Consider the following 230,686-nt stretch of genomic DNA (forward strand, 5'->3'; position numbering starts at 1 on the left):
TACCCCCTGCATTATCTGCAATTGGTCCAAAAGCATCAATGGCTAATTGCATAGCCGTAGTTGCCATCATGCCTGCAGCAGCAATGGCTACACCATATAAGCCCGCACAGGCATAAGCACCCCAAATACCTCCGGCTAAAACCAAAATGGGTAAAAATGTACTTTCCATTCCTACGGCTAACCCGCCAATTACGTTGGTTGCATGTCCGGTAGATGACTGTTTAATAATACTAAGTACCGGTCTTTTGCCCATTGCAGTATAATATTCAGTAATAATACTCATTAAAGTACCCACCAATAATCCTACACCAATTGCACCCAAAACACCCCAACGGGTAAATGCAAGCCCTCTCAGCATCATTGTTTCAGGAAGAATATAAGTTACCAAACCAATACAGGCCAATGCAGTTAAAACAATACTGCCCCAGTTGCCCATATTTAGCGCTTTTTGAACATTGGCGGTATTTACGCCGGCATGTTCACTTATTTTAACAAAGAAAGTTCCAATAATTGAAAATAAAATTCCCACACCAGCTATTACCATTGGTAATAGGATGGGGCCATATCCACCAAAGTTGTCGTGTGAAATGGTTTCCTGACCCAGTACCATTGTAGCCAAAACGGTAGCAACATAAGAACCAAATAAATCGGCACCCATACCAGCCACATCACCCACATTATCACCCACATTATCAGCAATAGTTGCCGGATTGCGTGGATCATCTTCAGGAATACCAGCTTCTACTTTACCCACTAAATCGGCGCCAACATCTGCTGCTTTTGTATAAATACCACCTCCCACACGGGCAAATAATGCAATACTTTCAGCACCTAATGAAAAACCGGTTAACACCTCAATGGTTTTAATCATTTCAAGGCTGGTTGAGGCAGCATCTGGCGCAAAAATTTGCTTTAAAACCAAAAATAAAGCACCAAGACCCAATACAGCCAATCCTGCTACGCCTAATCCCATTACCGACCCTCCGGTGAAGGAAACCTTTAATGCTTTAGCAAGGCTGGTTCTGGCGGCCTGAGCAGTTCGAACATTTGCTTTAGTAGCAATACGCATACCAATAAATCCGGCTACAGCACTACAAACAGCACCTAAAATAAATGCAATGGCAATACTCCAATTGCTATTTGCATTACTCTGTGCCATAAATGCCAATAAAATGGCAACAAAAGCAACAAAATAACCCAATACCTTCCATTCTGCTTTTAAAAATGCCATAGCACCCTCAGCGATATACGTGCTGATTTCTTTCATTCGGGGTGTACCGGCATCTTGTTTGGCTACCCATTTAAATTGAATAAGGGTATACAGCAAACCTATAATACCCATGATTGGAACTGCATAAAACAAATTGTTCGTCATTAGCTTTGGTTATTAGTTTAAGTAAAGCATATTTATATGTTAAGGGCAACAAAAATAGGGGAAAACAATAAAAATTATTTAAAAAACGGCATAGTATTCCCTCTTTTATCAAAAATCAGATAATAAAATTAGCTGCATACTCCCAACACAATATTCAAAATTCCTGCTATATTCCCATTTTCATTTCGTTAAATAATATTATTTTAATAATTCATATGCTACCAAAAAAGTAAAAACCTACATTTGCAGCACAACCATTTGCCATGATGAATATTAAAAAAAATGTGTTAGAAACCATTGGGAATACACCAATGATTCAATTGAACAAAATTGTAAAAGATTTTCCTTGTACTGTTGCTGCCAAAGTTGATTATTTTAACCCCGGTAATTCTATCAAAGACCGTATGGCTTTAAAAATGATAGAAGTAGCCGAGCAGGAAGGCAGATTAAAACCCGGAGGGACCATTATTGAGGGTACCAGCGGCAATACAGGTATGGGTTTGGCATTAGCGGCCTGTGTAAAAGGCTATAAATGTATTTTTGTTACCACCGATAAACAAAGTAAAGAAAAGGCAGATATTTTAAAAGCCGTTGGTGCAGAAGTAATTGTTTGTCCTACCAATGTTTTACCCGAAGACCCTAAAAGTTATTACAGTGTTGCCAAAAGACTAAGTCTTGAAATTCCCAATGCCTGCTACATGAATCAATATGATAATTTGGCCAACAGACAGGCACATTATGAAAGCACAGGCCCTGAAATTTGGGAGCAAACTGATGGGAAAATAACTCATTTAGTATGTACGGCCGGAACAGGTGGCACCATTACCGGAACGGCTATGTATTTAAAAGAAAAAAATCCGAATATCCAGGTTTGGGCAATAGATGTATATGGTTCGTTGCTGACGCATTATTATCTAACGGGAGAAGTAGATATGTCGTATGTACACCCTTATATCAGTGAAGGTTTTGGAGAAGATTTTGTTCCCAAAAACTACGATATGCGTTTCATTGATCATTTTGAGCAGGTAACAGATAAAGATGGTGCTATTATGGCCAGAAGAATTGCCAAAGAAGAAGGACTATTTTGTGGGTACAGCGCCGGCAGTTGTTTACAGGGCCTCATGCAATTAAAAAACCGATTGAAAAAAGATGATTTAGTGGTGTGTATTTTCCATGATCATGGCAGCCGGTATGTAGGTAAAATATACAATGATCAATGGATGATGGAGCGCGGTTTTTTAGAAGTAAAAACATGTAAAGACATTATCAATGGCAGGGCACACAAAAAATTAGTAACCGTATCTCCGCAACAAACAGTTGCAGATGCCGTTGCATTGATGGAAAAATACGATATTGAACACATTCCTGTGATGGATGACAATCAAATTAAAGGCGCTGTAAGTGAAGGGGGGTTATTTATCAAAATGTTTTCGAATCCGGAAATCAAATCGCAAATGATTGAAACAGTAACAGAACCCTCCTATCCTATTGTTGACATTGCCACACCCATTGAAAAATTAGGAGCACTCATCAATAAAACGAACGGTGCCGTATTGGTGAACGATGAAAAAGGAGATTATCACATCATTACTAAATATGATATTTTGCAAAGCATTGGCCGTTAATCGCTTTTAAAAATTGTATTATGCTCTCAGCACAGCACGAAGTTTTTTTAGAAGTTGCCAAACAGAAAAGCTTTTCGAAAGCTGCTGAGGAAATGTATATCTCTCAACCTGCCATCAGTAAACATATAAAGCAACTTGAATTTCAATATAAAACCAAATTATTCGATCGGCGCGGAATGTATATTGAACTAACCCCAGCCGGTGAACTTTTATTTGAAAGGTTAACAGAAGTAAAACGTATTCAGGAACAAACACTTTTCGACATCACCACCCTTTCCAAAGCAATGGAGGCAGAAGGGGTTTTAAAATTAGGAGCCAGTACCACCGTGGCTTTATATATTTTACCAAAAGTATTATCCATATTTCATGAACAACATCCTAATCTAACCATCAGTTTATTGAACCGAAATACAGAAATTGTTTTAGATGCCCTCCTGAATAAAGAAATTAATCTTGGTATTATTGAAGAAAAAGGACAATTAACCAATGTAAGTTATTTACCCTTTATAACCGATGAAGTGGTTGCCGTTTGCAGCCGGCAAAGTATCTGGGCCAAAAAAAAGAATTACCAGGTAAAAGATTTGTATCAGATGCCTTTAGCCATCAGAGAACGTGGAAGCGGTACTTTGGCAGTTTTAAAAAAAAATCTGGAAAAACATAAAATACAACTCAACGATTTAAATATTAAAGTAAGATTAGGCGGAACTGAAGCATTGAAGAATTTTTTAATTGAATCTGATTGTCTGGGTTTTCTGCCACATCGGTCTGTTATCAAAGAGTTAAAGTATGGTGAGCTGAAACAACTGCACTTTGAAGGACTCAGTATTGTACGCAACTTTTATTTCATTCAACGTAAGGGAGAAACCAGCAATTTGAACAAATTATTGATTAAAACAGCACAATCTGTTTATCACAAATAGTTATAGCATATAACAAATTTGTATTCATTTGGTTATAATATACTGGTAGTTTTACAGTGTGAAAACAGTTAGTGAAACAATTTCAGGAGCTAGCCATCTTACCTGTTCCAATTGCGGTAAAATATACAATATACACCAGCAGCAAACCTATGCATCCTGCTGCAATCAACCTTTATTTACCCAATATAATGGCATCCATCCTGCTAAAGAAAATTTAGTCAACCAACCCAATCATTTATGGCGCTATGCTGCCATGCTGCCCGTATTTGATGCAACCAACAGAATTAGCCTGGAAGAAGGGTTTACACCCATGCATACCCTCCATAAAATTTCCGCAAAATATGCAGTAAACCGGCTTTGTTTAAAAGATGAAGGTGTAAACCCAACAGGCTCTTTTAAAGCAAGAGGTTTAAGTGTTGCCATCTCTAAAGCAAAAGAACTGGGCATTGAACATTGCATTATACCAACGGCCGGTAATGCAGGTGGTGCCATGAGTGCCTATTGCGCAAAGGCAGGAATACAAGCTACGGTGGTCATGCCAAAATCGAGTGCCATGTTGATTAAAGAAGAGGTTCAAATGTTCGGTGCCAAATTGATTGAAGTAAATGGCTTTATTCATGATTGTGGAAAATTGGTACAACAAATAGCAGCCGAAACCGGTGCATTTGATATGAGCACCATGAAAGAACCTTATCGGTTAGAGGGCAAAAAAACTTTAGGTTATGAAATAGCCGAACAACTCAACTGGCAATTACCCGATGTCATTATTTATCCCACCGGTGGCGGTACCGGATTAATTGGTATGTGGAAAGCTTTTGCAGAGATGCAGCAAATACAATGGCTCAATTCCTCCAAAAAGCCACGTATGGTTATTGTACAAACAGAAAATTGTAATCCCATGATACAAATGATTGAAAAAGGCAAAAAAAATGAATCCTTTCAACCCAGTTATTCAATTGCCAATGGTTTGGTGGTACCTACTCCTTTTGCAGAAAAAAGCATGTTGCGGGTTATTCATGAAAGCAAAGGCACCGGCGTTACCGTGTCTGAAAATGATATACAACAAGGTATTCGGGAAATAGCCCGAACTGAAGGTTTGTTGCTTTCACCGGAAGGGGCTGCCGCCTTTGCAGGATTAAAAAAATTAGTAGAAAAAAATTGGATAGAAAGCCAGGAAAATGTTTGCATTGTGAATACCGGAAGCTGGTACAAATACCATTAACGGCTTATCAAAATCAACTATTTTGAAACTAAGTAATGTTTAAAGAAGATAGGCATTTCCTTAGTTTTGTTGCATGCATTTTTTTTTAAACAACTCAGCACTTCCTTTACCGGGATTAATTGCTCCCAAACGAATTGTTTCGCTGGTACCCTCGCAAACAGAACTATTATTCCATTTAGGATTAGAAAACGAAGTTGCAGGGATCACCAAATTTTGCATACATCCGGCACATTGGTGTAGCAGCAAAACAATAGTTGGTGGAACAAAAAAACTGCATCTTAAAAAAATAGAGCAATTATCTCCCGATTTAATTATTGCCAATAAAGAAGAAAATGAACAGTCGCAAATAGAAGCTGTTAGCCATATTGCTCCGGTTTGCGTTACACATATCAACAATTTGCAAGATGCCTGTTCTATGATATTGCAATTGGGTACTATTTGTAATAAAGCAGATCCTGCTAATAAATTAGTGAAGCAAATTCAACAAAAATTTGCGCAAATTGTACCCATTACGCCTGCTTTAAAAACAGTCTACTTTATTTGGAACAGGCCGTTTATGGTTGCCGCATCTAACACATTCATCAACGAAATGCTGATGCAGTGCGGATTTGAAAATGTGTTTGCAGACCTCAACAGATATCCTGAAGTTTCAGCCGAACAAATAAAAGCAGCACAACCTCAATTAATACTACTTTCTTCAGAGCCCTATCCGTTTAAGGCAGAACATGTTCAATATTTTCAACAACTCATTCCTTCTGCTTTGGTATTACAGGTAGATGGGGAAATGTTTAGCTGGTATGGAAGCCGATTGCTGCAAAGTGCACCCTATTTTCAGGCACTTATTCTCCAAATACAAAAAAAATAATGAGATGATTGAATGCTGTATAGCAATGCTAACAATTGTTTTTATGAACTATCAGTATCTTTGCCCCGGGATGAAAAAAACGGTAGTATTGAAAGTATATTTATCATCCATAATACGGAAAAAAGAACGTTATACAAGATTGATTGAACAAACTAACCAACAACAAACCATTTAAAATGAAAAAGTATCAACCCGGAGTACTATTTGGCAATGCGCTTGCAGCATTATATCAGGATGCAAAAGAAAATAAATTTGCAATGCCGGCAGTAAACTGCATTGGCACCAATTCTATCAATGCAACTTTAGAAACAGCCGCAAAAGTAAATTCACCCGTAATCATTCAGTTTTCCAACAGTGGCGCTCAATTTATTGCCGGAAAAGGAATGCCCAACGATAATTATCAAGCCAATATTGCCGGAGCCATTTCTGGCGCATTACACGTGCACAATGTTGCAAAATATTATGGTGTTCCGGTTGTTTTACATACCGACCATGCTGCAAAAAAATGGTTACCATGGGTAAGCGGATTAATAGATGCAGGCGAACAATTTTATAAAGAAAAAAAACAACCGCTTTTCAGTTCACACATGCTGGATCTTTCAGAAGAAGCATTAGATTATAACATTTCCACTTCAGTTGAATATTTCAAAAGAATGCAACCACTCGGTATGAGCCTTGAAATTGAGCTGGGTGTTACCGGTGGTGAGGAAGACGGTGTGGATAATTCAGATGTAGAAAACCACAAATTATATACTCAACCCGAAGAAATTGAACAGGCTTATGTAGCATTACATAAAGTAGGTAGCTTATTTACCATTGCTGCCGCATTTGGTAATGTGCATGGGGTTTACAGTCCGGGTAATGTTCATTTACGGCCGGAAATTTTACACAACAGTCAGGTATACATTCAACAACAACTGCATACTGCCGAAAAACCGGTTTACTTTGTTTTTCACGGTGGCAGCGGCTCGCCCAAATCGCAAATACAAGAAGCGATAGGGTACGGTGTAATCAAAATGAATATTGATACCGATATGCAATGGGCATTTTGGGAAGGTGTTTTAAATAATTACAAAAAGAATGAAGGCTATTTGCAAAGCCAGTTAGGCAACCCCGAAGGTCCAGACATGCCTAACAAAAAACATTATGACCCACGTGTTTGGTTAAGAAAAGGAGAAGAAAACTTCATTCTCCGTTTACAGGAAGCATTCGAAGATTTGAATTGTATGAACCGAAATGCATAATTGAATAGCATTAATAGCATTGCAGTAGCCACCTGAAATTCGGGTGGCTATTGTTGTTTTTAGGCCTGTAAACATATTTTATGTAAGATTGCCGCAACCAAATAAGCACTGTTTCATGAAACAACCTTATTTTTGCTACCTTCACCCACCCGATTGAAGTACATACTATGCCCATGATTTACGTTTCCTTCTTCAGGCGGGATAAATATTTCATGGGCATTGTACGTAGCAAAAGCAGATATTAAAATGATAGCCATGAAAAAAGAATTTGAAGAAAATATAGAACAGAACCTTACCGGAGATGAAGATAAAATGAAAGATGACGAGAGCATTAAACGAAGTTGGTTTAAAAGAAGAAAAAAAGGGATTTTAACCTCTACAGCCGACAAAAAAGAAACCCCGGAAGGTTTATGGAGCAAATGCCCCAATTGTAACTATATATCTACCACAAAAGATTTAGAAGAAGAATTATACGTTTGTCCCAAATGTAACTATCATCACAGAATAGGGAGTGATGAATATTATGATATTTTATTTGATGAACAACAATTCGAGCCACTATTCGACAATATTATCAGTAAAGATTTTTTAAACTTTACCGATTTAAAAAATTATCAACAACGTTTAGACGAAATCAGGTCAAAAACCAATTTAAAAGACTCCATGCGAGTAGCCGTAGGTAATGTAAATGGCAAAAAAATTGTAATAGCCTGTATGGATTTTGAGTTTATTGGTGGTTCATTGGGCAGTGTAATGGGCGAGAAATTTAGCAGAGCTGTGGATTATTGTATTGCCAACCATCTTCCCTACATGGTTATATCAAAAAGCGGCGGTGCCCGTATGATGGAAAGTGCATTCAGCCTCATGCAATTAGCCAAAACAAGCGGCAAACTTTCGCAGCTTAGCAATGCCAAACTACCTTATATTTCATTATTAACCGATCCTACATTTGGGGGTATTTCTGCCAGTTTTGGAATGCTGGGCGATTTAAACATTGCCGAACCGGGTGCTTTAATTGGTTTTGCCGGCCCAAGGGTTATAAAAGAAACCATAAAAAAAGACTTACCGGAAGGCTTTCAAAGAAGTGAATTTCTGTTAGAACATGGATTTTTAGATTTTATTATTGACCGAAAAAACCTAAAGAACAGAATTGCCGAATTAATTACCCTTTTTGAAAACTAAAATACCCAGTTTTACAAAATAGTGTACCTGCTGAAAAAAGCTTGCAGATAAGAAAGACAGATTTTTAGATTATGGCGAAAGAAATGACCAACAGGCAGGCTTATTTTAACTACTATATTGAAGACAAACTAGTAGCAGGTATTGTTTTGTTGGGTACTGAAGTAAAAAGTATTAGAGAAGGGAAAGTAAGCTTTAATGATGCCTTTTGCATTTTTGATCGGGGCGAATTATGGTTAAGAGGTATTTATATAGCAGAATACAGATTAGGTACGCATAATAATCATTTGGCCGTACACGACAGAAAATTGCTATTGAAAAAAAGAGAAATGAAAAAATGGGAAATGAAATTAAAAGACAAAGGTTATACCATCATCCCACTCCGCATATTTTTGAATGAAAAAAATCTGGTTAAAGTAGAAATTGGTTTGGCAAAAGGGAAAAAATTACACGATAAAAGAGACAGCATTAAACAAAAAGATGCGGAAAGAGAATTGAAAAGATACCTGAAATAATTTTCTCAACTATATTTTCGCTGGGGTTTATCATCCGGCTCTTTTAATTGTTCCAATCTGCTTTCTTCCGTAGGATTATTGGTTAAAAGAACTGCAACACCCCATAAAACAACCGCAATAATGATAGAACCTGCTATTTCATCCCACTGCAGCCAATATCCCCACCATGCATAAATGGCAGCCCGTTGTGGCCTGGTAGTATCATAAATCACCGCAACTTTTTCTCCCTCCCGTAAATTGCGCAAAGGATACGCTGCATTTACATGATAATTTGATTTTCCGAGATCAAAACTTGCAAAGGAGGTTTGCCGGTGTGTAATACTATCTGTTTGCATATGAAGGGTTCCAACCGTCATTTCGCCATCAAAATAATCGGGCTGACGGGTAAACAGCATATACAGCACCAATATAACTACATACAAAATAATGACAAGCTTATACAATAATTGCTATTTAAATCTTCAAAAAAATAAATTCCAAAATTGTAGTGAAAACAGAAAAGCCATTCCATTTTTTATAGAAACCTCTAAATCATCATTACAAAATTTCTTATTCCTTCCCCACAAGCAATACCCTGAAGCTGCCCGGCAGCATTGCTGGTCTTTTTCCGGGTACAGATTTATGATCAATTGCTGCGGCAGGCAGAAAAATATGATGTGTTTTTTCGCTTACAGCAATGGTTCTGGCCGTTTTCATGGTTGGAATGGTATTCAACACCGCATAAGTATCTGCCGACACAATAGAAAGCGTTCCATCTTGCCCGTTTGAAGCATATACCTGCCTCCAGGTTTTATCGAATGCAACCCCATCACAGCCGGCACCAATGGGTACCATTTTTTTTACAATGCCATTTCTGGCATCTACAACTGCCATCATTTTATTACCGCATCCGGCAAATAAAGTATGTGTGGCTGCATCATACACCAATCCCGTAGGTTCTTCTGCCGGGGCAATACTCCAATGATGCATTACTTGATTTGTAGCACCATCAATCAACACAATTTCACTTTTATCTTCAATATTTACATATAAATTTCCTTTTTCATCAGCAACTGCAGTTTCAGGTTTACCGCCAACAGGAATGGTAGCAATTACTGTATTGATAAAAGGATCTATTACAGAAATATCTTTACTTCTTCCATTACAAGTATATATTTTTTTGGTAATTTCATTATAAAAAATGGCATCAGGATTTTCACCGGTGGCAATAGAATCTTCTACTTTCAGTGTATTTAAATTAAACACATACACATTATTCAAGCGTCCATTGCTGGTATAGCCCTTATTCAATGCATTTACAAAAGCAACACCATGCACCCCAATTGTGTTTGGAATAATCCCAATGGAATCACCCGATACTGCATTTAACACATTGACTTGTATGCCGTGTGAAACAAATAAACGTTGGGTTGCATCATGAATGGCTATATAATCCCACCCGCCTGTACTTTTAATGGAATATGCTTTCAGTACCTTTAAATGTATATGTTGTGCCATGCCTAAGTTGAAAAAAAATAAGATGGCAATAACAATACCTCCTAATTTTACAGAAAATTTATTTTTGCGGTGATTTAAAACAATTGGGAAATTCATATTTTGTAATTTGTTGTAAAAATCAGATTTTACAATTGATTTATCTAATCCATTTTAAAAAAGCAGAATTAAATTTTCATAAATACAGACTTATTGCAAATTTTAAAATTTATTTTATTTTCGTGTCAATATGAAGAAAATTGAATTAGAAATTGTTGCTTTATCCCACAGCATTACACAAACACATTCGTATGCAGTTGTTTTAGGTGAAGTGAATGGTTTGCGAAGACTGCCCATTGTAATTGGCGGTTTTGAAGCACAGGCCATTGCTGTTGCATTAGAGCATATGAAACCCAGCCGTCCGTTAACACATGATCTCATGAAAAACTTCATGAATGCATTTAATATTGAATTACAGGAAGTGATTATTAATGATTTACAGGAAGGAATTTTTTACTCCAATCTGGTATGTTTTACTGAACACGATACAATTGAAATTGATAGCAGAACCAGCGATGCACTGGCTTTAGCCGTTCGGTTTGGCTGCCCCATTTATACTTATGAACACATTTTGCAAAATGCAGGTATTTTAATGGATGATACCGCATCAGAACCGAAAAAAATGGAGGCAGTTGGTGTGGAAGACAACAGCAATGTTTCTGAAAATGATTTATCTAAAATGGGGCTTGAGGAATTGCACCAATTATTAAAGGAAGTGTTAGACCACGAAGATTATATAAAAGCCATTGCCATTCGTGATGAAATAAACAGGAGAAAATAAATCAACATACAATTGCGCTTTCAAAAAAACTAAATCAATGGTTGTTTTTCCAAATTGTAAAATCAATTTAGGTTTATACATTACAAAAAAAAGGGAAGACGGCTTTCATGATATAGCTACCATTTTTTATCCTATCCAATGGCAGGATGCTATAGAAATCATTCCAAACAATGCAGCTTCGGATAATTCTATTCATTTCACAACGTCTGGTTTACCAATACCGGGCAATCAGCAGGATAATTTATGCATCAAAGCCTATCATTTATTAAGAAATGATTTTCCGAAAATCCCCCCCATTCACTTGCATTTACACAAAGCCATACCTATGGGTGCAGGTTTGGGCGGCGGTAGTTCAGATGCAGCAGCGGTTTTATGCCTGCTGAATGAATATTTTGAATTGAATATTACCCAACATCAGTTAAGTAAATATGCTTTACAATTAGGTAGTGATTGTCCTTTTTTTATTTTCAATCAACCCGCCCTGGCTACCGAAAGAGGTGAAACCTTGCAACCCATTCACCTGCATTTAGAGGCTTACAGCATTGTTTTGTTGCACCCGTCTATTCATATCAGCACAGCCTGGGCATTTCAGCAAATAAAGCCACAACTGCCCGAAACAGATTTGTTGTATGCCATTGACCAACCGATTGAAGCATGGCCAAACCAACTTTTTAATCAATTTGAAGCGCCGGTTTTTAAAGCCTATCCGCAATTAGAGCAATTAAAAATGGAATTGTATGCTAATGGCGCATTATATGCAGCCATGAGCGGCAGTGGCAGTACCATTTATGGTATATTTAAAAAAGGAACCATTCCAAAGCTGAACATACCGGAAAACACTTTGCTTAAAATTGCATAAATATTTTTTTCAAAGCAGTTTTGCCACTGAAAATAAATTTCCCGGTTTAAATTCATGCTTCAATCTAAAAAAAATGTTACAAAAAATCCGGAGCCATTTCACAGCATCAATATCAATTGTACATGAAGAAAATACTTTTAGCCATTTATTCTGTTTATGCACTCATTGTATTTATTATATTAATGTTCTTTGCATTTCCCTTTGTAGCCATTGCTTCTTTTTTTGGTAAAAAAGGAGGTGATGGGGTATATACAATTGCCAAATTGTGGGGCTTTATTTGGTATGTATTGATTGGCATACATCATAAAAATTATTATGAATTAACCTCTACACAAAAAAGGCAATATATTTTTGTTGCCAACCACTCCTCGTACATGGACATCCCTGCTTTGGTGCGGTGTATGCAACAACCCTATAGGGTATTGGGCAAATATGAAATGGTTAAAATTCCCGTTTTTGGTTTTATTTACAAATGTGCCGTGATTTTGGTTGACAGAAGCAGTGCAGAAAAAAGAGCCAAAAGTTTTCAGAAATTGAAACATGCATTAACACAGGGCCTTTCTATTTTTATTTTTCCGGAAGGAACCTTTAATGAAACAGGAAAACCGCTGAAAGAATTTTATGATGGCGCATTCAGGATAGCCATTGAAACCCAAACACCCATTCAGCCTATTATTTTTTTAGATACTATTAAACGATTGCCTCCTGAACATTTATTGCAACTAACACCCGGTAAAAGTCGCGCTATTTTTCTGGAACCCATTGAAGTAAGCAACTATACCACAACAAATGATATTAATATATTAAAAAAAATAGTGTACCAAAAAATGGAGGCTGCAATTGTGCAATACAGAACACATCCGCCAATGTTCTAACCATGAAATCGCATAAATGAATTAACTTTATTGTTTCCAGATGAGATATTTTTTATGAAACGCTAAAAGTAACAGCGAAGAAAAGCCATGAGTGAATTTGATCCATCGAATAATATTCCGTTCTCTTCTATCCCATTGGTTTATTGTGATGTAATTATTCCAATAAACCTACCCAACACATATACCTGGGAGGTTCCGGAACACATTCAAAATACCATACAAATTGGCATTCGTGTAGAGGTTTCATTGCGGAATAAAAAATATGCAGGCATTGTAAAAAGAATTCATCACAAAAAGCCAGAATTATTTCAACCCAAACCCATTATTAATATTTTAGATGAAACCCCCATACTTTATCCCATGCAACTGCAATTCTGGGAATGGATGGCACAATATTATTTGTGCAGCGAAGGCGAAGTAATGCAGGCTGCTTTACCTGCACATTTAAAATTAAGCGGCGAAAGCATTGTTATATGGAATGAAGGTTTTGAAATGGATAGTACACAGCTAACAGACGATGAGTTTTTGGTTGCAGAAGCATTGGAAATTAGAAAAGAATTGCGTTTGCAGGAAATACAACAAATTTTATCCTCCAATCATGTTTATCCGGTCATCAAAAAATTGATCGATAAAAAAGCATGCTTTATTTGGGAAACACTGCAGGAAAAGTACCGTCATAAAACTGAAACTTACATTACACTTCAACCACAGTATCAGGCTGAAGCAGACCTGGAAAAATTATTGAATGAATGGAATAAAGCTCCCAAACAATTGGAATTGCTGCTGGCTTATATACATTTATCCAAAACCGAAGGGGAAGTTACACAAAGCAATTTACTCAAAAAATCAGGTGCAACGGTTGCACAGTTAAAGGCTTTGATTGAGAAAGGAATTGTTCAGGCACAGAAAAGGCCGGTAGATAGAATCAGGCAATTACCCCAAAACATTCATATAGATTTTACATTATCCATAGCACAACAACAAGCACTCAATTCCATTCAAAAAAACTGGGAAGAAAAACAGGTTTGTTTGCTGCATGGGGTAACCTCCAGTGGCAAAACTCAAATCTACATTCAATTAATAAAAGAAGCTATTGATGCGGGCAGGCAAATATTGTATTTATTACCCGAAATTGCCTTAACAGCACAAATCATCAGAAGATTGCAAAAAAATCTGGGCGGATATATTGCGGTATATCACTCAAAATTTAATGCGAATGAAAGAGTTGAAATATGGAATAAAGTAAAAAATGGTGAAATTGCTGTAGTATTAGGTGCACGATCGGCTTTAATGCTGCCCTTTAAAAATTTGGGATTAATTATTATTGATGAAGAACAGGATTCCAGTTTTAAACAACAGGATCCTGCACCACGATATCAGGCAAGAGATGCAGCCATATTTTTTGCATCGCTGAATAATGCAAAAGTATTGTTGGGAAGTGCCACTCCATCTGTTGAAACGTATTTCAATTGTAAAATGGGCAAATATGGTTTAGTTGAATTATTGGAGAGATTTGGCGATGTAGCCTTGCCAAAAATTGAAATTGTAGATATAAAAAAAGCGATGGCAGCGCAAAAAGGAAAAGTTGCATTCAGTGCAGCATTAGTAAACCAATTGCAACAAACACTCATTGAAAAAAAACAAGCTATTATTTTTCAAAACCGGAGAGGCTATTCTCCTTATTTAATGTGCCAAACCTGCGGCTGGATTCCGCAATGTAAACACTGTGCTGTTACCCTTACCTACCATAAAGCTAAAAACACGTTAGTATGTCATTATTGCGGAAGCAATTACCCGGTAATGCAAACCTGTGTTGTATGCGGCAGCCATGCATTTACACAGAAAAATTTTGGAACAGAAAAAATAGAAGAATTACTGGCAGAAGCTTTGCCTACCGCTAAAATAGCCAGGATGGATTTGGATTCAGTAAAAGGAAAAAATGATCATGACACACTGATCAAACAATTTGAACAGCACAAAATTGATATTTTAGTAGGTACGCAAATGGTGGTAAAAGGATTAGATTTTGAAAACGTACAATTAGTAGGAATTATAGATGCTGACAGCATTTTAAACTTTACCGACTTTAGGGTAAATGAACGTGCCTTTCAATTAATGGAACAGGTAAGCGGTCGTTCAGGAAGAAAAGATGGTAACGGTATTGTATTGGTGCAAGTAAGTAATACCCATCATCCTGTATTGGCTTTTGTGCAGCAACACCAGTATGAAGCTTTATATCAATTCGAGATGGAGAGCAGGAAAGCCTATCACTATCCACCCTATTCAAGATTAATTAAACTAATATTCAAACATAAAGACAATCCGATAGCGCAACAGGCTTCTTTTACAATGATGCAATTATTAGACCCTACTTTTCATCCTTATATCAATGGGCCTGCAGTACCTGTAATAGAACGCATTCGAAATCAATATATTTGGGAAATACTATTAAAGCTACCCAAAAACCAAACCATTATTTTAAAATGCAAACAAGCTATTATGCAATATTCAGCATCCATTAAGGCACAAAAACAATTTAGAAGTGTACAAATAATTGTGGATGTAGATCCATACTAAATGCGCATTTATTTAAAATTTAACACACCATGCCATACACAGAGCATTAAAAATTTATTAAACTTACCTGTTTATAAATAGGATTGGTAGTGTAGAAAATGCTAAATACTTTTACAACTTTTTAAAGCCATACTAAAACCCTCTCAAAATGATTAAAGCCGTATTTATAGATATTGATGGAACATTATTAAGAAGCGACCATACCGTTAGCGAAGTCACCATTCAAACCATTAAACAGTTGCAGGAAAAAAATGTGTTGGTGGTATTGGTTTCTGCAAGGCCACTGCATGGTATTTTACCCATTAGTAAAATTGTTGGATTAGAAACTGCACCCACCATTAGTTTAAACGGTTCTTACATAGCACAAAACAATAAAGTTATTTTTAAATCTTCCATACCCACATCGGTTACATTAGCATTGCATGATGCAGTACAACCCTACCATGTAACAACACTTTATTATCAGGAAAACAATTGGTTTGCAGAAAACAGTTCACAATATACCATAGCCGAACAAAAAATTACCGATGTTCCGGTAACCATTCAGCCGCTGTCGCATACAATTGAACAATGGAACCGCGAAAACACAGGACCTAATAAAATTATGATGATTGCTGATGCAACCACCATTCAAACCATTCAGGAAAAACTGAAAGCATTATTTGCTGAAACCTTAAATATGTTTACCTCTAAACCCATTTATTTGGAAGCCATGCAAAAAGATGCTTCTAAAGCAAAAGCGGTATTACAATTAATTCAGGAATATCATATTACAACTGATGAAATTATTACAATTGGTGATAATTTTAATGACCTGGAAATGATTGAAATGGCCGGTACCGGTATTGCAATGGGTAATGCACCGGATGCAGTAAAAGCAGTAGCAAAATATGTTACTGACACCAACAACAATGATGGCGTGGCTAAAGCCATTCAACATTTTTTAAAACAATGGTTCTAACCATTAAAATACAAGTACAATCTATCAATTTTTTATGCAAATCAGTCGCAATATTTCACTACAACCCTATAACACATTTGGGATTGAAGCATTAGCTGAAAATTTTGCAGTAATTGAAACCATTGAAGATATTGCAACAATATCTAAACTAACAAAGCAATACCAACAATGGCATCTACTGGGTGGCGGCAGTAATATATTATTTACAGATAATTTAAGCGGACTTACCCTCTACAATCAGGTTAAAGGAATTTCCATTGTTCAGGAAGATGAAACCACAGTTTTGATAAAAGCATTTGCCGGTGAAAAATGGAATGATTTGGTTCAATTTTGTTTGCAACACAATTTTGCAGGGATAGAAAATTTAAGTTTAATTCCCGGAAGTGTGGGCGCTGCTCCTATTCAAAATATTGGGGCTTATGGAGTTGAATTAAAAGATGTATTGGAATATGTGGAAGCCTATCATTTAGATAAACACGAAACAGAAATCTTTTCGAATAAAGCATGCCGGTTTGGTTATAGAGACAGTATTTTTAAGCAAAAATATAAAAACCGTTTATTAATTGTAGCCATTACACTTCGTTTAAATAAAATACCCAAATTAGTAATTGGGTACGGAAGTTTGCAACAGCAATTAGAAAAAATGGGCATTACAAAACCTACCATTCAACAAGTAGCTGAAGCAGTCAATATTATCCGAACAAATAAATTGCCCGATCCGGCTAAAATTGGCAATGCAGGCAGTTTTTTTAAAAATCCTACCATCTCAAAATTCAGATTACATGTATTGAGTGAGCAATATGCTGATATTCCCGGTTTTGCTTTAGATGAAATGAATTTTAAAATTTCTGCTGCCTGGCTGATAGAACAAGCCGGATGGAAAGGAAAGCGGGAAGGAAATGTTGGCTGCAACCCATTGCAACCATTGGTGATTGTAAACTATGGCGGTGCAACGGGAAAAGAAATTTACAATTTTTCAGAAGCCATTATTCAATCGGTAAAACAAAAATTCGGAATTGAATTAGAACGGGAAGTCAATATCTGGTAAGCACTTACCGAATAATCAATACCGAACCGGAACGCAGCGGTGTTCCGTTATTTAAGTTGATGATGTAATAGTAGGTGCCTATCGGTACCGACTTGCCGTTATAGGTACCATCCCAGGGTTTACCATAACCTATTGTATGAAAGATCATTTGCCCGTTTCTATCAAATACACTTACATCTGCTGTAGGATAAGTATATAGGTCTTTTATTTCCCAAAAATCATTAATGCCATCACCATTGGGCGAGAATGCATTGGGCACACTTATTTTATTATACACCCTTATAAATATTTTACTGACAGCTTCGCCACAACCCTGCTGCGATACTACATGAAGTGTATAAGTAGTATCTTTAATGGGATAAACCACCGGATCCAAAATATTCGTATTTGAAATATTATAATCCGGAGTCCAGAAATACTGAATGTCATCACCTGCAGCACTTCCATTCAATTGTACCTGATCTCCTTCAAAAATGGTAAAGCTTTTACCCGCTGCTGCCTCCGGTAAATGTAAAATATTCACCATTACACTGTCGGTTCGGTTGCAATTACCATTGCTTACCGTTAAATAATACATGGTACTATCGGCGGGCGTTGCAGTGGGTTGTGGTATGGTATCAGAAGATAAATTAGCAGCAGGCACCCATTTGTATTTTTCTCCCCCACTTCCTCTTAACACAACACTACTGCCTTCACAAACCGTTTGCGAAGAACCTGCATTAGCCAACGGTATGGGGCTTACGCTTACAAAAACTGAATCGGTATTGGTACATCCCAAAGCAGTAGTAGTATTTACATAATAGTAACCTTCATTTTGATTGGTTAATGGAAAGATAGAGAAGGATGGTTGTGTTGTTTGAAAACCGGAAGGACCTGACCATCGATATTGATTACCGGCGCTGCTGGCAGATACCTGTAACTTATCGCCCAAACAAGCAGCATTATTGGTTTGTATGGAAATGGAAGGCTTAGGTTCAACCCCAATGGCATAGGCATTAGAAGCCACTCTGCATGCCGGCAGCTGAATATTATTACCCTGTGCTACCACAACGCGGTATTGATAATTTCCTGCAGGTGTTGGCAAACGAACATAATTGTTGTTGTTAGCTCCTGCAATATCCTGCCAGTTTCCATTTACATAAGTTTGCCATTGGTATTGGGTATTATTAAAGCCGGAAGAAACGGTACTATTCAGTAAAATATTTCGCTTGTCGGTATCACAAATATTGGTATTAGTAGTTTGACCATTATTGGTAACAGTAATTAAGGGGCCACAAGGTCTAAAAGTAATATCATCCAAAGCCAAATCATTACCACAGCCACCAGGTGCATTATTACGCATACGAATCACCACATTACTGGTATTATTAGGCGTTGAAAAATAAAAACCATATTGCCGCCATAATGGTGCAATGGAAGTAGGAATATCGCCTGTTGAGTATTGTTGCAATACTGTGCCGGTTGTTGTTTCAATACTAAAGGTAACATTGGCTAAAATTGGATTGCCATTGCATGCAATACCTGTATTTAAATTCAATACCCACGATGCAAACTCATAGGTTGTGCTGCCGCATAAACCCTTTACGGTATCTACATAAAAATCGCCGGGATCATAAGATGCGTTGATGAGCATCATATAACCATTTACATCATTGGGAGTATGGTCTTCAGTTAAACGAAACCAGGTATTGCCAAAACAACCATTGGTAGCATTTGCAATGGTATAATAGCCGTCTTTCGGACAATCGTTCGGAACATAAATATAATTGGTAACACCAAAGGGCAAAGCGGGACCCGGATTATTGCCGCTGCCAAAAGTGATGTTGATAACAGGATCGCCCAAACTGCCCGAACACAATTGTGCATGTAACCCACCGGCAAGCAATGTAAAAAAAATAAAATATACAATCTGTTTGATGGGCATGAAAAATTTTATTTATATGCAAATTTGCACTATTAATTAAAATCATCTTCATTCAAATCGTCATCATCTCCAAAATTCATTGCATTTAAATTCATGATACTTCCCATTAAATCTTTAAACTCAATTTTGCCATCCAGCATTTTCTTACTAATGAGCGAATAGCCTGCCAGGCCATGCAATACAAATTCCATTAATAGTGCATTTTCTTTTTCATTGGCATAATGAAAATATTTTTTTATCAAAGCATACAAACCATCCACTTTGTATAATTCTGCAATTTTTTCACTATCTTTCATATCTGTCAATAGATCTATATGGTTACCTGCATCAAACCAACGAATAATGGCTTTATAGGGATTTTCTTCTGTTTTTTCTTCCGTCGATTTTTTACCGGCGGGCTTTTTCTTTTTTAGCATTTCCGGGTTAGGGAAGTATTGAATAAACTGGCTACGGATTGCTCTGTCAATTAAATTCAGTGCAACCTGATAAGGACCTTCCTGTTCACCTTCATATACCAATTCAATTTTACCTGTGATAGAAGGAATGGTTCCCATTAAATCACTAATCCATACTTGTGTATGTTTTTCATTAAAAATAATGGCACGTCTTTCAGCGCTGCTCATTGCATTTTCAAAAGCAGCAATAGTTAAACGGGCACTCACCCCACTTTTTTTATCAACATATTCATTGTTTCTTGCTTCAAATGCAATTTGTTCCAACAATCGTTTCATTAAATCGCTAACGCTAACTTTTTCAACCTGTTCGGGTAAAATTGCAGCCTCCTGTTCGGTAATGGCCAATGCGGTTTCAATATTTTTAGGATAATGGGTTAAGATCTGGCTTTGTATTCTGTCTTTTAACGGTGTAACAATGCTGCCGCGGTTGGTGTAATCCTCCGGATTAGCGGTAAAAACAAATAAAATATCCAGTGGCATTCTTAATTTAAAACCGCGTATTTGGATATCACCTTCTTCTAATATATTGAACAAAGACACCTGGATGCGTGCCTGTAAATCAGGAATTTCATTGATGACAAAAATACCCCTGTTACTTCTAGGAATGATACCATAATGAATCACTCTTTCATCCGCAAAATTCAATCGAAGATTGGCCGCTTTAATAGGGTCAATATCACCAATTAAATCCGCAACACTTACATCAGGAGTTGCTAATTTCTCACCATATCTTTCAGATCGGTGTAACCAGGTAATGGGCATATCATCTCCATATTCTGCTAACTGATCTTTGGCATATTTGCTGATGGGGTGCAGTGGATTATCATTAATTTCACTACCTGCAACTACTGGAATATATTCATCCAGCAATTGCACCATCTGCCGGGCAATTCTGGTTTTGGCCTGCCCTCTTAATCCTAAAAATAAAATATTGTGGCGCGATAATAACGCCCGTTCTGTATCGGGTATTACCGTGTCTTCATATCCATAAATACCGCTGAATGGATTTTCTTTGGAATGAATTTTAGCAATTAAGTTTTGCCGAACTTCTTCTTTTACTGATTTAGAAATGTAACCTGATTTTTTAAGTGCACCAAGTGTTGTAATTTTTTTATAATCTGTCATCTGCTATTTTTTTGCCTATTGTATGAAATCAATTAATATAATGTTTTGTTTTTCCCACTTTCAAAGTCTTTAAAAATAAAGGCACCCAATTTATCTAATCCTGCAAAGAATGCTTTGCCCTGATTCATTTCCGTAAACTCTTGTACAAATTTCTGTAGATAGGGATCAGATGCAATCATAAAAGTTGTAATGGGAATTTTTAATTTTTTGCACTGTGCCGCAAGGTTAATACAGCGATTTAAAATTTTTCGGTCTATCCCAAAACTATTTTTATAATATTTTTTCCCAACTTTTAAACAGGTGGGTTTTCCATCGGTAATCATGAAAATTTGTTTATTCGGATTTTTTCTTCTGCGCAACAAATCCATTGCCAATTCTAATCCGGCTACTGTATTGGTATGGTATGGACCCACCTGCAGATAAGGTAAATCTTTTATTTCCACCGTCCACGCATCATTGCCAAATACAACAATATCTAAAGTATCTTTTGGATATTTGGTAGTAATGAGTTCGCTTAATGCCATGGCTACTTTTTTGGCCGGTGTTATTCTGTCTTCGCCATATAAAATCATGGAGTGTGAAATATCAATCATTAATATGGTAGATGTTTGCGTTTTAAAATCGGTTTCTCTGATTTGCAAATCATCTTCGTACATAGAAAAGCTTTCAATACCATGATTGATTTGTGCATTGCGAATACTTTGTGTAAAATCAATTTGCTCTAACATATCTCCAAACTGAAATGGGCGGGTTTCGGGATTAATTTCGTCGCCCTGTCCGGGTTTGAAAGTAGTGTGGTTGCCCGATTTAGATTTTTTTAATTTTCCGAAAATTTCTTCCAGACTTTTTTTACGAATGGTTTGTTCACTTTTAGAAGTAATTTTAAAACTACCGGTAACTGTATTTTCTTCCAAATAACCATTTTGTTTCAAATCTTCAATAAAATCGCCCATACCATATTCGGGATTGGTAAGCTGATATTGTTTATCTAACTCATTCATCCATTGCAATGCTTCAGCAGCATCACCATTGGTATAGGTGAGTAACTGCATGAAAATATTGAGCAATTGTTCAAAAATTGATTGCTGATTTTCGGAAGGATTGAAACCGATAAAACGATGACCTTGCATGTGTTGTAAACTACTTAAAAAAACGTTACAAAAATATTAATACATGTAAATGATGCTCATCTAAAAGCCCCATCAGAATACTATCTATTATGAATTAACAATTTAAAAGTAATATGGTTAAAAAAAGACCGGCTTTTGGAGCGGTCTTTTCAATTTATATAAAGGAATCAATCTATTTTTTGGGTGCGGCTTGTTTTAACTTCCCGCTATCCATTCCGGGTAATTTTCCATTTTCCAGTACCGGTAATTTAGGATTGTACATTTCTTTTAACTGTTCTAATGCTTTCAAATAGCTTTCGGCTGTTTGTTTATCATCGGCCATATTTTCTGCATTATTTCCCGATAACCCGTTGTAGAACATAATTTGCTGTTCTATATCTTTTTTAACGGAAGCGCTCACTTTTGCGGCCAAAGTAGTATCGCCGGCACGGTAACAGGCATCTAAGAATTGTAATGAAATTCTATCATGGTAATTAGCTCTGCTTACCATACCATAAGGGAAGTTTTCCTGTAGCATGCCCTTATCGGCTTTTTCCAATACTTCTCTGGCTTCCGCTTTACGGCCTTTATCGGCCAAATCGCTGGCTAATTCGGCATAAGCCTGACGGATGGTTAGTAAATGCCTTCTGTTTTCTTCATCAAAATAAACATTCTTTACATCAGCACCACCAAATGCAAATTTATGCAACAAGTTATTTTCCATGGTATCGGTATTGATATATTGGTTCTCAACAGGAACCAGTCTATACGATAAGCCATCCTTCCTTAAATACTTTTGGAAACCCAAGTCGCTGAAGTAGCCGGTAAAGTAAATGGGGCGTTTCCATTTATTGGCTGCGATGATATTCAGCATGGCAATATCATTCTTCATTAAAGTGCCACGTGGTATTTCAAAACGAAGTTCTGAAACAACTGTATCTCCCGGGTTAACGGTACCGTTTTTGCGTACCAATGCTGTATCAACCGGAATTGATACTTTGCGAACCGGGAAAGTATTGATAACATCTCCACCACCACGATCCACCATTTTATCGGGATCATTACTGCCCACATAATTCTTCATTAAATCGTACAAATCATAATAACGATCTTGTGGAATGTTGGGTTTGGGTTGGTATACAATATAATCACGCTTTCTGCCTTCAATTTGATCGGCAGTATATATTACATCAATGGGATCACTCTCATTAATTTTATACCGTAACTCATTAATATACCAGTCAATGCCCAGCAGGCTATAGTTAATGACACGAATATCTTTTCTGATGCCTTCTACCTCTTGTGCATACCAAAGCGGATAGGTATCATTATCACCAAAAGTGAATAAAATGGCATTGGGTGCACAACTTTCCAAATAATCTTTGGCCAAATCTCTGGCTAAAGTTTTTCTGCTTCTGTCATGATCATCCCATTCTTGTTGCGCCATTACGGTAGGTACGGCTAATAAACATAGTAAGGTGGCCAGAATAGCGGCAGTTGATTGTGGCAGTTTTTTACTGAACCATTCAATCACCTTCATAACACCCAGCCCAATCCAAACAGCAAATGCATAAAAACTGCCTACATAAGCATAATCTCGTTCGCGAGGCTGATTGCCTGCCTGATTCAGATAAATGATAATGGCAATACCTGTAAAGAAGAATAATAAAAAGTTGCTGATAGCATCATCCCCTCTTTTTTTGAAATGGTAGAATAAACCAATTAATCCTAAAATAAAGGGTAATGCAAAAAGTGTATTATGGCCTTTACTGTTTTTAATGCTATCGGGCAATAAACTTTGGTTACCATAAATCAGGTTATCAATAAAACTAATGCCCGTAATCCAGTTCCCATCTCTTACATTTCCAATAAATACGCCCTGTACATCATCTTGTTTGCCAATAAAATTCCAGGCAAAATAGCGGAAATACATCCAATAAAACTGGTATTGTACTAAAAAGCGGAAATTATCTAATTGATTTGGAGTTCTATCATATTGTACTTGTCCGTTTTTATCCCTGTATTTCTGTATGCCCAAAAAACTGGCATAGTAATCGGCATGATATTGATCGTTACTGGCATCCCAAACACGGGGAAATACCATTTTATCATCGGGCATGTACACATAATGACCATCACGACCAATGGCCACATATTTATCTTTCCCTTTTTGGTATTTCATAGCCCCTTCTTTATAATCAACAGGGCTGGCAGTAAATTTTTGTCCGTATAACAATGGGAAATCACCATACTGATCGCGACCCAGATAACCAACCAGACTTAAAGGATTGTCTACATTGTACATATCAATGGCAGGATTGGCAATACTGCGAATCATAGTAGTTAAATAAGTACTGTAACCCAATAAAACAAATGTAAAGCACCATAAAGCCAATCGTAAATACGCCCAGTTTTTCTTTTGTGCATAACGCAATCCCCACCAAATTAATCCAGCTAATACAATAAAAAAGAAAGTAAATCCGCTAAAAAATGGCAAGCCTAAATTGTTCACGAAAATCCGGTCAAATACACCGGCATATTTAATAGAATATTGAATTACAAATATTTGTACCACACCTGTTAAAATACAACCGATCAGGAAAAAGATATAAATGCCTGCATAATATTCTTTTTTCTCTTTGTAAATTTTTTCTATTAAATACAAAATACCAATGGCAGCCAGCATACCTACAATCATTAAAGCTGCAACCGTATTATCGGCAGGTACATTATCACTTGCATCGGCAGATGCGCCAATTAAAGCAGCAATAAATGCTAAAAAGCCACCGGCAATAACCAATATTAAAAACCATTTGCGAATGGCTTTAAAATTAAACTGTTCTCTTCTGCGGAAATAATAAACCATTACCACTGCAGGAATATTGAGTAAACACAACAAGTGTACACCAATAGATAATCCAATTAAAAAGAAAATCAATACTAACCAGCGATCAGCACCGGGTTCATCGGCAACGTTATCCCATTTTAAAATAGCCCAGAAAACGATTGCACTAAAAAATGAACTCATCGCATATACTTCACCTTCCACGGCACTGTACCAAAAAGAATCGGTAAATGTATAGGCCAATGCCCCCACTACACCTGCACCCATAATACTCCACATTTGGGTGGTAGTCATTGTATCATTTACGCCAACTTTGGCAATTCTTCTGGCAAAATGCGTAATGGTCCAAAATAAAAACAAAATAGTAAATCCACTGGCCAAAGCACTCATTACATTCACTGCTTTAGCAGCTGTAAGTGGGTTGTTGCCAAATAAAATAATGAAAAGGCGCCCCAACATCACAAATAAAGGAGCTCCGGGTGGATGCGGAATCTGTAACTTGAAGCTACTACTTACAAATTCGCCACAATCCCAAAAGCTGCCATTCGCTTCAGTAGTTAGCACATAAACAGTACAGGCAATTAATGCAACTGCCCAGCCTACCAGATTATTGGTCTTTTTAAAATTCATGGGTTTTTATTTTTTTTAGAGCGGAGCAAACATAGCTTTTTAATAGGAAAATTTAAAATGCTTTGTTTAATACAAGCTACTTTATTATGAAATTTTGGTTTAAATAGTTTGAATGGATGTTTTTATACTGAAAAAGATGCACTCACCACGCAACTCTTAGTTTTGAACACAATGGTTTTGAACGTATTTTTTTACCAGATGGATGAAAATAGCACGTAGCATTACTATTTTATTACATTAAAACTAAACAAAAGAGTGGTAATGAAGAGTAATGATAACCCTGAAATGAAAACAATATCTGCAATATTTTCATAGAACTGACTTCTTTATGTTTTATTTCGGATAGCAATGAACGATAAAATACAACTGGCCATAAACAACACAATGACAATGGTGGTCACTTCATCAATAAAAGTTTTATCTGAAATATTCATCACTTTTAAAGACGCCAGTAGAATAAAACAAATACCCAATAAATTAGAAGATGTATTGAGAATATGTGGTGATTTTTCTCTGTTACTCACTCAAAACTGATTTATATCAAAGCAAAATAAGCTATTTTGAACTTTAATAAAAAGTTATTTATCGCCATTCTAACAATACAATGAGAGGCTGATTGCAGTATAAAACACCTGAAGAAAAATATTTTCGGCAGCTTATATTTGCAGCATGGAAAAGCAGCGCTCGGTAGCCTTACACACATTAGGCTGTAAATTAAATTTTTCTGAAACCTCTACCCTCTCCAGAAGGCTGGAGCAGGAAGGTTTCCAAAAAAAATCGTTTGATGACATAGCGGATGTTTATGTCATTAACACCTGTTCAGTTACTGATAATGCTGATAAAGAGTGTCGGCAAATTGTGAGAAGAATACAACGGAATGCGCCGGATAGTTTTGTAGTGATTATCGGTTGTTATGCCCAATTAAAACCGAAAGAAATTGCTGACATACCCGGGGTAGATTTGGTGTTAGGCGCAGCAGAAAAATTCAATATTGTGCAACATATTGAACAACTTACAAAAAACACCGGATCTGCTACCATTTACAGTTGTGATATAGAAACTGTATCCGGATTTAATGCAGCATTCTCTATCAACGATCGCACCCGCACTTTTTTGAAAGTACAGGATGGATGTAATTATAACTGTTCATTTTGTACCATCCCGATGGCCAGAGGCATTAGCCGAAGCGATACCATTGCTTCCGTAATTAAAAATGCCGAAGCCATTGCCGCAAGTGGTATTAAGGAAATTGTGTTAACCGGTGTTAATTTGGGCGATTTTGGGCAAGGGCCGGATGGCAAAAAGAAACAGGAGAATTTTTTTCAGTTAATTCAGCAATTAGATCATATTGAAGGAATTGAAAGATTTAGAATTTCTTCTATTGAGCCCAATTTGCTATCTAACGAAATTATTCAGTTTGTTGCAGGCAGCAAAAAATTCATGCCGCATTTTCATATTCCATTACAAAGTGGAAGTGATAACATTCTTGGATTGATGCGCCGCCGATACAAAAGAGAAGTATATCGTGAAAAAGTTCAGCAAATTAAAACCCTGATGCCGCATTGTGCCATTGGTGTAGATGTTATTGTGGGTTTTCCCGGCGAAACGAATGAAGCCTTTCATGAAACACACCAGTTTTTGCATGAATTAGACGTGAGTTACCTGCATGTATTTACCTATTCGGAAAGGCCCAATACTTTAGCCATAACAATGGATGGCATTGTTCCCATACACATTAGAAATGAAAGAAATAAAATTTTACGTAACTTATCCTTTAAAAAATTACAATACTTTATCGCCCAACAAAGTGGTGCCAAACGAAAAGTATTGTTTGAAGATGCTGAAAAGAATGGTATGATGGAGGGCTATACCGATAATTATATTCGCATACAAACACCTTACAGAAAAGAATGGGCCAATCAAATTGTTGATTGGGAAATATAAAAACCATACGCTGATTGATGCACTTGCATTCTGCGTATGGTTTTTATTGAATAACAGGCGAATTATACCAGCTCAATTACCATGGCACTTGCCCCCCCGCCACCATTGCATATACCCGCTGCTCCAATTTTACCCTGATGTTGCTTTAAAACGTTCAATAATGTAACAATAATTCTCGCACCACTGCAACCCAACGGATGCCCTAATGATACTGCACCACCATGTACATTTACTTTTGATGCATCTAACCCCATTTTTTGGATATTCACCAAACCTACTACCGAAAAGGCTTCATTAATTTCAACAAAATCAATATCCTTCATAGAAAAACCTGCTTTTGCAACAGCTTTTGGCACAGCAAGGCTGGGTGTTGTTGTAAACCATTCAGGTGCTTGCTCAGCATCGGCATAAGAGCGAATGATGGCCAATGGTTTTATACCCAATGCATCTGCCTTTTCTTTACTCATTAATACCACTGCTGCGGCACCATCATTCATGGTAGATGCGTTGGCAGCCGTAACGGTACCCTCTTTTTGAAAGGCCGGCTTTAATGAAGGAATTTTATCGAATTTAACGTTAAAGGGTTCTTCATCTTTATCAATGATAACGAGGTTGCCATTGCGTTGCGGAATGGTAACGGGCGCTATTTCATTTAAAAATTTTCCTTCCTGTATGGCAGCCTGACTTCGATGATAGCTTTCTATAGCAAATGCATCCTGTTCATCTCTTGAAATATGGCATTCTTTGGCACATAGCTCAGCTGCATTACCCATGGCATAATTATGGTAAACATCCACCAGTCCGTCTTTTGCCAAACCATCTATTAAAGTACTATCACCATATTTGTTACCCCAACGCATATTGGGTACATAAAAAGGCACATTACTCATACTTTCCATACCACCGGCCACAACAATATCTGCATCGCCCAATAATATATCCTGCATGCCTTGTGCAATTGCCTTCATACCACTGGCACAAACTTTATTTACAGTAGTACAAACCACTTTGGGTGGCAAACCTGCAAATATAGCAGCCTGCCTTGCCGGTGCCTGACCAACATTGGCTTGTAATACATTCCCCATATAAACATGTTCCACTGCATCGGGGGCAATGCCTGTTTTTTCAACTGCAGCTTTAATAGCAATGGCACCTAATTGTGTGGCAGATAACGACTTTAAACTTCCACCAAAGCTACCTATCGGCGTTCTTATAGCCGATACAATGTATACTGTTCTTTTTTCCATGTTGCAATATTTGCACAAAGATACAATTAGCTAACAAGCGTTAGTAAATAAATCATAAAAATTTTGAACCTCACAGCAACACAATATTGAATTAATCATTAAATAATTCCGGTTGTTGCTGATCGGCAGGTGGTGCCCCCTCCCAATGCATTTGAATGGCTTTTGCATAATCCATCAATTTTGCGCCAACTGATTTCCAGCCGGTTACTTCTACCATTTTAAAAATCTTAAATTTTGCTTTTCGCACTTGAGCCCCTTTTCCGGTTTCAACAGTTAAAATGGGCTCCTCTTCAGTTGTTACAGCTTCAATATAATTATCATCACCCTCTTTTATAAATAAAAATTTGGTTTGAAGTGTTGATGTTTCAATCTTAAAGCGCTTCACCGTAAATTGGTTTTTTGTTGCATCTTTATAGATAGCGGTAATGATTTTGTTGGGATCAAACTTTTCAATTAAAACTATTTTCTCTGTATCAAATCTTTGGTTGAGCTCGGTATTGGTAATTTCATAATTACCATCTTTATAAATCACCAAAATATTTTCATCTTCAAAACTGCCTAAATACAATCCTTTTTCATCTGTATTTAACCGGCCAAATTGCTGATCAAACCAAAGTTTGCGCCCTTCTAAAGTGCTTTTTCCGGCTTCTTTAAATTTAACGGTACGTATGGGATATTTGGTTACAATATTTCCCTGACTGGATCTTCCTTTGATTTCAATTTCTTCAAAATAAAAATCTAATTCTTTGTTACGGGCACTGCAGTTGGGGCTTAATATAATTTTAACCACTTCTGCTTCACCATTGAGATTAGCAGAAAAATATAGCACCTTACTTTTATCGCTTCCTTTCGTTAAATCGTATTCTTTATCTCGGGTAATGCTGGTAACATTAAAACGTTTGGCATAATTAACACCACTTTCACCATCAACATATATCATGTTGTAAGTAGTGCGTTCATCGTTTTTAGTAAACACGGCTGCATGTAAAATATCTTTACCTATAAAGTTTTTTTCACCTACCCGAATTACCTTCATGATCCCTCTTCGGGTAAACACAATAATATCGTCAAAATCTGAACAATCGAACAGATATTCATCTTTTTTAAGTGATGTTCCAATAAATCCTTCTGCACGATTCATGTACACTTTGGTATTAGCAATGGCTACCTGTTGTACTTTAATAACATCGAAGGGTTTTATTTCTGTTTTACGTTCTCTTCCCTTACCAAATTTTTTTAATAAATTTTCGAAATACTGAATGGTGTATTCGGTAAGATGTTCTAAATGATATTGTACCTGATTCATTTCTTCCTCAATGGCTTTAATTTGATGGATGAGTTCATCAATATCTAATTTGTAAATTCTTCTAACCGGCTTTTCGGTTAATTTAATCACATCTTCACGCGTTACGGCACGCTTTAATTGTTTTGAATAAGGCACAAAAGCTTTTTCAATAGCCAGTAATACATGTTCCCAGGTTGGATATTTTTTCTCTAATTCCTGATAAATTTTCTGTTCAAAAAATATTTTTTCAAGTGAAGTATAATGCCATTTATCATTTAATTCACCCAGTTTAATTTGGAGTTCCTGTTGTAATAAATTTTTGGTATTGTCAACCGCTTTCTTTAATAATTCAGTTACAGAAATAAATGCGGGTTTTTGATCAACAATAACACAGGCATTTGGAGAAATGCTCACTTCACAATCAGTAAATGCATACAAAGCATCAATGGTAATATCGGGCGAAATACCGGGAGCCAGATCAACCTGAATTTCAACATTTTTGCCGGTGAATTCTGTTAACTTTTTAATTTTTATTTTACCCTGATCATTGGCTTTGGTAATACTTTCGCAAAGTTGTGAAACTGAAACGCTATAAGGCACATCGCGAATGATGAGTGATTTTTTATCAAGCTCTTCAATTTTACAACGCACTCTGATTTTGCCACCGCGTTTACCATCGTTGTAATTGCTTACATCAATCATCCCACCCGTTTGAAAATCGGGATAGAGTTCAAATTTTTTTTCTTTGAGGTATTTAATGGATGCCTCACAAATTTCGCAAAAGTTATGGGGTAAAATTTTGGTAGATAACCCTACCGCAATACCATCAGCACCCTGCGCCAATAATAATGGAAATTTCATAGGCAGGGCAACGGGCTCCTGCTTACGTCCATCATAACTTAATTGCCAATTGGTTGTTTTGGCATTGAATGCAATTTCAAGTGCTAATTTACTTAATCTGGCTTCTATATAACGGGGTGCCGCTGCTGCATCGCCGGTACGAATATCGCCCCAGTTACCCTGTGTTTCAATCAGCAAATCTTTTTGCCCCATATTTACCAATGCATCGCCAATAGAAGCATCCCCATGTGGATGGTACTGCATGGATTGCCCGATGATGTTGGCAACTTTATTAAAACGCCCGTCATCCATTTCTTTCATGGCATGTAAAATACGTCGCTGAACGGGTTTTAAGCCATCTTCCATTGCCGGTACTGCCCTTTCCAAAATAACATAGGAGGCATATTCTAAAAACCAGTTTTTGTATTGCCCTTGTATGCCATTATCGTTTTGATATACTGTGTTTTCTGTTTTTTCATTTGCCATAATCTTCCCTGCACGCTTTTAACAATTGATTATTTACTTAACGCTTTATTCATTTTTATTCAAAACCATTACAACGATTCACTTTCTGTATGCACTGTTTGCATCTGCATCACTTCAATATCTTTCCAGCCCTTTTCCCAATTGCCTTTTGCAGCAAGTTTTTGTTCTTTCATCAGCTCTCGTAAACGCCATACAAAAAATGTATCGGCAATTTTTAATTTAGATTTTGAATAAAACTGTTGTAATAATTTCAGCAGTTTCTGCGGCTCAGCACCAATAACCGACAAAATGTCCTTATCATAATAACTCACTTCTTTGCTCACAATTTTTTTACCGCCCTCTAAAATTCGAACCAAGCCATTTTCAGAGCCTATTTTTTTCCATTCATCCGGATCTACTTCAAATTCGCTGAGTGTGATGAGGCGAGCCAATTTTTTTGCCTTTAAAAATTCTTTGGGCTGTATTTCATGTAAATAAGCAGGATAAAATATGCCACCTTTTTCATTGATAAATGGAAGATTATTCATGTATAAGATAAATACCTGCCCCTGAAATTCAGTTAACTGAAACATTAACCAATAATAACCACATACATCACGTGCATTTTGCCCCATCCAAATCCAAACATTACCAGCTTTATCTTCGTTTAATTTATTGCACAACTGATGTACCGTTAGTTTATCATCTACAATATCCAACTGATTGGCATAGGGTGAATAGTGCAACACTTCTTTCCACCAGTCTTTACGTAATTGATAACCATAAGTTTCATAAATATCAGTAACCGGCCCAATAGAAAAATCATCTTTTATTTGAATTATATCGCCTTGCAAGGTTTCATCTAATTCCATTGCTTTTTTTAAAACCTCAACATCGGCAGTGTTAAAAACAACATGCATCATGCTTCTATAGTTTTGCTTAGTCATAATTTTTTAAACAGCTTCTACCAAATCTAATTCTACTCTTAAATTATCAATAATAAATTCCTGTCTTTGTGGTGTGTTTTTGCCCATATAATACTCTAATAGTTGTTGTATATGATCGCCTTGTTCCAATAAAACAGGTTGCAGGCGAATATCATCTCCAATAAATCGTCCAAACTCTTCCGGCGAAATTTCACCTAGCCCTTTAAAGCGGGTTATTTCAGGCTTATTACCCAGTTTTGCAATAGCAGCCTGCTTTTCAGTTTCATCGTAACAATATATGGTTTCCTGTTTGTTACGCACTCTGAATAAAGGGGTTTCTAAAATAAATACATGGTTTTGCTTTACCAGTTCCGGAAAAAATTGCAGGAAAAAGGTCATTAATAATAACCGAATGTGCATCCCATCTACATCTGCATCTGTTGCAATTACAATGTTTTTGTAACGCAGCCCCTCCATTCCTTCTTCAATATTAAGCGCATGTTGCAATAAATTAAACTCCTCATTTTCATACACAATTTTTTTGGTAAGTCCGTAGCTGTTTAAAGGTTTACCCCGCAAACTGAATACAGCCTGTGTATCTACTTTTCGTGATTTTGTAATGGAACCACTGGCGCTATCACCTTCTGTAATGAAAATGGTAGACTGATTCATTAATTCAATATACTCCTGCCTGTTTTTAGCGGGAGGTTCATCATTAAAATGGATACGGCAATCGCGTAATTTTTTATTGTGCAGGTTGGCTTTCTTTGCCCGCTCATTGGCAATTTTTTTAATGCCTGCTAATTCTTTTCTTTCCCTTTCGCTTTGCTCAATTCTTTTCTTAAGCGCATCTGCAATGGCAGGATTTCGATGCAGATAATTATCTAATTCTTTACCTAAAAACTCTTCGATGAATTTTTTAACGGAAGGGCCACCTTCAAACATGTGTTGAGAGCCTAATTTTGTTTTGGTTTGGCTTTCAAACACAGGTTCCTGCACACGAATAGAAATGGCAGCAACGATACTGGTTCTGATATCGGAAGCCTCATAATCTTTCTTGAAAAAATCTCTGATTACTTTTACAAATGCTTCCCTGAAACCTTGCTGGTGTGTACCACCCTGTGTGGTAAACTGACCATTTACAAAAGAATACAAATCTTCTCCATAATCGTTATTATGCGAAATGGCTACTTCAATATCTTCTCCTTTTAAATGTATAATGGGGTACCGTAATTCATCCGGATTGGTTTTATGTTCCAATAAATCGAGTAATCCGTTTTTACTTACAAATTTTTTATTATTAAAATTGATTACAAGTCCTGCATTTAAATAGCAGTAATTCAAGATCTGATTTTCAATAAAATCGAATCGGAAATGATAATTTTTAAAAATTTGCTCATCCGGAATAAAGCTTACCAGCGTACCATTAGGTTCGGATGTTTTTTCTTCTTTGGTTTCTTTTATTAATTTTCCCCTTTCAAATTCGGCTGTTTTCATTTTCCCATCGCGAAAAGCCGTAACGCTAAAATAACTACTTAGTGCATTTACAGCCTTGGTACCCACGCCATTCAATCCTACACTTTTTTGGAAAGCTTTACTATCGTATTTAGCGCCGGTATTAATTTTACTGACTACATCCACCAATTTTCCCAATGGTATACCCCTGCCAAAGTCGCGAACATGCACCGTTTTCCCATCAATATTAATATTGACATTTTTACCGAAACCCATGGTATGTTCATCAATACAGTTATCTACAACTTCCTTAATTAAAACATAAATTCCATCATCAGGTGCAGAACCATCACTTAATTTACCAATATACATACCTGGCCGGAGGCGAATATGCTCTTTCCAGTCTAAACTTTTAATATCATCTTCTGTATATTTTCCTGCTTGTTCAACTGCCATAATGCACAATTTTTAATGTTTAAAATTAGCACAATAGCCCAATCCATTACCCAAAGGTGAAAATTGAGCCGGTGCATCAGAAGATATCAACACAAATTATTGAACGTGGTGTTCCTTCCTACCAACCGCAAATCTAAGCCTGTGCAGCACTTATAAAAGTTTGTTTTTCTACATTTTAGTTTTTTTGTGGATAAAATATAGTTGAAACACCGGTTTTCAGCCAAAATTATTTGTTTATGTTTACCGCATCAGTCAGCCACTTCATATTGAAACCAGCCTATCTCAAATTGCTTCTTTTACCCATGAAAATGAAGGAAACAATCGGCGTTTCATGGCTTTTTTAAAAGCACAAACCCCACAATTGGTGGACGATAAAGTACAGCAGTTGAACAATGAAATTAGCCCCCAAATTGATTGCAAGGCCTGCGGCAATTGTTGCAAAAGTTTAATGATCAATGTTTCTGAAGAAGAAGCCAGTCATGTTGCAGCACATTTAAAGTTGCAACGCAACGATTTTGATGCACAATATATTGAAAAAGGCAGTTCGGCTACCTTATTAATGAACAGCATCCCCTGCCCTTTTCTGAAAATAACGCAATGCAGCATATACGAACACCGATTTCAGGGATGCAGAGAATTTCCAGGCTTACATGTTCCGGGTTTTAATGACCGAACTTTTACTACATTTATGCATTACGACCGATGCCCTATTATATTTAATGTTGTAGAACATTTAAAAGTGGCATTGGATTTTATTTAAAACCAGCTTGTTTAAATAATGGCCACTGAATCAGGAATTGATGTATTGGTTCGAGCAATTCCGGCATGGAAGCACAAACGGATTGGTTTTGTTACCAATCATGCAGCTCAAACAAAGGAAGGTATCCCATCGCGAAAAGCCTTGCTTCAAAAACAATTTAATATTGTTAAACTTTTTTCTCCGGAACATGGTTTAGATGTAAAAGGAGCCGATGGGGTTTTGATAGATAATGGAAAAGATGCACTAACAGGTTTGCCGATCATTAGTTTATATGGTGCAAAGCTGAAACCAGATGTAGCCGATTTAGAAGACATTGACCTGTTGTTATTTGATATTCCGGATGTAGGCGCCAGATTTTATACTTATTTGTGGACACTTTCCTATGTATTGGAAGCGGCAGGTGATTCTCAAAAACCTTTGATCATTGCAGACAGGCCCAATCCTGTTTCCGGCAGGTTTGATCTGGCTGAAGGGCCTATGTTACAAACAGCCTGCGCTTCATTTATCGGCAGATGGGCTATGCCAGTTCGTCATAGTTGTACATTGGGTGAACTGGCACAATATTTTAACAAAGTGCTGCAATTGAATGCGCCACTTACCATTGTTCCCTGTAAATATTATGATAGAAACAGCTTTCAGCCCGATTGGGAAACAGCATTTGTACCCACATCACCCGCCATTCGTTGCTTTGAAGCTGCTTTATGCTATACCGGCACTGCATTTTTAGAAGCAACCAATATTTCTGAAGGAAGAGGAACACCTTATTCATTTTATGCAGCCGGCGCACCATGGATGAATGCTACGCTTGTAGCTTCTACCATTAACCAACTGTTATTTGACAATGTAAGCGCAGCAACCACCTGTTTTATACCCGAAACCGGCAAATATATGGGCCAAACCTGCAATGGCATTGTTCTAAAAATTCACCATCCGGAAAAATTCAGGCCGGTTTATACGGGGTTGATATTAATAAAACTGATACATGATTTGCACCCAAACCATTTTGCCTGGCAAGGTTATGTAACCCATGTAAATCCAACCGGGGTGAATCATTTAGATAAATTATTGGGCATCCCTTCATCAGAAAATTTATTTGAGAGCGATATGGAAAGCTATTTGCAACACTTACACGCTTTACTTAATATTAGCGAAAGCTGGCAGCAAACCATGTTACCCCATCTCCTTTACTAATCAGTTGAAACACCCAATATATCTTTAATAACAATACTGGATAACATACAACCAAAAATAGCCGGCATATAACTAATGGTACCAATAATTGATTTTTTAGGCTTTGCATTTTCGGTAACCTGTATACTTCCGGGCAAAACGGGTTCGGGACTAAACACCACTTTAATACCCGAGTAAATTTTTGCACGGCGCAATTTTTTGCGAACATATTTAGCCAAATCGCACTCATAAGTTTCAGCAATATCGCAAATAGTTACGGCTGAGGGATTTATTTTTCCACCAACCCCCATTGAACTTACAATTGGAATTTGATGCTGATGGCAATGCTGCAATAAAAACACTTTAGGCGTTAGGGTATCAATACAATCAATTACATAATCAAATTTTCCCGGCACAATATATTCCTGAATCCATTGTTTATCTGCAAACACCTGTACAATTTCTGCTTGCAAAGCCGGATTAATATCCTGTAAACGTTGCAACCACATATCGGTTTTTGGTGCGCCAACAGTGGAGTGCAGTGCAATCAACTGGCGATTAATATTACTGGCATCTACCTTATCATTATCTACAATGGTAAGATGACCAATTCCAGCCCTAACCAACATTTCAGCACAAATACCACCTACACCGCCTAAACCCACTAAGAGTATTTTTTTGGATTGTAAGGTTTCAATGGCATTTTCATGTAATAATAAATTTGTTCTGCTCATCCAATACGGAATCATATATTCAGCATTTTAAGTTATTTTCAAGTTGCAAAATTGTAATAAAATGGCTTCATGGAAACTGTTTTTTATCACTTGTATGCACTTTACCTCACAAATATTATTTGGTCAGCATCTTAAAATGCTAACGGATAGCAGCGTAACAACTTCCATTAGAACTTTAAGTGCAGTTGGTAATCGCATTATTTGGGCTGCTGGTAGTAATGGACAGGTAGCCAAAAGTACAGATGGAGGCCAACATTGGCATTGGTTAACTGTGAATGATTTTGCAACAAGTGATTTTAGAGCCATACAGGCATTTGATGAAAATGAAGCCATTATTATGGCAGTGGGCGAACCGGCATTGTTATTAAAAACCACTGATGGTGGTTTACATTGGAATATTTTATTTAAGAATGATGCAAAAGGTATGTTTTTAGATGCATTATTTTTTACCAACAAAGAAAAAGGTTGGGTAATTGGCGATCCGGTTTCAACACAACATCCGTTTATGGCAACTACTATTAACAGAGTGCAATCATGGCAAACCATAACGAATGATTTGCCTGTTTTTGAGAATGGAGAAGCATTCTTTGCATCGAGTAACAGCAATATTTTTATTTGGAAAAAAACAAATGCAAAATGGATGGTTAGTGGAGGTACCGCATCTAAATTATACATCAATAGCCAATTTGTTTATCCTTTACCCTTAATGCAGGGAAGTGCATCACAAGGTGCCAACTCAATAGATTGCTATCAGCATACTTGCATAGTTGTAGGTGGCGATTTTATGCACGATACCACTGCAAGAGGCAATGCGGCCATTGTAACCCTACATCCTTCTATACAAATAAAAACACCCATTCAGGCACCGAATGGATATCGTTCTTGTGTAAAACACATACAAAATAAAACATGGATTTGTTGTGGCACCTCAGGCATAGATATTAGTTATGATGATGGCTTGCATTGGCAGTCCATCAGTAATGCTTCATTTCATACCATTTGTATTACTGCAAACAAACAAATTTTTTTAGCAGGTAATAAAGGAAGATTAGCAAAACTTATACTTTAAACAATTGAATGATGAATCGAATTGTAAGAAAAAAATGGTTGATTTTTGCCGGAATAGGATGCCTAATGACCGATGCTGGATCATGTATTACTATTGAAGCTGGTATTCGAAAAATGCAGAATAACCCATGGTTTTGGATGGAAACTTGGGGCTAATCATTTTAAATAGCGGCCTTAGTTTTTTGGCACTGCTACTATGCAAAGAATAAAAAAATAGTTCGTTTATTTTTTAAATGCAAAATATACGGCACCCATTACTAAGCAAAAACTAACCAAGTAATTCCAACGCAATGGTTCTTTCAAATACAAAACGGCAAAAAATGAAAAAATAATCAATGTAATTACTTCCTGAACAATTTTCAACTGAAACCCATTCCATCCCTCTAAAAAACCCATTCGGTTAGCGGGCACAGTTAAGCAATACTCAAAAAAAGCAATCGACCAGCTAATAACAATCGCTTTCCATAAGGGTATTCCGGTTGCTTTTAAGTGCCAATACCAGGCAAAAGTCATAAATACATTAGAAACGATGAGTAAGCCAATTGTTTTCATACATTAAAAAAATAGTTGAAAATAATATTTTAATTTACTTGAACTGTTATAATATCAGTTAATTTAATGTGCAATATAGTTGTTCTGCTAGAGTTGAAAATAAAACGGTTGACAAAATGCCATGAAAACAATAGATGCACAAAAATTGTTGTAATTACTATATAACAGAAAAGAAACAGAGGTTGTAGAAATTATAAAAAAATGTGTATGAACAAGTATCAGATAATTGTGCATTTTACCATGGATGATGATTTTATGGTATTACTACCGGCACACAGAACGTATATTAATTTTTTAATGAATAAAGGCATCATAGAAACCTATGCAGTAAGCATGGAAACACAAACCGTATGGATTATCATGAACGCTGAAAACAAAGAGCAGGCCGCAAAATTTATGGATAAAATGCCTTTATACAAATACTGGCAGTATAGCATAGAAACCCTTTTTATGTATGATGGTACACAATATAGATTGCCTGCTTTGCAACTGAATTAAAAAAAATTTTTGGTAGTTATGAATCACACCCTATTTTTGCACTCCCAAACAACGAAAGGGAAGGGAGTTTAGCTCAGTTGGTTTAGAGCATCTGCCTTACAAGCAGAGGGTCGGCGGTTCGACCCCGTCAACTCCCACTACAAAAGCGAAACAAATTGTTTCGCTTTTTTTATTGCTTAAAAATGATTAGCTAAAATGGATTGTGCCACTCATTGCACCATACATACCCAAACCAAGTATGGCAAACATGATAGATGAAATAATGGCGCTGATAATAAAAAACACCACAAACAATACAATGATTGAAACGATTAAATAAGTTGCTTTTTTATCTTCCGGTGTATTTTTTATGGGGCCTAAACCTATGTACCATAAATAAATTCCATACAACCCAAACAAACTTCCAAGAATAGCTAAAGCGGGAATTACAGTTAAAAATGCACCAATTAAAGATGGTGTATAAGAATAGGCCACCAATTGTGCAGAGCGGTTCAAATTTTTTTCTGAACCAAAACTGGTAGCTAACATATCTACAATGAAAGTTGATACAATCACTGTTATAATAACTGCAATAAAATGTACCACTGCCATATTAATTCCCCATGCTATGCCTGACATTCTGAATAATACCACATTTTTCCCAACAAAGCCATAGCCAACAAAGGCAGCTAAAGCACCAATAATGGCTAAAGGTACAACATAGGTGCTAATAACACTATTCATTGATTGTGTTTCGTCTGATATGGTCAACCATTCCTGTTTAGGGTTGGTAATGATACCCTTTACCCTGTTAACAATATGCATATGATTAGTTTTTTAACAAAATAAAAAACACAGGTGGTATTTACAAGTATTTAGTTAAAAACAATGAAAAGAAAACATAGAAAAATAATGAATTCATTATTTCTACAGTGCCATTTGCCTTATTTACGTAGGGCTTTATCCCACAATACCGTATGCTTACCACGCAAATACATCACAATGCCCAACAACATGGAGAGGTTCATAAAACAATAATAAAATGGAATATACAACCATTTAATACTGAGGCACATCCACTCAGCCAACCAGCCAAATATTGCCAATGTATAAAATAAAATTTGCAGGCAACTGCTGCTGATAAAAACCAGTTGATGTGTGTGCTGCCACAAATAAATAGAAGATACCAATAAAACAGGCAATAAAAAAGGAATCACTAACCACCGTAAAATTTTATGGCTAATATATTGAAATGCTATGGAAGGATATAAAAATGGGTTACACAAATGTATTGTATGTAATAAAGTTTGAATGCTACCGGCAGCAATTCTTTTTTTTCGTTTTAATTCTGCAGCAATATTTAGTGAGGGGCTTTCTGCAGCAACAGCTTTCGGTTCATATTGAATTGTATACCCCTGTTGTATTACATGCATGGCAATACTGAAATCCTCTGTAATTGTATTCACCGGAAGCAGGGGATATAAATTTTTTCGAATAGCAAATAATTCACCCGGCATACCTATTACCGTATTAAATTTCGATTCCATTCTTTTCAGAAAAGATTCATATCGCCAGTAAATACCTTCTCCAATCATTGCATCTGCATCGGCAGGAATCAATATTTTTTTTTCACCTGACACGGCTCCTGTTCTGGCATTACTAAAATGTGGAATCATATAATGCAGGCAATCCAAATTCAGGATAGAATTGGCATCTGTAAATACTAAAATATCAGCTGTACTTTCGTTTACAGCCCTGTTCATAGCATGTAACTTACCCAGCCTTTCTGCATGATGCAATAAACGTATCTGAGAATATGTGGCAACTATTTGATTGGTGCCATCGGTTGAGCCATCGGTCACCACTATCCAGGAAATTTTATCGGCAGGATAATTTAAAGCAATTGAATTTTGAATTTTTGCATTGATACAATCTGCTTCATTGTATGCAGAAATGATGACTGTAACATTCGGAATATGATTTGTACCAATAATCGTATTGCTTTTGGTTTGAATATTTTGTTTCATCTGTACAAACAGAAACAATATAACCGGATACAAAACATAAGTATACAGCATTACTGCAAAAGAAAACCAAAACACCCATTCAATCATAAACAATCCTATAAATGGGGCTAAATATACTAATCTGACAGCAATGCAAAAGAATTAATATACCCTGGTAACGATTTGAAAATCTTTACTGATACGGCAATGCATGGTACCAATGGTATCTATTTTAGGCAAATCAGGAATCACTATATTTGGATTGGTTTGCATGTGTACTTTAAAATCACAGATATAATATTTTGCCTCTTCATAATAAGCAACACTTTTTACAGTAAATAACACTTTATTGCTATCGCGTTGTTGCGTTTTTTGCAGATAATCCTGCATAGCAGTGGTTAAATGTTGCTGTACTTCCTGAGGGGTTGGATTTTTAATGGTATTACAAGCCAATAATAATGCAATAAAAATTGATGTAACTGAAAAATATTTTCGCATAGTATAATCTATTTATTTTGTATATGTAGTGTTTTTATGTTGCAAACTGTCTTTACCTAATGTTCCATAAAATACTAGTGTATGATAAATGCCATTTACAGTATTTGATTTTACTGTAATATTTTTTTTAATATCACCCGGGAAACCTTCTGTTGTATATTTTGCTTGCAAAACACCCGAATCGCCCGGCAATATGGCATTTTTGGGATAAGCCGCAACTGTACAGCCACATCCCGGTCTTACTTCCGTTAAATAAAGCGGGCCATTTCCTGTATTTTTAAATTGATAGTTTATTAAAATAGTATCCCCATAAAAAACATGACCGATATTGATAATAGAATCCATCCATTGTATGGCAGTGTAATGGGCTGAATCTAATTGTGCAATGCTTGCAGGACGAATTCCTAAATTATTTTCATACGAATTTTTATTACCCTCATTGCTACAAGATACAATAAGTAACAAAAAGCAAGCAACAAAAAACAAACTTCCATTATTTTTCATTCTATACATTCAATTACTTCTTTTTTTATGAAACTATCAAAAAATTTAATTTACTTTTTCTATCCGATATTTACCATCATGCTGATAAATTTCAACGGACTGAACCGTTGGACCCACTGAAATAAAACGAGCTGACTGCGATAAAAATGAAGATCCGTAATTACATTCCATTTTTTGCCGGATGCCATTTTTAAAGTGAAGAATTGCATACACATCATCTTTTAATAATGCAATATTTTTTATGGGCTTGTTTAGGGCATATAGCTGTAATGCGCCCCTGTTCTGTGCTGCAGCAATCATATATTGCTTATTTACTCCCATTAATTTCACCAATGCCTTTCCGTTACCCGGAATAAAAATACCACTATGCAGCATGGTACAGGCTATAAAATTACCTTTCCCATCGCCTTTCAATAATACACCGTTGAGTGCATCATATCTTCCGGTACCTACTTCTGTACCAAAATCATTGGTATTCATCAATACATCTAAGTTTCCATCTCCATCAAAATCATCTGCCACCATTCCATTCAACATCGACAATTGAGCCTGCATTGGTAAGGGAATAATTGTAAAATGTCCTTTCCCGTCATTCTTCAACAATACAGAACGCATGTCATTGGCCGTTAAACGCAATGCATTTTTGCGCTCATCGGGAGTTAATATCTGATCCATGGTTGCCGTGGCGAATGATTTGTATGTTTTAAAACGCATCCGCATCACAATCATTTGCTTAATGGCATCATCTCTTGTTAATGCAGGATATTCCAACATTTTACCGGTACTATCTGGTAGATATAAAGAAGTAAATGCATCATAACTTCCATTCTTATCAAAATCGCCGGCAGTGATATGCATGGGATATTGATGGGATGCTTTATAAAATGTATTTAGACCCAGGTTACTTACAATGTAATCCATATCGCCGTCATTGTCAAAATCGCCGGGTATTATACTGTTCCACCATCCTAAATTATTTTGAACACCCGTACCGGCAGTTACATTTTTAAAAATTCCATGTTCATTTTGTAAAAAAGTAATGGGCATCCACTCTCCTGCTAAAATCATATCGGGTTGGCCATCATTATTAAAATCTGTAATAACTGCATCAGCAACCAATCCAATATTTGTTAAAGCTTTTGCTACAGATGCTGTTACATCGGTAAACTTTATTTGTCCGTTTTTGCTATCATTACGCAAAATAAAACTACTTACCGGCTTTGGATAATGCCAGGGATCAACCCTGCCTGAAACCAATAAGTCAAGCTTCCCATCTCCATTGTAATCAAATGCACGAACACAGGATTTGCTGGTTAAATTTTGTGGTAATGCCAGTGTATCTAATGAAAAGTTGCCATTACCATCATTCAGATAAAATCTATCCTGATAGGCTTTTGTGTTTGGTTCATTTTCATATCCGCCGCTGGTTATATACAGATCTAAATCTCCATCACCATCTGCATCAAACAATACTAAGCCCATATCTTCCGATAATTTAGCTTCGGCATCCTTTGAGTTCAGCAAGTTTTTCTGAATAAACTTCCCATTGGTTTGTTGCAATAAAATGGTTTCGCTGTATTTGTAGGCACCGCCTAAAATAATATCGTCTAATCCATTGCCATCTATATCGCCCACTGCCATAGCAGGACCATATTCTGATAATTTATGAGGCAATAATTTTTGAATATTAAAGTCAATAAAATCGTGCTCCTGGTGTACATATTTTATCTGTAATGATTCGGTGATATTTTTAAATAAGGCAGATGCAGCAATTGCCGGATGGTTGTAATTTACCGGTAATGCAGCATTGGATTGCTGTACGGTAATTTGTTGATTGGATTTTAAATTAGTCAGTATCTGCTCAAGATGATTGGGCCATACAATTTTTAAAGAATCAATACTTTTTATATCACCTAACCCAAAATGAGCTTTGGTTTGTACTGAAGAAAGATAACCTCTGTAAGGTGTATTTTCCCATATCTGTTGCCGGCCATGATTGTAGTAAATGGTAGCAGTAGCACCAATACCATTTAAATTATTTTTTGAGCCATGAAATAAAACATCGATAAAATTGGTGTGTACACTGTCTTTTTCACGGGAAGTATTTTTATACACCAATGCCTTATCGTTGATATTATTAATCACCAAATCCAAATCGCCATCATTATCCAAATCAACATATACTGCGCCGTTTGAAAAGGTAGGCAGTTGCAGCCCCCAGGTGTTGGTTACATTTAAAAATTTTGCCTGCCCTTCATTTTTAAAAGCATAGTTATGTAGTTTAACAACCGGTATTTGTGCTAATAATTCTTTTTTACTGGCTAAAAAATAAGCCTCACTTCTGTAAGCCATAAAATCATGATCCGTTACATCTTTTGGAAAGCCATTGGTAATAATGATATCACGTTTACCGTCATTATCAAAATCGGCCAGTACTGGTGTCCAGCTCCAATCGGTTTCTGCAATACCTGCATAATAAGCCACATCACTGAAAATAGGATCACCAATTGAATCATTATTGGTAACGCGATGACCTTGGTTGATTTGCAAAACATTTCTTACATACTGATAATTATAGCCATATTTATCGCTGTTTTGATAACGTTGATAATTATTAGCATTCATCATCATTTTTTTCCGATAGTTATCTTCCGGGTTCATATCGAGAGTAACAACATCGGGCAAGCCATCATTATTCATATCTGCCACATCGCAACCCATGGCGTTGGCAGACGTGTGTTTAAAGTAGTGAGAAAGTTGTTCCGTAAATGTACCATTATGATTATTGATCCAGAGTAAATCATTCGAAACAAAATCGTTGGTAACATAAATATCTTTCCAGCCATCATTATTAAAATCAGCAATAGCAACGGAATGCCCGTAGCCCTCTGTTTGTATACCTGCCTGTTTAGAAACATCGGTAAAAACAGGATGGTGCAAACTGTCATTCCAATCATTTCTAAACAATTGCCCGGTACTTGGATTTTCGCCATTTTTTAAGATAGTATGAAAACCATCGGGGAATTTATCTTTATTAATTTCATTATTCACAATATAAACATCTAAATCGCCATCATTATCATAATCAAAAAAAGCAGCTTGTGTAGAATGCGCAGTATCATCTAACCCATATTCTTTGGCCATTTCCTTAAAATGTGGGCGCCCATTTTTATCTAAACCCTGATTAATGTACAATAAGTTTCTTCTTTTTCCCGGATCTTTCGATAATGTGGCACATACATAAATATCTAACCACCCATCATTATTAATGTCTACAACAGCCACACCCCTGCTCCATCTTCCATTACCTGATACACCAGCCTCCTCAGTAATATCTTTAAACTTAAAATTGCCTGTATTGAGGTATAATTTATTCGATACCAAATTACCAGTAAAATACAAATCCGGTAATCCATCATTATTAAAATCTCCAACACCAACGCCCCCACCGTTATATACATTTTCAATATCTACCGAGTTGATTGAATCATTTTCAATAATGGTATTGGCAAAATCTATTCCGGTATGGCTTGCATCTATTTGTTGAAATAGTGTATTACTTTTTTTGCAAGAAAATAATATACATAGGAATGAGATAATCATTAATAACCGACTGAAATTCATGAGGGGTAAGGGTTTGATGTACATGCAAAAAGCAGGAGTAAATTACGCTATAATTGTGCAACTGTAAAAAAAATTGAATTAAAATGCAAAAAAACCTATTGCCATTCAAAAGATTAGGCAATAGGTTTTAAGTATTCAGCTTGCATCATTCAAAAATGATTAGTAGCCTGGATTTTGTTTTAAATGTGTTTTACCATCAGCATTTAAGATATCAATTTGTGTTTGCGGAATGGGGAATAATTCTGATTTACCACTTACAAACTGAGCACCCACCGGTAAAAGTGTTGCTTTTGCAATTCTGTCAGTAGCAAAATAATTATTTAAAACAGTTTTAGCAATTCCCCAACGCACCAAATCAAAGAAGCGGTGGCCTTCCATAGCCAGTTCCAAATAACGTTCCATTTGAATGGCTTTTAAGGCTGTTGCCTGATCAGGAAATACCACATAAAGCCCTATTTTATAGTTATCGGCCGGAGTAGTTTGTGGAGAATATGTAGAACTGGTTGCATCGTAACTGGCATTTTTATACACCCATCCGGTAGGATCAGCAGCACGGGCACGTACCCTGTTTACATATATTAATGCTGTTGGTAAATTCCCTAATTGTGTTTCACATTCAGCAGCTAATAATAGTACATCAGAAAAACGTATCAGGTTTACATTATTGGCAACTAATTCAGTAGCACCCCAATAATTTTCTGTACTTGAATAAATTCCCTTTTGACTTTGTGCATATATATTCTTTTTAGGGCTAAAAACACCATCTGCAGAAACGTTTCTAATCCATGCAGCACCTGGATGTGGACCCCAATCTAAGTAAGGAATACTTGGACGGCCCATTACCCAATCAATTCTGGGATCAAGCGTACCAGTGTATAAATTGGTGGAATCACTAACATTAGGGGCATTAAAATAAGTGTTCAATAAAGGCAAACCAGTTACTGGATCTGTTTTATAGGCATTTGCTAAACTTTGGGAAGGATTAAAAAATCCACAACAAGCACCAGGACCACCACCATAAGGGAAGTTCAAAATATCTCCATAATTACCATTAGGAGAACCTGCGCTGGTACCGGAGCCATCATTTACAGCCATTTGCACAGCAAATACTGATTCAGCGCTATTTCGGGTAGCCGGGTTAAAATTGCTGTAATATTTTACCAAAGCGTATTTAGTACCGCTTGAGGTAACCCCATTGCTGATTAAATCATCAAACAATGGTTTTGCTTGCGCATATTTGCCTTCAAACATATATACCTTGGCTAAAAAAGCTTCAGCAGCATATTTATTGGCACGGCCAATTTGAGGTTGTACAGCAGGTAAATTCTGCATAGCATACTGAAAATCTGCTTCAATTTTTGGCCAAACATTAATATAATTACCGGAAGCATCAACATTATTAACAGTATTGCGTGATGTTGTATCCGTAACTGTTTCATCAATAAAAGGAATATTTCCAAAAACCTTTTTTAATTCAAAATGATAGTGACCTCTTAAAAAACGAGCCTCAGCAGTGAATTCAGTTGCATCAGCAGCAGCAATACCGGTAGCTATTTTAAGTACTCTTAAAACCTCATTGGCTCTTTGAATACCATCATAACAAGCTGCCCATTTATTGGCAACATAACCGTTTGTTGAAGTACCGGTGAAAGTTTCTAATGAGAGAATATCACCCTGATCAGAAGGGTCTGATCCTTTATAGGCATCATCAGCACATACACTGCCATATACCCAGTTACTGGCTGCAGAGCCCCATCCTGTATTATTGCCACCCTCACCGTCTAACAAGGCATATGCTCCAATTAACAATCCTTGAACCCCGGATTTATTGGCAAGTATATTTTGATTTAGCGTACCAACAGGTGGCTTATTTAAAAAGCTTTGTTTACAGGCAAATAATACTACTGTCAGCGCTAAAACAGACGGTATTAAATATTTATAATGTATCTTCTTCATATTATAATGTTTTAAATTAATTTTTAATAGATTGAATGGTCATTTTAGAATGATACATTTACTCCAATGTTGAAATTTTTCTGATTGGCAGGATAGTTACCAAAATCAATTCCGAAATTACTATTGTTATTCAAATCAGAGCCCTGTAATTCAGGATCTAACCCGGTATACTTGGTAATGGTAAATAAGTTAGCTGCCTGAACATAAAAATGTAATTTCTGAATACCCATTTTCTCCAATTTTGTAGATGGAACTGTATAACCAATCATTAAATTTTTACACCTCAAATAAGATCCTTTTTCCATATAGAAAGAATTAAACACGGTAGTATTACTAAAGTTAGCAGATTGTTCAATTCTTGGAATTTTAGCATTCAAATTGGTAGGTGACCACGAATTTTGCAACAAACCCTTACTTACATTTCCTTTAAATACCTGATAGAAATCTGTCCAGTATTTCACATAATTAATTACATCATTTCCTGCTGAACCATAAAAGAACATGGACAAATCAAAGTTCTTATATGTTGCATTGATGGTGAACCCATAGGTAAATTTCGGATTGGGGTTACCAAAAAACACTCGATCGTCAGGAGTGATTTTACCATCACCATTGGCATCTAAGTATTTAAATCTGCCTGGAGCTGCTCCATCCTGTGTGGCTGATTTGGCAACATCATTGGCATCTTTAAATAAACCTAATACCTGATAACCATAAAATGCACCTACCGGATGCCCGGGTTGTAATCTAGAGAATGCGCCTATACGGCTTGAACCGGCACTATATTCATCTACATATTTTACACCGGGAGGTAAACTCACTACTTCATTTCTGTAAGCAGAAATATTTCCACCAATATCTATTTTAAAATCTCTACCAACAGTACCATGATATGTTGCCGAGAAATCAACTCCGGTATTTTTAACATCGCCTAAATTTACAAAAGGCTGACGGGCTCCACCCTGATAATTACCAATAGCAGATACACTTGGAAATAATAATCCGCTAATGGCTTTTTTATACCACTCAATTGAGAAGTCTAATTTATTTTTCAAAATTGTCGCATCTAAACCAACATTTGTAATAATGTCTTTTTCCCATGTAGTATTCACATTACCTAATTGGCTATTATAAAAACCCAATGTGGAAGAGTTAGCAGCTCCTGTAATTGGATAATAAGAAATACCGGCTGCAGAAGAATACAAAGAATAAGCATTGGTTGGATTAATATTACTAATAGAACCGGATGTACCCCATCCTCCTCTCAATTTTAAATCATTAATCCAGCTAACATTTTTCATGAAATTTTCATTGGAAATACGCCATCCTGCTGAAATAGAAGGAAAATTACCATATTGATGGCCCGGAGCAAAAACGGAAGAACCATCTCTTCTTAATGTAGCAGCTAAAATATATTTATCTGCATAACTATAATCAATTCTCCCGAAATAGGAAGATATTGCTAATTGATAAGGTGGATAACCAATATTACTTTGTGAATTTGGAGCACCTGTATTTAATGTCCAATAATTTGGGTCAGTACTATAATATGATCCCCTGCCGGCGCTAATACCTCTGTTGTATTGGTTTTTGGCTTCCTGACCCACTAATACATTTAAGCTATGTTTGCCAAAAGTGTTGTTATACTTAACGGTATTTGTCCATTGCCATAAGCTATTGTAACCAGCTCCTTCCGTAAAGGCATTAGGATTGGTATTGCCTTCTGCATTTTCATAAGCCGTATAGGTAAAATAATAGTAGTAATAATTATCAAAATAACCTCCAAAACTTGTACGAGCTGTAAAATGCTTTAAAAAATCTACTTCAGCAAATACGTTACCGTTTACCTGCCAGTCATTACTCCTATTATTGGCAGTCCTTTGTTGATTTGCCACAGGATTTTGTGCATTACTTAAACCCACTGATTTAGTACCGGCATAATTTCCCATGATATCATATACAGGAATAATAGGTGGTTCACGGTAACTCATTGAGATAGCATTACCCTCATTCTGGTTGGTAAAGCCCGGACTTTGTTTGTAAAATACATAAGCATTTTCTCCAACTCTGATATGATTATTTATATTAAAAGTGGTATTCATTCTTGCTGAATAGCGCTTTAAATAGGTATTAATCAAAGTTCCCTGCTGGTTTAAATATCCTACTGAAAACAAGTAAGTTGATTTATCATTACCACCACTGGCTGTTAAAGTATGGCTTTGAAAAATGGCAGGTTTAAAAATTTCATGAAACCAATCTGTGCCAATTTTATTGGCCTTTGTAATTTGATTGGAATTTATATTGTAGGAAGCTGGGTCTGTTCCAGGATCACCCACTTTTGCTCCGGTAGGAGTAATATAATCCGGAATTACAGGCGTATCACCCTGTCCAAACTGTGCATTTCTGCTTCCGGGAGCAATGCCACTGTTAATTTCGTATGCTTTCACCACATTGGCATAACCCTGTGTGTTTTCTAAGTTAAAGCCATTTTTCAACGGACGTTGGGTGCCCACAAAAGCATCGTAGCTAATTCTGGCTTTACCCTGACGGCCTCTTTTGGTGGTAACAATAATTACCCCATTAGAACCCTGTACCCCATAAATAGCAGCAGCTCCGGCATCTTTCAATACCTGAATGGATTCAATATCACTGGGATTGACGTCCTGTAAATTTCCCTGTACACCATCTATCATAACTAATGGCGCAGTACTTCCTGGAGAAGTAATACCTCTAATTTTCACACTGGTACCACCACCGGGCACACCGGAATTAATAACCGTAACACCGGAAGCCTGACCTTGTAACAAAGCGGCAGTATTACCACCTGGTACCGATTTCATATCGTTTACATTTACAACTGAAACAGAACCGGTAATGTCCTTTTTCTTTTGTGATGTATAACCCAATACCACAATTTCATTTAAATTACTAGTGGATTCGGTTAGGGTAACATCAATTCTTGAACGGCCACTTACAGGCATGGTTACATTGTTGTAACCCACTGAAGAAATTACCAATACACTTTTATCGCCCGGAACTTTAATGGTAAATGTACCATCATCATTCGTAGCGGTAGCATTGTTGGTACCTTGTACCGTTACCGTAGCGCCGGCAAGGGGTTGATTGTTTTTACCGGTTACTTTACCGGAAACTGTTTTTTGTGCAAAAGCCCCCAATGTGCAAAAAAAGAGGCCGCAAAAAAGCAAAAAACATCGAGATAGATGTGGATTGTTTGGCATAAGCAATGTTTTCGTTAGGTTGTTAAATAATCTTTAACAAATTTAAGTATCGCAAACGATTGTGTTCTTACCTTTTACCATCATGTTTCAGTGATTTTTTAACATACAATTATGTATTTTTTACACATTAATTTAGTAAAAGCCGCTCTCGTTCAGTGTTTGGCAATACAGCAATTTTACAATTGATATATATCAAAAAATATTTTTTCTACGATAAACGGGTAACATATTACACAAATACGCATTCTCACGTACATACCTTTCAATAACGGTATAGCAATGACGTGGTAACAGTGCTCATTTAAACATTGATAGATAAAACATAGATAAAACATTGAAGCCCATTTAAAAATTGAACCGGGTTAATAATTTTTGCTCAGTAAATTTAAACACAGACAAACTATAAACCCATACATTGCACATCTTATACACAACGGCCATAAATATTTGAAACTGTTGCAGCGAAACAAATCATTTTTTTGCCTTGCAGAGAGTGATGGGTGGTACCAGCAGCTATATTCTAACCAACTATTTTCAACCAACCGATTGTTTTAACTGCACTGCATGAAAAATCTCAACCAAAAACGATTCTTGCCTATAGAAGAAGCAGATGCTTTTATTGTACTGAGGCATGCTATTAATGATCCGGCCCAAAGATTACATTATCATGATTATTGGGAACTCTTATTATTTCAAAATTCTGAAACAGCTACTTGTATTATTGGTAATAGCATTACTAAAATCAATCACGATACTGCATTGTTTTTATTACCACCCGGTACATTGCACGGCTGGTGTACCGGGCACAATACCCCTTCTACCGCCGGTATTGTAAAGCAAGTAATTTTTCAACAAGATTTGTTTGGAGATTGCATGCTTAACAAAAACCAGTTTTTCCACATTAGAAAATTATTTCAAGCCGGAATCAATAGCATTCGTTTTTCAAATAACTCAGCTCAGAATGCACTGGTAGCAATACAACTATTGGAAAAAGAAAATGATTTTAAAGGGTTACTCATTTTACTGAAATTATTATCTACAGTTTCATTGCAAAAGCAATGGGAAATTTTGAATGATAATTCAGAAACAATGATGCAAAATTTGCAAAACAATACCAATCAGGTTAATAAAGTGATGGATTATTTAAACACACATTTCAAAGAAGAAATCAGCCTGAAAAAAATGTCGTGCATTATGAATATGAGTGAAGCTACATTAGCCCGTTTTTTTAAAATGCAGACAGGTAAATGTTTCACCGATTTATTAATTGAAAAAAGAATATCTTATGCAATCAAGTTACTGATAGAATCAAATGATCCAATTCATGAAATTGCCTATCAGTCAGGTTTTAATCAGGTTACTCATTTTAACCGTTTATTCAAAGCACAAACCGGGTTTTCTCCCAAAATGTATAAACAGTTCCTGCTTTCTTCCAAAACAGCCTGAATCGTTTGTTCAAAACTTTGCTCTCTTCAACAAATGACCATGTAGGGTGTTGTATTTCCTATTTTAACAGAACTACCTATTTTTGCAGTATGGTTCAGATTTTAAATCATACGAAAGAAAAAAATTGGGAAGATGCCTCCATTGATACCATTACAGCATCAGTTCCTACCTGCCATTTAATTGTATGGAATGATGATGTGAATACTTTTGACTGGGTAATTGAAACCCTGATTGAAATTTGTGGCCATACGCAAGAGCAGGCAGAGCAATGTGCCTTATTAATACATATGAAGGGTAAGTGTGTGGTAAAAAATGGAGATTATGAAACCTTAGATCCTATGCGTAGTGCTATTTTAGACAGAGGTATCAACGCCACCATCGAAACCATTTCAATTGGTTCTTAATCATTTCCTGATATTGATTACCACCCTATGCCTCTTTATCAATTAAATGAAACATTTTGGTTTCCGCCGGTTACCGAAAGTATGGAAGATGGCCTTTTGGCAATAGGCGGCGATTTACAAATACCTCGTTTACTCACAGCCTATAAAAAAGGAATATTCCCCTGGTATGAAGGGAATTCACCATTGTGGTGGTGCCCGGATCCCAGATTTGTACTTTTCCCAAGTGAACTTAAAATTAGCAAAAGCATGCAGGTATTGCTAAAGAAAAATGCTTTTGAGTTTTCTGTTAACCAGGCATTTCATGCTGTGATTAAACATTGCAAAATAACCAAACGAAATGGGCAAGATGGAACATGGATAACCGATGAAATGCTTGAAGCTTATACCACACTGCATCAATCAGGTTGGGCACATAGCGCTGAAGCCTGGCAAAATGGTCAATTAGTGGGCGGGCTTTATGGCATAAAAATGGGAAATATATTTTTTGGGGAAAGTATGTTTAGCTTGGTGAGCAATGCCAGCAAATTTGCTTTTATACGTTTTGTGCAACAATTAATGGAGGAAGGAATTGTATTAATTGACTGTCAGGTGTATACAGAACATTTAGAAAGTCTGGGTGCACAATTTATCAGTCGGAAAAATTTTACCGAAATTTTATCGAGAAACATTTAACCCCGCATACCATACATTCTTTCCACGTCGCGTACAATGGTTTCAATATCACGGTCATTTCCATTGGGGTCGTAGTTTTGTTTTAAACTGGTACCGAAAAAGAAAGCAACAGTTTGATAAACAGTGGCTGTTAAACTTCCCTTATATTCCTGAATAATTTCATAACAATTATTCCCGGTTTCTCTATAAATCAGTTTCATTAAAATTTTGCCCTGATAAATGGATAATTGCGTTAACTTATTTGTAAATTCTTTTCTTAATTCTTTTTCTCTGGAGCGAATAATTTTTCTTCTTTCGCTTTTATTAGTAACACCTGCCAGGCGGGCATTAATTTCATTCATAATTCTGCCTGCAGCTTTTGCATAAGGATAAGTAACGTACACTGCATTGCGTAGCCTTGTCCATTCAGTCCAATATCTTTTTTGGCGGGCATTTAAGCGGTAAAGAATGGAAACATCCGGTAAATATCCCATGGGAATGGTATCACCTTCCGGTGTAATAAAAGCATGAACGGGAATGGTATCATAAATACTGTGCTGTGCATGTGATTGCCTGGCAATCAAACACAAACAAACGATTACAATCATATGCAGGATTCGCTTTACCATACACGCTGATATGCTGTAGACATATATTCACTGATTAATGCTGCCAGCTCAATAAAAGTAACCTATTCTTTTGAAAAAAATGCAGGGCGAATACGCTGATAAATAGACATAAAAAAGCCAACCACCATTACTACTATCCCCAACCAAAGTATATTAATCATCGGAAATTCATATACTTTCAAAGTTACTAAATCGGTAATTGCGCCACTTTCTCTTACTCCTATTTCTAATTTACCATCCTGCGGGTTACTCACTTTATTAAATTTAACTATCAGACTTTGTGCTTTAACCGAATCCGGATAGTTGATTAAATCGTTATTATCAATAACAATTCCGGGTGTTATGGGATAACGGCGACCATCTTTGGTAATAGCAGTCATATCTAAAAACAATGCGGTTTCACCATTTTTAAATTTATCTTTTTGCGATTCAGGATTTACCTGCACTTTATTCAAGATAAGCATACCATTGCTGTAAAAAGTAGTATCGCCTGGTTTAATGGCAATATTTTTAAAAGTGGCAGTATCTGCCTGATCATTTTGCTGAAAGGATGATATGTATACAAAAATATCTCTGTTCCAATAGTGTTTTGAATCCGGATTGGGAGAAAAGCCTTCCATCCCTTTGTTATTTTTAATGATATCAGGATATACTTTGAACTGTTCCTTACCATTTTTGGCCTTAAAATCAATTTCATAATACCGTTTACGGTCTTTGGGGTTTAATGTATCCTGTACATAAGTTACCATGTATTTACCCATATCGGTAGCAACCCCTTTAAACAAAGTAATATTTTCTGCAGGATCTTCTTTTTTGTCTTTTTTAAACACTGCAATACCTGTTGTATTCCAACTCAATACTTCTTTTTTACTTGAAGAGATTAATACACCCAATAAAATCATTCCAAATCCAACATGCGCTACAGATGCACCGGCAACCTTTAATTTTCCTTTTAAAACAATCCATATATAAGCAGCATTGGCAATAATGGAATAAATAGCCGCATAAATTCCCACATAAATGGCTACCAGAAAGCCAATACCTTGTTTGTTATAATGAATATTGCCCCAAATGCATATGGCTGAACCAACCAATAATGCTGCCACTGTTGGCCATAATATTTTTTTACCAAAATATTTTTCAGGCGTGCTTTTGTATTTAAAATACTGCGTTACCGCCGTTAAAATTCCAATGATTATTAAAATAAATATTTGAACCTGATTGAAAGAAAATTCCGGATCTTCAGGTGGCGCTATATTGGTACCAAATAATTTGTTATACACAGGAACGGATGTTTTGGCCGCAATAATAATAGCAGCAAGAAACAGTACCAATGCACCAATAAACATCCAAAATTCTCTGCTGTAAGTATTTTCTTCTTTCTGGATAGCCGGAATTTTTTTATAACACAAGAAATATAAAACAAGGGCAGGAATTAAAAATACCAGTACAAACAATAACAACTGCACATTCATACCTAAATCGGTGAATGCATGTACAGAAGTATCGCCCAGTATACCACTACGGGTTAAGAAAGTAGAATAAAGCACTAAAATAAAACCAAGAATATAAAAAAGATAGGTAGAACGTAAAGAATAGCCTGTTGATTTATAGATAAGATTCGTATGTAAGCCTGCAATCATTACAATCCAGGGCACTAAAGAGGCATTCTCAACCGGATCCCATGCCCAATAGCCGCCAAACGATAAACTTTCGTAAGCCCAGGCAGCGCCCATCATAATTCCGGTACCCAAAACAGCACCTGAAAATGCAGCCCAGGGAAGACTTATTTTTATCCAGCTATGGTCTTTTTTATATAAGCCTGCAATAGCATAGGCAAAAGGCACAATGGTTGAGGCAAAACCTAAAAACAATACCGGCGGATGAATGACCATCCAATAATTTTGTAATAATGTATTTAAATCATTTCCTTCATGAATGCGGGGCAATTGCAAATAATTTGGGTCAGAAAAAATAGGAATATCAGGCATTTGCTGACGCCATAAAATAAATGGATTACTCCCTACCTTGTAGCCAAAAAAGTAGATGCCAATTAACATAGAGGCTAAGCAAAACTGTGCAAAACTTATCACCGTCATCACGCCTGCTTCCCATGTTTTGCTGGTTTTTATTAAAATCCAGCCCAGCACACAATGCCAAAAACTCCACAATAAAAAACTGCCTTCCGAACCTTCCCAAAAACAACTTAATATATATTTTAATTGCAAACTGCGGGAAGAGTGGTTCCACGCATAAAAATATTCAAAATAATGGTTATAAATAATATAATATAATGAAAAGAAAACACCTAATACAGAAATGGTTTCAATTAAAAATACAACACGGGCAAGCTTTATCCAGCTCTGTTTGTCTGATTGCAGATCGGGAATACGAGCTGCATTAAAATAAGCAATGGTGGCCACTAATGAAGCCACCAAAGAAAGTATAGAAAAAAAATGACCAATTTGTCCGGGTAAAAGGTGTTCTCCGTTATACTGCATAATGTATCAACTTAATAAAAAGGGTAAATGAGTGGCAAACTAAGCATAAAATGAGGATTGAATGAAAAATCCTATTGTTTATTGTTATATTGTTAGTCTTGTTTTGCCATAGATTTTTCGGTAGCTTGAGGATTATCTTTATATTTTGAAGGGCACTTTAATAAAATATCTTTACATTCAAAATGATCACCATCCATACGGCCTTTTAATACCAACCGGTCGCTTTTTTCCATATCAGTAGGTTTGGTATTATGGTATACAACTTTTACTGAATTGCCCAATGTATCAATGGCAGTAAAACTTAAAAAATTGGGGTCTTTCATTGCATCGTACTGAATGGGTTCATTTTTGTCGAGTTTAGCAATTAAATTCACAAATTTTCCCGGCTTTTCTTTTGCTGAAGCAATGGTTTCATAAGTGGTTAAATTACCGGTATAGCTAATTAAAACAGTAATGGCTGCTGCAATGGCTACTAATAATATCAAATGCATCTTCTTCATATCATTCGTATTTTACTGCGCAAAAGTACTTGTAAAATGAATAGATAATACTGATGTTACTCAGCTATTCTTAATTTATTGCCTTTCATTTAACAAAAATATGAGTGGGTGCAGTTTTTAAACCTATTTTTGCGGTTTTGAATTATGATAGCACGCCCTTCAAAAACATTCGATTATATTATTGTTTTAAAATACCCTGTTCGTTTTTTTAAAGCAATTGACATCATTAGTCAGTTAATGCTGGCTATTGCAAGTGTGACTTTTATTTTAAGAGGTATTGTATTATATCAGGCCGGCATTAGCGGCGGCATATACACCCTTTTTTTTCTGATTCCCATTTTACTCTTCACCTGGTGGATATGGTGTTACCGGCAACAATCCAGAGGCTATATGCCTTTTTACCGGTTTGCTTTAATGATAGCAGCCTGGGGATGGTATTTGTATCCAAAAGGCCTGTTCTTTGCCATTCTGTATTTAATTGCTGCGGTACTTGAAAAGCCGGCCAAGGTATTGCCGGAAGTTGCTTTCGACAGCAAAGAAATTGTTTTCAACAGTATTCCTTCCAAAAAAATTAGCTGGTTACAAGTAAATAATGTGATACTGAAAGACAATATTTTAACAATTGATTTAAAAAACAATCAATTGATACAAAAAAATGTGGATGCTGAAGTATCGGAAAAAGAAGAAGCTGAATTTAATGCTTTTTGTGCAGCGCAATTACGAGTCGCACAAAAAAATTAATTTATTTTTGAATTGAATGAAGTTACACATGTTACAACAATCGCCTTTTTTATTGTATTCAGATGGTAATGGCAATATTTTTGAAGATGAAACCCTTTTTGCAACCGGACGTGCTGGTTGGGATGCATTTCAGGTGCCGGTAGAAAACTGGATAACCTTACCTGAAGGAGGTAACCTGTATGAATTACCACAACGTAGGGGCATTGGCGTAGATATAAAAACCGGTGAAATGCGATTGTGTGAAAAAGGCTGGGCGGTTGCGGCGTTTATTCCACCTGCACATACAGGATTATTTTTGGCTGCCTACGAATCTTTTCCCGATGCGCCCACCCTTCCATTATTCTGCTATACTGCAGCAGGTTGGTATAACAATACCATTTATGTACCTGCTATCAGAATTGAGAAAGATATTCGCCAGGAATGTGCAGGATATGATGAAAAACTGATTCAAACCGGCGCTAATCAATTACTGAAAAATTATCCGCAAAACAGGTTGGTACAACATTTAATGAATAATTGTTGTAATACCTATCACTGCCCCGCTGCCAGAAATTTTGCTTTGGGAAGATGGGAATGCCCTGTGCCTACCTCTCCGGCTTGCAATGCCAATTGCATTGGCTGTATTTCTTTTCAACCGGAAGAAGAAACCATTGTTTCAACCCAGGATCGGCTAACTTTTAAACCTACTGCTGCAGAAATTATTGAATTTACGGTACCCCATTTGTTACAAGCTCCCTATCCTATTGTAAGTTTTGGGCAGGGTTGCGAAGGTGAACCTTTATTGATGTGGGAAACCATTCGTGATGCCATCATTGAAATCAGAAAGCATACCGACAAAGGCAGTATTAATATCAATACAAATGGCTCTAAACCCGATGCAGTGGCCGAATTATGCAAAGCCGGTTTAAACAGTATTCGGGTGAGCACCAACTCTGCACAAAAAAGTATTTATACCAGCTATTATCGGCCCAATAATTATGTATTTGAAGATATCATTGAAAGTTTGAAAACAGTTCGCCAATTTGGAGGATGGAGCAGTATTAATTATTTTGTTTTTCCCGGCGTTACTGATACTGTTAAAGAATATGAGGCTTTAAGAAAATTGATCCAAACTACAAAACTCAATATGATACAATGGCGCAATTTTAATATTGATCCAGACTGGTATCTGGGACAAATTAACATGGTCGAAACCGGCGAAATGCTGGGCATTAAACAATTGCAACAATTAATTCATGAAGAATTTCCGGATGTAAAATTCGGTTATTTCAATCCCCCCATTGAGCGAATAAAAGGCAATTATGAAAAAGATTTTGCTCATTAATGAATGTAACGTCCCAAATGAGTAACAAGAAAGTTGTGGTAGGTTTCTCTGTTGCAATACTTGCAGTGGTATTGTGGTCTGGCAATTTTATTGTTGCACGAGGATTGGCAAAATCAATTCCACCGGTACAATTAAGCTTACTACGTTGGAGTACCGCCTCCATTCTTTTATTACCATTTGCATTTTCAAAAACCAAACAGCAATGGAACCTCATTATTCAACATCGCCGGTATCTTTTGGGTACTGCATTTATTGGAATTAGTTTATTTAATACACTGCTTTATTTTGGTGGTCATTATACACAAGCCATCAATCTTGCCATCATCGGAACTTCGGCATCACCGGTTTTTTCTACTTTTTTAGCCGCTATTTTTTTAAAAGAAAAAATTGGTATAGCCAGAATAACGGGCATGCTTTTATGTTTATGGGGTGTATTATTTTTAATGACAAAAGGGAACTGGCAACATTTACAGTTGTTAAAATTTTCAACAGGCGATATTTGGGTTTTCTTAAGCGCATTTTTATTTGCCGTTTATACCATTATGGTAAAGAAAAAACCTGCACCCATTGATGCAACGGTATTTCTTTTCATAATAATAACAGCCGGAACCCTGCTACTAATTCCATTATTATGGATTCAACCATTTTTTTTGCAACAAAAAATGATATGGACTCCAAATACCAGTTGGATAATTCTTTATTTGGGCTTAGGTGCATCTGTTCTTGCTTATTTATGCTGGAATAAAGCGATCCCCTTGTTGGGTGCGGCAAGAACGGCATTATTGGGTAATTTAATCCCTGTTTTCAGTACTGTTGAAGCGGTTATTTTTTTGGGCGAAGCATTCAGTAACATTCACCTCATAAGCAGTATAATTATTATTACTGGTTTAATAATTGCGAATTTACCGAAACGCAAAAAAGAAATTTAAATAAAAGTGAATGTACAATTGCTATTGATGAATTTTTAACAAATCTTCGCAATGATAGACTAAACCTTTGTATGCAAGAACTGTCTTTACAAGCACGTTTTAATTGAAAAAAAAATTTCTATGCCTAATAAAAAAACCTTGAGTACGTTGGTAATAAGCCTGTTATTTGCAGCCTGTTCTACTCCTAAAACTTATTTTACTGCTGCCATCCGTGCTCAATTAGCTGCCAATCAACAACCACTCAATAAAATTCAATTTTATAACGATAGAGAAATTGTTTTACGAAGAGATGTAAAAACCGGCGAAGCTAAAGTTACTGATGGGAAAGTGGTATTGGAAAATGGACATAATGTAAACATTATTACATTAAAGAAAAACACACCGGGTGTTTGTGTTTTAGAAAGAAACAATATTGTGGGCATTGCATTTGAACAAAACAATAATAATTTTATCACCTTTGGCAAAACCAAACAGGCCCGGCCCAATGACCCCTATCGTATTTTAGCCAATGAATGGATTAATGAGTATGGCGTTATTAATTACGATGGTAAACCATATCACATCGAGCCCGCAGGTACCGAAGCCAGTATAATGATAAAATCTAAAATTTTACGAAAACTGAATATCAGTCAACGCGAAATGAAGGGAAGAAAAGTTGACTCAAATGTTACACCACCTTCAACTACCAATTAATATGTTGTTCTGTTCCTAATTAAAAACTACCATTCATGAATACCTTTACATAAACTAATCCGTCATACTACTACAAGTTCTTCCATCATTTCTTATATTTCCAGCAAAAAATACTATCAGTGAGGAAATATTCTTATAACACCATTGTAGGTGATTGGAAGTTTAAAAGGTGGCGATTTACAGTCATTAATAAACAACAATTTAATTTATTATTTTTTTCATTGGTAATAGGTCTTATTACAGGCATTACAAGTGCAGTATTTAGACTATTATTGGCGCACATTGATGAGGTAAGAAATTTACTCTTTACAAAAGCCGTTTTAAAAGGGGGAGTTTATTTTGTTTACGTAATCTCATTTTCAATTTTTAGCGTTCTTGTTAGTTTATTTTTGGTGAAGCGCTTTGCTAAAGAAGCGGCTGGAAGTGGGGTACAAATTATAGAAGGAGCATTAGATAATCTTTTAAAAATAAGATGGAAAAAAATATTTCCTGTTAAACTGATAGGCTCAATTTTTTCATTAGGAAGCGGTTTTTTATTAGGAAGAGAAGGCCCAACTATTCAAATTGGAGCGGGAATTGGTAAAATGATAAAAGACATTTTTAAATTAGAACCGGGTCATGAAAATCCGCTCATATCAGCCGGTGCTGCTGCTGGTTTAGCCAGTGCCTTTAATGCTCCTCTTTCGGGTATTTTATTTGTAATTGAAGAAATGCATGAACACTTCAAATACTCATTCAATTCAGTAGCATCTATCATGATTGCCACAGGAACTGCTGATTTTGTAGTAAGATCTTTAATTGGAGCAGATCCTGTAATTGGGATTTATATTTATAAAATGCCTCCTCTAAATATGTATTGGATTTTTGTTATATTAGGTCTTTTCTTGAGCTTTATAGGCTTTGCATTTAATTATTTATTGATTCAATCATTAAATATTGTTCAGGCATTAAAAGGTTATGCCCCTTACCTATATGCCATAAGCATTGGTGTCATCATTATCATTGTAGGATTTTTAAATCCTGATTTTATTGGTGGGGGTTATGGCACTATTCATTTAGTATTAGACCATACATTTAATATTACATTTTTGTTATTGTTATTTTCAGGTAGATTTTTGTTAACCATATTAAGTTACAGCACTGGTTTACCGGGTGGCATTTTTGCACCATTATTGGCCATTGGTGTGGTAACCGGTACACTTTTTGGCCATTTATTACAACATACAATGCCCATACTGCAAATTTCGGTTGGTGTTTTTGCAGTGGCAGGTATGGCCGGTATTTTTTCTGCTACGATCAAAGCACCTTTAACAGGCATAATGCTTGCAGTTGAAATGACGTCAGATTTTCAAATGGTTCTACCTTTAATTTTTACCTGTTTTATTGCATCCACAATGACCACTATTTTAGGTAACCAACCTGTTTATTCCATTCTTTTAAAAAGAGTTTTAAACAATCCTGCCAATTCAGATATTATCATTCAACAAAATAAATCTGCCTAATGTACATTTTGCAATTTTCAGTCAACAAAGTGAACAAACTGCCTTTTATCGTTATTATTAAAGTGTACAATAATTAATTTATACAGAAAAGTTTCATTATGGCTACTCCATCTTTTACATTAATTGATGCACTTCGTAAAACAGCAGAAAAATTACAAAATGGCGCATCCTATACCTGGGGCAATCATGGTATTTGCAACTGTGGTAATTTATTGCAAGTTGTAACAAAATTGAGTAAAGAAGAGATTTTAACCTATGCCCATACCGGATTGGGTGAGTGGACCGAACTGGCAGAAGAATATTGTAACGTTACCAATACACCGTTAATTTATTGCTGAAAAAATTACAAGAGTTGGGCTTAACCCCAACCGATATTCATAATATAGAATACTTAGAAGAACGTGCTGTATTAAATTGTTTACCGAGTGGTTTTAGGTGGCTCAAAAAAAGCAATAGGCCCGATGTAATTGTTTACCTGCAAACTTTTGCTAATGTATTGGAAGAGCAACTAACCGACCAAATAAATATTTCAGCAATATGGCTATTATCGCCAGAAGAAACTTATGCCATTTATTAAAAGAAAGAAATACCAATCAATAATTTACTGTTATTTTGTGGGCATATCTTTTCTAAATGGCAAAAGACAAAAAGCAGGCAGCACTTGGTTTTATTTTTATCACTTTATTGATTGATGTTACCGGATTTGGAATCATTATTCCGGTATTACCTAAGCTAATTGAACAACTCATTCATGGCAATTTAAGTCAGGCATCCAATTATGGTGGCTGGTTATTGTTTGTATATGCAGTGATGCAGTTTGTTTGTGCACCCATTCTGGGTAATTTAAGTGATAGATATGGCAGGCGTCCGATATTACTATTTTCTTTATTTGGTTTTGGAATGGATTACCTGCTACAAGGTTTTGCGCCTAATATATTCTGGTTATTTGTGGGCAGGTTTATTGCAGGCATAACCGGGGGTAGTTTTACCACAGCATCTGCTTATATTGCCGATATCAGTACCCCTGAAAAAAGAGCGCAAAACTTTGGAATGATTGGTGCAGCATTTGGCTTAGGTTTTATCATAGGACCTGTTTTAGGGGGTATTTTAGGTCATTACGGACCAAGAGTACCTTTTTTCGCAGCAGCTGTTCTGGCTTTTGTTAACTGGTTATATGGTTACTTTATTCTTCCTGAATCATTGCCTGCCGAAAACCGCCGAAAATTTGAATGGAAACGCGCCAATCCTCTGGGTTCACTGGTTCAATTAAAAAAATATCCGGTTATTTCCGGTTTGGTTTTCTCCATTACATTGTTGTACATTGCCGGCCATGCTGTACAAAGTTGCTGGAGTTATTATACCATGAGTAAGTTTGGCTGGGATGAACGAATGGTTGGCTATTCGCTCGGGTTCATCGGGTTAATTGTTGGCATTGTACAGGGCGTTTTAATACGTTCCATTATACCCAGATTAGGTCAGGAAAAAAGTATATACATTGGATTAAGTTTATATGCAATAGGTTTTCTTTTGTTTGCATTTGCCTCAACTACCTGGATGATGTTTGTATTTATGATACCCTATGCGCTGGGTGGTATAGCCGGCCCATCTATACAAGGTATCATCTCAAACCATGTTCCACCCAACGAGCAAGGCGAATTGCAGGGAGCATTAACCAGTTTAATGAGCGCCACTTCCATTATTGGCCCGTTAATGATGACACACATCTTCGCTTATTTTACTTCCTCAAAAGCACCGGTACATTTTCCGGGAGCAGCCATGTTATTGGGCGCCTTACTTACTTTTATCAGTACAGCCTTCGCTTATCGAACACTTAAAGCAGAAAAAACAGACCAATAAAATATTTGTGTTCCCACGGTAACAAATACATTTCTAAAATTTAGATAGAGCGATTCTTTCATGCACTGAAATTCACTTAAAATAATGCCGTCTGTAATTTACATTCTAAGTACTATATTTGCCCCTCAAAATTGAGTAGCAGTGGCAACAAAATTTACGAAAGAAACATACCTATACTGGTACGAATTAATGCAATTGATTCGCCAGTTTGAGTTGAAAGCAGAAGAAATGTATAAAATGGCCGGAAAAATCAGAGGTTTTTTTCATGCCTATGTAGGCCAGGAAGCAATTGCAGCCGGCTGTATGACAGCAACTACGCCCGATGATCCATTCATTACCGGATACAGAGACCATGGCTGGGCATTAGCAAAAGGAGTATCACCCAATGCCTGTATGGCGGAATTATATGGAAAAGCTACCGGTTGTTCTAAAGGAAAAGGCGGCAGTATGCACTTTTTTAGTGTTGAACATAAATTTTATGGGGGTCATGGCATTGTAGGTGCACAAATTGCTACCGGTGCAGGTCTGGCCTTTGCTGAACAATACCGTGGCACCAATAATGTTGCCTTATGTTTTTTTGGCGATGGCGCTGCCCGTCAGGGAATTTTACATGAAACATTTAATCTGGCTATGCTGTGGAAATTGCCTGTTATTTTTATTTGCGAAAACAACAACTATGCAATGGGCACTTCTGTTCAACGTACATCAAATGTTGTTGACATTTATAAATTAGCAGATAGTTATGATATGCCCGGCGATAAAGTAGATGGTATGATTCCGGAAGATGTACACGAAGCCGTAGCCCGTGCCGTAAAACGTGCCCGTGAAGGCGGAGGGCCTACTTTGTTAGAAATGAAAACATATCGATACAAAGGTCATTCTATTTCTGACCCCCAGAAATACCGTACCAAAGAAGAAGTGGATGAATACAAAAATCAGGACCCCATTCACAAGGTTTTACAAACCATCTTAACCAATAAATTTGCTACACAGGAAGAGATTGATGCCATTGATGCTAAAATTGCCCAGGTTGTTGAAGCCTCCGTGCAATTTGCTGAAGAAAGTCCATTCCCCGATGATAGTGAAGTTTACAAAGATGTATATGTAAACGACAATTACGTTTTTGATATTGATTAATTAAAACAATAACACAATACAACTTAACACTTAAACCCACTATTGTAATGAGTGAACATACACACCAACACGTTGAAAAAGACCCATTATTAAAAGCTGAATATTTTTGGAATAAATATTCAAAACAAATTACCATTGCCGTTATTGCAATTATTGTTGTGGCTGGTGGATGGTATGGATACAATCAATACATTGTTAAACCCAAAGAAGAAAAAGCAGCAGAAGCTATTTATAAAGCACAGGAATATTTTGCACAGGATTCTTCTAATCTGGTATTAAACGGTGACGGATTTAACAAAGGTGTTCTTTATATCATTAAAAACTATGATGGTACAAAATCGGCCAATTTAGCTAAATATTATGCAGGTATCAGTTACCTTAAATTAGGCAATTTCGCAAATGCTGTAAAATACCTGAAAGAATTTTCAACCGATGCTCCTCAAATTCAGATGACTGCCTATGGCGCATTGGCTGATGCTGAAGCTGAATTAGGAAAAAATGATGATGCCATTCAAGATTATAAAAAAGCCGGAACCACTTTCCCTAAAGATGCCTTCTCCTCTTCTGAATACCTGTTCCGCGCAGGTTTATTAAGCGAAACATTAGGTAAAACCAAAGATGCCATTGAATTGTATAAAGAAATCAAATCAAAATACCCGCAAACCGATAAAGGCCTTCAGGCCGATAAATACATTTATAGATTAAGCATCGAAAAAAACGATTTAAGCGTAAAATAATGACTGGAAAAGGAAATACTACATTACATAAAGGCATCCCCGTAATAAAGGATGCCTTTGTATTATTGGTTAAAACCGAATGGAATGCTCCTATTGTTGATGCATTGGAAAAAGGTTGTATCAAAATTTTAAAAGCCAATCATATTGGTTATAAAGTGATGACTGTACCTGGTGCCATTGAAATTCCATTTGCTATTCAACAACACTTCGACTTTACTGTTAATATACCCGATGCTTATATTGCATTGGGAACGGTAATAAGAGGCGATACACCACACTTCGATTATGTTTGCAAGTATGTAACCGAAGGTATATTGCAACTAAATTTGAGTTTAGCAAAACCGGTAATTTTCGGTGTACTAACAGTTGAAAATGAACAACAGGCCAAAGAAAGAATTGGCGGAATACATGGCCACAAAGGAGAAGAAGCGGCCATTACAGCCATTAAAATGATTGATATAAACAGAAAAATTCAAAGCCAGCAATTTGAATTTGATTCAAAATAAGAAGAAATGAATGTGCAATTGTTTATACCATGTTTTATTGACCAGTTGTACCCGCAGGTTGGTTTCAATATGGTAAAAGTACTGCAAAAAGCAGGATGCACGGTTCATTACAATACCAACCAAACCTGTTGCGGCCAACCGGCTTTTAATGCCGGATTTTGGGGCGAATCAAAAGAAGTTTGTTCAAAATTTATCAAAGATTTTTCAGGAGATGAATTTGTTGTTGCACCCAGCGCCAGTTGTATTGGCTTTGTAAAAAATTACTATCCCAAACTATTTGAAAACACTTCTATGCACAACGAGGTAAAATCATTAACTGAAAAAGTGTATGAGTTTAGTGATTTTTTGGTAAATATTGTAAAGATAGAATCTTTTGGTGCCAGTCTTCCTGCAAAAGCAACGTATCACGACAGTTGTGCAGCCCTTCGGGAATGTGGATTGAAACAGGAACCCAGAAAATTATTGCAGCAGGTAGCCGGATTAGAATTGGTTGAAATGAATGATGTAGAAACCTGTTGCGGATTTGGCGGAACCTTTGCCGTAAAATTTGAACCCATCAGCGCAGCTATGGGCGATCAAAAAATAAGCAATGCACTTGCTACAGAAGCTGAATACATTATTAGCACCGATATGAGTTGCCTAATGCACCTACAAGGCATAATTAACTATCAGCAAAAACCCATTCAGGTAATGCATTTGGCCGATGTGCTGGCAAGCGGTTGGTAAACTTAGTCAGTTAAAAAATGATATTATGCAATACTGGTTAGTAAAATCAGAACCTTTTAAATACAGTTGGGAACAATTTGAAAAAGACGGACAAACATTTTGGGACGGCGTGCGCAATTATGGCGCCCGTAACAATTTAAAAGCCATGAAAAAAGGCGATTTAGTGCTTTGGTACCATAGTAATGAAGGCTTGGAAATTGTAGGAATTGCACAGGTAACTAAAGAATATTATCAGGACCCCACTACTGCTGAACCTGCATGGGTAGTGGTTGATTTAAAACCCTTTCAAAAACTTAAAAAACCGGTTTCACTTGCACAGGTAAAAGCAGATGAACGTTTAACAAATATGGATTTGGTTCGCTTGGGTAGACTTTCCGTTCAAACCGTAAAACCGGAAGAATGGAAGGTCATTATGCAATTAAGTGAAACCAAACTAAAAAAATAACGGTATCGCATTTACATTTATTCATAATGCTTAAACCTAATATTGTTGTATTAACCGGAGCCGGTGTTAGTGCCGAAAGTGGATTAAAAACCTTCAGAGATGCTGATGGGCTTTGGAATGGTTATGATATCAACGAAGTAGCCACACCACAGGGGTTTGCAAAAAATCCAGCGCTTGTGCTCAATTTTTATAACCAGCGAAGAAAAGATGTGGCCAATGCACAACCCAATGCTGCACACTATTTCCTTGCATCGTTGCAAGAACAATATTCCGTTCAGATTATTACGCAAAATATTGATGATTTACACGAACGAGCCGGAAGTAAAAATGTATTACACCTGCATGGCGAAATTTTTAAAATGCGAAGCATTGCCAACCCCTTCCTAATCTACCCCATTCATAGCGATATTCATTTGGGTGATCTTGCACCAGATGGAACACAACTCAGGCCATTTATTGTTTGGTTTAATGAAGAAGTACCCTTACTGGAAAAAGCGGCAGAATGGGTTGCCGCAGCAGATATATTGATCATTATTGGCACTTCCTTACAAGTATACCCGGCAGCAGGATTAATCAACTTTGTTTTGCCCGATACACCTATTGTAATTATTGATAAAAATATACCCCCTTTCCCTTCAAAAAAGAATATCATTACAATTGAGCAGCCTGCTACCAGAGGTGTTGAAAGTTTGCCGGCCATCCTTGAGGCACTTAGCGATTCCTAAGTATGTTTTGTCAGGTTAAATTGTTAAAAACTGTTGGTAACAGTATACAAACATAAAATTGCTTGTAACATTGCATGTAACATCCGTTCGATATCAATTTTTTATTTGAACAATTTTGAAAAATACATTATCAATACTAACATTCTGATTATCTAAGGCATCATCCATGAAAAAAATCATTCTCAGCATCATACTGTTTGTATTTGTTACCGGAAATCTGCTTGCACAAAGAAAAGCAACAGCATCTTTACTAGAGTTAGAACACTTTATTCAGCAAAATAAACAATTGGTAACAGATACAACCAACCCATTCTTATCGATGTTAGAAAAAGGACGCATCCAATATTTTAAACCATTATACAAAGCTTTTGCACTAAAAAATGAATTAGTTGATACGCATGGTTTACCGGCCTATAACGAAGATGTAGCGCAGGCTTTGGCATTTGCAGGTGATTATCAGTCGGCTTTGTATTATCAAGAACAAGCTTCTGAACCGCTGCCCGACAGCTATATTGACACGGTTACAAAAAAGGTGGAAGCATTGAACAATCTTCAAATGGTTCCTGCCATTCCATTTATTTTAAAGCAAGCAGGAAATCGTTCCATTGTTTTAATAAATGAATCGCATAGCAAACCACAGCACAGAGCTTTTGCCATTGTATTGTTAGAAGGATTATATCAGCAGGGTTTTAGATACTTAGCTATGGAAACTTTAAATCCTTATAAAAATGCATCTTTAAAACAACTTACCGTACAAACAGGATATTATACTTCCGAGCCGGTTTGTGGTGAATTGGTGAGAAAAGCATTGCAAATGGGATTTACATTATTGCCTTATGAGGATGAGAATGCCAACCGGCTCAGCAACAATCAGCGTGATTCAATGCAAGCCGTTCATTTAGCACATTTTATGAAAAAACATCCATCTGAAAAAATTGTAGTGTTGGCCGGGTATGAACACACAGCTCAATTGGCATGGGATCGTGAAAGTATTCCCATGGCAGTGTATTTGCGCTATTTATCCGGTATAAAACCTTTGAGTATTGACCAGACTGAAATGACCGAGGGTAGTAATTCTGATTATGGCCGCTTGTATTATGCAGCATTCGTTCATCAACACAATATTAAACAAACGGTAATCCCTTTGCGTAACAATATACCGGTACAATTGTTAGATTCGGGAGTGTATGATATGTATGTTGTACACCCACCTACCAAATACCAGGATGGCAGACCTGCCTGGTATAATTTTAATAACACCAGAAAAGAGATACCTGTTTCACCCGCATACAAAACACTCTTCTTTGTTCAGGCATTTTATAAAAACGAATGGGGCGAAAAAGAAGAGGGAATTTATATACCTGCAGACCAAACTTTTGTAAATGCAGAAAATGGTTTTTACTACCTGTATTTATATCCGGGAAAATACCAAATTGTATACCGCGATAAAGCCTACGCAATATTGGGCACCAAAGAAATTGCAGTACAGTAGTGATAATTATCTAAAAAAGATATATCCAATAATAATGGCTGCTATCACACCAATAAAATCAGCCAGCATGCCGGCCCAAATTGCATAACGTACTTTTTTAATACCCACACTTCCAAAATACAGGGCTATGATGTAAAAAGTAGTATCTGCTGATCCCTGAAAGGTAGATGCCATTCTGCCCACAAAAGAATCAGCACCATGCGTTTGCATTACATCCAACATTAATCCACGTGCACCACTGCCGCTAAATGGCTTCATAATGGCAACGGGCAAAGCAGGAGTAAAATCGGCATTAATGCCCAATAATTGAATGCCGTGTGTTAACACATCTACCACATAACCTAAGGCACCACTATCTCTAAATACCCGTATTGCAACCAACATACCCACTAAATATGGAATAATTTTCAACACCACATCAAAACCATTTTTTGCGCCATCAATAAAAGCATCAAATACATTTATTTTTTTCCATAAGCCTCCAATAATAATCAGTACAACAATCAGCATTAACAATAAATTACCCGATACCTTACTAAAAACGGCTTTATCGGGCGCAGATAATCCATTTACCCAAAACAATAATGCTCCCATTATGGCCAGCAGGCAAGCCAGCCACGTTACCAAAACCATATCCCATTTTAGTTTTTGCCAAAACCCAACAATAATAATAGACGCCATTGTTGCAACAACTGTAGCCAATACACAAGGTATAAATACACTGGCCGGTTCATGCGAACCTGCCGCCAAACGATAGGTAAGAATAGATAAAGGAATAATGGTTAATCCGCTGGTATGTAGCACCAAAAACATAATTTGTGCATTGGTGGCTTTTTCTTTTACCGGGTTTAGCGTTTGCAAACTTTCCATTGCTTTTAACCCAAAAGGAGTTGCAGCATTATCTAAACCCAACATATTGGCAGAAAAATTCATCACCATCTCGCCCATTGCCGGATGCCCATCCGGCACTTCAGGAAATAAGCGCTTCATAAACGGATTTAATATTTTCGATAAAAAACGGATAGCGCCTGCCCTTTCTGCAATATTCATCAATCCTAAAAAAAACACCATGGTTCCTGCCAAAGGAAATGCCACATCAATTACAGAACCTTTGGCAGTATCAAACATTCCATCCACCAATGTTTTAAAAATTTCGGTATCATGTAAAAAAATAAATCTATACAATGCAATTACAAATGCAATCAGAAAAAAAGCAATCCATACAATATTCAACGCCATTTTATAAAGGTTTTAATACAATCAATGAATGTAAAGCCTGATTTTACAGTTAAACTGTGCTATTATCCCAACTTTTTATCAGAATTTCAAATACTTGTCTAAAATAGGCTCTTCCAAATTTTCATTGAAAATAAGCATTCTGTAAATATGAATAAGACCTTACTTTTGCGGCTTAATAGAACAAATTACTTTGCTGTAATTAAACCTGTTCGGGAGCAGTTACAGTTATACTAAAACAAAAAACAATGGCTTTACAAGCAGGAATTGTAGGATTACCCAACGTAGGAAAATCAACTTTATTTAATGCCGTTACCAACAGTGCCAAGGCGCAGGCCAGCAATTATCGGTTTTGCACCATTGAACCCAATGTAGGTTTGGTAGATGTACCCGATGAACGTTTACAACATTTGGCCGCTTTGGTAAATCCCAATAGAATTGTACCCACACAGGTAGAAATAGTAGATATTGCAGGTTTGGTAAAAGGCGCCAGTAAAGGAGAAGGCCTAGGTAATAAATTTTTAGGCAATATTCGCGAAGTAGATGCGATTATACACGTTATCCGTTGTTTTGAAGATGAAAATGTTTTGAGAGAAGAAGGCGCCATTAACCCTGTTTCAGATAAAGAAATTATAGATACAGAACTACAATTAAAAGATTTAGAAAGTGTAGAGAAAAAAATTCAGAAAACGGAAAAGTTGGCTCGTGTAGGTTCCGAAACCAAAGCGCAGGCAGAATTAAAAACGCTTTTACAATGTAAAGCACATTTGGAACAAGGCAAAAGCATACGTTCATTACAACTTTCAAAAGAAGAAAAAACAGCTATTGATGATTTGTTTCTTTTAACCGATAAACCGGTATTGTATGTAGCCAATGTAGATGAAGCCAGTATGCACACCGGTAACAAATACTCTGACATTTTGCTGAAAGCAGCCAATGAAGAGGGTGCTCAGATGATTATTATGAATAATGCAATTGAAGCCGACATTGCAGCCATGGAATCGGCAGATGACCGCCAGTTATTTATGGAAGAATACCATATGAAAGAACCTGCTTTAAACAGATTAATTCAAAGTGTATATAAACTTTTAAATCTGGAAACTTATTTTACGGTAGGCGTGCAAGAAGTAAGAGCATGGACCATACATGTGGGCTGGAAAGCCCCACAGGCCGCCGGAGTAATACACAGCGATTTTGAAAAAGGGTTTATTAAAGCTGAAGTAATTGCATATGAAGATTTTATAAAATACGGCAGCGAAGCAGCCTGTCGCGATAATGGCAAACTAAGAATTGAAGGCAAAGAATACATTGTTAAAGATGGTGATATTATGCACTTCCGGTTTAATGTATAACCCATCAATCAAATACAAATACAGCTTCTAAATGCTTTCTTAAAATGAAAGTATTTGTTGTGATGTTTAGTACATTTGAATAATGCAAACCAATATTTCAATTTGGGAAAAAGATAGTTTTTTTGCACCACAGGATATTATTATTGTGGGCGGTGGTTTAATGGGATTATGGAGTGCCATTACTTTGAAAGAAAAAAAACATTCCCTTCGCATTACCATACTTGAAAAAAATATTACTCCCTTAGGTGCCTCTACCAGAAATGCAGGTTTTGCCTGCTTTGGCAGTCCAACCGAATTATTGCATGATGCGCAAACATTAGGCGAATCGACCATGTTATCCATTACAGAAAAACGTTTTAAGGGAATAGAAAAAATTACACACTACTTTCCAAAACATGAAATTGAATATGACCCCTGTGGTGGTTATGAATGCATTACTAATGCTCAATTTAAGCCCGATACAATTCATGATAGTATTGCCTATCTCAACCAATTACTTGCCCCAATTACCGGAACAAAGCATACTTTCATTAGAAATGATGCTGCACTGTCAACATTAGGCTTACAACATTTTGATGCCCTGATTCAAAATAAAATGGAAGCCGGATTACACAGCGGAAAATTAGTACAAGCATTACAAATGGAAGCCGTAAGTATGGGCGTACAAATACTAAGTGGTATTGAAGTAACGAATTGTTTGCAACAAAACAACGGCGTGCAGTTGCACACCCATCAAAAAATTGTATTTACTGCTGAGAAGGTTTTGTTGTGTACCAATGCATTTTCAAATACCATTGCAACAGGACATACCATTCCCGTAAAAGCCGGAAGAGGACAAATTATACTCACCTCACCCATACAAAATTTACCATTGCACGGTACTTTTCATTTTGATGCCGGATTTTATTACTGGCGCAATTTGGGCAACCGTATTTTACTCGGAGGTGCCAGAAATAAGGCTTTTGAAGAAGAAACAACTACCTCACTTACTACTTCTGCTACCATACAAACTGCTTTGGAAGATTTTTTGAAAACACATTTGCACCCTTCCATTCATTATACCATTGAACAAAGATGGAGTGGTATTATGGGCTTTACCGTCAACCATTTACCCTACATTCATTTTATAGAACCCAATATTTTAGCTGCTATTGCCTGCAATGGTATGGGAGTTGCTTTAACACCCATCATTGCAGAAGAGGTTGCTGATAGGTTCATACAATGAAACTAATCCATTCAACATACTTTTCTATTCAAAAAACGAAACCATTATAATGAACATTTCAGAAAAAAATTTTTTAAAAAAAAATATTCGGTTGATGCGCCCAATCAGTATTGTATTGTTCAGTATTTTGCTGTTTTTTACAGCATGCCATAATAAAAACGAGAAAGAAAATACCTATCTCACTACTCCTTCCATTCCATCGCTTTCTTATAAAATCATTAGCGTATTGCCGCATGATACTGCTTCCTTTACCGAAGGATTAGAGTTTCACAACGGCTATTTGTATGAAAGTACCGGCGACCCTGATTATGCAGGAAGAAGTAAATTGGCAAAAATAAATACTACAACAGGTAAGGATGAACAGAAAATTATTTTAGCACCCGCCTATTTTGGAGAAGGCATTACATTATTGAATGGAAAAATTTATCAGCTTACTTATAAAGAACAAAAATGTTTTGTATATGACGCCGCTACTTTTAAAAAATTAAAAGAATTTACTTATCAGGGTGAAGGCTGGGGTATGACCAATGATGGAAAATATTTAATTATGGATAATGGCAGTAATGAGTTGATTTATCGCGATCCGGAAACTTTTAATATTGTAAAAACCGTGCCTGTTACCGGTGTTCCAAAAGATTATAACGGACATGATGTTTTCATTAATGAGTTGGAATATGTAGATGGTTTTATTTATGCCAATTTATATACCATGGATTTTGACCAATTGGTAAAAATTGATCCTGCAACCGGTAAGGTAATGGGTATTTTGAATTTAAACGGATTGTTGGAACGTTATGCCCCACCTGCCGAAACCTCAAAACGTGATGTACTGAATGGCATTGCATACGATAATGCCAATAAAACATTTTATATAACAGGAAAATACTGGCCTAAATTATTTGCCATCCAAATTCAATAACATCATACTACAATCGAATTGGGATATTGCAGCTTTTTAAATATTTTTTTAAATCGGGTATCCCCATTTCTTTGAAATGAAAAATACTGGCGGCCAGCGCAGCATCTGCATGTGCATGGTTGAACACTGCTTCAAAATGTTGCATGGTGCCACCACCGCCACTGGCAATTACCGGTATAGGTAATGCAGTACTGAGCTGTTTGGTAATATCCAAAGCAAAACCTTTTTTAGTGCCGTCGTTGTTCATAGAGGTTAATAAAATTTCGCCGGCACCGGCATTATATGCCTGCTGAGCCCATTCCATACAAAGCATTGCTGTTTTAGTGCGGCCGCCATTCAAATAAACATACCATTGTCCATCAGCCTCCTGCTTTGTATCAATTGCCAGCACCACAAACTGACTACCAAATTCATTGGCTAATTGTGTAATTAAATCAGGTTGTTTAAATGCAGCTGTATTTACTGAAACCTTATCAGCACCATTGTGCAGTAATATGGATGCATCATCAATAGAACTTACTCCACCGCCCACTGTAAATGGTATATTGATATGTTGTGCAATTCGGTTGGCTAATTCTTTAAACGTTTTGCGTTTTTCAACAGTTGCCGTAATGTCTAAAAAAACCAATTCATCAGCTCCCTGTTGTGCATAAAAAGCACCAAGCTCAACAGGATCACCGGCATCACGAATCTGCTCAAAATGAATTCCCTTTACGGTGCGGCCATCTTTAATATCTAAACAGGGAATAATACGTTTGGTTAAGCCGGATAATATGGGTGGGTTATTTTTTGTTTCCATTAAAATGATGCATTAAAATGAACCAAATCGTTCAATGTTATTTTATTTTCGTAAATAGCTTTACCTACAATGGCACCGCTGCAACCTATTGCTTTTAAATCAACCAAATCCTGCAATTCACTAACACCCCCACTGGCAATTAACTGCAGGTTGGGTAATGCTGCAATCAGGTTTTTATATAAATCAATAGCCGGCCCTTGCATTCTGCCATCCTTACTTACATCGGTACAAAAAATTTGCTGTACACCCAATGCAAGATAGGTGGCCATAAAATCTTTTACGGGTACATCGGTGGTTTCCAACCATCCATGAATGGCAATGCATCCGTTTTTTACATCTGCCCCCAATAAAAATTTAGCAACGCCAAATTGCTGTAACCATTCTACAAACAATTCCTTGTTCTTCACTGCTATACTTCCTACAGTAACCAATGCAGCTCCTGATTCTAAAACCACTTGTACATCGTGTGTGGATTTAACACCACCGCCAAAATCAATTATTAAACCGGTTTCGGTAGCTATGGTTTCCAGCACTTTCCAGTTGGAAACTTTACCCATTTTTGCACCATCCAAATCAACCAGATGTAACCGTTGAATACCGGAAGATTCAAACATTTTGGCAACCTCTAAAGGATTTTCATTATAAATTTTTTTCTGATCATAATCGCCTTCCGTTAATCGAACGCATTTTCCATCTATAATATCAATGGCGGGAATAATTTGCATAGAATGACTTTTATAATGCGATGAAATTTTTTAAAATCTTTTCCCCAATCTGTGCGCTTTTTTCAGCATGAAACTGTACACCATAAAAATTATTTTTATGGATAGCTGAAGCATAGGGTTGTATGTAATTGGTTATAGCAATAGCATACTGATTATGTGGAACATAATAGCTGTGTACAAAATAACAATAACTTTCTTCAGGTACATCTCGCATAAGCTGTGATGATAAATGATAAATGGTATTCCATCCCACCTGTGGTATTTTAAGCATTGCATCAATTTCAAATTTTTTTACCGGCTCATCAAAAACCCCTAAACATGTTGTATTATGCTCTTCCGAATATTTACAAAGCAATTGCATACCTACACATATACCCAATACAGGTTGTTTCAATTTGGGAATTAGAAGATGCAAATTATTTTGCTGCAAACTTTTCATGGCACTGCTTGCCTCTCCTACTCCGGGGAAAATAATTTTATCTGCACTCAGAATGGTTGCATGATCATTAGAGAGTATGGTTTCAATACCAATTCTTTCCAGCGCATACCGCACACTTTGAATATTGCCTGCATTGTATTCAATAATTACAACTTTCATGAATGCTAACTATTTATGGTATAAAAAACAATTTTCACGCTCAAAAAAACTATTTGATGATGTTTTGTAAAAAGTTTTCTGTGCCGGTTTCAATATCAACTGAACCCGACAAAGCCTTAATATAAGCACTACCTATAATGGCACCATTGCAGTACTTACAAGCAGCAATAAATGTTGCATGGTCTTTTATGCCAAATCCAACCATAATTGGATTTTTTAAATGCATTTGCTGTAAGTTTTGCAAATATTTTTCTACTTCTGCAAAATTTTTATCATTTCCTGTGGTTGCAGATGAACTAACTGCATATAAAAATCCTGAACTTAATGCATCTAATTTTTTGATTCTCGTTTCAGAGGTTTCAGGGGTTATTAAAAAAATAAAATCTAAACCATATTTTTTTATCATGGCTCCGTACATGGTTTCAAATTCGTATTCCGGTAAATCGGGGAGAATTAATCCATCTACACCCACTTCCACAGCTTTTTGGCAAAAAGCTTCAAAGCCATATTGTAAAATTGGATTCATATAACCCATTAAAATAATGGGCACATGAATGGTGTTTCGGCAATCCTTCAATTGTTCAAATAATACCTGAATGGTCATGCCATTTTGAAGTGCAATACTGCTGCTTTCCTGAATAATGGGGCCATCAGCTAATGGATCACTGTAAGGCATACCCAACTCAATTAAATCTGCACCGTGGTTTTGTAAAGCCTGCATTACTGTTAAAGTACTATTTAATTCAGGATAGCCGGCCGTACAATACACATTGAGTACATTGTTTGATTTTTTTAAGAATACCTCTGTTATTCTACTCATATAGAAAAATCTTTTTGCATGTATAATTTTATTGGATCGTTTGTGGAAAAAATCATAAAACCTAATTGCTGATACAATTTTTGTGCTCCGGTATTTAAATACAATACTTCTAATGCTACTTTCTTTTTAAGCGCTGTTGCTTTAATACACTGTTGATTAATTAAGGTTGTACCAATTTTTTTATTCTGAAATAAGGGATGAATGTATAAACTACTGATGAAAATTTTTTCTGTATCTTCTGCAATTTCTATGGTACCAATGGATTGATTTTGCCATTCAATGATCTGTGTTTGTTCGGGAAGAAAATTATCCCGATGAAACTGCTGTTGAATGACTTCATCCCATCCCCATATTGCATGTACATAATCATACAGCACTGTTTTTTTTAATTCATAAAAGAAAGCACTGTCGTTGATTGTTGCCTGCCTCAGATTCAATTGATGAACATCCATCCTTTTAATTCTTTAAAAAATTAAGCATTTATTTCCATTGCCTGCATGTAAGTAGATAAATCTTTATCCCCTCTCCCACTTAAACAAATCACAATAACATCGGTGGGTTTAAAATGCATTTGATGCAATGCTGCAAAAGCATGTGCAGTTTCCAATGCAGGAATAATGCCTTCCAATTTACTTACTTCAAATGCCGCTTTTAAAGCTTCTTCATCTGTTGCACTTAAAAATGTAGCTCTTCCGGTTTTATATAAATGAGCATGTAAAGGACCTATTCCAGGATAATCTAATCCGGCTGAAATGCTATGTGGCTCTACCACTTGTCCGTCAATGGTTTGCATCACTAAACTTTTACTACCATGCAAGATACCCGGTTTACCCAATTGTGTGGTAGCAGCACTCATGCCACTGTTAATACCATGCCCTGCAGCTTCTACAGCAATTAACTGTACAGCAGTATCTTCCAGAAAATGATAAAATGCACCCGCTGCATTACTGCCACCTCCTACACAGGCAATAACATGCGTTGGTAATTCGCTTCCGGTTTTTTCTTTTAACTGCCATCTTGTTTCTTCACTGATAATGCTTTGGAAACGAGCCACCATGTCAGGATAAGGATGCGGACCAACAACACTGCCAATTACATAATGGGTATCGTTTGGATGATTAATCCAATCGCGAATGGCTTCATTGGTTGCATCTTTTAATGTTTGGCTGCCACTGGTGGCCGGAACCACTTTTGCACCCAGCATTTGCATACGGGCAACGTTAGGGGCCTGACGTTCAATATCTTTTACACCCATATACACAATGCATTCCAAGCCTTTTAAAGCACAAACAGTTGCTGTGGCAACACCATGCTGACCGGCGCCCGTTTCGGCAATAATTCTTTTTTTACCAAGGCATTGAGCCAGTAATACCTGCCCAATGGCGTTGTTAATTTTATGAGCACCTGTATGGTTTAAATCTTCTCTTTTTAAATAAATGTTTGTTTTGAATTGTGCACTGAGGCGTTCGGCCAAAAATAGTGGCGATGGTCTGCCCACATAATCACGTAGCAATTGATTGTATTCTTTAACAAAAGATTTTTCCTGCATAATATCTAAATACCTGCTTCGCAATTCTTCCACATTTCTGTGTAACATTTCTGGAATATAAGCACCACCAAACATTCCGAAATAACCATTTGCATCGGGATGTGTAAATGACTGGTTTTGTGTTTTTTCAGTTATCATAAAAAAAATTTAGAATTAAATATTAGTAACCTCATTTACAAATTCCTGCACCAAAGCTAAGTTTTTTATACCCGGTGCAATTTCAAAGCGACTGTTAATATCAACCGCAAACAAATCTTTCGCAACCGGATCCTGCATAAATTCGGCTAATTGGTGTACATCTTCCGGCTGGATGCCACCACTTAAAAAAAATGGTTTTCGAATAGATAAACCTTTCAGCATACTCCAATTAAACTTTTTTCCGGTACCTCCATAGCCAACACCTTCTGTATCGAATAAAAACATATCTACTACATCCTGATAATCTTTAATTTTCCAAAGCACATTATCTTGTTCACTCATTCTAAATGCTTTAACAGTGGTAGCATAGTTGGATAGATTTTCGCAAGTACGTGGACTCTCATCGCCATGTAATTGTACCAGATACAAACCACAATCATCTACCATTTTTAAAACGGTATCTTCTTTTTCATTCACAAAAACACCGACTTTATTGATATTACCTTTTACTTTTTTAATATTGTCGGTAGTATTGGTGTTCAAAACATAACGTGGACTTTTGGGGTAAAAAATAAATCCACAAAAATGTATACCCCAGTCGTTTAACTGACGCACCTGATTCATATCTGTCATACCACAAACTTTTACCCGCATAATTCAGAGTTTAGCTGATGAACAAATTGTGTAAATGCAATTCCCGGAGATGTATGTTTCATAAAATTTTCTCCCATTAAAAATCCTTTAAAACCCGCCAATTTTAATTGTTGAATACTTTCAATACTTGAAATACCACTCTCGGTAATTGCAATTTTATCATCAGGTATTTTGGCAATTAAATGGAGAGATGTTTGAATGTTTACTTCAAATGTTTTTAAATTTCTGTTGTTTACGCCTACCATATCTACTTCTGCACAAATATGCTGCAGTTCCTCTGTACCATGAATTTCTAATAACACTTCTAAGCCTAATTGTTTAGCAACGGTTGCCAATTCTTTTACCTGTTGTGGTGTTAAGCAAGCAGCAATCAGCAAAATAACATCGGCACCAATGGCTTTGGCTTCATAAACCTGATAAGCATCTATCATAAAATCTTTTCTTAAAATAGGAACAGGTTGAATGCGTGCCTGTTGCAAATCTTTGAACGAGCCACCAAAAAAAGATGCATCTGTTAATACAGATATGCCGGCTGCATATTTTGCATAAGCATTTGTAACTGTTACTACATCGGCGGTAACATTGATGATTCCTTTTGAGGGCGATTTACGCTTAAACTCGGCAATAATACCACTGGTATTGCCATTTTGTAAAATTGATTTTAATGAAATGGTATTGCGATTAAAAAACGGCATTTGTTGTAATTCGGCAATAGCTGTTTGCTGTTTTGCCAAGGCAACTTCGGTTTGTTTTGTTGCGACAATTGTTTCTAAAATATTCATTGCATTTTATATTATTCCACTAATGATACACATTATTTCTACCTATGATTATTGTAAACGAATGAGTTGTTGTAAAGTTTGGTAAGCCTTACCACTTTCTAAACTTTCAACTGCTGCAAGATATGCATCGTCATAACTGTTAAATACTTTTGTGGCATACAAAGCCATAGCTGCATTCGCCAGCACTACAGCATTTTGAGCCCAGGTGCCCTCCCCTTTCAAAATATTTAAAAATATTTTAGCTGCCTCTTCCACTGAGTTGCCGCCATAAATATCCTGTGGCTGTACCATCCTTTTTCCCAAATATTCAGGTGTTAAAATTTGTTCGCCATTATTGGTAATTACTTTTGTATCGCCGGTTAAAGAAATTTCATCATAACCATCTAAAGCATGTATAATGGTAAACGATTTGTTGGTTTGTTGTAACAGATAATTGTAAATTCTGGCCATTTCTAAATTATAAACCCCTACTAATTGGTAAGCAGGAGAAGCAGGGTTGACCATAGGACCTAACATGTTAAAAAATGTTCTTACGCCAATGCTCTTCCGTAATGGGCCAACCACTTTTAAAGCCGGATGAAATAAAGGTGCATGCAGAAAACAAATATGAACGGTATCTAATTCTTTTTGCAAAGCGGCCACATCATTTTTAAAACGATAACCCAATTGCTCCATAACATTAGATGCACCACTAATAGAAGTTGCACCGTAGTTGCCGTGTTTGGCAACTTTTTGGCCGGCACCTGCTGCAATAAAACAACTAATGGTAGAAATATTGAATGTGTTTTTCCCATCGCCTCCGGTTCCTACAATATCCAATGTTTGATAATCTTCAAACGGAAGTTGCACACAAAGTTCCAGTAAAGCATCGCCAAAGCCCTGTAATTCTTCTATGGTGATGGTACGCATTAAATAAACCGTTACAAATGATGTAATTTCATATTCATTGTACATGCCTTTACTGATGTTCAATAATACCTCTTTTGCTTTTTCCCTGCTTAACGACTTGTATTCAAACAAGTATTGTAAAATCTTCTTCATATTGTATATTTTCAAAAAATAAGATCTGATTAAAAATCAAGGTAGTTAGTTCTATTGGTTTCATGAATGGATTAACCAATTACGAAGCATTTCCTCACCTAAAGGCGTTAGAATACTTTCCGGATGAAACTGAACACCTTGTACATCATATATTTTATGTTGCATAGCCATAATATTTCCTGCATCATCGGTTGCAGTTATCTCCAGCTCTTCCGGTAAGGTTGCCTTATTAATAATCCAACTATGATACCTGCCTGCTTCAACGGTGCGTGGCAAATTTTTAAACCAGCTATTCGGCTTTTGCGTAGCCTGATTGGCAATATGAACCTGTGTAGCTACACCATGAAAAACTTTGGTTAAATTGGTAAGTTTTGCGCCAAATGCTTCACCAATAGCCTGATGGCCTAAACATACTCCTAAAATTGATTTTGTTGCAGCATACTTTTGAATTAAGGGCAATAATAAACCTGCCTCTTCCGGTATGCCGGGACCCGGCGATAAAATAATTTTATCAAATTGTGCTATGGCATCCAATTCAATTTCATCGTTTCTACATACCGTTACTTCCTGTTGCAAGATGTACGTTACCATATGCACTAAATTATAAGTGAATGAATCATAATTATCAAACACCAATAATTGAATGGGTTTGGCTGACCCCCTATTGAATGTAGTTACGCTGTGTAATGGTTGTACAATTTCTGTATTCATCAATTCAAAATAATTTTGGTTAAAGGATGGTAATGGCATATTCTACGGCTTTTTTCAATGCGCCAAGTTTGTTGTTTACTTCTTGTAATTCGCTTTCCGGATTGCTTGCTGCCACAACGCCAGCACCTGCCTGATAAAACAGTGTATTGTTTTTGCTTAAAAAAGTTCTAATCATAATGGCATGATTGCAACTGCCATCAAACCCAATAAAACCAAGTGCACCACCGTAGTAGCTACGAGATGTTGTTTCCAAATCATCAATTAACCCCATTGCTTTAAATTTTGGTGCACCGCTGAGGGTTCCTGCTGGAAAGGTTTTGGCCAGTAATATAAATGGATTTGCACCTTCGGCAATTTTTCCGGTTACTTCACTCACCAAATGAATAACATGACTGTAATAATGTATTTGACGAAAATGGCTTACCGTTACATCGGTACACAATCTGCTTAAATCATTCCGAGCCAAATCAACCAGCATTACATGTTCTGCATTTTCCTTGGCATCGAGTAATAATTTTTCGGCAGCAATGGCATCTACTGCATCATTCCCTGTTCGCTTAAAAGTTCCTGCAATGGGATGTACAACTGCTTTCCCATTTTTAATAATCAATTGTGCCTCGGGTGATGAACCCATTAATTTATAATCACCATAATCAAAGAAAAATAAATAGGGAGAAGGATTAATGCTGCGTAATGCCCGATATACATTAAACTCATCGCCAATAAAAGTTTGCTGAAACCTTCTGCTCAAAACAATTTGAAATACATCGCCTCTTAAACAATGCTGAATGCCGGATTTTACCATAGCAATATATGCTTCATCTGAAATGTTGGATGTTTCATTGCCTTTAACAGCAAATGGGAAAACCGGGATGTCTTTACTTTTTAGCAAACTTTCTACCCACTCTACTTCCGATTCAATACCTTGTATTTTATTTTCACACAAAAACAATTCATCATTAAAATGATTGATGATGATGATATATTGATAAAATCGGTAGCGCATTAAAGGTATAACCGGTGCTGTGATAGCTTCATTTTTAAATGTGATGGTATCAAAAAAAGGTATGGCATCATAGGCTGTGTACCCGAAAAATCCCTGTGCACTTTTTACAGTTTTATTGTTAACCGGCGCCACTTCAAATCTTTGCATAAAATTCCAAACCACTTCCTGAACCGGTGTTTGGCCGGACAATGGAATTTTTTCAGGCTTTTCACCCGGCAGTTTACATTCTACCTGCTGATTGGTTGAAATTTCAATACCTGCAATAGCATTGATACAAATAAAACTAAAGCTATTTTCCGCAACATGATGGTCGGTACTTTCCAATAAAATTGTATCTCTGAATTTATCTCTGAATCTTAAATAAATACCAACCGGTGTGTACACATCGGCCAGTAATTTTTTCACTTCTGTTGTTACCAAAATTTTTTTCATAAAAAAATATCTATTTTATATTAAAGCATTTCAATACTGTTTTCTCTGCATGATTCTATTACCGGATTTTAAAAAAAAACCCCAACACAATTGTCGGGGCTTGTATAAATGTACATATGCAATGTGCAAGGCATTATAATCCCCAAAAGAGATTTGAATGCCACCACCACATATTGTTGATTGTATTTTTCATTGCTTTGCGAAGATGATACAGAAATTTGAAATCAACAAAATTATTTTACAGCCATTATTGCAGACGCATATTTTGAATATAACCGTTTGCTTACCTGCATTGTATTACCAATGGGCTGATCCGGAAAATGGAGTTTATTTTCAACCCAGCCCAATTCAAATGCCATGAGTGCCTGATTGAACTTATCCTGATCAAAATTAGTATTATCCTGCATATTTTTTTCAACTGTATCAATAAACATTTTCCATCTTTCACGGTAATAGGTTTGCATTAATCCTGCCCAGGCACGATTGGCATAGTCGGTTAAATGTTTACCGGGCTCGCCCCAAACCGTTAAAATTCTTTTTGCATCTTGGGCATAATATTGTTTTTTCTGAGGAGTGGCCGCCATTTTTTCTGCATCTGCAATCCAGCTACCCAACAAACAATTTTGATTGGTTGCCAGAAGTGTATCCATATCACTCAATAATGCTAGCATTTGCTTGCCATACTGTTGAACGGCATCGGTATTGTGTTCGTTATAACTTTTGGTAAAACCATCACGGAGCACGGCAAAATAATTTCCGAGCACCTGCCGGCCGGTATTTACTACATCGTACAAATAAACCGGAGGTGTATGGGCATTAACAGGAGCCTGCAATAATAAATGCCAGGCTTCTAATAAGCTTTTATTGTTATAATTAATTTGAGGATCAGTTGTCCAGGTATTGTGTCCTGTAAAAGCAGGACGGGCATTGGTTAAAGTGGCACGGCCTAAACCGGCTCTTTCAGCGTATGTGGTATGTAATAAAATATTCCAGGCCTTTTCTACCGATTCATTGTTGGCTCCATACCTGCTTTTGGCCCAGTTATTTACCCAATTGGCAACATTTACAGGGCCTGTGCTCCAGGCTTTGTCGAATACATATTGATACATGATGGGGTTAACACCAAACCCTTCTAAAGTTGAGCCCAAACCTTTCATGTTTGCACCTCCCTTCTGAAAAGTATTCTCCATTCTTTCCTCTATTTCCGAAAGGTTTCCCGACATCATGGTATTGCCGCCAAAATTTTGCCGAGATAGCACCAAATATAAGGTTGCCCATAAAAAGCATCGGTAAATTTCCATATTTCGGTATTATCACAGTAATAATCTAACAATGTCATTTTACCTTGCGGAACAGCAGTTAAAAAGGCTTTAATACGTTCATCTGTCCATTGTTTACGCTGATAATAAAAAATCCAGCTCATTTGTAACCATTCTGCTTTGGGATCGGTTTGCAGCATAGATTCGTAGATGGTATTGGCTACCGAAGCTAGATACTTAGGTTCCCAACTGGGTGGGGTAACTTCATTGAAAGGGTCGGCACCATAAATATGGCTGGTGCCCAATAATTTTGTTTGCTCTTCTAAATAAGCTTTTTGAATGGGTTTAAATAAGGAATCGAAAGGATCTAAAAAATAGCTTTCATATTGTTTGCTAAAATCGCCCCACTCGCCCAATGAATGAATTTTTGCTTTGGGATAAATGGTAGTCAATGCCTGCGGAACATGCCCTGCAAATGCAGGTAAAACAGGCTTCATACCTAATTCTTTTTCGCGTTGTACAATTTTTTTCTGTAAGGCTAACTGACTGTTGATCCAATGCATGGGCAATGGCCCTTCCCATCTGTCAATATTGGCCATTCTATGCCAGGGCAAATAAGCCGGGCCGGTAAAAAAACCTCTAATTTGCTCATCAGTTAATCCAAACTTTTTCCATACTTTATACCAAATAGCTTCCTGTCCGGTTATGGCCAAAGGCATATTAATGCCATTTAATGCCATCCAGTCAATAAACCATTGCCAATCTTGCCAACCCCACCAGGGCATGGTATAACCAAATGTGCAGTAATTTAGAAAAAAACGCTCATTACAACGGGCTTTTAGCCCAATGGCTTTATCTAAAACAGGCATTTTTTGCGGCACGGTTACCCCTTCATTTCTGTACCACGAAACATTGGCTAAGCAGGTATTTTTCAAGTAATAGTTTAACCCAGCGGCCATAGCATTGACGTTACTGCCTTTAACAATGAGTTGATTATTTTGCCAATTGATAAAAAAAGAATCAATGGCACAATGTTCAATTTTTTGAAATTGTATAGCAGCGGCATATTGGGGTACTACTCGTTTAGCCAGTGTCTGTGCAGCAACTATATCAGCCGTGCTTTTGTTTTGCTGTGCATGTACCTGTAAAAAACAACAAATCAATAATAATGAGAACAACCGTTTCATATGTTTCCTTTTTAGAAGTGACTAAAAAATAACACCCAAACCTATAATGGTATGGCTGTGAAACACAAGCAGGTAATTTTTTTTCAGTAATGAAAAAAGCAGATGTATGTTTTACACGCCTTCTTTTTCCGACATTAAGTAAGCTTTAATAAATCCATCTAAATCGCCATCCATCACCGGGCCCACATTACCCACTTCATAATTGGTACGATGATCTTTAATCATTTTATAGGGATGAAAAACATAACTCCTGATTTGACTGCCCCATTCAATTTTCTTTTTAGTAGCATTAGTAGCATTTAAGGCTTCCTGTCGTTTTCGCAACTCTTCCTCATACAACCTGCTTTTCAGCATCTTCATGGCCATTTCTCTATTTTCGCCCTGTGTACGTGCCTGCTGACATTCTACAATGATGCCTGAAGGTATATGCTTCAATCGCACAGCGGTTTCAACCTTATTTACATTTTGGCCGCCTTTACCACCGCTTCTGTAAAATTCCCATTCTACATCGGCCGGGTTAACGGTTATTTCAATGGTATCATCAATTAACGGATACACAAATACCGATGCAAATGAAGTATGCCTTCTTGCATTGCTATCAAAGGGCGAAATTCTTACCAAACGGTGCACACCACTTTCTGCTTTTAAAAAACCATAAGCAAATGGTCCGTCAAATTGCAAAGTAACACTCTTAATACCGGCTCCATCACCTTCCTGCAAATCCACCTCCGTTATTTTCCAGCCCTGCTTTTCGCCATACATAATATACATGCGCATCAGCATTTCTGCCCAATCCTGACTTTCGGTTCCGCCTGCACCGGGATTAATTTGCATAATAGCAGGCAATTCATCTTCCGGTTTATTTAATGTGCTTTTAAATTCAGCATCTTCAATAACGGAAAGTGCATGTTCATAAGCTGCTTTAGTTTCTTCTTCCGTAGCATCCCCGTCCTTCCAAAATTCAAACAGCACTGCAAAATCTTCAACAGCGGTATTTACCTGTTTAAATATATTTATCCAGTATTCATGAATCTTAATAGATTTCATGATGGCTGTTGCCCGCTGATTATCATCCCAAAATCCGGGAGAAAGTGATAACTGTCGATCGGTTTCTAATTTTTGCAAACGATTATCCACGTCAAAGAAACCTCCTCAGGACAAGCACTCTGTCCCTCATACTCTTAATTTGTTCCTGTGTCATATACTTACAAAAATAAGGAATTGAAAAGTTTTGGCAGCAACGAAATAGGAATGAATGATAAGGAGTATTGCATTTCCTTACATTGTTTGATTTTATTCAAATTTTAATTATCCCGCACGGAGCTTATTCATTGAATATTTTTATCTTTAATTTCTTTCAATGTGCAACCATTGATACAATATCTAAATGCCCTGCTGTGTAGTAATTGATTATTCAAATCATTAAAACAGACACCTTGAAACAGTTACTGATTTATTGTTTACCATTGATAATGATATCCTGTTCTAATCATTCATCAGACTATCAGGCAATGCAGGCAAAAATTGACAGTCTTCAAAAGCAAGTGAATAAAAGTTACAAACCGGGGTTGGGTGAATTTATGTCGGCCATTCAGGTACATCACGCCAAATTATGGTTTGCCGGCACCAATCAAAACTGGAAATTAGCCGATTTTGAAATTCATGAAATAATGGAAGCCATAGATGATATTCAGCAATATTGCACAGACAGGCCGGAATCGAAAGAAGTGGTGATGTTACAACCTGCAATAGATAGTTTAAATAAAACCATTGCGTCAAAAAACAAATTGGCTTTTAAAAGCAGTTTTATTTTTTTAACACAAACCTGCAATAATTGCCATAAAGAAGTACATTATAATTTTAATGAAGTGGTTATTCCTACCACGCCACCCTTTAGCAATCAGTTATTCACCACGCCTAAACCATAAAAAGCTACAAACCTCATAAGCCGGATTCTGTTTCTACACTATCATTTATCTGCGATAAACATTACTGTTTACCTGTTGCTGCCTACCCTGAGCCTTGAACGAGCAGCTCTCAAAACGGCTCTATATGTGGCATTGCAGCACCCAAGGTTTACCCGTTGCTACCGTTACCGATAACAACCGTGAGCTCTTACCTCACATTTTCACCCTCATCTCGCCTTAGGCAAGACAGTTATTTTCTGTGGCACTTTCTCTCACCAATTGGTGGCCGGCTGTTCACCGGTGGGTTGCTCTGTACTGTCCGGACTTTCCTCCCTGTTAAAACAAGGCGATAGCGCGGGTTTGTAGCCAACTGTAAAGTTATTGTAAATTATTTTGTAAGAAAGCTAAACTTAATGCCCATGCTTCTTTTGCCGCTTTTGGATGATAACTTGCCCGTTCATTACAATGAAATCCGTGATCGGCATAAGAAAAAATAACTTTCGCATAATCTTTATTGGCGGCTATTAAGGCCTGCTCCACTTCGTTTCTATGCGCTTCTGTAATATGCTGATCTTTACCACCATAAAAAAAGAGTTGTGGCCCATGTAGTTCATTTACTCTATTGGCAAGTGCATGCATGCCACCGCCATAAAAAGAAATGCCTGCTGACAATGGTGCAACCATATTGGCCAATAATGCAACTCTACCACCGAGACAAAAGCCTATGCATGCAATTTTATTGATTTGAACATTTTGTTCATTTTGTAACCAATGGTAGGCAGCCAGAATATCGACCGATAATTGTTCGGTGGTTAAAGCCTGAAAATGCGGTGCAATAACACTAAAATCATCATAGCCGGTTGCAAAACCAGGTGCGGTTCTATGGTATGATTCCGGAGCAATTACCACATAACCTTCATTAGCCAATCGTTGTGCTACATCTTTAATATGATGGTTTACACCAAATGCTTCCTGAAACAATAGTATACCGGGTAAACTTTTATTGGTTTCAGGATGTGCAATAAATGCATTCATTTGTGATCCATCGCTAACAGGCAATGTAATAGTGTCTGTATACATGTTTCTTAATTTAATATTGAAAATAAATTTCGGTTGCACCATAACCATAACGCGGATGGTATTGATTTACAAAAGTTTTTACCTCTTTTCTTGTTTTTAAAATAGCATGAATTTCATCGCGTAATTTACCACTGCCAACACCATGTATAACAATGAGTGAAGGTTGCCTGTGGGCAATAGCCAAATCATACCATTTTTCAAATTCTTTTAGTTGATACATTAAAATATCAAAATTGTTCATATCCTTCCAATTATCTAACAACTTTTCCATGTGCAAGTCAACCTCTGAACGTGGAGATGCCAAATGCTCTTTTATTTTTTTGGCTTCATATATTTTGTAGCCTTGCGCTGCAAGCCCGGTTAATTCAAATTTTTCAGCTTCCGGTGCATTATCAGGATATGTTTCAAATAACAAATATTCAATTGCAGATTGATTTTTACTTTTCAATTCTTCTATTTTCAAAAACAATTGTTTTGATTTTATTTTGATTGCAGTTTCAAAATGAGGAGCTTTATTTTTTTGCGGATTGTGTAAACTAAAAGTAAAATGAAAAGATGGCGCATCATTTACTGAAGCAAAATCAATATCGTGCAGATAAAAATCATGAAAAGGCAATATAGAATTATTTAATTCGAAGGATGCTGTACCAAAAAAGTGTTGGCTATACTCAAATTGGTAAGCCACTGCTGTTCTGTTGCGTAAATAAATTTTAAATTTTTCAACTACCTCATCATTAAACTCATCAAACATAAATACGGGTAACAATGACAGCCATACACCATCAGCAACTTTTGCTTTATTGGGTATAGGTTTTTCTTTTGGAATTTGATCAATATATTTTTTGGGCACTTCTTTGGGAGCAGCCTGCTCTTTTTTTTGCTTACTGAACCGATAAAAATAAGGAAAATCAATCTGATCCATATATGCCGGAAATTGAACCCCACGCACCTCTACCAGCACCATTTTATCATTAATAATTTCTACCACCTTGCCCGATTCATGGTTATGCAGAATGATAATCTCATCACCTACCTGATATTTCATTTATATAATTTAAAAGTGAATGAAAAAAGCATTTCACATTTAGTTGATGCAAAATATTGTTCAATGTTATTTTAACTATTGTTAACACACTGTAAACACAGTTTGCAAATTTACAAATTCTATGTTGCAAGGTTTTGATAAAAAAACCGCCTCGTGTTAAAAAAGCGGTTTCAAATACTTTTGTTGAAGGTAAAATTAATTCAGGCTTCTAAAATCAACCGGAACCAATTTACTGACACCGGGTTCCTGCATGGTTACACCATAAATTACATCCACCGCACTCATAGTTTGTTTATTGTGGGTAATTAAAATGAATTGAGAGTTTTCACTAAACTTTTTAATCATTTGCGTAAACTTGGTAACGTTGGCATCATCTAGTGGTGCATCTACTTCATCCATAATACAAAATGGTGCCGGCTTAATCAAATAAATGGCAAACAACAAAGCTGTTGCGGTTAAGGTTTTCTCACCTCCGCTCAACTGGGTAATGGAGGATGGACGTTTCCCTTTGGGTTTAGCCATAATTTCAATACCGGTTTCAGCTAAATTTTCTGGATTTTCCAATACCATATCACAGGTATCTTCTTCTGAAAACAGTGCTTTAAATACTTTTTGAAAGTTATCGCGAACCTTATTAAAAGTATCTAAAAATTGTTGATTGGCGGTAGCCTCTACCTCCTGAATGGTTTGTAATAAACTTTCTTTTGCCTGAACCAGGTCATTTTTTTGTTCTACAATAAACTCATATCGTTTTTTCATTTCCTGATACGCTTCAATTGCTGTGGGATTGACTTCACCAATATTTTCCATTCGCTTCCGCATCTTGTCGCTGGTGGCCTGTAACTCTTCCAGCGGCATTTCTGTGGTACGGGATTGCTCTAAAATTTCTTCCAGCGAAATTTTAAATTCCACATTCAATCTTTCCTTCATGCCTGCCAATTGCAACTTCAATTCATTCAATTTATCTTTTATTTCAGCCAGCAGGTGTTCCGCCAATTCACGTTGCTTATTTTTCTGGCGTACACCATTTTCTTTTTCCTGCAATATATTGCGCAAATTGTAATAGGCCTGATCAGCCTCATTCAATTGTTTTTCTTCTGTTTCCTTTTGCTTCATTAGCAGTATTAGCTCTTCTTCAATGATTTCAACTGCCAGTTTCCCTTCTTCAATTTGTGTAGCGGCTTCTGCCAATTGCCGGGTATTATTTTCTATTTGCTTTTGCAGATCATTCAACTGATTTTCTTTGAACTGCAATTCCTGTTGAATGGCATTGATTTTACTTTGCTGACGGGTAAGCTGCAGATTAAATTCATTGAACTGAATATTAGCAAGATTATAATCCTGCTCTGCCAACTGATAGTCCTGTTCAATCATGGCCATTTCATTGCCCAACGTTTTCAACTGTTCATTCAGTTGCGCAAGGGTTTGCCTGGTTTCAGCAATGCTATCCTGCTCATCCTGCATACGTTGTTCAATTTCTTCTAGCCGTTGCTGGGTTTGTTGCTGAGTAGCAGTGATGTTTTCGATTTTATTTTTAGCAGCAAAAACCTGATTAATTAATTGATTAATTTCATTTTCAGTGGCACGTATGGTTTGTTCTTTCAATTGTTCATTAAACCCCACCACTTTTTGATGGTTGTGCTGAATATCTGCTTTCAGTAAATTTACCACTGCTTCCTGCTCCTGAATTTCTTCTTCTAATTTTTCCAAATTTTTTGCACGCCCAATTTTCTTTCCTTCAAACAAGCCAACGCTACCGCCGGTTAACGTGTATTTACCCTTTACAATTTTGCCCGATTTTTCCAGAATAATGGCATCAGAAAATACATCCTGTTCCATTAGAACTTCTGATTCTGCAATAAATACATGGCCAAGTAAATAAGCAGCTAATGGCCGGTATTGATCATCTACTTCAATAATGTCCATGGCCGCAATGGTTTGTGCAGGCTGTGCTATGCCGATAGAATAATGTTGAAATTTATCCAACATAAAAAAGTTGGCTTTCCCTTTTTGGTGTTTATCTAATAAACGTACTGCCTGCAAACCTTCTTCTAAATTATTTACCACAAAATAATTGAGATAAGGCTCCAACACATTTTCTACTGCGGCCCGATAAGCTTCTTTTACATAAATAATGTCTGATAAAATGGGAGCATGATTATCCCATTCCGGATTTTTATGCAAAAATTTAATGCTTTCAGGGTAACCTTCCATTGAATCGATTAAACTCTTTAAAAGGTTGTATTCATTTTTGCGTGCATCTAACTTGCGGCTTTCATCTGCTAACTGATTGCGTAAAACTTCCAGCTCTTGTTGTGTTTCCAGAATTTGCTGTTTGGTTTTTTCATGTTGTTCCTGCATTTGTTGCAAATGTGTACGCTTTTCAGCCAGGGTTTGTTCTTTTTGGGTTAACTCAATGATTAATTGTTGCAATTGTGCTTCCCTATTTTTTTGTTCGGTAGCTAATTGCATTTGCGAACGCTGCAAATTTTGTATAGAAGTATCGGCAATGGCTACTTTTTTTTCTGCGTCAAACTGTGACCGTTGTAATTGCTGATATTGCTGGCGTAGTTGATCAACACCGGATCTTTTTTCATCAAATATTTGCCTTTTCAGTTCCACCTCATATTTCAGGTTTTCTAAATTGGCATGCATATCTGCCAACTTATTTTCTTCATCCTTTATTTGTACTTTACTGAAAGCAAGTGATTCATCAATTCCTTTTAACTGGCCTTCCGCATTTTGAAGAAAATGCTTCAAATTGGTTTCTTTTTCTTTTAAAAAAACTAATTTTTGTGAGGCGAGATTTTTATCATTTTCTTTGGTACGCAACTGTTGCACCAGTTCATTAAACTGGTATTGCATGCTTTGCAATGCCTTTTCTTTTTCTATAAACCCAATTTTTTCCTGCTCTAATACTGCTTCCTGATTGGCTATTTCAGCCTCTAAGCGTATTTTTTTATCGGTTTCAAGTTCCTGCTGTTCCTGTAAATTTTTATAGGTTAAATTAAATCCTTCCAGCGAAGCCTTAGCCAATTCAACGGCTATGATTTTATATTCTTTTTTTATTTCATAATATTTTTCAGCTTTTTTAGCCTGGCTTTCTAAGGATTTTAGCTGGTTATGAATTTCAAAAAGTAAATCTTCAATTCTGGCTAAATCCTGTTCGGTTGCATCTAATTTTGATTTGGCTTCTTTTTTTCTGGTTTTATAAATGGTAATACCGGCCGCTTGTTCCAACATTCTTCTGCGGCTGTTTTCTTTGTCTTTAATAATATCATCTACCATTCCTAGTTCAATAATAGCATAACTGTCATTACTAACACCGGTATCTAAAAACAGGTTATGAATGTCTTTTAAACGGCATGCTACATCATTTAAACGGTATTCACTATCTCCATTTTTATAAAACCTTCTGGTAACGGTAACGGTGCTAAATTCGGTAGGTAATAAATTTCTGGTATTTTCGAAAGTGAGGCTTACTTCAGCCAAACCGCTGGGGCTGCGGGTTTTAGAGCCATTGAACACCAATGCATCCAGATTTTCACTACGCAATGAGGAAATTTTCTGTTCACCAATTACCCAACGAATACTATCAATAATATTGCTTTTACCACAACCATTGGGCCCGATAATGCCGGTAATTCCTTCATCGAAATTAACGATGGTTTTATCGGCAAAACTTTTGAAACCTTTTATTTCTAATGACTTTAATCGCACAGTTCTACAGTTTTTTAGTACCTGCGAACATAGCTAAAAACCTTTAAAATTGTATGCTTTGGAATATTTTGTGGAGAACTGGGGTTAAAATGAGGAAAAATAAAAAGATATGCTTCTAAAATGCAGTTCTGTAACAGATTTTGCACAAAAAAACCTTACTTTTCGCGTTGAATGCTCGAAGGAAGGTTAAAGCTATTTTAGTATAATGTTCTATTTTACCACTTGTCAACTTCTTCTGTATCGGTATTATTTACCTCAGCTATTGTTGTTTCAATTGAAGTAGTTGCTATTTCAATAGGGGCAACTTGTGCTTCTTCTACAACTGAAACAACAACATTTTGTTCTGCCGGTTCATATCCTTCTGATTCGGAATATTCGTGATTAAAAGCATCAAAATCAAAATCGGGCATTAAATCTGTTTTAACAAAATCAACCGCTTCGCCCAATGCTTTAATAAATTTGTTGAAGTCTTCTTTATACAAGAATATTTTATGCCTGTCGTAGCCATTATCATCAAACCTTTTTCTGCTTTCGGTAATCGTTAAATAATAATCGTTGCCTTTTGTAGCTCTTACATCAAAAAAATAGGTTCTTCTTTTTCCGGCCCTGATACGTTTACTATAAACGCTTTCCATTTTTTTTTCGTTATTCTCGTACGCCACAGTTGTAAAGATTTTGGTTACTGAATTATTTGTGCTTGGCAAATATAGTATTGTTTATGAATTACCAAAACTTTATACCTGAAAGCTTTTTTAAGCTTCAAAAGCAGTTGCATTTTTTTCCAATACCTGTATGCGGTACAATTCTGCGTAATAACCATTTAATTGCATCAGGCTTTCATGGGTGCCTTCTTCGGTAATTTCACCATCTTCTAACACTACAATTTTATCGAATCTGAATGTTGAGAAAATACGATGGGTAATAATAATGCCGGTTTTATCTTTTAAAAAATTATACAGATTGGTTACAATTTCGTTTTCTGTTTTTGCATCAACGGCGCTTAAACAGTCGTCAAATACAATTACTTCGGGCTGTTTTATTAAGGCTCTGGCAATGGATATTCGTTGCTTTTGGCCACCGCTTAAAGTAACGCCCCGCTCTCCTACCAATGTTTCATAATGTTTATCAAAACTCATAATTTCATTGTGTATGCTGGCGTTTTTTGCTGCCTGCTCAACCTGGGCTTTATCAATAGGCCCTTGCTGACCGAATGCAATATTATTGGCAATGGTATCACTAAACAGAAATACATCCTGCGGAATATAACTGATTTCTTTTCTAAGAATTCTCAGTGGAATATCCTGAATATCGTGCCCACCAATGGTAATATTGCCTTTATCGGGGTTATAAAAATGCAATAATAATTGTGCAACGGTTGATTTACCGCTACCGGTTCGTCCCAGTAACAATACTTTTTGGCCGGCCTGTACGGTTAAATTAAAATTAGATAATGCCTGTATGCCTGTGTTGGGATATGTAAAACTGATTTGATTGAAATGAATATCACCCGAAACATGCACCGGTTTTAAATTCGGTTTATCTTGTATTTCCGGTGTAGTGTTTAAAAACTCATTGATTCTTTTTTGTGAAGCAGCAGCCCGTTGAATCATACTGGCTGTCCAGCCAATTGCACTTACCGGAAACGTAAGCATGTTAATATAAATTACAAACTCTAAAATGGTTCCTGCACTTACATTGTATTGTTGATGAATGAGATACCATCCGCCAATGGCAATGGTTAATAAAGTACTGATGCCAATTAACAGCGTCATGGATGGGAAATAGATGGCTTCTACCTTCGCCAGTCCAATGGCATTTTTTTTGTATTCCTCGCTGTTCTTATCAAAAAAATGCAACATCGATTTTTCCTGAACAAATGATTTAATAACCCGAATACCGGAATACGATTCCTGCGCAGCGGTAGTTAAATCGGATAATAGTGCCTGAATTTTTTCGCTTTTCCGGTTAATGATGGTATTTACATAATAAATGGTAATAGCCAAAATGGGCAATGGCGATAATACATACAATGTTAAATGCCAATTGGTTTGAAACATAAAGAACAGGCAGAAACCAATGGTAGCGGCCAAATTAATAAAATACATCACTGCCGGGCCGGCATACATTCTTACCCTGCTTACATCTTCAGTAATACGGTTCATTAAATCGCCGGTACTATGCGTTTTATAAAAAGCAGCGTCTAATTGTTGATAATGGGTAAATATTTCATTTTTTTGATCAAACTCTATATGACGGCTCATTACTATAATGGTTTGCCGCATTAAAAACATAAAGAAACCACCTATTAATGCCAGTAAAAACAAAACCACTGCACTGATGAAGATATTGGTTGAAAAACTGTTGTTTTCTGCCTGAATAACTTTAATAAAATGTTGCACCAAAAAATCGTAATTGGCAATCCGTTTATTTTCATGTATAGTATTAGCTGCAGTTTGTTGTAGAATCAGATGCTCAGCCTGATCTACCACATAACCGGAAACCTGAGGAGCCAGGATTCGAAAATAGTTAGACAGAATAATGAAAAGTATACCTAACAGAAATCTGGTTTTATACTTCCAGAAATATTTATTTATTACAGATAATTGTTTCATGAACCGCAAAGATAAGAAAAGCGGTTTGTACCATTTTTTTCTGCGGAACCCCTTTTTTAAGTGGATTGTATGTAACTGTGCAGTTGTTCGATGGTTTCTTTTTGATCGTGAATGGTTTCATAAATTACGTCATTAATCGAAACAATACCGCATAAACTATCTGTTTGATCGAACACCGGCAAATAGCGGATATTATTATCGCTCATAATGTGCATACAACTTTCAATAGAAGTTTCGGGGGTAATATGCGGCAATCCTGTACTCATAATTTCTGCAACAGTGGTTTGTTCAGAATGTTTACCGGCTAAAATTACTTTACGGGCATAATCACGTTCGGTAAGTAAGCCAATGTATTGTTTTTGTTCATTTTGAACTACTACAGAGCCAATGTTTTTGTCGGCCATTAATTTTAAAGCATCAAAAACCAATGTGTTAGCAGGTACGCCTATCACAGCAGTACCTTTTCTGTTTAAAATATCTTTTACTTTTTTCATATTTAGAAGCAGTTTAGCAGTTACAAAAGCCAATGAAAAATACAATTTAAAAAGGATATTGCAAAATAAGAAGCAGATAAAGTATAATTTTTTTGGAAGATAAACAGCCGCACCTTTATTTTGCACCCGGAGAGATGGCAGAGCGGTTTAATGCGGCGGTCTTGAAAACCGTTGACTGTAACAGGTCCGGGGGTTCGAATCCCTCTCTCTCCGCTCTCAATAAAAAAACTCCTGAAAATTCAGGAGTTTTTTTAGAAATACAAATATTTATTGCGATTTGATAAGTTAATTTTATTTATAACTGTAATTATAATTTTTAAAAAAAACTAATTCATTAATTTCACTCATTTTGCTGCACTTTCTTATTATGGTGTGTAATGTACCGGGTAGTTTCATAAATGGCTTGCATCCATAACTGCATATCTTTTTGAATAGAATCGGTAATTGCATCTTTAGGAATCGGTACATTATTTTCCATCGAAAATATTTTAATTTTCTCCGGTTTTCCAATGGGTTGGGTTACAAAATATTGATGTTTTAATAATCCCAATTGTTGTTGTTCTCCTTCAAAAATAAATGCCATGTTTTGGGTAGTATCTTTCACATGCAATAAGTCTCTGCCCATACCGGTATTGGTATATGGAATATTGGCAATTCCTGCCAATACAGGCAATACATCTACCTGCGAAGCAATCATACTATGCTTTGCAGGTTGTACTAATTTTGGAGCGTATATAATAAAAGGAACATGATTTTTGGTAAGCCCCTGTGCTGTATATGCTTTGGGAAATAAAGCATCTGCATTTCCAACCAATCCATGATCGCCAATAAATGCAATGATGGTATTATTAAAATAGGGTTCCTTTTGTATGGTTTCAATAAAATGCTGCACGTTAAAATCAAAATAACGAAAGGCATTGAGTTCATCGTTCGAGGTAAATCCATATTTCAATAATGTATCATTGGGTACCGTTACCTTTTTAAAAGTTTGCAAATCTTCCGGAGCTATAGAATAAGGCCGGTGATTATCAGCAGTTTGTATCACAGCAAAAAATGGCCGGGTTTGTTTTACCAGTACCTTATTGGCTTCGGTAAATAAATTGTGATCGCTGATGCCCCAAACATCTAACCGTGGTGCGGTATAATCTTTCTCTTCATAAATATGCAAACTATCTATATTATTTTCCAACAAGCCTTTTATATTGGCCCAACTGGTACTGCCACCAATAAAATAATAATGGCCGTAGTTTTTGAATGAATTGATAATGGTTTGCTGATCAACAATTTGCGGATTACGACTGGCCGTTTTATTTTGTTCAACATCGGTTAATCCGGTAATAGTGGTCCAAACACCACGTGCCGTTCCGAAACCGGGTGTAAACATATGATCAAAGAAAATACTTTTTGCTGCCATTTGATCAATAAATGGTGTGCTATTTAACGGATTGCCAAACAACGAACTTTTATAAGCACTAAAACTTTCTGAAATAACTAAAATAATATTGGGATGTGTGGTTGCAGACAAACTGGAATCGGGTACAATATGCCTGGTATAATTTAAATGATTGGCATCCGGATGGGTAATGCCTAAATAGTTGGCCATTAAAGGATAATATTTCTTTGCCTTTTCCACATCATAAGTAGATTGCCGAAAAGCCAGCGTACTGAAAAAACTTTGAAATGGATTTAAAGCGGCCTGCGCATTAAAATCGCTGTTCAACGAAAATGCATCACTCCAACGCAGTGGAAACTGATCAAATTTCCCAAAAATTCCAAAGCCAAATAGTAGAAAATACAGGATGGAAAATAAACCTCTCCGTTTTTTGTAGGGCTCCTGCATATCAGCAGACTGTGCAATGAGCCTATGCGTATATTTTACCAAAAAAAAACTGAGCCATATAAAAAGAATCATTCCCAATACAATCCAAATAACATGATAGGTTTCCCACAACATGCCGAGTGAAATGCGTGTATTATGTAAAAAATCGAGTGCCTGTGCATTTAAGCGCACATCTAAATAAGCAAAATGTCCATAATCAAATGCATAAAACAAGGTAAACAGCACAATAGCTACGAACCATAAAATATAGGCAACTGTTTTCCCCAATTTTTTTCGGAAAGGATGCAAGGGCTTAATGGCGCCCAATATTAACATCAGTATGGCCATAATACCTACATCCCTGGCATCAAACCGAAAACCCATCCACAATACAAACAAAAAAGATTTCCATGAAAAAGCACCTGTATTGAATAAGCAGAAAGTAAAAATTCGGGCAATACTCATCAGCAGGAAGAAAGTAGCAGACAATATGAGTATCCAGCGCTGTAGGCGCGACAGTAGATTTTTTTGCATAGTAAGAGGCGTACAGTACAGTTAATAAAAAACAAACAAGCTGTAAAAATAATGTATTTCACATTAAGCGGGGCGCAGCTGAAAAAGAATAGCGAATAAATAATCGGTTTATCGAACTCTCCCGGCACCCCGGTAAGCCCTTTTCCAGTATGGATCATTCAAATCGCTGATGGTAACGCCACCGCTTGTAGAAGCATTGGCAAATTTATTATTGGCTACATAAACACCTACATGTGAAATGGCTCTGCTTCTTCTACCACCGGTATGAAAAAATACCAAATCACCTTCTTGCAACGAATCATCGGGTATTTTAGAACAGCTATTATATTGTTCCTGCGCTGTACGGGGTAAATTCACTCCATAAACATCCCGCATTACAATATAGGTAAAAGCAGAACAATCAATACATGCTTTTGTACTGCCGCCTAAGCAATAATTGGTACCCCACCATTCGTCAATTTTTTGTAGCAAAAGAATATCGGTTAACTTTTCAACCGTTGCATCCATTATAATGGCATATTTCATTTGCAGCCAGTTGGCTTTTTCGATACTTACCCAGCTATTGGGATTATTTTCATTGGCAGCAGCACGATTCAAGGTGTTAATTTTTGTAGTAGCTGTTTTATGGCGGGAATTTACAACTGAACCGGGGGCAATTTCTATTCCATCAATAAATTCAGGGTTTCCCGATTTTACCGATTTGGAAGTAGTGGTTAATGAATTATCGTGGGCTGTAATTTTCCGCAAAGTTTTACAACCGGTTACAGCTAAAACTATTCCCGCAATAAAAAAAATTGTTATACAACGCTTTGCCATAGCTTGCAAAATAAACAACCCTTTTTTAAGCTGCCAAAACCTGCACAACTTTTATCCATTCAACTTTATAACACCGAAATTGTGGATAAATTTTTCAACTTCATCTGCCTGCCGAAAGCAGTACCTTTGACTTTTGAATGGTTTCAAATTTTCAACAATCATGCCTAAATTTTCACATCTACATGTTCACTCGCAATATTCCTTACTCGATGGGGCAGCTTCCATCGGTTCACTTTACAAAAAAGCGGCCGCTAATAACATGCCGGCTGTGGCTTTAACTGACCATGGAAATATGTTTGGCGTATTTGATTTTGTGAATCAGGCCTGGAAAAACACAAAAGTAGTTGGTAAAGATGCCAATGGTAAAGATATATTAGAACCTGTTATTAAGCCCATTGTGGGTTGCGAATTTTATGTGGTAGAAAACAGGCATATTAAAACTTTCACTAAAGAATTAAAAGACCAGCGCTACCATCAGGTATTGCTGGCTAAAAATAAACAAGGCTACCAAAACCTCATTAAATTAACCTCATTGGGATTTATTGAAGGCATGTATAGCAAGTATCCCAGAATTGACAAAGAATTAATTCTGCAATACCATGAAGGCCTCATTGCCACCACCTGCTGCATTGGCGCTTATGTGCCACAAACCATTTTAAAAGGCGATACTGCCAAAGCTGAACAGGAATTTAAATGGTGGTTAGATATTTTTGGCGAGGATTATTATATTGAATTACAACGCCACAACATTAAAGAACAGGAAATCATCAACCATACCCTTTTACAGTTTTCCAAAAAATACAATGTTCCGGTAATAGCTACAAACGATAGCCACTATACTGAACGTGACGACTACAATGCACATGATATTTTATTGTGCGTAAATACCGGTGAAAAACAATCTACACCGGGTTTTGATGATTTTGTAAATGATGAAGTGCAGATCAAAAACCGGCGTTTTAAATTTCCGAACGATCAGTTTTATTTTAAAACACCGGAAGAAATGGCTACCCTGTTTGCCGACATTCCGGAAGCCATTGACAATACCAATGCCATTGTAGATAAAATTGAAGTACTCAATTTAAAAAAAGATATTTTACTGCCGGCCTTCCCTATTCCGACTTCTTTTAAAATTCATGATGATGATAATTTGAACCAGTGGGAATATTTAAAACACCTTACTTATGAAGGAGCCAAACAACGTTATGGCGAAATGAATGCCACAACCCAAGAACGTATTGACTTTGAATTGTTTACCATTAAAACCATGGGCTTTGCAGGCTACTTTTTAATTGTAAGCGATTTTATTAAGGCAGGCAGGCACATGAAAGTGTTTGTAGGCCCGGGCCGCGGTTCTGCCGCCGGTTCGGTGGTGGCTTATTGTATTGGCATTACCAATATTGACCCCATTAAATACAATTTATTGTTCGAGCGGTTTTTAAACCCCGATCGTAAATCAATGCCCGATATTGATACCGACTTTGATGATGATGGCCGTCAGAAAGTAATTGATTATGTGGTTGAGAAATATGGAAAAAATCAAGTGGCACAAATTATTACCTATGGTACCATGGCTGCCAAAAGCAGCATTAAAGATGTTGCCCGGGTAATGGATTTGCCGCTGGCCGAAGCCAATATGCTGGCTAAATTGGTGCCCGATAAACCCGGAACCGAATTAAGAAGAGTTTTACATGCACCCATCACCGCCAAAGAGGGCGAAAAATCATTAGAAGAAAAAGAAGGATATACTCAGGAAGATATTGAGAACATTAAAAAACTCAGGGAAATTTATGCCGGAGATGATATTCGTTCCCAGGTTTTAAAAGAAGCTGACAGACTTGAAGGCAGCATCCGCAATACCGGTGTGCATGCTGCAGGCATCATCATTGCCCCAAAAGATTTAACGGAACTGATTCCTGTTGCTACTGCAAAAGATTCTTCTTTATGGTTAACACAAATTGAAGGCAGTAGTATTGAAGAAGCCGGTGTAATTAAAATGGACTTTCTGGGCTTAAAAACGCTTTCGATTCTTAAAACCGCACTTGAATTAATCAAACAAAATCATCAAATAGAAATTGATTTAGATACCATTCCATTAGATGATGAAAAAACTTTTCAATTATATCAGAAAGGTGAAACCAATGGCACATTCCAGTTTGAAAGTGTTGGCATGCAAAAATACCTGCGTGAATTAAAGCCCGATCAGTTTGATGATTTAATTGCCATGAACGCATTATACCGCCCAGGCCCTATTGCTTATATTCCCAGCTTTATTGCCCGTAAACAAGGGCGGGAACAAGTGGTATACGATATTCCGGAAGCAGAACTATATCTGAAAGATACTTATGGCATTACCGTTTATCAGGAACAGGTTATGTTATTGAGCCAGAGTTTGGCAGGTTTTAGCAAAGGCGATGCCGATGTGTTGCGAAAAGCAATGGGTAAAAAACAAAAAAGTGTGTTGGATAAAATGAAAGCGCAGTTTATTGAGGGCGGTAAAGCCAAAGGACATTCAGCAGATGCTTTGGAAAAAATATGGACTGACTGGGAGGCCTTTGCGCAGTATGCTTTCAATAAATCGCACAGTACCTGTTATGCTTATGTGGCGTATCAAACTGCCTATTTAAAGGCACATTATCCGGGAGAATACATGTCGGCTGTTCTCAACCATGCAGGAAGTATTGATAAAATTACTTTTTTTATGGAAGAGTGTAAGCGAATGGGTATCAAAGTTTTGGGGCCGGATATTAACGAATCGTTGAAAGGCTTTGCCGTGAATAAAAAAGGAGAAATTCGTTTTGGATTGGGTGGCATTAAAGGCGTAGGTGATGCCGCTATTGAAAACATTATTGAAGAGCGCAATAAAAACGGACAGTTTAAAGATATTTTTGATTTTATTAGAAGGGTCAATCAACGTTCTGTCAATAAAAAATCGATGGAAAGTTTGGCATATAGCGGTGCGTTCGACTGTTTTCCACAAATGAATCGGGCACAATTTTTTGCCAAAAGCGATGGAGATAAAATTAGCAATCTGGAAAAAATTATTAATTACGGTGCTGCCAGTGGACAAATAAAAAGTGGTACTGCCAATACTTTGTTTGGAGAACTGCCTGTTGCTATGGAAATTCCGGTACCCAAAATAGCTGAATGTGAAGAGTGGTCTTTAACAGAAAAATTAAACTATGAAAAAGAAGTAACGGGTATGTTCATGAGTGGACATCCATTAGATCATTACCGGTTTGAATTGCAACATTATCAAATTATTGAAATTGCAGAGTTTAATGAAGTAAAAATGGATACCAACCTCATAAAACAAGCTGCCAATTTAACGGTACGTATAGCAGGTTTAATTGTAGATGTTCAACACAGGGTAACCAAAACAGGCAAAAATTTTGGCTCATTTATCATTGAAGATTTTTCAGGAAAAACAGAATTCACCCTTTGGAGTGAAGATTATGTAAAATTTCAAAACTATTTGGAAAAGGGCCAGAAAGTATTTCTCTCAGGCAATTTCAGGCAACGTTATAAAAGTGAGGAAAATTTTGAATTTAAAATTAACCAGCTCTATCTGTTAGAAACCCTGAAAGAACGAACTACCCGTATGCTCGAAATCAATATGGAGCCAGTTGACCTAACGAAAGAATGGATTAATTTTTTTGCCGAAAATGTAAAAGCATATCCGGGAAAAACACTTTTAAAATTCAACATAATTGATAACGCTGAAAACCTGAAAATTAGTTTATACAACAATGAAGTGAGTATTTTACTGAATGATGATTTGATTCAGTTTTTACAAAACCATCCGGAAGTACAGGTAAATGTGCATTTGCAAAATTAATGGCAGAATCAGCAACTGACGATTTGCCCCCTATTAGGGCAAAATGGCTGAAAACAAACGTTTCAGTCATCACAAAGTCATAATTAACAGTGGTGTATAACTGGTTTCAAACATATTGTAAGTTTGGATTTATTTTTGCGACAAATCTAGAAATTATTCATAACCATAAAAAATTGTACAATGGCTTTAGAAATTACAGATGCGAACTTTCAAACAGAAGTTTTGGCAAGCGATAAATTAACTATGATTGATTTTTGGGCAGAATGGTGTGGCCCTTGTCGCGCTATTGGTCCGGTTGTAGAAGAGCTGGCAAAAGAGTATGAAGGCGTGGTTAAAGTGGGCAAATTAAATGTTGACCATAATCCGCAGGTAAGTTTAAACTATGGCATTACCAGCATCCCCGCTATCCTGTTTATTAAAAATGGAGAAGTAGTTGATAAATTAGTGGGGGCACAACCCAAAGCCAATTTTGTGAAAAAAATTGAAACGCATAAGTAAAATAGATTGACTTAATTTCAATGAGGCCGTTCCAACAACAATGGAGGTGGCCTCATTCTTTTAATGTTGCATTTGCAATACTTCTTCCGGCCTGTGTTTATGTCGAAACAGCAGCAAAAACAATACTGCAATAATAATGGCATATACAGAAAACGACATCCAGATACCATACCAATCAAGGCTTTTATCGCTATGGGTAAAAAATCGGGAGATGGCATAACCACTAATACGGCTGCCCAATAAGGCACCTACTCCATTGGTCATCATCATAAAAATTCCCTGTGCGCTGGCACGTATTTGTGGTTGTATCTGCGTATCTACAAACAAAGAACCGGTTATATTGAAAAAATCGAAAGCCATTCCATAAACAATGCAGGAAAGAATAATCATCCACAATCCATTACTAGGATTGCCATATGCAAACAAGCCAAAACGCAATACCCAGGCTAACATACTCAACAACATCACTATCTTAATTCCAAACTTTCTAAGAAAAAAAGGAATGGCCAAAATAAACAAGGTTTCAGAAATTTGAGAAATAGACATAATAATAGCCGGAAATTTTACGGCGATGGTATTTTTGTAGGCATCAATCTTTGCAAAATCATGCAGAAAAGTATCACCGTAAGCATTCGTTAATTGCTGGGCAGCACCCAAAAGCATAGCAAAAATAAAAAACAGTGCCATTTTGTATTGTCCAAACAGAGAAAAGGCCTTTAACCCCATCATGTCGGCAAATGATTTTTTCTCACCGGTTTTTGCCTGCGGCGGACATTTGGGTAAAGTAAATGCATATACACCAAACAGTAATGATGCGATAGCAGCCACATAAAATTGACTGGCAGAAGTTTCAATATGCAATAAACTTACAATCCACATGGCTACAATAAAACCAATGGTACCCCATACTCTGATGGGAGGAAAATCTTCAATAATATTTTTCCCGTTTTTAATTAATGCAGTATACGAAACCGTATTGGCCAGTGCTAAAGTTGGCATATAAAAAACCATATACAATAACAGTACCCAGAAAAAAGTATCGGGATCATTTACCGTGGGTAAATAAAACAATATTGCAGCACCTGCTAAATGACAAAAAGCCAACAATTTTTCGGCATTTATATATCTGTCGGCAATAATTCCCATAATAGCCGGCATAAAAATGGCAGACATGCCCATAGTTGAAAAAATTTTACCAAAATCTTCTCCCGTCCATTGTTTGTTTTGAAACCAATAAGCACCCACAGTAATTAACCAGGAACCCCAAATAAAAAACTCTAAAAAACTAAGCAAAATCAATCTAAACTTAATATTCATTGCATTTGTTTTTCTTCTTGCATAAAATAGATGGCAGTATTTTAAAACGCCAGGTAACTCCATTCAGAGCAAGCAAGGTTAATAATAATTTAAAACGGAAGATAGTAATTTTTGGTTATTGCTTAACATTCCCTTCATGTAAACAATTATAATGGTAGTTTTGCCTGTCAAAAAAAAAATAGAAGATGAAAGCAACTGTATATAACTCCTCAGATATGCTGATTCAAACAGCCGATAAAAATTTACAACCCATTGCCAAAAAAATATTTGCCAATCAGCGTATCAGTTTTGAAGAAGGTGTACAATTATTTGAAAAAGGCTCTTTACCATTTTTAGGTGCATTGGCCAACTTTGTACGAGAACAAAAGCATGGTGATAAAACTTATTTCAATCGTAATTTTCATATCGAGCCTACCAATGTTTGTGTGTTCAGTTGTAAATTCTGTGCCTATTCGCGTTTATATGCACACCGCGAAGAAGGCTGGGAACTGAGCATTGAACAAATGCTGGATATTGTGAAAAGCTATGATGGCAAACCGGTTACTGAAGTGCATATTGTGGGTGGTGTTCATCCTAAAATGGATTTACAGTTTTTTACCGCGCTGTTAAAAGCCATTAAAGCACATCGCCCCGATTTACACATTAAAGCATTTACTCCCGTTGAGTTGGATTATATGTTTAGAAAAGCCAAAGTTTCTGTTGAAGAAGGCATGCGCATAGCACATGAAGCAGGTTTAGACTCATTACCCGGTGGCGGTGCTGAAATTTTTCATCCGGAAATACGTACCCAAATTTGTGCAGACAAAGTAGATGCAGATGGCTGGTTACACATTCATAAAGCGGCACATCAATTAGGCATGCATACCAATGCCACCATGTTGTATGGCCATATTGAAAAATACTGGCACCGGATTGACCACATGGAACGTTTGCGTCAATTGCAGGATGAAACCGGCGGGTTTAACACATTTATTCCTTTAAAATTCAGGAATAAAGACAATGACATGAGCCATGTGCCGGAATCAACCATTGTGGAAGATTTAAAAATGTATGCAGTAGCAAGGCTGTATTTAGATAATTTCCCGCATATGAAAGCCTATTGGCCTATGTTGGGCAGAAAGAATGCACAACTTACAATTCAGTTTGGTGTGAATGATATTGACGGCACCATTGATGATTCTACCAAAATTTATTCAATGGCGGGAAGTGAAGAACAAAATCCAAGCATGTCAACCGCCGATTTAGTGACCCTGATTAAACAGGTAAACCGCCAACCCGTAGAAAGAGATACACTGTACCATGAAATAAGAGATTACAGCAATTTAAGTTACGATGCTATTGTTGCCAATCCATTATTGAATTAATCTATTCAGTTCAATCATGTGTTAGCACATCAACATTCACTTAAACCCAATGGAATATTTACAGCAAGACCACCATCGGAGGTTTCTTTGTATTTGCTGTTCATATCTAAAGCCGTATCCCACATGGTTTTAATTACTTTGTCTAAACTTACTTTGGCAAAATCGGGAGCACTTTGCAAAGCTAATTGCGATGCGGTAATGGCCTTAATGGCACCCATGGTATTGCGTTCAATACAGGGTATTTGTACCAACCCGCCAATGGGGTCGCAGGTTAAACCCAAATGATGCTCCATGGCAATTTCTGCAGCCATTAATGCCTGTCGCTGGCTACCTCCCATACATTCAGTTAAAGCAGCGGCTGCCATGGCACTGCTTACACCAATTTCGGCCTGACAGCCACCCATTGCCGCAGAAATAGTAGCCCCTTTTTTAAAAATTGAACCAATTTCAGAGGCCGTTAACAGAAAACGAATAATTTTATCCGTTTCATTCCCATTACAAAAACAAATAAAATATTGTAATACGGCAGGAATTACACCCGCAGCGCCATTGGTTGGTGCAGTTACCACCCTTCCAAACGATGCATTTTCTTCATTTACGGCCAAAGCAAAACAACTCACCCAATCTAATGTATATTGAAAACAATTGCCCCCTGCCTGTATTTTACTGAGCCAGGTAGCATAATCCGGAGCAACCGTACCACCCATTAATTTTTTATTCAGCTCAAATGCCCTGCGTTTTACTTTTAACCCACCGGGCAATTCGCCCTGTGTATGGCACCCTCTGTAAATACAATCCCGCATGGTTTCCCAAATATGTAAAACACCTTCGCGAGTGGCCTCTTCACTGCGCCACGCCAGTTCATTTTCCATCACCACATCACTAATGCTAAGCCCTTTCATGCACCAACGCAATAAATCGTTCGCAGTATTAACCGGAAAAGGTAATTCAACAGAATGGTAGGTTGTTGCCTGTTGCACTCCTTCCTGAACAATAAAACCACCACCTATAGAATAATAGGTAGCACATATTTGCTGCCCATCTTTCAATGTTATCAAGAAAGAAAGTCCGTTGGGGTGAAAAGGCAAATTTTCCTGTTTCAGAAAAATAATATCCGTTGCAGGACGAAAAGGAACTGCTTTTTCACTGCCTAAATATAGGGTGCTATGTGCTTGAATATGAGCCACTTTGGGTAGAATGGTATTCACATCAATTGTTTCAGGATTTTCGCCGCAAAGGCCCATCATCACTGCAATATCAGTACCGTGCCCATGCCCTGTTTTGGCTAATGAACCATACAGTAACACCTGTATTTTTTGCACTATCTGTAATTGATGAGCACTTTGTAAATTACTAACGCATTGCAAAGCTGCTTTCCATGGGCCTAAAGTATGCGAACTGGAAGGCCCCACGCCTATTTTAAAAATATCAAAAAATGATATAGACTCATGTACCTGATTTACCATAATGCAAAGTTAGGCACCGGCTTCATGTAATGTTACAGGATTTGTATATTTGGAAATGCTTCAAAAAATGTTTACTTTTTTTATCGTCGCAATATTATTTGCCTGCAATACCCCTAAAAAAATGATGCAGAATAAACTTCCAGTTAATTTCATAGAAACTTTGATGCAACAACATCCCAGTCAATTTTCAGCCATATTACAAAACCGGCAAGCATATAATATTCAGATTATTTACACTCAAATTAACCGCGATAAAAACAATCAACCCATTTTTAAAGAATTCCATTTTAATACCTCTAATAACAATTATTTTTATCCGGCCAGCACGGTAAAAATGCCCATTGCTTTTTTGGCATTGGAAAAATTAAATTCACTCAATATTCCCGAAATAAATGCCAACACTACGCTGATTACAGATAGCAGTGCGCCCCAACAAAGTTTTGTTTTTACACAGCCTACAGCCATAGATAGCCGGCCTACCATTGCCAATTACATCAAACAAATTTTTTTGGTAAGCGACAATGATGCATTTAATCGCCTTTATGAATTTTTAGGGCAAAATACCATCCTAAATCAACTCAAACAAAAAGGTTATCCTAATGCCATTATACGCCATCGGCTACAGGTAAGTTTAACGGATGAACAAAACCGCCAAACCAATGCCTGCGCTTTTTACGACACTTCAGGCAAACAATTATGGCATCAACCGGCGCAATATAACGATGACCCATTGCCGAACCTGAAAGTGTTTTTAGGAAAGGGTTATTATAGCAATGGAAAGTTGCTTAACCAGCCCTTCAATTTTTCAGAAAAAAATAGGGTGTATTTACAAGATTTAACCCATATGCTTCGCTCCGTTATTTTTCCGGAATCCGTTCCGCCGCAAAACAAGTTTAACCTAACAACCGCCGACAGAAAATTTCTATTACACTGGATGAGTGCCTACCCCCACGAAAGCAATTATCCCAATTATGATACCGCAACTTACTGGGATGCTTATTGCAAATTTTTAATGTATGGTTCTGAAAAAGGGGCATTACCTCAAAACATCCGAATTTTTAATAAGGTAGGCGATGCTTATGGTTTTTTAACCGACGTGTCCTATATCATCGACACAAAAAACAAAGTTGAATTCATGTTGAGTGCCACCATTTCCTGCAATACAGATGGCATTTACAACGATGATCAATATGATTATAATTCCATCGGCTATCCATTCATGAAAAATATCGGACAACTGATTTACCAATATGAGTTAACCAGAAAACGAACCTATCTGCCGGATTTATCAGAATTTATATTCGATTACCAAAAACAGTAAATTTTATTTAGTTTTTACAGTTTCTGCTGAAAATTCTCTAACAAACCTGTTCAGTAATTAAGTACATTTGGTGCCATTTAAAAAGCAATTGAATCATGAGTACCAATTTATCTACTTTACTACTGCGTTTTAGCGAACCGGAAACACTCAAAATGGCCAAATTAGGCCGCGAACTAAGGGCAAAAGGCATTGATGTAATTGACCTGAGCCTCGGCGAACCCGATTTTGATACCCCCCAACATATAAAAGATGCGGCCATTAAAGCCATTAACGACAACTGGAGCCATTACACACCTGTTGCCGGATTTGCCGATTTAAAAGAAGCCGTTTGCACCAAATTAAAACGCGATAACCATTTAGATTATCAACCCGAAAACATCATCACCTCTACCGGAGCCAAACAAAGTTTGGCCAATGCCATCCTTGCTTTAGTGGATGAAGGCGATGAAGTAATAATACCTACACCTTATTGGGTAACTTACTCAGAATTGGTAAAAATTGCACGTGGTCATGTTGTGGAAATAAGAACCACTGTTGAAAATCATTTTAAAATTACGCCACAGCAATTAGAAGCAGCCATTACCTCCAATACCCGTGTATTCATGTTTTCATCACCCTGTAACCCATCCGGTGCCGTATACACGAAAGATGAACTGGCTGCATTGGTAAAAATATTTGAAAAGCATCCTAAAATAACCATTTTATCTGACGAAATTTACGAATATATTAATTTCATTGGTCAACATGAAAGTATTGCGCAATTCCCTTCTATTAAAGAAAGAGTTGTTGTTATAAACGGATTAAGTAAAGGCTTTGCCATGACGGGCTGGCGCTTGGGTTATATTGCAGCCAATACAGATATTGTAAAAGCCTGCGAAAAATTGCAAGGCCAATTTACCAGTGGCACCTGCTCTATCACTCAAAAAGCAGCTGTAGCAGCACTTACCGGCGATTTGGCACCTTCACGTGCCATGACTGCCGAATTTGCCCGCCGCAGAGAAAAAACATTAGCATTGGTAAAGAGCATTCCGGGTTTTAAATGTTTTGAACCACAGGGCGCATTTTACGTATTTCCTGATGTAAGTGCTTATTATGGTAAAAAGAATGGCACTGAAACCATTGCCAATGCAGCCGATTTAAGCATGTTTTTACTAAACACAGCACATGTTTCATCCGTAATGGGCGATGCTTTTGGTGAACCCAACTGTATTCGATTCTCTTTTGCCAACAGCATGGAAAATATTGAAAAGGCCTGGGCAAGAATTAAAGATGCACTTGCAACTTTGCAATAAACTAATTACCAACGGGATGGTATTGTTGTACCCGGCATTATACCATTGTGCAGCTTCGTTGCGTCGCACACTTCTACGTTCTGTTCAGTATGCAGCCACTACAAAATACCATCCCGTTTATTAATGCTATTATGTATTTTTTGCGGCAATATGATTCAAAATTTTAACCGCATGTTCCCGCGAATTTTCAATAAATAACCGGTGTGTATTCAATCCGCCACAAACCACTCCTGCCAAATAAATGCCGGGTATATTGGTTTCGTGTGTGTTTTCATCATAAGATGGTTTCTTTACCCCATCATCCGACAATTGAATACCCATTTGCTGCAGGAATGAGAAATCGGGCTGATAACCCGTAGCTGCAATCACCCATTGGTTGGGAATGGTAACCGCACCATCCGGCGTTTGAATATGTACCTGATGTGGTTCTATAGCCGTAATAACAGAATTAAAATATGCCCTGATAGAGCCTTCTTCAATTCTGTTGATGATATCCGGTCGTACCCAATATTTTACCCTTTCACCAATCTGGCTTTCCCGAATTACCATGGTAACGTTTGCGCCCTTACGCCATGTTTCTAATGCAGCATCAACTGCCGAATTATTGGCACCTACCACAATCACCTGCTGAAAAGCATAAAAATGAGGATCTTTATAATAATGCGTAACTTTTGGTAAATCTTCCCCCGGTACGTTTAATAAAAAAGGAATATCATAAAACCCCGTTGCAATAACAATATTGTAACTGTGATAAGTAGCCTTTGGAGTTTTTACCTCAAAAACAGGTTTATTTCTTTCCTGTAACGGCTTGGCAGACAATACTTTTTCAAACAAATGAATATTGAGTTGTTCTTTAATGGCCACTCGCCTATAGTATTCCAAAGCTTCATTACGGGTAGGCTTTGACGCAATGCTCACAAATGGCACTCCCCCAATTTCTAACTTTTCAGAAGTTGAGAAGAATGTCATATTCATGGGATAATGGTACAATGAATTCACCAGACATCCTTTTTCAAGAATTACATAATTTAATTGATGTGTTTTTGCTTCTAATGCACAAGCCAAACCAATGGGTCCGCCACCAATAATGATTACATCGAGTATTTCAGATTCGTTCATCTCAAATATTTAATACGAATTAGGATCAATTCATTTATTCAACAAAAGTTACTTATGAATTTCACTGCTAAAGTGAAAAATAATATCCGGGTTATTGGTTATTTCCGTATTTAAAAACCATTCACTTTGGGCTAAATATACCGGATGTCCGTCTTTATCTTCTGCGGTATTTTGTTGCTTAAATCGTAAAAAGTCTTCTAACTTTTTAGCATTCGTGCTGGTAAGCCAGCAGGCTTTATAAAATGGCAACGACCTGAACTCAACCGCAGCGCCATATTCCTGCAATAACCGGTATTGAATCACCTCAAACTGCAACTCACCAACGCATCCAATAATCTTTTTGGTTCCCCCAAATTGAGAAAATAACTGCGCAACACCTTCATCGGTTAACTGCTGAATGCCTTTCTCCAATTGTTTGGCTTTCATGGGGTCTTTATTCACCAATTCCTTGAATATTTCCGGAGAAAATGTGGGTATACCCAGAAAATAAAAGTTGGCTCCCTCTGTAAGTGTATCACCAATTTTAAAATTTCCGGTATCAAACAAACCCACCACATCACCAGGATAAGCATCTTCAATCACATCTTTACTTCTTGCCAAAAATGAATAGGGATTATTAAAGCGAATATCTTTATTCAACCGAACATGATGGTAATATTTACTACGTTCAAATTTACCACTGCAAACTCTCAAAAAAGCTATTCGATCTCTATGACGAGGATCTAAATTGGCATGTATTTTAAAAATGAATCCACTAAATGTACTATCATCCGGAGCTACCGATCCTTTTGAGGTAGCCCTGTTTCTAGGAGTAGGTGCAATATGAATAAAAGTATTCAACATTTCCTGCACCCCAAAATTATTCACAGCACTACCAAAGAATAAGGGAGCTACTTTTCCTGCCAAATAATCATCAATCACCAAATTGCCATGTACACCTTCAATCAGTTCCACATCCTCTCTTAATTGTGCAGCATCGCGTTCACCAATTTTATTGTCAACTATTGGGCTATTCAAATCATCAATTTGTAATACATCTTCATCATCTGCTTTGGTACCGGCAGTAAATAACAATAAATTTTTATTGGTAATATTGTATACCCCTTTAAAATCTTTCCCACTATTAATAGGCCATGTCATGGGGTGTAAAGCAATATTCAATTCTTTTTCAATTTCTTCCAACAAATCAAAACGATTTTTGCCATCTCTGTCCATTTTATTGATGAACACTATAACGGGTGTATCACGCATTCTGCAAACCTCCATCAACCTTCGGGTTTGCTCTTCTACCCCATTTACACTATCAATAACCAATACCACACTATCCACTGCAGTTAAAGTTCGGTAAGTATCTTCTGCAAAATCTTTATGGCCGGGTGTATCTAATAAATTAATTAAATAACCTTCATATTCAAAGGTCATTACACTGGTAGCTACAGAAATTCCACGCTGGCGCTCAATTTCCATAAAATCGCTGGTAGCGTGTTTTTTTATTTTATTGCTTTTTACTGCCCCTGCTGTTTGAATGGCACCACCAAATAACAGTAATTTTTCAGTAAGTGTTGTTTTTCCGGCATCGGGGTGAGATATAATGGCAAATGTTTTCCTGCGTTCTATTTCCTGCTGATAATTCATGCTTTGGTATCTATTACTTTAAATTTTTCACTTATAAAAAGCGCAAAGGTACAAAATTGCAGGGTTTATCAGGTAAAATGAAGGATAGAGCTGCTAAACAGCCTCAAAATATATTATTTAAATATTACATATTTATTGAATAAAAAATTTAATATTACCATTTTGTTCAACAAATATTATGTTATTGTTACCCGAAAATGATATAATTATTAATTCACTTGAACTACCATTAAAACTTTTAATGCATAAATAGTTTTGCTCAAAATCAAAACTACATGAGCAAAGCTTTATTCAAAAAAATTACATTGTTTGCCCTCGTTACAGTTTTAATTACTTATTATACCATTGCAGGACGAGTCATTGTAATGTACAACAAGACTTTTGTGGACTGTGGTTACAGACAAATACAAACAGAAGGTATTTGTTATATCAACAACAAACATTTGTTGAAGAGTTGTGAGACCAGCAATTCAACTCTGGCAGGGCTTTTTAGTATCCATAAAACCAACAAATAAATGTTATCTTTCTATCTACTTTCATGCAACAAGTGCGCGGTTGGAAATAATAAAAGGAATGTCTTCTACATAACTTTACACAATTCTTGCAACCTTTGTTTCACCCCTTCCATCCATTCATTTCTTAAGATACTCAATACCATTGAATCTCTCCTTCTCCCGTTTGCACTCAATGCATTATTACGCAAAACCCCTTCCGTAATAAATCCTGTTTTTTTCATGGCTGCAATGCTTCTTACATTTAACGCATCAGCCCTGGCTTCTACCCTTTCAAACATTATCGTTTCAAAAGCAAATGAAAGCAGTAAATATTTACAGTGCAAATTCAAACCCGTTCCCTGAAATTTTTTTCCATACCAGGTATACCCCAATTGCATAGTTGCATGGGCGCTTTGAATATCATAAAATCGGGTGCATCCTGCGTATTCCTGCCACTTTTTATCGTACACAATAAACGGATAGGAAATACCTGTTTTTCTATCCATCAAAGCCTTATTGATGTATTGTTTAAGCAAATCATCACCGGCAGCAGACTGAATAGAATATCGCCATAATTCCGGCTCATGCTGCGAAAAAACACGCAGGTTTCCATCATCATCTGCTTGCAAACTACGCAATTGTACGCGTTCATCTTCTAATACAATTTCTTCCAAAAATGGGAATAGCGAAGGCATATAATAGAGCTTTTATGCATGAACTTACAAATTTTTCGGCTAAAATTTAGGATATTGCACACTCATCTTAAATTCGATTATTATGTGTGGAATTGTTGGTTATATTGGAAAAAGAGAAGCTTATCCGGTTATTATTAAAGGCTTAAAACGTTTGGAATACAGAGGCTACGACAGTGCAGGTGTTGCATTGGTAAATAATGGCGCTTTAAATGTGTACAAGAAGAAAGGAAAAGTAGCTGAACTGGAAGAAGAAGCACTTGGCAAAAATGTACATGCACATATTGGCATAGGGCACACCCGTTGGGCTACACATGGCGAACCCAGCGATAGAAACGCACATCCGCATGTCAGCAACATTGGTCATCTGGCCATGATTCATAATGGTATTATTGAAAATTACGTTGCTATAAAAAATGATTTACTGAAAAAAGGCTATCACTTTACCAGTGATACAGACACGGAAGTATTACTGAATTTTATAGAAGACATTCAAAAAAACAATGCTTGCAGCCTGGAAGAAGCCGTTCGCATTGCATTAAAAAGAGTTGTAGGCGCCTATTGTATTTTATTGGTAGATAAAAACGATCCTGAAACTATCATAGCTGCCAGAAAGGGCAGTCCGTTGGTAATTGGCATAGGTAAAGGGGAGCATTTTTTAGCCAGTGATGCCTCTCCAATTATTGAATATACCAAAGAAGTGGTGTATGTAAACGATTATGAAATTGCCATTGTTAAGGCCGATGAACTCACTTTAAAAAACTTAGGCAACGAGAAACAAACCCCTTTCATAACGCAATTGGATATGGATTTAGCTGCCATAGAAAAAGGCGGTTATGAACATTTTATGCTGAAAGAAATTTACGAACAGCCTGAAACCATTCACGATTGCTTACGTGGCCGTTTGTTACCCGATGTTGGAAAAATTATGATGAGTGGTATCGAAAACCATATTGAAGCACTTACACAGGCGCAACGAATCATTATTGTGGCTTGTGGTACCAGTTGGCATGCCGGTTTAATTGCAGAATATATGATTGAAGAATTATGTCGCATCCCGGTAGAAGTTGAATATGCCAGTGAATTCAGATACAGAAACCCTATCATACACCAGGGAGATGTTATTGTTGCCATTTCACAAAGTGGCGAAACAGCCGACACATTGGTGGCATTAGAAAATGCAAAAGAAAAAGGTGCTTTTATTTTTGGAGTTGTGAATGTAGTTGGCAGTAGTATTGCCCGGTTAAGCCATGCAGGTGCCTATACCCATGCAGGCCCTGAAATTGGCGTAGCCAGTACCAAAGCATTTACCGGTCAGTTAGCCGTATTGGCAATGATGGCTTTCAAAATAGGTTTGGCCAAAGGCACATTATCTCATGAACGTTATAAAGCACTCATGCATGAATTAGAAGCCATTCCGGAAAAAGTAAAAGAAATTTTAAAAGATACTACGCATATTCAACGTATTGCAGAAAAATATAAAAATGCGCACGACTTTTTATTTCTTGGCCGGGGATACAACTTCCCCGTTGCATTGGAAGGCGCTTTAAAACTGAAAGAAATTTCTTATATACATGCCGAAGGATATCCGGCAGCCGAAATGAAACACGGCCCTATTGCCCTGGTAGATAATACCTTACCCGTAGTATTTGTAGCTACAAAAGACAGATACTATGAAAAAGTAATTAGTAATGTACAGGAAATTAAAGCACGCAAAGGCATTATCATTGCTGTTGTAAGTGAGGGCGATACAGTATTACCCGGAATGGCAGATGATATTATGTTTGTTCCCAATTCCGATGAAATTGTAGCACCTTTATTAAGTGTTATACCACTTCAATTGCTTAGTTATTATGTAGGGGTTGCAAAAGGATATGATGTAGATAAACCACGCAACTTAGCCAAGAGTGTTACCGTTGAATAATGAATGAACTTAAAATTAAAACAAATGCCTGAAAATAATATTCAAAAAATACCCATGCCACAATTGGGATACAATTTTATTCCTTTGCAGTTTTTGCCAAAAGGTAAAGATGAATATTATTTAAGAGATACCCAGAACAGAAGCGGTATACAATACAGGCGCTTAACGGCATATGAAATTGAAGCTTTGGTTAAAAACAGAAATACCAGTGACGACTGGAATAATATTCTGGTATCCGATGCATTCAATCCTGAATTGGTAAAAAATTGTAAATTTTTTGGGCTGGTTAGAATTGGTAAATTAGAACCGGTTTGCCTTAACTTTAGTGATTTAACCATTCCTGTAGGTTTATACAACTCCATCATCATTAGTTGCGATATTGGTGATAATGTAGTAATTGACAATGTAAATTATCTTTCGCATTTCATTATTGGCAATGAATGTATTTTGGCCAATATTAATGAAATGGTAACTACCAACCATGCTAAGTTTGGAAATGGTATTGTAAAAGAAGGGGAAGACGAGGCCATTAGAATTTGGATGGAAATTTGCAACGAAAATGGCGGCAGAAGCGTAATTCCATTCAATGGCATGTTACCCGGCGATGCATATTTATGGAGCAAATACAGAGACGATTCTATTTTGCTGCAACAATTTAAAAATTTTACTGAAAAGCAGTTTAACCAAAAAAGAGGATACTACGGAAAAATTGGCAACAGAACTGTTATTAAAAACTGTGCAATTTTAAAAGATGTTTGGATTGGTGAAGATGCCTATATTAAAGGAGCAAATAAATTAAAAAATTTAACCATTAATTCCGGTAAAGAAGGGCAAACGCAAATTGGTGAGGGTTGTGAACTGGTAAACGGCATTATTGGTTATGGATGCAGAATATTTTATGGTGTTAAGGCGGTAAGATTTATTATGGCTTCGCATTCCCAATTAAAGTATGGTGCAAGATTAATTAACTCCTATTTGGGCAATAATGCTACTATTTCCTGCTGCGAGGTACTGAATTCACTTATTTTTCCCGCACATGAACAACACCATAATAATTCATTTTTATGTGCGGCACTTTTAATGGGACAAAGCAATATTGCAGCGGGTGCCACCATTGGTTCAAACCATAACTCCAGAGGTGCAGATGGCGAAATGGTGATGGGCCGGGGCTTTTGGCCGGGTTTATGCGTTAGCCTGAAGCACAATTCAAAATTTGCCAGTTATACCATTTTAGCCAAAGGCGATTATCCGGCTGAATTAAACATCACTTTACCATTTTCATTGGTAAGTATGAATAATGAAAAGAATCAACTTGTTATTATGCCGGGCTATTGGTTTATGTACAACATGTATGCATTGGCACGTAATAGCTGGAAATATATTGACAGAGATAAAAGGCAGGAAAAAATTCAATACCTAGAATACGATTTTTTGGCCCCCGATACCGTCAATGAGATGTTTCAGGCATTAGAAATATTAGCATACATTACCGGAAAAGCTTATTTCAATAAAGAAGCGAATAACAGCCAAAATGATACAACAGCCTGTATTGCAAAAGGCAAGTGTTTATTAGAACAAAGAGATTTGAATACTATTGAACAATTAGAAATTGTATTACCCGGCGTAGAGAATACCAAACGCAAAACCGTTGTAATAAAAGTTTGTCAGGCGTACGATTTATACAAAAAGATGATAGCCTACTATGGAGCCAATCATCTTTTAGGATGGATAACATCCAACCAAATCGATAGCATTGCAAGCTTAAAAAAATCATTCACAATCACGAAAAGAAATGAGTGGATCAATGTAGGCGGGCAATTGATGGAAAATGCAACTGTTGAACAATTATTAACCCACATTAAAAAAGGCATTATCAAAAACTGGGAAGAGGTACATGATTTTTATCAATTGCAAGGCCAAAAATATCCTTTTGAAAAAACCATGCATGCATTGGCCTCCCTTACGGAACTGTATAATATTGACTGGAAGAAAGTGGATGATTCATTTTTATTGCAATTATTCAATGAAACGCTCAAAACAAAAACCTGGATTACTGAACAAATATATCTTTCACGAAAAAAAGATTATATCAATCCTTATCGAAAAATGGTGTATGGTTCCGATGCTGAAATGGAAGCCGTAATGGGTAAGCTATCGGATAATACTTTCATTAATCAACAAAATAAAGAACTGAAAACCTTTAAAAAGAAGTTGCAACAATTAACAGAGCAACTGCATTTATCAGAAAAAGCTAAAAAATAAAGGGGTAAGAAAATTTAAACCACTACCCCAGCAGATAAGCTTCAATCTAATTTGTTGGTTATATTCGTAGTTCGTAAAACTATACTATGGGCTCCATTTTTTTTTCAAAGAAGGGTTTAATTGCTTTATTATCGTTTACCCTTTTAATTACATTTATTTTTTACTATTTTTTTGCCATTAAAATTGACAAGGAATACAGCAAATTAATTGATAACGAAGCCCGCTTTAATGGCATTAGTCAAAATATATTGCAATCATCCAATGCAAATTGGTCATTATTCCTGCAAACTTCATTGAGCAATACACCTAAACATACAAATGAAAACTGGCAGCAGGTTATTGCACAAAACAATGCCCGTTTCGATAGTATTTCTAATCAAAACCTGTTACACCAAAATGACGGATTCATTTTAGACAGTTTAAAAATAGCCAGAAAAAAGTACAATACACTTATTGCTTATTATTACAATCACCTGCCACAAAACAAAGATTCTGTTCAATTGATTATTGAAAGTGTTTTAAATCCGGCATTTCAACAATACCAACAATTTTTAAACAATTTTTTGAAAGCACACAACGATGACATGTTGGAAATGAGTAATCAATTTACTTTCAAAAATTTGTTCAAAAGCAAATTGTATTTATTAATTGGCTTAATACCTGTTTTTTTGCTTATTTTTCTTGCAATGATAGTATTCATTTATGTTTTAGTAATTAATTATGAAATTATTAAAATTTAAAAAGTACCTGATGTTATCAATCAATTAGCAACAACTAATGGTAATATATCCGGTTTTAAACAGTATAACATGAAAATTCAATTCTGGTCGGTAGGTAAACCACATGAAACATTTGTGCAAACCGGCATTGAAGATTTTACCCAACGCATTCAAAACTATTTTTCTGTTGAATGGGTGATCATAAAACCGGTAAAAAATGCAGCCACACTGTCAGTATCTGAATTAAAAAAAGAAGAAGCCGCCAAGCTTCTTAATATTTTACAAAAAGATGATTATCTGATTTTGTTGGATGAAAGAGGGAAACAATTTACCTCCGTTGCATTGGCCGAATTTTTGCAACAAAGAGCCAATGCAGGTCATAAAAAAATTATTTTTTTAATTGGGGGCGCATTTGGTGTGGATGATGTAATTTTAAAACGTGCTGATTTTGTGTGGAGCCTGTCAAAATTAGTTTTTCCGCACATGTTGGTACGGCTAATTTTAGCAGAACAGGTATACCGGGCATGTACTATTTTAAAAAACGAAAAATATCATCACCTTTAAATAGCTGCTAAATCATCTGTATGATTTCAATTACCTTCATCATCATTGCGGTTACTTGTATTGTTTCGTTCATTGCGTTTACAAATGATGCGCTGATGGACGAACTCATCTTCTACCCTCCGGCCATTACCCGGCAGCACCAATGGTATCGGTTTATTACCTGCGGTTTTATTCATGCAAATATTATGCACCTGGCTTTTAACATGTATGCATTTTATATGTTTGGTGAAGCAATAGAAAGTTTTTTTGTGACCATTTTTGGAGATAGAGGCAAACCCTTGTTTTTGATATTGTATATCAGTTCATTGGTGGTATGTTTATTACCTACCTATTTTAAAAATACAGATAACAATTCATACAGAAGTTTGGGTGCATCGGGTGCTGTATCGGCAGTAGTGTTTGCTTTTGTATTTTTAGCGCCTACACAACCATTGGGTTTAATCTTTATTCCTATTGAATTTCCGGCATTTATATTTGGCGTAATTTATCTTGGCATATCAGCCTATTTATCAAAAAAAGGTGGCAGTCGAATTAACCATTCCGCCCATTTTTGGGGAGCCATTTATGGGATTGTATTTTTGATTATTACCACCAGATTTCTTAGCCCATTTAATCCTGTAAATCATTTTATTAATGAAGTTACCGGCTATTTCAGATAGGTAATTTTAATGCAGTTGTTTGATGTAGTAAACAAACGAAAACGATTATCGGCACGGTATCCAATTACCCAAATAATTTTTTTATTCATTTCTAATACCCAAACAGCCTCCTTTTCAGGGACAGATAACTTTAAATCTATTAAAAACCGACTGATTTTCTTTTTGTGTTGCATGCCAAAAGGATAAAAATAATCGCCTGTTTTCCATTTCCTTAAAATCAGCGGAAACTGAATGGCAGCCGCATCTACTACAATACTTTCCGGCGAAAGTTGGAGGTTTTTGGGTTGCTTCATATGCTCAAAATGCAATTTCCCGTTCGCAAAAGCTACATGATTGATAAAAGCAGGTATAACAATAAAATCTGCTGCTAATACTGTTAATGATTGTATAAGCAACCAGTTTCTGTTCCTGATAAACCGATGGGTTGGAGTTTGCAGGATACTTCCATTCTGTGCATCCAGTATTTTTTCAACTTCTACTATTTGTTGCGGCGTGCATCCAAAGGGCTTACACAATTCCCATAAAATGGTTTGAAAAGGAATTGTTTTTTTTAATAAGGCAATGGGAATTTGATATCCATCTTTATTGGGTATCAATAATTTTTTTCGATGTAAATCGATAGCCTGCTGATATAAACCGGTAGCTTCTGAAAAACGCCGAATGTTCTCAATAAGCACTGTTTCAATATTGGGAAATTGTTGTTGTAGTATAGGAAGGAGTTGCAGCCTGATAAAATTTCGGGTATAATGATCGCTTGCATTGGATGAATCTTCCACCCAACGAATATGATTTTGCTGCGCATAGGCCAAAATATCTTTTTTAAAAGCAAATAAAAGTGGTCGGATAATTTTAGTATTTTTAGATGGAATACCCTGTAAGCCTTCAATGCCCGTACCTCTGAAAAAATGATGTAGTAATGTTTCAATGTTATCATTAGCATGGTGTGCAGTTACAATAACAGCATTGAGTTTTTCAGAAAAAAATGAATGGCTTAATAATTCATAAAACCATTGGTAACGTAGCTGCCTTGCTGCAAGTTGTATAGAAACTTTTTCAGTTGCTGCAAATTTTACGGTATCTACCCTGTTCAAAAAAAATTTTGTTTGGTAGTGATGAGTGGCTTCCTGCACTATGCGTTCATCTCTATAACTTTCTTCTCCTCTTAACTGAAAATTTACATGTGCCACTGCTAATGTAAAACCCATTTTATGCAGTAAATCAAGCAATACCATACTATCAACTCCACCACTCACTGCCAACAATATGGTGCAGTTTTGTGGGTGCAGATAGGAAAATTTTTTTTCCCATTCTTGCTGAAATGCATGCAGTAAATCCATAAATATCAATTAATGCCTCCATACATTGAAAAGCATGCTATGCTTTTTTCATTTCTTTTGCCCAGGTATCTTTAAGACCAACCGTGCGGTTAAATATGAGCTTTTGCGGGTAGGAATCTTTATCGAGACAAAAATATCCTTTACGCATAAACTGATAACGCTCTGCAATGTTTGCATTCTGTAAAGCGGGCTCAGCAAATACTGTATGCATCACTTCTAAAGATTTGGGATTGAAATAATCTTTAAAATTGCCTTCGGCAGCATCCACATTTTCCACGGTAAATAACCGATCGTACAACCTTACTTCTATGGGTACAGCATGCGCTACACTTACCCAATGCAAGGTACCTTTTACATGAATACCGCTGGTATCGTTGCCGCTTTTACTTTCCGGCAAATAAGTACATTTTAATTCAGTTACATTTCCGGCGGCATCTTTTATTACTTCGTTGCACTGAATTATATAGGCGCTCTTTAACCGTACCATTTGTCCGGGTGCTAACCTGAAATATTTTTTGGGTGGCTGTTCCATAAAATCTTCCCGTTCAATATACAATTCGCGACTAAAGGGCATGGTGCGAAGTCCGGCATTGGGATCTTCAGGATTATTTTCAGTTTCAACCCATTCGGTTTCATCAGCAAAATTGGTAATGGTAATTTTCAAAGGATCAAAAACAACCATTCTGCGAAGCGCTACTTTGTTTAAACGCTCCCGTACATAAAATTCCAACAAACCAATGTCTACCAGGTTCTCTCTTTTGGCAACACCAATGCCATCGCAAAAATCGCGAATGCTTTCAGGTAAATATCCTCTGCGGCGCATGGCACTGATGGTTGGCATACGGGGGTCATCCCAACCGGCTACTAATTTTTCATTTACCAATTGCAATAATTTTCTTTTACTCATTACCGTGTAAGAAAGATTACGGCGAGCAAATTCGTATTGATGTGACGGGTAAATACCTAATTGCGCAATAAACCAATCATATAACTCCCTATGCGGAACAAACTCTAATGTACAAATGGAATGTGTTATATTTTCAATGCTATCACTTTGTCCGTGTGCAAAATCATACATAGGATAAATACACCATTTATCTCCTGTACGATGGTGGTGTGCATGTTTAATGCGATACATTAAAGGGTCACGCATGAGCATATTGGGATGTGCCATATCTATTTTAGCACGCAAAACCTTTTCGCCATCCTGATATTTTCCATTGCGCATTGCTTCAAAAAGTTGCAGATTTTCTTCTACACTTCTGTTGCGATACGGGCTGTTTATGCCCGGTTGTGTAGGGGTTCCTTTTTGTGCAGCAATTTGCTCACTGGTGCTGTCGTCTACATAAGCCAATCCTTTTTGAATTAACTGAACAGCAAATCCATACAATGTTTCAAAGTAATCGCTGGCATACAATTCATGTTTCCACTCAAAGCCCAGCCACCGAATATCTGCTTTAATGCTTTCTACATATTCCGTATCTTCTGTTATCGGATTGGTATCATCAAATCGTAAGTTGGTGTATCCGCCATATTTTTTTGTAAGTCCAAAATTCAGGCAAATACTGGTTGCATGCCCCATATGCAAATAGCCATTGGGCTCAGGAGGAAATCGGGTAATAATTTGTTTGTATTTACCCGATGCCAAATCTGCTTCAATAATCTCTTCCAGAAAATTTAAACTTTTTTCTTCGCTCATACCTCTGTTGGTTGTAGTGGACAAATGTACGTTATACACGTATATAAAACTTGCTGCAAGCCTTTGTTCAATGATTTATACCCATTGAATGCATTATAGAAAATTCGCTTTAAAGCACTTTTAACCTATTATATTAAAATTGTTAAAACCATATCTAAAAGCAGCAGAAAGCCTATTTTGCAATTCTAATAAGAAACTGCGTATTACAAATTGATGAATCAGCACAAATATATTTTTTTGCTTTTTGTTTTGTTTTTCCTGCAGCAAACTACTATTGATGCACAAAGCGGTGTTTGTTCCTTAAAAGGGCAAACCCCTGCCAGCGCTTTCCCGGTTTGTGGAGTTAAAACATTTACACAAGGCTCTGTTGGTATTTGCGGCAATACACCCATACCCGTACCACCTTGTAATAATGCATTTATAGCCACCAATAAAAACCCTTATTGGTATAAATTTACCTGTTATCAGTCGGGCACACTGGGCTTTTTAATTACACCCAATACATTAAGTGATGATTATGACTGGCAAATATTTGATATTACAGGTGTTGACCCCAATACTGTATTTACCGATGCTTCGCTTTTTGTAGCCTGCAACTGGTCGGGTGTTGGCGGTTTAACAGGCACTTCCGATACCGCATCAGCAGCCAATCAATGTGCTTCGCCCACCACCTACGCACAAGGCGGAGTTTCGCCCTTTAGTAAACCACCCAATATTATTGCAGGGCATATCTATTTGTTATTGGTAAGCCATTATACTGACAGCCAAAGCGGATATAGTTTATCATTTTCTGGTGGTACAGCCAGTATTACAGATCCAAACATTCCTACTTATATAAAAGCTTCAGGTATTTGTGGTGGCAAAGAAGTGTATATTAAATTAAATAAAACGGTTCAATGTACTTCTATTGCTGCCGATGGCAGTGATTTTACACTTTCTCCGGCTGCCACTGTACAATCTGCCTTAGGTGTTGGTTGTAATAATGGCTTTGATACAGATTCCATTATTGTTCAGTTAAATTCACCGCTTTCTCCTAATATTTACAGTATTCAACAATTGATGGGTTCTGATGGAAATACGCTGTTAGATAACTGCTTCAATGCGGTACCGTTGGGTACTCAATCTTCTTTTACCATTACTTCGCAACAATTGGTAAAAGCCGATTTTGCTTATGCCATTCATTATGGTTGCCACTCAGATACCGTTCAATATACTTTACAGGCGCAAAATGCTACAGATTGGTTATGGACTTTTGATAATGTAACGACCAGTACCGATGCAAATCCGGCAATTATTTATCCGAGTCTGGGGCAAAAGCAAATTAAATTGGTGGCATCTAACAGCGTTTGTGCAGACAGTATTTTTAAAACCATTGTATTGGATAATTATCCGCCAAAAGCATTTTTTATAGCACCCGATTATATTTGCCCCAATGATGCCGTAAACTTTACAGATTCAAGTGTGGGGTTGATTACAAAATGGTATTGGGATTTTGGCAACGGACAAACAAGTGGATTACAAACGCCACCTATACAAAATTACCCCAACACGAACCGAACCACCAATTATCCGGTTCAATTAATCGTTACTGACACGGCAGGTTGCACCAGCACCTATACCAAACTGCTTAAAGCAGTTTCAAATTGTTATATAGCCGTACCATCGGCCTTTACTCCAAATGGTGATGGCTTAAATGATTATTTATATCCGTTAAACGCATACAAGGCCATTAATCTGCGCTTTGCAGTATACAACCGTTTTGGGCAAATTATTTTTCAAACAACCGACTGGACACAAAAATGGGATGGCACTGTGAATGGTTTAGCACAACCAAGCGGTACTTATATCTGGACATTGAATTATACCGATAGCCAAACCGGAGAAAAGTTTGCTTTAAAGGGCACCACTGTTTTAATCAGGTAAATGATAGGTTTCCAAGAAATGAGTAGCGGCCATCATATCGTTATGCAGTACTCTGTCTTTTTCATTAAAAGGAACTACTTTTCTAAAATCGGATACTACTTTTTCAATGATAGGTGAACTGGTTTCGGGAAGTCTGAAAGTTAATGCCTGCACTGCAGTTAACAATTCTATAGCCAATATTTTTTCTACATTTTGAATTACACGGTAACATTTGGTTGCTGCATTGGCTCCCATGCTTACATGATCTTCCTGATTGTTGGATGAAGAAATACTATCTATACTGGCAGGGGTACACAATTGCTTATTTTCACTAACAATTCCGGCAGCAGTGTATTGGGGAATCATAAAACCACTGTTTAATCCCGCATCTTTAACCAAAAACAAAGGCAAGCCCCGTTGCCCACTAATTAACTGATATGTTCTACGTTCACTAATATTCGCTAACTCACTCATGGCTATGGCCAAGAAGTCTAATCCCAACGCCAATGGCTGTCCGTGAAAATTCCCTCCGCTTAAAATAGCATCCTCATCAGGAAAAATATTTGGATTATCCGTTACCGAATTAATTTCACGTGTAAAAGTTTCCTGTACAAAATGCAATGTATCGGCAGTCGCACCATGCACCTGGGGTATGCACCTAAACGAATAAGGATCCTGTACCTGATGTTTTTTTTGAAGTGCAATAGGGCTATCCTGTAAATATTTTCGCAATGTTTCAGCGCATGCAACCTGTCCGCTATGCGCTCTGATTTGATGAATCAGTGACTGCAAAGGTTCAGTTGTACAATGAAACGCATCGAACGAAATGGATGCAATAAAATTAGCCCATTGCAACAAATGATACGATTGATGAATACAATATACCCCATAAGCACTCATAAACTGAGTACCATTAATTAAAGCCAAACCCTCTTTACTTTGCAAAGCAAGCGGCTGCCACTGCAATAATTCAAAAGCTTTAGTTGTTGGCATTTTATTGCCTTTATACTTTACTTCACCCAATCCAATTAAAGGCAAACTTAAATGGCTAAGGGGAGCTAAATCTCCGGATGCTCCCAAAGAACCCTGGGTATACACAACAGGCAAAACAGCTGCATTATACATATCAGCCAGGCGTTTAACGGTAGCCCATTGTACACCGCTATGGCCATACACCAACGATTTTATTTTCAGCAACAAGATTAATTTCACAATGGCTTCCGGCACTTCTTCACCCATTCCGCAGGCATGAGACATTAACAAATTATATTGTAATTGTTCTATTTTTGCTTTATCTATTTGCACATTTTGCAAATAACCAAAACCGGTATTAATACCATAAAATGCAGCCTGCGCATTTTGCATTTTCTCATCTAAATAATTACGACATCTGATTACTTTTTCCTGAGCATCTTTGTCAATATGCAGTTCAAACTGCTCATGAATGGTAGTAGCAATTGCTGAAAGTAAAATCCACTCGGTGTTTACAGTAAAAACAGGCAACTTCATATAGCAGCATTTATTGCGTAAATGTAAGGCAAACTAATATTGAAAATGTATTTGAGTGTAATCAACACAATAAATGTTCTGTCAATTAAAAAAGAAAAAACGGCTTCAACAAAAACATTAATCGTTCATGGTTTTATTGTAATGTATATTTGTTACCTGTCATTCATCTTTTATTTCTGAACAAAAGCTGTTACATGATGCTACCTAATTCCATGCGGGCATTGCAGTATAGAAATTTCAGACTATACTTTGGCGGTCAGGCAATATCACTGATTGGCACTTGGATGCAAAGGATAGCTGTAAGCTGGTTAATGTATACTTTAACATATTCTGCCTTTATGCTGGGTATTGTAGCCTTTGCAGGACAAATACCAACTTTACTGCTATCACCCTACGCCGGCAGTTATGTTGACAGGCATAGTCGTTATAAAACTTTACTATTTACGCAAATCGCCTCTATGATACAAGCAGGCATTTTAGCGGCATTGGTAATAACAGGTACCCATACAGTCAATAGCATCATTGTATTAAGTGTATTGTTGGGTATCATCAATGCTTTCGATACACCAGCCCGACAATCTTTTATGATTGTATTGGTTGAAAAAAAAGACGACTTGCCCAATGCTATTGCTTTAAATTCAAGCATGGTTACATTGGCACGTTTAGCCGGGCCGGCAGTTGCAGGCATATTACTCAGTAGTTTTGGAGAAGGTGTTTGTTTTTTCATTAATTTTTTAAGTTTTATTGCAGTAATTGTATCGCTACTATTCATGAAAATAAAAGTACCACCTGCCAAAACAATTAAGGAGCCCATCTGGGAAAATTTGAAAGAAGGTTATCTGTATTTACAACATAGCAAAGGCATCCGATCGGCTATTTTATTAATGGCCTTAATCAGTTTTTTTGTTATGCCCTACAATACATTATTTCCGGTATATGCACAACAGGTATTTAAAGGTAACGTAACCACATTTAGCTGGCTAAATAGTATTGCCGGTTTAGGAGCATTAATGGGTGCTGTTTATGTAGCCACTCTAAAACCCGGTAAAGATTTTTTAAAAATTATTACATGGTCTAATGTATTAATATCTGTTTGCATTATATTTTTTTCATACATGCAAAATTTATGGATTGCCTTAGCCATTATTATGTTGGGCGAAAGTGGACTGCTGGCATTAATTGCATCTACCAATACCTATATACAAACCCATGTTGAAGAACGGATGCGAGGCAGAGTAATCAGCTATTATGTAATGGCATTCCTGGGCATTCAGCCCATTGGCAGTTTAGTAATTGGATATTTAGCGCATAAAACCAGTGCACCATTTACTTTGTTGCTGGAAGGTATTGCAGGAATTATTTCGGTTACTGCTTTTATTCCTGCATTTAAAAAAGCCGGCATGGGTAAGGTGATGAACCCTGCCATTGAAAAATATATTCCAAAAAATCCGTTTAAATAAAAAACTGAGTTATAAAAGTACAATGCTGAATTAATTTCAGTTTCAGTCAAAAAAACCTCATCGGTTTGGATGAGGCCTTTAAATTTGATGTGGTGATTCGGATTGGATTCGAACCAATGACCTACTGCTTAGAAGGCAGTTGCTCTATCCAGCTGAGCTACCGAACCAAATGATTAGGGCGCAAAACTAAATTTTAATTAGTTTGCATCCAAACACATTTCAAAAAATGGACGTAAAAATTGAAAACAGTTGGAAAGAACAGTTACAAAAAGAGTTCACTAAACCCTATTTTTTGCAAATTGTAGCCCATTTAAAAACAGAAAAAGCTACCGGAGCTACCATTTACCCACCCGGTAGTTTAATTTTTAATGCGTTTAATACTACCCCATTTCAGGAAGTAAAGGTTGTCATCATCGGGCAGGACCCCTATCATGGGCCACAACAGGCTATGGGCTTAAGTTTTAGTGTTCCCAATGGTATTACCCCACCACCCTCTTTACAAAATATATTTAAAGAATTACAAAACGATTTAGGTATGCCCATCCCCTTAACTGGCAACCTCACGCCCTGGGCAAAACAGGGCGTTTTATTGTTAAATGCCGTATTAACAGTGCGTGCTAATGAAGCGGCCAGCCACGCTAAAATTGGCTGGATGAATTTTACCGATGCTGCCATAAAAAAAATTTCTGAACAAAAAAAAGGAATTGTTTTTTTGCTTTGGGGAAAATTTGCGCAGGAAAAACAACAATATATTGATGCTAATAAACATTTTATTTTAAAAGCGGCTCATCCTTCTCCACTTAGTGCCCATAACGGTTTTTTTGGATGCAGGCATTTTAGTAAAACCAACGAAATATTAATGAAACAGGGCAAAACACCCATTGACTGGAAACTTTAAATGATAAACCAACATTAAAATGCAATATTTAAAAAACTTTTTTGCCCGTATCTGGGCTTTTTGGGGAATTGTATCCTTCATTGTTACATTTTTAATTTTTTACATACCCTCTATGCTATGCTATGCCATTCCCGGCAAAAGCGGACAAAAAATTTTTATTGATCTTTCCCGCTATTGGATGAATATCTGGTTGCCGTTAATTGGCTGCCCATTAAAAGTATATGGCTACGAAAATTTTGAAAAAAACAAAGCCTATATCGTTACCTGCAACCACAATGCATTGTTAGATGTGCCGCTTTCAGCACCCTATACCCCATCGCCCAATAAAACCATTGCAAAAAATTCATTTGCAAAAATTCCCATATTTGGATGGTACTATAAAAAAGGTTCAGTGCTGGTTGACAGAAAAAGTGAGCGTAGCCGTATACACAGTTTTGAAGAAATGAAGAAAGTTTTAAAAGATGGGATGAACATGTGCATCTTCCCCGAAGGAACCCGAAACAGAACCAACGAACCGCTTAAAAAGTTTTATGACGGTGCTTTTAAACTGGCTGAAATAACCAAAGCGCCGATTATTCCTGCTATTATTTTCAATACCAAAAAAGCCATGCCTATCCATAAAAAATTTTATTTATGGCCACATAAATTAGCCCTTCATTTTTTACCTCCGGTTGAGGCAGATGAATTATCTGCTCAGGAATTAAAGGAAAAAGTATTTTCAATAATGAAGGATTATTATACAGCCAATGAAGCACATCCCTTCAAAAAATAAATTGATTATTGGTTGTAATTTGAAAAAGTTCGGGAACGGTTAATGCGCAAATCGCGTAAAATACCCGATTTAGGATTGAGTGTAATACTGAACGAACGCCATAAACCAATGGGTGTAACATTGATAGACATTTGCCAACAGTGCATTTCGCGTGTTAAAAACATGCTTAATTGTTGTAATTTACCGGCATTAAAATCAAAATACCCGGTGCCGCCTACTTTCCATTTGGTGGTTAAACTAAAATCGCCCTGAAAGTTTACGTTCGAGGAAATCAGTGTGTTAAATTGATACCTGCTTAAAGAATCAACCTGCAATTGCTTCGAAAAATTGAGTGAATACGACAAAGAGAGTGTCCATGGAATATTAAAATCGGTATACTCGGCCGGATTACTGCGCACATATTGCAGTTGCATTTGCTGCTCTTCCGGAGTCATAAAAGGATCAACAGGTATCTGGCTTTTCGAATCTTTTCCATCCTTCGATTTGCTTTTAAACTGCGTGGAAATGGCAATATTGCCACCCGTTAACCTGCCTAACGTGGGATGATTCCCACTCCACGTAAACACATTTTTCCTAAAACCAAATTGATCCACCTGATAAGGGTCTAAAATAGCACTGGCCGTAATGTTTATTTTATCGAATAAAGTACTTCGGGCATAAATATTAAATGGTGCCAATGCAAAACTATCGGCTAATAAATTGTAAGATGAGTTAAATCCAAAACCATCTAATATTTTTATTTTTTTAATGCCGTTATTGCTGGTATCGGTTTTGCTTTTCACTTTCATCTCCAATAAATTATCTACTCCAAAACTAATTCCACCAAATGCACCTTCAGGAAATGCACCGGGCAGCACTCCATCAAACTGCGAAAAACGAAGTACATGGCCAAACGTATCTACCTTCATGGAATAATAAAATTTGCCATTCATGTTTGGCGAATAGTTTAAGGCAATAGTTGGCCTTATTTCATGCCGAATGGCCTGAATACCGCTAGAATGTTTAAACTGATACGTTCCAAAAATACGGGTGCTGGCGCTGATGCCATACGTCATTTGCCGGGCAGCAAAAAAACCTTTTCGCATACTGGTATCTAACCGGTTGTTGATACTATCCCAATTACGAAATATTTTTTGTCCATACCATCTTTCCTGATAAGATACAGATGGACTTAATGTAACGGGCCCCAATTGTGGTAAAGTTAAACTGATAGGAATATTGTGTGTAAATCCATACTGTGCCGTATCTAACAAGCGCTTAAAACTAAAAGTTGAATCATAAAAAGAAAGCTGGTTGGTAAAGTTGCCGGTATAACCAATACCAATACTCTCCCACCATTTTGGGGCGCCAACTTTCTCCTTTTTTTGAAAAGGATAAAACGTATTTACATTATAGTTAATGGTGGGAAGGTTTAAATTTACAAGACCTGTAACACTATTCTGATTATGGTTTAAGTTAACGGAGATATTCGATTTTCCGCCAAAATCTTTACTGTAACTAATGGAAGAGCTTAACTGATTCTGAAAATTTTGAAAAGGATTGTTTAATAAATACTGGTTAAACTTAGTGCTGCCAAAATTTACATTGGCGCTAAAAGTGGTACCCGGACGGGCTTTGTTATCGCGGGTATGTGTCCAGTTAATCATGAATGATTTGGATGTATTATACTCTTGGGGTGTCAGGTAATTTTGATTCAATGCCTTGGTACTTTGAAAGGTAACATTCAATGCGCCCTGATAATGATAGCGCACATAATATTTTGGATTTACATTAATTAAAAATCCGCCATACGAATATAAATTTGCCCGGGTGGTTACATCAAAATTGTCGTTTAAAACTTTATAATAGCCCAATCCTTCTAACCCAAGCCCAAAATCCTGACTCACAACAAATTGCGGCGGTAAAATACCCGAATGCCTGCCGGTTGATAAGGGATAAATACCAAACGGAATACCAATAGGAATAGGCACACCTTCAAATTCGGGAGATGCCGGACCACTTACTGCAATTTTATTGCTGATCATTTTCAGCTTGCGTGTTCTGAAAGCAAAGTGCGGCGTATCTAAATTACAAGTGGTAAACCGGCCTCTGTAACCATAAAAAATATCTTTCCCTTCTTTTTTTAATACATCGGCATGCACAAACAATTCGCCTTCATTAAAAAAGCTGTTGGTGGTGCGACCCTTCATGGTTTTTAGGTTAAATAAAATAGAATCACTGATCGATTTTGAATCGCCTTGCGTTAATTTGGGCTTGGTATCTAAATTCGTGGAAGTATCATTCAATCCATAAGCCCTTACCAATTGCGATTGCTGGTTATAATTAATGATGGCCGCCTGCAATTCTATATCTTTATATTTTGCATCTGCCTTGCCATATAAAATGAATTGTTTGGATGGAATGAGCAATACACCCGAATCAGCAGCGGCATAATGCACCGGTGCATCTAAAGAGTCTTTGGAAAGTTGCAGAGTGTCAGTTTTTGCAATACCACTGGAATCTTTGGAAATACGTGAACTGTTGTTTTTGCCACGTACAACCACCGTATCCCCCAATTGTTGAGTTGTATCAATTGTTGGAATGGTATCAGAAAATGCTGTTAATGAATTGAAAAAAAATTTGGGGGGCGTGTTAAAAGCATTCAAATTCATTGAAATCAGGAGTATTATGCCAAAAGCTATACTTCCCGCAAGGGTTTTTACGTTAATTTTACCGCGTAATCTCATAATAACTGGAGCAAAAATAGGTGCTTCACATTAAATAGTTCTATTACTATAATTCCTTTAACGTTTGAACGAATGATAAAAAAAATTGCAGTACCTGGATTGATAAGTTTTTGGTGTATTTTAATTTTTGCATCTTTTACCTACCCCATTCAAAAAAATGCCCAACAACCGGGCCCAAAACCGGTTTTAAAAAGAATTGTAATTGATCCCGGGCACGGTGGCAGTGATTTTGGTGCTTCAGGTAAATATTCTCACGAAAAAGATATTGCATTGGCTGTTGCATTGAAATTAGAAAAAGAAATTCATCAACAAATGCCGGATGTTGATGTATATATGACAAGAACGACCGATGTGTATGATAACGTTAAAGTGAAAGCTATTAAAGCCAATCAGGCAAAAGGCGATTTGTTTATTTCTATCCACTGCAATTATGGAGATCCTATCCGTCATAGTGAATTTATTGGTTATAAAACAGAAACCTACCACAGAAAGGGGAAAAAATATACCAGAAAAGTGAAGGCTTATAAAACTTATACAACGCCAAACCCTGCTAAAGGCACTGAAACTTATATCTGGGGTGTAGATAAAAACGATGATAAAGAGAAAGCATTGAGAGAAAATGAATCTTTATACATGGATAATACACTGGCCAATGAAATGAAGGATTTTGATCCAAATGATCCTGCAAAAATTGTATTGTATTCCTTAAAAACACAACAATATGCAGAACGCAGCCAGAGTTTGGCTTTAACGGTAGAAGATGAGTTTACAAAAATGGGCAGAGTAAGTCGCGAAGCCAAACAGCGAGGAAAAGGTATTTGGGTTTTACAGGCGGTAGCCATGCCGGCTATTTTGGTAGAAACCGGCTTTCTTTCCAATCCGGAAGAAGAAGATTATTTAAACAGTCAAACCGGACAACAGGAAATTGCAGAAGCCATTGCCAGAGCCGTAAAGCGCTACAAATTTTCTTTAGAAAATAAAATGCAGGTAAATGGCACTGCACAAAACCCAAAATAATACTACTTTCCATAATATTAAGCTTCCATAATAACCCTTAGATTTGTGTTTATGAAGATTTCGAACGAAACAAAAGTAGGTGCACTAACTGCTATTGCCATTACTTTGCTGATATTGGGTTTTAATTTTTTAAAGGGGCATAGTGTATTTAAAACTGGCAATTTTTTATATGCCAAATATCCCAATGCAAAAGGCATCATGGTATCTAACCCTGTTTATATCAATGGCTATCAAATTGGTAGTGTTTTTGATATTGAAAATGCTGACCGCGATTTAAAAAGTATCATCATTGCCATTAAACTAAAAAGTAGTTATAATATTCCTAACAACTCGGTTGCCTCTATTAAAGAAGGTTTTTTAGGTGCCCCCAGTATTGATATTCAGTTGGGCAACAGCAATACTTATTTACAATCCGGTGATACATTACTAACCAGCTCTAATCCCGGATTACTGGGCCAGATAGGCGATAAAATCAATCCCATTAGTGCACAGTTAACCACTACTTTACATGCTTTAGATAGTGTACTCAATAACATCAATACCATTTTCGATCCGCATACCAAACATAATTTGCAAGAAGTTATTGCCAATATCAATAAAACTACCGCAAGTTTAGCTATATCGTCAATTGCTATTCAAAAAATGCTGGACCAGCAAAGTGGAGCTATTGTGCAAACTATGAATAACGTAAACAGCTTTACCAAAAACCTTAGTGCTAATAATGAAAAAATTACACAATCGCTTACGCATGTAGAGGCTGCTACCCATCAATTAGCTGATGCTGACATGAAAGGTACTATCACAGAATTAAAAACCACTATTGCCAATTTAAACGGCACACTCAATAAAATCAATTCGGGCAATGGTTCATTGGGTTTGTTGCTGAATGATAAACAATTGTACAATAATTTGAATAATACGGTTCGTAGCGCCAATATTTTAATGGACGATCTGAGAGCACATCCTAAACGATATGTAAACATTTCTGTTTTTGGCCGAAAAGACAAGTCGGGACCGTTAATGGCACCATTAAATGATACTTCAGTTCAACAACAGCATAAATAAACACATGCCTTTTCTAAAATTAAGTATAATTACATGCCTGTTATTGTTTTTCATGGGCATGGTACAGGCACAAACCAATACTGCAGATACCACCGGTAAAAAAACAATCACCATTATTCATGCGGATACATACAACTTTCAAAATAAAGACACACTGGGGCAATTTATAGCTCTGGTGGGTCATGCTGAAGTACAGCAGGGTAAAACTTTATTTTATGCAGATAGCATTGTATTAGACCAAAAGCAAAATATTTTGGAAGCTTTTGGCAACGTACATATAAACGATGCCGACAGTGTTCAAACCTATTCGCAATACCTGAAATATCTGGGAAAAGAAAAAAAAGCTTTTTTAAAAAATAAAGTAAAATTGACCGATGGCAAAGGGGTATTAACCACCAATGAATTAGAATATGATACACAAATTAAAATAGGAAATTATACCAATGGCGGAAAAGTTGTGAATGGTAAAACAGTTTTAACCAGTAAAGAAGGAACTTATTATGGCGATACCCGGGATGTAATATTTAAAAAGAATGTAGTACTAACTGACCCGGAATATAAAATTTATACCGATACACTTTTGTACAACATTAATACCAACATTACTACTTTTGTTTCACCCTCCAAAGTTATTAATGGCAACAGAACCATTAAAGTAAGTGATGGTTATTACGATTTAAAGCATAAAATTGCCAATTTCGGTAAACGGCCATTTATTGACGACAGCACTTATACCTTTACTTCAGATTACATGGCATTTAATGATAGTACCGGTTTGGGCGAATTTCAAGGCAATGCTGTTTATAGAAGTAAAGACTCAATAGGGGGGTACGATATTATTGCCAATAATATAAAGACCAATAAAAAAGAAGATGCGTTTTTAGCTACAGAGCAGCCCATATTACTCATTAAACAAGAAAAAGACAGCATTTATGTTGGGGCAGATACATTAAAATCGGGAAGGCTTTCAACATTAACCAAAACCAGAGCGGTACCGGTTATCAGAGATTCATTGGGTGCTGCTAACCGATTACTGATAGATAGTGCTGCAGCAGTAAAAGATAGCAGTACCAATCGTTACATTGAAGCCTACCACCATGTAAAAATATTTTCTGATTCATTGCAGGCAGTGGGCGATAGTTTATTTTATTCCCTGCATGATTCTGCTTTTCGTTTGTTTACCCAACCCATTGTATGGTCAAATGAAAATCAAATTACAGGCGATACTATTTATTTGTTTCTGGCTAATAAAAAACCAAAAGAATTAACTGTATTTGAAAATGCTTTAACCATCAGTAAAGTAGGAACCGGCTATTATAACCAAGTGCGTGGCAACATCATGCATGCATTTTTTTCAGATGGCAGAATTAATTATTTAACCACTCGTGGCACACCGGCAGATAATGTTTACTATGTGGAAGATGATAACCATAAATTTATTGGAGTAAACAAATCAACCTGCAGCGTTATTGATGCTTATTTTGATAATGGTGAAATTCAAAAAGTTGTATTTATCAACGATTTAAAAGGTGATATGAATCCTATGAATCAGATTGACCATACGTCTCTCAGGGTTCGTGGCTTTAAGTGGCAGGATAAACTAAGACCCAAAAGCAAATTTTCCATTCTTTCCAACACAGAATAGAGCGCCTAAAAAAACCGCCTGTGAAAGGCGGTTGTATTGTTTATTTTCATTGTTTTAAACACTAACGTAAATAACCCAAAATCTTTAACATACTCTGGGCAGATTGTTCTTTTGCATACAGCCAATCAATCAGTTTACCACTTTTATCATATTCAACAATTACATGCTTTGGTGAAGGAATTAAACAATGTTTAATGCCGCCATATCCACTAATTTGATCCTGATAGGCACCTGTATGAAAGAAACCTACATACAGGGGTTCTTTATTGTTTTGCTCATTTTCTTTTTCAGGCGAAGAAATTTTAGGTAAGAATACTTCGTTAATGTGTTCTTCACTGTCGTAATAATCATGACTATCGCAGGTTATTCCACCTAAAACTACCCGATGGTATTCATTTTCCCACTTATTAATAGGCAGCATTAAAAATTTTTCACCTATTCCCCATGTATCGGGTAATGTAGTGATGAAAGATGAATCAATCATATACCAACACTCCCGGTCGTTCTGAATTTTCTGGCCTGTAACACTGTAAATATGTGCCATACTCTCCCCCACTGTAAAACTGCCAAATTCAGTATAAATATTGGGCATGGGCACTTTGGCTTTTTTGCAGGCTTTTTTAATATTGCCAACAATTTCATTAATCATGAACTGATAATCGTATTCAAAGCCCAATGAATGTTTAATGGGGAAACCACCGCCAATATTGATAGAATCTAACTCCGGACAAATCTTCTTCAACTGGCAATACAGGTTAATAATTTTGTTCAATTCACTCCAGTAATAAATATCATCTTTAATGCCTTTATTCAAAAAAATATGCAGCATTTTTAGTTGAAACTTATCTTCAAACCCTTCTATTTCATCTACATAAAACTCTAAAATATCTTTAGCTCGCATACCTAAACGCGAAGTATAAAAAGGAAAAGATGGTTCTTCTTCTGCTGCCACCCGAATGCCCAATTTAAAAGGTTGTTTTACACTTCTTTTATATGCCTGCAATTCTTCTTTATTGTCTAAAATAGGAATTACATTTTTAAACCCTGAATTGATGAGTTTTGCGATACGGCTGGTGTAAGCTTTTTGTTTATAGCCATTACAAATAATGAATATGTCTTTATTTATTTTTCTGCGTTCATATAATCGGTTAATAATTTCAATATCGTAGGCATAAGAGGTTTCCAAATTAATATTGTGCTTGAGGGCCTCCTCTACAATAAATGAAAAATGAGAACTTTTGGTGCAATAACAATAAAAATACTCTCCTTCATACTTATGCTTTTTAAAAGCAGACTGAAACATGGCTTTTGCTTTGTTAATCTGCATACCAATTTTTGGTAAATAGGTTAACTTCATAGGAGTGCCGTACTTATCTATTAAAGCTTTCAGGTCTAAGCCATTAAAAGAGAGATAGCCATCATCGTTTACGTTAAATCCTTCCTGCGGAAAATGAAAAGTTTGTTGAACCAGCGAGGTGTAGGTATTGTTCATTGAAGAACGATGGTTTTTAAAAAATGAAGAAATTGCTTACAAATAAGTTGCAAAAATAATGGAAGTTAGCACCCAAGTAATAAAAATTTTGCGGTAAGTAGTTTTATTAATTTGATTAAGCTGCACTTATGCAAATATTTAAAGTTACAAGCAGCCGTTTCTTTGTAAACAGTTATTTTAAATTTCACAAAAAAACCGACAGATAAATTTTAGCTGCCGGTTTGTATAACTAATATTTAAAATATTATCCGCCCAAAATTACAATCAAAGCATAAATAATACCGGGCAGGAAGAACAATAAAGTCAAAATTAAATCAATCCAGAACTTAGTGTTAATCGCATTTTCATGCAAATACACGGCTAATGGTGGTAATAAAATGGCTAAAATTACCAACAAAAGAGTGTTGGTATCAGTTGAAGTACCTGCCTTTTTTTCTGCTTTGTATTGCTTTAATAAAGCTTTTGATTCTTTGATTCTGAATTTTTTTTCTTTATGCGATAAGCTTTTAAACTCGGCTAATGCATTATGTAAAACAGCACTATTTAGCGTAGCACCGCCTTTTCCGGCAGAATCGGTACCACCATTACCTGGCTTAAAAGGCAGGCTGGATGCCATTGAAGGTGTAAATGCTATCATGCATAGCATCCAAAATGGAATTATAAAAATTATTTTGCGTAACATAAACAGTTAGTTTTATTGTTAAAAAGAAGTTAGTATTTGCCTGTAAATTACACTGTTTTGTTGAAATGGTACATTATTTTATCATTATAAAATGTATTATTTCTTTTTATTTGAGAAAAGGAATCAAATCCGATTAAAAACAAAAGAGTTTAGCGTTGTATTAACCAATTTTAGCACAATAGATGTGCTGAACTAAACGTTCCATCAGTAATTTTCAACAATTGGAATTAGCTGATAAAATAAGATAACTTTGTATGAACAATTCCACCATAGTGTATCAAAATTTTGAAATAGAAAAAAACTGGAAAGCAGCTGCATATACCTTACTAATTTGTATCGGTATCTTTTTGCTGTTCTTTTTTCTAAAATGGACTTTGCCTCAAATTCCACCACCGGTTACAGAAGATGGAATAGAAGTAAACTTAGGAAACAGCGAAACAGGTTTGGGCGATATTGCGCCTCAGATGCAGGGTAACCCTTCCTTAAATCAGGATGAACAGTTAAAAACACCACCCCCATCCAAACAAATACAATCCACTCCTGAGGTACTGGCCAATGAAGTAACCAATGAAAATGATGAAGCCGTTGGCACGTTAGAAAAAAAAGTGAATCCCAAAAAACCATTGAACCACAATCCTACGGTTTTACACAGAAAAATTTCTGAAAACACAGTTATAAAACCTACTCCGGCACCACCCAAACCTAAAGCTTTGTTTAAAGGTGGTACATCTACTACTTCCAGCGGTAATGGTGCCGATTCTTATAACGGAGTATATAACCAAGGCATTGCCAGCGGCAAAGGTGATCAGGGCAAGCCCAATGGCAACCCCAATAGCGACAGTTATACCGGAAACGGAGGCGGTGGTACTAGCGGTGTAAGCATTAGAAATGGGTTGGAAGGCAGACATTTTACCAAACTACCCAGTTTTGAAGATGATTTCAATGAACCTGCAAAAGTTGCTGTTGATATTACAGTGAACAAAAGCGGACAAGTGATTCAGGCCAGTATTAACCCCAGAGGTACTACTACTACCAACCAAAACATTCGAAGCATTGCCTTGAAAAAAGCAAAATTATTAAAATTGAATACAGGCGATACTGATAACCAAACAGGCACCATTGTATTTAGCTTTAAATTGAATGGTTAATTATTACCAAGTACATGAATTACAGGGAAACAATCGCCTACTTATATGAGCAATTGCCTATGTTCAGTAAACAAGGCGAATCTGCTTACAAAAAAGATTTAACCAACACCCTATTGCTATGTGAAAAATTAGGGAATCCACAACAGCATTTTAAAACCATTCATATTGCCGGCACCAATGGTAAAGGAAGTACCAGCCATATGTTGGCTGCTATTTTGCAAACTGCAGGTTATAAAACAGGCTTATACACTTCGCCACATTTAAAAGATTTTAGAGAACGCATTAAAGTAAATGGCAACCTGTGTTCAGAAGAATTTATTGTATCTTTTACCGAGCAAATGATTCCGGCTATTCAATCCATTCAACCTTCTTTTTTTGAAATTACCGTTGCCATGGCTTTTGATTATTTTTCGAAACAACAGGTTGATATTGCAGTGATTGAAACGGGTTTGGGCGGAAGATTGGACAGTACAAATATAATTTTACCAGAACTCTCTGTTATTACCAATATTGGCTGGGACCATATGAATTTACTCGGCAATACTTTAGAAGCCATTGCATCAGAAAAAGCAGGTATCATCAAGAAAAATATTCCGGTAGTAATTGGAGAAGTAATTCCCGAAACAAAACCTGTTTTTGAAAACAGCGCCAAACAAAATAATGCCCCGATCATTTTTGCGCAGGAACAGTTTTCGCTTTTCAAATATCAACAAACCTTAGAAACACTTACGGTAACCGTTAAAAATAATAATAGCGGCCTGCATGAAACATATACTTTAGATTTACCCGGGCTATACCAAACCAATAATTTGATTACAGTTTTAACATCCATACAACAACTGAATAAAAATGGATGGAATTTTCAGGAATCGGTTGTGCAAAAAGCACTTGCACATACAAAAAAAATTACCGGCTTACATGGCCGATGGGAATTATTACATCAACAGCCCAACGTTATTGCAGATGTGGCACATAATGAAGCAGGCATACAACAACTATTGCAACAAATTGCCATCAGCCAATACCGGCATTTACACTTGGTTTTTGGTATGGTAAAAGATAAAGATGCCGATACAGTTTTGAAGTTGTTACCAAAACAAGCCAGTTATTATTTTACACAGGCACATATTCCCAGAGCTTTGGCAGCAGATATTTTATTGGAAAAAGCAAGCACATTTGGTTTAAAGGGCAAAACTTATTCACAGGTAAATGAAGCCGTTCGTGCTGCTATTCAACAGGCCGGGAAAAATGATTTAATTGTGGTTTGTGGCAGTGTATTTTTAATTGCAGAAATAGATAAAGAAAAGTTTATATCACTTTAAAAATACAGTTCTCCTAATTGTTCTAATGCAAGTATGATACAGGTTATATGCATACTTTGTATAATTTTATTTGCCCGAATCATTTGTTTTACTTCAGCAATATCAGCCAGAAATACCTCTAAATCTTCACCGGGATCAAAATTTTGAGCAGCTACTTTTTCACCACCTATTGCTAAAAATAGATGCATGATGTTATTGTTGGTAGATGGATTGGCGGAAGTAACACCCAATTTTTGAAAATGAGTAAACTGATATCCCGTTTCTTCTAACAATTCTCTTTGTATGGCCGCTTCCGGTGATGCATCGGTGGCATCAATACATCCACCTGGCGTTTCAATATCAGTTCGGCCTAAAGCATGGCGGTATTGTTTTTCCAGAATTACTTTACCATCCTTCGTCAGTGCAAAAGCCGTTACCCAATCCGGAAATTCATACACATAATAAGGGTCTATGATTTTACCATTCGGTAACATGCAGGCATCTTTTCGAATAGTGGCCCAGGTATCTTTTAATAAGTATGTAGAAGAAAGCGTTTTCCAGGTTAAATCTCTTTCCATTACCAGTTCATTCTTTCTTTGAGTGATATAATATGCGCTGTATGATGTTTTCCATGCCAGGCATATAAACCTAATAACAACCACAAACTCATTTCTCTTCCTTGTTCGGGATGAATAACAGTTCGTTCAAAATCCTGTTGTGATAAATCTTTTATTGCTGCATACCATCTTCTATGCAAAGCATGCAATAGTGTTAGTGAAACATTAACAGGTACCGTTTCATTATCTGCCAGTAATGCCCAGGCTTTTTCTTCATAAGGTTTAATAACAGGTTTTAATTCTGTTAAACCCAATTTAAATCTGATGTAGGCATTCATGTGGCTGTCTGCTACATGGTGTATCAATTGCTTCACCGTCCATCCACCATCGCGATATGTTGTGTTTAATTGAGCTGCGTCTAATGTTTGTACAGCTCTTTCCAGTTCTTCGGGCAATAACTGAATATCTCTTAACCATTCAATTTTTTGGGCCTCAGAAAATGGCTTCGGTTCATATTTCCCAATTGGGTAACGCTCATCTTTTTGCATAGTGGTATTATTCTTCTCTTAATGATTTGCCGGTAAGATGTATAAAAACATCTTCCAGCGTTGCTTTTTTCACTTCTTTTGTTCGTTCAAAACCGGTTGCTACCAAATTATCGATTAATTCATTTGGGGTAGCGATTGATTTTATTTTTCCACTATCAATAATGGCCACCCTGTCGCAAAGTTCCTCTGCCTCATCCATATAGTGCGTTGTAATAATTACGGTAGTTCCGGTTGATCGAATGAGTTTGATTAAATCCCATAAATTACGACGAGCCTGCGGATCTAAACCGGTGGTAGGTTCATCCAAAAAAATAATCTTGGGATGATTAATCAGTGTGGTAGCCAATGAAAACCGCTGCTGTTGCCCTCCGCTCAACTCCTTATATTTTGCTTTGGCTTTATCGGCTAATTTTACTTCTTCTAATATTTTCTTTTTATCGATGGTTTTATTGTATAAACCTGCAAACAAGTCGAGCAATTCGTTCAATGTTAAACCGGGATAATAGCCACTCGATTGTAATTGTACACCTATAATTTGTTTAATTTCATTTGGATTTTTATCTAAATCAAACCCATCTACCCAAATTTTGCCGCTTGTTTTTTCTTTTAGCGTTTCTATAATTTCAAGAGTGGTTGATTTGCCAGCACCATTGGGACCCAGTAAACCGAAAATTTCGCCTTCCAATACCTGAAAACTAATGCCTTTTACTGCGGCTACATTAACGTAATTTTTTGTAAGTTCCTTTACTTCAATAATTGTTTTTTGCATGACTAAAAATTTATGGCCAATCCTATTTTATTTGCCGAAAATCCAATACCTGCTTGTATTTTAGGTAGTTTTTGATGCTGCTTTTCATTAAAAAACTGAACTGCCATGAGCAGGTTTTTCTGCCCCGAAGCTATTAAATATCCGCCAACAATGGTTGAAGTAAATCCGGCACCTATTAAAATCCAGCCGGGTGATTGGTGGTTATTGGAAGCCAGCCCAATGCCTGCGCCCATCATACCTGCACCCAGCACACCCAAAATATTACCGAAAATTTTGTTCGACTGATGTTTTTGATACAAATGCATTAACAGGGGGTCACCCATTCGGTAAAAAAGGGCTTTAAACTCTCTGGCACCGCGGTACAGCGTGTCCGCATATAAAAAGGTATTGGTTTTCGGATTAATGAAATAATTCAGTTTTCCGGGATCTAATACCTGCTGTGCCTTTACATTGTTTTGTAACCCACCCACCAATAATAGCATACACAAAATTTTAAAAATTGGCTTCATTTGTTTCCTTTAAATAGTTTTCTAATTCATCCATCATCTGCCTGCTGCCAATAAACAATGGCGAACGTTGATGCAATTGATGGGGTTGTACATCTAATACCCGTTGTTGCCCATTGGTTGCCCTTCCGCCTGCCATTTCAACTATAAAAGCCAATGGATTGCATTCATACAATAATCTTAACTTTCCATTGGGACGGTCAGTTGTTCCGGGATACATAAAAATACCACCCTTTAACAAATTGCGATGCACATCGGCTACCATACTGCCAATATAACGCTGGGTATATGGCCCACCCTCCGACTTTGGTTTTTGCTGACAGGCTGTGATATATTTTTGTACGCCTTTGTCGTATTTAAAAAAATAACCGTGATTCACAGAATAAAAATTGCCGGTTGCCGGGCATTGAATATTGGGATGGCTCAGGCAGAATTCACCAATCGAGGGATCTAACGTAAATCCATTGGCACCACGTTTGGTAGCATATACCAACATGGTAGATGAACCGTAAATAATGTAACCTGCTGCCACCTGCTTGTTACCGGGTTGTAAAAAATCTTCCTTAGTACAAGGCGTGCCTTTAGGGCTAACCCTTCTAAACACACTAAAAATGGTTCCAATAGAAATATTTACATCAATATTTCCACTGCCATCTAAGGGATCAAACAAAACAACATACTTACTGTTGTTGCTCACCTCATCATCAAAAATTACAAAATCCTCTAATTCTTCACTGCCAATACCTGCACAGCTAATGCCATGTTGTAATGCCCCCATAAATTGGTTGTTGGCAAAAATGTCTAATTTTTTTACATCCTCACCTTGTACATTAATGGAACCTGCATCACCCAAAATATCAACTAAACCTGCTTTATTTACTTCTACATTTACACGTTTCGCAGCGAGGCCCATATCGCGCAGTAAGCTACTTAATTCACCTGTAGCAGTAGGGAACTGTCTTAACTGCTGAATAGTAAATTCATCTAAGGTTAAAATTTTTCTGTTAACCACCATGGCATTTTATGTTTTCGATAAAGATAAAGGGCAGATAGAATACATACAATATTTTTTTATGCAATCGTGTTCGCCCTACACATTAAATGCCACCCTGTTAATTTGGTTTATATATAAAAATTTGGGTAAAATATAAATTCCCATCATTACTTTGTGCAATACCAATGGCTGTTAAATTATAATTTCCTTCAATATTTTTTTTATGACCTGGACTATGCAGCCAGCCATTTACAACAGCCTGGGCATCTAGATGGCCTAATGCAACGTTTTCTGCACCGCCACGCAAATACCCCAATTTACTTTTAATGGCATTAAATCGATTATCGAAACCAGCATGCCCAAAAACAACCCGGTGTTTGGCCATATCGTTACTATGCTCCACTGCTTCAGTGTAAATCGTCTTATCCCATTGTAAAGGAGCTAAGCCCATACCCGTTCGATGTAGATTAATGTAATACAACACATCTTTCTCCATTTTTGCAAAATTGGTAGCAGCGGGGCCATGTAAAGTATCAGTACCAATACAACCATTGCCAACAAAAGCCAAAGTAATCAGCGATAATTTTACAGTTTTAAATAGGAGTGAAAATAGCATTGTATTATTTTTTACATGTAAATTCAATAATTATACCAACAAATTTTTGGTAACCTTTTAGATGGCATAATTACTGTAGCTTTGCGAATCTTCCACCTAATCATTTGTTAAATAGCATGATTGTTTATAAGTTCGGCGGGGCAAGCATTAGCAATATTGATCGCATTCAACAGGTTATTGAAATTGTAAAAAACATTCCGGAAAACGAAACGGCCATATTGGTTATTTCAGCAATGGGTAAAACAACCAATGCATTGGAAAAAGTGGTAGAAGCATTTTACAACCAGAACCCAACAGAAGCCATAGCACTTTTTAATGTAATTAAAAACCAACATTTAACGATTGCGAAATATTTATTAGTTCAACAATACAATGAATGCTATTCAAAACTGGTTGATGTTTTTACAGAAGTAGAATGGTTGTTACACGATAAGCCTGTAAAGGGATTTGATTATTATTATGACCAGATTGTTTGTGCAGGAGAATTACTCAGCTCTGCTATTCTGCATTTTTATTGTAAGGAAAATCATATTGCCAGTAAATGGGTGGATGTTCGGGATGTATTGTTAACAGATAATAATTTCAGGGATGCAGCCATTGAATGGCCAATAACCGAAAACAAGGCAAAGCAAGTTTTTTTAAAAAATGATGCAGCAATTTATGTTACCCAAGGATTTATTGGTGCTACATCTGATAATGAAAGCACCACTTTGGGCAGAGAAGGGAGCGATTTTACCGCAGCTATTTTAGGCAACCTGTTACATGCTGATAGTGTAACCATCTGGAAAGATGTGGAAGGTGTGATGAGTGCTGACCCGAAACATTTTCCCGAAGCTGTTTATATTCCTGAATTAAATTACAGTGAGGTTATTGAAATGGCGTATTATGGTGCCCAGGTCATTCATCCCAAAACCATCCAACCATTGCAAAACAAAAACATTCCATTGCTGGTAAAATGTTTTCAAGACCCTGCACTGCCCGGTACCATCATTCATAAAACACAACAACTGCAATTACCTCCTATACAGATTTTAAAAGAAAAACAGGTGCTGGTTACCTTGCTAAGTCTTGATTTTTCTTTTGTAGGCGGTGTATCCATGAATAGCATTTATGCAATTTTGCAGGAATTGAAACTCATTCCAAACCTAATTCAGTTCGGTGCCATTTCTGTTCAAATTTGTTTAGATGATAAACCGGAAAAAATTGCACAATTGGCTTTAGCTGCAGCAGCAAATTTTGATGTTCAGGTAGAAAAAGGCTTACAGCTATTCACCGTTCGGCATTACAATACAGCTATTGCCGAAAAATTAAATCAGAAAAATGCAGTGGTGTTGCGCCAACAAACACCTGTTACCATTCAAATTCTAAAAAAAACTGCATAAAATTTAATACATTACATATTTTCCTTTCTCATTAATTGTAATAACGGGCAGGGTTTTGTGTTTCTCAAAGTAATTGTATACTTTTTCCAGGCTCTCAGTAAAGTTTGCATATTCTTGATCATCCTTGGTAATCTTATCCAAATAAGCTAAACTTTTTGGGTTATTAAAGCGTACAGGAAAAATATGCACCGGTATAAAATCTTCGCCATTGTTTTTTGCATAAGATGCCAGTAAATACAATTCATCAATCTGATTATCCATAATAGGAATACAACCCACTGTTACGCAAGTCCCATGAATAAAAATATCGCTGCCGGGCTTAAGCGAATCAGACAATAACTGGTCTGAAACATTAGGATAATTAAGACCTAATGATAAATAATAAGTACTTTTAGGATTAAACAGATTAATATAATAAAAGCCCTCAGGTACCTGATAATCCCCTTCAATTCTTTTTGGCCCTAATCCGCCGCTTAATGCACAAATTTTGTATGTTTTAAATAATTTAAAGGGTTCATTGCTATTATTCCGCGCCCATACTTCTAACTGGCTATCGTATTTAAAGCTACGGATGTATAATTGTTTGGGTGGCCAGCTTAGCCCCTCTTTTTTAAACTGTCTTTCAAGGGTATCTTCTTTTAATTTAAATGCATTTGCTACACGTACATTTGATTTTTGATAATCTACAAACGACGTTTGTGCATTTAAATGGCCAAACGAAACAAACAGTATACAGCACAAAACAATGACTCGCATCCGATTTTCAATTTTTTATGGGTACATATCATCCAAAAATCTCCATGTTGTTATAACGACATGGAATAAATATTCGTATTAAAAACCGAAAATAAACAATCCTGATAAATCAAAAATGCGAAATTATGCAGATACTGTGTTTATAAATTACCCCGAAGTGCCTGTTCGCATTCAATAGCTTCAAAAAGTGCTTTAAAATTGCCCTTTCCAAAACTTTTTGCCCCCCGTCGCTGAATAATTTCAAAAAACAAAGTGGGTCTGTCTTCAACAGGTTTGGTAAAAATTTGTAATAAATAACCTTCTTCGTCCCTGTCAATTAATATCCCTAATTTACTCAGTGCCTGTACATCTTCCTGAATGTTGCCCACCCTTTCTGACATGGTTTCATAATAAGAAGCGGGTACTTTTAAAAATTCAACACCACGATTTTGTAGAGCAATTACTGTTTCAATAATATTATGGGTTGCCAAAGCTACATGCTGAACGCCTTCCCCATCATAAAACTCAAGGTATTCTTCTACCTGCGATTTCTTTTTACCTTTTGCCGGTTCATTAATAGGAAACTTCACAAAACCATTCCCGTTACTCATTACTTTGCTCATCAAAGCTGAATATTCGGTTGATATATCCGTATCATCGAATGTTAAAATGTTTCTGAATCCCATTACATTTTCATAAAATGACACCCATTTATTCATTTGATTCCATCCTACATTGCCTACACAATGGTCAACATACAATAAACCGGTTTCAGTTGGCTGATAGTTTGTATTCCATATTTGATAGCCGGGCATGAACGGGCCGTGATAATTTTTTCGTTCAATAAACAAATGCACGGTATCGCCATAGGTATGAATTCCGCTTATTACCACTACCCCATCTTTATCGGTTAATGTTTTGGGCTCCATAAAACTTTTGGCACCGCGATGCGTGGTTTGCTGCCAGGCATCGGTTGCATCGGGTACACGTAGTGCCAATACTTTAATACCATCGCCATGTTTAAAAATATGTTGTGCTATTGGGTGCGATGATGTAAGGGGTGTAGTGAATACAAAGGTTAATTTGTTTTGCCGCAATACATAACTTGCTGTGTCATGATTACCGGTTTCGGGCCCGGAGTAGGCAACACTTTGAAAACCAAATGCGGTTTTATAGTAATGGGCAGACTGTTTGGCATTTCCCACATAAAATTCTACATAATCTGTTCCTTCCAATGGAAGGAAATCCTGAGCTGCCAGATTGGGAATACCAGTATTTTCTTTTACCTGAAAAGACATAAATACAAATTTTAATGACTGAAAAAATGAGATACAAAAGTTAGTAGTTCTGCAAATATTAGCCAGCCGAGTCCATCGCCAAGGCAAACATCAGCAAACAATAATTTGCCCTTCTGTCATTAAATAATTTGTGTGGGTAATCTGGTAACATGAATCAAAAGTAAAACATTTAAGCAAAATGCATCATAACAATGTGCTACCGTTTTATCTTCGCAATGGTATTGCAAACAGTATTGTTACCAATACCATTCAATAACCGTATTTTAAAAAAATACGATTTGCATTTTTGCATCATCATTTTTAAAGTATCATACCCATGAAAGTAGGCATTTTAGGCGGCGGTCAATTAGGAAGAATGTTATTACAGGCTGCGGCCAACTATACTGTAGAAACCTTTGTGTTGGAGCGTGATAAGCATTGTCCTGCAGCTCATTTATGCCACCACTTTGTGCAGGGTGATATTACCGATTACAATACAGTGTATACTTTTGGAAAACAGGTAGATGCATTAACCATTGAAATTGAAGCGGTAAATGTAGCAGCGCTGGAACAATTAGAAGCAGAAGGCATTAAAGTATATCCTTCACCCGGTGCCATTAAAATTATTAAAAATAAAATTTTACAAAAAAAATTTTATCAGCAACATCAAATTCCTACGGCCCCTTTTGTTATTACTGCTGCATTAAATGACTTATTTCAGCATACTAATTTTTTACCTGCTGTTCATAAAATTGGTGAGGGCGGGTATGATGGCAGAGGTGTTCAAATTATCAGGAATGAAAAAGAAATTGAAAATGGGTTTAATGATTCTGCTGTTTTGGAAAAAATGATAGCTATTGAAAAAGAAATTGCCATTATTGTATCGAGAAACCACAAGGGCGAAACAGCTGTTTATCCTCCCGTAGAAATGATTTTTGATCCGGTTTTAAATATCTTAGAATACCAGATTGCCCCTGCCAGAATTAGCCAGCAATTGCTATGGAAAGCAGAAGCCATTGCCATAAAAGTGGTTCAGGAACTGAATAGTGCCGGCTTATTTGCTATTGAATTTTTAATTGATAAACAACAAGAAATTTGGGTGAATGAAACTGCACCAAGGGTGCACAATAGCGGCCATCATACCATTGAAGCCAGTTATTGCAGCCAATACGATATGCTGTGGCGCATTATTTTAGATTATCCATTAGGTAATACAAAACTCATTAGCCCCTCAGCAATGATCAATGTTTTAGGTGAACCCGGTTATAGCGGTACACCGATTTATCATGGATTAACCGATACCCTTAAAACAGAACAGGCTTTTGTTCATTTATATGGTAAACTAACCACCAAACCCGGACGCAAAATGGGGCACGTTACCCTGCTGGCTAAAGATGAAGGTGAACTGATTTACCAGGCTCACAAAATAAAACAAACGCTAAAGGTGATTGCCTGAGGTATTTAAATTAATTCTTGGATCAATAATGGTTGGAATAGACGGCGGTGCATTGTTAACGGGAACGGGTTTATGCAATTTTTTTAACGGCATGGTAAATCCTAAGCCTATAATACTTTTTACCTGCAATGCCGGCGAATCGCCATTCGGGCCAAATATTTTTACATTATCATCATAAATCATATCTAAACTATATGAGGCAGTGAGGTATTTATTGATTTTAAAATTGAACTGATTGGTCATGAAAAAATTGATGTTTTGGGGTTGCTTCAGATAATTGGAAAATAAATCAACCCTACCTCTGTAATCTACATTCTTAATAATGGTTGTATTGTAATTAATGGTTGCAAAAGCACCAAACTCGTTCAAAACATGGCTTCCTGAATCTACCCCATAAGCCTTTTGGTTAGATAAATACTGATTGGCTACTATTACCCAACGGGAAGTGATGGGTGAAAGAAACAAGGAAAATTTATCAGTGGGCTTATAATCGAAACCGGCAGCCAGAATTACAAATGCAGGCGATAAAAAACTGGATGCAAATACCGGTGCTCCATTGGGGTATGTATACCCATCAAAAAACTGAGAACGAAAATTAAATAATCCGGACAAATACCATTTACCCAGCGTATCAACTTTGTAACCATACTTACTCACAAAATCAATTCGGTCATCATTTTTTCTCCCCCCTAAACTTGTAGTTTGAATATATCCCAGATTAACATCCAGGTTATTATCCCAACTATGCCGTTCCTTTTTATAATAAACAAAATAATTAAAATAGGAACTAACTGCTAACGAAAAATTATCACCTCCTGCAGCCCAGTTACTCAACGAACCCTGTGATAAACTAAAATTAAATAACCCCCCTCTTTTCCAACGCCAATTAATGGAATCTTTATCCTTATCCTTCTTAATCGGTCTGTAAATCTCATTTTTTAATGTGTTCACTAAAATATCCTGTGCCTGCACCTGACTGGCCCCCAGCATTAACAAAAAAATAAATCCTATTTGCTTCATGAAAGTTTGGCGATTAAATGAACAATGACCTCATGCAAAACAGTTGTTGCTTTTTTCAAACAGACCATTGCTTAAAAACATAAATACCTGCTCAATTCGTACAAAAATAAAGGCATTTCTTTAAAATTACTCAATCAATCTCTGACAAAGTGTCACCACAACGTACAAAACTGTATTTTTGCAGTCCCAAAATAATTTTAACCAATGAACATATTAGATTTACCTACTAAAATTCATGATGAAAGCAGGCAGGGAGAAGCCTATGCCCCTGTTGCACAGGAAACAGCACTATTTTCAAAAAAATTTTATATTGAAAGCTATGGCTGTCAAATGAATTTCAGTGATAGCGAAATTGTTGCCGCCATTCTGCATCAGGAGGGATTTGGTGCAACCAAACAGTTTGAAGAAGCTTCGCTCATTTTATTAAATACTTGCTCCATTCGTGAAAAAGCAGAACAAACCATTCGTAAAAGATTAACCGAATTTAGAAAAACAAAAGAAAAAAAACCGGAACTATTAATTGGAATTTTAGGCTGTATGGCCGAACGCTTAAAAGCCAAGTTGTTAGAAGAAGAAAAATTAGTGGATATTGTAGTTGGGCCGGATGCGTATCGTAGTTTACCCGCATTGATTGCCGAAGCCGAAACAGGTCAGAAAGCAGTGAATGTATTATTGAGTCGGGAAGAAACCTATGCCGATATTGCACCCATTCGGTTAGACAGTAATGGCGTTACAGCTTTTGTTTCTATTATGCGTGGCTGTAATAACATGTGCAGTTTCTGTGTGGTTCCTTTTACACGTGGGCGTGAAAGAAGTAGAAATGCTGATTCAATAGTTGCCGAAGTGGAAGATTTATTTCGCCGCGGTTACAGAGAAGTTACCTTATTGGGTCAAAATGTAGACAGCTATCATTGGTTGAATGAAGCAGACAATACTTCGGTAAACTTTGCGCAGCTTTTAGAGAAAGTTGCACTTGTAAATCCATTACTGCGTGTTCGTTTTAGCACATCACATCCAAAAGATATAACAGATGATGTGCTTTACATCATGGCAAAATATAAAAACATTTGCCAATACATTCACTTGCCTATTCAAAGCGGCAACTCACGAATTTTACAATTAATGAACCGAACTTACAGCAGGGAGTGGTATTTGGCTAAGGTAGACCGTATTAAAGAAATAATGCCCGATTGCTCTATTAGTACCGACATCATTACCGGATTTTGTACCGAAACAGAAGCAGAACACCAAGATACTTTAAGTGCCATGGAATATGCACAATATGATTATGCCTACATGTTTTTTTACAGTGAAAGACCCGGCACACTAGCAGCAAAAAGATTTACCGACAATGTACCGGAAGCAGTAAAGAAAAGAAGGCTTCAGGAAATCATTAACCTGCAAAATGAACTTTCTAAAAAAAGCTATATGAATGATGTGGGTAAAAGCTTTGAAGTATTAATTGAAGGCGAAAGCAAGAAAGACAATTTATACTGGAAAGGCAGAAATCCGCAAAATAAAATGCTGGTATTCCCCAAAAAACAATTCAATTACAAACCTGGAGATTATGTAAATGTGCTGGTACACGATGCTACACAAGCAACTTTATTGGGAGAAATTATACCTGCATAAAGTATTCAAAATCATATAAAAGCATTCTATTTTAACTTTAATAGCATTGGGTATGGATTTACAAAGTATAAAAAACAGATTTGGTATCATAGGCAACTCTCCTGCACTCAATTTTGCTTTAGATACTGCAGTTCAAGTAGCGGCAACTGATTTAACCGTTTTAATTGTAGGAGAAAGCGGAGTAGGTAAAGAAGTATTTTCACAAATTATTCATGCACTTTCTGCACGTAAACACAACCCGTTTATTGCCGTAAACTGTGGGGCTATTCCGGAAGGAACGATTGATTCTGAATTATTTGGACACGAAAAAGGTGCATTTACCGGTGCAGTAGACAGTCGCAAAGGTTATTTTGAAACAGTAAACGGAGGTACTATTTTTTTGGATGAAATTGGCGAAATGCCAATGGGTACACAAGCCCGGCTATTACGAGTTTTAGAAACCGGAGAATTTATCCGGGTGGGTTCATCAAAAGTGCAAAAAACCGATGTTCGGGTAATAGCCGCTACCAACCGCGAATTAATTGAGTTTGCAGAAAAAGGCCGGTTTAGACAGGATTTATATTATCGTTTAAGCACTGTACCCATTCGGGTACCTGCTTTAAGAGACAGACAAGAGGATATTCCCCTGCTGTTCAGAAAATTTGTAGTTGATTTTGCGGAACGCTATAAAACCAATCCTGTACAATTGAATGAGGATGCCAAAAATATACTGATGCACTACCCATTCCCCGGCAATGTAAGAGAACTAAAAAATCTGGCAGAACAAATTTCAGTTTTAAGCAATGAACCCATTTTATCAGCGCAGGAATTAAGGCGCTTTTTACCTGAACGGCATCAAAATAATTTGCCGGTTTTAGCGCATGCAGCCGATGCACCGCATCAGGAATTTGCCAATGAACGAGAACTACTATACAAACTTTTTTTCGATATGAAAAAAGATGTAACAGAGTTAAAAAAAATGTTCCTTGAAATTCTTAAAAACCCTTCTCTGGCCGGCAGTGCTGCACAATTTACCAAAGAATCTTTGATACATGATGTAACTACCCATCACGAAGACGGGTTGCACCCGCTCTTTCCGGCAAATATTACCAATCAAAATACACTGGCACCTGCTGCTTTATCAGCCAATGCCGGACAACCGGTAATTCTTAACCATGATGATGTACATCATCATGAAGTGGTTGAAGAATCGCTCAACATTATGGATAAAGAGAAAGAATTAATTATTAAAGCACTGAAAAAACATAAAGGCAAGCGAAAAGATGCAGCATCCGACCTGGGTATCAGCGAACGTACATTGTACAGAAAACTCAAAGAATATGATATTGAAGAATAAGCAAATACTATTTTTAAAGCCAATGAAGGCTTTCAAAGCAAACCCGGCATTCTTGCATCGCAGATATGGCTGGATGTTGTTATTCGGTGTGCTGTTTCTATCGGGCTGCAAAATTTATTCCTTCAAAGATGTTTCAATCGATTATTCCAAAATAAAAACCATAAAAATCGGGTTTATAGAAAACCGGGCCAGCTATGTAAATCCACAATTAAGCCCGCAGTTAACCGACAAATTACAACTTAAAATTGCCAGCCAAACCAAACTAATTCGTACCAATAGCGATGATGCCAATCTGGTAGTGAGTGGATATATTTCTGACTACTCTGTTTCAACAGCAGCCATCTCAGCACAACAAGCCAGTGCCAACCGTTTAACCGTTTCAGCACACATAACTGTTAAAAATAATGTTGAAAATAAAACAGATGAATTTGATGTAAGCCGCAATTACGATTTTTCATCTAACTTATCGTTGCAACAGGCCGAGGGGCAATTAATTACAACCATTGTAAGTAATATTTCGGATGATATTTTTAACCATATCTTTTCTAACTGGTAAGCTTATTGTATTTTCACAACATGAATGCTGTAATCAATCAAACTGCTTATGCTATTTTGCAACAACCTTTAGAAAAGGTTGCTGTAGAACAATTACAGCAAATTTGCAAAAGTTATCCATTTTTTACACCTGCTCAGGTATTATTGGCTGCTAAATTACAGCAAAATGCACCGAATTTACTGGTACAGGCCCAAAACCAAATCATTGCTGCACCTTGCAATATAACCTGGGTAAACTACCTACTAAATGAAACACCGGCCAATCCAACAACCGCGGGAAGGGAATCTGAGGTATTATCAAATGAAAGCAAAACCAATGCAGCAATTGCCTCTTCTGAAATGAGAGCTGAAGAACAATCTGAGCAGACAGATATGACCGATCTTGCGGCAATCAACAACATTCCGGAAACAGAAGCAGTAACACCCTCATTTTTAGAAGAGGTTAAAAATGCAGATCACTTCATCGAAATAAATCCCGAGCCTTTAGAAAACAGCGATGATTTGCAAGCAGTTGATTCTACGAATACTATTCAGGAAGTACTGCCACATGCTTCAGCAGAACATATCATTGAAAACGAAAATAATGCTGTGCCGGAAACAGCATTGCCGCAAAACAATATGGCCATTGCAGAACAAGAATTAGTGGAACATTTGGAAATGCAGGCAAATGATGCCAACGAAACAGACCAGCTGCCCGAAACTTCATCTGAAAACAAAGAACCAGCGGTTGAAAACGAAAAATTATCTGATATTGTTGCAGCACAGTGGGCTGCATTTCAGGAACCGGCTGAAACAGATGAAGAACTAACTTATGAACCGCCGCATTTACATACCATAGATTATTTTGGATCATTAGGTATTACCGCTGATTTAACCCAAGAGCCGCAAGACAAATTAAGCAAGCAACTTTTAAAATTTACTGACTGGCTTAAAATTGTTAAAAACCAGCATACGCCCGATACACATGCAGTACAACAGGCAGAAGTAGACAGTATTATACCTGGTATTGCTCAAACCTCAAACGAAACCAGAGAAATTATTACTGAAACCATGGCTGAAGTGTTGGTAAAACAAGGTAAAATTGACAAAGCAATTCAGGTGTATATTAAATTAAGTTTTTTAGATCCTGATAAATCTGCTTATTTTGCAAAAAAAATTGAACAACTAAAAGAAATGTAGCATGACTGTAATTTTTATTATTTTAATTGTAATTGCCTGTATAGCCTTAGGTTTTATTGTATTAATTCAAAACCCAAAAGGCGGGGGTTTAGCAGGAAATGTAGGTGGATTTGGCAACCAGATTATGGGCGTTAAGCAAACAACTGACGTATTGGAAAAAGGCACCTGGTTATTTGCTGCAATTATTACCATACTCTCTCTGTTTTCTACCATAATTTTCAGGGGCTCAACAAAAGGACCCGATACTTCTATCATTCAAAAAGTAAACACCAATCAAAATACAGCACCGGCTAATAGTATTCCTTTAAATACTCCTCCGCCCGCTAATAAATAAATTTTAGTGATAAAATATTTTACCCTGTCTGTTTGTTACAGACGGGGTTTTTATTATCTTGAACTACCATGCGCAAAATTATAGGCACAGTCGTTGTACTAATTGTAATCATAACCATTGGTTTTTTATGGTTTTTAGAAAGCCCTGCTACTGCTTTCAATGATAAAAAAGCTTATTTCACACTTTCTGATGACAGTTTAAGCAGTCAACAAATTACCCAATCATTAAAGCAACAGCAAATTATAAAATATGGCTGGCCCTTTCAATTTGTATTAAAAGAATTGCATATAGCCAAACACATTAAACCGGGTAAATATGAGGTTAATAAAGATGCATCGCTGTTAAGCATTATCCGAATGTTGAAAAACAATCGCCAGGCTTCCATTAATTTAGTGATTACCAAATTGAGAGTAAAGGAAGATCTGGCCAAATTAATGGCAAAAAACTTTTCAACCGATTCGGTACAGGTTATGCAATTTTTAAATAGCAATGATTCGTTAAAAGAATATCATGTAGATACTGCTACTATTTTCACCATCATTTTGCCCGATACCTATACTTTTTATTGGAATACATCCATTAGAAAAATTTTTAATAAATTATATATTGCTGACAGCTTATTCTGGACCAAAAACAACAGGCTACAAAAAACTAAAGAGATAGGTCTTACCCCAACTGAAGTGTATATATTAGCCTCTATTGTTGAAGAGGAATCGAATATTGATGATGAAAGAGGAAAAATTGCCAGTGTATACCTAAACAGATTACACCAAAATATGGCATTACAGGCTTGTCCTACCATTAAATATGCCATGAAAGATTTTGCGTTGATACGTATTTATGAAAAATACTTATTAACTCCTTCTCCTTATAATACCTATCGCCACAAAGGTTTACCACCGGGCCCTATTTGCACTCCTTCAACTAAATGCATCGATATTGTTTTAAGCGCTCCTAAAACCAATTATTTATATTTTGTAGCAAAAAGCGACTTTAGTGGTTACAGCCATTTTAGCAGTAATTTTGCAGAACACAATGCGTATGCAAAACAATACCAGCAGGCATTAAATGCTGCTATGGCTAAAAAACAAAAAATGAAGGGCGAGTGACAAAATTTGAAAAGACATTAGTTTCCTTCCCTCCCATTGCATTTGCAATTCGCAAAAGCAAGCAAATTGTTATTCCGGGTTTTAAAGGAATACCCCTGTTTTATGTAATTCGGTTTTTTTTTCAACAAATTAATAAAATTGGCATTATAGACAGGGCTTCAGCAATTTCATTTAATTTAATCATGGCTTTACCTGCCGCTTTTTTATTTATTTTTTCTATCATACCTTATTTACCTGACTCATTTGATTTTAAAGGGCAAATGCTGAATTTATTTAAAGATTTAACCCCCAACTCAAACACATATAAATTAATTACCACCATAATTAATGATTTATTGAAAAAACATGTGGGTGTTTTTTCTTTTGGTTTTATTTTGGTTTTGTTTTATGCATCTAATGCAACAATGGGTATTGTAAGAACTTTCGATAAATCAATATCTGAGAAAAAAGCTTATTTTTTGCATCGAAGATGGCGCGCTATCCGATTAACTACCTTATTAATTTTATTGGTACTGGCCTCGTTGCTGGTGTTAATAGGACAAGGCGAACTAGCCGGTTTATTGCGTGAATTTTTTCATTTCAGAAAAAAAACTTTTTTCCCCTGGTGGAATACTGTTCGTTGGGGTATTATTGTTTTATTTATATTTTTTGGTATTGCCTTTATTTATCGTTTTGCACCGGCCATTCAGAAAAAATGGCCCCTCATATCACCAGGTTCTATTCTTGCAACTTTATTAATGTTACTAACCACTATTGGGTTTTCATTTTGGGTAAATCATTTTAGCAGTTATAATAAAGTGTATGGCTCAATTGGAACGGTATTAATTATTATGTTACTGATATACCTGAACTCTTTGATACTTTTAATAGGATTTGAATTGAATGTAAGTATTACTATTTTGCAACAACAAGCTGAACAGGGTAAAGCAGAAATGCTGGCGCAAACAAAAAACGCAAAACAATCACAACATTAATGCACGCCATTCAACATTTCCTGAACCGCTAAAGGAATTTGCGGTGCGGTTAATTGACGGTTATAAAATTGCCGGTATTTTGTAATCGGATTCATCATTAAAGTAGCAGGTATATTTCCATTCCATGTTCGGTCTATTTTAGGGCAAAAATCTGCTGCATTGGTTTCATTCAGCCACCAAATGGTAGCACTGTAACCATGTTGTTTTACAAATTTGGTAATGGTTTTGGGATAATCATCGGCATAATCTACACTAATTAAAATAATTTTTACTCGGTTTCCTGCAACCGCTTTTATTTCATTTTCAAAGTAATTTAACTCATGTACACAAGGTGTACACCAGGTAGCCCAAAAGTTAATGATAACCGGTTGTGTGGTGGTATCAATATAATGCACCACATCATTTATTTTTACTTTTTCAATATTTTGGGCATGCAGCTGCCGAATCACTAAAAACAAGTAAAAAACAAAAAATATTTTTTTCATATCAATTGATTGATAACACTAATCATTTTCAGCATTGGGTACGCCCCACTCTGATAACAACCGGTTAATACTTTGAGCAGGTAAACCCGGGCTGTTATAATGCCCTGCCTGTTGTTTCTGACGAAATGCTTCATAAATACTCACTGCGCATGCAACAGAAATATTCAGGCTTTGAATAATACCTACCTGTGGTATAATAAAATTGCCATCGGCTAACCGGCGTGCATCTTCACTAACTCCTTCATGTTCATTACCAAAAACCAAAGCAATGCTGTTTTGTGCAAAATCAAGTGCATACAATGGTTCGGCATCGGCAGACAAATGAGTGGTATAAATTTTTTGATATTGTGTACGAAGTGCGTTGTAGCACGCTTCTACATTATCATAAGCATGAACGGTAAGCCATTTGGCAGCACTACTACTGCTTTTGGCACCAAACTTTTTGTGGCGTGCTATTTTAGTGGTGATGATATAAATATCCTGAATACCTACTGCATCACAACTACGCATCACTGCGGATATATTGTGTGGATCCTGCACATTCTCCATCACTACTGTTAAATTGGGCTGTCGTTTATATAAAACATTCAACAATTTTGTTTTACGTTCGGGTGTCATAGCATTTATAATTTCATTTACCTATCTAAAAAAATTGAAAAAATTATTGTTTCAATTGAATACCCAGTCCAGATTTTCCCAATATATCCACCTTCCCAAATTCAAAATTTAGTCCGGTTGCAATATCTTCTTTTAAAAGCAATGGGCCGTCCATATCCACATAATCTAATAATGGTAAAAATTGTGCAATAGCAGCAGAGCCTAAGGTAGATTCATTCATGCTTCCCATCATTACCTGTAAACCGAGTTCTCTTGCCTGAGCAATCATACGTTTGGCTGGTGTTAATCCACTGCATTTGGTTAATTTAATGTTGATGCCATGAAAATGATGTAAACATTTTTCAACATCGGTTTCAAGCACGCAACTTTCATCTGCAATTAAAGGCAAAGATGATGTTTGATACAAAACCTTCATTCCTTCCCAATCTTCTTTTGCTAATGGTTGTTCAATGAATTGCACACCTAATTGTTGTAATTGAGGAATTTTGATAAGTGCTTCTTCTAAAGTCCATCCTGCATTGGCATCAATTCTAAATATTGCGTTGGTATGTTTTCTTAATTGGGCTACCATTTCAATATCATTTTCAACACCCAGTTTAATTTTATAAATGGGCCAGGGCTTGGCCAGCATTTTTTGAACCATATTTTCAGGTGTGTCTATACCAATGGTATAATCTGTAAGTGGCGTATTGCCCCATTCTACATTCCATAACCGGTAAACAAGCTGTTGTTCCATTTTACCGAACAAATCCCAGGCAGCCATATCCAATGCGGCTACCAGAAAGGGATTGGCAGGAAATAAATGATGCAAATAATGCCAATAACGCTCAGGTTCGGTTAAAGCAAATTTTTCAACAAAAGCTCTTTTATGCTCCAATGCTTCTATCATTGAATCCACCGTAACATCATAATATTGAATGGCAGGTGCTTCGCCATAACCTATTAGTGAACCTAATTGCAGCGCTATTAATAATGATGGCTGATGGGTTTTTGTTCGCCCTCCTGAAATTGTAAATGGATACTCAAAAGGAAGTTCTATTTTTTTATAATATAATTTCATTTGCAATGCATAAAATAACCGCAAAGAAACGCCAAACGAATGGCTTCTAAAAAAATAAACCGGCAACAATACCGATTTATACAATATTAAAAAAGAAATTGACAGACTATCTGCCGCTTTCCTGCACCATTTTTTGCAGCGCTTCATTAAACAAATTGGCATCCATGAGCTGCTCTAATGTAAGATGCATTCTATAACGCCAATAATGTTTTGGATTGGATGGAATATTAATACGTTCATCATTCGGATTGTTTCTTCTGATGGATTCATCCATTCCTAACAAATCCTGCAACTGAAATATGCTCCACATAGCCGGCGAATACAAATGTTGCAATACAATGGCTTTGTTAATCCAGGCTTCACAATAATAAGGTGCATTACCCCATTGCCCTAATTCATTGTTGTAAAATTGTTGAATTTTATGCTTATCTTCTTCCCACCAGCCCCTAATGGTGCTCATATCATGAGTAGAGGGGGTAACCACACTTAAATAAGGCGCATCATTGGGATGAAAAAATGTTTGCTGTGGGTTTTTAGGCATTCGTTGAATTTCGAGGCTTAATAAACCTAACTGACGCATTACTTCCGGAACACAGGCTGGCACCAACCCTAAATCTTCACCACAAATCAGCATATTGGTAACGCGTTTTAACGCAGGTAATTTCTGCAAAGCTTCTTTCATCCAAAAATCATCCTGCCTGCGGAAGTAATAATCTACATACAATTCTCTTAATTGTTGTTGAGAATGCGCATCTAAATGGCGAAATGAAATGGTAGCATCCATAGCAAATCTAAAATGGAATTGCTGTGCGTTACTGCCTTCTTCTTCAAAAAAGATAACATTACTGATTAAATCGAACAGCCCTTGTTTTATCTTTTGTGTAAATGCATCGTCATTCCAATGGGCCAAATATTGTTCAACTTTACGTTGGGTATTGCATTCTTCTTTTAGTGTATAATTTCCAAAACCATTGTATTGCAAAAAAGTATTGCGTACAAAATCGGCATCTTTGCCAAAAACTTCGGCTAATACTTCTTCATTAATATAGGGCTTTGTAAACCGATAGTAATCGAACCAAATATTTCTGCTAAACAATTCATTGATGTGTATGGGTAAAGCAGGTACAAAGCGCCCCATAATACCCTCTACTGCATCTAAAGGTATACTCCATATTCTAAAAAAACCTAAAATATGATCAATCCTGAATGCATCAAAATAATAACGCATTTGTTCAAATCGTTTCTTCCACCAGGCAAAACCATCCTGCATCATTTGTTGCCAGTTATAAGTCGGGAAACCCCAATTTTGGCCTTTTATGGCAAAATCGTCGGGTGGTGCACCAGCCTGCATATTCAAATGAAATAAATGCGGTGCCTGCCAGGCATCTGCGCCATTTCTACACACACCAATTGCAATATCACCTTTCAAAATAATTCCATTTTGGTGGGCATAGCCAGTTGCCTCCTGCAACTGACTGTGCAGGTAAAACTGAACAAAATAATGATAAGCAATAGCATGGTATTGTTCAGAATCAGGTGAAGCCATGGCTTCAATGGCCGATTCATTATAAATACCATTCTTTGGCCATTCACTGAAATTGGCCGTGCCATACAAATCTCTCAAATAACAAAATACAGCATATGGAATTAACCAATGACTATTATTGTGAAAGAATGTTTTAAATTCATCTGATTGAAACAAGACTTTCTGTTGTAAAGAATATAATTGCTGTAAATATTGTTGTTTTAGATGCATTGCAGCTTCATAATCAACTGTATCTAATGCATTTAATTGAAGGCGTTGCGCTTCTATGCTATCCAACAAGTGCAAATTTTCAGTTGAAGTAGCTTTTTTTAAGTTTAGGTATAACGGATGCAATGCAAAAGCAGAAATGGCAGCATAAGGATAAGAATCTGCCCAGGTATGCGTTGCTGTAGTATCATTCACCGGTAATATTTGCACTAGTTTTAATCCTGTTTTTTTGGCCCAGTCTACCAACAGTTTTAAATCAGTAAACTCTCCTACGCCAAAACTCTGCTCGCTTCTTAAACTAAAAACAGGAATTGCTACCCCTGCTCCTCTCCACGTATTATTGGGTAATACAGCAAATCCGGCATTCATTATGGTTAAAGTATCTGTTGCATTTGTTGCATTTATGGTTCTGTTTTTGCCATTTTCAAACCGAACAAATTGTTTTGTATTTATATTATAAACACCAAATTTAAATTGCAGTGTATGTTTGGCTGTTGATAAGTTGAGCTGTATAGAATAAAAAGATTCATCTTTATCCCGCTTTAACAGCAATGGTTTTTCTGTACTCCAATTGTTTAAAATGGTACTTTCACCGCATAAACAAAGCACTTCATCAGCAGACAGTAAGGGTGCTTTTACTTTTAACAAATGAGTTGTACCGGCATTAATTTTAGTGGTATCTGCAACCTGCTTGGGTTTGGGCAATAAAATTTGCTGAAACGGTTCTGTATAAAATGCGTTTTCATAATAACCTGCAAAATTCCAAGCATCTTCAATTAACAGAGTTGATTTTTTAACATAAGCAGGAAATAATTTTTTATCATTACCCCAATCATAATCAATCGTTCCATTTTCATTTTTTAGTATATAATGATAGGTAATTCCTTCTTTCGGTATTTCATTTAGTTGAAAAGTAATTGTAATTTGCCAATACTCCTGATTCAGGTACTGCATGGGAATTGCCTGATCAATATCTTGATTCCCCAGCTTGGGATGATTGCCGGTTATAAAAATATTTTGCCCGAAATGGGTACTAAATTTTAAAAGAAAAGTTACCTGCAATTCAGTAATTGATTTTGATGTAGTAGCAACAGTTGCTTTACTTTTTTGTGTTGCCGTTGTTGCATCTTTTTTTGATGAGGTTTTGGGCTTTTTAGTTGAAGTAGCCTCTTTGGCTGCTATCTTCTCTCCTTTCGGTGCCGCTTCCTTTTTGGCTGATTTTTTTTTCAAAACTTTTTTTTTCTGCCCTGCTTTTGTTGCATCAGGAGTTGCAGAAGCGGAAGATAAAGTTGAGGGTTCTTCTATTTTTTTTACACCACTTTTTGTTTTGGATAATCCGGTATTTTCAATTTCACCAGATTGCGTAATCGTTAGTTTTTTAGCCAATTTTCCTGGTTTTAGTTGTACTAAGTTAATCAATTAATGTGTAAATTAAACACATTAATTGATTTTCCAAAAACAAAATGCAACAAAACACAGGATTTTGCAATAACCCCAATAAAAAACAGATTGCTGTAAGTAAAGTAATCTGTTTTTTAAGAAAGAAGCGGAATATTATTGCAGCTCTGGTTTAGATTTTCCCCTGTGGCAAGTACTGCAGGTTACCACCTGAAGTTGAACACTATCAGCATGGGGAATTTGGCTCACATATTTTTCATTAATTTCCATCGTCATGCGCATCATATCACGAGCAATATCTTTTTTAGGGTTTTCATCACTGGCCGGATCCATTCTTCCTGGCTGAGTTTTAGAAGGCGCATGGCAAAAAGAACATTTAACTCCCAACGCCGCTTTAAATCCATCCATCACATGTTCCAAACTATCATGACTAATATTTTGTGGCAACACTTTTAAATTACGTGGCTTGGGTTGTGTAGGAATGGTAAAAGAAATAATGCCAATAGCCAATACAGATAGAATGGCTGAAAAAACAAAAAATTTTCTTTTGTGAAAATGCATAATCATTTTTTTGAATGATGCTAAAAATAAGGAATGCGATTTGAATTTGAAATTATTTTACATAAAATGTTCATTAAAATAAAAGAGGCTGCCTCAAAAGTTCGAGGCTGCCTCTTTTTATTCGGTAAGGGGGGTTGGAGAAAGTTTTCATTTAAGCCATTCTCAAACGCTTCATTTTACTTTTGAAACTTTCTCTTAACACTGTAATAAAAAAACTTAAATATGTAGCTATGATTTATAGGCCCCAACGATTGGTAAGCTTTTGTCTTAAAGCACGTTTTTTCTGATTTTGAATATGCCAAACTGTAGCAGCACTAATATGTGCTGATTTAGCAGGTACATGATTGCTTAAATTGGTAGCTACTGTTTCTTTTACTTCTGATACCAATTGGTTCAGATGTTCTTTTTCTAATTGCACTAATGAACTGTTTTGTTTGTTTTCCATAACATTATTATTAATTTTTTAAAATAAAGGTCATCAGCATGTGTATGCTTGCGGATGAAAACCAATAATCGTTAGAAGAAAATAGAATGGCAAGTTGCTTAATCCGTAAGTAGATGTTATGCTATTATACTCAATTGCGGGTGCAAAGGTACGACTATTTTTTATAACAACAATAATTTTAATTGATAAAAGCTTTGTTAATAACACTTTTAGGTGATTCTTCGAGTTTATTTAGCTCTTTCATATTGTTTAGGCCATTGAATAGATTCTTTAAAAATTTTTGCTGCGAAGAGTGGAAAGTATGGATTCCGCAATATTTCACGGGCCATAAAAACAAAATCTGCTTTTTGTTCCTGTAAAATATTTTCAGCCTGTTCCGCATTGGTTATTAAACCAACCGCTCCGGTTAATATGTGGGAGCCGGCTTTAATAGCTGCAGCAAAAGGCACCTGATATCCAGGCGCTACCGGAATTTTTGCATGTGCCACATTTCCACCGGAAGAACAATCTATAACATCCGCACCCCTTTCTTTCAGTATAGAAGCCAATACAATGGAATCATTTAATTGCCAGCCATTTTCAATCCAATCGGTAGCTGAAATGCGAACAAAAAGTGGCAAATCATTAGGCCATTCCTGCCGTACTGCATCAACAATTGCTAAGAGTAATTGAATTCTGTTTTCAAAACTTCCTCCATAAGCATCGGTACGTTGATTACTGTAGGGTGATAAAAACTGATGAATTAAATAGCCATGTGCTGCATGTATTTCAATTACTTTAAACCCTGCTTTTAAAGCACGCCGCGCTGCTGATTGAAATTGGGATACAACTTCCTGAATTTGTGGAACGGACAAAGCAATAACAGGAACCTGTTCTTCTTTAAATGGAATAGCACTGGGTGCTAATACTGGCCATCCGCCCTCTGTTTCACTTAGTTGCCTGCCTCCCAACCATGGGGCAACGCAACTGGCTTTACGGCCGGCATGCGCCAATTGAATACCGGGCACAGCACCCTGTTGGGTAATAAATGTGGTAATGCGTTGCAGCATGGCAATATGTTCATCTTTCCAAATGCCTAAATCACCCGGACTTATTCTTCCTTCCGGGCTCACTGCAGTTGCTTCTGTAAACACCAATCCTGCACCACCTACTGCTCTGCTGCCTAAATGTACTAAGTGCCAATCGTTTGCAAATCCATCTTCAGCAGAATATTGACACATGGGCGATACCACAATTCTATTCTTAAAATTGATAGATTGAATGCGAATAGGTTGAAATAAAGTCGACATATAAATATTTTATGGGTATAACACAAAAGCCCCTACGTTGTTGCAGGGGCTTTAGCTATTTTTTTGAAATAATAATTCAAACTATTTTACTTCTTCAAACTGAGCATCTTCTACTGTATCGCCTCCAGCCTGTTGGCCTGAAGCATTTTCAGTAGCATTTGCTTCAGCACCGCCCGGTTGTGCACCTGCAGCCTGAGCTTTATAAATTTCTTCGCTGGCGGCAGTCCATGCAGTATTTAAAGCAGCCATAGCTGTATCAAGATTGTTGATGTCTTGATTTTTATGTGCTTCTTTCAGCTTATTCAATGCTTCTTCAATTGGTGCTTTTTTATCAGCGGGCACTTTATCACCAAACTCTTTTAATTGTTTTTCAGTTTGGAAGATTAAGCTGTCAGCCTGATTTAATTTTTCAATTTTTTCTTTAGCTGCTTTATCTTCTGCTTCATGCGCTTTGGCCTCAGCTTTCATTTTTTCTACTTCTTCCTTGCTTAAACCACTGCCGGCCTCAATTCTGATTTTTTGTTCTTTTCCGGTGCCTTTGTCTTTTGCACTAACATGCAACATACCATTGGCATCAATATCAAAAGTTACTTCAATTTGCGGAACACCTCTTGGAGCCGGTGGTATGCCGTCTAAATTAAACATACCTAAACTCTTATTGTCTTTTGCCAGCGGACGCTCACCTTGTAATACATGAATTTGTACACCGGGTTGATTATCACTGGCAGTAGAGAACACTTCAGATTTTTTGGTAGGAATGGTAGTATTAGCAGGAATCATGGGTGTTAATACGCCCCCCATGGTTTCTATGCCTAAGGTTAATGGCGTTACGTCTAATAACAATACATCTTTTACTTCACCGGTTAAAACGGCACCTTGAATTGCAGCGCCTACAGCTACCACTTCATCCGGGTTAACACCCTTATTGGGTTTACGTCCAAAAAACTTTTCAACTATTTCCTGAACTTTAGGTATACGGGTTGAACCACCTACCAATATTACTTCATTAATTTGCGATGCAGTATATCCGGCATCTTTCAATGCAGCTTCACAGGGTTTTAAGCAACGTTCAAACAAACTATCTGATAATGCTTCAAATTTTGCACGTGTTAATTTCTTAACCAAATGTTTGGGAACGCCATCTACTGCAGTAATGTAAGGCAAGTTAATTTCAGTTTCTGAAGAAGAACTTAATTCAATTTTTGCCTTTTCGGCTGCTTCTTTTAAACGCTGTAAAGCCATGGGATCTTTTCTTAAATCAATAGCCTCATCTTTTTTAAACTCATCTGCCAACCAATCCATGATTACTTTATCAAAATCATCACCACCTAAGTGGGTATCTCCATTGGTTGATTTTACTTCAAAAACGCCATCGCCTAAATCTAAGATAGAGATATCGAAAGTACCGCCACCTAAGTCAAACACAGCAATTTTCATGTCGTGTTTTTTATCTAAACCGTATGCCAAAGCGGCAGCAGTAGGTTCATTTACAATACGGCGTACATTTAGTCCGGCAATTTCACCGGCTTCTTTGGTAGCCTGGCGTTGTGCATCGTTAAAATAAGCAGGTACGGTAATTACCGCTTCGGTAACTTCCTGCCCTAAATAATCTTCTGCAGTTTTCTTCATTTTTTGAAGAATCATGGCAGATATTTCCTGAGGTGTATATAATCGTCCGTCAATATCAATTCGAACGGTATTATTATCGCCTTTTACAACTTTGTAACTCCAGTGACTGATTTCTTCTGTTACTTCATCAAACCTTCTACCCATGAAACGTTTTACACTGGCAATGGTATTGTGAGGGTTAGTAATGGCCTGGCGTTTTGCAGGATCACCAACTTTACGCTCTCCATTCTTTAAAAAAGCCACAACAGAGGGTGTAGTTCTACGTCCTTCATCGTTCGCTATCACTACAGGCTCATTACCTTCCATAACGGCAACACAACTGTTGGTGGTACCTAAGTCTATTCCTATAATTTTTCCCATAATAAATAAATTTTATTGCTAAATACTAATTCAATTTTTGAATTCGTAAAACATTGGCAACGATTATGCCACTGACAGAAAAAGTGCAAAATTGTCAGCAAAAAAATAACCGGGGTAAATGGAGGCAGTCAATCTACTGAAGATACTGCTTTGAATGTATAATGTTTTTGAGAAAGATAACTAAACGCCACCACAAAAACGGTAGTAGCAATCTTAGCAGGCGTTGGATACCAGTGTAACACCTCTATAAACAACTTCAGAAAAACATAATTCAGCAACAGGCAGCCCATCACCACCATAAAATATTTACGCAATTGAACCGTTTTTTTTGCTTCGGTTTGTTGAAAAACTACATAACGACTTAAATAAAACCCAACCGGAAAAGTAACCGTAAAACTGAGAAGAAATGATGCAATGGGAGCTGAAATTAAAATAATTGGCGTTTGAACAGGCTTTTTTAAAAAAATATAGTTGTAGGCAATAAAAAACAAAGTAATATCGGTTAATGTATTAAACCCGCCACAGGCAGCATATCGAAAAGTTTGCAATGGCATAATTTTTTTAAACCAGGGATAAAACCAATCAATCAACTGTAACACCGAACCTCTTATATAATTGTGCATACGCCTCATAAACGGCGGCGAAGGTAGTATATAAATCCTTTAGATTTGCAGACTGAAAATGTTAATAATGCATATTGTAAACACCATCAAAGCACATACTTCAGCAGCACTGCAACAAATATTTCAATACACTACTAACCCCGATCAGGTATTGGTCAATGAAACCAAACCCGAATTTACCGGCGATTACACCATTGTATTATTTGCCTATATCAAACCATTAAAACTTTCGCCCGATCAAATTGGGGAACAAATAGCCAATTATTTCCTACAAAACCATGCCGACCTTTTTGCCAGCTTTAATGTAATAAAAGGATTTTTGAATTTAACCATTCAACCGGCATATTGGCAGCAATTTTTAGCCAATAACTGGCAAAATGTACAATTTGGTTTTGCAACACCCAAACAAGAAAAAATTTTGGTGGAATACTCCTCTCCCAATACCAATAAACCTTTACACCTGGGCCATTTACGCAATAATTTTTTAGGATGGGGCATTGCAGCCATTTTAGAAGCCAATGGATATGATGTAATTAAAACCTGCATTGTAAACGATAGGGGTATTCATATTTGTAAAAGTATGGTTGCCTGGTTAAAATTAGCCAATGGCGCTACTCCAGAAACTACCCATACCAAAGGCGATCATTTTGTGGGTAAATACTATGTTTTATTTAACGATTTATATAAAGCCGAAGTTGAAAGTTTAATAGCCGCCGGGCATAGCCGTGAATCGGCCGAAAAAAACGCACCTATTTTGCTGGAAGCACAGCAAATGCTGGTAGAATGGGAAGCCGGCAATAAGGAAGTAATTGCCTTATGGAAAAAAATGAATGAATGGGTTTACCGGGGATTTGATGAAACCTATCAAAAAATTGGCAGCGATTTTCAAAAAATTTACTATGAAAGCGAAACCTATATTCTGGGTAAAAAACTGGTAGAAGAAGGCTTGGCAAAAAAAATATTTTATACCAAAGAAGATGGCAGCGTTTGGATTGATTTAACCGCCGATGGACTGGATGAAAAAATTGTGCAACGTAAAGATGGCACTTCGGTTTATATAACGCAGGATATTGGGCTGGCCGAACAACGTGAAGCCGAATTTCACCCTTCAAAAACCATTTATGTAGTTGGCGATGAACAAAACTACCATTTTAAAGTACTGAAACTCATTTGTGAAAAATTAGGATTGCCCTCAGCGCAACAAATTTACCATTTAAGTTATGGTATGGTTGAGTTACCACATGGCAAAATGAAAAGCAGAGAAGGTACTGTGGTAGATGCAGATGATATTGTGGCAGAAATGATTAACATAGCCCGACAAAAAACAGAAGAACTTGGAAAAGTAAACGATTTTACACCAGAAGAATTAAAGCAATTATACCATACCATTGGGCTGGGCGCTTTAAAATTTTTTCTGTTACGGGTTGACCCGAAAAAGAAAATGATTTTTAATCCGGAAGAAAGCATTGATTTTCATGGTTTTACCGGCCCGTTCATACAGTATACCTATGCCAGAATTAAAAGCATTTTAAGAAAAATTGACCAACAGGAAGCGCTACAAAATACAAGTGCTACCAGCTTGCAATTAAGTGCACTTGAAATTGAATTAGCTAAATTATTAGAACAGTTTCCCGGGTTTATTGCCGATGCCGCCAATACACTCAACCCATCTGTTGTAGCCATTTATGTGTTCAATTTATCCAAAACATTCAATTCATTTTATGTAGATCATCCCATTGCACAGGAAACCAACCCCATGCAAAAACAGTATAGAATTCAATTGGCTACCTTAACAGCACATGTTATCAAAACATCCTTACAATTGCTGGGTATTCAGGTACCGGAAAGAATGTAGCAATCAAAATAATAATAGCCAAAAACTAAATTGCAGACAAACATTCAAATACTTATTTTTGCGCTCCTGAATACAATAGCTGCGGAGGTGGCGAAATTGGTAGACGCACTACTTTGAGGTGGTAGCGCCTTCATCGGCGTGGGAGTTCGAATCTCCTCTTCCGCACATTTTCTTCAAAACATACCAACCATTGTTTTAACCAACAGTGGTTTTTTTGTGTCTTTATTTTAATAGAAAGCAACCCACCACTTCCCGGCTCCTCTTGAATTATGTTTACATTTGTCCAGGAATAAAAAACAAGCATATATGTCATCTTTTATCATTACTTGTCCCAAATGCAATCATCAGTTCGAGCCCGGCGAATCAATCAGAGAAGAAATTCAAAACGAATTGCGTAAACAAATGGTGGAATGGCAAAAAACAAAAGATCAGGAATACAAAAACAAGGAGGCTACTCTTCAAAAACAATTAGAAAACAGAGAAATTGAATTTAATAAAATTTTAATTGAAGAAAAACAAAAATTACAAACAGAATTAGAAAACAGCATTCAACAACGCATTGCAGCAGACTTTGAAAACAAACTGCAATTGTTGCAAAAAAGCGAAATGGAAACCCGCGAAAAATTAAGAATTGCCAACGAAAAAGAAATTCAATTTTTACAAAAAGAACAAGCCTTACAGCAAAAAGAAACGGAATTAGAATTAACCATACAGCGAAAATTGTTAGATGAAAGAGAAAAAATAAAACATGAATTGCTGCAGGTAGAACAGGGAAAAATGAATTTAAAAGAAGAACAATACCAACTGCGGATGAAAGAATTAGAAAAACAAATTGAAGATCAAAAAAAGTTGGTAGATGAAATGAAACGCAGAGCCGAACAGGGCTCCATGCAATTACAAGGCGAAGTGCAGGAATTGTTGTTAGAAGATGTATTAAGAAACACCTTTCCTTTTGATGTGATTAGCGAAGTGGGCAAAGGGGTAAAAGGGGCAGATTGTATTCAAACCGTACGCAACCAAATGGCGAATACTTGCGGAAAAATAATTTATGAAAGCAAACGAACAAAAGATTTTAATAAAGAATGGATTGAAAAAATTAAAATAGACATGCGCAATTTAGGTGCCGATGTTGCAGTAATTGTAACACAGGCAATGCCAAAAGAAATGGACCGGTTTGGTGAAAAAGAGGGCATTTATATTTGTACTTTTTCAGAAGTGAGAACTGTAGCTTTACTTTTGAGAAATGCACTGATAAAAATTGCCGAAGCCAAAAAAAGCCAGGAAAACAAAGGTGAAAAAATGACAATGTTGTATGATTACCTTACCGGGGCCGAATTTGGCGAACAATGGAAAGCCATTAGTGAAGGATTCATGCAAATGAAACTTTCCATTCAACAGGAAAGAATTGCCATGGAAAAACTTTGGAAAGCCAGAGAAAAACAATTGGAAAAAGTATTGCTCAATGCTGCACATATTAAAGGTTCGGTAGAAGGTATTGCAGGCAGCGGAGCAGTAAACCTGAATTTAATTGACGATGAATCCAACCTCTTATTACCCGATTAAAATTGGATATGACAAAAGAAAGTATAGAAACCGCTGAAAACTTTTATAAACCCAGCAGAAAGAAACCAATTTATCCAATTCAAAAAGAATTAAGGCATTATTTAATGCGCTTTGGCAGAGAATTGCAATTGCCGGCTATATATAACGATTTAACCCGATTTACCTACACTTTACCCATTAAAGATAAAACTGGAAATGATACTTTTTGGGAAAGTGCTATTTATGATATGCGTGATTTGGAGTTTTTGAAAGAAAACTTAGTAAAAAATTATGCCATTTTAAAAACCAAAGGCGATTATAGTTTTATTAATCATTTAGATGTTGCAGGTATTGATTTTTGTTATTTTGGCAACAGTCAGCCTTTCCGAATAAGAATCATTAATAAGTTCAACGACAACCAGGATCACTATTATATTAAACAAGCAGATGCCAGCCGGGTATATGGACTTGAATTGGAACATTTGTTATCGCCTAACCGTATTACCTATTTTACCTGTAAAAACACATTAATTGAAGAACATATACCCGGTATACCAGGCGATAAATTTATTTCCAATTACTTACATGCACCTGATTTAAATGCTATTCGACTGGCGAAGGAATTTGTAAAATTTAATGAACGTTGTTTTACCCATTTATTGGGCGATATGCGCAGCTATAATTTTGTTGTGAATATTACACCCGATATTGAAGGTTATCAATACCGCATTAGAGCCATTGATTTTGATCAGCAATCCTATGAAGGAAGAAAAAACTTGTACCTGCCACAATTTTTTAAAGAAAATAATGCCTTTGTTGCTTTGGTAGCTAAGTATTTGAATAAAGAATCCATTTCGCAATACCAGGCTGAAGAAAAAACACTGATGGCTTTCAGGTTATCTTCCGCTAAATATAGAATCAAAGAATTATTGGATATTATGAGTAATGACATGATTTCAAAACCGGAAAAAATTAACCAGCTGAAACAAGAGTTGAGCGAACATTTTGAACAACCGGTATTCTTAAAAGCACATACAATGGGGCAAATTGTAAAAATGCAACTGAAACAAAACCTCAGAAAAAGTTTGGCTTTAATACCCAAGCAAGCTACTCCCGGAAAATCACTGTAATGCCGGCGTAGTAAGCCATACCAAACACAATTGTTGCAAAAAACGATAATGAAGTAATAAGGGTTGTGTTATATCCAGATTTTGAAAGTTGGCATGTAGGGTTTGTGTAATACTGTCTGTTGATTCAATACGCAACATTTCTTTAAAATCAATTTTACCCATCCCCCACCATTTATACATGGCTTCTTTGGCACTCCATAATAAAGTTGTGGTCGCAATTAAATCGCCACCATACCGAACAAATAAAAACTCATCGGGGTGCATGAATTTGGTACTAATGTTTACAATTTTTTCCTGAGGTATTTCAATATCAATTCCTACTCTTTCATTCCTGCTAACAATGGCCGCGGCATAATTACCACAATGCGAAATAGAAAAATGGTATTGTTCATCTGGTAAATAGGGCTTTCGGGTATCGGCTATTAAAATCTCATCATAAGGAAAATCATCAAATAAAAAAGGCAGTAAATATCTGCCAGCGGCATGTTGCAGCTGTTTATGTTTATGGGTAACTTTATGCTGAACAGGTATTTCTTTCAAAAAAAAATCCAATGATTCTGTTATTTGCCAAATGGCCAGTCGGGTATTTTCGTTAATATTTTGTTGATAAAACAAGGGCATAAAAAAAGGAATGGTTCTTCATGCAGAATTACGAATTATATTGCACTATACAATGTAATTAAAACAGGGATGGGTAATTGGCCATTACATAAAAATGCTTTGAATCAACCATTTAAATAGTCAACACACATGATTTTATCGGATACACGAATTTTGGAAGAGATGGAAAAAGGTACTATCAAAATTGTACCCTTCCAACAAGACTGTTTAGGGAGTAATAGTTATGATGTGCATCTGGGCAGTACTTTAGCCACATATAAAGACCATATTTTAGATGCAAAACTACACAACACAATAGAGTATTTTGAAATACCCGATGAAGGCTTTGTATTGTATCCGCATATATTTTATTTGGGTGTTACTGCTGAATATACCGAAACCCATGCTCATGTGCCATTTTTGGAAGGCAAATCATCCACCGGACGGCTTGGTATAGATATACATGCCACTGCAGGTAAAGGAGATGTTGGATTTTGTGGCAACTGGACACTTGAAATTTCAGTAAAACAACCGGTTAAAATATATAAGGGAATGCCTATTGGTCAATTAATATATTTTCCTGTTGAAGGTGATATTGCTGTGAAATACAACCAAAAATTAAATGCAAAATACAGCCACCAACCCAATAAGCCCATTGAAAGTATGATGTGGAAAAACAGTTTTTAGTTGAACATATAAATAGCTCCGTTCAATATGGCTGCAAAACTTACCCAGGCAATATATGGTATTCATAACCACGCTGCCCACTTTTGAACTGAAGCGCTATAAATGATGGTCAGTAAAATAAACAACCGCATCAATAGTATTTCTGCAAACGCCCATCCGGTTTTATGCAAATAAAAAAATATAAATGACCAGACAATATTCAGCAAGAATTGTATAACAAACAATAATATAGCCTTTTGCTTTTTAGGTGAAGCAGCACTATTCCAAAGCAAATAAAAAGAAACGCCCATAGAGGCATATAAAAATGTCCACACCGGAGCAAACAAACCATTGGGCAGATTAATAAAGGGTTTATTCAAATGGGCATACCAATTTGCAATTTGTGGTGCAGTAACAATGCCACCTGCTGCCCCTAAAACCATAATAGTAATGAGTGCAACAATGAATTTTAAAGCATTAAATTTTTTTATATTTTTTTTGAAAAGCTATTAACAAACCCACTACTTCATTATAACTGTTAATACCGTTCTTTTGTTGATTCGCTCTTAAATAAACATCATACAAATCCATTATCTGTGGGGCAATACTGTTTTGTTCCTGCATAAAAAACCGATTGACACGCTTAAAATCATTTCTAACCAAGGTATCTAAAGCCGGAGTAGCATCCGGGAAGGTATTTCTCAGCAATAATTCATTGTATACATATTTATACAATTCACTATAACAGGAATAAGCAACATAGGCATTTCCAGATTCTCTGGCAACCAAATAGCCTACAAAATTGGCTTCTTCTTCACCGGCATAACCAATTTGATGTGCCATTTCATGCAATACAGTGTAAGGAATTAATATGCGGGGCATATCGGCCCTTATCTGTGCTTCGCCGGTAAAGGGATTATAATATCCCCCCCATCCAAAATATTTTGCCCAAGGTGTAAACAAACTGTTTTTAATACTTCGGTAACGGTAATGAATAAATGGATACTGTTTTGAAGCCTGTTGATAGTATGTTGGTGCCTGCCGATATAAAGTTATTAAATCAGGAGATGGCAATATTGAATCATGACCTATTTGTTGTCTTAGGCTGTTTAACTTTACAGCTAAACTGTCTCGCAACACACACAATTCATCATTTGTATAAGGATTTACCTGTAAATGTAGCTGATAAGCAATACCCAATCGATGATAATTCAATCCCCAACTCAACATAAACCAGACATAGGCAACCACAACAATTTTCAATAAATTTTTCAGTATTAACCAAATTTGTGCACCATTTTTTCGAACCAGGCAGATTTTTATCAATCGAATAACTGAATAACACAAATAAAGACCTATTAAAATATACAAAACATCACCCAAACTAAATAGCAACCAGCCGGTTAACCATCTTAATATTTGGGCATACCCAACATATAGGCGCGTACTGTATAGTTTTTCAACAAAATTTGGGTAAAATGTGGCGAATTGAATACTACCAATTAGAATAATGAGAACATTCCAGATAAAATTTTGCTTTACCAAAAACTGTTTATTGCTTAATTTCATTATCAATTTACTGGGTCACTGAATATGGTATAATAATTTCCTTTTGCTCTTTCAATACGATATTGTACCTTTGCCCACCCTAAAAAACAAACCATGAGCCATAACAGGGAATTTGAAATAGCTTTTGTTGGGTTGAAACCAGGGCTTCATGTTTTTGAATATAGGGTTGAAGATAAGTTCTTTACAGCTTATGGGCATCAGGATTTTACCAATTGCAATGCAAATATCAAACTAAGCCTCGATAAAAAGAATGGCTTTATGCAATTGAAATTTGATATTGATGGCACGGTAGATATTCAATGCGACCGGTGTGGCAACCCACTAACCAAACTACTTTGGGATGAATTTAATATTGTAGTGAAAATGGTGGAAGAACCTGATTTAATGAATCATCAGGAAGAAGACCCGGATGTATTTTATATTGGCAAAGGTGAAAGTCATTTGCTGATTGCAGACTGGATTTATGAATTCATTAATCTTTGTTTGCCCATTCAAAACATGTGTAACCCCGATGAATACGGCGGAACATTATGTAATAAGGTTGTTTTAGAACAACTCAAAAAAATGGAAGAACAGGTCAATAACGGAAACAATCCCCTATGGAAGGGATTGGATCAAATAAAAGGTTTAGAATAATTTTTTGAAAGTATAAATTTTAGGTTATGCCCAATCCAAAACGCAGACATTCTCAACAACGTAGTGCAAAAAGAAGAACACATTACATTGCAGAAACCGTTACTTTAAGTAAAGACACCACTACCGGTGAAACGCATGTACGCCATCGTGCACATGTAAGTGAAGGTAAATTGTATTACAAAGGAAAATTAGTAGCTGAAAAAGCACCCTTAAAAGCTTAATTTTCTATTACATAAATGCATACTGCTACTTGTTTTGTAACGAATAGCAGCTTTTTTTGTTTTTATCAATACCTTTACTGAAACATATATTGTCTACAAACCATACAGTAGTAGATTTTCAGCAATATAATATTCATCAACGTTTAAACGTTTAGCCACACAGAGTTCCATAACAGGCATTTCTTGTTGAGCAATAAAACAGACTGAATCAAATGAATATAGGAATAGATTTAATGGGTGGAGATTATGCTCCTTTAGAAGCTGTACAGGGCATTCAAGCGTACTTGCATTCCGGTAATTATCCGCATAAAAATAATATTACCATCACAGCCATTGGTAACGAGGCGACGATAGCTCCTTTATTATCTGTCCACGAATTAAATCACATTCCTGTTATTCATGCAGATGAAGTAATTGGATATCACGAACATCCCACCAAAGCTTTAAAAGAAAAAACCAAAAGTTCAATAGCCATTGGTTTTCATTTGCTGGCAACCCAAAAAATTGATGCTTTTATCAGTGCCGGTAATACCGGTGCCATGCTCGTAGGGGCACTTTTTAGCATTAAAGCCATAGAAGGGGTAATTAGGCCCACCATTGCTACTATTATTCCGAAAGTAAATGGCGGAACAGGTGTTTTACTAGATGTTGGTTTAAATGCAGATTGTAAACCTGAACATCTGGATCAGTTTGCAGTTTTAGGTAGTTTATATGCGCAACATATTCTGCATATTGAGCAACCTAAAGTTGGTTTGTTGAATGTTGGCGAAGAAGAAGGAAAGGGAAATATTATAGCGCAAACTACTTACCCACTCTTAAAAAATAATCCACACATTCAATTTGCAGGAAATGTGGAAGGTAGAGATTTATTTGAAGATAAAGCAGATATTATTGTATGCGACGGCTTTACCGGCAATGTAGTATTAAAATTAGCCGAAAGTTTTTATGATATTGCTTGTAAAAGAAATTTACAGAATGATGCCTATATACAACGCTTTCATTACGAAAATTATGGAGGCACGCCTGTTTTAGGTGTTTCAAAACCGGTTATTATTGGGCACGGCATTAGCAATGCAAAAGCTTTTGCCAATATGATTGATGTAGCTGAAAAAATGATTGAAACAGAACTCTGCAAAAAAATACAAGCTAGTTTTAAAGTAGGTTGAAATTGCTTTTGCCAACCATACCATTAAACCACTTAAAAAACCTATTATATTATCCCTTTCCCATTGGCAAGGCTGTTTCTGGTTGATTGTTACCTGATAGATAAATGGTTTGCGATGGATAGGCGAATTCTATCCCCTCTTTTTCAAATTTTTCAAAAATAGCCAAGTTAACGGCCTGCACAGTATTCATATACACCAAATAATCAGGTGTTTCAGTATAATACACATATTCAAAATTGATAGAAAAATCGCCAAATGATTTTAAATGCGCTCTATCAAAAGTAGCGCCGGCAGTTGTAACAATTTCTTTTAATATTTCTGGCAGGTTACGTAATTGGGTTGCATTGGTTTGATACACTACTCCAATTGAATTTACTACTCTACGCCGTTCCATCCTTTTATAATTATGTATGGTAGATTTCACCAATTCTGCATTGGGCATTACCAATTGCTGACCATCTAAACTTCTGAGATGAGAGGTTTTGATTCCAATTCTTTCAATCACCCCACTGGTATTCCCTACCACAATAAAATCACCAATTTCAAAAGGTTTATCAAAGAAAATAACCAGATAACTAAATAAATCACTCAAAATATTCTGTGCAGCCAATGCTATGGCAATACCTCCAACCCCTAAACCTGCAATAATGGTGGTAACATTGTACCCCAAATTGTCTAATAACATAATAAACCCGGCACCCCAAATCAACACTTTTATGAGTACCAAAACGCCGTTTAATTGTTTGATACGTTCTTCAGGTTCATTTTTTAAGTGCATGTACAACAATACCAAACTGTGCAATAAATAATTAATTAATCGAACTGCGTAATAAACTGTAATTACAGAAAGGCCCGCTGATAATATATGCTCAATTTTTGGGGAGAGTGTTAGTGCAGTAATTATGGTATAATTAATAAAAAGGTAAGCGTACGGAATTACAAATCTCTCTGCCGCTAACACTATTTGATCATCAAATTTGTTTTCGGTTTTGCTGGTTATATTCTGTAATAACCGAATGAGGTACCGCTTAAAAAATTTAAGCAACAACCAAATCAATAACATCCATCCTGCCACAATGAAATAATCCAATACAGTATTTTTCCAATAAATTTGTTGCATAAAGTCTTGCATAGTTAATTTCATTGTTTTGTTAAAAAATACAGCTATTTCATCCATCAATGATGAATCCCTCAATAACTGCGAGCATTCATTTTAGTGTTTAAATCATGTATTAAATCGGACCTGCTGTAACTAATTTCCCTGCTTGTTCAATAAAAGCTGCAGTGCATTAGGACCTTCACAACAAATTAAATCGATACAACTTAAATTTTTTTGGAAGCCAATTTTCGCTTCAAAAACTTGTGGATAATAAACAGGTTGTTCAATATTTTGGAAATTATTAGGGCTAAACCTGTTTCGGTAATCTGTTACAAAATTAGGGTATTGTGGTAAAAAGCTATCAGTATACGTCAAATTGACAGAAAATTTTAAACACTGAATTGCCCATTGTAAAGTAGCCAGATTCAGTTCAAACAGCAAAGCGTATTCCTGAAAAATTACTTCACGAAGTGAAGCGGCATAATATTCAAAAAAGGGAGAACGATTGTAACAAGACACAATGGTTCGCCAATGTTGTTGCTGCCATTTGGAACGATAGTCAATTTTAACCAACTTAAATAATCCTTTTTGATCCCGTCCTTTAAGAACAGGAACTGTTAAGCCAATTAGTCCATTAGCCCCGGCAACCATACTCCGGTTGCGAAAACTCATTTTTTGCCAGTTATCGCATACTTCAATTTTAACATTTGAAAAAATAAGTAAAGCTTTAAGTAATTCAACGTTTATAAAATATTGATTATCAATTATTAATGTTAATTTATGATTCATTTATTCATATAATTTAATTTTGTGTAAATATTGTTGTTTTTAGCATTGAATTACCTATTTTTTATTTTGAATAAATAATTATAAATAATTTATAAACAAGTATTTATGTTTATTTTTGTCAACTAAATTTTATAGCTCTAAATTTTTCAAACGAGTATTGAAAAAAATCTAAATTGTTTAGCATCAAAAATAAGTCAAATTTTCTTTCAATTGCGTAACTGAAATTTTTGACTACTTTTCATGCAAAATTGTATAGCGTGAAAAATACCGTACTCCTATCCTTTTGCATTTTCCTGTTTTGGAGTTGCCAGCAACCTCAGGCCTTTGTTTTTCGATCTATCCAAAATGTTGCTATGCTGCCAACAGCAAAAGATTCAATCGGCGTTCGATTGAATCTGGCATTTACCAACCCGAATAATTTTAATGTGGTACTAAAAAAAGTAGAGGGAAATATTTTTGTGAACGGCAATTTTATTGGCCATTATTGTTTAGATACTTTATTAAAAATTGCCAAAAAGTCAGCTTTTGAATTACCGGCTGCAATCACCATTTCTAAACAAGTACTTTACAAAAATGCCTGGAACAGCCTTTTGCAAAAAGAAGTTTTGCTGGAAGTAAAAGGGTCCAGTAAAGTGGGCAAATCGGGAATTTTCATCAATTTGCCGTTCGATTATAAAGGGAACCAGCGCATTCCTTTTTTCTAAAAAACTATTGTATGGGTTGTATATGGCAGGGTTTTCCTTTTTTCGGGCCGCCCCCATCTGCAGCTCGTTTACAAATAGGCGGTAATTTTTGATAGGCAACCGGTTCTGCTTTTTCATCATCGGCATCAAATCCGGCATTATTTAGAGCCGTTTTAATATCATCCACAGAAACCCTGTCGGGTATGTATTGCACCCTGATTTCGCCGGCCAATAAATTTATCTTCCACTGTACCATCCCTTTTTGCATGTTGGCATTGTTTTCAATAATCAGATATTTATCCAGCCGCTCTTTACATTGCCAGCATTTTAAATTATCAGATTTAATGGTAACCCATTGCGGCCTTGCGGCCATTACCTGACTTTGGGCGGAATGAACAATTAAACCCAAAACAAAAACAAGTGCAATTTTTTTAAGCATAATACGAAAATTTAGATGTGTACATTAACCTTATTATTGTTGCCAGTTGGCTGGATCTGTTCTCCAATTTAGCAATAATTGTTCAGTTGAGGCATCTACCAGCTTTTTTTGGATAGCTACATCAATTAAAACGCTATAATTGGTTAACGAGCGATATACTATTCCAGCTTCTTTAAAAGCTGTTGCTGCTGCTTCAAAACCATAAGTAAATATAGATACCATCCCTACTACTTCCATGCCTGCATCCTGCAGTACTTTTACCACCTGCAAACTACTTTTTCCGGTAGATATCAAATCTTCTACCACCACCACTTTTTTGCCGGGCAGTACAGCACCTTCTATCTGATTGCCCAACCCATGTTCCTTTGGTTTAGGGCGAACATATAAAAATGGTAATTTTAACTGATCGGCTGCCATAGCCCCCCAGGCTATTCCGGCAGTAGCTACTCCGGCAATGGCCTCAGCAGCATCAAATTCACTAAACAATACATTACACAGTTCACTTTTTATAAAATCACGTTCATAGGGATAAGAAAGTATCTTTCTGTTATCGCAATAAATTGGACTTTTCCACCCACTGGCCCAGGTAAAGGGCTGGTTTGGGCTTAATTGTATGGCTTTAATCTGCACTAATTTTTCGGCAACAGCCCGTTCGTTTGTTTGCATATTTACATTCATTTATTCGCAAAAATCAATCAAATTTTACGCTAAATTAAGCTTAGCCCGCCACGATGAAATATTTTACCTTGCATAATATTATTCACATTCTATCAATAAAGGAGATATGAAAAAGAAAATTATAGCCGGTGGCGGATTGATTACCAATGAAGATGATGCAGTTTTAATGATTTACAGAAGCGGTAAATGGGATTTACCCAAAGGCAAGAAAGAAGAAAATGAAACTATTGAAGCTTGTGCACTTCGTGAAATAACTGAAGAAACCGGCTTACAAAATTTGTTAATTGAAGCTGAAATTACTGTTACAGTGCATGAATATATTGATCCATTTTCAAGAGAAGCCATTGAAAAGCACACCCATTGGTTTAAAATGCAAGCCAGTAAAAAGGAAAAATTAGTGCCCCAAAGTATTGAAGATATTGTTGAAGTGAAATGGATTGAGCGCAACGAATTAAATACTTATGTAAAAGAAACTTATCCCACTTTAATAGAAGTATTTCAAAAAGCCGGTTATCTGAATTAGTGTTTTTTAAGAATAGCTACCGTTAACCGGCTGATGCAAATTAATTGATGCTTTACATTCGTTATACGGATATCCCAAACATGTGTAGTGGCTCCAATATGCAAAGGCGAACAGATTCCGGTAACAAATCCTTCTTTTACCCCTTTTAAATGATTGGCATTAATTTCAATGCCCACGCAAATTTGCTTATCCGGATCGATAATGAGTGCAGAAGCAACGCTTCCCAACGTTTCGGCCAATGCTGCGGATGCGCCGCCATGTAATAAACCATATGGCTGGCGGGTATTTTGATTAACGGGCATGGTAGCTTTCAGATAATCACTACCTACTTCTGTAAATTCAATACCCAACACCTCGCCCATGGTATTTTTACCAAGGCTATTTAAGTCAGCAATACTAAGCTGTTCAAGGTACCAGATGTGCTTTCTCACTGAATTAATGATTAATGGTTGCAATCACTTCATCGGGTAAAAAAGGGGCAGCATTTCCGCCATTTTTTAAAATATCGCGAACAATAGTAGATGCTACAGATGTATATTTTGGTTCGCCGGTTAAAAAAATGGTTTCAATATTCCGATTCATTGTTCTGTTGGCATCTGCAATTGATTTTTCGTATTCAAAATCGCTAACAAAACGAATACCCCTTAAAATAAAACGGGCACCAAGGGTAGTACAAAAGTCGATGGTAAGGCCTTCGTAACAAATACTTTCTACTTTGGGTTCATTTTTATAAATGGCTTTAAACCAAGCCATACGTTGTGCTGCTGAAAACATTGGATTTTTTGCGGCATTAATACCTATACCAACAAAAATTTTATCAAATAATGGTAATGCCCGGTTAATAATATCCACATGTCCTAAGGTTACCGGATCAAAAGTTCCAGGAAAAAGACAGATTCTTTGCATAGCATCATTTTTTTCTGAACAAGAATATCTACTCTTTTTCAGTGTTAAGCATTACGGTTCGATAATAAATATAAAGCAGCCATACGCACCGCTACCCCATTTTCTACCTGGTGTAAAATTATTGAAAAGGGGCCATCAGCCACATCGCTATCTAACTCAACACCGCGATTAATAGGTCCTGGGTGCATAATCACAATTTCTTTACCCAAATTTTCTAATAACCGGCGATTAATGCCATAGCTTAAATTGTATTCCCGCAATGATGAAAACAAGGGTTGATTTTGCCGTTCTAATTGGATGCGTAACACATTGGCCACATCGCACCACTGCAAAGCTTCTTTTAAACTGTAGGTAACCTTTACACCTAAAGCAGTTGTAATATAAGGTGGAATTAATGTTGGAGGCCCGGCTACCATTACCTCTGCTCCCATTTTGTTCAATAAATAAATATTGCTCAATGCTACACGGCTGTGCATGATATCACCAATTATGGCCACTTTTAAACCTTTTAAAGAACCAAATTTTTCAGTCATGGAAAAGGCATCTAAAAGGGCTTGTGTTGGATGTTCATTGATACCATCACCGGCATTAATAATAGCTGCGGGAATATGGCGGGCTAAAAAATGGGGGGCACCACTGGCGCTATGGCGCATCACCACCATATCCACCTTCATACTTAAAATATTATTCACCGTATCTAATAGTGTTTCACCTTTTGCAGCCGATGAACCACTGGCAGTAAAATTGATGGTATCTGCACTGAGCCTTTTTTCAGCCAATTCAAAAGAGATACGTGTACGGGTAGAATTTTCGTAAAATAAATTTACAATGGTGATGTCTCGAAGAGAAGGAACTTTTTTTACCGGCCGCTGCAATACCTCTTTAAATTGTGTTGCAGTATGCAGAATAAGTTCAATATCTTCTTTATGAAGATCCTTAATACCAAGGAGATGTTTGGTAGATAGTGCCATTAAAAAGCGAAGATAATGTTTTCACAAATTAGCTGTCTAATAATTCTACATATTCCTGTTCATCTGTTTCTAACCAATGTACTTTTACCTTTTGGGAAACAATGGTATCAATAGATCGGCCAACATAATCGGGCTGTATCGGAAATTCTCTGCTGAATCTTCTGTCAATCAATACACATAAAGCTACTTTGGCCGGCCTACCAAAATCAACCAATGCATCTAAGGCAGCTCTAATTGTTCTCCCGGTATACAGCACATCATCTATCAGTATTACATTTTTGTTTTCAATATTAAAAAGGATATCTGTTTTATTGGCACGGTGCAATTCTTTTCGAATATCATCCCTGTAAAAAGTAATATCTAATTTTCCATAATGAAATGTTTGTTGTGGCAATAATTGCTGCAATGCCTGCGCTATTTTATTGCTTAAAAAAACCCCACGGGGCTGTAAACCTATCAACACAGTATCCTGCAAATCGGGATAATCTTCTCTAATTTGGCAAGCCAAACGTTGAACGGTTAAATGTAATTGCTCTTTTGCTAGTATTGTTTTCAAACCCTGCTATTTTTTTATAAAAGTACGTGTTTCAATTTATCCTGCTTATTTTGCAAATCTATCATGCTTTATTTGAAGAAGATATCATTATTTCAATTTAAAAATTACGGCAGTAACAGTTGGGAGTTTACTGAGGCTGTAACCGGGATATGCGGACCAAATGGTACCGGTAAAACCAATTTGCTGGATGCAATTTATTATTTGTGTTTTACCAAAAGTTATTTTGCCCGACAGGATACATTTTCAGTTCAGCAAGGTAAAAAGGGTATGCGTTTGGAAGGTTTGTTCGAAAATAATAATCAATTTTTTGAAACTGTTGCCATTTTGCGGGAGAATAATAAAAAAGAATTTTTATTAGATCAGGAAACTTATAAAAAATTTTCTGAACATATTGGCCGGTTTCCCTGTGTAATGATTGCGCCCGATGATGCTGCAATTGTTGTAGGACTGAGCGAAGAAAGACGAAGGCTGATTGATACCATTTTATCACAATACAATGCTACTTATTTAGAAGCACTGATTCAATACAATAAATTACTACAACAACGCAACAGTTTATTGAAACAAATAGCCGATACCGGGCAGCACGATATTACTTTGTTGGAAGCCATTGATACCCAGTTTGTGTATTATGGCAGCATTATTTACCAACACAGAAAAAAATTCACTACTGAATTCATTCCAAAAATTTTGGAAAACTATCAATTAATTGCAGGTAGCGATGATGGTATTTCAATCAGCTACATCAGCCAATTGAATGAAAACAGTTTTAAAGATTTACTGAAGGCTTCGTTACAAAAAGATATGCTGTTACAAAGAACCAATTCCGGCATTCATAAAGATGATCTTGAAATAACCATGCAGGAAAACAGTTTTAAAAACAGGGCATCACAGGGGCAGAGAAAAACATTGTTGTTAGCCATTAAACTGGCAGAATTTTCTGTTTTAAAAGAACAAAAAAAAGTTGCTCCCATTATGTTACTGGATGATGTGTTTGAAAAATTAGATGAGCAACGAATGCATCAGTTATTTTATATAGTTTGTGTACAGGAAAACTGTCAGGTATTTATTACGGATACGCATGCCGAAAGGCTCAGCAATTATTTAAAAAAAATGCAGGTAAATTTTAGTTTAATTACATTATAACCAAAGTATCTTTACAGCATGGGAGAATTTAGTATTGGAGATGCACTCCATCAGTTTGTAAATAAAAGCAATTTACGCAATGGGCTGAGAGCCGTTCAAATTACCCAAATTTGGGAAGAAGTGATGGGTAAAACAATTGCTAAGTACACTACAAAAATAGAGATTATTAATAATACATTATTTGTATATACGCCTGTAGGCCCATTAAAAAATGAGTTGCAATATCAAAAAAGCCAAATTATTGAACGTATTAACGAGGCGTTGCAGGAAAAACTTATTACTGAAGTAGTTATTCGCTAACTCCAATATTAAGTATAGGTATAATCTTCCTTATGCTTTAAATGTTGTTCTTCTGCAGTTTCCTTTAAAATGTCATAAATACTTAGAACACCTAAAAATTTATGCCCTTTAAAAACCGGCAGATACAAAATCTGGAAACTGTTCATTAATTCCATGCAACGTTCTGTACTATCTTCCGGTGCAACAATCGGGAAATCTTTTATCAAAATATCTTTTACAAAAGTTTTTTCCGGACGCAGTCCGTTCAATGCAATTTTATGCAGGCAGTCTTTTTCACAAACAATACCTTTATACTGGTCATCATCCGTAACAATAACATAACTAACATTCGCCACCTTCATTAAAACAAGCGCTTCCAGAACAGTTGCTTTACTGCTAATATAATTAAATTTAGCAGTTTGTTTTTCTAACAATTCATGTACATTTTTCATACGTAAGAATTTGTTTCATTACATGCGGCATTCATAAATAAATATATATATATATATATTATTATTTTATAAAATAAAAATATATAAGTATAGGATTTGTTTAAAAACCACATGTAAGAAGGTGATTGCAGAATTGCATGATAAAGGTAGTAAAAACGATTATGGAAGAAATGATAAAAATCAGTTAATTAGAACTTTGTTATTTTACTCTGGGATCAATTCATGCATACAAAATATCGGAGAGTATATTCATTACAATAAAAAAGCAAGCTGTTAACAAAACACTGCCCATAACTACCGGAAAATCAAGTTGTTCCAGAGCATCTACCGTAACTTTTCCAATCCCATTCCAACCAAAAATATATTCCACAAAAAATGCGCCTGCCAGTAATTCCGCAAACCAACCGGTTATGGCAGTAATAATCGGATTCAATGCATTTTTTAACGCATGCACAAATAATACTTTAGTACGAGTTAATCCTTTGGCATATGCTGTTCGAATATAATCCTGTTGCAACTCATTCAATAAACTACTTCTGGTTAATTGGGTAAAAATGGCAAGCGGTCGTATACCCAAAGTAATGGCCGGAAGAATTAAGTTTTTCAAGTCTAGTTGCTTTCCTTTAAAGGGATCAATATAATATAAACTACCCAGCATGTGTAGACCGGTATATTGAGACAATAAAAAACCAAACAGATAAGCTATTACAATTCCTGTAAAAAAAGAAGGAACAGAAATTCCCAATATGCTGGTAAATACAGTGGTTGTATCTATCCAGCTTCCTTTCTTCACAGCAGCCAAAACACCTAAGCTAATGCCTAACAAAAACGCCAACAGCATAGCCGCAACAGTGAGTAATATGGTATTGAGAAATGCCTCTGTTAAAATTGCTGTTACCGTTTTCCGGCTTTGATAAGAACGGCCCAAATAAGGCAGTTTGATACCAACTTTATAATGGCCCCCAATGAAAAAGCCATTTAATTTTTTTTGAAAAATGGCCTTTTCGGGATAGATGGAAAGTGGAGAAACATCATTGATGTAAATTAAAAATTGTTTCCATTTGGGTTCATCCAATGCCAATTCTTTCCGAATATTTTGCATGGTGGCTTTGTCAGCAGTTTGCCCCATGATTAATCTTGCAGGATCACCTAAACCTTGAAACAGTGTGAATACCAGCAACAAAACACCCAAGAGTACCAGCATTCCATATAATGATTTTTTTAGAATAAAAATTGCCATTATTCTTGTTTTAGAAAAGCCAATACGTTTTGTGCATCTGCAAAACTTATTTTATTTTTTACAGTTGGACCTTGCATTATAATATAAGTTGGATTTACTCTTGCAGCGGTTTTTATCACTGTTGCATCGCACTGTAATATGTTAACATTTGGGAACAAACGCTTTCCTTCCGCCAGGTCAGCCGTAACGATAAAAACAGGAATATGCATACTGCCGGCATCCTGGTATATTTTCTGAAACACCTCTTCCCACTTTTTTACATTCGAAAAATCACGGGCAAAAAGAAGAATATACCTGCCTTTTGTTTGTAAAAGGGCCTGTGTAGTATCAGATCCATCAGCGGTTTGTAATGCAAAATCGGCAATGGCGGCCGTTAACCCATTGCCTTTTTTAATCAATTTGGCAGATCTGTCAACAAATACATAACTGCTATCTAAATCATCCGGAATACTGTCTTCAGCAAACTCAATCATTTTTCCATCTTTTTGATATTGAAAAGTATAAGTGTAAACATCCGGAACTGCATTTTCTGGTGTTTTCATTTCATCTAACAGATTGTTCCCAATTTTATAGGGCAAACAATCAACAAAGGGTAAATGCCGCAAAACATACCATTGTGTAATAGCTAATATCAGCACTACGCCAATTAATGTAACGAATGCAGCGCCTGATGAAAAGAAAGGCTTTACATATTTAGTTGTGAAAACAAGAAAAATAATGAGTATTAATAGCAATACGTCCTTCGTAAAAGTTTGAATGGGTGTTAAAGGAATACAATCTCCAAAACAGCCACAAGCTTTTATTTTGCCACTGAATAAAACATAGCTGGTTAAAAATGTAAAAAATACAATCAGTATCAGTAATAACCTGCTAAAAAACCGAGCCTTCCAGCCAATAATAATGGCAACGCCGGCCAGCACTTCCAAAAGATTCATGCCAAATGCCATGTACAATGAAAATGAATCGAAAAAATTCCAATGCCATGCCTCAAAAAATTCCTGCATTTTGTAACTTAACCCAAGTGGATCATTGGCTTTTACCAAACCTGAAAAAATAAATAACAGCCCCACCAACCACCTGACAATTATTACTAAATATTTCATGGCAGTAATTTTAATTCGTTAATCTGTTTATAAAATTCAAATGGCAAAATGAGAATTAAAAAATATTTTTATAACCAAGTTTCAAACAACTTGATAAAAGCTAGCTTAATTTATATCCTGTATTTATTTATGCATTAATATTAATGCAAATACGGCATAATTGATAATATCAATAAAATTGGCATCAATTCCCTCGCTTACAATCGTTTTGCCATCATTAAATAAAATCTGCTTGATGCGCATCAATTTCATTAGAATTAAATCGGCAAAACTTTCCTGACTCATTTCTCGCCAGGCCTCACCATAATCATGATTTTTATTTTGCATAATGTTTTTGGCAATCTGTATTTGCTTTTCATACCAATCTTCTACCTGGGTAACCGGAATTTCTTCTACTTTGGCATCTCCAATTTCAAGTTGAATTAATCCAATAACCGCATAATTCACAATGGCTTTAAATTCAGAGGCGATATCATCTGCTACCAATTGTATTTTTTTATCTTGTATCGTTCTAATGCGCAATGCCTTAATAAATAACTGATCTACCACAGAAACAATTCTTAAAACACGCCAGGCTGTTCCATAATCTGTCGCTTTTTGAACAAAAATTTTTTTACACTGCTGTATTACTGCATCGTACTGCTGGTTGGTAATGTTCATATTCATTTGTTTAAGGCCAGAGCATATAACCCGGTTATTCTATTGAAATAAAAAATGCAATATAATTTTGATGAAAATATCAATTATTTTCAATCAGAACAAACAGGCTGCTTTACTATTAATTTTGTTGCAAGATAAATGAAAGCAAAGAATGTATACGCTCAATTGTAATGGAAGGTTGTTGGTAATTGAAAAACCCATCATTATGGGCATTATTAATGCAACACCCGATTCTTTTTTTAAAGACAGCCGGCAAACCACCATACAGACAGCAGTTGAGCAGGCAGAAAAAATGACAAAAGAGGGGGCTGTTATTATAGACATAGGCGGACAAAGCACCCATCCTAAAAGTAGTCTGCAAACAGCTGCAACAGAAATGGAACGCATTATTCCGGTAATTACACAAATTCGTAAAACGTTACCTGAAGTTTTTATATCGGTAGATACTTTTTATGCCTCTGTAGCCAAAGCTGCAGTTGAGGCAGGTGCTGATATATTGAATGATATTAGCGGTGGAAATTTAGACCCGAAAATGATTGAAACGGTTGCAAATCTGCATGTACCCTACATTTGTATGCATATGCAGGGCACACCTCAAACTATGCAAAAGTATACTTCATACGAGGATATTTGTTTAGATATTGTAGATTATTTTATCAAAAAAGCCACGCTGGCAAAAGAGGCCGGAATTATAGATATGATAATTGACCCCGGCATTGGATTTAGCAAAAATATTCAGCAGAATTTTTTATTGATTAAACAACTCAGTATTTTTCAGATACTGCATAAACCCATTTTGTTGGGCATTTCAAGAAAGTCTTTTTTATATAAAACGCTTCAAAAAGAAAATGCCAGTGAGGCACTTAATGCAACAACAGCCATGCACATGGTGGGTTTAATAAATGGTGCAAACATTTTACGGGTGCATGATGTAGCTGCTGCGCAGGAGTGTATTACATTGTACAATGCTTATATGGCATCATAAAAAAAGCCCCCTTTCAGGAGCTTTCGAAAACTGAACAATCTATACTTTTTATTTAACTGGTTTCACTGAACTAGGTAATAACGGAGCAGGTGCTTTTTGTGGAGCTGGTATGGTTACATCCGTAACTTCAATATCAAAAATTAAATTGGTGTATGGAGGAATCACCGGAGGACTGCCCTGTGGACCATAACCCAACATAGCAGGTACCAATAAACGGCCATTCCCTCCTTTTGCAAAATATTTCAATCCATCATCCCAACCCTGAATTACATTGTGTTTGCCAACAACAAAGGTAAAGGGTGGTTTTTTAGCAGTAGCCGTATCCATATTGCCATCAAATTTTTTTCCATTTTCAAGGTAGCCTTTATAATATACAGATGCCTGCATACCTGAATCGGCTTTTGGCCCCTGACCTTCTGTTTGTACCTCTACCAAAACTCCATTGGGTGATTGGATAGTTTTAATATTATTTTTTGCAGCATAGGCCTGTAAATCTTTAATTTCTCTGTTTTTCTCCTCTTCCATTTCTTTTTGGTAATCAGTATTAACTGCTGCATCATTATTGTAAACTTTCAAAATATCTACCCTGCCATCTATAGTACCGCCTTTTTTAAACAGTTCATTGTATTCAGGAATCATGCCCAGATTTTTGAGTGTGTCAATACTCATTACAAAATTAATTTTATCGCCCGGAGCACATTGCAATAACACTTCAGTAAAGCTATGTTTACCAAAAGATGCAGTATCAATTTTTACAAATGCAGGAATATGCCCGAAAGTAGAATTCAAGATAGAGTCTTTCCCTCCCACTTTCATTTTGTATTCAATATTAAATTTAATAATATCACCTTGTTTTAACAGCACCTTACTATTGCCATGTATAATTTTATATACCAGGCCCGTTTTGGTTTTGTCGTACTGATGACAACCTGCAAGCAGCAGTGCAACCCCCAGAATTGTTGTTGAAATTTTCATTGGTTTATGTATTGTTATTGTTTACAATTTAGTTAGAACAAATTTTAAAACATTATTGCAGGGCTTCCTTGTAAGCCGGAATAACATTGTAAAAATGTTCTAAAGTTTTTTCTAAAGTATCACTACTTCTGCCCCCGGCTGCATTTTTATGTCCGCCGCCTTCAAAATGATTACGGGCAAATATATTCACATCAAAATCTCCCTTACTGCGAAAACTCCATTTTCTTTCTTCATTCCTGTCAATTACAATGGCCCCAAACTTAATGCCTTTAATGGTTAATAAATAATTTACCAAACCTTCCGTATCGCCCGTTTTAATATCATATTGAATGATATCAGCTCTAGGGATTGACATGACTGCCGTATTGTATTCGTACAATACATCCATTCTATTCAGTAAAGCATTCCCAATAAAACGAAGCCGATTTTCTAAAAAGCTATCATAAATGTTATCATGAATGGGCGTATGCTGTAAGCCTAAATCTTTAAAATGTGCCACCATTCTGTGTACTGATGCTGAAGTTGCAGGAAACCTGAACGAGCCGGTATCAGTCATTGTACCAGTATATAAACAAGTAGCAATGGTTACATCTAATAATTCAGGACGTTCAGATTGCATAATAAAATCATACACCATTTCGCAAGTAGAACTTTTGGCAGTATTACTAATGCCAAATTGAAATGCCGATTCTTGTGGTTGTTCATGATGATCAATCAGTACTTTAATCCCTTCGGCTGCTTCTAAATGTTTTTCGAGGTGTTTGGTTCGGTGTAAAACATTAAAATCTAAACAAAATAAAATTTCAGCTGATTGAATGAGCGCAAGTGCTGCATCTTTTTTTGCTTCAAAATCCATAACTTTATCCGCATCCGGCATCCAATCTAAAAAATCTGCCCAATTGGTGGGTGTAATAACAGTAACATCGTGTCCGGTTTTTACTAAAAAATGATATAAACCAAGGGCTGAACCCATGGCATCGCCATCAGGTTTTTGATGTGTTGTAATAATAATTTTTTTGGGCGTTCTCAATAGTGGATAAAATGCTTCAATTGCTTTCATAATCAGGTGGGCAAAAATAGAGTAAATCTATATGCCATTAACAGCTTTTTAAAAAGATAAGCATTTATTTAGCAGGAATATTGGAAGCACTGTAACCTAAATCATTAATTTTGCAGCCAAATTGAATAAAACATTTATGAGTAACAGAACTTTTACGATGATTAAGCCCGATGCAACTGCAAAAGGTTACACCGGTGCCATCTTAAACCAAATGATTGAAGCGGGTTTTACTATTAAAGCCATGAAGTGGACAAAATTAACCACTGAGCAGGCTGCCGAATTTTATGCCATTCATAAAGAACGTCCGTTTTTTGGAGAGTTGGTAACTTTTATGAGTAGTGGTCCCATTGTTGCTGCTATTTTAGAAAAAAAAAATGCAGTGAATGATTTCAGAAAATTAATAGGTGCTACCAATCCGGCTCAGGCCGAAGAAGGCACTATCCGAAAAAAATATGCAGCATCTGTTGGTGAAAATGCAGTACATGGTAGTGACAGTGATGAAAATGCATTGATTGAAGCTGACTTTTTCTTCTCAAAATTGGAAAGATTTTAATAACCTCCTCAAAATGGCATGATTTTTTCTACTATTTGAATGGTTTTTTAAGGGTTTAGGGTTGAAAAAAGGCTTCTGTAAATTGAAGCCTTTTTGATTAAAGTAAATTGAAGTACTTACTTAATATGCATTTCCTCTATAAGTGCGTGTTTTGGGTGCGATAGGGCCACCACCGGGGCTAGTATAATATCCGCCAAGAAAAACATTATCTAACCGCACTGAGAAAGTAACCTGAAAAGAATAGAAAGCATCTTTATTATGAGGATTACCACGCGGCATATACAAAGGTGGTTTAGCACCGGGACTTACCTCATCACTCCTAAACGATAATGAAGCAGCTTCTAACTGACCTGCAGCAATTAATGCGTTGGTTGCATATTTTGGTGTACTTACGTCATCTAAATAATCAGTAAAAAGAATTCGGTAATTAAACTCAAACCCAACAGCAAAGGTTTCAGAAACCTCATAACGCACTCCGGCCCCAAATGGAATATTCAGTTGCATTCTATGATAAAGCTTTGGATAACCGGGTTGATTTAAATATTGTCCCTCTGTACCAATATCATGAAGGTAAACTTTGTTCCCGTTGCGATCGTAAGTAGTGGGGTTAAAATGGTATATTCCAAAACCGCCAAATACATAAGGCACAATATTATAAACATTCCGGTCTAAAATATCATATTCCATCATATTAGAAACTTCCCATATAAAACTTTTAAAATTTAAATTACGGGCTCGCAGATCTGCTCTGGGAGATAAAGCATCATTCCCTTTTACACCCAATAAAGACAATCCTAAACGATAGCGTATTTTTTCACCTAAATCGTAAGTTGCACCTCCCATAACATCCGGAGAAACTTGTTTTAATGCAGGTGAGCCCTGTATTAAATCGCCCAAATAAGCACTACCACCTAAGCCACCAAAGACACGTACTCGTTGAGCCATCACCGGACTGTTTAATGCTAAAATTACAATTAGCAGTAATAAGCGAAAAGATGATTTTACAAGCATTAAAACGAGTTAGTGGTTTGTAATTTTTAGATACCTTCATTCATTACCTTTCAAATATATTGAATTTACGTAATTATGAGCATTAATTGTACTAAAACTTCAAAATTAAAAAATATCAATACTACTTTGAATCAATGAATCTATTAAATCCTAAACTCAATATAGTTATATCTTCAGTATATAACAGTTTCTAATGGTTTTCCTTTTCACTTTTCCATTTTGAACACCCATACCCTTTTAAAACATGCTTTTCACTATGGTAAGAAGAACGCACCAAAGGGCCACTTTCTACATAATCGAACCCAATTTGATAGCCAATTTCTTTTAATTCAGCAAATTCATCCGGATGTACAAAACGCTGAACAGGCAAATGTTTGGCAGTTGGTTGTAAGTACTGCCCTAAAGTTAACACATCACAATCAACAGTTCTTAAATCATGCATAGTTTGTATCACTTCTTCTTTGGTTTCGCCAATACCTAACATTAAACCTGTTTTGGTGCGCATACCACCTGCTTTTAAAATTTTTAACACTTCTAAACTTCTGTGGTATTTGGCCTGTACCCGAACTTTTCGGGTCATTCGTTCTACTGTTTCCATGTTATGGCTTACAACCTCAGGTGCAGCATCAATAATTCTTTGTATTTGATCGGATATGCCTCTGAAATCGGGAATTAATGTTTCCAGAGTTGTTGCAGGGTTTAAGGCTTTTATAGCTTTGATGGTATTGTGCCAGATAATGGAGCCGCCATCTTTCAATTCATCTCGGTCAACACTGGTAATTACTGCATGTTTTACTTTCATTAAGTGAATGGCTTCTGCAACCCTTTGAGGTTCATCCCAATCAACCGGTGCAGGCCTGCCTGTTGCTACAGCACAAAATCCACAACTGCGGGTACATACATTACCTAAAATCATAAATGTTGCAGTACCTTCTCCCCAACACTCACCCATGTTGGGGCAGTTTCCACTTTCACAAATGGTATGTAATTGATGGGTATCAACCAAACCGCGAACATGTTTGTAACTTTCGCCAATGGGCAGTTTTACCCTTAACCAATCAGGTTTTTTTATTCTTGTAGCATTTGTTGTTGCTGAAATAACCGATAATTCTTCCACAAAATCTGTTTTTATAAAATAATTGCAATACTGCAGTTCATTTGCTATTTTAAAATATTTATATTTGCTTCCCAAACTTTGTACATGAAGCAATGTATATTTCTGATAGCCGTAAAATGAATCATCCTTCGCTCAAACAAAACAATACACGTAATAAAAGGATGTGCAAATTTACATTACTTTCTTCTTCCAAATACTATGGCAGCATACGCATTAAAGAATAATTTTCTATCGGGACTATTCACCATTATGGGCATATTTTGTGTATAGTATTCCAGATTAACGCCTAACTCTAATGCAGAAAGTAATTCGTTATACCTTCCATAATCAAACCGAAGTGCTGCCCGTGCCTGTACACCGGGAACATATTTAATTTCATTCAATCCTTTACTAAATCCGGATGAGCCTTGAATAAGCGTATAATCGAGAAATGCAGTTGGATTATCTGAATATTTAATATCGTTTACCTGATTGGCATTGTTTGGATCCTGAACCTGCAAATAGTATGGTTTTAACATGCCTAAACTAAAACCACCGCCATAAATTGCTGAAACAGCAACGCCGTTTTTATTACCCTTACCACCAATTAAACGTTGCTGGCCAAGTCCTAATTTAAAATAGTAGAAATTATTCTGCTTTCCGTAAATGTAGGGATTACCCAAAAAAACAAATCCACCCCCTACCAATGGTACAGATGTTTTTTCTTCGTGTTTGTCTTTATGCTCACCTAACTCTATCCACCACAAATTGGTTTTGGTAATGGTTTTATATTTTCCATGTTCATAAAAAATACCATACCCATCTGTATTCAATTTCACGCCAAATGCTCCTTGTTTCTGATAAATGAGTGCCCCTTCCTCTTCCTGCTTAATTAAATTATTAATTCTTTCTCTACGTTCTGCAGCTTTTTGTTGTCTGCTGGTAAGTGCATTTGTACTTTGTGCAAATAAAAAAACTGGTGCCAGGGCTAAGGTTAATACAATTAATTGCTTCACAAGAATTATTTTAATGCTAATTTAGATAAAAATTTAACCTATGACTTCAATTGTATTGTATAAAGGAAATTTAAGAACAGAATTAACACATTTACAAAGTGGAACGTTAATTGAAAATGATGCACCCACCGATAATCAGGGGAAAGGGGAAAGATTTTCACCAACCGATTTGGTAGCTACTGCTTTGGGTAGTTGCATGATTACAACAATGGGCATTAAAGCCAATACAATGAACATTGATTTAACCGGTACCAAGGCTGAGATTACGAAAATTATGAAGAGTGATCCCAGAAGAATTGGTAAAATCATTACCCATATCATATTTCCAACTTCTTTGCAGCAACTGGATGAAAAACAAAAACAAATTTTAGAAAATACGGCGCGTACCTGTCCGGTAGCAAAAAGCCTGCACCCGGATTTAGAAACAGATATTCAGTTTACTTGGGAATAATTACCGGCTGGTTTGCTTTAGTATTTTATGACCAACCATACAGGATAAACATTTTTTTTCTGAACAATATTGTCTGGATAAATGAATGAATGCCTGCGAATCGAAGGCATTTTTGTTAGGAATTTGATATTGTAACCAGTTACTGGTAATCAAATTTTTTTCGGCAGGAAGCAGCGTTAACCATTGAATTACTTTGTTTTTATAATTGTCATCATTATGATAATGCCCATATGCAAACAACATGGGGCTTACTGTATTAATGATTAAAGTATTGATCATTTGCCTACCTAATTTTTTGGGGAGATATGCAGTTGGTTCATCAGTTAAATTGTAATGATAATGCCAGTAATCATTTGCAGTAACGTTAAATAATGCGCTAACCTGTTGGATAGTGGCGGCTTTCTTTATCGCATCAAACAAATGAAAAGATTGATGAATGAGCATGGCCAATTGTGCCAAACGAACGGTTGGAAAATTTGCAGGCCGCATCCTTAAAAATTTAGGTAATGCATTTGCCGGTTTCAGGGAATATTTTTTTTGCAGAAATAGATACTCCTTTTGCAGCATCTGAACATATTTATCTTCAAAATCATTCCTGTTCAATAAATTGGCCTGACCAAGTAACAGCGCTTCTAATTGTTGAATATTGTTTTTGTGCTTTGCCAATATATTTACAGGTGTTAATGCTGCCATTTCCTGAAACAGCAATGCATTTTGAGTTAGTCCAAAATTATAAGCCAAAACCTGCCAAAAAACCGCTTCCCAATGGCCTTTGGTTGCATGTAATTTTTGAATAATTTTTTCAGTATTTCCCATTAACTTTTCAACGGCCAGTCTTTCTTTCCATGCCATCCATTCCAAATAACTCAATGCAGGTAAATGAAGTGAACAGGGTATTTTTTGCGGGGTTTGTAATAATTGCTGATAATGTTCTAATAATAGTTTAGACACACGGTTGCACAAACTTAGCGTGTGCATTGAATTACCGGATGCATCGGGTATTGCTTTGTTATTCTGCCAAACCACATGTAAAATAACATTTTTAAAATGCGGATCATTTTCGTGCTGATGTGCTAACCAATCGGAAGCCTGCACATGAATTTCTACATTACCTACCAAAGTGATTTGATTGATTTGAATAACAGCCTCTAAAAAATCGGGACCTTGATGGGTATTGTATTGCCCCGGTTTAATAACTTTTATAGGCTCTCCTGCATCTGTTACTAATGATGCAGAATTATAATATTGAAACTGCCATATAAAATGCAGCAAACGTTCATTCAGATATTGAAGCTCAAGCATAAGTTATATCAATTAAACTTCAATATATCCAATAATTTTTATTTACACAACAAGCTGTAAATTTTATTGATGGGTAACCCCATTACATTATAAAAATCACCTTCAATGGCTTTTATACCAATAAGGCCAATCCATTCCTGAATGGCGTACCCACCCGCTTTATCAAATGGTGCATAATTGTCTACATAATAAGCTGCTTCTTCTGGTGTAAATGCATTAAAATACACATTAGTTACTTCAGCAAAAGCAATTTCCTTACTTCCGATTAACAAAACTACCCCTGTTATTACCTGATGCTTGCGATCAGATAAACTTAGTATCATTTGAATGGCTTCTGAGCGGTTCGCCGGTTTTCCTAAAATATCATCATCTACTACTACAATGGTATCTGCTGCCAAAATAGATTTATGATTCAGTTCACCATGAAAATCGGCAGCAATTTTTTCTTTTACTGCAAGTGCTTTATTTCGGGCAATATGAATGGCTACTTCATTTTTAGGAAGCAAAACAGGAAAAGATTCGTCGGTTGTTTTTGTAACAACAATAAAGGGTATCCCCACTTTTTCCAGTAATTCTTTTCTTCGGGGGGAGTGAGATGCTAAAATAATTTCTTCCATAATTTTTTGATATACTGATGCAAATTAAAGTATTACACCATATTTACATGGGATGCCCGAAAAATAACATAGAAACAATACCTGTAAGCATAATGATTTTGACCAAAGTACTTAACCGATGAAAGTCGGCAGCTGATTGGGCTTTAATTAATAACCGCACTACTTGCAATAATGGAAGTGTAATACATACAAAGCCATACAAGGCGGTTACCCACCATCCAATAAAAGTTACATATAATTGCAAAAGCAGTAAAGCTGCCGATAACACAATTACCCAAACCAATGTAAATATTTTTGTACTGTTTATTCCCCAAACAATGGGCATGGTTTTACAACCATATTTTCGGTCACCTTCTACATCCTCCATATCTTTAATCACCTCACGAATTAAAGAAATAATAAATGCAAACCCTGCATATAAAATTGTAAACCGAAAAAATTTATGGGTATCTAAATTTGTTATTGGGGGAAATGCAAAAAAATAGCGTTGCTCTGCCCACCAAAGAATTAATACTGACCAGGCAGTGAGTAAAGAAATGAGCACATTACCCAACAGAAATTTTTTTTTCAGTGAAGCGGAATAAATGAACAACAACAAAACACTTAAAAAATTGAATATCCCTATAAAAGAGGTCTGGGTTGTCTTATCAATATAAAAACCCAACGCAATGCCCACAATACTTAATATAAAATGCCAGAGTATTACCCAACGGCGGCTTATTGTATTGTCAACAACAAGTCGTTTGGGTTTATTGACTAAATCAATATTTAAATCAAAATAGTCGTTAATTACATAGCCGCCGGCTGCAATGCAAACTGAGCTGAATGCTAAGAGAAAAAAAGCTGAAGTATTTAATACATTATCAACCCCTGCTGCAGTAAATAAAGGCTTTACAATGCAATACTCAAACATTACCTGGGTTAAAAAAATAAACAGCAGGTTGGGCCAACGAATGAGTTGCAGAAATGCGTTGATAATTTTCAATTGATTGAATTTATGCGAATGATATTTTTAAATTTAATTTTGATGACAGCACCACAAAAATAAACGGGCTCAGCCCGTTCTTGCTCAAATTTATTCATAATCTTATACAAAGCCTTTCCATTTTCGCAGCAAAAATATTGGAAACATACTGATGTTAAGGAATTTAATGCTACTTAATAGGATCATACAATTAAAAACAATGGGTTTGTAACGATACTGCAAAGAACAATCGTCCACATGGTTGTACAAAAAAATAATTTGGTTTACACAAAAAAAATTATATTGTGTGTACGTTTACGTTCAATTGCTTGCCAAAAAGTCCCTCACGATTCGGTTATCCGTTGAGGGATTTATTTTTTAAGTGTTCTTCACGAATACATTCGGTAAACAAATCATACAATTTTGCATATTGAGGTTTTTGCACCAATAAAGCCTGCTGCTTTTGAATAGTAACAGAATCGTTTCGAATGGCCGGGCCCGTTTGCATTGCAAAAGGTTCGATAGAATCATGAATCCTTACAGCAGTTTCATGTATCAAAGGAATTAATAGGGAAAAAGGAATGTTTTGTTCCCTACAATATGCAAATGCCATTTGATATAGATAGTTAGAAAAATTGGATGCAAATACAGCAGCAAGATGCAATTGCCTCTTTTCTTCATCATTCAATACAACAATTTGTGCATCAGTTAAATCTTTACACAATTTCATTAAATCTGGTAAAACAGACTGGTTACCTATTGTAATGGCCAACGGAAATTCAGGCAATTTTTCAACCGGTGCATTCAGGCTTTGTATTGGCCATATTACCCCAAAGAATTCGGTAAAGTTTTTAAATATTGCTGCGGGAATACTACCCGAAGTATGTACCAAAAATTTATTTTTAAATGCCGGATGTGCAGCTGTTTCTTGAATTAAATTATCAGGCAGCGCAAATAAATACAGATCGGCCTGAGTATAGATATCATTTATATTCGTTGTAAACGCAGCCTGCAATTGCATGGCCAATGTTGCTGCATGCTCCGGAGTTTTACCAACAATTTGCAGAATTTTATGTTGTTTTTGAAAAAGTAACTTACCGAATATAGTGGCTACATTGCCTGCACCAAGAATAACAATATCCATATATTTGTTTTAGGATGAACAAGAAAACAAAAACCAAACTAAAGGCAATTTATTATATTGTACTGATAAAATTGATTGCAGTTTTCAGTACAAGAACTGCCGCACTAAAGGCATTTAAGGTATTCTCAACGCCCTATTCAGGAAAACCAAAAAGGGTACCACCGGCAGAATTTTCTTTTGCTTCTACGCTTACCCTGCACTTCGAAGGTAAAGTATTAAGGGGATGGCTATGGCAACCTGAACCAGAAAAAAATAATGGGAAAAAAATATTGATTGCACATGGCTTTGATAGTTGCAGTTATCGCTTTGCACATTTTATTCAGCCCTTTCTGCAGCAGGGGTTTACGGTTATTGCCTTTGATGCACCTGCACACGGATTAAGCGATGGTAACACTACCAATGTATTAGAATATAGAAATGCCATTGTAGCCATCAAGAAAAAATTTGGCCCATTTGAAGTAAATATCGGGCATTCGTTAGGCGGAATGGCCATTACGTTAGCTGCTGAAAAATTACAGGACACTTCAAAGTTAATTTTAATTGCGCCTGCAACTGAAACATCTACTGCCATTCACGCTTTTTCAAAGCTGCTGCGTTTAAACGCAAATATAAAATCTGCCTTTGTTCAACACATCAAAACAATATCAAACCATAGTATTCATTATTTTTCTGTTAGCAGGGCTATTGCACATATTCATGCGCCTGTTTTATGGATTCATGATGAATCAGACATGATTTGTCCTTTTAAAGATGTACTTCCCATACAAGAAAAGCAATATCCGCATATTTCATTTTATTGCACAAAAGGCCTCGGGCACAGCAATATTTATAGAAGCAAATCTGTTAAAAATGCCATTATTTCATTTAGCAATAATGAATAATCGTTTTTGTGATTTAAAGCTTTCAACTAATATTGCAATGTACATTATTGAAAAAATGGCAAAAAAACCATTATTGAACGATTCATCCATAGATTCGTTCGTATTGTTCACCATATATTAAAAATTAGAATGGCAAAGAATTTATTAATCGTCGAATCACCCGCAAAGGCAAAAACCATAGGCAAAATCTTAGGGAATGATTTTGAGGTGAAAAGTTGTTATGGCCATATCAGAGACTTGGAAAAAGATGATATGGGCATTGATGTTAATAAAAACTTTGAGCCACGCTACATTGTTCCGGATGAAAAACAGAAAGTAGTAAAAGATTTAAAACAATTGGCCGCCAAAGCAGCAGAAGTCTGGTTAGCATCGGATGAGGACCGTGAAGGAGAAAGTATTAGCTGGCATTTGGCTGAAGTACTGGGGTTAGACCCGAATAAAACCAAAAGAATTGTATTTCATGAAATAACCGCACCTGCCATAAAAAAAGCTGTTGAAAATCCAAGACTTATAAATATGAATCTGGTGAATGCACAACAGGCCAGAAGGGTACTAGACCGATTGGTGGGTTTTGAATTAAGTCCGGTTTTATGGAGAAAAATTGGCATGCAACGCAGCCTGAGTGCAGGCCGTGTGCAAAGCGTAGCAGTTCGGTTAATTGTAGAAAGAGAAAGAGAGATTAACCAGTTTATTCCGGAAAAAAGTTTTAAAATAGAAGCAGCATTTACGGCACCTGATATCAACCAAAAACTCGTAATTTTTAAAGCCGAGGGCCCTTCAAAAATTGCTACCAACGAAGCAGCCAACCAGTTCCTACAGCAATGTATTGGCGCTAGTTATACTGTTAAGCAGGTTGAAGTAAAGCCTGCTAAACGTACACCGGCCGCACCTTTTACAACCTCTACACTACAGCAGGAGGCCTCCAGAAAATTAGGATATGGGGTTAGCAAAACAATGTTACTGGCACAAAAATTATACGAAAGCGGTTACATTACTTACATGCGTACCGATAGTATTCAGCTTTCTGATACTGCATTAACTGATATTAAAAAAGAAATTAACGAGTATTACGGCAGTCAGTACCACCAGCCCCGTAAATTCAAAAACAAAAACGAAAGTGCGCAGGAAGCCCATGAAGCCATTCGGCCAACCTACATGAGCAGACATACCATAGATGAAGCTGATACCAAAAAATTATATGAACTCATCTGGAAGCGAACCATTGCTTCGCAGATGAGTGATGCCGCATTTGAAAAAACCATAGCTCAAATAGGCATTTCTACCAATGCGGAAACGTTAACAGCCACTGGAGAAGTGTTGAAATTTGATGGTTTTTTAAAAGTATATTTTGAAGGACGGGATGATGAAGATGAAGAAGATACAGAAAAAATGTTACCCCCATTATCTGAAGGCCAAAAATTAGAATTCAAAGAAATGATGGCAACAGAAAAATACAGCCGCCCTCCGGCAAGATATACAGAAGCATCACTTGTAAAAAAATTAGAGGAGCTGGGAATTGGAAGGCCATCCACCTATGCGCCTACCATTACCACCATTGTTAAAAGAAACTATGTAGAAAAAAGAGACAAAGAGGGTGTACCCCGGCAAATTACCTTACTAAAACTTACACCCGAAAACCACATTGAAAAAAATATTATAACTGAAATTACTGGCGCCGAAAAAGGGAAATTGTTCCCAACTGATTTGGGTATGCTGGTTACTGATTTTTTAAAACAGTATTTTCAAAAAATTATGGATTATGGCTTCACAGCTAAAATTGAAGAAAACTTTGATGAAATTGCTGAAGGTAAAATTCAATGGAATAAAATGATTGATAATTTTTATCAGCCATTTCATGTAGATATTGAACATACTTTAGAAAATGCAGAACGGGCTAAAGGTGAACGCGAATTAGGCACAGATCCGGCTACCGGGAAAAAAGTGATTGCCCGAATGGGTCGTTATGGTGCTATGGTGCAAATAGGCACTGCCGAAGAAGAAGAAAAGCCGCGTTTTGCTAAACTAAACCCCAATCAAAGTATTGAAACCATTTCATTGGAAGAAGCACTTGAACTGTTTAAATTACCCCGCATTTTAGGTGAATATGAAAATCAGGAAGTGAGTGTGAATATAGGCCGGTTTGGTCCCTATGTTAAATGGGGCGATCAATTTATTTCATTGCCTAAAGGCGTAGATTTAACTGAAATTGAATTAGATAAAGCCATCACATTCATCACACAAAAAAACCAGGCAGATGCACCCATTGCTACTTACAAAGATTTGCCGGTTACCAAAGGAAAAGGAAGGTTCGGTCCCTTTATAAAATGGAATGATGTGTATATTAATGTACCCAAAAAATACAATTTTGATACATTGAGCAAACAGGATATTGAAGAATTAATTGAGGCGAAGATGGAAAAAGAAGCCAATCGCTTTATACAACAATGGCCACAAGAAAAAATTTCAATTGAAAATGGTCGTTGGGGACCATTTATTCGCTTTCAAAAGAAAATGCTGAAGCTGGGCAAAAAACCCGATGGCACAAAATATGAACCAGCAGAATTAGAAACGATTACTCTAGACACTGTAAAAGCCATGATTGCAGAACAAGTTCCGAATGCTTTTGCAAAAAAAACAAAGGCTGCTACAAAAAAATCGGCAATAACAAAAACAAAAAAATAAATACAATAAAAAAATCGGAAGCATCACAGTCTGTTTTTTTTACATGTTAATTTTTCTGAAATACTTTAATAGTACCTACCCATTTTTCTCAAAAAACGAACATGCGCAGCAACAGCACCCCGTACAGTAGGATATTCAATATACTGCAACTGATATTCCTTACACACTGTTCTAACGATTTTACTGATAGCCGGATAATGCACATGCGAAATTTTAGGGAATAAATGATGTTCTATCTGAAAATTTAATCCACCCACCAACCAGCTCACTAATTTATTATGGGTGGCAAAATTGGCGGTTGTTTTTATTTGATGCAAAGCAAATTCATCGGGTAATTTACTGCTTACCGGATCAGCTTCAGGAAAATCGGTACCTTCAACAGTATGTGCCAACTGAAATACAATGCTTAAAATAAACCCTGTTACACAAGCCATAGTAAAGAAACCTGCCATCCAGTCTATCCAACCAACAAAATAAATCGGGATAACTACAAATGCCATAAAATGGAATGCTTTGATAAACCAAAACCCAAGATGATCGCGTATCTCCATTTTTTTCAGGGCAATATTGCCAATTTTACCGGAAAAATATTTTTTATAATCTGCAAAAAATATCCAGAAAACATACAATAGCATATATAGTACAATAAAGTAAATATGCTGAAAACGGTGTACCCAGTATTTTTTTTGTGTTGGTGCCATTCGCATTAAAAAGCCAACTTCTATATCATCATCTACCCCATCAATATTGGTAAAACTATGGTGAATCATATTGTGTTTTACATTCCACATAAAGTGATTGGCTCCTACCAAATTCACTGAACGTGCAGCTAAGTGATTCAGCCATTTGCTGCGGCTAAAGCTACCGTGACTGCCATCGTGCATAATATTAAAACCAATGGCAGCAACTACACCCCCCATTATGATTAACTCAGGAATAGCAAAATACCGGTTGGGGGTAAAAAAAATAAGATGCACATATAAAAAGCCAAAAAACAACATTAATAAAATAGCTTTTGTAAATAAAACTGCGTTGCCAGTAGCTTCAATACCGTTTGTTTCAAAATATGCATTTACTCTGCGCCTTAGCTCAGCATGCAACGAATCTTTAACAGCAGGGAATTTAGGAATCATTCTATTCATTTATAAAGTAAAAAACAAACTGCAAGGTACATGAATTAACGCTATCCAATACGTTAAAACGCAATGAACGCCACAAAATCAAAAACATTGTATTCGTGTATAAAAAATATTTCCACAACAATAGAATAACTTCTGCTTAAAAAAACAAAAAAAGAGCTTAGTTTGGTATTGTAATTAAAACATACTGCCATTCAAACAACTACTACGATAGCCTATATGCAACAAACGAAAGAAATAAATGCTTTGTTTTCGCTGATAGACGACCCGGACGAAGAAGTATATCATACCATTGCTGAAAGAATTGTTTCTTTTGGAAAAGGTATTATTCCCAATTTGGAAAATCTGTGGGAGAATACTCCCAATACGGAAGTGCAGGAGAAAATTGAAATGCTGATTCACCAATTGCATTACAAAGACTTAACAAACGATTTTATTGAATGGAATAAAAATCCTTATCACGATTTACTATTGGGTGCATTATTAGTGGCAAAATTTCAATATCCTGATTTACACACAACTCCGGTATTACAGGATATAGAAAAAATAAGAAGAAATGTATGGCTGGAACTGAATAGTTATTTAACCCCTCTGGAACAAGCCAATGTATTATCGAGCATTATTTATAACTATTATAATTTAAAGGGCATAGAAATTAGCTATAACCACCCTGATGATTTTTTTCTGCATAAAGTAATAGAAACCAAAAAAGGCAATACCATTACCAACAGTATTATTTATCAGGTATTGTGTAACCTTTTAGAAATTAATGCCCGAATTATTAATATTCCCAGGCAAATGGTCATTGCTTATTTTCATTCAGATTATGACGCAACCACCTATAAAGGTCACCCACAGGAAAAAATTCATTTTTATGTAGACAGTATTAGCGGGCAAGCCTATTCACATGCAGATATTGAAACTTATTTCAAAAAAATTTCAGTACCACCGGTTGCTTCCTACTTTAAACCAATGCCGAACCAACGTATTATTCAAATTTTATTGCAGGAAGTTGCCAAATGCTTTACCCTTCCTTCTAACCAATACAAGCAAGATGAATTATTGGCATTAGCAGCCTTATTAGATGATTAAATCATTTTTATGATATAAAATAGTTTGGATATTCTCAAATAATTCATTTCCTATTTTTTAAAATAAGGATTTAAAATTTCACCTACTTCATCCAATACCACTTTGCAATTGAAGCAGCAGAGAAGACGAAGAAAATTCTAATTGTGAAAATGAAAGCAGCTCATTTCGTAATTTTACTACATATCCATTGTTGGCAATGATTACCACACATCATGAATGAAAATTACTATACATATTACGAAAGTCCGATAGGTTTAATAAAAATAGGGGGCACAGAACAATACATTACCGAATTAAGTTTTATTGATAATAGCCAGCAAATTGCACATGGCATTCCGGGCATCAGTGATTTATTGCATCAATGCACGGAAGAATTAATTGAATTTTTTCAGGGAAGAAGAAAAACTTTTGATTTGCCGGTTTACCAGGAAGGTACTCCCTTTCAGGAAAAAGTGTGGAATGAACTTTTAGCCATCCCATTTGGCAAAACCATCAGCTATATGGATTTGGCAAAAAGAATGGGCGATCCGAAATGCATACGGGCAGCAGCAACTACCAATGGAAAAAATAAAATTGCAATTATTGTTCCATGCCACAGAGTAATTGGCAGCGACAAAAATTTAACGGGTTATTCGGGTGGTTTGTGGAGAAAAAAATGGTTGTTACAGCATGAATTCAAAATTGCACATGGTATTCAAACCCTTTTTTAATGCTGCTAAAAACGAACAGCCTTTGGGCATTTTAATTTTTTGGTATTATCATTCCCTCCATAAATACCTGTTTTAACCAAAGAAATTTCATAAGCCCCCTGCGAACCATTATAACCACTTAATGAAGATGTAGTAGCATCATAATTAAACGTAACTTTTATATTACTTACCTGATACCCAATCATGGGGATAGCAGCATCGCCCAAACGATAGTACATTCCCAGAATTAACTGACTGTTTCCATCACCACTTAAATTTCTATTGGCATTCATACCTATTACCGTTTCAGTTACATTACCCATTTTGCTGAAGTACATATTGGGATTGAATATCCACAAATTTTGAATTTTAATATTCCCATTCATAAAAAAATTGTAACGCGGATCAACGGTATTGTTACTTACTGAAGGTGCAAAAAAACTTTCTTTTGGCCGATTGAAATGTTGAATACTTACACCCAGATTTAAATAAATATTATCAGTTGCAAAATAGGCATAATTAATCCCAGCATTTAGATCCATATAATACACAGATGTATAATAAAATGGCTCGTTAGATGGGATAACAACATCAAAAAATTTACCATTCCATTGATCATTAAAAGTAAGTTTACTGGCATCTACCCGTTTATTTACACCACCTACACCAAAACCTATACTTAATAACCCATCATAACCCAATACCTGGTGGTAAGCCAAAGATGCATACCCTTTGGTAGAAGTGAGTGAGCCATCTCCGGCAGCATCGGTTAACAACACACCGCCTATACCCACCCACCCATTTTCAAAACGATTGTTAAACAGCTGGGCATCGCCCCACATGCTCATGGTTTTATAAGGGTTGCCAATATTGGCCCATTGGTTCCTGTAATTAATACCTAACCTGTAATCTGATTCAGGATTAAAACCGGTATTTGCCGGATTTACCAATAATGGAGCATTAAAGTATTGGGAAAAGTGTAAATCTTGAGCATACAACTGATGCACTGCTAATACATGTAACATTAGCAGTATCAACAACATTTTATATACAATTTTTATACTACTCATTTCATTACTTTAATAAGGTAATATCGCCCGTTTTTGTATATTTTTTTCCATCTGATGTTTCAATCAACAATACATAATGATACACATCCTGTGACTGAATAACGCCGTTATATGTACCATCCCACCCCCCCGATTTTGTGAAACCCTGATAAACCAGTTTACCCCATCTGTTATAAATATTCCATTTCATTTTGGTAATGCCATATCCTTGCACATAAATAACATCATTAATACCATCACCATTTGGCGAAAATGCTTTGGGCACATCAAACAAGGGCGCAATTAATGCCTGAACCGGCAGGCATTTTTCATCAACACATCCCGATTTGTTGATGGTTTGCAGACAAGCTGTATAATTTTTGGTTGAATCGTATATATGACTAACAGGGGTGGCTATACTGGTGGTAATGGTTGAATCTCCATCACCAAACAACCATTTATAACTCAAAGCAGGCTGCGACAGATTGGTAAATTGAATGGGCGTATTGGTAACCGGAGGCTGCGGTGCCACGCTAAAGTCAGCAATTGATTTTATTTTCATTTGCACTATTTGAGTGGTAGTGTCTGATTTATTGCAGGTATTTGGATCATTTGCAATTAAGGTAATAGTATAACTGCCTGTATCATTGTATTGATGGGTAGGACTAATGGCTGTTGAGCTGCTACCATCCCCAAAACTCCAAATAAAATTGGTTCCACCAGTTGAAGTGTTCTTGAATATGCCAGTATAAGGCACACAACCAATTGATGGCGTTTGAAATGCTGCTTTTACATTGGCTGCAATTCTAATTTGTAAAACGGTACTATCGTTATGATTACAGTATCCGGTATCTTGTAGTACTAAGCTAACATTATAAATTCCCTCAGATGGGAATGTATGAGTTTGCGGTTGAGTGCCGGTTACAACGGATGTGCCATCTCCAAAATTTAAAATAAAGGATTGTCCATTAAATGGTTTATTGGGAGGTGACGTAGATGTGTTGTTGAACTGAAAGGTTAATGATTCGCAGCCACCAATTTTAGCAGCATTTAAACCCAAAGTAGCCGCATCATTCCGAACACGAATGGTAACATAAGATGTATCACTAACATTACAACTATTCGGATCGGTAGATACCAGCATTACTTTATAAAAACCAATATTTTGAAATACATGCGATGTTTTTGGAGTAGTAGTTGTTACCTGAGTAGAGCCATCATGAAAATCCCAAACATAGGTTTTTCCCTGTGCAACCGTATCGGCAAAATCAACATTTAAAGGCACACAACCCGATGTATCGCGAGGTATGCCATTAGCAGCAGCCTGCAACCCGGAAGAAATACCTGCGAGATTGAATGCAATTTTAAGTGCCATCATATTACAATCGGGGCCATTATTAGTGGTAGAAAATACGTAGGGTGGGCTGCCGGTTAAAATAGGATTGGCCGGTGGTCCGTCTTTACAAGAACAAATGGTTTGATAAATAATACCATTTTTATCGAAACGGCTGGTGCCACCATCCACATGATCGCCTAATGCACCATTCTGTCCAAAATAGCTGCCAAACAATTGGCTTTGTGCATTTTTTTCTAATACAAAGAAATAAAAATCGGCACCATCTGTAGTGTTTTGCAGATAATTGGGAGTTGACATATTTCTAACCCCACTATTCAAATAACCGTCACCAATATCAATACCACCACCCCAGCCTGATACATATACATTTTCACAACGATCCACCAGAAAAGCTGTTGGGGAGATGTTAGGCTGCGGACTGCCGGGCGCTCCAAATGTTGCTGAATAAACAAAATCTGATAAGTCGGGTTTTAATTTGCAAATAAATTGTTTACCATCTGTTTGCCCCTGTGTTTGATTAAAAGGAGAATTAACTACCTGCCATTTGCCATTTGTAGTTCCCATAATATAGGGAAAGCCCAACTTATCGAATTGCACACCAAATAACATGTCTGCTCCATTGGTGCCAAAATAACTGCTATTGATTAATTGAGAACCATCATTACTGATGACTGCTACAAAACCATCGCAAATGCCGCCTTGGTAGGTAGGAAACTTTACATTAGCACCAATGCCCGGAAAATTCGTACTGGCAGTTCCACCGGCAACATAAATGTTATTGTTGGTAGGATTGATGGATAACACAAAGGCGGCATCGTTATCATTCCCTCCTAAATATGAACTGAATAAAACCGAACTTAAATCCGGAGTTGCTTTTATTACTACCGCATCCTGAAAAAAGCTACTGCCATTCGGGCCACCATTGTTTTTTTGAAAAGCGTTTGCAGAAACGGGAAAATCTGTTGACTGTGTACAACCTGCCAGATATATATTTCCGGCGACATCAATAATAACCTCACTTCTTGCATCATCACCATAATTTAAACGGGTAGATTGATATCCTGCAGCACCGGTATATTTTCCCCGAATATTTACTCCATCATCGGCACTGCCACCAATTTTAAGTGATCCTACAATACCACTTCCCGAAACATTTAGTTTGGTAATGAATATATCAAAACCACCGCCTGTTCCAACAGTATTGGTTACGGGAAAATTGCTGGAACTTGTTCTTCCTGCTATAATTAATTCACCCGCATTATCGGTTATTAAACTATGAGGTTGTTCATTGCCATTGCCACCCAAATAGGTGGCATATACTCTGTTTCTGCCGGTTGGATCTAACTTCATAATTGCTACATCATAAGGAGAAAGTTCCCCCTCTCTTACCCCACCCTGAAAAGACGTTTGAAATGCACCATTGCTCACAGGAAAAGATTGGTTATCGCCTGCAAATACAATACCGCCGGCATAAAAATTTCCCGAATTATCGTAAGTGGCAGTATAGCCCCAGTTTTCAGCAGTACTGCCGGAAAAACTGGAAAAAACAAATTGTGGATCAATAACCAGTGTTGCAGCAGGATCTGTTTTTTCAACATTAAACTTTACAATACTACCCTTTATGTTGTAGGTACAAGGCACTATTTGCTTGCCCGATAAATTAACAGCATAACTATAGGGTTTAGCCTCTTTTAAATTTTGTACAGAAGTTTGAATAATGAGTTCACCGTTTTTTTGCTTCAGTCCATTTACTCCATCATAATATAACGCGATTGTATTTACGTTACCACCTGGATTTACAATGATATCATATTTTAAAGTGCCGTTGGTGGTGTAATAACGAACATCAATATTTGGATATATATTTTTGCAGGTAATGGCCTGATAAACTTTACAATTTTGCCCCCATTTAGTGGGGTCATTCCCAATTAAATAATTGTTGGCAGTGGCCAACGGTTTATCAGGAATAATTTCAGGATTGGGATTGGCATTTAAAAATTTTACCTGATATACATGCAATCTGAGTACTTTTTTCCCATTGCCGGCATCAGCTTCAAGGGGTGCGATGGCTGTAGTAGTTTGTCCATTTGCATTTACCTGTTGAATGTATTTAATGGAAGGTTTCGAAAATTGTTGATGGGGAGATAAAGTAGCATAATCTTCAGGACTATATAGTAACATTCTGAAACCACCATCTTTTTGAATGGAAAAAGCTCCGATGGTAAGGTTTCCTCTGTAGGCTATATCATTATTCCACTGACCTTTATTCTCAACAAATTGCAAATTGGACTGCGCTTTACTTTGCTGCAGCAAACCCATTATACAGAAAGCAAAAAGAAAGTACCTTATCCCATTCATACATAATAAGTTTTACTGCCAGAAAAATACATCAACAGAAAGCAATAGTAAGTTACAAAATCCCTACCATATTGTTAAATAACAGGTTGCATTTATAAATGTTTAATCAGGATATTTTACTCCATCCTGTTTTACCTTTTGATGATTGCAAAAACAAACGCAGACAGCTATTTTCTTGGGATTGTAATTCCATATCTTTTTCTACCAATTGTTCTGCCTCCATTCTGGCCACTTCCAACATTTGTCTATCATTCACAATACTGGCTAGTTTAAAATTTACTGCCCCGCTTTGTCGGGTACCTTCAATTTCACCAGGACCTCTTAATTCCAAATCTTTTTCAGCAATCACAAATCCATTATTGGTGGCACACATTATCTTGATACGTTCTTTGGCCTCAGCGCTTATTTTACTACCTGTTAAAAGGATGCAAAAACTTTGTTCGCTACCCCTTCCTACCCTGCCGCGCAACTGGTGTAACTGCGATAAACCAAATTTTTCAGAACTTTCAATCACCATTACAGAGGCATTGGGCACATTTACACCCACTTCAATAACGGTGGTACTCACCATAATTTGCGTTTCGCCTTTTACAAAGCGTTGCATATTCAATTCTTTCTGTTCAGCCGGTTGTTTGCCATGCACCATACTAATGCTGAACCTGGGTTCGGGGAAAAAAATTTTAACTTGCTCGAAGCCCTGCATTAAATCTTCATAACTTAGTTTTTCACTTTCTTCAATTAATGGATAAATAAAATACGCCTGCCTGCCTTTTTCAATTTCAGATTTTACAAAATCCATCACACTGGCACGGGCATGTTCAACACGGTGAACGGTTTTAACGGGTTGCCTGCCGGGTGGTAATTCATCCATTACACTATAATCCAAATCTCCATAGGCTGTCATTGCAAGGGTTCGCGGAATGGGTGTTGCCGTCATTACCAGCACATGCGGTGGGATGGCGGCTTTTTTCCAAAGTTTGGCACGTTGTTCTACACCAAACCGATGTTGTTCATCTATAATCACCAAACCTAAATTTTTAAACTGAACTATATCTTCAATAATGGCGTGGGTTCCTACAATAAAATGGATGGAATCATCCAACAACCCTTTTAAAATTCTTTTTCGTTCTGCGGTTTTAGTACTTCCGGTTAAAAGTGCAATTTCAACCGGCATTTCTTTTAATAAATTACACAATCCTTCAAAATGCTGTTGGGCCAATATTTCAGTTGGCGCCATCATACAACTTTGAAAACCATTATCTGCTGCCAATAGCATGGCTAATAAAGCAACAATGGTTTTACCGCTTCCTACATCGCCTTGCAACAAACGATTCATTTGATGGCCTTTGGCCGTATCTGATCTAATTTCTTTCAATACCCTTTTTTGTGCATTGGTTAATTGAAAAGGCAAATACCTGTTGTAGAAAGTATTAAAATAATCGCCAACTTTTTCAAACAAAACTCCCCTGCTGGCTTTTTGTCTTCTTAATTTTACTAAATGCAAGCGTACCTGTGCAATAAAAAGCTCTTCAAATTTTAAACGGCGCAATGCAGCTTCATAAGCTTCTGGATTGGCAGGAAAATGAATGGCCTGATAGGCTTCAAAACGAGGCACTAATTTTAATCGATTACAAATTTCAGGTGGTATATTTTCGGATATGCAACCAGATGGAAGAATGGAAAATAATTGCTGGGTTAAGTGTGCTATCTGCCGACCACTTAATCCCCTTGCTTTTAATTTTTCAGTTGCCGGATAAACCGGTTCTAAATAATTTTTTGCAGTAATATTTTGTGGCTGTTTCAACTCTATTTCAGGATGAACGAGTTGAGGCTTGCCATTAAAAAAACTCACCTTCCCAAATACAAGATACGTTGCGCCAATTTGCACATTTTTTTGAATCCAGGTAATACCCTGAAACCAGGTAAGTTCAAGCAGTGCGCCGGATTGGTCTGATAACTGACCCACCATTCGCCTGGCACGTTTTTCACCAATTACCTCCAATGCAATTAATTTTCCTGCCACCTGAATATATTCAGTATTGAACTGAATGGATGAAATAGGACTAATAACAGTTTTATCAATATGCCGGTAAGGAAAATGGTTTAATAAATCTTCATACACAAAAATGCTTAATTCTTTTTTAAGCAAATCGGCTCTGAGAGGCCCCACGCCTTTTAAATATTCAATAGGAGTTTGTAATATGTTTGTTGTTTGCACGTTAGTTACCACAATTTATTCAACACAAATAACAAAAGTAAATACTAAGGTCGTTTATTTAATATGAATAGTATGCAGTAATCATAAAATACTTTACTTTTAAATTCAAATGCACAAAAACAAACAACAATGGATAGAAGGATTTTTATTAAAAATGGTTCATTAGCAGGATTGGCCATTACCGCTATTGCAACAGAAGCGGCCGTTGCAAATATAAACAATCATACAGCAGCAGATTTTCCTTTAATGGAAACAACTATTGATGCTGTTCAACAAAACATGCAGGAAGGTAAATTAACTGCACGCCAGTTAACTGAAATGTATTTAAAAAGAATAAAAGCCATTGACCAATCCGGGCCGGCCATCAATGCTGTAATTGAGGTGAACCCCGATGCCCTTGCCATTGCAGAAGCATTGGATAAAGAAAGAAAAGCAGGTAAGATTAGAGGCCCCTTGCATGGTATACCTGTTTTAATTAAAGACAATATTAATACCGGTGATAAAATGATGACGACTGCCGGATCATTGGCATTAGAAGGGAATATTGCCGATAAAGATGCATTTGTAATTGCACAATTACGAAAGGCGGGTGCCGTTATTTTAGGTAAAACCAATTTAAGCGAATGGGCCAACTGGCGTTCAACCCGATCTACCAGTGGCTGGAGCAGCCGTGGCGGACAAACCAAAAATCCCAACATGTTAGACAGAGGACCTTGTGGCTCCAGCGCAGGTTCCGGAGCTGCTGTTTCTGCTAATTTATGTGTAGTAGCAGTGGGAACTGAAACAGATGGTTCAGTCATTGCGCCTTCTTCTTTCAATGGTATTGTAGGCATTAAACCCACTGTTGGTATAGTGAGCCGTAGTGGCATTATACCTATTTCTGCAACGCAAGATACCGCAGGCCCAATGGCCAGAACTGTGAAAGATGCTGCAATTTTACTGAGTGCCATGACAGGAATGGATGAGGCTGATGCAGTTACCTTAAACAGCAAAGGAAAAGTACCGGCAGATTATACTCAATTTTTAGATGCTTCTGCACTGAAGGGAAAAAGAATCGGCATTGAAAAATCTTTTTTAAAAGGCCATGAGGGTGTTGTGGCATTGTATAAAGCAGCCATTGAAACCTTACAGCAACAAGGCGCTACCGTTGTAGAAGTTGATTTGCTGAAATTAACCAACCCTTTAGGCGAAGCCGAAAATATAGTTTTACAATACGAATTTAAAGATGGCGTAAATCGCTATTTGGCAAGCGCCAAAGGCAAAGTTCATTCCTTAAAAGAATTAATTGCATTTAATAATGCAAATGCTGCCACCGTTATGCCCTATTTTAAACAGGAATTATTAGAACAAAGTGAAGCAAGGGGAACATTGCAGGATGCCGCTTATCGGGAAGCGCATGCAAAGTCAACTTCTGCAAGAGCAATCATTGATAACCTGATGAAAACAGAACGCTTAGATGCCATTGCCGGAACCAGTATTGGCCCGGCCTGTTGTATAGACCTAATTAATGGGGATTATGATACCGGATTTTATTTCTGCCCACCCGCAGCCATGGCCGGTTATCCACATATTTCTGTTCCAATTGGTACTTTGCAGCATTTGCCGGTTGGTTTTTCTTTTATTGCCGGAGCTTATGAAGAGCCCAAATTATTAAGCATAGCCTATGCTTTTGAACAAGCTACTCAAAAAAGAGTTGTACCGAAGTTTATACCCAACTTTATTTCAACTGCACCTTTGGTTTAATATACCTTGCATACTTCCATACTTTTTAACAACGCCTCGCCAACAATGAGGCTTTGTTATGCTTTTATTTTATAACCACCGTATGCTTTTTAAAACAAAAATTACTTTTCTGTTTTTTCATTATCTTAACCCATCAAAATTTGCCTTACTAATTTTTCATATACCCCTTATGTTTCAATCACTGTTGCATTACGTTCCAAATGATTTACAAATGTTTATACTGGTAGTGGTATTTGCATTCATCATTGGTTTAGAACAGCGGCGGTACCACATCAATGAACCATTTGAAAATTTATTTGGTACTGACAGAACATTTACACTAATAGGCATTCTGGGTTACATTTTGTATATAATTGATAAGCAGCAATTATATACATTCATTATTGGGGCTTGCTTTATTATGCTCTTACTGGGTATTTATTATTTTCAAAAAATTAGTACAGAAAAGAAGTTTGGATTAACCACTATTCTGATTGCATTAATTGCTTACACACTGGCGCCTCTTGTTTATACGCAACCACTCTGGCTAACATTTAGCATTGTAATTCTAACTTTAGTAATTACAGAAGCGAAAAAAAGTTTGTTTGCTTTTTCAAAATTATTTGATGAAGATGAATTTATTGTTTTAGCTAAATTTTTAGTTTTAACAGGTGTTATACTTCCTTTATTACCCGCACAGCCTATTTCAGTATCTATTGCAGTTTCTCCCTATCAAATCTGGCTGGCTGTTGTAGTCATATCCAGTATTTCTTATGCCAGCTATTTGGTTAAAAAATTTATATTCCCCAACGCAGGAATTATCATCACCGCAATATTAGGCGGCTTGTATAGCAGCACCGCCACAACCGTTATTCTGGCCAGAAAAAATAGGGAAAACCCCGATGACAGTACTATTTTACCAGGTATATTATTAGCAACGCTCATGATGTACATCAGGTTATTTCTAATTGCCTATATTTTTAACCGCACCATTGCATTTGCACTATTACCTTATTTTTTATTTTTTATTTTGGTAACCTCTATCATCATTGCAGGATTGTTATGGTTACATCGGGAACAGAAAGTAAATAAAACGACTACCTTTCTAATCACCAAAGGCAATCCATTAGAATTTAAAACAGCATTGGTTTTCGCTGCATTATTCATTCTGTTTTCGCTTGTAACCAGCTTTGTATTTCGTGTGTTTGGCAATAGTGGGTTAAATGTTTTGGCATTGGTTGTAGGTGTAACAGATATTGACCCCTTTATTTTAAATCTGTTTCAGGGCAAAATGGTGATAAGTGAAGGCGTGATTGTATTATCGGTTTTAAATGCTATTGTCAGCAATAATATTTTAAAAATGTTGTATGCCATCGTATTGGGTGCGCCACTTCTTCGAAAAAAAATATGGATAAGTTTTGGTATTCTAATTGTATCTGGTATCGGTATTTCTTTATGGTTATTTCTGACTAAAGGCACTTAATACATAAAAATTGCTATTGCTTAGAAAAAAACGAAGGCAGGAATGTACAAACAGGTTACTTAAATTATCTTCGCCGCTATGAAAAAAGAAACAGTGTTAAGCGGTATACGCCCCACCGGATACTTGCATTTGGGCAACTATTTTGGTGCCATGCGTAATTATGTAAAAATGCAGGATACCTATAATTGTTATTTTTTTGTAGCCAACTGGCATAGCCTAACTACCCATCCCGATACGAAAGCCCTTCAGGAAAGTGTGTACAGGGTAATTGCAGAAAATGTAGCCTGCGGATTAGACCCCGATAAAGTAGCATTGTATGTACAAAGTGATGTGCCTGAAATTGCAGAGCTCTATTTGTACCTGAACATGTTGGCTTATAAAGGCGAATTGGAAAAAACAACTACTTTTAAAGATAAAGCCAAACTGCAACCCGATAATATCAATGCAGGATTATTAACCTATCCTGTTTTAATGGCTGCAGATATATTGATACACAGAGCTGTTAAAGTGCCTGTTGGCAAAGATCAGGAACAACATTTAGAGATGGCCCGCAATTTTGCCGAACGTTTTAATTTCAGGTATGGACATATTTTTCCTGAACCCCATGCTTTTAATTTTGGTGATAACCTGATTAAAATAATGAGCTTAGATGGAAATGGGAAAATGAGTAAAAGCGAAAACCAAATGGCCACCATTTTTTTAGCAGATGAAGATGACATTATTCGCAAAAAAATCATGAAGGCGAAAACAGACAGCGGACCTACTGTTCCCAATTCATTGAAGCCCGACTATATTGAAAATTTATTTACCTTGATGAAAATAGTCAGTAAAGCAGAAGTGTATGATACATTTGATGAAGATTATAACCAATGCAACATACGCTATGGCGATTTTAAAAAGCAACTGGCTGAAGATATGGTGGCATTTATACAACCCATTCGTGAAAAAGCTGCAGCTATACAAAATGACAAAGCTGCCTTGCACCAAATGATGAAACAAGGCGCTGAAAAAGCCAGAGAAAGCGCCAATGCAACGCTGCAAGAAGTGAGGAAGGCCATTCGTATGATATATTAAAGAAAAGAAGCCGTACTTCCTGATAATTTATTACATTCACCTGCATAGAAACAGGGAAACCTATTTATTCAATTATTTTATTATAAATGGCTAAAATAAAAAAACCAAAACATATTGCAGTAGCCGGCAATATTGGTGCGGGAAAAACAACACTTACAGAAATGCTGAGTAAGCATTACAAATGGATTCCGCAATTTGAAGACGTGGACCACAATCCTTATTTGATGGATTTTTATGAAGACATGCCACGCTGGAGCTTTAACCTGCAAATTTATTTTTTAAACAGCCGCCTGAATCAGTTATTAGATATTCAAAGAGGTACCGAAACCGTAATTCAGGACAGAACCATTTATGAAGATGCTACTATTTTTGCACCCAATTTGCACGATATGGGTTTAATGCCTAAAAGAGATTTTGAAAATTATTATACTTTTTTTCAAACCCTCAAAAGCATGATTCAACCACCTGATCTGCTCATTTATTTAAAAGCATCAGTGCCTACCTTAGTAGCTCAAATTCAAAAAAGAGGTCGGGAATATGAAGACAATATTCGCTTAGATTATTTGAAAAAACTAAACGATTATTATAAACAATTTGCCGATAATTATAAAGAAGGTCCTATTTTAATTGTTGACTGCGATAAAAATAAATTTGCTGAAAACGAAGAACATTTGGGTGAAATTATCAGCAAAATAGATGCTACATTATTTGGATTATTTTAAATCAATTGTAAATAATTATCCTACACAAAAAATCCCGCAGAAACAGCGGGATTTTCTCATTTGTCAGAGCAATCGAAGAGACCAAAATTTAAAATCAGACAGTAGTTTTGGGTGCGGCATAAACAATATCCCGAGGAACACCTGATTTGTATTTTTCGAAATTTTGATTAAACAATGCAGATAGTTGATGTGCTGCCTTATCATAAGCATTCCTATTACTCCAGGTGTATCTGGGATGTAATAACTGAACCGGAACACCGGGGCAGGTTTTAGGAATTTGAACGCCAAAAACCGGATGCGTTTCAAATTCTACATGATTGAGTTTTCCAGACAATGCAGCACCAACCATGGCACGGGTATACTGCAAATTTATTCGTTTACCCACGCCATAACCACCACCGGTCCAGCCTGTATTTACCAACCAAACTTTAACTGCATGTTTTTTAATCTTGTCACCCAACAATGCAGCATATTTACCTGGATGCAAGGGCATAAACGGCGCTCCAAAACAAGCACTGAAGGTAGCTTTTGGCTCTGTTATGCCTGCTTCGGTACCGGCTACTTTTGCGGTATAGCCGCTAATAAACTGGTACATGGCCTGTTCGGTACTTAATTTACTGATAGGTGGTAATACACCATAAGCATCGCAGGTTAAAAAGAAAATATTTTGGGGAATACCGGCAATAGAAGGTACTAAGGCATTGCTGATATAATGTAATGGATAACTAACCCTTGTGTTTTCTGTAATGGATTTATCTGAAAAATTGATTTGATTGGTATTTGGATAAAATACAATGTTTTCCACTAAAGCGCCAGGTTGAATGGCCTTAAAAATTTCTGGTTCTTTGGCTGCATCCAAATCTATACACTTTGCATAACAACCGCCTTCAAAATTAAATACACTGTTGGTATCCCATCCATGCTCATCATCACCAATTAATTTTCTTGTTGCATCTGCACTAAGGGTTGTTTTACCGGTGCCGCTTAACCCAAAAAACAGCGCAACATCATCGTGTTTGCCAACATTTGCACTACAGTGCATACTGAGTGTATTGTGTTGTACAGGCAATAAAAAATTCAAAACAGTAAAAATTCCTTTTTTTATTTCACCGGTATAACCCGTTCCTCCTATAATAATGGTTTTTTCAGTAAAAGAAATAATCGCAAAATTACCCTGCCGTGTACCATCAGTTTGTGGGTTGGCCAAAAAGCCGGGGGCCTGAATAATATACCAATCCGGTTCAAATTCTGTCAATTCATCGGCAGTTGGCCTAATGAACATATTGCAGGCAAATAAATTGCTCCAGGGGTTCTCATTAATTACCCTGATTTTGATTCTATAATCGGCATGTGCACAGGCAAATGCATCTCTCACCCAAATACTTCCCTTGTTGTTACAATAATCAATTAATTTATGTTTTAATGCACTAAATTTTGCAGCATCAAAGGGAATATTAAAATTATTCCAGTCTACAATATGTTCTGTTATACTGTCTATTACTATAAACTTATCTGATGGACTCCTTCCGGTAAATTTTCCAGTTTCCACACACAACGCACCCGTATTATTTAAAACACCTTCCGATCTTAAGAGGGTTTGTTCGGTCAATGTTTCCGCTGAAAGTTGATAATGTATTTGTAAATTAAATGAAAAACCAAGTGTGCTCAACTGTTCAGGCAATAGCGATTGATTCATTGTGGCAATCATACAAACAATCATTTGTTAGTTTTGCAAAGATATAGTCACGCATTCCAGTTAAACAAACAACGTGTATCCATTACACTTTTAAAAAAATTTAATTGTTTTCAGTAATAACAATCATTTTTTAAATAAATCAAAGTAGAATTTACATGAACCTGATTAAAACCGTTATTTCTTTTACAGCATTCGAAAAATAAAAAGTTATTTATTTTTTGCATTTCTACATACTTTTTTATCCCGGTTAAAATGATTATCCTGTTTAAAAAGGGGAATTCTCTGCATTTGAATTTACCTTTACTACTTTTTTATAAAAACCCATTTTGTATATGATGGCTCCTGAAATGATTGAAGCATTAATTCAGATTGTTGGCAATGAAAATTATATTGTAAATGAAGCAGACCTATTTAAATACGGGCACGATGAAACGGAAACCATACAACGAACGCCTGAAATAGTTGTAAAGCCCAAAAATACTGCAGAAGTTGCCGCAATTATGACTTTATGTCATCAAAATCGTATCCCGGTTACCCCCAGGGGGGCCGGTACCGGTTTAAGCGGTGGCGCTATTCCACACCAAGGTGGTGTAGTATTAAGTTTAGAAAAATTCAATAAAATTATATCTATTGATGAGCAAAATTTACAGGTAACTACCGAACCGGGTGTAATTACCGAGGTACTACAAAATGCAGTAAAAGAGAAGGGTCTATTTTATCCGCCCGACCCCAGCAGCAAAGGCAGTTGTTTTATTGGGGGAAATATTGCCGAAAACAGTGGCGGACCCAAAGCTGTAAAATATGGTGTAGTGAAAGATTATGTATTGAATCTGGAGGTTGTTCTGCCAGATGGTACCATTATTGAAACCGGTGCCAATGTGTTAAAAAATTCAACCGGCTATAATCTTACCCAGTTAATGGTAGGAAGTGAAGGTACTTTAGGAATTGTTACCAAAATTGTATTAAAATTAATTCCCTTACCCAAATATGATGTTTTAATGCTGGCAGCTTTCAACAATTTACAAAAAGCAGGTGAAGCGGTAAGTGCTATTTTCAGAGCAGGTTTTGTACCCAGCGGACTTGAATTGGTAGAAATTGATGCACTAAAAATAGTAAGTACAATGATGGATAGTCATACAATTCCGGTAAATGATGCCATTGCTGCACATTTACTGATTGAATTAGACGGCAATCACAAAGAAATACTGATGCAGGAAATGGAAGCCATTGCCATGCTTTTAGAAAATTTTGAAGTAGGCGATTTATTTTTTGCAGAAGATGAAGCACAAAAAAATGAGCTTTGGAAATTAAGGCGCCGTGTAGCTGAAGCTGTAAAATTAGATGGATATACCATTGAAGAGGATACTGTTGTACCCAGAGCATTTTTGCCCGATTTAATTTTGGGTGTGAAACAATTGGCACAGCAATATGGTTTTAAAGCAGTTTGTTATGGCCATGCCGGTGATGGTAATTTGCATATCAGAATAAAAGATCCGAATACCACTACCAGCTTTAATCAACTACATATTCAAAAAGCATTGGCAGATTTGTTTATTTTAGTAAAAAAATTAGGCGGCACCATTAGCGGCGAGCATGGAATAGGTTTAATTCAAAAAGAATACATGCCATTGGTAATGCAGGAAGCGAATTTGCAAATAATGCGCTCTATCAAAAAAGTATTTGATCCTAACAATATTTTAAACCCCGGAAAAATTTTTGATATGCATTAAGCACTTAGGTTTGTATTGTATAATTTTTAAAACCATCCAATTCATTTCCATAAAAAACACAGGTATGAAAAAAATTTTTTTATTAATGACATTTTTTACAGTGGCTTTGGGCAGCAGCTTGTCGTTAAAAGCACAACAAAGGCAAATACCTCCTACTTATTCTAATTCGCCTTATACCAGTAGCAGAAATGCCCCCGCCGGCACAGGCTTTCAGAAACAAAACATGTTTATTGGAGGAGGTTTGTCACTGGGTTTTGGCACCTATAGTTTTAATATTGGCGGTACACCCGAAATTGGCTACTCGTTCAATGAGTGGTTAGATGCAGGTGTTTCTATTAACCTCAATTATCAATCCATTAAAGCAGATCCTTATTACAATAATGATATCAGACAAAGAAGCTTTAATTACGGTGGCGGACCATTTGTGCGAATTTTTCCCATTAAACAATTGTTTCTTCAGGGGCAATTTGAACAAAACTGGATAAAATACAATTACCTCAATATGACCAATAATCAGGCTACCAGTTTTAACACCAATGCTTCCAGCTTTTTAGCCGGTGTGGGTTATGCACAACGCATTATTGGACAAAGCACATTTTATACGGTCATTATGGTAGATGTATTAAACAGTCCCTATTCACCTTACAGAAGTTACAATGGTGTAACCAGTACCGCTTTACCTATTATAAGAGCAGGTTTTAATTTTTATCTCCATCCAAAAAAGCAATAATTTCTGAAGGAGTAGCAAACTGGTATAAAAAGCTATCCCAGTTTTCATATAAAAATCCATAATGCTGCATATTTTGTAAATGCGCTATCAATGCATGATAATATCCTGCTGAGTTCAGTAGGATTATTTTTTTATCGTGAATTCGTAAATTATTCCAGGTAAGCATTTCAAACAATTCATCCATTGTGCCATTGCCACCGGGTAACACAATGGCTGCATCACATAACTCGTACATCATTTTTTTACGGGTATGCATGTTGTCCACTACTTTCAATTCGGTTAAACCCAAGTGCTGCCGCTCCTGTTCCATCAAAAGTTCGGGAATAACACCGGTAACTTTGCCGCCATTTTCCAATACCGCATTGGCCACTGCGCCCATTAAGCCCACATTGCCACCTCCATACACCAAATCCATATTTTTTGAAGCCATTAAACTGCCCAGTTGCCGTGCATGTTCTACAAAAATTGCATTATTCCCATTTTTACTTCCGCAAAACACAGCTATCTTTTTATATTGCATCATTATTATTTTAAACACAATATTAATTGCCTTTATTAAAAATATGAATAAAGCACTGTAAAATATTTATGATATTGTGTTGAATTATTCATTGAAAGTTGCGCTTATGCCACCCCTACTCTTATTAAGTTTTGTTGTTGCCTACTTTGTAATACTATTAGCCGTAGCCTGGTATACCGGAAAAAACAGTACGAATGATTCATTTTTCATAGGCAACAGAAATAGTAACTGGATGCTGGTGGCTTTTGGAATGATTGGCACATCGCTAAGCGGTGTAACTTTTGTAAGCGTACCCGGAACAGTTAGTACCAATGGGTTTTATTATATGCAGGTAGTATTTGGCTACTTATTGGGGTATATTGTTGTTGCATTTGTTTTAATGCCGCTTTATTATAAATTACAACTTACTTCAATTTACAACTACCTGCAAAACCGTTTCGGTTTTATTGCCTACAAAACAGGCGCCTTATTCTTTATAATTTCCAGAACGGTAGGCGCCACCGCAAGATTATACCTTGTAATTAATGTATTGCAAATATTTATATTAGACGAAATGGGTATTCCATTCTGGTTAACCAGCATCATTATTTTAATAATGATTTTATTGTACACATTTGAAGGAGGCGTAAAAACCATTGTATTTACAGATACCCTGCAAACCAGCTTTATGTTGATAGGTTTAGTGGTTTGTGTACTTTATATTATGTACCATTTGCAACTTTCTTTTTCAGGAACTATTCAACAACTTCAACTAAAAGGTTATACCCATTTTTTTAATACCGATATCAATAGTAAAGGCTTCTTTTTAAAACAAATAATTGGTGGCGCATTTATTACCATTGCTATGACAGGTTTAGACCAGGAAATGATGCAAAAAAACATTAGCGTAAAAACACTGAAAGGTGCTCAAACCAATATGCTCAGTTTTAGTGTCATTATTGTATTAGTTAACTTTTTGTTTCTATTGTTAGGGGGCTTGTTGTATTTATTTGCTGCACAAAACGGATTAAATTATACCGGAGATGACTTATTTCCCACCATTGCTTTGCACTATTTACCTAAAGCAGTGAGCATGATTTTTATTATCGGACTTATTTCAGCATTATTTCCCAGTGCAGATGGTGCTTTAACTGCGCTTACTTCTTCATTTTGTATTGATATATTGGGCATCAGAAGAGGCCAACTTGCAGAAAATCAGCAAAAAAAAATAAGGCAAAGGGTTCACTTAACTTTTACACTTATTTTTCTGATTTGCATTTTTGTTTTTAAAATAATAAACAGCAAATCAATCATCAATGTAATATTAGATTTAGCAGGATATACTTACGGACCGTTGCTTGGTTTGTTTGCTTTTGGCATTTTCAGTAAAAAAACACTGAATAAAAGTTATACTATCACGTTTGTGTGCCTTGCCGCACCAGTTTTGAGTTATTTTTTAGAAAAACTAATACCAAACCTTATCGGCGGATTTCAAATTGGAATTGAGTTATTGCTTATCAACGGATTAATCACCTATTGGGGCTTATGGCTCATTTCAAAACCAGCCGTTCAACCACAAAAATAATGGTATGGAATTTTTGAATATAGAAGTAGAAAAATATGCAGAAAAATTCACCTCTGTTCAAAATGAACATTTGCAGCGAATTTATGCACAAACCAATGAGTTGCATCCGCATGCACACATGATGAGCAACAGCGTGCAGGGGCAATTATTATCCTTTCTAAGTAATATCATCCGGCCAAAATACGTTTTAGAAATTGGAACTTTTACCGGATACAGTGCTTTGTGTTTGGCGGAAGGATTAACAAAAGATGGCGAATTGCATACCCTTGAGTTAAGAGCAGAAGATGCAACAACTGCACAACAAAATTTTAGCAAATCGCCATTGGCAAAACAAATACATTTGCACATCGGAAATGCTTTAGACATTATTCCAACCCTTCCTTTTGAATGGGACCTTGTTTTTATCGATGCCGATAAAACCGGTTATATTAAATATTATGAGCTGGTATTACCCAAATTGAAAAAAAATGGTGTAATTATTGCAGACAATGTGCTGTTTCACGGTCAGGTTTTAGAAGAACCCATCAAAGGAAAAAATGCAATTGCCATTCATGCTTTTAATGAATGGGTAGCCAATGATGTTAGAACCCATCAGGTTTTACTGACTGTTAGAGACGGACTTTTACTGATTAAAAAGCGATAAAAAATGAAGTTTTTGAGTTGTTTATTTTTGTTTTTTGGGCTCCATACAGCCATTGCACAATCGGATAAAACCCTGGCATATATTAACCAATATAAAGATATTGCCATGCAGGAAATGATTAGAACCGGTGTACCGGCTGCTATTACGCTGGCTCAGGGCATTTTAGAATCATCGAATGGAGAGAGTGACCTTTGCAAAAAATCGAACAACCATTTTGGTATTAAATGTAAAAACGACTGGACCGGCGATCGGGTTTTTCATAATGATGATACCAGACACGAATGTTTCAGAAGCTATCCAAATGCTGCCGCCTCTTTTCAAGACCATTCCAATTTTTTAAAAACAAGACCTAATTATCAAAGCTTGTTTGCATTAAACCCAACCGATTATACCAATTGGGCTTATGGCTTAAAAAAAGCCGGCTATGCTACTGAGAAAGATTATGCCCAACGATTAATTGAGCTGATTAACCGTTATAATTTGAACGAATACAGTGTAATGGCACTGACAAAAGGAAAAGAACAAAAGGCCAATTTTGCCCAACAAAGTACTGCCACATTCAATAATGATAAAGAAGTGAAAGCTACAATGCCCACCACACCCGAGCCGGCAGCTTCCCCTGCAAAAGCTGTTATGCAAACCAACACCCCGGTTGCATTTGCCAATACCAAATCAATTGCTGAACCTGAAACGGTTTATCCCGAAGGAATATTTACCATCAATCACCTGAAAGTTGTCTATGCAAAAAAAGGCACAGCCTTATTATCCATTGCCAATCAGTATCAAATTAACTTAAGCCGCTTATTAGAGTACAATGATTTGGAAGATGAAAATATTCTGCAAGCCGGTCAACTCATTTTTTTAGAGAAGAAAATGAAGAAGGGCGATAAAGATTTTCATATTGTAAAAAATACAGAAACTTTATACAATATCTGTCAACAGGAAGGCGTTAGAATGGAAAACCTGCTTCAATTCAACAAATTGCAAAAAAATATGCAGCCACTACCGGGCGAAAAAATTTATTTGCGCTTTCTGGCACCGGCATCTCCAAAATATACTACTATTGCTCCTGAAAACAGCAGTACTACATCTCGCTAAATAATTCAATGCACATGGCCAATACAATTCAGGTATTAGACAAACATTTTGTACCTTTTATAGACGCAGCTGCCATTCATACAAAAGTGATAGCATTGGCTGAGCAATTGGCTTCCAATTATCAGGATAAAAAACCCCTTTTTATTTGCATTTTAAATGGGGCTTTTATGTTTGCTGCAGATGTATTTAAAGCATTACCCATTGAGGCAGAAATTTGTTTTATTAAATTAGCCTCCTACAAAGGCACCAAATCAACCGGCAATGTTATCACTTCAATTGGTCTGGATGTTTCCATCACCAACCGGCATGTCATTATACTGGAAGATATTATTGATACCGGAAAAACCCTTCATAGTTTTTTACCCCAAATTTATAACCAGCAACCTGCCTCTTTAGAAATTGCAGTGTTATTGCACAAACCCGAAGCCACAGCATTTCCGGTTCCCGTAAATTATTGCTGCTTCTCCATTCCCAACAAGTTTGTGGTAGGTTATGGGTTAGATTATGATGGTTTTGGCAGAAATCTGGGCGCTATTTATCAGTTAGAGGAATAGTTCTGCCTATTTTTAATAGAAGCAAATCATTAATTTTATTTGGAATGATAAGAATCTTTTATCTTTAAGATTCCTATTCACCAACAACTCATGAAGCATTGCCTGCCGGTATGTCTGTTTTTATACTTTGCCATTCCTTCATTTAGCCAATATTTTTTACGTGGCGAAATAAAAGATGAAAAAGGAAGGCAATTAGAAAGGGCTAAAATACTTTTAGCTTCAAAAGGAAATATGCCATTTTACAGTGGTAATTTTGGTGCATTTGGCATATTATGCCCTTATCCGCAAGATACCATTACCGTTTTTTATGATGGATATGAAGTGTATAAAAAGGAAGTAAATACAAAAGTATTTAATGAAATTATACTGAAAATGCTGCCTGAAACGGCCAGTCTTTATGCCAATAAATTGAGTTCCAGAACCATCAATCTGGAAGATAACGGCGAATCTTATTTTTCTACTTTAGGCGAAAGCTACAGTTCATTAATAGAAAATCAGTTTGTAAATGCCAAGCTATATCCTGAAACAGGTTTTTCACTAAATATTGATAAAGCTTCCTACAGTAATATCCGCCGTTTTATCAATAATGGCATGTATGTTCCATCAAATGCCGTTCGTATTGAAGAAATGTTGAATTACTTTGATTTAAGAGGAACCAATTTTCCTAAACCCAAAGACAGCAGTAGTTTTAGTGCAGCATCTACCATAACCGGCTGCCCCTGGAATGATAAAAATTTTTTATTGTTTGTTCAATTGCAGGCACCTAAAATTAATCTGGATAACATTCCACCCAACAACTTAGTTTTATTAATTGATGTATCAGGCTCAATGGACCACCCCACCAAGTTGCCCTTACTGCAATCGGCTTTTAAGTTATTGATAGAAAATCTAAGAGCAGAAGATAAAGTGTCAATTGTTACTTATGGCGGAGGCGTTCATGTTGCATTATCAACCACCTCAGGCAATAACAAGCAAAAAATCAATAATATTATTGATTCATTGTATGCCGATGGCGATACACCCGGCGAAAACGCTATCAGAACCGCTTACAGCATTGCTAAAACCAGTTTTATACCCAATGGTAATAACCGAATTATATTAGCTACTGACGGCGATTTTAATGTAGGTCAAACCACCGAACAGGAATTGGAGAACTTAGTTTCTTTTCAAAAACAATCGGGCATATTTTTAACCTGCCTCGGTGTTGGCATGGGCAATTATAAAGACAGCAAACTGGAAGTTTTAGCCAAAAAAGGCAATGGCAATTTTGCTTACATAGACAATATACACGAAGCCGAAAAAATTCTAATAAAAGAATTTACCAAAACCATGTATGCGGTGGCAGTAAATGCGTATACCAATATACAATTTAATCCGGCTGTAATTAAGAAATACAGATTAATTGGCTTCGATAATAAAAAATCGGCAATTGTTGATACCACCAGTTTATTAGAAGGTGGCGAAGTGGGCAGTGGGCATAACATGATGGCAGTGTTTGAAATTGTACCTGCAGAAACCTTTCATACAACTGAAACATTAGCAGGCTCTTTAAACCTAACCTTTCAATTGCCTAAACATACTCAAAAAATTACGCAAAGCTTTCAATTACCCTACCACCCTATTGCATTTAATGATGCGCCTCCGCAAATAAAATTAGCTACTTCTATTGTGATGTTTGGTTCATTACTCAGGCAATCGAAATTTGTAAAAAACTATACTTTTCAAGATACCATTAATTTGGCACAAACTGCTATTAATCCTGCCAATACTTCAGAGCAAGAACTTTTGCAGTTAATGCAAAAAGCAAATAATATTTATAATTATCGCAAAAAAAGATAGCGATTTGCAAGCATTAAAAGGTATTCAGTTATTTTTTAAATGGAAGGGTAACAATATAGAAGAAACCTTTAAAGAAAAACAGGCTTCTGTATCTTTGAATAAACTATCCGTTCATCCATGTCGAAGAAAAAATTCATTCAAAGAGATATTAGCTGGTTAAGTTTCAATGCACGTGTATTACAGGAAGCTAACGACCCTACCGTTTCATTAAAACAACGTATCCGTTTTTTAGGTATATTTTCAAACAATACAGATGAGTTTTTCAGAGTAAGGGTGGCCACTTTAAAAAGAATGGTAGAATTTAGTGCCAAACGCAAGTTACTCAATATGCACATGGAAGATCATCCACAAAAAATTTTGGATGAAATACACACCATTGTATTGCAACAACAAAATGAGTTTAACCGAATATGGGACGCAATTCTGGAAGAATTAAAAAGAGAAAAAATTTTTTTGGTAGATGAATCT

Annotated in this window: 205 protein-coding genes, 4 tRNA genes and 1 other RNA gene (1 of these 210 cut by a window edge); 102 read left to right on the forward strand and 108 right to left on the reverse strand. The window is 36.5% G+C overall.

Annotated elements, in window-relative coordinates; genetic code table 11:
- Window positions 1-1,375 (reverse strand): proton/sodium-translocating pyrophosphatase (locus tag A0F92_RS01905; protein WP_167516742.1); only part of this gene is annotated, 1,375 nt, incomplete at its 3' end.
- 263 nt (window positions 1,376-1,638) lie between these two features.
- Here A0F92_RS01905 and A0F92_RS01910 point away from each other — a divergent pair.
- The 7 genes from A0F92_RS01910 (at window position 1,639) to smpB (ending at window position 8,945) form a co-directional block, all read left to right on the forward strand.
- On the forward strand, window positions 1,639-3,000 hold the full coding sequence (locus A0F92_RS01910; protein ID WP_068241128.1) for a pyridoxal-phosphate dependent enzyme: 1,362 nt from the start codon (window positions 1,639-1,641) through the stop codon (window positions 2,998-3,000).
- A 20-nt stretch (window positions 3,001-3,020) separates the two neighbouring features.
- Window positions 3,021-3,920, forward strand: coding sequence for a LysR substrate-binding domain-containing protein (locus tag A0F92_RS01915; RefSeq protein ID WP_068241130.1), 900 nt, complete (start codon window positions 3,021-3,023; stop codon window positions 3,918-3,920).
- A 58-nt stretch (window positions 3,921-3,978) separates the two neighbouring features.
- Complete coding sequence (locus A0F92_RS01920; protein WP_068241132.1) at window positions 3,979-5,142, forward strand: threonine synthase; 1,164 nt, start codon at window positions 3,979-3,981, stop codon at window positions 5,140-5,142.
- Window positions 5,143-5,215: 73 nt separating this feature from the next.
- Complete coding sequence (locus A0F92_RS01925; protein ID WP_068241134.1) at window positions 5,216-6,007, forward strand: ABC transporter substrate-binding protein; 792 nt, start codon at window positions 5,216-5,218, stop codon at window positions 6,005-6,007.
- Window positions 6,008-6,183: 176 nt separating this feature from the next.
- Window positions 6,184-7,251: a class II fructose-bisphosphate aldolase gene (fbaA, locus tag A0F92_RS01930; RefSeq protein ID WP_068241136.1), complete on the forward strand. Its 1,068-nt coding sequence runs from the start codon at window positions 6,184-6,186 to the stop codon at window positions 7,249-7,251.
- A gap of 255 nt (window positions 7,252-7,506) precedes the next feature.
- A complete protein-coding gene (accD, locus tag A0F92_RS01935; protein ID WP_167516743.1) occupies window positions 7,507-8,433 on the forward strand; it encodes an acetyl-CoA carboxylase, carboxyltransferase subunit beta in 927 nt (308 codons plus the stop codon).
- 71 nt (window positions 8,434-8,504) lie between these two features.
- Window positions 8,505-8,945 (forward strand): SsrA-binding protein, encoded by a 441-nt coding sequence (smpB, locus tag A0F92_RS01940; RefSeq protein ID WP_068241138.1) that lies wholly within the window; start codon window positions 8,505-8,507, stop codon window positions 8,943-8,945.
- A 5-nt stretch (window positions 8,946-8,950) separates the two neighbouring features.
- Here smpB and A0F92_RS01945 read toward each other — a convergent pair whose 3' ends face one another.
- Window positions 8,951-9,388, reverse strand: a complete 438-nt coding sequence (locus A0F92_RS01945; RefSeq protein ID WP_167516744.1) for a hypothetical protein — start codon at window positions 9,386-9,388, stop codon at window positions 8,951-8,953.
- Window positions 9,389-9,494: 106 nt separating this feature from the next.
- Complete coding sequence (locus tag A0F92_RS01950; protein ID WP_167516745.1) at window positions 9,495-10,538, reverse strand: YncE family protein; 1,044 nt, start codon at window positions 10,536-10,538, stop codon at window positions 9,495-9,497.
- A gap of 130 nt (window positions 10,539-10,668) precedes the next feature.
- On the opposite strand from A0F92_RS01950, the gene A0F92_RS01955 reads away from it, so the two are divergent.
- The 6 genes from A0F92_RS01955 (at window position 10,669) to murB (ending at window position 17,579) form a co-directional block, all read left to right on the forward strand.
- Window positions 10,669-11,259 (forward strand): bifunctional nuclease family protein, encoded by a 591-nt coding sequence (locus A0F92_RS01955; protein ID WP_068241142.1) that lies wholly within the window; start codon window positions 10,669-10,671, stop codon window positions 11,257-11,259.
- 37 nt (window positions 11,260-11,296) lie between these two features.
- Window positions 11,297-12,118 (forward strand): 4-(cytidine 5'-diphospho)-2-C-methyl-D-erythritol kinase, encoded by an 822-nt coding sequence (gene ispE / locus A0F92_RS01960; protein WP_068241144.1) that lies wholly within the window; start codon window positions 11,297-11,299, stop codon window positions 12,116-12,118.
- 122 nt (window positions 12,119-12,240) lie between these two features.
- The gene (locus tag A0F92_RS01965; RefSeq protein ID WP_068241146.1) at window positions 12,241-12,993 is read left to right on the forward strand and encodes a lysophospholipid acyltransferase family protein; all 753 of its coding nucleotides are present in this window, start codon (window positions 12,241-12,243) and stop codon (window positions 12,991-12,993) included.
- Window positions 12,994-13,080: 87 nt separating this feature from the next.
- On the forward strand, window positions 13,081-15,570 hold the full coding sequence (gene priA, locus A0F92_RS01970) for a replication restart helicase PriA (RefSeq protein WP_068241148.1): 2,490 nt from the start codon (window positions 13,081-13,083) through the stop codon (window positions 15,568-15,570).
- A 148-nt stretch (window positions 15,571-15,718) separates the two neighbouring features.
- Window positions 15,719-16,531: a Cof-type HAD-IIB family hydrolase gene (locus A0F92_RS01975; RefSeq protein ID WP_068241151.1), complete on the forward strand. Its 813-nt coding sequence runs from the start codon at window positions 15,719-15,721 to the stop codon at window positions 16,529-16,531.
- A 34-nt stretch (window positions 16,532-16,565) separates the two neighbouring features.
- A complete protein-coding gene (gene murB / locus A0F92_RS01980) occupies window positions 16,566-17,579 on the forward strand; it encodes a UDP-N-acetylmuramate dehydrogenase (protein ID WP_068241153.1) in 1,014 nt (337 codons plus the stop codon).
- Window positions 17,580-17,583: 4 nt separating this feature from the next.
- Here murB and A0F92_RS01985 read toward each other — a convergent pair whose 3' ends face one another.
- The 5 genes from A0F92_RS01985 to A0F92_RS15465 all read right to left on the reverse strand — a co-directional run bounded on the left by A0F92_RS01985 (window position 17,584) and on the right by A0F92_RS15465 (window position 26,191).
- Window positions 17,584-19,503 (reverse strand): gliding motility-associated C-terminal domain-containing protein, encoded by a 1,920-nt coding sequence (locus A0F92_RS01985; RefSeq protein WP_068241155.1) that lies wholly within the window; start codon window positions 19,501-19,503, stop codon window positions 17,584-17,586.
- Between the two features lie 32 nt (window positions 19,504-19,535).
- Window positions 19,536-21,083 carry a sigma 54-interacting transcriptional regulator gene (locus A0F92_RS01990; protein ID WP_068241157.1) on the reverse strand — a complete coding sequence of 516 codons (1,548 nt, stop codon included), beginning with the start codon at window positions 21,081-21,083 and terminating at the stop codon, window positions 19,536-19,538.
- A 32-nt stretch (window positions 21,084-21,115) separates the two neighbouring features.
- On the reverse strand, window positions 21,116-22,213 hold the full coding sequence (locus A0F92_RS01995; RefSeq protein WP_068241158.1) for a vWA domain-containing protein: 1,098 nt from the start codon (window positions 22,211-22,213) through the stop codon (window positions 21,116-21,118).
- 172 nt (window positions 22,214-22,385) lie between these two features.
- Window positions 22,386-25,667, reverse strand: a complete 3,282-nt coding sequence (locus A0F92_RS02000; protein ID WP_068241160.1) for a glycosyltransferase family 117 protein — start codon at window positions 25,665-25,667, stop codon at window positions 22,386-22,388.
- A 326-nt stretch (window positions 25,668-25,993) separates the two neighbouring features.
- Entirely contained in the window at window positions 25,994-26,191 is a 198-nt protein-coding gene (locus tag A0F92_RS15465; RefSeq protein WP_253810054.1) for a hypothetical protein, read from the reverse strand.
- A gap of 145 nt (window positions 26,192-26,336) precedes the next feature.
- On the opposite strand from A0F92_RS15465, the gene mtaB reads away from it, so the two are divergent.
- Entirely contained in the window at window positions 26,337-27,611 is a 1,275-nt protein-coding gene (gene mtaB / locus A0F92_RS02005) for a tRNA (N(6)-L-threonylcarbamoyladenosine(37)-C(2))-methylthiotransferase MtaB (RefSeq protein WP_068241162.1), read from the forward strand.
- A gap of 62 nt (window positions 27,612-27,673) precedes the next feature.
- Here mtaB and A0F92_RS02010 read toward each other — a convergent pair whose 3' ends face one another.
- The 4 genes from A0F92_RS02010 to A0F92_RS02025 form a co-directional block, all read right to left on the reverse strand.
- Window positions 27,674-28,858, reverse strand: coding sequence for an acetyl-CoA C-acyltransferase (locus A0F92_RS02010; protein ID WP_068241164.1), 1,185 nt, complete (start codon window positions 28,856-28,858; stop codon window positions 27,674-27,676).
- A gap of 91 nt (window positions 28,859-28,949) precedes the next feature.
- A complete protein-coding gene (locus A0F92_RS02015; RefSeq protein WP_068241166.1) occupies window positions 28,950-31,469 on the reverse strand; it encodes a DNA gyrase/topoisomerase IV subunit A in 2,520 nt (839 codons plus the stop codon).
- Window positions 31,470-31,537: 68 nt separating this feature from the next.
- A complete protein-coding gene (locus tag A0F92_RS02020) occupies window positions 31,538-32,371 on the reverse strand; it encodes a DUF1835 domain-containing protein (RefSeq protein WP_068241168.1) in 834 nt (277 codons plus the stop codon).
- A gap of 30 nt (window positions 32,372-32,401) precedes the next feature.
- Window positions 32,402-34,285 (reverse strand): DNA topoisomerase IV subunit B, encoded by a 1,884-nt coding sequence (locus A0F92_RS02025; RefSeq protein ID WP_068241170.1) that lies wholly within the window; start codon window positions 34,283-34,285, stop codon window positions 32,402-32,404.
- Between the two features lie 331 nt (window positions 34,286-34,616).
- Between A0F92_RS02025 and A0F92_RS02030 the strand changes: the two genes are divergently transcribed.
- Window positions 34,617-35,045 (forward strand): YkgJ family cysteine cluster protein, encoded by a 429-nt coding sequence (locus A0F92_RS02030; protein WP_068241172.1) that lies wholly within the window; start codon window positions 34,617-34,619, stop codon window positions 35,043-35,045.
- 18 nt (window positions 35,046-35,063) lie between these two features.
- The gene (locus tag A0F92_RS02035; protein ID WP_068241174.1) at window positions 35,064-36,236 is read left to right on the forward strand and encodes an exo-beta-N-acetylmuramidase NamZ family protein; all 1,173 of its coding nucleotides are present in this window, start codon (window positions 35,064-35,066) and stop codon (window positions 36,234-36,236) included.
- Here the strand turns inward: A0F92_RS02035 and A0F92_RS02040 are convergent.
- Window positions 36,233-36,964: a tRNA threonylcarbamoyladenosine dehydratase gene (locus A0F92_RS02040; protein ID WP_068241176.1), complete on the reverse strand. Its 732-nt coding sequence runs from the start codon at window positions 36,962-36,964 to the stop codon at window positions 36,233-36,235. The two genes, A0F92_RS02035 and A0F92_RS02040, sit on opposite strands and share 4 nt — an antisense overlap.
- 46 nt (window positions 36,965-37,010) lie before the next feature.
- On the opposite strand from A0F92_RS02040, the gene A0F92_RS02045 reads away from it, so the two are divergent.
- A complete protein-coding gene (locus tag A0F92_RS02045) occupies window positions 37,011-38,018 on the forward strand; it encodes a WD40/YVTN/BNR-like repeat-containing protein (RefSeq protein WP_068241178.1) in 1,008 nt (335 codons plus the stop codon).
- A gap of 221 nt (window positions 38,019-38,239) precedes the next feature.
- On the opposite strand, the gene A0F92_RS02050 is transcribed toward A0F92_RS02045, so the two are convergent.
- A complete protein-coding gene (locus tag A0F92_RS02050) occupies window positions 38,240-38,569 on the reverse strand; it encodes a DMT family protein (RefSeq protein ID WP_068241180.1) in 330 nt (109 codons plus the stop codon).
- A gap of 207 nt (window positions 38,570-38,776) precedes the next feature.
- Here A0F92_RS02050 and A0F92_RS02055 point away from each other — a divergent pair, with 207 nt between their 5' ends.
- Together A0F92_RS02055 and A0F92_RS02060 are read left to right on the forward strand one after the other, a co-directional pair.
- Window positions 38,777-39,067 carry a hypothetical protein gene (locus A0F92_RS02055; RefSeq protein ID WP_068241182.1) on the forward strand — a complete coding sequence of 97 codons (291 nt, stop codon included), beginning with the start codon at window positions 38,777-38,779 and terminating at the stop codon, window positions 39,065-39,067.
- Window positions 39,068-39,129: 62 nt separating this feature from the next.
- Window positions 39,130-39,204 (forward strand) — tRNA-Val (locus tag A0F92_RS02060).
- Window positions 39,205-39,253: 49 nt separating this feature from the next.
- Here the strand turns inward: A0F92_RS02060 and A0F92_RS02065 are convergent.
- The 7 genes from A0F92_RS02065 to A0F92_RS02095 form a co-directional block, all read right to left on the reverse strand.
- On the reverse strand, window positions 39,254-39,871 hold the full coding sequence (locus A0F92_RS02065) for a Yip1 family protein (protein WP_068241184.1): 618 nt from the start codon (window positions 39,869-39,871) through the stop codon (window positions 39,254-39,256).
- 119 nt (window positions 39,872-39,990) lie between these two features.
- Window positions 39,991-41,160: a glycosyltransferase family 2 protein gene (locus A0F92_RS02070; RefSeq protein ID WP_167516746.1), complete on the reverse strand. Its 1,170-nt coding sequence runs from the start codon at window positions 41,158-41,160 to the stop codon at window positions 39,991-39,993.
- A gap of 54 nt (window positions 41,161-41,214) precedes the next feature.
- Window positions 41,215-41,550: a hypothetical protein gene (locus tag A0F92_RS02075; RefSeq protein ID WP_068241186.1), complete on the reverse strand. Its 336-nt coding sequence runs from the start codon at window positions 41,548-41,550 to the stop codon at window positions 41,215-41,217.
- A 12-nt stretch (window positions 41,551-41,562) separates the two neighbouring features.
- On the reverse strand, window positions 41,563-42,063 hold the full coding sequence (locus A0F92_RS02080) for a DUF1573 domain-containing protein (RefSeq protein ID WP_253810056.1): 501 nt from the start codon (window positions 42,061-42,063) through the stop codon (window positions 41,563-41,565).
- Between the two features lie 36 nt (window positions 42,064-42,099).
- On the reverse strand, window positions 42,100-45,678 hold the full coding sequence (locus tag A0F92_RS02085; RefSeq protein ID WP_068241189.1) for a VCBS repeat-containing protein: 3,579 nt from the start codon (window positions 45,676-45,678) through the stop codon (window positions 42,100-42,102).
- A 159-nt stretch (window positions 45,679-45,837) separates the two neighbouring features.
- Window positions 45,838-47,634: a RagB/SusD family nutrient uptake outer membrane protein gene (locus A0F92_RS02090; protein WP_068241191.1), complete on the reverse strand. Its 1,797-nt coding sequence runs from the start codon at window positions 47,632-47,634 to the stop codon at window positions 45,838-45,840.
- Between the two features lie 44 nt (window positions 47,635-47,678).
- Window positions 47,679-50,873, reverse strand: coding sequence for a SusC/RagA family TonB-linked outer membrane protein (locus A0F92_RS02095; RefSeq protein ID WP_068241193.1), 3,195 nt, complete (start codon window positions 50,871-50,873; stop codon window positions 47,679-47,681).
- Window positions 50,874-51,437: 564 nt separating this feature from the next.
- Here A0F92_RS02095 and A0F92_RS02100 point away from each other — a divergent pair.
- The 3 genes from A0F92_RS02100 (at window position 51,438) to aat (ending at window position 53,395) form a co-directional block, all read left to right on the forward strand.
- Entirely contained in the window at window positions 51,438-52,319 is an 882-nt protein-coding gene (locus tag A0F92_RS02100; RefSeq protein ID WP_068241195.1) for an AraC family transcriptional regulator, read from the forward strand.
- 89 nt (window positions 52,320-52,408) lie between these two features.
- Window positions 52,409-52,723: an ATP-dependent Clp protease adaptor ClpS gene (locus tag A0F92_RS02105; protein WP_068241197.1), complete on the forward strand. Its 315-nt coding sequence runs from the start codon at window positions 52,409-52,411 to the stop codon at window positions 52,721-52,723.
- Between the two features lie 27 nt (window positions 52,724-52,750).
- On the forward strand, window positions 52,751-53,395 hold the full coding sequence (aat, locus tag A0F92_RS02110) for a leucyl/phenylalanyl-tRNA--protein transferase (protein WP_068241199.1): 645 nt from the start codon (window positions 52,751-52,753) through the stop codon (window positions 53,393-53,395).
- On the opposite strand, the gene A0F92_RS02115 is transcribed toward aat, so the two are convergent.
- The 3 genes from A0F92_RS02115 to A0F92_RS02125 form a co-directional block, all read right to left on the reverse strand.
- Window positions 53,392-54,003, reverse strand: a complete 612-nt coding sequence (locus tag A0F92_RS02115; protein ID WP_068241201.1) for a DUF4294 domain-containing protein — start codon at window positions 54,001-54,003, stop codon at window positions 53,392-53,394. The two genes, aat and A0F92_RS02115, sit on opposite strands and share 4 nt — an antisense overlap.
- Before the next feature lie 62 nt (window positions 54,004-54,065).
- Window positions 54,066-56,504, reverse strand: coding sequence for a cytochrome c biogenesis protein CcsA (gene ccsA, locus A0F92_RS02120; protein WP_068241203.1), 2,439 nt, complete (start codon window positions 56,502-56,504; stop codon window positions 54,066-54,068).
- A gap of 92 nt (window positions 56,505-56,596) precedes the next feature.
- A complete protein-coding gene (locus A0F92_RS02125; RefSeq protein ID WP_068241205.1) occupies window positions 56,597-57,004 on the reverse strand; it encodes a cytochrome c maturation protein CcmE domain-containing protein in 408 nt (135 codons plus the stop codon).
- Window positions 57,005-57,148: 144 nt separating this feature from the next.
- Here A0F92_RS02125 and A0F92_RS02130 point away from each other — a divergent pair, with 144 nt between their 5' ends.
- The 15 genes from A0F92_RS02130 to A0F92_RS02195 all read left to right on the forward strand — a co-directional run bounded on the left by A0F92_RS02130 (window position 57,149) and on the right by A0F92_RS02195 (window position 69,818).
- Entirely contained in the window at window positions 57,149-57,745 is a 597-nt protein-coding gene (locus A0F92_RS02130) for a hypothetical protein (RefSeq protein ID WP_068241207.1), read from the forward strand.
- Between the two features lie 16 nt (window positions 57,746-57,761).
- Window positions 57,762-59,069: a radical SAM protein gene (locus A0F92_RS02135; protein ID WP_068241209.1), complete on the forward strand. Its 1,308-nt coding sequence runs from the start codon at window positions 57,762-57,764 to the stop codon at window positions 59,067-59,069.
- Window positions 59,069-59,998 (forward strand): DMT family transporter, encoded by a 930-nt coding sequence (locus A0F92_RS02140; protein ID WP_167516747.1) that lies wholly within the window; start codon window positions 59,069-59,071, stop codon window positions 59,996-59,998. The genes A0F92_RS02135 and A0F92_RS02140 overlap by 1 nt, the downstream gene beginning before the upstream one ends.
- Before the next feature lie 120 nt (window positions 59,999-60,118).
- A complete protein-coding gene (locus A0F92_RS02145; protein WP_068241214.1) occupies window positions 60,119-60,691 on the forward strand; it encodes a hypothetical protein in 573 nt (190 codons plus the stop codon).
- 119 nt (window positions 60,692-60,810) lie between these two features.
- Complete coding sequence (gene clcA / locus A0F92_RS02150; RefSeq protein WP_253810059.1) at window positions 60,811-62,193, forward strand: H(+)/Cl(-) exchange transporter ClcA; 1,383 nt, start codon at window positions 60,811-60,813, stop codon at window positions 62,191-62,193.
- Between the two features lie 98 nt (window positions 62,194-62,291).
- Window positions 62,292-62,531, forward strand: a complete 240-nt coding sequence (locus A0F92_RS15740; protein WP_253810061.1) for a hypothetical protein — start codon at window positions 62,292-62,294, stop codon at window positions 62,529-62,531.
- On the forward strand, window positions 62,525-62,770 hold the full coding sequence (locus tag A0F92_RS15745) for a hypothetical protein (RefSeq protein ID WP_253810063.1): 246 nt from the start codon (window positions 62,525-62,527) through the stop codon (window positions 62,768-62,770). The genes A0F92_RS15740 and A0F92_RS15745 overlap by 7 nt, the downstream gene beginning before the upstream one ends.
- 56 nt (window positions 62,771-62,826) lie before the next feature.
- Window positions 62,827-64,050, forward strand: a complete 1,224-nt coding sequence (locus A0F92_RS02160; protein ID WP_068241216.1) for a TCR/Tet family MFS transporter — start codon at window positions 62,827-62,829, stop codon at window positions 64,048-64,050.
- A gap of 141 nt (window positions 64,051-64,191) precedes the next feature.
- Entirely contained in the window at window positions 64,192-65,187 is a 996-nt protein-coding gene (pdhA, locus tag A0F92_RS02165) for a pyruvate dehydrogenase (acetyl-transferring) E1 component subunit alpha (protein WP_068241218.1), read from the forward strand.
- A gap of 47 nt (window positions 65,188-65,234) precedes the next feature.
- The gene (locus A0F92_RS02170) at window positions 65,235-65,924 is read left to right on the forward strand and encodes a tetratricopeptide repeat protein (RefSeq protein WP_068241220.1); all 690 of its coding nucleotides are present in this window, start codon (window positions 65,235-65,237) and stop codon (window positions 65,922-65,924) included.
- Window positions 65,924-66,430, forward strand: a complete 507-nt coding sequence (gene ribH / locus A0F92_RS02175) for a 6,7-dimethyl-8-ribityllumazine synthase (RefSeq protein ID WP_068241222.1) — start codon at window positions 65,924-65,926, stop codon at window positions 66,428-66,430. The genes A0F92_RS02170 and ribH overlap by 1 nt, the downstream gene beginning before the upstream one ends.
- Window positions 66,431-66,436: 6 nt before the next feature.
- Window positions 66,437-67,156 (forward strand): (Fe-S)-binding protein, encoded by a 720-nt coding sequence (locus tag A0F92_RS02180; RefSeq protein WP_068241223.1) that lies wholly within the window; start codon window positions 66,437-66,439, stop codon window positions 67,154-67,156.
- Between the two features lie 25 nt (window positions 67,157-67,181).
- The gene (locus tag A0F92_RS02185; protein ID WP_068241564.1) at window positions 67,182-67,601 is read left to right on the forward strand and encodes an EVE domain-containing protein; all 420 of its coding nucleotides are present in this window, start codon (window positions 67,182-67,184) and stop codon (window positions 67,599-67,601) included.
- Window positions 67,602-67,627: 26 nt separating this feature from the next.
- Entirely contained in the window at window positions 67,628-68,326 is a 699-nt protein-coding gene (locus tag A0F92_RS02190; RefSeq protein WP_068241225.1) for an SIR2 family NAD-dependent protein deacylase, read from the forward strand.
- 166 nt (window positions 68,327-68,492) lie between these two features.
- On the forward strand, window positions 68,493-69,818 hold the full coding sequence (locus tag A0F92_RS02195; RefSeq protein ID WP_068241227.1) for a hypothetical protein: 1,326 nt from the start codon (window positions 68,493-68,495) through the stop codon (window positions 69,816-69,818).
- Between the two features lie 6 nt (window positions 69,819-69,824).
- On the opposite strand, the gene A0F92_RS02200 is transcribed toward A0F92_RS02195, so the two are convergent.
- The gene (locus tag A0F92_RS02200; protein ID WP_068241229.1) at window positions 69,825-71,057 is read right to left on the reverse strand and encodes a nucleoside recognition domain-containing protein; all 1,233 of its coding nucleotides are present in this window, start codon (window positions 71,055-71,057) and stop codon (window positions 69,825-69,827) included.
- Between the two features lie 245 nt (window positions 71,058-71,302).
- Here A0F92_RS02200 and ychF point away from each other — a divergent pair, with 245 nt between their 5' ends.
- The 3 genes from ychF to A0F92_RS02215 all read left to right on the forward strand — a co-directional run bounded on the left by ychF (window position 71,303) and on the right by A0F92_RS02215 (window position 74,550).
- A complete protein-coding gene (ychF, locus tag A0F92_RS02205; RefSeq protein WP_068241231.1) occupies window positions 71,303-72,406 on the forward strand; it encodes a redox-regulated ATPase YchF in 1,104 nt (367 codons plus the stop codon).
- Window positions 72,407-72,488: 82 nt separating this feature from the next.
- Window positions 72,489-73,631, forward strand: coding sequence for an NAD(P)/FAD-dependent oxidoreductase (locus A0F92_RS02210; RefSeq protein ID WP_167516748.1), 1,143 nt, complete (start codon window positions 72,489-72,491; stop codon window positions 73,629-73,631).
- Window positions 73,632-73,680: 49 nt separating this feature from the next.
- Window positions 73,681-74,550, forward strand: coding sequence for a glutaminyl-peptide cyclotransferase (locus A0F92_RS02215; RefSeq protein WP_167516749.1), 870 nt, complete (start codon window positions 73,681-73,683; stop codon window positions 74,548-74,550).
- A gap of 7 nt (window positions 74,551-74,557) precedes the next feature.
- On the opposite strand, the gene hisF is transcribed toward A0F92_RS02215, so the two are convergent.
- From hisF to prfB, 14 genes are all read right to left on the reverse strand, one after another.
- The gene (gene hisF, locus A0F92_RS02220) at window positions 74,558-75,349 is read right to left on the reverse strand and encodes an imidazole glycerol phosphate synthase subunit HisF (protein ID WP_068241234.1); all 792 of its coding nucleotides are present in this window, start codon (window positions 75,347-75,349) and stop codon (window positions 74,558-74,560) included.
- Window positions 75,349-76,074, reverse strand: coding sequence for a 1-(5-phosphoribosyl)-5-[(5-phosphoribosylamino)methylideneamino]imidazole-4-carboxamide isomerase (gene hisA / locus A0F92_RS02225; RefSeq protein WP_068241237.1), 726 nt, complete (start codon window positions 76,072-76,074; stop codon window positions 75,349-75,351). Before hisA ends, hisF begins: the two co-directional genes overlap by 1 nt.
- Window positions 76,075-76,084: 10 nt before the next feature.
- The gene (hisH, locus tag A0F92_RS02230; protein ID WP_068241239.1) at window positions 76,085-76,672 is read right to left on the reverse strand and encodes an imidazole glycerol phosphate synthase subunit HisH; all 588 of its coding nucleotides are present in this window, start codon (window positions 76,670-76,672) and stop codon (window positions 76,085-76,087) included.
- A 49-nt stretch (window positions 76,673-76,721) separates the two neighbouring features.
- Window positions 76,722-77,492 carry a tryptophan synthase subunit alpha gene (gene trpA / locus A0F92_RS02235; protein WP_068241241.1) on the reverse strand — a complete coding sequence of 257 codons (771 nt, stop codon included), beginning with the start codon at window positions 77,490-77,492 and terminating at the stop codon, window positions 76,722-76,724.
- The gene (locus A0F92_RS02240) at window positions 77,489-77,944 is read right to left on the reverse strand and encodes a GNAT family N-acetyltransferase (protein ID WP_068241244.1); all 456 of its coding nucleotides are present in this window, start codon (window positions 77,942-77,944) and stop codon (window positions 77,489-77,491) included. The genes trpA and A0F92_RS02240 overlap by 4 nt, the downstream gene beginning before the upstream one ends.
- Window positions 77,945-77,964: 20 nt before the next feature.
- On the reverse strand, window positions 77,965-79,179 hold the full coding sequence (gene trpB / locus A0F92_RS02245) for a tryptophan synthase subunit beta (RefSeq protein WP_068241247.1): 1,215 nt from the start codon (window positions 79,177-79,179) through the stop codon (window positions 77,965-77,967).
- 15 nt (window positions 79,180-79,194) lie between these two features.
- Window positions 79,195-79,833 carry a phosphoribosylanthranilate isomerase gene (locus A0F92_RS02250; protein ID WP_068241249.1) on the reverse strand — a complete coding sequence of 213 codons (639 nt, stop codon included), beginning with the start codon at window positions 79,831-79,833 and terminating at the stop codon, window positions 79,195-79,197.
- Window positions 79,824-80,615, reverse strand: a complete 792-nt coding sequence (trpC, locus tag A0F92_RS02255; RefSeq protein ID WP_068241251.1) for an indole-3-glycerol phosphate synthase TrpC — start codon at window positions 80,613-80,615, stop codon at window positions 79,824-79,826. Before trpC ends, A0F92_RS02250 begins: the two co-directional genes overlap by 10 nt.
- Window positions 80,616-80,663: 48 nt before the next feature.
- Entirely contained in the window at window positions 80,664-81,656 is a 993-nt protein-coding gene (gene trpD / locus A0F92_RS02260; protein ID WP_068241253.1) for an anthranilate phosphoribosyltransferase, read from the reverse strand.
- A gap of 60 nt (window positions 81,657-81,716) precedes the next feature.
- Complete coding sequence (locus A0F92_RS02265) at window positions 81,717-82,406, reverse strand: anthranilate synthase component II (protein WP_167516750.1); 690 nt, start codon at window positions 82,404-82,406, stop codon at window positions 81,717-81,719.
- Entirely contained in the window at window positions 82,387-83,805 is a 1,419-nt protein-coding gene (locus A0F92_RS02270; RefSeq protein WP_068241256.1) for an anthranilate synthase component I family protein, read from the reverse strand. Before A0F92_RS02270 ends, A0F92_RS02265 begins: the two co-directional genes overlap by 20 nt.
- Before the next feature lie 233 nt (window positions 83,806-84,038).
- Complete coding sequence (locus tag A0F92_RS15750; protein WP_253810067.1) at window positions 84,039-85,031, reverse strand: alpha-N-acetylglucosaminidase C-terminal domain-containing protein; 993 nt, start codon at window positions 85,029-85,031, stop codon at window positions 84,039-84,041.
- Window positions 85,028-86,251: an alpha-N-acetylglucosaminidase gene (locus tag A0F92_RS15755; RefSeq protein WP_253810069.1), complete on the reverse strand. Its 1,224-nt coding sequence runs from the start codon at window positions 86,249-86,251 to the stop codon at window positions 85,028-85,030. The genes A0F92_RS15750 and A0F92_RS15755 overlap by 4 nt, the downstream gene beginning before the upstream one ends.
- 111 nt (window positions 86,252-86,362) lie before the next feature.
- Window positions 86,363-87,452 (reverse strand): peptide chain release factor 2 gene (gene prfB, locus A0F92_RS02280; protein ID WP_167516751.1). Its coding sequence is split into 2 segments (ribosomal slippage): window positions 86,363-87,391 and window positions 87,393-87,452, totalling 1,089 coding nucleotides; the frame shifts between segments, so codons are not numbered across the junction.
- 235 nt (window positions 87,453-87,687) lie between these two features.
- Here prfB and A0F92_RS02285 point away from each other — a divergent pair.
- Complete coding sequence (locus A0F92_RS02285) at window positions 87,688-88,179, forward strand: hypothetical protein (RefSeq protein ID WP_167516752.1); 492 nt, start codon at window positions 87,688-87,690, stop codon at window positions 88,177-88,179.
- Here A0F92_RS02285 and rnpB read toward each other — a convergent pair.
- From rnpB to A0F92_RS02320, 7 genes are all read right to left on the reverse strand, one after another.
- Window positions 88,180-88,524, reverse strand: an RNA gene (gene rnpB, locus A0F92_RS02290) — RNase P RNA component class A.
- Window positions 88,525-88,536: 12 nt separating this feature from the next.
- Window positions 88,537-89,238, reverse strand: coding sequence for a dienelactone hydrolase family protein (locus A0F92_RS02295; RefSeq protein ID WP_068241574.1), 702 nt, complete (start codon window positions 89,236-89,238; stop codon window positions 88,537-88,539).
- Window positions 89,239-89,248: 10 nt separating this feature from the next.
- Window positions 89,249-90,283, reverse strand: coding sequence for a Smr/MutS family protein (locus tag A0F92_RS02300; protein ID WP_068241260.1), 1,035 nt, complete (start codon window positions 90,281-90,283; stop codon window positions 89,249-89,251).
- A 195-nt stretch (window positions 90,284-90,478) separates the two neighbouring features.
- Window positions 90,479-94,003 (reverse strand): chromosome segregation protein SMC, encoded by a 3,525-nt coding sequence (gene smc / locus A0F92_RS02305; protein ID WP_068241263.1) that lies wholly within the window; start codon window positions 94,001-94,003, stop codon window positions 90,479-90,481.
- Between the two features lie 215 nt (window positions 94,004-94,218).
- The gene (locus tag A0F92_RS02310) at window positions 94,219-94,665 is read right to left on the reverse strand and encodes a DUF3276 family protein (RefSeq protein WP_068241576.1); all 447 of its coding nucleotides are present in this window, start codon (window positions 94,663-94,665) and stop codon (window positions 94,219-94,221) included.
- A 90-nt stretch (window positions 94,666-94,755) separates the two neighbouring features.
- On the reverse strand, window positions 94,756-96,615 hold the full coding sequence (locus A0F92_RS02315; RefSeq protein ID WP_068241265.1) for an ABC transporter ATP-binding protein: 1,860 nt from the start codon (window positions 96,613-96,615) through the stop codon (window positions 94,756-94,758).
- 56 nt (window positions 96,616-96,671) lie between these two features.
- On the reverse strand, window positions 96,672-97,109 hold the full coding sequence (locus A0F92_RS02320) for a CBS domain-containing protein (protein WP_068241267.1): 438 nt from the start codon (window positions 97,107-97,109) through the stop codon (window positions 96,672-96,674).
- Window positions 97,110-97,237: 128 nt separating this feature from the next.
- Between A0F92_RS02320 and A0F92_RS02325 the strand changes: the two genes are divergently transcribed.
- Window positions 97,238-97,322, forward strand: a tRNA-Ser gene (locus A0F92_RS02325).
- Between the two features lie 127 nt (window positions 97,323-97,449).
- Here A0F92_RS02325 and A0F92_RS02330 read toward each other — a convergent pair.
- Window positions 97,450-99,462, reverse strand: coding sequence for an LTA synthase family protein (locus A0F92_RS02330; protein ID WP_167516753.1), 2,013 nt, complete (start codon window positions 99,460-99,462; stop codon window positions 97,450-97,452).
- Window positions 99,463-99,570: 108 nt separating this feature from the next.
- Window positions 99,571-100,209 carry a C40 family peptidase gene (locus tag A0F92_RS02335; protein ID WP_167516754.1) on the reverse strand — a complete coding sequence of 213 codons (639 nt, stop codon included), beginning with the start codon at window positions 100,207-100,209 and terminating at the stop codon, window positions 99,571-99,573.
- Between the two features lie 229 nt (window positions 100,210-100,438).
- Between A0F92_RS02335 and dnaE the strand changes: the two genes are divergently transcribed.
- Both dnaE and trxA read left to right on the forward strand, forming a co-directional pair.
- Window positions 100,439-104,116 (forward strand): DNA polymerase III subunit alpha, encoded by a 3,678-nt coding sequence (gene dnaE / locus A0F92_RS02340; protein WP_068241273.1) that lies wholly within the window; start codon window positions 100,439-100,441, stop codon window positions 104,114-104,116.
- Window positions 104,117-104,296: 180 nt separating this feature from the next.
- A complete protein-coding gene (gene trxA / locus A0F92_RS02345; RefSeq protein ID WP_068241275.1) occupies window positions 104,297-104,614 on the forward strand; it encodes a thioredoxin in 318 nt (105 codons plus the stop codon).
- A 60-nt stretch (window positions 104,615-104,674) separates the two neighbouring features.
- On the opposite strand, the gene A0F92_RS02350 is transcribed toward trxA, so the two are convergent.
- Window positions 104,675-105,931 (reverse strand): nucleoside permease, encoded by a 1,257-nt coding sequence (locus A0F92_RS02350; RefSeq protein WP_068241578.1) that lies wholly within the window; start codon window positions 105,929-105,931, stop codon window positions 104,675-104,677.
- Between the two features lie 185 nt (window positions 105,932-106,116).
- On the opposite strand from A0F92_RS02350, the gene mqnE reads away from it, so the two are divergent.
- On the forward strand, window positions 106,117-107,295 hold the full coding sequence (gene mqnE, locus A0F92_RS02355) for an aminofutalosine synthase MqnE (RefSeq protein ID WP_068241278.1): 1,179 nt from the start codon (window positions 106,117-106,119) through the stop codon (window positions 107,293-107,295).
- 29 nt (window positions 107,296-107,324) lie between these two features.
- Here mqnE and A0F92_RS02360 read toward each other — a convergent pair whose 3' ends face one another.
- Window positions 107,325-108,761 carry an L-serine ammonia-lyase gene (locus A0F92_RS02360; RefSeq protein WP_068241279.1) on the reverse strand — a complete coding sequence of 479 codons (1,437 nt, stop codon included), beginning with the start codon at window positions 108,759-108,761 and terminating at the stop codon, window positions 107,325-107,327.
- A 121-nt stretch (window positions 108,762-108,882) separates the two neighbouring features.
- Between A0F92_RS02360 and A0F92_RS02365 the strand changes: the two genes are divergently transcribed.
- Both A0F92_RS02365 and A0F92_RS02370 read left to right on the forward strand, forming a co-directional pair.
- A complete protein-coding gene (locus A0F92_RS02365; RefSeq protein WP_167516755.1) occupies window positions 108,883-110,082 on the forward strand; it encodes a serine hydrolase in 1,200 nt (399 codons plus the stop codon).
- Window positions 110,083-110,177: 95 nt separating this feature from the next.
- A complete protein-coding gene (locus A0F92_RS02370) occupies window positions 110,178-111,374 on the forward strand; it encodes a pyridoxal phosphate-dependent aminotransferase (RefSeq protein ID WP_068241281.1) in 1,197 nt (398 codons plus the stop codon).
- A gap of 129 nt (window positions 111,375-111,503) precedes the next feature.
- Here A0F92_RS02370 and A0F92_RS02375 read toward each other — a convergent pair whose 3' ends face one another.
- Window positions 111,504-112,493 (reverse strand): YpdA family putative bacillithiol disulfide reductase, encoded by a 990-nt coding sequence (locus tag A0F92_RS02375; protein WP_068241283.1) that lies wholly within the window; start codon window positions 112,491-112,493, stop codon window positions 111,504-111,506.
- 48 nt (window positions 112,494-112,541) lie between these two features.
- Window positions 112,542-114,128 carry a peptide chain release factor 3 gene (locus tag A0F92_RS02380; protein WP_068241285.1) on the reverse strand — a complete coding sequence of 529 codons (1,587 nt, stop codon included), beginning with the start codon at window positions 114,126-114,128 and terminating at the stop codon, window positions 112,542-112,544.
- A gap of 275 nt (window positions 114,129-114,403) precedes the next feature.
- Between A0F92_RS02380 and A0F92_RS02385 the strand changes: the two genes are divergently transcribed.
- On the forward strand, window positions 114,404-114,643 hold the full coding sequence (locus A0F92_RS02385; protein WP_068241287.1) for a hypothetical protein: 240 nt from the start codon (window positions 114,404-114,406) through the stop codon (window positions 114,641-114,643).
- A gap of 65 nt (window positions 114,644-114,708) precedes the next feature.
- Here the strand turns inward: A0F92_RS02385 and A0F92_RS02390 are convergent, their stop codons facing one another.
- On the reverse strand, window positions 114,709-115,317 hold the full coding sequence (locus A0F92_RS02390) for a GNAT family N-acetyltransferase (RefSeq protein WP_068241289.1): 609 nt from the start codon (window positions 115,315-115,317) through the stop codon (window positions 114,709-114,711).
- A gap of 82 nt (window positions 115,318-115,399) precedes the next feature.
- On the opposite strand from A0F92_RS02390, the gene glmS reads away from it, so the two are divergent.
- From glmS to A0F92_RS02415, 5 genes are all read left to right on the forward strand, one after another.
- Window positions 115,400-117,238: a glutamine--fructose-6-phosphate transaminase (isomerizing) gene (gene glmS, locus A0F92_RS02395; protein WP_068241291.1), complete on the forward strand. Its 1,839-nt coding sequence runs from the start codon at window positions 115,400-115,402 to the stop codon at window positions 117,236-117,238.
- Between the two features lie 24 nt (window positions 117,239-117,262).
- Window positions 117,263-119,500, forward strand: coding sequence for a DUF4954 family protein (locus A0F92_RS02400; protein WP_167516756.1), 2,238 nt, complete (start codon window positions 117,263-117,265; stop codon window positions 119,498-119,500).
- An 86-nt stretch (window positions 119,501-119,586) separates the two neighbouring features.
- Window positions 119,587-120,240: a hypothetical protein gene (locus tag A0F92_RS02405; RefSeq protein WP_068241293.1), complete on the forward strand. Its 654-nt coding sequence runs from the start codon at window positions 119,587-119,589 to the stop codon at window positions 120,238-120,240.
- A 69-nt stretch (window positions 120,241-120,309) separates the two neighbouring features.
- Window positions 120,310-120,783, forward strand: coding sequence for a 23S rRNA (pseudouridine(1915)-N(3))-methyltransferase RlmH (locus tag A0F92_RS02410; RefSeq protein ID WP_068241295.1), 474 nt, complete (start codon window positions 120,310-120,312; stop codon window positions 120,781-120,783).
- 20 nt (window positions 120,784-120,803) lie between these two features.
- Complete coding sequence (locus A0F92_RS02415; RefSeq protein ID WP_253810071.1) at window positions 120,804-121,442, forward strand: rhomboid family intramembrane serine protease; 639 nt, start codon at window positions 120,804-120,806, stop codon at window positions 121,440-121,442.
- Here the strand turns inward: A0F92_RS02415 and tilS are convergent.
- Both tilS and A0F92_RS02425 read right to left on the reverse strand, forming a co-directional pair.
- A complete protein-coding gene (gene tilS, locus A0F92_RS02420; protein WP_068241297.1) occupies window positions 121,430-122,779 on the reverse strand; it encodes a tRNA lysidine(34) synthetase TilS in 1,350 nt (449 codons plus the stop codon). The two genes, A0F92_RS02415 and tilS, sit on opposite strands and share 13 nt — an antisense overlap.
- 37 nt (window positions 122,780-122,816) lie before the next feature.
- The gene (locus tag A0F92_RS02425) at window positions 122,817-124,478 is read right to left on the reverse strand and encodes a glutamine--tRNA ligase/YqeY domain fusion protein (RefSeq protein ID WP_068241299.1); all 1,662 of its coding nucleotides are present in this window, start codon (window positions 124,476-124,478) and stop codon (window positions 122,817-122,819) included.
- Window positions 124,479-124,715: 237 nt separating this feature from the next.
- On the opposite strand from A0F92_RS02425, the gene A0F92_RS02430 reads away from it, so the two are divergent.
- Complete coding sequence (locus tag A0F92_RS02430; protein WP_253810073.1) at window positions 124,716-126,401, forward strand: T9SS type B sorting domain-containing protein; 1,686 nt, start codon at window positions 124,716-124,718, stop codon at window positions 126,399-126,401.
- On the opposite strand, the gene hutH is transcribed toward A0F92_RS02430, so the two are convergent.
- Entirely contained in the window at window positions 126,390-127,889 is a 1,500-nt protein-coding gene (gene hutH, locus A0F92_RS02435; protein ID WP_068241303.1) for a histidine ammonia-lyase, read from the reverse strand. The two genes, A0F92_RS02430 and hutH, sit on opposite strands and share 12 nt — an antisense overlap.
- Before the next feature lie 194 nt (window positions 127,890-128,083).
- Here hutH and A0F92_RS02440 point away from each other — a divergent pair, with 194 nt between their 5' ends.
- Window positions 128,084-129,349: an MFS transporter gene (locus A0F92_RS02440; RefSeq protein ID WP_068241305.1), complete on the forward strand. Its 1,266-nt coding sequence runs from the start codon at window positions 128,084-128,086 to the stop codon at window positions 129,347-129,349.
- Between the two features lie 90 nt (window positions 129,350-129,439).
- On the opposite strand, the gene A0F92_RS02445 is transcribed toward A0F92_RS02440, so the two are convergent.
- Window positions 129,440-129,516, reverse strand: a tRNA-Arg gene (locus A0F92_RS02445).
- Between the two features lie 59 nt (window positions 129,517-129,575).
- On the opposite strand from A0F92_RS02445, the gene ung reads away from it, so the two are divergent.
- Both ung and A0F92_RS02455 read left to right on the forward strand, forming a co-directional pair.
- Window positions 129,576-130,247, forward strand: coding sequence for a uracil-DNA glycosylase (gene ung / locus A0F92_RS02450; protein ID WP_068241307.1), 672 nt, complete (start codon window positions 129,576-129,578; stop codon window positions 130,245-130,247).
- 19 nt (window positions 130,248-130,266) lie between these two features.
- Complete coding sequence (locus A0F92_RS02455; protein WP_068241309.1) at window positions 130,267-131,019, forward strand: lysophospholipid acyltransferase family protein; 753 nt, start codon at window positions 130,267-130,269, stop codon at window positions 131,017-131,019.
- 5 nt (window positions 131,020-131,024) lie between these two features.
- Here the strand turns inward: A0F92_RS02455 and A0F92_RS02460 are convergent, their stop codons facing one another.
- A complete protein-coding gene (locus A0F92_RS02460; protein ID WP_253810075.1) occupies window positions 131,025-133,670 on the reverse strand; it encodes a putative LPS assembly protein LptD in 2,646 nt (881 codons plus the stop codon).
- A gap of 147 nt (window positions 133,671-133,817) precedes the next feature.
- On the opposite strand from A0F92_RS02460, the gene A0F92_RS02465 reads away from it, so the two are divergent.
- The 3 genes from A0F92_RS02465 to A0F92_RS02475 are packed head-to-tail and all read left to right on the forward strand — an operon-like array spanning window position 133,818 to window position 137,472.
- Entirely contained in the window at window positions 133,818-134,762 is a 945-nt protein-coding gene (locus tag A0F92_RS02465; RefSeq protein WP_068241313.1) for an N-acetylmuramoyl-L-alanine amidase family protein, read from the forward strand.
- A 51-nt stretch (window positions 134,763-134,813) separates the two neighbouring features.
- Window positions 134,814-135,827, forward strand: coding sequence for an MlaD family protein (locus A0F92_RS02470; protein WP_068241315.1), 1,014 nt, complete (start codon window positions 134,814-134,816; stop codon window positions 135,825-135,827).
- A gap of 4 nt (window positions 135,828-135,831) precedes the next feature.
- Entirely contained in the window at window positions 135,832-137,472 is a 1,641-nt protein-coding gene (locus tag A0F92_RS02475; RefSeq protein WP_167516757.1) for an OstA-like protein, read from the forward strand.
- Between the two features lie 61 nt (window positions 137,473-137,533).
- On the opposite strand, the gene A0F92_RS02480 is transcribed toward A0F92_RS02475, so the two are convergent.
- Together A0F92_RS02480 and A0F92_RS15470 are read right to left on the reverse strand one after the other, a co-directional pair.
- A complete protein-coding gene (locus A0F92_RS02480; RefSeq protein WP_068241319.1) occupies window positions 137,534-138,964 on the reverse strand; it encodes a type III PLP-dependent enzyme domain-containing protein in 1,431 nt (476 codons plus the stop codon).
- 244 nt (window positions 138,965-139,208) lie between these two features.
- The gene (locus A0F92_RS15470) at window positions 139,209-139,646 is read right to left on the reverse strand and encodes a YqaE/Pmp3 family membrane protein (protein ID WP_253810077.1); all 438 of its coding nucleotides are present in this window, start codon (window positions 139,644-139,646) and stop codon (window positions 139,209-139,211) included.
- Between the two features lie 254 nt (window positions 139,647-139,900).
- On the opposite strand from A0F92_RS15470, the gene A0F92_RS02490 reads away from it, so the two are divergent.
- Window positions 139,901-140,794, forward strand: a complete 894-nt coding sequence (locus A0F92_RS02490) for a hypothetical protein (protein WP_167516758.1) — start codon at window positions 139,901-139,903, stop codon at window positions 140,792-140,794.
- A gap of 14 nt (window positions 140,795-140,808) precedes the next feature.
- Window positions 140,809-142,116 carry a bifunctional folylpolyglutamate synthase/dihydrofolate synthase gene (locus tag A0F92_RS02495; protein WP_068241323.1) on the forward strand — a complete coding sequence of 436 codons (1,308 nt, stop codon included), beginning with the start codon at window positions 140,809-140,811 and terminating at the stop codon, window positions 142,114-142,116.
- Here A0F92_RS02495 and A0F92_RS02500 read toward each other — a convergent pair.
- The 6 genes from A0F92_RS02500 to A0F92_RS02525 form a co-directional block, all read right to left on the reverse strand.
- Window positions 142,113-142,673 (reverse strand): NUDIX hydrolase, encoded by a 561-nt coding sequence (locus A0F92_RS02500; protein ID WP_068241325.1) that lies wholly within the window; start codon window positions 142,671-142,673, stop codon window positions 142,113-142,115. The genes A0F92_RS02495 and A0F92_RS02500 overlap by 4 nt on opposite strands.
- Window positions 142,673-143,200: a YfiT family bacillithiol transferase gene (locus tag A0F92_RS02505; protein ID WP_068241327.1), complete on the reverse strand. Its 528-nt coding sequence runs from the start codon at window positions 143,198-143,200 to the stop codon at window positions 142,673-142,675. The genes A0F92_RS02500 and A0F92_RS02505 overlap by 1 nt, the downstream gene beginning before the upstream one ends.
- A gap of 7 nt (window positions 143,201-143,207) precedes the next feature.
- Window positions 143,208-143,969, reverse strand: coding sequence for an ABC transporter ATP-binding protein (locus A0F92_RS02510; protein ID WP_068241329.1), 762 nt, complete (start codon window positions 143,967-143,969; stop codon window positions 143,208-143,210).
- A gap of 2 nt (window positions 143,970-143,971) precedes the next feature.
- Window positions 143,972-144,478 (reverse strand): hypothetical protein, encoded by a 507-nt coding sequence (locus tag A0F92_RS02515; RefSeq protein WP_068241331.1) that lies wholly within the window; start codon window positions 144,476-144,478, stop codon window positions 143,972-143,974.
- Window positions 144,462-145,490, reverse strand: a complete 1,029-nt coding sequence (gene fbp, locus A0F92_RS02520) for a class 1 fructose-bisphosphatase (protein ID WP_068241333.1) — start codon at window positions 145,488-145,490, stop codon at window positions 144,462-144,464. The genes A0F92_RS02515 and fbp overlap by 17 nt, the downstream gene beginning before the upstream one ends.
- A 97-nt stretch (window positions 145,491-145,587) precedes the next feature.
- Entirely contained in the window at window positions 145,588-146,085 is a 498-nt protein-coding gene (locus A0F92_RS02525) for a CAP domain-containing protein (RefSeq protein ID WP_253810079.1), read from the reverse strand.
- A gap of 116 nt (window positions 146,086-146,201) precedes the next feature.
- Here A0F92_RS02525 and A0F92_RS02530 point away from each other — a divergent pair, with 116 nt between their 5' ends.
- The gene (locus A0F92_RS02530) at window positions 146,202-147,467 is read left to right on the forward strand and encodes an aspartate kinase (protein ID WP_068241335.1); all 1,266 of its coding nucleotides are present in this window, start codon (window positions 146,202-146,204) and stop codon (window positions 147,465-147,467) included.
- 3 nt (window positions 147,468-147,470) lie between these two features.
- On the opposite strand, the gene A0F92_RS02535 is transcribed toward A0F92_RS02530, so the two are convergent.
- Window positions 147,471-148,223 (reverse strand): L,D-transpeptidase family protein, encoded by a 753-nt coding sequence (locus A0F92_RS02535; protein WP_068241336.1) that lies wholly within the window; start codon window positions 148,221-148,223, stop codon window positions 147,471-147,473.
- Between the two features lie 140 nt (window positions 148,224-148,363).
- Window positions 148,364-149,500, reverse strand: coding sequence for a 4-hydroxyphenylpyruvate dioxygenase (gene hppD / locus A0F92_RS02540; protein ID WP_068241338.1), 1,137 nt, complete (start codon window positions 149,498-149,500; stop codon window positions 148,364-148,366).
- A gap of 316 nt (window positions 149,501-149,816) precedes the next feature.
- Here hppD and A0F92_RS02545 point away from each other — a divergent pair, with 316 nt between their 5' ends.
- Entirely contained in the window at window positions 149,817-150,935 is a 1,119-nt protein-coding gene (locus tag A0F92_RS02545; protein WP_068241340.1) for a 5-(carboxyamino)imidazole ribonucleotide synthase, read from the forward strand.
- Here the strand turns inward: A0F92_RS02545 and A0F92_RS02550 are convergent.
- The gene (locus tag A0F92_RS02550; RefSeq protein ID WP_068241342.1) at window positions 150,918-151,955 is read right to left on the reverse strand and encodes a DUF3078 domain-containing protein; all 1,038 of its coding nucleotides are present in this window, start codon (window positions 151,953-151,955) and stop codon (window positions 150,918-150,920) included. The genes A0F92_RS02545 and A0F92_RS02550 overlap by 18 nt on opposite strands.
- Before the next feature lie 204 nt (window positions 151,956-152,159).
- On the opposite strand from A0F92_RS02550, the gene miaB reads away from it, so the two are divergent.
- From miaB to A0F92_RS02585, 7 genes are all read left to right on the forward strand, one after another.
- Complete coding sequence (miaB, locus tag A0F92_RS02555; protein ID WP_167516759.1) at window positions 152,160-153,587, forward strand: tRNA (N6-isopentenyl adenosine(37)-C2)-methylthiotransferase MiaB; 1,428 nt, start codon at window positions 152,160-152,162, stop codon at window positions 153,585-153,587.
- A 52-nt stretch (window positions 153,588-153,639) separates the two neighbouring features.
- Window positions 153,640-154,923: a sigma-54 interaction domain-containing protein gene (locus A0F92_RS02560; RefSeq protein ID WP_068241344.1), complete on the forward strand. Its 1,284-nt coding sequence runs from the start codon at window positions 153,640-153,642 to the stop codon at window positions 154,921-154,923.
- 52 nt (window positions 154,924-154,975) lie between these two features.
- On the forward strand, window positions 154,976-155,479 hold the full coding sequence (gene lptE, locus A0F92_RS02565) for an LPS assembly lipoprotein LptE (protein WP_253810081.1): 504 nt from the start codon (window positions 154,976-154,978) through the stop codon (window positions 155,477-155,479).
- A 20-nt stretch (window positions 155,480-155,499) separates the two neighbouring features.
- Window positions 155,500-156,657, forward strand: coding sequence for a hypothetical protein (locus tag A0F92_RS02570; protein ID WP_068241346.1), 1,158 nt, complete (start codon window positions 155,500-155,502; stop codon window positions 156,655-156,657).
- A gap of 1 nt (window position 156,658) precedes the next feature.
- Window positions 156,659-156,991 carry a preprotein translocase subunit SecG gene (gene secG / locus A0F92_RS02575; protein ID WP_068241348.1) on the forward strand — a complete coding sequence of 111 codons (333 nt, stop codon included), beginning with the start codon at window positions 156,659-156,661 and terminating at the stop codon, window positions 156,989-156,991.
- A 68-nt stretch (window positions 156,992-157,059) separates the two neighbouring features.
- Complete coding sequence (gene mltG / locus A0F92_RS02580; RefSeq protein ID WP_068241350.1) at window positions 157,060-158,100, forward strand: endolytic transglycosylase MltG; 1,041 nt, start codon at window positions 157,060-157,062, stop codon at window positions 158,098-158,100.
- Window positions 158,097-159,074, forward strand: coding sequence for a YihY/virulence factor BrkB family protein (locus A0F92_RS02585; RefSeq protein WP_068241352.1), 978 nt, complete (start codon window positions 158,097-158,099; stop codon window positions 159,072-159,074). The genes mltG and A0F92_RS02585 overlap by 4 nt, the downstream gene beginning before the upstream one ends.
- Here the strand turns inward: A0F92_RS02585 and A0F92_RS02590 are convergent.
- The 9 genes from A0F92_RS02590 to A0F92_RS02630 form a co-directional block, all read right to left on the reverse strand.
- Window positions 159,071-159,559, reverse strand: coding sequence for a TlpA disulfide reductase family protein (locus A0F92_RS02590; RefSeq protein WP_068241354.1), 489 nt, complete (start codon window positions 159,557-159,559; stop codon window positions 159,071-159,073). The genes A0F92_RS02585 and A0F92_RS02590 overlap by 4 nt on opposite strands.
- Before the next feature lie 18 nt (window positions 159,560-159,577).
- The gene (locus A0F92_RS02595) at window positions 159,578-160,177 is read right to left on the reverse strand and encodes a TrmH family RNA methyltransferase (RefSeq protein ID WP_068241356.1); all 600 of its coding nucleotides are present in this window, start codon (window positions 160,175-160,177) and stop codon (window positions 159,578-159,580) included.
- A gap of 43 nt (window positions 160,178-160,220) precedes the next feature.
- Complete coding sequence (locus tag A0F92_RS02600) at window positions 160,221-161,384, reverse strand: dipeptide epimerase (protein WP_253810083.1); 1,164 nt, start codon at window positions 161,382-161,384, stop codon at window positions 160,221-160,223.
- A complete protein-coding gene (locus A0F92_RS02605; protein WP_253810085.1) occupies window positions 161,344-164,376 on the reverse strand; it encodes a 4-alpha-glucanotransferase in 3,033 nt (1,010 codons plus the stop codon). The genes A0F92_RS02600 and A0F92_RS02605 overlap by 41 nt, the downstream gene beginning before the upstream one ends.
- Before the next feature lie 168 nt (window positions 164,377-164,544).
- Window positions 164,545-164,949, reverse strand: a complete 405-nt coding sequence (locus A0F92_RS02610; protein WP_068241597.1) for a c-type cytochrome — start codon at window positions 164,947-164,949, stop codon at window positions 164,545-164,547.
- Window positions 164,950-165,184: 235 nt separating this feature from the next.
- Window positions 165,185-165,394 carry a hypothetical protein gene (locus A0F92_RS02615; protein ID WP_068241358.1) on the reverse strand — a complete coding sequence of 70 codons (210 nt, stop codon included), beginning with the start codon at window positions 165,392-165,394 and terminating at the stop codon, window positions 165,185-165,187.
- A 227-nt stretch (window positions 165,395-165,621) separates the two neighbouring features.
- Window positions 165,622-166,683: an NADPH dehydrogenase NamA gene (namA, locus tag A0F92_RS02620; protein WP_068241360.1), complete on the reverse strand. Its 1,062-nt coding sequence runs from the start codon at window positions 166,681-166,683 to the stop codon at window positions 165,622-165,624.
- Window positions 166,684-166,764: 81 nt separating this feature from the next.
- A complete protein-coding gene (dnaK, locus tag A0F92_RS02625; protein WP_068241361.1) occupies window positions 166,765-168,672 on the reverse strand; it encodes a molecular chaperone DnaK in 1,908 nt (635 codons plus the stop codon).
- 128 nt (window positions 168,673-168,800) lie between these two features.
- Window positions 168,801-169,295 (reverse strand): GtrA family protein, encoded by a 495-nt coding sequence (locus tag A0F92_RS02630; protein ID WP_253810087.1) that lies wholly within the window; start codon window positions 169,293-169,295, stop codon window positions 168,801-168,803.
- A gap of 67 nt (window positions 169,296-169,362) precedes the next feature.
- Here A0F92_RS02630 and argS point away from each other — a divergent pair, with 67 nt between their 5' ends.
- The 4 genes from argS (at window position 169,363) to A0F92_RS02650 (ending at window position 173,822) form a co-directional block, all read left to right on the forward strand.
- Complete coding sequence (argS, locus tag A0F92_RS02635) at window positions 169,363-171,150, forward strand: arginine--tRNA ligase (RefSeq protein WP_068241365.1); 1,788 nt, start codon at window positions 169,363-169,365, stop codon at window positions 171,148-171,150.
- 81 nt (window positions 171,151-171,231) lie between these two features.
- Window positions 171,232-171,315 (forward strand) — tRNA-Leu (locus tag A0F92_RS02640).
- 141 nt (window positions 171,316-171,456) lie between these two features.
- Complete coding sequence (locus A0F92_RS02645) at window positions 171,457-172,713, forward strand: DUF2130 domain-containing protein (protein ID WP_068241367.1); 1,257 nt, start codon at window positions 171,457-171,459, stop codon at window positions 172,711-172,713.
- A gap of 8 nt (window positions 172,714-172,721) precedes the next feature.
- Window positions 172,722-173,822: a hypothetical protein gene (locus tag A0F92_RS02650; protein WP_068241369.1), complete on the forward strand. Its 1,101-nt coding sequence runs from the start codon at window positions 172,722-172,724 to the stop codon at window positions 173,820-173,822.
- Here A0F92_RS02650 and A0F92_RS02655 read toward each other — a convergent pair.
- A complete protein-coding gene (locus tag A0F92_RS02655) occupies window positions 173,814-174,443 on the reverse strand; it encodes a 4'-phosphopantetheinyl transferase family protein (RefSeq protein WP_068241371.1) in 630 nt (209 codons plus the stop codon). The two genes, A0F92_RS02650 and A0F92_RS02655, sit on opposite strands and share 9 nt — an antisense overlap.
- Window positions 174,444-174,572: 129 nt before the next feature.
- On the opposite strand from A0F92_RS02655, the gene dcd reads away from it, so the two are divergent.
- Window positions 174,573-175,109 carry a dCTP deaminase gene (gene dcd, locus A0F92_RS02660; RefSeq protein WP_068241373.1) on the forward strand — a complete coding sequence of 179 codons (537 nt, stop codon included), beginning with the start codon at window positions 174,573-174,575 and terminating at the stop codon, window positions 175,107-175,109.
- Window positions 175,110-175,171: 62 nt separating this feature from the next.
- On the opposite strand, the gene A0F92_RS02665 is transcribed toward dcd, so the two are convergent.
- Together A0F92_RS02665 and A0F92_RS02670 are read right to left on the reverse strand one after the other, a co-directional pair.
- Window positions 175,172-175,531 (reverse strand): TspO/MBR family protein, encoded by a 360-nt coding sequence (locus tag A0F92_RS02665; protein ID WP_167516760.1) that lies wholly within the window; start codon window positions 175,529-175,531, stop codon window positions 175,172-175,174.
- Between the two features lie 34 nt (window positions 175,532-175,565).
- On the reverse strand, window positions 175,566-176,633 hold the full coding sequence (locus tag A0F92_RS02670) for a DUF3810 domain-containing protein (protein ID WP_167516761.1): 1,068 nt from the start codon (window positions 176,631-176,633) through the stop codon (window positions 175,566-175,568).
- A gap of 117 nt (window positions 176,634-176,750) precedes the next feature.
- On the opposite strand from A0F92_RS02670, the gene A0F92_RS02675 reads away from it, so the two are divergent.
- The 3 genes from A0F92_RS02675 (at window position 176,751) to plsX (ending at window position 178,680) form a co-directional block, all read left to right on the forward strand.
- Complete coding sequence (locus A0F92_RS02675; protein ID WP_068241378.1) at window positions 176,751-177,293, forward strand: YceD family protein; 543 nt, start codon at window positions 176,751-176,753, stop codon at window positions 177,291-177,293.
- Window positions 177,294-177,319: 26 nt separating this feature from the next.
- Window positions 177,320-177,514, forward strand: a complete 195-nt coding sequence (gene rpmF / locus A0F92_RS02680) for a 50S ribosomal protein L32 (protein ID WP_068241381.1) — start codon at window positions 177,320-177,322, stop codon at window positions 177,512-177,514.
- Window positions 177,515-177,726: 212 nt separating this feature from the next.
- The gene (plsX, locus tag A0F92_RS02685) at window positions 177,727-178,680 is read left to right on the forward strand and encodes a phosphate acyltransferase PlsX (protein ID WP_068241383.1); all 954 of its coding nucleotides are present in this window, start codon (window positions 177,727-177,729) and stop codon (window positions 178,678-178,680) included.
- A gap of 49 nt (window positions 178,681-178,729) precedes the next feature.
- On the opposite strand, the gene A0F92_RS02690 is transcribed toward plsX, so the two are convergent.
- Both A0F92_RS02690 and A0F92_RS02695 read right to left on the reverse strand, forming a co-directional pair.
- The gene (locus A0F92_RS02690; protein ID WP_167516762.1) at window positions 178,730-179,812 is read right to left on the reverse strand and encodes a mechanosensitive ion channel family protein; all 1,083 of its coding nucleotides are present in this window, start codon (window positions 179,810-179,812) and stop codon (window positions 178,730-178,732) included.
- Window positions 179,813-179,932: 120 nt separating this feature from the next.
- Window positions 179,933-180,451 (reverse strand): WbqC family protein, encoded by a 519-nt coding sequence (locus A0F92_RS02695; protein ID WP_167516763.1) that lies wholly within the window; start codon window positions 180,449-180,451, stop codon window positions 179,933-179,935.
- 470 nt (window positions 180,452-180,921) lie between these two features.
- Between A0F92_RS02695 and A0F92_RS02700 the strand changes: the two genes are divergently transcribed.
- A complete protein-coding gene (locus A0F92_RS02700; RefSeq protein ID WP_068241388.1) occupies window positions 180,922-181,272 on the forward strand; it encodes an NDR1/HIN1-like protein in 351 nt (116 codons plus the stop codon).
- A gap of 4 nt (window positions 181,273-181,276) precedes the next feature.
- On the opposite strand, the gene A0F92_RS02705 is transcribed toward A0F92_RS02700, so the two are convergent.
- Both A0F92_RS02705 and pyrE read right to left on the reverse strand, forming a co-directional pair.
- Window positions 181,277-181,690 (reverse strand): heavy-metal-associated domain-containing protein, encoded by a 414-nt coding sequence (locus A0F92_RS02705; protein WP_068241391.1) that lies wholly within the window; start codon window positions 181,688-181,690, stop codon window positions 181,277-181,279.
- Between the two features lie 33 nt (window positions 181,691-181,723).
- Complete coding sequence (gene pyrE / locus A0F92_RS02710) at window positions 181,724-182,356, reverse strand: orotate phosphoribosyltransferase (RefSeq protein ID WP_068241601.1); 633 nt, start codon at window positions 182,354-182,356, stop codon at window positions 181,724-181,726.
- 118 nt (window positions 182,357-182,474) lie between these two features.
- Between pyrE and A0F92_RS02715 the strand changes: the two genes are divergently transcribed.
- The gene (locus A0F92_RS02715; RefSeq protein ID WP_068241393.1) at window positions 182,475-182,891 is read left to right on the forward strand and encodes an NUDIX hydrolase; all 417 of its coding nucleotides are present in this window, start codon (window positions 182,475-182,477) and stop codon (window positions 182,889-182,891) included.
- Here the strand turns inward: A0F92_RS02715 and A0F92_RS02720 are convergent.
- Genes A0F92_RS02720 through pyrR form a run of 4 tightly spaced genes read right to left on the reverse strand, consistent with a single transcriptional unit; the run spans window position 182,888 to window position 185,324 of the window.
- On the reverse strand, window positions 182,888-183,322 hold the full coding sequence (locus tag A0F92_RS02720) for a hotdog fold thioesterase (protein ID WP_253810089.1): 435 nt from the start codon (window positions 183,320-183,322) through the stop codon (window positions 182,888-182,890). The genes A0F92_RS02715 and A0F92_RS02720 overlap by 4 nt on opposite strands.
- Window positions 183,323-183,326: 4 nt before the next feature.
- Entirely contained in the window at window positions 183,327-183,797 is a 471-nt protein-coding gene (gene coaD / locus A0F92_RS02725) for a pantetheine-phosphate adenylyltransferase (protein WP_068241395.1), read from the reverse strand.
- A gap of 44 nt (window positions 183,798-183,841) precedes the next feature.
- On the reverse strand, window positions 183,842-184,768 hold the full coding sequence (locus tag A0F92_RS02730; protein ID WP_068241398.1) for an aspartate carbamoyltransferase catalytic subunit: 927 nt from the start codon (window positions 184,766-184,768) through the stop codon (window positions 183,842-183,844).
- A 28-nt stretch (window positions 184,769-184,796) separates the two neighbouring features.
- Entirely contained in the window at window positions 184,797-185,324 is a 528-nt protein-coding gene (gene pyrR, locus A0F92_RS02735; RefSeq protein WP_068241400.1) for a bifunctional pyr operon transcriptional regulator/uracil phosphoribosyltransferase PyrR, read from the reverse strand.
- 63 nt (window positions 185,325-185,387) lie between these two features.
- On the opposite strand from pyrR, the gene recF reads away from it, so the two are divergent.
- Both recF and A0F92_RS02745 read left to right on the forward strand, forming a co-directional pair.
- A complete protein-coding gene (gene recF / locus A0F92_RS02740) occupies window positions 185,388-186,470 on the forward strand; it encodes a DNA replication/repair protein RecF (protein ID WP_068241402.1) in 1,083 nt (360 codons plus the stop codon).
- Window positions 186,471-186,488: 18 nt separating this feature from the next.
- A complete protein-coding gene (locus A0F92_RS02745; protein WP_068241404.1) occupies window positions 186,489-186,770 on the forward strand; it encodes a DUF721 domain-containing protein in 282 nt (93 codons plus the stop codon).
- Between the two features lie 8 nt (window positions 186,771-186,778).
- Here the strand turns inward: A0F92_RS02745 and A0F92_RS02750 are convergent, their stop codons facing one another.
- The 4 genes from A0F92_RS02750 to A0F92_RS02765 form a co-directional block, all read right to left on the reverse strand.
- Entirely contained in the window at window positions 186,779-187,201 is a 423-nt protein-coding gene (locus A0F92_RS02750; protein ID WP_068241406.1) for a CBS domain-containing protein, read from the reverse strand.
- A gap of 220 nt (window positions 187,202-187,421) precedes the next feature.
- The gene (locus A0F92_RS02755; protein WP_068241409.1) at window positions 187,422-188,441 is read right to left on the reverse strand and encodes an ABC transporter permease; all 1,020 of its coding nucleotides are present in this window, start codon (window positions 188,439-188,441) and stop codon (window positions 187,422-187,424) included.
- Entirely contained in the window at window positions 188,441-189,544 is a 1,104-nt protein-coding gene (locus A0F92_RS02760; protein WP_068241411.1) for a BT_3928 family protein, read from the reverse strand. The genes A0F92_RS02755 and A0F92_RS02760 overlap by 1 nt, the downstream gene beginning before the upstream one ends.
- Before the next feature lie 123 nt (window positions 189,545-189,667).
- The gene (locus tag A0F92_RS02765; protein WP_068241414.1) at window positions 189,668-190,204 is read right to left on the reverse strand and encodes a DUF1599 domain-containing protein; all 537 of its coding nucleotides are present in this window, start codon (window positions 190,202-190,204) and stop codon (window positions 189,668-189,670) included.
- 151 nt (window positions 190,205-190,355) lie between these two features.
- On the opposite strand from A0F92_RS02765, the gene folP reads away from it, so the two are divergent.
- Window positions 190,356-191,189, forward strand: a complete 834-nt coding sequence (gene folP, locus A0F92_RS02770; protein ID WP_068241417.1) for a dihydropteroate synthase — start codon at window positions 190,356-190,358, stop codon at window positions 191,187-191,189.
- A gap of 48 nt (window positions 191,190-191,237) precedes the next feature.
- Here folP and A0F92_RS02775 read toward each other — a convergent pair whose 3' ends face one another.
- Together A0F92_RS02775 and A0F92_RS02780 are read right to left on the reverse strand one after the other, a co-directional pair.
- Complete coding sequence (locus A0F92_RS02775) at window positions 191,238-192,164, reverse strand: FKBP-type peptidyl-prolyl cis-trans isomerase (protein ID WP_068241419.1); 927 nt, start codon at window positions 192,162-192,164, stop codon at window positions 191,238-191,240.
- A 52-nt stretch (window positions 192,165-192,216) separates the two neighbouring features.
- Window positions 192,217-193,224, reverse strand: a complete 1,008-nt coding sequence (locus A0F92_RS02780) for a DHH family phosphoesterase (protein ID WP_068241421.1) — start codon at window positions 193,222-193,224, stop codon at window positions 192,217-192,219.
- A gap of 136 nt (window positions 193,225-193,360) precedes the next feature.
- On the opposite strand from A0F92_RS02780, the gene A0F92_RS02785 reads away from it, so the two are divergent.
- A complete protein-coding gene (locus A0F92_RS02785; RefSeq protein ID WP_068241422.1) occupies window positions 193,361-193,777 on the forward strand; it encodes a nucleoside-diphosphate kinase in 417 nt (138 codons plus the stop codon).
- A gap of 120 nt (window positions 193,778-193,897) precedes the next feature.
- Here A0F92_RS02785 and A0F92_RS02790 read toward each other — a convergent pair whose 3' ends face one another.
- From A0F92_RS02790 to A0F92_RS02800, 3 genes are all read right to left on the reverse strand, one after another.
- A complete protein-coding gene (locus A0F92_RS02790) occupies window positions 193,898-194,788 on the reverse strand; it encodes a DUF6089 family protein (RefSeq protein ID WP_068241425.1) in 891 nt (296 codons plus the stop codon).
- 190 nt (window positions 194,789-194,978) lie between these two features.
- Window positions 194,979-195,905: a lipoyl synthase gene (gene lipA / locus A0F92_RS02795; RefSeq protein ID WP_253810092.1), complete on the reverse strand. Its 927-nt coding sequence runs from the start codon at window positions 195,903-195,905 to the stop codon at window positions 194,979-194,981.
- 176 nt (window positions 195,906-196,081) lie between these two features.
- Window positions 196,082-196,900 (reverse strand): hypothetical protein, encoded by an 819-nt coding sequence (locus A0F92_RS02800; protein ID WP_068241426.1) that lies wholly within the window; start codon window positions 196,898-196,900, stop codon window positions 196,082-196,084.
- A gap of 40 nt (window positions 196,901-196,940) precedes the next feature.
- Here A0F92_RS02800 and A0F92_RS02805 point away from each other — a divergent pair, with 40 nt between their 5' ends.
- Window positions 196,941-197,351, forward strand: coding sequence for an OsmC family protein (locus tag A0F92_RS02805; protein WP_068241428.1), 411 nt, complete (start codon window positions 196,941-196,943; stop codon window positions 197,349-197,351).
- On the opposite strand, the gene A0F92_RS02810 is transcribed toward A0F92_RS02805, so the two are convergent.
- The 4 genes from A0F92_RS02810 to A0F92_RS02825 form a co-directional block, all read right to left on the reverse strand.
- Window positions 197,352-198,653, reverse strand: coding sequence for a DUF2851 family protein (locus tag A0F92_RS02810; protein WP_253810094.1), 1,302 nt, complete (start codon window positions 198,651-198,653; stop codon window positions 197,352-197,354).
- A gap of 38 nt (window positions 198,654-198,691) precedes the next feature.
- Window positions 198,692-199,270 carry a Maf family nucleotide pyrophosphatase gene (locus tag A0F92_RS02815; RefSeq protein ID WP_068241430.1) on the reverse strand — a complete coding sequence of 193 codons (579 nt, stop codon included), beginning with the start codon at window positions 199,268-199,270 and terminating at the stop codon, window positions 198,692-198,694.
- 43 nt (window positions 199,271-199,313) lie between these two features.
- Window positions 199,314-200,255: a geranylgeranylglycerol-phosphate geranylgeranyltransferase gene (locus A0F92_RS02820; RefSeq protein WP_068241432.1), complete on the reverse strand. Its 942-nt coding sequence runs from the start codon at window positions 200,253-200,255 to the stop codon at window positions 199,314-199,316.
- A gap of 334 nt (window positions 200,256-200,589) precedes the next feature.
- Window positions 200,590-201,378 carry a Rossmann-like and DUF2520 domain-containing protein gene (locus tag A0F92_RS02825; RefSeq protein WP_068241434.1) on the reverse strand — a complete coding sequence of 263 codons (789 nt, stop codon included), beginning with the start codon at window positions 201,376-201,378 and terminating at the stop codon, window positions 200,590-200,592.
- A gap of 14 nt (window positions 201,379-201,392) precedes the next feature.
- On the opposite strand from A0F92_RS02825, the gene A0F92_RS02830 reads away from it, so the two are divergent.
- Entirely contained in the window at window positions 201,393-202,259 is an 867-nt protein-coding gene (locus A0F92_RS02830; RefSeq protein WP_068241437.1) for an alpha/beta hydrolase, read from the forward strand.
- Between the two features lie 129 nt (window positions 202,260-202,388).
- Window positions 202,389-204,941: a type I DNA topoisomerase gene (gene topA, locus A0F92_RS02835; RefSeq protein WP_068241439.1), complete on the forward strand. Its 2,553-nt coding sequence runs from the start codon at window positions 202,389-202,391 to the stop codon at window positions 204,939-204,941.
- Between the two features lie 65 nt (window positions 204,942-205,006).
- Here the strand turns inward: topA and A0F92_RS02840 are convergent, their stop codons facing one another.
- The gene (locus A0F92_RS02840) at window positions 205,007-206,074 is read right to left on the reverse strand and encodes a fatty acid desaturase family protein (RefSeq protein WP_068241441.1); all 1,068 of its coding nucleotides are present in this window, start codon (window positions 206,072-206,074) and stop codon (window positions 205,007-205,009) included.
- 225 nt (window positions 206,075-206,299) lie between these two features.
- Between A0F92_RS02840 and A0F92_RS02845 the strand changes: the two genes are divergently transcribed.
- Window positions 206,300-207,172, forward strand: coding sequence for a transglutaminase family protein (locus A0F92_RS02845; RefSeq protein WP_068241444.1), 873 nt, complete (start codon window positions 206,300-206,302; stop codon window positions 207,170-207,172).
- 212 nt (window positions 207,173-207,384) lie between these two features.
- Entirely contained in the window at window positions 207,385-207,882 is a 498-nt protein-coding gene (locus A0F92_RS02850; protein WP_068241446.1) for a methylated-DNA--[protein]-cysteine S-methyltransferase, read from the forward strand.
- A gap of 5 nt (window positions 207,883-207,887) precedes the next feature.
- On the opposite strand, the gene A0F92_RS02855 is transcribed toward A0F92_RS02850, so the two are convergent.
- The 3 genes from A0F92_RS02855 to recG all read right to left on the reverse strand — a co-directional run bounded on the left by A0F92_RS02855 (window position 207,888) and on the right by recG (window position 214,843).
- Window positions 207,888-208,931: a PorP/SprF family type IX secretion system membrane protein gene (locus A0F92_RS02855; protein ID WP_253810096.1), complete on the reverse strand. Its 1,044-nt coding sequence runs from the start codon at window positions 208,929-208,931 to the stop codon at window positions 207,888-207,890.
- A 4-nt stretch (window positions 208,932-208,935) separates the two neighbouring features.
- Window positions 208,936-212,625, reverse strand: a complete 3,690-nt coding sequence (locus A0F92_RS02860) for a DUF7948 domain-containing protein (RefSeq protein WP_068241447.1) — start codon at window positions 212,623-212,625, stop codon at window positions 208,936-208,938.
- A 106-nt stretch (window positions 212,626-212,731) separates the two neighbouring features.
- Window positions 212,732-214,843, reverse strand: a complete 2,112-nt coding sequence (gene recG, locus A0F92_RS02865; RefSeq protein ID WP_167516764.1) for an ATP-dependent DNA helicase RecG — start codon at window positions 214,841-214,843, stop codon at window positions 212,732-212,734.
- 129 nt (window positions 214,844-214,972) lie between these two features.
- Here recG and A0F92_RS02870 point away from each other — a divergent pair, with 129 nt between their 5' ends.
- From A0F92_RS02870 to A0F92_RS02885, 4 genes are all read left to right on the forward strand, one after another.
- A complete protein-coding gene (locus A0F92_RS02870) occupies window positions 214,973-216,586 on the forward strand; it encodes an amidase (RefSeq protein WP_068241449.1) in 1,614 nt (537 codons plus the stop codon).
- 169 nt (window positions 216,587-216,755) lie between these two features.
- Window positions 216,756-218,048, forward strand: a complete 1,293-nt coding sequence (locus A0F92_RS02875; protein ID WP_068241613.1) for an MgtC/SapB family protein — start codon at window positions 216,756-216,758, stop codon at window positions 218,046-218,048.
- Window positions 218,049-218,126: 78 nt separating this feature from the next.
- Window positions 218,127-219,122, forward strand: coding sequence for a tryptophan--tRNA ligase (trpS, locus tag A0F92_RS02880; protein WP_068241451.1), 996 nt, complete (start codon window positions 218,127-218,129; stop codon window positions 219,120-219,122).
- A gap of 86 nt (window positions 219,123-219,208) precedes the next feature.
- The gene (locus A0F92_RS02885; RefSeq protein WP_068241453.1) at window positions 219,209-219,844 is read left to right on the forward strand and encodes a deoxynucleoside kinase; all 636 of its coding nucleotides are present in this window, start codon (window positions 219,209-219,211) and stop codon (window positions 219,842-219,844) included.
- A 94-nt stretch (window positions 219,845-219,938) separates the two neighbouring features.
- Here the strand turns inward: A0F92_RS02885 and pckA are convergent, their stop codons facing one another.
- Window positions 219,939-221,552, reverse strand: a complete 1,614-nt coding sequence (gene pckA, locus A0F92_RS02890) for a phosphoenolpyruvate carboxykinase (ATP) (RefSeq protein ID WP_167516765.1) — start codon at window positions 221,550-221,552, stop codon at window positions 219,939-219,941.
- A gap of 320 nt (window positions 221,553-221,872) precedes the next feature.
- Here pckA and A0F92_RS02895 point away from each other — a divergent pair, with 320 nt between their 5' ends.
- Complete coding sequence (locus A0F92_RS02895) at window positions 221,873-223,270, forward strand: FAD-binding oxidoreductase (RefSeq protein WP_253810098.1); 1,398 nt, start codon at window positions 221,873-221,875, stop codon at window positions 223,268-223,270.
- A gap of 64 nt (window positions 223,271-223,334) precedes the next feature.
- Window positions 223,335-224,000 carry a porin family protein gene (locus A0F92_RS02900; protein ID WP_167516766.1) on the forward strand — a complete coding sequence of 222 codons (666 nt, stop codon included), beginning with the start codon at window positions 223,335-223,337 and terminating at the stop codon, window positions 223,998-224,000.
- On the opposite strand, the gene A0F92_RS02905 is transcribed toward A0F92_RS02900, so the two are convergent.
- Window positions 223,969-224,523, reverse strand: a complete 555-nt coding sequence (locus A0F92_RS02905; RefSeq protein ID WP_253810100.1) for an LOG family protein — start codon at window positions 224,521-224,523, stop codon at window positions 223,969-223,971. The two genes, A0F92_RS02900 and A0F92_RS02905, sit on opposite strands and share 32 nt — an antisense overlap.
- 103 nt (window positions 224,524-224,626) lie before the next feature.
- Here A0F92_RS02905 and A0F92_RS02910 point away from each other — a divergent pair, with 103 nt between their 5' ends.
- The 6 genes from A0F92_RS02910 to ppk1 all read left to right on the forward strand — a co-directional run.
- Window positions 224,627-226,084 (forward strand): sodium:solute symporter, encoded by a 1,458-nt coding sequence (locus A0F92_RS02910; RefSeq protein ID WP_068241457.1) that lies wholly within the window; start codon window positions 224,627-224,629, stop codon window positions 226,082-226,084.
- Between the two features lie 4 nt (window positions 226,085-226,088).
- Window positions 226,089-226,727, forward strand: a complete 639-nt coding sequence (locus A0F92_RS02915; protein WP_068241459.1) for an O-methyltransferase — start codon at window positions 226,089-226,091, stop codon at window positions 226,725-226,727.
- A 3-nt stretch (window positions 226,728-226,730) separates the two neighbouring features.
- On the forward strand, window positions 226,731-227,825 hold the full coding sequence (locus tag A0F92_RS02920; RefSeq protein WP_068241461.1) for a glucosaminidase domain-containing protein: 1,095 nt from the start codon (window positions 226,731-226,733) through the stop codon (window positions 227,823-227,825).
- A gap of 14 nt (window positions 227,826-227,839) precedes the next feature.
- Entirely contained in the window at window positions 227,840-228,379 is a 540-nt protein-coding gene (gene hpt, locus A0F92_RS02925) for a hypoxanthine phosphoribosyltransferase (RefSeq protein WP_068241463.1), read from the forward strand.
- Window positions 228,380-228,469: 90 nt separating this feature from the next.
- Complete coding sequence (locus A0F92_RS02930) at window positions 228,470-230,218, forward strand: vWA domain-containing protein (protein ID WP_068241465.1); 1,749 nt, start codon at window positions 228,470-228,472, stop codon at window positions 230,216-230,218.
- A 117-nt stretch (window positions 230,219-230,335) separates the two neighbouring features.
- On the forward strand, window positions 230,336-230,686 hold the 5' end (the start) of the coding sequence (ppk1, locus tag A0F92_RS02935; RefSeq protein WP_068241467.1) for a polyphosphate kinase 1. The gene runs 1,746 nt beyond the window's last position; the window shows 351 of its 2,097 coding nt (coding positions 1-351); the start codon lies at window positions 230,336-230,338; its stop codon lies off the right edge, out of view.

The organism is Hydrotalea flava (assembly GCF_001623405.1).
Taxonomy (GTDB): domain Bacteria; phylum Bacteroidota; class Bacteroidia; order Chitinophagales; family Chitinophagaceae; genus Hydrotalea; species Hydrotalea flava.

Excerpts from the sequence above, each read along its gene's own strand:
- hisA (WP_068241237.1), bottom strand. The coding sequence starts at position 76,074 with ATGCAAATTATTCCCGCCATTGATATTATAGATGGAAAATGCGTTCGA.
- A0F92_RS02550 (WP_068241342.1), bottom strand. The coding sequence starts at position 151,955 with ATGAAGCAAATAGGATTTATTTTTTTGTTAATGCTGGGGGCCAGTCAG.
- A0F92_RS02415 (WP_253810071.1), top strand. The coding sequence starts at position 120,804 with ATGATTTCAATTACCTTCATCATCATTGCGGTTACTTGTATTGTTTCG.
- A0F92_RS02530 (WP_068241335.1), top strand. The coding sequence starts at position 146,202 with ATGATTGTTTATAAGTTCGGCGGGGCAAGCATTAGCAATATTGATCGC.
- fbaA (WP_068241136.1), top strand. The coding sequence starts at position 6,184 with ATGAAAAAGTATCAACCCGGAGTACTATTTGGCAATGCGCTTGCAGCA.
- A0F92_RS01965 (WP_068241146.1), top strand. The coding sequence starts at position 12,241 with ATGAAGAAAATACTTTTAGCCATTTATTCTGTTTATGCACTCATTGTA.
- fbp (WP_068241333.1), bottom strand. The coding sequence starts at position 145,490 with ATGGTGGTTAACAGAAAAATTTTAACCTTAGATGAATTTACTATTCAG.
- ribH (WP_068241222.1), top strand. The coding sequence starts at position 65,924 with ATGACTGGAAAAGGAAATACTACATTACATAAAGGCATCCCCGTAATA.
- A0F92_RS02370 (WP_068241281.1), top strand. The coding sequence starts at position 110,178 with ATGAGTACCAATTTATCTACTTTACTACTGCGTTTTAGCGAACCGGAA.
- A0F92_RS02465 (WP_068241313.1), top strand. The coding sequence starts at position 133,818 with ATGATAAAAAAAATTGCAGTACCTGGATTGATAAGTTTTTGGTGTATT.
- A0F92_RS01925 (WP_068241134.1), top strand. The coding sequence starts at position 5,216 with ATGCATTTTTTTTTAAACAACTCAGCACTTCCTTTACCGGGATTAATT.
- A0F92_RS02425 (WP_068241299.1), bottom strand. The coding sequence starts at position 124,478 with ATGAGCGAAGAAAAAAGTTTAAATTTTCTGGAAGAGATTATTGAAGCA.
- A0F92_RS02910 (WP_068241457.1), top strand. The coding sequence starts at position 224,627 with ATGCCACCCCTACTCTTATTAAGTTTTGTTGTTGCCTACTTTGTAATA.
- A0F92_RS02095 (WP_068241193.1), bottom strand. The coding sequence starts at position 50,873 with ATGCCAAACAATCCACATCTATCTCGATGTTTTTTGCTTTTTTGCGGC.
- A0F92_RS02015 (WP_068241166.1), bottom strand. The coding sequence starts at position 31,469 with ATGGCAAATGAAAAAACAGAAAACACAGTATATCAAAACGATAATGGC.
- A0F92_RS02760 (WP_068241411.1), bottom strand. The coding sequence starts at position 189,544 with ATGAAATATTTAGTAATAATTGTCAGGTGGTTGGTGGGGCTGTTATTT.
- pckA (WP_167516765.1), bottom strand. The coding sequence starts at position 221,552 with ATGATTGCCACAATGAATCAATCGCTATTGCCTGAACAGTTGAGCACA.
- A0F92_RS01955 (WP_068241142.1), top strand. The coding sequence starts at position 10,669 with ATGAAGAAAATTGAATTAGAAATTGTTGCTTTATCCCACAGCATTACA.
- A0F92_RS02240 (WP_068241244.1), bottom strand. The coding sequence starts at position 77,944 with ATGGATGTTCATCAATTGAATCTGAGGCAGGCAACAATCAACGACAGT.
- A0F92_RS02135 (WP_068241209.1), top strand. The coding sequence starts at position 57,762 with ATGAAGTTACACATGTTACAACAATCGCCTTTTTTATTGTATTCAGAT.
- A0F92_RS02470 (WP_068241315.1), top strand. The coding sequence starts at position 134,814 with ATGAAGATTTCGAACGAAACAAAAGTAGGTGCACTAACTGCTATTGCC.
- hppD (WP_068241338.1), bottom strand. The coding sequence starts at position 149,500 with ATGTCTTTTCAGGTAAAAGAAAATACTGGTATTCCCAATCTGGCAGCT.
- A0F92_RS02825 (WP_068241434.1), bottom strand. The coding sequence starts at position 201,378 with ATGGATATTGTTATTCTTGGTGCAGGCAATGTAGCCACTATATTCGGT.
- A0F92_RS02320 (WP_068241267.1), bottom strand. The coding sequence starts at position 97,109 with ATGAAAAAAGTAAAAGATATTTTAAACAGAAAAGGTACTGCTGTGATA.
- A0F92_RS02590 (WP_068241354.1), bottom strand. The coding sequence starts at position 159,559 with ATGAAAAAAATATTTTTTGTTTTTTACTTGTTTTTAGTGATTCGGCAG.
- A0F92_RS02270 (WP_068241256.1), bottom strand. The coding sequence starts at position 83,805 with ATGAAAAAAATTTTGGTAACAACAGAAGTGAAAAAATTACTGGCCGAT.
- A0F92_RS02675 (WP_068241378.1), top strand. The coding sequence starts at position 176,751 with ATGAGCCATAACAGGGAATTTGAAATAGCTTTTGTTGGGTTGAAACCA.
- dcd (WP_068241373.1), top strand. The coding sequence starts at position 174,573 with ATGATTTTATCGGATACACGAATTTTGGAAGAGATGGAAAAAGGTACT.
- A0F92_RS02765 (WP_068241414.1), bottom strand. The coding sequence starts at position 190,204 with ATGAACATTACCAACCAGCAGTACGATGCAGTAATACAGCAGTGTAAA.
- topA (WP_068241439.1), top strand. The coding sequence starts at position 202,389 with ATGGCAAAGAATTTATTAATCGTCGAATCACCCGCAAAGGCAAAAACC.
- A0F92_RS02815 (WP_068241430.1), bottom strand. The coding sequence starts at position 199,270 with ATGGAAGAAATTATTTTAGCATCTCACTCCCCCCGAAGAAAAGAATTA.
- smpB (WP_068241138.1), top strand. The coding sequence starts at position 8,505 with ATGGCGAAAGAAATGACCAACAGGCAGGCTTATTTTAACTACTATATT.
- hisF (WP_068241234.1), bottom strand. The coding sequence starts at position 75,349 with ATGGAAACAAAAAATAACCCACCCATATTATCCGGCTTAACCAAACGT.
- A0F92_RS02870 (WP_068241449.1), top strand. The coding sequence starts at position 214,973 with ATGGATAGAAGGATTTTTATTAAAAATGGTTCATTAGCAGGATTGGCC.
- mltG (WP_068241350.1), top strand. The coding sequence starts at position 157,060 with ATGCGCAAAATTATAGGCACAGTCGTTGTACTAATTGTAATCATAACC.
- A0F92_RS02875 (WP_068241613.1), top strand. The coding sequence starts at position 216,756 with ATGTTTCAATCACTGTTGCATTACGTTCCAAATGATTTACAAATGTTT.
- A0F92_RS02900 (WP_167516766.1), top strand. The coding sequence starts at position 223,335 with ATGAAAAAAATTTTTTTATTAATGACATTTTTTACAGTGGCTTTGGGC.
- pyrE (WP_068241601.1), bottom strand. The coding sequence starts at position 182,356 with ATGCAAACAAACGAACGGGCTGTTGCCGAAAAATTAGTGCAGATTAAA.
- A0F92_RS02630 (WP_253810087.1), bottom strand. The coding sequence starts at position 169,295 with ATGCACAATTATATAAGAGGTTCGGTGTTACAGTTGATTGATTGGTTT.
- A0F92_RS02125 (WP_068241205.1), bottom strand. The coding sequence starts at position 57,004 with ATGAAGAAGATGCATTTGATATTATTAGTAGCCATTGCAGCAGCCATT.
- A0F92_RS02440 (WP_068241305.1), top strand. The coding sequence starts at position 128,084 with ATGATGCTACCTAATTCCATGCGGGCATTGCAGTATAGAAATTTCAGA.
- A0F92_RS02505 (WP_068241327.1), bottom strand. The coding sequence starts at position 143,200 with ATGCAAAAAGATGAGCGTTACCCAATTGGGAAATATGAACCGAAGCCA.
- A0F92_RS02695 (WP_167516763.1), bottom strand. The coding sequence starts at position 180,451 with ATGAGTTTTCGCAACCGGAGTATGGTTGCCGGGGCTAATGGACTAATT.
- A0F92_RS15755 (WP_253810069.1), bottom strand. The coding sequence starts at position 86,251 with ATGAAACGGTTGTTCTCATTATTATTGATTTGTTGTTTTTTACAGGTA.
- glmS (WP_068241291.1), top strand. The coding sequence starts at position 115,400 with ATGTGTGGAATTGTTGGTTATATTGGAAAAAGAGAAGCTTATCCGGTT.
- A0F92_RS02315 (WP_068241265.1), bottom strand. The coding sequence starts at position 96,615 with ATGAAACAATTATCTGTAATAAATAAATATTTCTGGAAGTATAAAACC.
- A0F92_RS02170 (WP_068241220.1), top strand. The coding sequence starts at position 65,235 with ATGAGTGAACATACACACCAACACGTTGAAAAAGACCCATTATTAAAA.
- plsX (WP_068241383.1), top strand. The coding sequence starts at position 177,727 with ATGAATATAGGAATAGATTTAATGGGTGGAGATTATGCTCCTTTAGAA.
- hutH (WP_068241303.1), bottom strand. The coding sequence starts at position 127,889 with ATGAAGTTGCCTGTTTTTACTGTAAACACCGAGTGGATTTTACTTTCA.
- A0F92_RS02050 (WP_068241180.1), bottom strand. The coding sequence starts at position 38,569 with ATGAAAACAATTGGCTTACTCATCGTTTCTAATGTATTTATGACTTTT.
- A0F92_RS02895 (WP_253810098.1), top strand. The coding sequence starts at position 221,873 with ATGATGGCTCCTGAAATGATTGAAGCATTAATTCAGATTGTTGGCAAT.
- A0F92_RS02745 (WP_068241404.1), top strand. The coding sequence starts at position 186,489 with ATGGGAGAATTTAGTATTGGAGATGCACTCCATCAGTTTGTAAATAAA.
- A0F92_RS02405 (WP_068241293.1), top strand. The coding sequence starts at position 119,587 with ATGGGCTCCATTTTTTTTTCAAAGAAGGGTTTAATTGCTTTATTATCG.
- A0F92_RS02330 (WP_167516753.1), bottom strand. The coding sequence starts at position 99,462 with ATGCAAAAAAATCTACTGTCGCGCCTACAGCGCTGGATACTCATATTG.
- A0F92_RS02065 (WP_068241184.1), bottom strand. The coding sequence starts at position 39,871 with ATGCATATTGTTAACAGGGTAAAGGGTATCATTACCAACCCTAAACAG.
- A0F92_RS01950 (WP_167516745.1), bottom strand. The coding sequence starts at position 10,538 with ATGAATTTCCCAATTGTTTTAAATCACCGCAAAAATAAATTTTCTGTA.
- A0F92_RS02495 (WP_068241323.1), top strand. The coding sequence starts at position 140,809 with ATGAATTACAGGGAAACAATCGCCTACTTATATGAGCAATTGCCTATG.
- trpC (WP_068241251.1), bottom strand. The coding sequence starts at position 80,615 with ATGAATATTTTAGAAACAATTGTCGCAACAAAACAAACCGAAGTTGCC.
- A0F92_RS02830 (WP_068241437.1), top strand. The coding sequence starts at position 201,393 with ATGAACAAGAAAACAAAAACCAAACTAAAGGCAATTTATTATATTGTA.
- A0F92_RS02300 (WP_068241260.1), bottom strand. The coding sequence starts at position 90,283 with ATGAAATATCAGGTAGGTGATGAGATTATCATTCTGCATAACCATGAA.
- A0F92_RS02790 (WP_068241425.1), bottom strand. The coding sequence starts at position 194,788 with ATGCTTGTAAAATCATCTTTTCGCTTATTACTGCTAATTGTAATTTTA.
- A0F92_RS02085 (WP_068241189.1), bottom strand. The coding sequence starts at position 45,678 with ATGAATTTCAGTCGGTTATTAATGATTATCTCATTCCTATGTATATTA.
- A0F92_RS02525 (WP_253810079.1), bottom strand. The coding sequence starts at position 146,085 with ATGCTATTTTCACTCCTATTTAAAACTGTAAAATTATCGCTGATTACT.
- A0F92_RS02750 (WP_068241406.1), bottom strand. The coding sequence starts at position 187,201 with ATGAAAAATGTACATGAATTGTTAGAAAAACAAACTGCTAAATTTAAT.
- A0F92_RS02115 (WP_068241201.1), bottom strand. The coding sequence starts at position 54,003 with ATGGTAAAGCGAATCCTGCATATGATTGTAATCGTTTGTTTGTGTTTG.
- A0F92_RS02595 (WP_068241356.1), bottom strand. The coding sequence starts at position 160,177 with ATGACACCCGAACGTAAAACAAAATTGTTGAATGTTTTATATAAACGA.
- A0F92_RS02350 (WP_068241578.1), bottom strand. The coding sequence starts at position 105,931 with ATGAATATTAAGTTTAGATTGATTTTGCTTAGTTTTTTAGAGTTTTTT.
- A0F92_RS02195 (WP_068241227.1), top strand. The coding sequence starts at position 68,493 with ATGAAAAAAATCATTCTCAGCATCATACTGTTTGTATTTGTTACCGGA.
- hpt (WP_068241463.1), top strand. The coding sequence starts at position 227,840 with ATGGCCAATACAATTCAGGTATTAGACAAACATTTTGTACCTTTTATA.
- accD (WP_167516743.1), top strand. The coding sequence starts at position 7,507 with ATGAAAAAAGAATTTGAAGAAAATATAGAACAGAACCTTACCGGAGAT.
- A0F92_RS02805 (WP_068241428.1), top strand. The coding sequence starts at position 196,941 with ATGACTTCAATTGTATTGTATAAAGGAAATTTAAGAACAGAATTAACA.
- trpB (WP_068241247.1), bottom strand. The coding sequence starts at position 79,179 with ATGATAACTGAAAAAACACAAAACCAGTCATTTACACATCCCGATGCA.
- A0F92_RS02180 (WP_068241223.1), top strand. The coding sequence starts at position 66,437 with ATGAATGTGCAATTGTTTATACCATGTTTTATTGACCAGTTGTACCCG.
- ispE (WP_068241144.1), top strand. The coding sequence starts at position 11,297 with ATGGTTGTTTTTCCAAATTGTAAAATCAATTTAGGTTTATACATTACA.
- A0F92_RS15750 (WP_253810067.1), bottom strand. The coding sequence starts at position 85,031 with ATGATGTCGGGAAACCTTTCGGAAATAGAGGAAAGAATGGAGAATACT.
- trpA (WP_068241241.1), bottom strand. The coding sequence starts at position 77,492 with ATGAGTAGAATAACAGAGGTATTCTTAAAAAAATCAAACAATGTACTC.
- folP (WP_068241417.1), top strand. The coding sequence starts at position 190,356 with ATGTATACGCTCAATTGTAATGGAAGGTTGTTGGTAATTGAAAAACCC.
- A0F92_RS02545 (WP_068241340.1), top strand. The coding sequence starts at position 149,817 with ATGAAAGTAGGCATTTTAGGCGGCGGTCAATTAGGAAGAATGTTATTA.
- A0F92_RS02130 (WP_068241207.1), top strand. The coding sequence starts at position 57,149 with ATGATAGCACGCCCTTCAAAAACATTCGATTATATTATTGTTTTAAAA.
- A0F92_RS02010 (WP_068241164.1), bottom strand. The coding sequence starts at position 28,858 with ATGGAAAAAAGAACAGTATACATTGTATCGGCTATAAGAACGCCGATA.
- A0F92_RS02600 (WP_253810083.1), bottom strand. The coding sequence starts at position 161,384 with ATGAAGCGCTGCAAAAAATGGTGCAGGAAAGCGGCAGATAGTCTGTCA.
- A0F92_RS02055 (WP_068241182.1), top strand. The coding sequence starts at position 38,777 with ATGAACAAGTATCAGATAATTGTGCATTTTACCATGGATGATGATTTT.
- A0F92_RS01985 (WP_068241155.1), bottom strand. The coding sequence starts at position 19,503 with ATGCCCATCAAACAGATTGTATATTTTATTTTTTTTACATTGCTTGCC.
- A0F92_RS02490 (WP_167516758.1), top strand. The coding sequence starts at position 139,901 with ATGAACAATTCCACCATAGTGTATCAAAATTTTGAAATAGAAAAAAAC.
- secG (WP_068241348.1), top strand. The coding sequence starts at position 156,659 with ATGACTGTAATTTTTATTATTTTAATTGTAATTGCCTGTATAGCCTTA.
- A0F92_RS02915 (WP_068241459.1), top strand. The coding sequence starts at position 226,089 with ATGGAATTTTTGAATATAGAAGTAGAAAAATATGCAGAAAAATTCACC.
- A0F92_RS02570 (WP_068241346.1), top strand. The coding sequence starts at position 155,500 with ATGAATGCTGTAATCAATCAAACTGCTTATGCTATTTTGCAACAACCT.
- A0F92_RS02200 (WP_068241229.1), bottom strand. The coding sequence starts at position 71,057 with ATGGCGTTGAATATTGTATGGATTGCTTTTTTTCTGATTGCATTTGTA.
- namA (WP_068241360.1), bottom strand. The coding sequence starts at position 166,683 with ATGTCGACTTTATTTCAACCTATTCGCATTCAATCTATCAATTTTAAG.
- hisH (WP_068241239.1), bottom strand. The coding sequence starts at position 76,672 with ATGAAAGTTGTAATTATTGAATACAATGCAGGCAATATTCAAAGTGTG.
- A0F92_RS02615 (WP_068241358.1), bottom strand. The coding sequence starts at position 165,394 with ATGGAAAACAAACAAAACAGTTCATTAGTGCAATTAGAAAAAGAACAT.
- A0F92_RS02040 (WP_068241176.1), bottom strand. The coding sequence starts at position 36,964 with ATGATTCCGTATTGGATGAGCAGAACAAATTTATTATTACATGAAAAT.
- tilS (WP_068241297.1), bottom strand. The coding sequence starts at position 122,779 with ATGGATTTACTGCATGCATTTCAGCAAGAATGGGAAAAAAAATTTTCC.
- A0F92_RS02855 (WP_253810096.1), bottom strand. The coding sequence starts at position 208,931 with ATGAGTAGTATAAAAATTGTATATAAAATGTTGTTGATACTGCTAATG.
- A0F92_RS02390 (WP_068241289.1), bottom strand. The coding sequence starts at position 115,317 with ATGCCTTCGCTATTCCCATTTTTGGAAGAAATTGTATTAGAAGATGAA.
- A0F92_RS02080 (WP_253810056.1), bottom strand. The coding sequence starts at position 42,063 with ATGTATAGAATGAAAAATAATGGAAGTTTGTTTTTTGTTGCTTGCTTT.
- A0F92_RS02860 (WP_068241447.1), bottom strand. The coding sequence starts at position 212,625 with ATGAATGGGATAAGGTACTTTCTTTTTGCTTTCTGTATAATGGGTTTG.
- A0F92_RS02785 (WP_068241422.1), top strand. The coding sequence starts at position 193,361 with ATGAGTAACAGAACTTTTACGATGATTAAGCCCGATGCAACTGCAAAA.
- A0F92_RS02250 (WP_068241249.1), bottom strand. The coding sequence starts at position 79,833 with ATGCGGGTAAAAGTTTGTGGTATGACAGATATGAATCAGGTGCGTCAG.
- A0F92_RS02160 (WP_068241216.1), top strand. The coding sequence starts at position 62,827 with ATGGCAAAAGACAAAAAGCAGGCAGCACTTGGTTTTATTTTTATCACT.
- A0F92_RS02145 (WP_068241214.1), top strand. The coding sequence starts at position 60,119 with ATGCCTAATAAAAAAACCTTGAGTACGTTGGTAATAAGCCTGTTATTT.
- A0F92_RS02535 (WP_068241336.1), bottom strand. The coding sequence starts at position 148,223 with ATGCGAGTCATTGTTTTGTGCTGTATACTGTTTGTTTCGTTTGGCCAT.
- A0F92_RS02650 (WP_068241369.1), top strand. The coding sequence starts at position 172,722 with ATGACAAAAGAAAGTATAGAAACCGCTGAAAACTTTTATAAACCCAGC.
- A0F92_RS15740 (WP_253810061.1), top strand. The coding sequence starts at position 62,292 with ATGGCTACTCCATCTTTTACATTAATTGATGCACTTCGTAAAACAGCA.
- aat (WP_068241199.1), top strand. The coding sequence starts at position 52,751 with ATGCCTCTTTATCAATTAAATGAAACATTTTGGTTTCCGCCGGTTACC.
- A0F92_RS02000 (WP_068241160.1), bottom strand. The coding sequence starts at position 25,667 with ATGAATTTTAAAAAGACCAATAATCTGGTAGGCTGGGCAGTTGCATTA.
- A0F92_RS01915 (WP_068241130.1), top strand. The coding sequence starts at position 3,021 with ATGCTCTCAGCACAGCACGAAGTTTTTTTAGAAGTTGCCAAACAGAAA.
- A0F92_RS01910 (WP_068241128.1), top strand. The coding sequence starts at position 1,639 with ATGATGAATATTAAAAAAAATGTGTTAGAAACCATTGGGAATACACCA.
- A0F92_RS02410 (WP_068241295.1), top strand. The coding sequence starts at position 120,310 with ATGAAAATTCAATTCTGGTCGGTAGGTAAACCACATGAAACATTTGTG.
- A0F92_RS02775 (WP_068241419.1), bottom strand. The coding sequence starts at position 192,164 with ATGAAAATTTCAACAACAATTCTGGGGGTTGCACTGCTGCTTGCAGGT.
- A0F92_RS02610 (WP_068241597.1), bottom strand. The coding sequence starts at position 164,949 with ATGCATTTTCACAAAAGAAAATTTTTTGTTTTTTCAGCCATTCTATCT.
- A0F92_RS01990 (WP_068241157.1), bottom strand. The coding sequence starts at position 21,083 with ATGACAGATTATAAAAAAATTACAACACTTGGTGCACTTAAAAAATCA.
- A0F92_RS02455 (WP_068241309.1), top strand. The coding sequence starts at position 130,267 with ATGCAATATTTAAAAAACTTTTTTGCCCGTATCTGGGCTTTTTGGGGA.
- A0F92_RS02780 (WP_068241421.1), bottom strand. The coding sequence starts at position 193,224 with ATGAAAGCAATTGAAGCATTTTATCCACTATTGAGAACGCCCAAAAAA.
- rpmF (WP_068241381.1), top strand. The coding sequence starts at position 177,320 with ATGCCCAATCCAAAACGCAGACATTCTCAACAACGTAGTGCAAAAAGA.
- A0F92_RS02755 (WP_068241409.1), bottom strand. The coding sequence starts at position 188,441 with ATGGCAATTTTTATTCTAAAAAAATCATTATATGGAATGCTGGTACTC.
- A0F92_RS02645 (WP_068241367.1), top strand. The coding sequence starts at position 171,457 with ATGTCATCTTTTATCATTACTTGTCCCAAATGCAATCATCAGTTCGAG.
- A0F92_RS02920 (WP_068241461.1), top strand. The coding sequence starts at position 226,731 with ATGAAGTTTTTGAGTTGTTTATTTTTGTTTTTTGGGCTCCATACAGCC.
- ccsA (WP_068241203.1), bottom strand. The coding sequence starts at position 56,504 with ATGCAGTATAACGGAGAACACCTTTTACCCGGACAAATTGGTCATTTT.
- recF (WP_068241402.1), top strand. The coding sequence starts at position 185,388 with ATGCTTTATTTGAAGAAGATATCATTATTTCAATTTAAAAATTACGGC.
- A0F92_RS02075 (WP_068241186.1), bottom strand. The coding sequence starts at position 41,550 with ATGCGAAAATATTTTTCAGTTACATCAATTTTTATTGCATTATTATTG.
- trpD (WP_068241253.1), bottom strand. The coding sequence starts at position 81,656 with ATGAAGAAGATTTTACAATACTTGTTTGAATACAAGTCGTTAAGCAGG.
- A0F92_RS02100 (WP_068241195.1), top strand. The coding sequence starts at position 51,438 with ATGAAAAATCTCAACCAAAAACGATTCTTGCCTATAGAAGAAGCAGAT.
- A0F92_RS02210 (WP_167516748.1), top strand. The coding sequence starts at position 72,489 with ATGCAAACCAATATTTCAATTTGGGAAAAAGATAGTTTTTTTGCACCA.
- A0F92_RS02700 (WP_068241388.1), top strand. The coding sequence starts at position 180,922 with ATGCTGCCAACAGCAAAAGATTCAATCGGCGTTCGATTGAATCTGGCA.
- A0F92_RS02375 (WP_068241283.1), bottom strand. The coding sequence starts at position 112,493 with ATGAACGAATCTGAAATACTCGATGTAATCATTATTGGTGGCGGACCC.
- A0F92_RS02885 (WP_068241453.1), top strand. The coding sequence starts at position 219,209 with ATGGCTAAAATAAAAAAACCAAAACATATTGCAGTAGCCGGCAATATT.
- A0F92_RS02020 (WP_068241168.1), bottom strand. The coding sequence starts at position 32,371 with ATGATGCATGTTGTTTTTAACACTGCCGATGTTGAGGTTTTAAAAAAA.
- A0F92_RS02360 (WP_068241279.1), bottom strand. The coding sequence starts at position 108,761 with ATGGTAAATCAGGTACATGAGTCTATATCATTTTTTGATATTTTTAAA.
- A0F92_RS02380 (WP_068241285.1), bottom strand. The coding sequence starts at position 114,128 with ATGAATTATCAGCAGGAAATAGAACGCAGGAAAACATTTGCCATTATA.
- A0F92_RS02475 (WP_167516757.1), top strand. The coding sequence starts at position 135,832 with ATGCCTTTTCTAAAATTAAGTATAATTACATGCCTGTTATTGTTTTTC.
- A0F92_RS02035 (WP_068241174.1), top strand. The coding sequence starts at position 35,064 with ATGGCCACTGAATCAGGAATTGATGTATTGGTTCGAGCAATTCCGGCA.
- A0F92_RS02840 (WP_068241441.1), bottom strand. The coding sequence starts at position 206,074 with ATGATTCCTAAATTCCCTGCTGTTAAAGATTCGTTGCATGCTGAGCTA.
- A0F92_RS02510 (WP_068241329.1), bottom strand. The coding sequence starts at position 143,969 with ATGCAAAAAACAATTATTGAAGTAAAGGAACTTACAAAAAATTACGTT.
- A0F92_RS01995 (WP_068241158.1), bottom strand. The coding sequence starts at position 22,213 with ATGCAAGGTCATCGTTTTATCGGTTTCAATCCTTCCGAAAATCAGCAA.
- A0F92_RS02730 (WP_068241398.1), bottom strand. The coding sequence starts at position 184,768 with ATGGCACTATCTACCAAACATCTCCTTGGTATTAAGGATCTTCATAAA.
- A0F92_RS02185 (WP_068241564.1), top strand. The coding sequence starts at position 67,182 with ATGCAATACTGGTTAGTAAAATCAGAACCTTTTAAATACAGTTGGGAA.
- A0F92_RS02460 (WP_253810075.1), bottom strand. The coding sequence starts at position 133,670 with ATGAATTTGAATGCTTTTAACACGCCCCCCAAATTTTTTTTCAATTCA.
- A0F92_RS02845 (WP_068241444.1), top strand. The coding sequence starts at position 206,300 with ATGCAACAAACGAAAGAAATAAATGCTTTGTTTTCGCTGATAGACGAC.
- argS (WP_068241365.1), top strand. The coding sequence starts at position 169,363 with ATGCATATTGTAAACACCATCAAAGCACATACTTCAGCAGCACTGCAA.
- trxA (WP_068241275.1), top strand. The coding sequence starts at position 104,297 with ATGGCTTTAGAAATTACAGATGCGAACTTTCAAACAGAAGTTTTGGCA.
- A0F92_RS02030 (WP_068241172.1), top strand. The coding sequence starts at position 34,617 with ATGGCTTTTTTAAAAGCACAAACCCCACAATTGGTGGACGATAAAGTA.
- A0F92_RS02500 (WP_068241325.1), bottom strand. The coding sequence starts at position 142,673 with ATGGAAAGAGATTTAACCTGGAAAACGCTTTCTTCTACATACTTATTA.
- murB (WP_068241153.1), top strand. The coding sequence starts at position 16,566 with ATGCAAATCAGTCGCAATATTTCACTACAACCCTATAACACATTTGGG.
- A0F92_RS02810 (WP_253810094.1), bottom strand. The coding sequence starts at position 198,653 with ATGCTTGAGCTTCAATATCTGAATGAACGTTTGCTGCATTTTATATGG.
- A0F92_RS02025 (WP_068241170.1), bottom strand. The coding sequence starts at position 34,285 with ATGGCAGTTGAACAAGCAGGAAAATATACAGAAGATGATATTAAAAGT.
- A0F92_RS02705 (WP_068241391.1), bottom strand. The coding sequence starts at position 181,690 with ATGCTTAAAAAAATTGCACTTGTTTTTGTTTTGGGTTTAATTGTTCAT.
- trpS (WP_068241451.1), top strand. The coding sequence starts at position 218,127 with ATGAAAAAAGAAACAGTGTTAAGCGGTATACGCCCCACCGGATACTTG.
- dnaK (WP_068241361.1), bottom strand. The coding sequence starts at position 168,672 with ATGGGAAAAATTATAGGAATAGACTTAGGTACCACCAACAGTTGTGTT.
- A0F92_RS01975 (WP_068241151.1), top strand. The coding sequence starts at position 15,719 with ATGATTAAAGCCGTATTTATAGATATTGATGGAACATTATTAAGAAGC.
- A0F92_RS02560 (WP_068241344.1), top strand. The coding sequence starts at position 153,640 with ATGGATTTACAAAGTATAAAAAACAGATTTGGTATCATAGGCAACTCT.
- A0F92_RS02690 (WP_167516762.1), bottom strand. The coding sequence starts at position 179,812 with ATGCAAGACTTTATGCAACAAATTTATTGGAAAAATACTGTATTGGAT.
- A0F92_RS02665 (WP_167516760.1), bottom strand. The coding sequence starts at position 175,531 with ATGGTTTTAGGGGCAGCAGGTGGCATTGTTACTGCACCACAAATTGCA.
- dnaE (WP_068241273.1), top strand. The coding sequence starts at position 100,439 with ATGCCTAAATTTTCACATCTACATGTTCACTCGCAATATTCCTTACTC.
- priA (WP_068241148.1), top strand. The coding sequence starts at position 13,081 with ATGAGTGAATTTGATCCATCGAATAATATTCCGTTCTCTTCTATCCCA.
- A0F92_RS02045 (WP_068241178.1), top strand. The coding sequence starts at position 37,011 with ATGGCTTCATGGAAACTGTTTTTTATCACTTGTATGCACTTTACCTCA.
- A0F92_RS02105 (WP_068241197.1), top strand. The coding sequence starts at position 52,409 with ATGGTTCAGATTTTAAATCATACGAAAGAAAAAAATTGGGAAGATGCC.
- mtaB (WP_068241162.1), top strand. The coding sequence starts at position 26,337 with ATGGAAAAGCAGCGCTCGGTAGCCTTACACACATTAGGCTGTAAATTA.
- A0F92_RS02715 (WP_068241393.1), top strand. The coding sequence starts at position 182,475 with ATGAAAAAGAAAATTATAGCCGGTGGCGGATTGATTACCAATGAAGAT.
- mqnE (WP_068241278.1), top strand. The coding sequence starts at position 106,117 with ATGAAAGCAACTGTATATAACTCCTCAGATATGCTGATTCAAACAGCC.
- ung (WP_068241307.1), top strand. The coding sequence starts at position 129,576 with ATGGACGTAAAAATTGAAAACAGTTGGAAAGAACAGTTACAAAAAGAG.
- A0F92_RS02385 (WP_068241287.1), top strand. The coding sequence starts at position 114,404 with ATGAGCAAAGCTTTATTCAAAAAAATTACATTGTTTGCCCTCGTTACA.
- A0F92_RS02140 (WP_167516747.1), top strand. The coding sequence starts at position 59,069 with ATGAATGTAACGTCCCAAATGAGTAACAAGAAAGTTGTGGTAGGTTTC.
- A0F92_RS02655 (WP_068241371.1), bottom strand. The coding sequence starts at position 174,443 with ATGCCCTTGTTTTATCAACAAAATATTAACGAAAATACCCGACTGGCC.
- A0F92_RS02090 (WP_068241191.1), bottom strand. The coding sequence starts at position 47,634 with ATGAAGAAGATACATTATAAATATTTAATACCGTCTGTTTTAGCGCTG.
- A0F92_RS02295 (WP_068241574.1), bottom strand. The coding sequence starts at position 89,238 with ATGTATACAGACACTATTACATTGCCTGTTAGCGATGGATCACAAATG.
- A0F92_RS02480 (WP_068241319.1), bottom strand. The coding sequence starts at position 138,964 with ATGAACAATACCTACACCTCGCTGGTTCAACAAACTTTTCATTTTCCG.
- A0F92_RS02265 (WP_167516750.1), bottom strand. The coding sequence starts at position 82,406 with ATGCCATTACCATCCTTTAACCAAAATTATTTTGAATTGATGAATACA.
- A0F92_RS02215 (WP_167516749.1), top strand. The coding sequence starts at position 73,681 with ATGAACATTTCAGAAAAAAATTTTTTAAAAAAAAATATTCGGTTGATG.
- A0F92_RS15470 (WP_253810077.1), bottom strand. The coding sequence starts at position 139,646 with ATGTTACGCAAAATAATTTTTATAATTCCATTTTGGATGCTATGCATG.
- ychF (WP_068241231.1), top strand. The coding sequence starts at position 71,303 with ATGGCTTTACAAGCAGGAATTGTAGGATTACCCAACGTAGGAAAATCA.
- miaB (WP_167516759.1), top strand. The coding sequence starts at position 152,160 with ATGAACATATTAGATTTACCTACTAAAATTCATGATGAAAGCAGGCAG.
- A0F92_RS02515 (WP_068241331.1), bottom strand. The coding sequence starts at position 144,478 with ATGAAGCCAATTTTTAAAATTTTGTGTATGCTATTATTGGTGGGTGGG.
- A0F92_RS02905 (WP_253810100.1), bottom strand. The coding sequence starts at position 224,523 with ATGATGCAATATAAAAAGATAGCTGTGTTTTGCGGAAGTAAAAATGGG.
- coaD (WP_068241395.1), bottom strand. The coding sequence starts at position 183,797 with ATGCAAAGAATCTGTCTTTTTCCTGGAACTTTTGATCCGGTAACCTTA.
- A0F92_RS02400 (WP_167516756.1), top strand. The coding sequence starts at position 117,263 with ATGCCTGAAAATAATATTCAAAAAATACCCATGCCACAATTGGGATAC.
- A0F92_RS02930 (WP_068241465.1), top strand. The coding sequence starts at position 228,470 with ATGAAGCATTGCCTGCCGGTATGTCTGTTTTTATACTTTGCCATTCCT.
- A0F92_RS02365 (WP_167516755.1), top strand. The coding sequence starts at position 108,883 with ATGATGCAGAATAAACTTCCAGTTAATTTCATAGAAACTTTGATGCAA.
- A0F92_RS02850 (WP_068241446.1), top strand. The coding sequence starts at position 207,385 with ATGAATGAAAATTACTATACATATTACGAAAGTCCGATAGGTTTAATA.
- A0F92_RS02190 (WP_068241225.1), top strand. The coding sequence starts at position 67,628 with ATGCTTAAACCTAATATTGTTGTATTAACCGGAGCCGGTGTTAGTGCC.
- A0F92_RS02070 (WP_167516746.1), bottom strand. The coding sequence starts at position 41,160 with ATGATTGAATGGGTGTTTTGGTTTTCTTTTGCAGTAATGCTGTATACT.